Origin of the sequence: Legionella micdadei (assembly GCF_000953635.1) — a bacterium.
GTDB classification, from domain to species: Bacteria; Pseudomonadota; Gammaproteobacteria; order Legionellales; family Legionellaceae; genus Tatlockia; species Tatlockia micdadei.
Genome location: NZ_LN614830.1, coordinates 713,358 through 944,043, shown reverse-complemented (window position 1 = coordinate 944,043; position 230,686 = coordinate 713,358). Strand labels below are relative to the sequence as shown.

Sequence of the window (230,686 nt, the reverse complement as noted above, 5' to 3'; positions counted from 1 at the left end):
CGGTGATGACTGGACAGTGGCCTTGGGAATGCGTTATGGAAAGCCATCAATTGAACAAGCTCTCAAGCAACTTAAAGACTGTGAGCAATTAGTCGTCTTTCCACTTTATCCACAGTATTCTTCATCAACAACGAGTTCATCCATTGACAAAGTAATGGAAATAGTCGCAAGTAATAAACTACAAGCACCACCCACTATTATTCGCGATTTCCATCAGCATCCCGGTTTTATTGATGCCCAAGCTGCTCTCATTCAACCTCATATCGAACATCATGATTATTTGCTATTCAGTTACCATGGCATACCAGAACGCCATCTAGTCCGCCTCGGATGTTCACAAATTTGTATGCCCAGTTGCCCCACTACTGAAAAAGCCAATCCAATTTGCTATAAGGCACAATGCCATACAACCACCCGTGAATTAGCAAAAAAACTCAATTTAGCTGAAAATAAATACGGGATGGCTTTTCAATCTCGATTAGGAAAAACCCCTTGGATTAAGCCTTATACTGATGAGCTATTGCCAAAATTACTCGAAAAAGGAATAAAACGCCTTGCCGTTTCCTGTCCTTCATTCGTCGCAGATTGTCTTGAAACACTTGAGGAAATTGGTATACGTGCTAAAGAACAATGGCATGCCTTGGGAGGCGAACGATTTACATTAATTCCTTGTGTGAATGACAGTGATTTTTGGATTAGCGGTTTTGTTCGCATATTAGAGCACCATACATAAAGTAACAGCACCCAATTCCCTAGCTTGAGCCAAAATGCTTTGCTTTTCGAGCAGCGCAGTATACCTATCTATGATGTACTGTCATTCATAAAGGCAAAGTTTGATTTTAAAAAGCAGGAGCTAGCAGAAAAATTTGATCTAAATTTTATCAAAATGTATAATTATTTTTATTTATTCTGTGTAATATCACTATGTTAAGTCAAGAAGAATCAAGTAAAACTCTAATCGATGAAGCATCTAAATTAATCCGTCAAGGAATTAAAATAGCTGTATTAATTATAGATGAATACTCTCCTGAGGGTAGTTTAGAAGATAACAAAATAAATGTAGCTGACAAACAAGAAAGGCTGCTTTCTTGGGCAGTGAAAGAAAAGCTATTAGTATGCTTTATATCTGATAAAAATAATAGAGAAGGTTTAACGAAGCTTGTCAAAAATTATAAAAATGTTTTGTTTATTGAAAAAGGCGACGCTAATGGTTTTGGAGATGGTTATAGCTGGCATGTTCCACGTTATGCTGACACAGGATTAGATGATGCCTTAAAAGAAAATAACATTACGCATATTATAATTATGGGATTTCATGTTCATTGTTGTGTTCAAATCACAGCCGGTGCTCACGATAACATAAGCGATTATGGAAAAGGGGCGCTGCATAGAGGATATAAAATCCTTACAGCTGGAGATATCCTTAAATCCTCTGCTGATAGTCCTTCTAGAGATAGGTGTTCATGGAAGGACAAAGAAGGTGTAAGTTATTTTAATACGTCAGAGTCCAGCCCTTTAATTTCTAATAGAGATCAATATGGTGGCCCCAAATTTGGAGCAAATAGAAATATTTTACTGAATAACACCACTACTAACCATGAAGATTTGCAAAATGATGGCTGTATGTGTGCTATTTGTTAGCAAAAGAGCCTGTCAGATTGCACTAACTGACGCTTTCTTCGTAAATCTTTTCACAGCCAACATCATCGAAAAGAATTATCTGCATATCTAAATTTTGCTCGCTCGTACACACGCGTGCACATCCTTTTCCTATTCGATCCTCTCTTTGCCGTGGCATGAATCTCTCCGCTCGATGATACATTGCTACCTGTTGTCACTCGGAAGCAAAAAATTAAATATGGCTTTATTTAATTCCTTGGGTTGTTCCAATGGGCTTGAATGTCCGCCTGGTATTATTATGAATTGTGCGTTTGGGATATCTTTTGCAAGCTGTTGGCTTTCTGCAGACAAAACAATAATATCTTCCTCCGCGGCAATAACAAGTGCAGTAGCTTTTATTTCATTTATCCAATCATGAGAATCAAATGTCGGTATATTCCTACACTGGCGTTCTTGGTCTTCCACAGATTGGGGATAAGGATTGTTCTTAATATTTTCTTTAAAAGAAACGATATTTTCAGGATTAGACAAATAGTCACTTGAAAAAAACCAAGGCATGCCCGTTTCTATTAATAAATCTAAAGAAATGTTCTCTTTACGAAGATTTAAAAGGCTTTCTATTGCTTTGACTGTTCTTGTATTAAATTTAGAGGCTGAATTTAATACAATCAGTTTATTAATTTTATCAGGATATTTTTTTGCAATAATTTGAGCAATTGCGCCGCCCATTGATTGGCCCAGAATATGCGGCTGTACAATACCTAATTGCTGCACTAAAGCCATCGTATCTTCAGCCATATCTTCTAATGTAAAAAGAGCACCATCATCTTTCGTTTGACCTACAGCGCGATTATCAAATACCAATACCTGAAATTTTCTGGCTAAATCATCAAGCATGGCACCCCAAAACGTGTGATCACATGTATAACCTGCAATTAACACCAAAGGGTTTCCCTGGCCGTGGATCTCATAATAAATATTAACTCCTTTAACATTTATAGTAGCCATATCAACTCCTCAAAAATATAACCAACTTAAGATTTAGCACATGCATCTCCTTATGTAGTATGTGATTTAAGCAGCCTCGTTCATAGAAACGGCCTACGATACATAATTTATTGATAAATTAGCCGGCTCACAATTCGCTAATTAGTATCTTAGACCGAAATTAGATGGTTCTAAACAACAATTTAATAAAAACATACGGTATAAAATGACGAACGATTTTTGAACAGCCATTATGGCTATTAAACGCCAATCCATCAGATTGACGTGCTTGACGGCAAATAGCTGGCTCTTCCATGCGGCGGGAGCTTAATTGATTAACTTGTGTATAGTATCGACATTACGTAAATATTTTATGAACTCAGTAATGGCGTTTAATCGGTTACATTCATTGCCTAATATACAAGCCAAATTTTCTTCATAGGGTTGATAATGACTTTCCGGACTTTCATGGTGACGATCCACAACGATTGCAAATATAAAGTATTTAATCAACGTTCTGAACGGTTAATTAATTTGGCCAGATTATCACAGTAATCAGATCTAATAACTTTTATTTTTAGCAATCTCTTGAGTTTAAAATCTACCGCCTCTGAATTAGGTCCCTTCCCTTTTTTATGGCTGGTTTTGGTAGCCATTATGTCCTTAAATTTATGGCGGATGATATGCAATATTTGATCATATTGCTAATACTGTATAACTCAAAGAAATCTTTAATTTTTAGAGGAAAAAATGGCTCAGCAAAATTGAAATCAAGTAATTACATCTACAATGGTATAGGGGCGGCTACTTTACTACTAGAGGTAATGACGCTCCTCAATAAGACTTTCATAAGGTATATGTAGCTCCTTATGTAATTTTACAATTTGCGGCAAAGTTAAACTACGTTTTCTATTTAAAACATCACTTACCCTACTTTTGGGGCCTAAAAAAGGTTCTAAATCTTTGCGAGTCAAATTCAATTGATCCATTAAAAAGAGAATAGCTTCAACTGGATCGGATGAAGGTATTTGATAATGCTTATTTTCATAACCTTCCACTAATACTAGTAGAATCTCAAGCTCATCACCTTCAGGTGTATCCTGTTTAGCCCCCCAAAGTTGCTCTACTCTTTCTAAAGCAATTTGGTAATCACTTTCATTATGAATTGGTTTAATCATTTTCAACCTCCGAGGCATTTACCCGGTCATACTCTTTATGGGTACCAACAAACTTAATAAACATTGCAAGCCGGGGATAATCCATAGCACAAATAATACGATAATCATTTCCTTTGATGTTAAAAATAACCCTATTGCTCGCAATAATAGACGCATTCCTTAGTGTATCTTTAACTTCTTGAGGAGTTCTCCAAATTTGTTTTTCACAAAAATGGTACCATTCACTCAAATAAGATTTCAGATGCTCATTACCTGGAGTTTCCCAATATTTTTTTAATCGGCTTTTTGCTATTATTCTCATAGTTTGATTATATGTTACCATTTTGGTAACGTCAACAATATTATTTGAGAAATAAAATAACAATTAATTCATATTAAGATCAAATCTGACATTAGGATATGAAATCTAAGTTCTAGGGTTATTTTTATTTAAATTTCAGTTTCTAAATTTTTGTCCTGTTCATAATATTGTTCAAAGGACTTCTGAAAATTTATTCTGATTGTACTTGTTTTGTTTCTTATAACAAAGGCATCAACTTTTAGACATTTCTCCATAAAAATTTCGGTAAATATTGTTGCACAAGCAACAAATACTTCTAAGGCTAGTGTAGCCATTCTTAAGTACTCCGAACTATATCCCATATGGTTTTCCTTGCTAAAGCCTACCAAGTCGTTATGAGACGAGGATTCCAATGCGTTATTTTTGACAAGTAATCAAATGCTGTTAGATTAAGCTCCACTGTTTCGTGGTTGGCTAGGGGCAATTTAATTACTTCTCGATCAATTTCTAATTCAATTGCTATTTGTCTAGTAGTTTTTTTGGTAAATGCATTTTGCCACTCATAAAATTTTTTACCTCTTGAATCTGTGCCCACCCCTTCAAAACTTAAAAATTGGTTTATAGCCTCAGCCTGTTCATTCCCTTTTAAACTTAAAATCCATTTAATTTGTATAATTATGTCTAAAGTTGAACGACAAAGAATAGCAAAACTATAAAATTTCTGTTTATTAACAAGAAATTGACAACTTGGCATAATGTCTAACATTAAATTTTGATATATTTCTAATAATATAATTGAAAATTGATCTGTAATTTGTGTTCTTGGTGATTGCTCATAATATAGGTTAAGAATTTCATTAGTTGCTTCAATAAATGCATTGGATAGAACTGTTAAAAAAAAATCACCCTCTCTATTCTTCATTGTTTTCCTTTGGGTTTTTCGCGCACGAAAAATTAACCAAAGGTATAGTTAAGCAGCCCCAGAGTCAATTTTTGCTGTCATTAGGAGAAAACTCGCAAAACTGATTTCAGTGCAGTATTTTCTATGTTTTATCAATGGATAGGCATCAAAATAGCTAACTCATTAATTTATAAAATTAGGTATATTTCTATGACTCCCTTAACCTCTAATTCGTTGCTCATATCTCGTCAACCTGGGTAAGCAAAAAAAGTAATTTCTAAAAATGTGAGCTTTGGCTTTGGTGCTAGCCAAATAGTGAAGATAATTCTAACAGCTAGAAATACCTTTACTTGCCAAGTTCTTAAGAGGTAATTTTAAATGCAAGAAAAATTTGATAAATCGGTGTCTATTTTCGATCTATTCTTTTCAATGGATTATAATTCAGTAGAAAAAGACGATTATTTTGACTTTATTATTCAACCAGAAAATTGGTCAAGATTAATTGATAATATTTATCCAATTCGCCAATTGGTCCAAAAATTTCCGGAACGAAAAGATGGATTGTATCGACTTATTATTCAACCAGAAAATTGGTTGCCATTAGTTACCCATGCATCAACCCTTGTTACTTTAGTCAACTTATTCCCAGAGCGAAAAGATGAATTATATGAAGTGGCTACTCGACCTGACAATTGGTCTCAATTAGTTGCCCGCTCAAAATTAACTCAACGCGGTTTTAATCCGAAGTATGAAGTGAGCAAGATTCTTGCAATATTTCCTGAAAAAAGAAATGAACTGTATCAATTCATTATTGAATCGGATAATTGGTCACAGTTAAAAATTAGCAGTCTTATTGAGTTGTTTCCTGAGCGAACAACAGAGTTATATCAACTTATTGTTCAATCTAGAAATAGAGAGCAATTAATTACCAGCTTACTCGATATTGAGAGTATGGCTGATAATTTCTCAGACAAAGAAAATTTTTTTGATTTTATAATTCAATCTGGAGTTCTTATACCATTAATAAATAATTCCAATGATTTATCAAGATTAAGTTCAATTTTTCCAAAATGCGAGATGTTTAAAAAGAGCACTGTCGAGGAAGTAGTTGCTAAGCTAGAACGATTAAAAAGACCGGAAGAAAAGGCATATACACAAGGAGCCCTGGTAGGTTTGTTTGAAAATAGACTTCCAGCAGAAGTGTCTCATTACATAGGAGGATTTTTGAATAGAAAGGCAGGCGGGGAAGTGTCACTTGTTAATAAAGCTGCTGCAAGCCTAGCTCAAGAGGAGCAGGAGAGAGCTAGATCTTTAACTCCTTAGTAAATTTATATTCTGGTTGAATCCGATAGAGCGGATTCAACAGACAAGGAAAAACCACAGTTCTCCTATTCTGGATAGCAATTAAAGAAGTCATACTTATACTGTCTTGCTCAAGCTTTAATTTAAAACTAGCTATATCCTCACTTTTTTATTAGTAGGTTGAGTAATAAAATGTTTCAATCTGTAGGGATTTGGATTAATTATGTTTATCGGCACACTAACTTTATGAGCTTTATAGCTTTTCCTTCATTCCTGTAGATTACTTAATTATTTTGATCTAATTAAACCCACCTTTTGCACCAAGACGGACCATTATTTAAAGTTAATCTTTTTTACCCGTCCTCCTAACTCAATCAAACAGCAGGGGCGCATACAGTAACCTCTACCTTAGCCATGCTAGGCGTTTTAGGCACGCGGAAACGCTCTGCCTGTTCCATGGCCTTTTCAATGTACTGAGTGACTAACTTGTCTAGAGATGTTTTATAATCTTCTAACTCTTTAGCAGTTGTAGGGAAACGGATACGTTTGATTGCAGCTTGTGCGTATTGGTAATAACGATTATCCGAACTTGCTAGTTGATTGAGGTGCAAAAAGATATCGCTCGGTAACTTGGTACACCTTTGTTCTTTTTGTTCCTCTACACCCTGTTCATTTTTCACTTCCAAAATGGCTGTCGGGACACAACGGGATGTATAATTAAAGAAACTATAAAGACGATTGGTTTGGGGCGTAGCCAAAAGCTTGGCTAATTGTTGCTCCTGAAAGTGAATAACGTCATCAAATAAACGTTTGGAGATAACTTTGCTTCTTAATTCTTCAGGTAGTAAGTGAGTTATTCGCGCTATCTCAGTCTCATCATCACTTGCTATGATAATTAAGGCTAAGCTGTTGCAATCAAGAAATGCACTATGATGGATGTTTCTGACGCCAGCGGGAAGGGTTATCCTTTGTAAACTACTACACTCCCCAAATGCCTCTTGACCAATAGTTGTGACCCCAACCGGAAGGTTTAGCGTTTTTAAGTTGACACACCCAGCAAATGCTCCAAGTTTAATAGCTGTGATCCCAGCGGGAAGGTTTAGCGTTTCTAAGTTGGTACAATTAAAAAATGTCCCAGTACGAATAGCTGTGATCCCAACAGAAAGGGTTAACGTTTTTAAGTTGACACAGCCAGCAAATGCATAGGCACCAATATCTGTGACCCCGACAGGAAGCGTTATCGTTTGTAAGTTGGTACAATTCTTAAATGCCCAATCACCAATGACCGTAATGCCAGCACAAATTTGACATGAACCATCGACAATATCGCTCTCACTAACTCTAATAAGGGTTTGGCCGTCACTACTTACTTGCATGATGTTTCCACTTAGGACTAAGATTTCAAATACCTACTGCATAGGGTTGCGTTAAATCTTGTTAACAAAATTGCTCTAAAAGGTGTTTTAATTTTAGTTAGGGAAAAAAAAAGAAATTAAAGCAGCCATATAGATTATATAAGATTCATATTATACATTTATGAAACGTATTGATCAATGAAACCAATAACACTGAGCTTTAACACTACTCCTGCCGTAAGCTGGAAGAGCAGGCGGTGAACCATCAATCAGGCCATCTTCTCAAGTAATTTAAAGATCACCTGTTACTCTTACTTAACTTTAAACCCTAATCTTATATATATATATAATAAAAGAAAATGACACGAACAACCCATAGTATAAATGATCTAATAGATAGGAAGGCGAGTGGCCGCAAAGAATACTATTATTTATTACAAAATCCTCACTAGAATTGAAGCATAGAAGAGGTAGCAGATTGGAGTTGCCCCTATTAAACCGGACCACCATTTACCTCAAAGCAGCTTTTAAAAACTGTCTAGGAGACATCATATTAAGCCCTTTATGAGGAGCATTTTCATTGTAATCGTGAAACCATTGAGGAAGTTGTCACATCAAATCATAAGCATTGAGGGCATCATAAAAAGCGACATAATCTCGTTTAAAGGTTTTAACGAAAGCCTCAGCCATACCATTTGATTTAGGGCTATAAGGCGCGGTAGTACAGACTTCAAAACCTAAAGTTTTAGCAAATTTCACCGTATCTTTGGCGACATAGCAAGATCCGTTATCACTCAGCCATTGAATTTTATGAGGAAGGTGATTAATCACCCCAAAGCGATACTCTACAGCTTCAAGCATTAAATCACGTATGGCTGCTCCATCGATGCCTACGGTAGAGGCGAGATAACTTAAAACTTCTCCTGTCGCAAGTATCAAGCGTAAAGGCCAAACCACCCGTTCTATCCATTAGCACATTGAATAGTAAAACAGTCAGAGCACCAACGCAGGTTGCTTTTGAGAGTAATAATTTTGCCGTCATGCGTTCTACTTAGTCTTTTGCCATAAGCGGGTAAAAGCAAATTATTTTGCTTCATGATTCGATAGACTCGTTTATGGTTTATTTTTGGCTGCTGTTTGCGAGTTAGTTCTTGGTTAAGTAAGGCGGTTACTCGTCGGTAGCCATAACTACTTCGTTTATCAGTAATTGCTAAAATAGTTAGTAAAAGTTGTTCATCTTCTATTTTCTATATGTTGGGCTTCTTCTTTTCATTTTATTAAGCCTTTCTATTAAATTGGAACGCGAAACATTCAACGTGCGAGCAATAGCCCTCACTCGAAATCTTCCAGTCCTAGCAAGGGTTGTCGCGAGATGAGTTTTTTTTCACGACCAAGCTTAACTGCTTCCTTTAATATCTCATTCTCTAAGGTTTTTTGACCTAATACCCGCTCTAATTGCTTAATATGTCTTTTCAGTGAATCCACTTCACTTTGAGCAACTACCTTTTCTTCTTTTTTTATACTGGTCAAGGCTCCATTCTCCGCTATCTTCCGCCATAAAAATAATTGACTCGGTTGTATATCATGTTTACGCGCAACATACGATACGGTTACTCCATTTTGGTAAGTCTCTAACAATTTGATGCTTCTCAAAGGCTGTCCAACGACGTTTCTTTGATGTAGAACATATAATCTCGTTTGGTTCGATAACTGTAGATATAGTCATGTTACTAGTCCTTACTTGTTATTTTTGTCTATAACTAGTGGACCGGTTTAATTGGGGGGCATTACAAAGTCCAGCATAATCCATCCTCAAAAGGAATATTAATACAACAGCTGGAGAGAACACTTATAAATAATTTTTATATAATAGGTCCGTTCTCTCAGCAAATACTTTTTTAGGAACTGATTTTTGCTATAGACATCCTCAATATTTATTTCCCTAGATTTTATAAGAAATATATTCAAAATTAATTCCTTATAAAATAAACAGAGTCTATGAGCAGCGAAGCACAGAAAAACAAAGCCTTTTGGCCAAGATAGTAGAATTGGCGACACGCCCGATTGCAAAACCATTTTTTTGTGCTATATGAAGAAGATATATAAAAAATTCACATTGGGGTGGATATGCCAAATAAACAGTTTGCTGATCGCCTTAACAAGGAACTAGACAATATAGGCGTACCAGCACGCAACGATGAGCGTATCGAAGTTTTTTCTAAGTTACTAAAGATTCCTCGATTTAAAGCAGAAGCTTTTATCAATGGAATCACTCTTCCCGATCAAACCTTACTCACTCGTATTGCCAACGAATTTGAAGTTAATCCGGATTGGTTAGTAGGCAAGAGCGAGCAGCGACAGAAGAAAAACTGAACTGAATAATCCTCTCTCCCGCGAAAGGCAATATTATTCGATTACAATTCTTAGCGCAGGAGAGAGCAGTTTCGCGGGATTCTGAGCAATCTGCATTGCCTAATTTCGTTTGAATTTCCTAGAAAATTTCAATTTCAAAATCTTTAGGGTATGTTGACAATTCACTTGTACTGAATTATCCCAACATGTTAGATTTGCCAAAAACAGTCAGACTTGAGCGAAAAATGTGCCAAATATGGGCTATTCATGATAGGAACTGGTTTATTCTAGTCCCATTCATCAGGGCTATCAGTGGTGGGCAACTCTAATTCGTCCAAATCTTCGAACAAAGCCACATGGAACAAAGCATCCCCTTCATTCACCAAAGGGATGTTTGTCTTGCCAATGATAACTCCTTCATAAGGGCAACAGATGGTATCCCGGTCGTCACCCAGCGGATCAACAATATGACATAGCAGTTCGTTCCTGCTTACTTTATATCCTAGAGGTTTGCTATCGACCACCATACCACTCGTGGAAGCGCGAATCCAGAACGTGGATTTTGCCACTGCACTCGAAATTCTTTTTTTAGCAATATGCTTTCCAGCTGATGGCGACAACATGCCCAAAAAATTCATTACCCTAAGTATCCCCTGCACACCTAGCTTTATAGCAAACTCATCAAAACGCAGTGCCTCGCCTGCTTCATAAACAATCACTGGAATGTTTAAATTTTCCGTGGCATGGCGTAAGGATCCATCGCGTATGCTCGAAGGCACACAAATCGGCGTTGCAAATGCTTCAGCCATCTTCTCTGATAACTCACTTTTACGACTAAATCGCACTTGTGGATAATTGCTGCGATGAATTGCGCCAGTATGTAAATCGATGCCGTGTGTAGAATGCTCTACGATTTCAGTCATGATTAAATTAGCGAGTTTTGAAGCCATCGAACCACGCTCAGAACCGGGGAATTGGCGATTTAAGTCGCGGCGATCGGGAAGATATCGCGAATGAAGCATCAACCCATAAACATTGACAATAGGAATTGTGATTAATGTTCCTCGCAGGCGTTTAATATAAGAAGAGTGATGCAATCGGCGCATGATCTCAACGCCATTGATCTCATCACCATGGATTGCTGCTGTGATGAAAAGAACTGGGCCTTCTTTTTTACCATGAAAAACATAGACTGGCACTTCAAGAGAGGATGAAGTATATAACATTGCCAGTGCTAATTTAACGCAGCGGGATTCACCCGCTTTAATTGTTTCATTAGCAATCTTAATAGATTTCCTTCTATTCATCCCTGGAACCGTCGGTTAACATTTTTAGATTTAGCATTTTTTTCGATATATTGGATAATTTTAGCAGCAATATTAACGTGTGTGGCTTTTTCAATCCCTTCTAGTCCAGGTGAAGAGTTAATTTCCAAAACCAAAGGACCGTGATTTGAGCGTATTAAATCAACACCAGCGACTTTTAAACCCATTGTTTTTGCAGCACTCACAGCAATTGCCCGTTCTTGTGGGGACAATTTTACCTTGATTGCTTTACCCCCCTGATGCACATTGGCTCTAAAATCGCCTTCTTTTGCCTGACGTTTTATTGCAGCAACCACTTTATCGCCTATCACAAAACAACGGATATCAGTACCCCGAGACTCTTCAATAAATTCCTGTACAAGAATATTTGCTGACATTTCTTTAAATGCATTAATAATGCTCACAGCAGATTGTTGGCTATCTGCCAAAATAACCCCTTTCCCTTGTGTCCCTTCTAAGAGTTTAATCACTAAAGGTGCGCCGCCAACCATGCGGATTAAATCTTCGGTATCATCGGGGGATTGGGCAAAACTTGTTCTAGGCATGGGTATACCTTTGCGAGCTAACAACTGCAAAGATCGGAATTTATCCCGTGAACGTGAAATTGCAATTGATTCATTCAATGTATAAATGCCCATTGTCTCTAAATGCCTTAATAACGCAGTACCATAATAAGTGATTGAAGCACCAATACGGGGAATAACCGCATCAAAATGAGGCAAAGGTTCACCGCCGCGATAATGGACCTTAGGATTGGAAGCAGCAATGTTCATATAGCAGTAAAGAGGATTAATTATTTTGACCTCATGCCCTGCTTGCTCGCCAGCCGCTTTTAGGCGCTGATGTGAATATAATTGCGGATTTGTGGCCAATATAGCAATTTTCATGAATCTAAGTTCCCTTGGTTTATTTTTATTCTTTATAAATAAAGACTAGCACGTAATTTAGAAGATTAATTTTTGGATTCTAAAATTGAATCCCCCCCTTCTCTTGTGGTTAAGGAAAGGGGTAAATTACTGTTAGCATGAATTAAATACGACTGGAGTTATGAAACTAATAATTGATAATCTTTAGCCAGCAGATCAGCTTGGTGAGGAGTGGTAAAGAATGCTGTAAGCTCACCTTGAGGGTTAAATAGCATAAGCGCCGCACTATGTTGCATGTCGTAATTCTCCGAATTTTGAGAATTAGGAAGCTCAACTTTGGCATAAGCAATACCCATTTCTCGGGTCATCTTCCTCACAACGTCCTCATCCCCCCTAGCTCCATAAAAATGAGGATTAAAAGCTCTTACATAATGATCCAATTTATCCAAACTATCCCTTTGAGGATCAACAGAAACCATGACTATTTGGGGAAGTGGTTTAACCTTTTTTTCTTCAAGAAGACGGTACATTTTATTCAATTCTGCCATCGTTGTTGGACACACATAACCACAATTGGTAAACCCAAAGAAAACGATGGTCCATTGGCCCTGTAAACTTGCATTAGTAAATGATTTATTGTCGATGCCAGTTAAACTGAATTGCTCGATTTCCCGAGGTTTTTCAAGCAGAGTACCATGAAATGCGTTCACATCGATTTTCTTTTTAAAAGGCACATGTTGTGAGATAAATAAGCCAGCAATCAGCGCCGCGAAGGCAAGTAAAACCCCCACAGTCAAGGTAATGCGATTTTTTTGAACAGACATTTTATCCCCTTAGATATAATGATCAACCAACAAAAAGACAAACAACATCATTAAATAAACAATAGAGAAACGGAAAGTACGCATGGCTATTGCAGGCCGATCAGAACGATATAAAACAATGGCCCAGTGTAAAAACCTTACACCTAATAAACCCGCTCCAGCAAGGTAAAGCCACCCGCTCATACCGACTAAGAAAGGCAAGCTGGTAACCACCAACAGCAGAATAGTGTATAAAAGTACGTTTAATTTAGTAAACGCGACTCCATGAGTAACCGGCAACATGGGTATTTCAGCGTGCTTATACTCTTCTATTCGGTATATTGCTAGCGCCCAAAAGTGAGGAGGAGTCCAGGTAAAAATAATTAACACTAAGAGCAATGCCTGTGGATCCAGCTGATTAGTGACAGCAGTCCAGCCTAATAGAGGTGGTGCTGCACCAGCGAGTCCACCGATAACAATATTTTGCGGTGTAGCGCGCTTTAAATAGCCAGTGTAAATACCAGCATACCCTATCAAGGTTACAAAAGTGAGTATAGCGGTTAGAACGTTGACAAAAGTGATTAAAATAGTTAATCCCAAAGCGGCAAGGGTAGTTGCAAAGTAGAGCGCTTGTCGTACTGATACTCTGCCCCCGGCAATTGGCCTTCGCTTAGTGCGAGCCATAATGGCATCGATACGTTTATCAACCAGGTGATTAATTGCAGCGGCAGAACCTGCACAAAGCCCGATACCAACCAATGAAGTGATAAGAGTAGGAATTGGCACCCATCCTGGCACAGCCAAATACATGCCGACAACAACAGTCAACAGCATTAAGGCGACAACTCTGGGCTTACAAAGCTCCATGTAGTCTCGCCAATTAATTTTATTTAAACCTGACTCTGTATTAGCATCCATCATCATGCCTCCTTTGCGTGAGATAGAGCATCATTAAGAGTGTTGCCATCAAGACAGCTGCAATACCATTATGGGCAACAGCTACCCATAAAGGCAGCAAATAAATGACATTCATGATGCCGAGAATAAATTGCACAATAACGAGTAAAATAGCCATTACAGCGAAACGGCGTAAATAATTGTTGTTGCCCCTAGCTAGTAATAATAAAGACAAAGTTAAAACATAGATTGCTGTGATGACTGCTCCTAAGCGATGAATGTATTGAATTGTCATGCGGATATCGTTATCGAGCACCCCGCCTTGGTAATTAGCTCCAACCGGAGAAAATAAGTTAAATCCCTGGGAAAAATGCAATTGGGGCAACCATTGCCCATTGCATTGCGGAAAGCCAATACAAGCGATGCCGGCGTAATTCGAGCTCACCCACCCACCTAGAGCGATTTGTAAAAAAACAATCAATACGCCTAGCAAAATCCAAAAACGCCATTGGGGGAGGTTGCTTGGTTTTATAGAACCCAGTTGTAACCGCAAACGGCTTAGGCATGAAAAAATTAAGATCCCACCCAATAAATGCCCCATTACCACGACAGGGAGTAATTTCATAGTAACAGTCCACATTCCTAACGCTGCTTGGAACAAGAGTAAAAGAATTAGGACTGATGATAGTTGCCAAGGCATTCGAAAACCTTGAAGGCGGCGCCAGAAAATTGAACCTGTGATAAAAACGATGAGAAGGCCGAGCGTACCTGCTGCGTAGCGGTGAGCCATTTCTGTCCATGCTTTGCGAGATTCGATAGGAATTTGCGGATACTGGCTCTGTGCTGATTGCAACTCATTTTCAGTACTAGGAAGAACCATATGGCCGTAACAACCCGGCCAATCTGGACAACCTAAGCCGGCATCAGTTAATCGGGTGTAAGCCCCAAGCATAACCACAAATAGCGCCAAAAGCACTGCTAACATTGTCGCATATCGTATTGCTGTAAATTGCATTCGTTACCCACTTTTCTCTGTACTTAACAACCGTTTAATATCGTGATAAATGTCTCCAGGCTTAGCATTCTCAACGTATGCCAGCACTAAATAGCCCTTAGGATTTGCAATGAATATCTTGGGATTACTAGCTAGAATTGGCAAATTAGTTAAGCTGTCCTTTGATAAACGTGAGACATGAACCTCTTGTTCTTGCAGCGTTTTCAGTGCCATGGACTCCATTTGCTGGCTGTCTTCATTGAGCAGCAGCCACTGATCCACCTCATATAAATGTCGTCCTAAAGCAAGCCTGACTCGAGCCAATTTGTCTACTTTTTGCAAACATTTAGCGTCACAGTTTCGAGGGTACCAAAGAACAAATCGCCACTTACCCCTTCCATCGACAACATTGCTAAGTAAGAGGGGAGGATTCAACAACTTACCCTTATTTGTTGTATTCGCACCAAGCCATTGAGGATTAAGATAATACAAATAAGCTGTAATCCCTGGGGCTGCAAAAAGCAGAGCCAGTAGTAACAGAACTAAATAATTGCGCCTAGTCATGTTTTTTCTTCAAATTCAATGCAATAAAAAGGATTAAAATTACAGAGGCCATAGCAAACCATTGTAAAGCATAGGCATAATGCCGCTCTGGAGGCATAGCTACTACGGACCACTCGCGCACATATTCCTGAGCCGCCTCTTTGTTGAGGCGAATGATAAACGGATAAACAGATTTATGCAAAATCTGACCTACCATTTTTGTATCGATACGCTCAATTATCGTTATTTTCGCTTGCCGCTTCTCATAAGCTTGGCCTAGAACCCAGTTTTTTTCGGATGGAAAATAGGCATAGCCTGTTAAATTCATTAAGTCAGTGGGCACGATAATTTCTGGTAATACTTGCCGGTTCATTTCACCTGCAATAAACCCGCGATCAATAAGCACGACCTTATTCCCGTCTAACATCAAAGGGCTCAAGACATGGTAACCGAATTGATGTTGGTAATGCTGATTATCTAATAGAAAAACCTGAGGTAAGTACTTTCCCCTAACCCTGATTTGCTGATATTGCGCAGGTGGATTCATGCCTACATTCCAAATGGTAGGCGCTTGCTTGGCATAAGTTGCTTGCGTTGCCAACATGTGTTTTTTTTCTTCGGCGCGCGCTAATTGCCAAAATCCCAAGCGAGCGAAAAATAAAACCATCAAAAAAGTAAGAATGGCTATACGCCAATTTAGCGTGAAACAGCGATTAAAACAGGTTACACTGACCATCTTTTTAAGTACCCAGCCTGATAGTTTTGGGAGTATAGCAAATGTTCGCTAAAGCAATCATCTTTGTTGTCATGTTGATTATTTTATTTGCCTTAGGTAGCGGCCTTGTCTTTCTCGTTCGTGACGAGGGTAAAACCAAACGCACCGTGAAAGCGCTAACCTGGCGGATTGCTCTATCCCTGACGCTCTTTCTATTTCTTTTTTTGGCACTTTTGATGGGTTGGATCAAACCGCATGGGGTTTAGAGAATTATTTTGAAATCTCATCGAGAGCAGTGTTAACTCTGGATTCCTATTCATAACGATCTTGGGTATAGTAAGGAATAATTTCTCGATAAATGCTGATCCAAGGATGGTAAAAATGTATAAACTTTATTCTCTTGGTACTCCAAATGGAATTAAACCCACTATAATGCTTGAAGAATTAAAAGTCCCGTACGAAATAACATTGATCAACATCCGCGAAGGAGAGCAATTTACCCCTGAATTTTCACGGATATCTCCCAATAACAAGATTCCGGTTATCTATGACCCTGAAATGGATTTTTATCTTTTTGAAAGCGTAGCCATTCTCCAATATTTGGCTGAAAAGCATCATCGCTTTTTGCCCGAAGAGCTAAAATCCCGGTTTAATGTGCTTAAATGGTGCTACTTCCAAGTTGGGCATATTGGGCCTATGTTTGGCCAATACGGTCATTTTCACCGCTATGCCTCTGAAGAAATCCCTTATGCACAAAAGCGTTATGCTGACGAAGTAATGCGTTTGATGGGTGTCATGGACAAACAACTTGAACAGCATCCCTATATCAGTGGTACCGATTACACCATTGCCGACATGGCTATTTGGCCCTGGCTTTATTGCTATGAAAATTTCTACGAAACACCGATTAGCGCAAAACAATTCCCTAATTTAATGCAATGGTATAAAACAATCGGCAAAAGACCCCAAGTGAAAGCCGCCATCGAGGCATATGGGATACCTTAATTTTTTCTTCAATGCTGTCAGCCTGTCTTGAGCTGCCTCATTATCAATAGGTAGGCCCAGAGTCTTTTTTTGGTTCATCAGGCTCCTCAAGGCTGTCTTGATTATCGGCAGCCATTTTTTCCTTTCTCTCGCCTGAAGATGTCGAGGCCATATCGTGGCTAGCCTCGGGTAATTTAATCTCAGTCTTGCTGTATGGGATTCCTTGATCGAGCTGACTGACAAGATGAGCATATCCTCCTTCTGGAAATGGTTTTTGCGTCCGAAGATCAATAAGATCACCATTTCTAAAAGTCGCAATTGGAATACCTTTGTCAGTGATAACACCGTTGGTCTTTGTTTTGGCTAACTCCCTAACAAAATCTTCTTCAGCTTTCGGATCCGTGAAGTTAATACATCCACAGCCATTCTGATCGATACTAACTTTATTTTCTTCTTCTTTAAATTCTGGATTGTCCTTTTTGTATTTTTTAAGCCAATTATTATAAAAATCTAAGAAATCATTTTCCTCTTTTTGAGCACCTTTCTTTTTGCCATCTAATATAACTTTTCTAGGAGGCTCTTCCACGAGTTGCGTTTGTTTTTTCTTCAATAACTCAGCAGCTAAAGCGTTCTCAGCAGCACGTGACTTTTCTTCCTGATCTTTAACTTGCTCTTCTTTTTTTTCACCAGTCATTTTAATCGCCTCATAATAAGTCACATTGTATATAATTATACCAGAAAACAAAAAGTTAATCGCACCCTCGGAAAAACTCGCCTATTGGATCAATTAGAATTTCCTTGCATAAATCCACCAACTTACCTAGGATGATTTTACTTCAAGGATTTAGGTGAATTTTTTATGCAACCTAATTTGGCTTTACTTAAGGATTTCAATCAAACAATTTTTCAAGAAAAACGGTCAGCATTGCTCGATAGGTTGACCGCGCATTGGCAAAGAAATAATCCCCTGAAAGGGATAAAGATTTTACACAATACGCCCCTCACTTATGAAACTTTAGTTAAATTAGAATCCTTGATTGCCGCTGGAGCTGAACTCACAGTTACCCATACCGCCTTTACACCCGTCCCTCCCGAAGAAAAAATCCTCTCCACCCTTAGACAGGCTGGAATAAACGTTATTTTATCTCATCGCGATGTACAAGATGATTTTGATATTGCCTTGGATTGCTGTGCCGAAACCTTAGAAATGGAAAAAGTACGAGTTTTACGAGGTATTGTTGAATTGACGCAAACCGGCGGCGAAAAGTATAAAAGAATGTCCCTTGATTTACCCATTATCAATGTTGACGACTCAAATTTAAAAAAATTGGAAGGGATGTACGGTACCGGTGAGAGTTTTGTTAGAGCAATTAAAGAAATAACCGGTGAAGAGATAGTTAACAAATCTTTTGTCATCTTTGGTTTCGGTAAAGTGGGTAAAGGAATTGTGCGTTATCTTTTGCGAGAAACGCCTCATATCTCAGTTATCGAATCATCCCAAATTCAACTGAATCAAGCAAAAAAACTTGGTTTGATCACCATACCTTTTAGTGACGCCGCACAAATCCGCAATCATTTGAGAGAGGCATTTTGTATCGTCACAGCGACTGGTAAAGCGAACGTCCTATCACAAGTTGTCACTCAAAGTGATTGCCAATCGGCCTACATTGCCAATATGGGCACTTATGATGAGATTGGCGATCAAATTCAAACTAAGAAAATACTCTGCAATAAAATAGCTATTAATTTTTCTCTCAAGCACCCAACCTTGTTGAATTATATCGATCCCGTTTTTTATGCACACAATGTGGCTGCCCAACTTTTATTAGAAAACCAGTATGAAAACAAATACTACCCTTTTCCCTCTTATCTGGATGATTTGATTATTGATCTCTGGAAAACACAAAACTGTGTTGATATTAACGACATCTATGACTAGACGCCTTATACCTATACTATCAAGACATTTCGACTCAACAAATTGCTGCCAAGCCTAATGGAGCAACTAAAAATTATAAAAAATTCAATGCCATCTCCTTGACAGCATCGATTTTTCCTAACTACACTGTGATAGCTATTAGTCCAGGACTTATAGCTCTTTCGTAATTTTTGGTAAAATCTAAAAAGGAACTTTTCTATGAATAAGGTAAAAGCGACTGGTACAATACTAGCACTAGGTGCTGCAGCAATGTTTTCAATGGCACCTGTATACGCATCTTCTTCTGATGCATCTTCTACTATGGTTAATTGCAAAGGCGTTAACGCTTGTAAGGGACAAGGCAGCTGCAAATCTGCTACCAACTCTTGCAAAGGTCAAAACTCTTGCAAAGGCCAAGGTGTAACCCAAATGACTAAAGAGCAATGTGAAAAAGCTGGTGGAACTGTTGAAGCTTCTAATGCTGGCAGCAGCAGCGAGTCTAGCAGCGGCTCTCAATCTCAATAATAGACATGGTACCAGGTATGCTTTAGGCATACCTGGATTCTGATAAATGACCTACACGACAAAAAAACAGCTAAAATTACCTTATCTGGGTTTTGGTTTAGGATTGAGGCCAGATCACTATGAGGATATTTTGCTGTACAAACCGAACATAGATTGGTTTGAGATCCTTACCGAAAATTATTTAATTCCTGGCGGTAAGCCACTGTACTTTTTAGATCAAATTCGTGAAAACTACCCTGTGGTTATGCATGGGGTTTCCCTGTCGATTGGCAGCACCGAACCGCTCGATCGGAACTACCTCAAAGATCTAAAAGCGTTAGCACAACGTGTAGATCCTGTATGGATTTCCGATCATTTATGCTGGACCGGTGTCCAAGGTTTAAATATGCATGATCTGCTGCCTATCCCCTACACTGAGGAAGCAATCAAACACATCGTTTCACGAATTACAGAAGTGCAAGATTATTTGGGCCAGCGTATCCTCATCGAAAATGTTTCGAGTTATCTGACATTTACCCAGTCAGAAATGACTGAATGGGAATTTATTTCGGAAATTGCCCAACAAGCTGACTGCTATATTCTGCTCGATGTGAATAATATCTATGTAAGTTCTATCAATCATGAGTTCAATGCACTTGATTACTTAAATGGAGTGCCTGCCGAACGAATCATGCAAATTCATCTAGCAGGACATTCGAATTATGGCCATTACATTATCGATACCCATGATGCTCCCATTATTCAACCTGTATGGGATCTTTATGCGGAAACCATTACAAAATTAGGCCGTGTTTCAACAATGATTGAACGAGATGACAAAATTCCTCCTTTAACCGAATTATTAATCGAATTAGATCAAGCGAGGAGAATCATGGAGCGAGTACATAACAAAGAGTTATCAGCATGACCGATTTGCCTAGCTTACAAAATCAGTTCCAAGCTTACTTGCTAAAAGGTCAAGCGGAAATTGGACAATCCATCGTGTCGACAGAAAAAGTTCCAACAGCTCAAAGACTAGCAATTTATCTTGATTCTTATCACTATCGCTTACTGGAAGCCCTAGGCTCAAATTTCCCTATTCTTGAAAATTATTTAGGTAGGGAAGAATTTTATAAATTAGGGGAAAACTACATTGCTAACCACCCTTCACCCTACCGCTCGATCCGCTGGTATGGCGATCGATTTGCGGATTATTTAAAAGAACACAGAGAACCCTATTTAGCCGAATTAGCTGAATTTGAGTGGAAAATGACCCTTAGCTTTGACGCTGCAGACGATGCTGTATTACAAATAGAACAAATGGCCGTCATCCCCCAGAATACCTGGCCTGATATCCGGTTTAAACCCCATGCTTCGCTTCAGCGCATGGATTTTGCCTGGAATACGGTAAAAATATGGGAAGCGGTAGCCAATAACCAATCCCCAGAAGCGCCCACTAAAAACTCCAGCATCATGCACTGGGTTTTGTGGAGAAACGAATACATCAATCGCTTCTATTCTCTTGGCAAAGATGAAGCGTGGGCACTTGATGCGTTAATAAAAGGCTCAACATTTAGCGAATTATGTGAAGGCCTTTGCGAATGGCTTGATGAATCAGAAGTGGGGATGAGAGCAGCATCCCTACTCAAAGGATGGATTCAATCAGGATTATTGGCAGAGATAGTATAGCAGTCCTTAGTAGACCAGGAAGCTATTTAGACTGAAATACAAAGGAAGGGACTCATGCGAATTAAAAATAATGACACACATTTTGGTGTAATAGCCATTCTACTTCATTGGATTATTGCTTTTTTAATTATTGGATTACTCATCTTAGGCTTGTATATGGTTGAACTACCAATCAGCCTGGAGAAGCTTAAACTTTACGGTTGGCATAAAGAGTATGGATTGCTGGTACTCGCACTAGCTATTATCAGGCTCGCATGGCGTCTTATCAACATTACCCCCAATTTATCGCTTCCCCTATGGGAGAAAATTGCCGCTAGAACGGTACATTGGGCATTCTATGGGTTTATGTTCGCTATGCCCATCACAGGATGGCTTATTACTTCATCTGCTGGATTACCTGCTTCTTTTTTCGGTTTGCTCACTATGCCTGATTTAGTAGCCCCTAACGAGGAAAAAAGACAATTATTCGAAGAACTCCACCGCTGGATTGGTTACGGACTCATAGCCACGATAGCCTTACACATTCTCGCTGCGTTAAAGCACCATTTTATTAATAAAGATGATATTTTACGGCGAATGCTTTCGTAGTGCGGAATCATGCCATTTAAGTTAAGACCCGATAATCCGAGCCACAATCTTGAGAGAGCGGATAAACAGCTGGCTCATTTGCGAGCGTGGCGAAAGATGCTTCCTTTCTAAGCTGCTATTCTTAAGAAATAGATGAATTAAGAGAAACTCGATGCAATCTGATCTTATCAGTATCCTTTTAGGCTTTATTGAAGGATTTGCACTCATTATTTCGCCCTGCATCCTTCCCATTTTGCCTATTGTACTTGCAAGTTCACTTGTCAGCTCTAAACAACGCCCCTTAGGAATAATTAGCGGTTTTACCCTCACCTTTGCTTTGTTTGCTTTTTTTTCGCGTCAATTAGTTCAATACACTGGGATTGATGTGGATGCGGTTCGTCATCTCTCGTACCTTATTTTATTACTTTTAGGCCTCACCATGATATCTTCTTATTTGAGTGAAAAATTTGGCCGCTTAACCCAACGCCTCTCTCAAGTGGGATCAGCATTTCCCTCGGTCAATAATCCTCAAGGAGGATTCTACAGCGGACTTTTTTTAGGTGGTTTGATATCCATTATTTGGACTCCTTGTGCCGGCCCTATTTTAGCTGCGGTTATTGTGCAGACAGTGATTCAAAAAACAACCATCATCAGTTTTTTCACGCTTCTTGCTTTTGCTTTAGGCGCAGCGGTTCCAATGTTTATTATGGCTTTTTACGGGAGAAAATTGATTGATACCTTCGGTTTTTTTAAGCAAAAAGCCCTGCTTTTCCGCAAAATCTTAGGTGTTATTATTATTGCAAGCGTAGGGTACATGATTTACCAAGAAAAAGGTTATTCTGCCTCTTTCACGATACCAGAAACAACGGTTCAACTCTCAACTTCGTTGGTGGACGGATTGTTAATTCCTTATAAAGCCCCTGCAATTGAAGATATTGAGGCCTGGATTAATTCACCTCCACTGAAAATCAATGAATTAAAAGGAAAAGTAGTGCTTATTGATTTCTGGACTTACTCTTGTATTAACTGTGTCAGGACATTGCCTTATTTGGAAGATTGGTATCACAAATACCGTAACAAAGGGCTCGTGATTATCGGTGTACACTCACCTGAATTTGCTTTTGAAAAAAATTTAGACAACGTAAGAAACGCTGTGAAACGCGATGGTATTCTTTATCCCGTTGCCCTTGATAACCAATTCACAACTTGGCGTAATTATAATAATCATTATTGGCCTGCTCATTATTTGATTGATAAACAGGGGGAAGTTGTCTATCAGCATTTTGGTGAAGGTCTTTATGATGTTACTGAAAATAATATTCGCTTTTTATTAGGAATTGATGCATTACCTCAAGAAAAACAAACGGCAACCCAATCCTATTCATATCTTGAAACCCCTGAAACTTATCTCGGTTATGCACGTGCTGATAGAAGCTTAAGCCCTTATTTAATCCATGACAAAATAGCACACTACTCTTTTCCTGAAAAACTCCCTCTTAACGCCTGGGCTTTACAAGGGGAATGGCAAGTAAGTGAGGACAAAATTATTGCAGGCACTTCAAACGCTTCGCTAAAAATTCATTTTAAAGCGAGAAAAGTGTTCATGGTGATGAGTAACCCTACTGGAAAACCCATTAGGGTTCAGGTTCTTTTAAACGGTAAACCGCTGGTTAACAATCAAGGGAAAGAGGTGAAGAACAGTAGCATTTTAGTAAATAGGGATTCAATTTATGAAGTTGTCAACAATAAGCAGTTTACTAGCGGCTTATTACAGATTATAACCACAGAACCGGGAGTGGAAATTTACACCTTTACTTTTGGAAATTAAGGTAGGCCTAAGAACAAGGATGAAAAAATGAACTTCGACAACGTATATCAACAAAAGCGATGCTCTGCGGAAGAAGCCGTCAATTTAATTCCCGAACATGCCGTTATTTCCATGGGTATGCGGGCAGGGACGCCTCCAGCTTTATGCCGTGCTCTAGCAGAGCGGGCCAGAGCAGGAGATTTACAAGAGGTGAAAGTCTATTATCTTCGCTGTGGCTCAGTTGCCTTACATACTATTTTCCAGGAAGACTTACTTCATATCATCAAACCTTATTCATCCATGATGTCAAAGGGGGAAGTTTTACTCGCAGAGCGGGGCTATACCCTTGGCAAAAAATACATTAACTTTGTCCCTGTTAGCTTCAGTCGCTACCCAAGCACCATAAAAGGGATAACCCAACTGGATGCTTTTATCGTTACTGTTTCGCCAATGGATCAGTATGGTTTTTTTAATTTAGGTATCAATGGTGATTACGCGATTGAGTTGGCACGCTATGCAGACAAACTCATTGTTGAAGTCAATGAAAATATGCCAAGGACAGCTGGCTCTACCTTAATTCACATTAACGAAGTGGATGCGTTGGTTGAACATACCTCTGCTTTACCGGAAGAATCTTCAAAACCTGCCAGTGAATTGGACAAGCAAATTGGCCACTATATTACTTCCCTCATACCCGATGGAGCGACCATTCAAATGGGGATTGGTGGAGTGCCTAATGCCGTTTGTGAACAGCTGATTGGCCATAAAAATCTTGGAATTCACACTGAAGTAATGACAACCGGCATGATTGATCTAATCAAAAAAGGGGTTGTAACGAATACGAATAAAAAACTACATCCCTATGTTAACGTATTTACTTTTGCCGTTGGTGATAAGCAACTTTATGATTTTATTCATCTTAATCCGTCTATGGTTTGCCTCCCTGTTTCTTATGTGAACGAGCCAAATGTTATTGGCCAAAATAACCTAATGACTTCTGTCAACGCCTTTATAGAAATTGATTTTAGCGGCCAGGTGAACGCTGAGTTCATCGGCCATCAATTTTCCGGTGTAGGCGGACAATTGGATTTTATTCGTGGCGTTCATTACTCGGAAGGCGGAAAAACAATTATTGCCAGCAGCTCAACTGCAAAAAATGGTACCCTATCACGAATTGTACCAAGACTCTCTTCAATTGCCACCGATACACGCCTTGACATCGATTATGTGGTTACAGAATATGGAATAGCTCAATTAAAGGGACGATCGACTACTGAAAGAACGCATCAACTAATTAAAATTGCTCATCCCGCGTTCCAAGATCAGTTGCAGCAACAAGCAAAAGAACAAGGGTTTATTTAAGGAGGACTAAATGGACTTATCAATTTCACCTGCCCTCTTATTTACTCCAGGTAATAAACCTGAGCGTTTCAGCAAAGCTTTAGTTTCTGAAGCCAACGGCCTTATCCTGGAACTTGAAGATGCTGTGCCTCTTGAAGATAAAAAACAGGCTAGGGACAACGTCGTGCAGTTTTTATTGCATAACGAGCATGCTAATCTACCTATTATTGTACGAATAAATCACATCACCAGTGATGCGGGTTTGGCTGATTTGCTTGCTTTAAAACAAACCAATCTTTCTTTTGACGCCATTATGTATCCCAAAGCAGAAAGTGCAGAAGAATTAAACATTATTTATGAGACGCTGCATCTGGAAGCGAGAAAAATTAAATTATTTGCCCTAATCGAGACAAGCAAAGGGATCCACCAACTTACCTCTATTGTGACTAATTCCCCTGTCGCTGGACTTTTCTTTGGCGCTGCTGATTACGCGGTTGATGTTGGCTGTCATTTGAGTTGGGAAGCCTTATTATTTGCCCGCTTGCAACTCATTCAGGCTGCAGCACTAACGCATATACCCGCTATCGACTCCCCTTTTTTCGATTTTGCCAATGAGAAGGAATTGATCGCAGAGACAATAAAAGCTAAAGAACTTGGTTTCAAGGGGAAATTGGCTATTCATCCTAAACAAATAGCACCCATCAAAAAACAGTTCGCTCCCACTGAAGAACAAATTGACAGAGCAAAAAAAATCATTGCCCTCTTTGAACAGGCAGGAGGAAAAGCTTGTCAGCACGATGGGGAAATGATCGATGTTCCTATCTATAACCACGCTCAGAAATTACTTCATTTAGCAAAAAACATCAAAAGGAATAGAAATGGCTAACCAAAGTTACCTCTCTCTCGGCAATAATCGATTCCGTGAAGATTTTGGTTTTTACTTCGAAGATTTTACGGTAGGACAAATTATCGAACACCGTCCTGGAAGGACAATTACCCAAAACGATAATATCTGGTTTACCCTGCTAACGATGAATACCGCACAACTTCATTTCGATGTTCATTATGCAGAGCAAACTGAATGGAAAAAACCCATAGTAAACAGCACATTTACTTTAGCCATCATCACTGGAATGACGGTGAATACCATTTCCAAAAAAGTGGTGGCTAATCTTGCCTGGGATAAGGTTAAATTGCTAAAACCGGTTTTTGAAGGGGATACCATTTACGCAGAAACTGAAATCAAGGCTAAACGCGAATCTATTTCAAGGCCGACTCAGGGAATAATTACTGTCGAGACAAGAGGAATTAACCAGCATAAAGAAATTTTTATGTCATTTGAACGAACCGTTCTTGTTTATAAAAAAGGTGGGGCACCAGATTACAGTATCTAATTCGCTCCAGAAACTGTCCTTTTTGAAATAAACCGCTCGATCGTTTGCCTCAACATTGAGCGGTTAATGACATAACAATTGTTCACAAAATAATTGCCCTAAGAACAATAAAATCACAATCAAATTCGCAATTTCCCGGGGACTTATTCCCTTTTGCGAAAATGAATAATGAGCTTCCTGAGCTTGTACAAATCGAGTTTCAATACAATCGATTGCCAATATCTCACTAGCAATTTTTCTTGCATAGTCCATGGCTACCTTGCCTTTGTGAAAAAGAACATTACTATCATCTATTCTTATCAAAAGTTCCAAATAAGCAAACAAGCAAATCGCATCAATGGATTTAGTTTCTTTGTATAAAGCGATAAGTGCAGGCAATAATTGAAAAATCATCTCATATTCATTAATTGTCACTTGCTTGGCATCAATATCCTCAAATGCTTTGCGCGCAAATGCACTGGTATTGAGATCGTCTAGAACACTTTGACGATCATTTAGCAGTTGATGATGAAGATTAGCAGGGGTGAACGAGAGATTTTCTTGAGTCAATCTGGCTGCAGAAATACAAATAAACCCTAGCGAAAAAATTACATCACCATGGGTAGTGATTCCCTTCGTTTTTTCCAACACGCGTTGCTCGGCATTGAATGCAGTATGCGCCAAAATTTCAAGTGATTTTCGCTCTAACCCCTGATTTGCAATCTGATAAAAATAATGGCGCAAGGTAAAAAGGCTGCGAAAAAGAATTTCACCATTCAAGTCTTGGTGGGCACCTGAATCAATAAAACTAACCAATCCCGGTTTAGGATAAGCTTTTGCTTCAAAATACAAAGCCCTTACTGCAACTTTGGCAAGGAATTTAGCAATGCTATGGTTTGCTACATAAGGTGGGATAACTTTCATGACCTACTGCTCTCGTAATAACTTAACTCTCGCGTAATCGATCAGCCTCCCATCAGGAAACGATCCTATTTGGCACATCCAACATGGGACCTGATCTATTACACTCTCGCCTTTTGAATAAAAATTATGCTTTTTGTCAAACTCGATTTCGGGCCGAGTTTGACCTCTTTGAATTATTGTAGTGCTACTACAATTTTGCCAATTTGTTCATTAGACTCCATGAAACGATGCGCTTCTACAATTTGCTCCAATTGAAAGGTGCGCGCAATTTTTGGCTTGAACGTACCGTCTTTTATATGATCAAAAATGTATTTCTGTGCTTTTTCGCGCAATTCAGGTACAGTGCTCAATTCGAACAAAGTATAACCACGAATTGACAACCCTTTTGCAAGAGCTGAGAAAAGAGGATAAGGCATAGGTTCGTTTGACAAATTACCGTAAACAAAAATGATCCCTTTCTCTGCAGCAGCATCAGCAAGCTTTTCTATACTCTTTCCTGCAATCGGATCAAAAATAATCCTCGCACCTTTACCTTGCGTGATTTCTTTTACACGAGTCGGTAGATCTTCCTCGTCAGTAACAATGACATGATCTGCACCCAGCTTAAGTAATTCAGCTTTTTTCTTATGAGTTCTTGTTGTTGCAATACTTATCGCGCCTTCGGCACGTGCAATCTCAATCGCAGCGATGCCAACACTACTACTTGCTGCTGTGATCAGGACAAAATCCCCTTTGGCAAGCTTTCCATAATGCACAAGCGCACCATAAGCGGTCATGTATTGCATCCAAATAGAAGTGGCTTCAGCAAAAGAAAGCGTCTCAGGAAAAGAAGCGAGTGCATAAGCCGGAAGAATCGCCACTTCGCCATACACACCATATTTGCCCAAGTCAAAACAAGGGATTGAACTAAATTTTTTACCAATCATACCTTGATCGACACCTTGCCCCACCGCTTCAACGACGCCGGAGGCTTCATAGCCATTTTTTGAGGGGAACCTTGGTTCAACAAGATAACGCCCAAGACGAAACATTACCTCAGCTCGGTTTAAACCAATTGCATGCACTCGTAATCGCACTTCCCCCTTTTCAGGTTCAGGTAACGGTTCCTTCTCTAGTTTTAATACTTCAGGACCACCAGTTTCATGAAAACGAACAATCTTGGCAGTTTGATTAGACATAGCAATTTCCTTATTTCAATAAAAAATTAATTTCCCAAAGAGTATGTTGTGCCTCAAGCGGAGGCTTATATTCTTAACACAGAAGTAGTTTTGAATAAATCTTTTTTGTGGATTAGGCAATTTTATTGAAATTTGGACAATTGGCTTTTAGCGAACGAGGTGGCAATTTGCCATTTTCACCCTAAATGGAAAAGGGCTCTGAGCATTTCCATACGCCCCACGAACAATTCGCAAGGCGTTGACAGGTCATAATTGAAAGATGAAACACATTATAAAGTAAGTAAGACTACTTTCTCACAATAAGCTCATTTTGCACCGACTTCACGCCAGAAATTTTTCCAGCGATATCCCCTGCCGTATCGCTTTGGCGGATAGTTTTAACATAGCCACTTAACACGACAGTCCCTTTATGAGTCTCAACGTGAATGCGTTGTGCCGAAAGGTCAGGATTATTAGAGAATGCAGACTGCACTGAAGTCGTGATAGTTTCATCCGATGGACCTACTCTAAAAAAATTTTCGTGCGTCAATGACTGACATCCCACTAAAATAGCCAGACAAAATCCGATTAACCCATTTAAATAATATTTTTTCATCTTTTCCCCTCTAATTTGGATTCGCTGCGCCACCATAACACGACTTAACTTGAATTTCTAATTAAAAGTGCAACTTTGAGCACAAAATTAAATATTTCTGTATTTAATTAATCCACCATTTCTTTTTTTAAGTAAATTCGATCATGCCCTAAGAGGTACTTCTCGATGCGGCCGATTTCATGGAAACCATGTCGTTTATAAAAATCAAGCGCCTGAAAATCAAAAGTGTCGACAAATATCTTGCTTAACTGTTTAATTCTAGCCTGCTCAATAATTTGCTCTATTAAACGGCTACCAATCAATTTTTTACGGAACTCACTCTCAATCCATAAGACGTCGATATAAAGTGCATCACTATGTTGCCAAATTAATGCCCCTCCGATAATTTTATTTTGGTCGTCGCGAGCAAAAACACTGAACTGACTCCCTCTTTCATGAAGACAATTTACGTTAAACTCAATTATTCCCTTTCGCAAAATTGCATTGTCCGCATCGCTCGGACTCTTCTCAACAGTCAATTTGACGTTTAGCATAAACAAACCCTCGTGTTATCCTTTGCTCCCCAACATAGCACGCAAACGGTCAATCTCTTTGAGTAACTCAAGAGCCAAAGCTGCACCCGCTAAATTTACCCCTAAATCGCGATTTAATCGCAGGACCATACGAATTCGCCGCACTGACTCATTATCAAACCGCCACTCGTCATTCTCATCCTTTTGTGCCGGTACAATTCCTTCATTGATAATTTCAATCACTGTTTCCTTAGAAACGCCGAATGAGGAAGTGACTTCAGCTAATGATAAGAAAAACCATTCTTCACATTCCGTTGCAGTGGACCTTTTTTCCTGCTCAGTCATTTGCTCACTCCTAATTTTTCCCGTGGATTAAAGTGAATGGTGTTTGCGAGTTGCTCATACAATTTATCTGCTTGAGGATTCTCAACCTGAGGAATCACAATTTCCAGAACAACATATTGATCTCCAGGTGGATTACCTGGCAATCCTCTGCCTTTCAACCGCATTTGTTTACCCGTTTGTGAAAGTTTTGGAATTTTTAAATTCACCGCACCAGCAAGCGTAGGAACTTGAATTGTTGAACCAAGAGCCGCTTCCCACGGTGTTACTGGAACTCGCAGCTGGATGTCTTTATTATGCAGAGTGAATAGGTGATGAGGGCTTATATTAATTTCAATATATAAATCCCCTGCCTGATGATGAAGCCCCTTGCCTCCTTGGCCTTTTAATCGAATTTGTTGTTTATCACCAATCCCTTTAGGGATTTTGACACGAACTGAGCGTTCGTGATATTGCACATGGCCTCGGCTATCGAATACTGGAATTTGAAGCTTCAGTGTTTTTTCTGCACCCAAAAAACTGTCTTCTAAACTGATCGTGAGTTTTGCGTGAATATCCTGACCTTGATTGTAAGAAGTGCTGGATTGGAAACCGGAGCGCTGACGCAAAATACTATCAAGAAAATCTTGGAAATCAGTGGCGTTCTCTTCATCGAAAAACTGGTAATTCTGATAAGCTTTCTCTCCCTGAGGGCGGTAACCTGCTTGTTCCTGTTCCTTCCAATATTGGCCATAACGATCATATTTCGCCCGTTTTTCAGGATCACGGAGCACTTCATAAGCCTCACCTAATTCTTTAAATTTGGCTTCGGCATTCTCTTCCTTGCTTACATCGGGATGATACTTGCGGGCTAATTTACGATAGGCTCGCTTGATTTCGTCCTGGCTTGCCCCTCGCTCAAGCCCCATTATTTTGTAGTAGTCTTTGTATTCCATGAACTGATCGCTTTGAATTATTCTTCCTCCCATTTTGGGTGACCAGTGGGAGGCTTGTCAATTTGTTAACTCGCTTAAGCATCGTTCCATTAGTTTGGTTCACTCGCAACCCCTCCTATATAAGGAATTTGAGTAGTAATATAACCACTCTCGCGACAAAGGATGGTATGAAAGAAGTGGACAAATCTACATTAAGACAACGTGCAAAACAGTTACGACAACAAAGCACTGATGCTGAAAAGCATCTTTGGTATTATCTTCGAGCAAAACGACTTGGTTACAAATTCAAGCGGCAGGTACCAATAGGAACATACATCGTTGATTTTGTCTGCTTAGAAAAGCGCCTGATTATTGAATTGGACGGCGGCCAGCATCTAGAGAGCAAAAAATATGACATAGCACGTACAACCTGGCTAAATGCACACGGGTTTAAGGTATTACGTTTTTGGAACCACGATGTGTTGCAACAAACTACATCGGTTCTCGAAGTTATCATGCAGGGTCTAACCGAACCAAATATTGAAAACAAGTGTGGGATTAGCTGAGTAATCTCCAAATTTAAAGTTTATTCTCCATGAACAAGTGAACTCCCCTCTCCCCTACTCTCCCCCGCACAAAGTGTGGGGGAGAGGGTTAGGGAGAGGGGGGAACTTCTCTCCTCCCACGTACAAAGTACGGAGAAAAAAATCAGAAAAAACCTTTCCCCTCTCCCCCGCACAAAGTGTGGGGGAGAGGGCTAGGGAGAGGGGGGAATTCTCTGCTCCCACGTACAAAGTACGGAGAAAAAAATCAGAAAAAACCTTTCCCCTCTCCCCTGCACAAAGTGCGGGGGAGAGGGTTAGGGAGAGGGGGGAATTCTCTGCTCCTACGTACAAAGTACGGAGAAAAAAATCAGAAAAAACCTTTCCCCTCTCCCCCGCACAAAGTTTGGGGGAGAGGGTTAGGGAGAGGGGGATTAAATAACTTCCTTTGATTTTATCAATGTGATCTAGGAATACCCTTGTCTAATGCACTCTCGATCTTTTCAACCGTTCGTTTTGACTCCGGTGCAAAAAAGGTTTGATTCGCTCTCTCTAAAACCTTCTTCGCTTCTTCTCTAGCCTCTTGATGACCGAACTTATTAGTCATTGCCTCTTTAGCCGCCGCAATATAATCTCTAAGTGCAGGCTGAGTTTTGAAACGCGTAGCAAAATGAGACTTTTCAGCGAACGTGTAATTACCAAACTTACCAAAAAAGCGTTTGACTAATTCGCCATGTTTAGGATCAAAAGCGGTACGATCAAGCACTTTAATCGCATGACGATCGAATTTCATATCAGGCATCTCTTGCCCAAGTACGATTAATGCAGTCCAAATATACTTTAGTTGCAGTGGATCACTGCCGTCTAAAGGAATAGGATTTGCTTTGGTAGGAGGCGTATCGTAACGGGATAACAATTCGCTCGCAATACCAATAGCAAATTGAACACGACCTGTTACCACTTCCGGATCATTATCATCCCCCTCTGGAAATTTGGCTACTGTAAATTTAACGATCGGGGTATGCGTTGTGGGGTTAGGCTTCTTATAAGCATGGCTATCCATACTTGCTTGTTGCTGTTCCTCGGTAAATGTTCCTACCACTTTCGGTTTATCAGGATTAATCGTGTGCAAGCGGCCTTTGCCTTGTTTTAATGCATAAACAGTACGATAGTAATTGTTACTTAAGTTATCCTGAACCATTACAGAAGTCGCTTTCTTATCTTTTGCCTTCGGCACAAAATCTTCTTTAAAGAAAGTCTCTTTCTGCTCTAAATCGAAATCTTCGTAATCGCTTGAGAACGTTGTAAATTTAAGATTAAATTGCCCCGACCTCGCCTGTTTTATTGTTTTTAAAATACCTTGCTGCAAAAGCGGATTTTTTGCTTTGCGATCCCCATAAAATTTCTTTTGCAGAGGCTCATGAAGATCTAATTCAGGCTGAATTTTATCCAATATTTGGTTTAGTTGATCCCGTCTTTTTTGAATCGCTTGTTTTTGAGTTAAATCTAAGGGTTCTAAATCATGATCAGAGGGAAGGCTAGCCAGTTTATCCTTTATGTCAGCGCGTAAGACCCTCAGATATTCGACCAGAGTGGTGCAGTTTTTCGCTAAATTCTCATAATAGCCGCCCAATTCGTCCGCATGCTTCTTAGCCGCCGCCTGAAATCCCGGATTAAACAAGTGAATAGGCGACAATCCCGCCAATGCTCTTAAATCCGATTGAGTATTTTTATCAATCGCAATAATATCCTTCAGGTTACTTATCGCTTTCTTTAATTCTCTTACATCTTCACGTAAAGCATCTCGATATTGCGCAGGATCTAACAGTCGTGCTTTTTTAGCTTCTCTCTGTAAGCGTAATTCTTCAAGTCTGTCTTCCGCCGGAGCAATAAGCATTCGGTAAGCGTCCTCTTCTTCTAAAGACCTTACCAACTTAGGTTTAAGCCCTGCATCTTCCAACTCCTCATTGCTTTCTGCATCACGGATTTTCTCAAGTAAATCGTCATCTTTGCTTTTTGAGATGATGTCCAGCAGAGCAGCAAGTGCCCTTCTTTGAGCAGCAAGTCTTGGATCAAGATCATCAGCTAGTCTTTGTGCTTGTCTACGAAGGTCTTCTTCACGTTCAACTAGATCTTCTTCACGTTCAACTAGATCTTCTTCTCGTTCAGCTAGATCTTTTTCATGACGTCTTAATTCATCTTCTCGATGAATTAACTCTTCCTCCCATCGTCGCATTTCTTCTTCACGAAGGTCAATTTCGCGAATTCGTTGTTCCACCTCTTCTTCGCGCTGAGAAACTTTTTCAGTATGATCCCGAAGCTCCTCTTCCCAATCATTCGCCCTTTCTTCTCGTCGAGTAACTTCATCTTCACGATGCTTTACCTCGATTTCCCGCTCGCTTACTCCCTGTTCACGACGTAGCATCTCTTCTTCATGACGCCTTTTTTCTTCCTCTGCTTTTCTTAAGGTTTCTCTTAATTCTTGAAGTTCTTTTTTATATTGTTCAGTTAATTCTTTTTGTTTTTGCTCACTCTCTTTGGTCGCATCTATAATTCGCTGCTGTTCTTCAAGTTCCCTCTGGAATTGCACCTGCGCTTCTTCATGCGTCTTGCGCGCTAACTCAAGTTCTGCCCTTGCGTGTTCAGTCTGCTCGCCAAGCTTCTCTTCATAGCTCGATTTAAGCTTAGCGATCGCTTGCTCACCTTGTTCTTTCGTTTCTTTAAGTTCGCTACGCAACTGCTCGAGTGTCTTCTCAAGTGCTGACTTATCAACCTTCCCTGATTCCAAAGACTTAAGCGCTTCATCCAAACGACCTTGCAATTGCACCTGCGCTTCTTCATGCGCCTTGCGCGCTAACTCAAGTTCTGCCCTTGCGTGTTCAGTCTGCTCGCCAAGCTTCTCTTCATAGCTCGATTTAAGCTTAGCGATCGCTTGCTCACCTTGTTCTTTCGTTTCTTTAAGTTCGCTACGCAACTGCTCGAGTGTCTTCTCAAGTGCTGACTTATCAACCTTGCCTGATTCCAAAGACTTAAGCGCTTCATCCAAACGACCTTGCAATTGCACCTGCGCTTCTTCATGCGCCTTGTGCGCTAACTCAAGTTCTGCCTTTGCGTGTTCAGTCTGCTCGCCAAGCTTCTCTTCATAGCTCGATTTAAGCTTAGCGATCGCTTGCTCACCTTGTTCTTTCGTTTCTTTAAGTTCGCTACGCAACTGCTCGAGTGTCTTCTCAAGTGCTGACTTATCAACCTTGCCTGATTCCAAAGACTTAAGCGCTTCATCCAAGCGACCTTGCAATTGCACCTGCGCTTCTTCATGCGCCTTGCGCGCTAACTCAAGTTCTGCCTTTGCGTGTTCAGTCTGCTCGCCAAGCTTCTCTTCATAGCTCGATTTAAGCTTAGCGATCGCTTGCTCACCTTGTTCTTTCGTTTCTTTAAGTTCGCTACGCAACTGCTCGAGTGTCTTCTCAAGCGCTGACTTATCAACCTTCCCTGATTCCAAAGACTTAAGCGCTTCATCCAAGCGACCTTGCAATTGCACCTGCGCTTCTTCATGCGCCTTGCGCGCTAACTCAAGTTCTGCCTTTGCGTGTTCAGTCTGCTCGCCAAGCTTCTCTTCATAGCTCGATTTAAGCTTAGCGATCGCTTGCTCACCTTGTTCTTTCGTTTCTTTAAGTTCGCTACGCAACTGCTCGAGTGTCTTCTCAAGCGCTGACTTATCAACCTTGCCTGATTCCAAAGACTTAAGCGCTTCATCCAAGCGACCTTGCAATTGCACCTGCGCTTCTTCATGCGCCTTGCGCGCTAACTCAAGTTCTGCCTTTGCGTGTTCAGTCTGCTCGCCAAGCTTCTCTTCATAGCTCGATTTAAGCTTAGCGATCGCTTGCTCACCTTGTTCTTTCGTTTCTTTAAGTTCGCTACGCAACTGCTCGAGTGTCTTCTCAAGTGCTGACTTATCAACCTTGCCTGATTCCAAAGACTTAAGCGCTTCATCCAAACGACCTTGCAATTGCACCTGCGCTTCTTCATGCGCCTTGCGCGCTAACTCAAGTTCTGCCTTTGCGTGTTCAGTCTGCTCGCCAAGCTTCTCTTCATAGCTCGATTTAAGCTTAGCGATCGCTTGCTCACCTTGTTCTTTCGTTTCTTTAAGTTCGCTACGCAACTGCTCGAGTGTCTTCTCAAGTGCTGACTTATCAACCTTGCCTGATTCCAAAGACTTAAGCGCTTCATCCAAGCGACCTTGCAATTGCACCTGCGCTTCTTCATGCGCCTTGCGCGCTAACTCAAGTTCTGCCTTTGCGTGTTCAGTCTGCTCGCCAAGCTTCTCTTCATAGCTCGATTTAAGCTTAGCGATCGCTTGCTCACCTTGTTCTTTCGTTTCTTTAAGTTCGCTACGCAACTGCTCGAGTGTCTTCTCAAGCGCTGACTTATCAACCTTCCCTGATTCCAAAGACTTAAGCGCTTCATCCAAACGACCTTGCAATTGCACCTGCGCTTCTTCATGCGCCTTGCGCGCTAACTCAAGTTCTGCCTTTGCGTGTTCAGTCTGCTCGCCAAGCTTCTCTTCATAGCTCGATTTAAGCTTAGCGATCGCTTGCTCACCTTGTTCTTTCGTTTCTTTAAGTTCGCTACGCAACTGCTCGAGTGTCTTCTCAAGTGCTGACTTATCAACCTTGCCTGATTCCAAAGACTTAAGCGCTTCATCCAAGCGACCTTGCAATTGCACCTGCGCTTCTTCATGCGCCTTGCGCGCTAACTCAAGTTCTGCCTTTGCGTGTTCAGTCTGCTCGCCAAGCTTCTCTTCATAGCTCGATTTAAGCTTAGCGATCGCTTGCTCACCTTGTTCTTTCGTTTCTTTAAGTTCGCTACGCAACTGCTCGAGTGTCTTCTCAAGCGCTGACTTATCAACCTTCCCTGATTCCAAAGACTTAAGCGCTTCATCCAAGCGACCTTGCAATTGCACCTGCGCTTCTTCATGCGCCTTGCGCGCTAACTCAAGTTCTGCCTTTGCGTGTTCAGTCTGCTCGCCAAGCTTCTCTTCATAGCTCGATTTAAGCTTAGCGATCGCTTGCTCACCTTGTTCTTTCGTTTCTTTAAGTTCGCTACGCAACTGCTCGAGTGTCTTCTCAAGCGCTGACTTATCAACCTTGCCTGATTCCAAAGACTTAAGCGCTTCATCCAAGCGACCTTGCAATTGCACCTGCGCTTCTTCATGCGCCTTGCGCGCTAACTCAAGTTCTGCCTTTGCGTGTTCAGTCTGCTCGCCAAGCTTCTCTTCATAGCTCGATTTAAGCTTAGCGATCGCTTGCTCACCTTGTTCTTTCGTTTCTTTAAGTTCGCTACGCAACTGCTCAAGTGTCTTCTCAAGTGCTGACTTATCAACCTTCCCTGATTCCAAAGACTTAAGCGCTTCATCCAAACGACCTTGCAATTGCACCTGCGCTTCTTCATGCATCTTGCGCGCTAACTCAAGTTCTGCCCTTGCGTGTTCAGTCTGCTCGCCAAGCTTCTCTTCATAGCTCGATTTAAGCTTAGCGATCGCTTGCTCACCTTGTTCTTTCGTTTCTTTAAGTTCGCTACGCAACTGCTCAAGTGTCTTCTCAAGTGCTGACTTATCAACCTTCCCTGATTCCAAAGACTTAAGCGCTTCATCCAAACGACCTTGCAATTGCACCTGCGCTTCTTCATGCGCCTTGCGCGCTAACTCAAGTTCTGCCCTTGCGTGTTCAGTCTGCTCGCCAAGCTTCTCTTCATAGCTCGATTTAAGCTTAGCGATCGCTTGCTCACCTTGTTCTTTCGTTTCTTTAAGTTCGCTACGCAACTGCTCAAGTGTCTTCTCAAGCGCTGACTTATCAACCTTCCCTGATTCCAAAGACTTAAGCGCTTCATCCAAGCGACCTTGCAATTGCACCTGCGCTTCTTCATGCGCCTTGCGCGCTAACTCAAGTTCTGCCTTTGCGTGTTCAGTCTGCTCGCCAAGCTTCTCTTCATAGCTCGATTTAAGCTTAGCGATCGCTTGCTCACCTTGTTCTTTCGTTTCTTTAAGTTCGCTACGCAACTGCTCGAGTGTCTTCTCAAGCGCTGACTTATCAACCTTGCCTGATTCCAAAGACTTAAGCGCTTCATCCAAGCGACCTTGCAATTGCACCTGCGCTTCTTCATGCGCCTTGCGCGCTAACTCAAGTTCTGCCTTTGCGTGTTCAGTCTGCTCGCCAAGCTTCTCTTCATAGCTCGATTTAAGCTTAGCGATCGCTTGCTCACCTTGTTCTTTCGTTTCTTTAAGTTCGCTACGCAACTGCTCGAGTGTCTTCTCAAGCGCTGACTTATCAACCTTGCCTGATTCCAAAGACTTAAGCGCTTCATCCAAGCGACCTTGCAATTGCACCTGCGCTTCTTCATGCGCCTTGTGCGCTAACTCAAGTTCTGCCTTTGCGTGTTCAGTCTGCTCGCCAAGCTTCTCTTCATAGCTCGATTTAAGCTTAGCGATCGCTTGCTCACCTTGTTCTTTCGTTTCTTTAAGTTCGCTACGCAACTGCTCGAGTGTCTTCTCAAGTGCTGACTTATCAACCTTGCCTGATTCCAAAGACTTAAGCGCTTCATCCAAACGACCTTGCAATTGCACCTGCGCTTCTTCATGCGCCTTGTGCGCTAACTCAAGTTCTGCCTTTGCGTGTTCAGTCTGCTCGCCAAGCTTCTCTTCATAGCTCGATTTAAGCTTAGCGATCGCTTGCTCACCTTGTTCTTTCGTTTCTTTAAGTTCGCTACGCAACTGCTCGAGTGTCTTCTCAAGTGCTGACTTATCAACCTTGCCTGATTCCAAAGACTTAAGCGCTTCATCCAAGCGACCTTGCAATTGCACCTGCGCTTCTTCATGCGCCTTGCGCGCTAACTCAAGTTCTGCCTTTGCGTGTTCAGTCTGCTCGCCAAGCTTCTCTTCATAGCTCGATTTAAGCTTAGCGATCGCTTGCTCACCTTGTTCTTTCGTTTCTTTAAGTTCGCTACGCAACTGCTCGAGTGTCTTCTCAAGCGCTGACTTATCAACCTTCCCTGATTCCAAAGACTTAAGCGCTTCATCCAAGCGACCTTGCAATTGTACCTGCGCTTCTTCATGCGCCTTGCGCGCTAACTCAAGTTCTGCCTTTGCGTGTTCAGTCTGCTCGCCAAGCTTCTCTTCATAGCTCGATTTAAGCTTAGCGATCGCTTGCTCACCTTGTTCTTTCGTTTCTTTAAGTTCGCTACGCAACTGCTCGAGTGTCTTCTCAAGTGCTGACTTATCAACCTTGCCTGATTCCAAAGACTTAAGCGCTTCATCCAAGCGACCTTGCAATTGCACCTGCGCTTCTTCATGCGCCTTGCGCGCTAACTCAAGTTCTGCCTTTGCGTGTTCAGTCTGCTCGCCAAGCTTCTCTTCATAGCTCGATTTAAGCTTAGCGATCGCTTGCTCACCTTGTTCTTTCGTTTCTTTAAGTTCGCTACGCAACTGCTCAAGTGTCTTCTCAAGTGCTGACTTATCAACCTTGCCTGATTCCAAAGACTTAAGCGCTTCATCCAAGCGACCTTGCAATTGCACCTGCGCTTCTTCATGCGCCTTGCGCGCTAACTCAAGTTCTACTCGCGCTTTTTCTGCTTCTTCATTTAATAATGATAATTGCTCTTCATACCACTTGATTTGTCCATCATATTTCTTATGAGTAACAATCAATGCACTAAGCAAACCACCCAAATCATTCGTCTGACGAGCAAACTCTAGCATCACCTGAGAAAGATCAATTCGAGTTGTTTTGACTTGTTCTTCTTCGGGAGAAAAAACTTGAGCGTATAGTTGAGTATAAAATTCTTTTGCATTGGACTCTGGTTGGGCAGCGTCTTTTAGTTTTTTGAAAAGAAATTGTTTAGCTTCAGCTGCCAATGCGTCATTTTGTAATAACTTACTTAGCAGCTTGTGATTGAAACGATTTTCAGCTTGTTTAATTAACCAATCTTGGTTGATCAAAAGGGCGACGGTGCGAGCACGTTGTTGTTCTTCGCTGCCCTCTTTTTTATAGTTGTCACAAATGGCGTCCAGTAATAGCGTTGTGACTGCAAATTGCCGCCCAGGATTCGTTTCAGAATCCAAATAGTTTTTTAAAGGATTTACTGGATTAGGGTTACTCAATAAACGGACTAAAATAGCTGCACTATCATCAGGGGATATTTCTTTAATTGATGCAATGAATTGATTAAGGTAATCAAACTGACGTTTTTCGATAATGTGGTTTAATAAATTTTTTCCATTTTCGTCTTGTTGAGTAAAGAATTGAAACCATTCAGAATTTGATAACTGGATCTCTTTACCTAATTGAATTAATTGTGAAACTGCAGAAAAATTGCCATTTGCAGCGGCGATTGCTGCTGGATTCGGGCTAGAAGGCTGATTTGGGATGAGAAAGTTTTTGGCAAGTTCCGAATCTTCTTTTAAATCATTCCAAGCAATCACATCGGAACCGGATGTCGATTCATTTTGTAAGAATAAATGATAAGGAGAAAGATCATCCGGAGGAAATGTCATGCTTAAAATTTCTTTAGCAAGGATGGGATTACCTGGATTTAATTCGTTATATGTCCGAATAATTTGATTAAAGAATTCTTTATTTCCCCATACTGCACAAAGATGAAGTGCATGATGGATAACTTTATCATTTCCTTGGCCGGGCGGCAGGATTTTTAATATTGTTTCTAATTGCTCTTCATTATTGTTACGTATGGCAATATGAAAACAATTAGTGGCCCATTTAATATGGGGTACACCTTCAATACGTCCAGGCCCATATTCGCCCAGTAATAATCCAAAGGTTTGTTCTGGAGTTGCGCCCGCCTTTCCCACTGCTTTAATAAGTGCATTAAAAACTGGGGTCATTCCCTGCTCAGCCGCATAGTGGAGTAAGGCATCTTTCTTTACCAACTTAATAAAGCCAGGGTTTGTCGACGTTACTTTTCCCAACAAAGCTAAAAGAACTTCCTCTTGCCCTTGCTCAATGCATTCTTTCAATAGGGTACGTCCAGGCACTCCTCTCGCGAGAAAAGTTTCATTAAAATCATGCTCGTCAAATGCTTTAACTAAAATTTCTTTAGCGCGTATTTTTTGCTCCGTTGTACTTGGATAAGTACACAGTACTTTTAGTCTACTCTCTCCTTCGGAATGTTGTAACAAATCGTAAACTGAATAGGTTTTCCCTTCCTCATTTGCTTTGAGGATAGTTTGTAAGGACTCTAATTTTTGTTTGGATTGTTGATAGGTTAGATCCTGTAATTTTGCATAATTTTGTAAGCAACGCTGTGCTAAATTGAGTTGCTCTTTGAGTTGTACTTTTGTCAGTCCCTCTCCACTGGCTACTGCTTCATGTACCGTGGTGAGTATTCGCTCAATATCTTGAATGATTTGTCCTTCAGGACTTTCAACGGGTTTTTCCTGTTTCTCTAACTCATTTTTTAATTGCAAGAGTCGGCGATACAAATGCATCGGTTCCCCTTCCCTCTGATTAGAAGGGATATACATCACGGCATCCCGTTTTTGATAAAATTCACCACTTCGTAAATTTTCATCTGTAGCTACATCATCACCGCAGGCAAAAAACTCATTAAAGCTATTATGATTAATGACTGCTAAACCTAATGGCTCTTGGCCATCTGTTTCTAAAATGCCAGGTACAACATAATCAGAAACTGCCCGTCCTTTGACCAAGGCAAAATAAGCTTGGCGATTACAAATGCCAAAAGTCATCGCGGTTAGAGCCCAGTCATCTAAATAGGGATCATTTGCTGTCAGTTGAGTATTAAGTGCTGGAACAGGCTTACTGCCACCAACCGGTCGACGTTCTCTATCAGGACCCAAAACTTTAGGGCTTATGTAAGGTAGGGTGCCATTCCTTTCCCCATGTAGGATTTCGAGTACTGGATTGACCCCATAAGTGATTAATCCTTTCTCATCCCTTATAACAAAACGTCCAGAAGCGTCCGAGCACTTTTCACCGTCAGACACACATTTAAGGTCAGCGCCGAAAATTTCAGCAAACACCGCTTCCACTTCTGTTTTTTCACCAGTGTAATTCCGAACAAAACCGCCTGTCGCCCAGTCAATGTATTTGACTTGGTAGCTTCCATCTTCGTTTTTTTTATAAAGAAAATTTTCTGGCTTGATGTCATTATGCGAAAACTTTAAATCTGCTAATCTTGCCGATTCGCCGACCACAGCTTGCGATAAGGCAATCATCTTCCTCAAATGTTTAACATTTTTCGCATCACGCCTGGTAGGATTGTGATAAGCAATATTATTTTTTGCGTATTTTTTAAATTTTGCATTCGCTTTATCAGCAAAAGTCTCCCCTTTCGCACGCGCGGCTAGGATACGATATTGAACAGGCTTGCCTGTTTCCCGATAGAGACCACCTTTTGGCCTAAGCTTGTCTTCAACGGTCCAAAGCCTTGCGGTTTCGGTTGCCTGCAATGGATTTGCGCTAGTTGCCTTCAGTAAATTTTGTAAAACATCACTCTCAATGCGGTAATGTGAATCATTACGGGAAGAAAGGGGCCTTGTTCGTGGATCAAGCCGGCTGGTTTTAGTAAAAGTCGATTTTTCGGTAGGAACATACCCTTTTTTTAATGCTTTATTGAGGCCTGTCAATAAATCCTCCACCTCTTTGACAGAACTGTATTGTCCAACTCCTAACAGCCTAGAATGAGTAAATAAACGTCTTTTTTCCTTTCCTTCTCCAACATAGGCAAGATCAAAACCTTCAAAAGGTGCAATGACCCCACGGCTACCGCCGTAAGAAAAGATAAATTCCTCTTTGCCGGGTGGTTTAATCAGTGAATATGGCAGTTTCACATTTTGTAAATCAATGGTTACCTCTTTTTCTTCCCCAGAATGATGCATAATTTTTAACGCGAATGGGGAAGTATGGCCATGAGGTATTTTGAACTGCACATCAGCCATGCCCCAAGGAGCAATAGCTTTGGCAATCTGCTTGATAGCTAAAAAATAAGCATCTTGCTCTTCATCTTTTATGGCAGGCTGACCTTGTTTTGTTCGTTCACTTAAACAAACCATTTCATCAACCATGAGCTGAATATCCTTTTCTAGCCGTACTAAATCAACCTCTGTCAGTTTCAATGTATCAGCCATTTCCTGATATTCTTCGTAGAATATTTTGGTAATTTCTTTCACTTTATGGGATGGTTGCTCCCCTATGGTTGGTTGGTCCTTCAAAGCAAATGCAGCTTCTAAGAGTTCCAATTTTTTATTACGCTTTTCTGTGGAAGCATCAAGGAGTTTTGCCTTTTCAACAATCGGTTTAACACTAGGATCAACCGCCCTTTCATCAAGTTTGGTCAACTGCCCAAAAACATTTGAAACTACAATCTCTAATTGAGAAATTCTAAATGCAGCGGCAAAATTTCCATTGGAAATTTCCGTAAATGCCCGTCGAATTTTCTCTGGAAAAACAATCTCATCTTTGAGGTAAGGATAGCTAAACATTAATTCTAATAATTTTGCTAGCAGCAACCGCTCACTGCTGTTTAGCTTTTTATCATTTATCACTAAATCGCTGATTGAAGTAACTTGGCTTTCTTTTATTTTGCCCTTAACCTTTTGCAAAGCAGCTAGATATTTTTCTCTTTGATATCCATAAATTCTTAGCTTACCAATCTGCTTTTCGATCTCTTCAAGCGTATTTCCCGTGAGAGTATGACAAGAAATTTTTTCACTAATTGCGTCAGAACCAATGAGCAATGTATAAGCGCCTGCACCAAAGCCTTTTTTCTCTAAGATGTGATAAAAAAGTTTTTGAGCCATTTCGTCTTTATCTCCAATAGCAAAGAGACTGACACGTATTTGCCCTGTTTCAGTGATCTCAACAATGGGTGTATCAAACTTTTTATCTATGCAATTTTTTATTAAATTGATGGCCTTATCCTTGTCCTTTTCGTTGATGGGATGAATCCTGTCTCCTGTGGGAAAGATTGCTTTTTCACGACTACCACGTCCATGTAAAACAGCAGCTAAAGTCACTTCCAATTTTTGCTTTACTAAAGTTCTTTCTGGTGGTTCGCCTTTAAGTACTTTCTCTTTACTGTATACAACATTAGTATACGTGGGAGGTGCATCACTTAAGAGTTTAAATTGTTTATCTTGGCGAAGGTAACGCTTTTCAGCTAGTGCCGTGAAAAAATCATTGACCAAATTACTTGCAGTAAAGAGCTCTATCTCCCAGATTTGCCCTCTTGCCCAAAACAAATCTCTTTCTAGATTTTTTTGAATTTTTAGCGCGTATTCTCGCCGATCTTCTTGCCCAAACCTCAGTTTATTAAAAAGAAATTTCTTCTCAATTAAGGCATTAATTTTTTCATCTTTATCCCAATCAGCCGATTGATTTATATTGAATTTTTCTTCAACCTCAGCGAGCAAATTAGCAATAGATTTCCCTTCCGTACTTCTGTAGTCACTCAAATTATCAAGAATGGATGAATCGCCGATATCGGGCAATTGCTCGCTTAAGGCTGCAAGAAAATTTTGATATTCTTGATAATTAGGCTCAACGCTCTCAGGTGCTGCAACTGCCTCACATTTACTTCTTATCAACTCATAAATACCCATCTGGACTAATTTATGACATTGATTACGTAATTGTTCATCCGCCGTTGTGTTATACAACGCTACTGCTTCCTGAATCATATCCAAAATATTGGCCGAAGATAGCGTTTGCAGTTGAGATTCCTGTTCTGCTTGATCTAATTTAAACAATACCTCGGTATACAAACGAGTTTGCAATGCTTTAATTTCGGATGGTGCATCAGATAAGGTGTCTGCTAAATGGCGAATGTTGCGGAATTTACTAGCAAAACTCTTAATAAATTCCTCCCCTTCAAGGGCTACCCGTTTCTCCTTTTTAAGATTTTCTGCACCAACCAGCTCTTCCATAGCACCCATTTGTCTAGCAATTAACTCAGCTTTTGCTTTCTGGGTTTTCTTATAATGGGCGAGCAGTTCGTTGGCATTTGAATTATCTGGAATTGAGGGGGGTAAATTTTCCAAACCTTCTTTGATTTTTTCGAGCTCTTTTGATAGTTCATTATAAGCGTATGAAATTAAAGTATTTCGAATTAGTTCGGCGGAATTATCTGCGAAATTAATGAGACTTATGCCATCAATAAATTTTTTACAATAGGCCATCCACAAAGCTCCAATTTAGCTTTTTTCATTATCTATAATTTTATCCATTAATTCTTAAGATAAACTTAATCATTAACTCTAAAAGTATAGCCATCATATGAAATTTTGTTGCTGAAATAGAATTCACTTCTCGTTTGATTTAAAAACTATAAGGACAAAATCGAATGAATAAACAACATCAATACACCTCTAAATAGTTTGTGAAATAGTCTGGTTTTTTCCCCTCTCTTTCGCTTGATAGAGAAGCTTATCCAATAATGACAATATTACTTTTATCTCATGTTCATTACCTGGATTCACGCACACAAGGCCAATACTGAGAGTTACATTTTTATGCGTATTAACCTCCTTAAACTCCAAGTTGATTGTATGGCATAAATGTCTTGCACTATCGACATCCATATTCGCTAAAATCGCTGCAAACTCATCGCCACCTAAGCGAACTAAGATGTCGTTTGTACGACGTATTGTTTTTTTTAAACTGAAGCAACGAGTAGTAAATATTCATCGCCATAAGGATGCCCAAAAGTATCATTGATATATTTAAAATTATCGATATCAATAAGTATGAGGCTTAAAGGGTATTTGTTCCGCTTTGCTCTTTGTATTTCCCGTTGCAAACAATTATCAAAATAGCGCCTATTGTATAAGCCCGTTAGCGAATCAGTAATTGATAGAATTCGAATTTCTTCATTTGATGCCTCTAATTTTTTGTTAGAGAAAGATAATTCTTTGATTAAAGAATCTTTTTGGCAATTTAATTGGAAAACTCTATCAATCAATTTATGATTGATTCGAGCTGCAGTGGCTACCAGGATGACAAATAATGAAAACATGGTTGCTAAAATTGCTCGCTCAAGATCAAATATCGCGTAATTATAAAAAATAACAGGTAAAAAGATGGGTAGTAAGTAGGCATAATAGGCAGGTAAAAATGCAGCAAGAGAAGCCGACCCACCAGCACACATTCCACCCAAAATCAGAATGAATATGGTTTCATTAACTAAGTTAATGTACTGAAGAAAAAATACATACCCTCCTCCCCAAACACAGCCCATCATACAAGTTAGTACTAAGAAAATAAGCACTGAGGAGCGGTTATCTCCAAGGTAGAACTCATTTTTTATTGCATGTTTACTGTAGCGCCAACGGATCAAGCTTAAAACCACAACACATGTTAGCCATATTAATATAGGAGTGACAGGGACACTTTGAAGAAAAAAATCTAAAGACAGTAGTCCCCCTATAAGCACATTAAAAAAAATCGAGCGCAGGGAATTCTCGAGTAGAAGCTGATATTTACCAGGATCTAGTATTTCTTGTGTTAACCACTTCATCAGGTCATTAGTCCATGATATCCCTATCTTTATCTTAGTTATAATTCATTTTATGATCAAATTTTGATCCTAGTGATTATTGCAAATTCATTTTGAATTATCAAGAAGTTAGCTATGCATCCTCCTTTTAAAAATTCTGATAATTTAAAGCTGTCAAAACTTCTCCTATGGCCTTGTAACAACCTAACAAAATCATTATCCTTGCTACTTTGTGTGATAATTTTTAGATAGGTTGAAGAGCAAGGGGCTAGCAACCTAGCATTTTTCTAAATTTCTTGACTATTTCTCACTGAATCGATATCCCAGCGAGATGAATTAAAACAAGCTAAACTTTAAATGAAGAAGTAAATGGTTGAAAATGACAGCGGGTGTTTGCTGGCTTTCAGCTTGGATGCTAGCTATGTTGGATCAAATCGAAAAGTTCTTTAGTTCAAATGCTTATGCAGTTATCGGTGCATCAACGAATAGAGATAAATTTGGCAATAAAGTGCTGCGTTGTTATTTGCAACATTATAAAACAGTTTACCCTGTTAATCCTAAAGAAGGATTTATTGAAGGCTTAACTTGCCTTAATGACATTGCAGATTTACCTGAAACAGTCAACAGTATCTCTATCGTCACGCCTCCTTCAATCACTGAAAAGGTGGTGGAGCAAGCTATAGAAAAAGGCATAAAGAATGTCTGGATGCAACCTGGTGCAGAAAGTGAAAGTGCTATTGAGAACTGCATGAAAAATCATGTAAATATAATTGCCAGAGGCCCATGCATTTTAGTTGAGCTTGGGTTTGTAGAGTAAGTTAGTAAGGGCTTCTGAGGAAGATGAGCAAACGGCTGCATCATCTCCCCTCCTCAGCACGCTGGATAATGCCTGCAAATCCCCTAAAACCCTAACCTTTAACCGGAATAGGGCACGAAGGAGCAACAATTACACCGTTTGGTATATTTGCTGGATTATACACAGCAATATCATTATCGATATTTGCTTGATTGCCATAAAACAAATTCGAAGAAGCACAAGCAAGCGACAGATCAATAGGTAGTGGTGTTCCTACTATGCCGCCTACTAATATCGCCCCTCCATGGCCTGGTTCTTCCAGCAAGCTGCGCAACGCGGCATTATAGGTGAAAGCATTATTAAAAATCTTGGTGTTTCCCGAAAACACAACCGCAATTGCACCTCCCCCAGGTGACATACCATTTACTGAAGAGGTGTTATTGCTAAAGAAATTGGCGATAAAGTTGAAGAAGAATAACGGCGAAGCCGTACCTGCTGGCACTCCCACAATAGCATTATTTGAAAATACATTATTTGAAATTTGCTGCTGAGTAGGCTGAATAGAATTAAAGATGGCATTTCCAAAGTTTGAAGAAAAAATTGCCCCGCCTTGCAACTGCGCAGTATTCGCCGAAAAAGTAGATTGTGTTACTGCTGTAGTGATTGAGTCCAAATAAATTGCCCCGCCCACACCACCAGTATTGTTACTAAATTCACAACGATTGATCAGGGCTTGCGAACCTAAATTAGGAAGTATTCCAAAAACATTAACCCCGCCGCCTCCAAATGCTGCGGCAAAATTATTGGCGAATTTTGATCTTTCAACAGTTAAAAAATGAGGACTGCCATCATTAAAAGGAATGTGGAAAAAAATAGCACCACCGCCAAAACCTGTAGGCGTAGTGGCGTTTTGTGTAAAAATTGAATCGAATACCGATAAATTGCTATTGATTGTGCCAATAGCGCCGCCACTCGCATCCGGGACAGGACCTGACAATACATTATTGTTAAAAATACTCGATGAAATACCGATGTCACTCGCATCTTTACCCCGAATAGCCCCCCCATTACGGAAGGAAACATTTTGTTCAAACTGACTTGCAGTGATTGAATACGAAGCCTTAATCATATTGATCAATGCCCCGCCACTAGCACCTTGGAATGAAGCGATGTTCTTAAAAAACCTGGAATTGTTGATAGTAATTAAAGTATTGGGATCTATTGCTGCCACAGCGCCTCCTCCTGATGCCAATACAAGCAACTGTCCCGCTAAGATCTCAGTGATTGTCGCATTAGAACCGTCACTACCATTCTGGTCAAAGAGCATTCTACTGAGTGCTATGGTTGAGCCATAGCGCGCTAAAAGACCTCCACCAGCAGCATGATCATAAAATAAACTCTGAAGCACATTGTGGGTTCCTAAAACGCCATTATCTGGACCATTTGCATATCCGCCTCTGACAATGAGACTATCTAGTTTAACATTCTTAACTCCTGTACCCGGTAAAATATCGTTTCCGGCCATAAGTACGTGCCAAACCCGATCGTTACTCGGTGAATAAGGGGCAAGCAAGTGGATTCCATGTCACCACACAAAATAGTTGGGTGAAGCAATCCATTTCTTTCTTCCCGCCTCGTTTCGTTTCCGACAAATCCTCCATAGATAGCCGTGTCACTGGGTAAGTTAAACGTTTTTAATTTAGGGGTATTAACTCCATAAGCACCACCAACGACTCCTTGCGGAGCATAAACCCGAGAAGGTTTATATACTCCTTGTGCAACCCAGATTTCGACAGGGCTGGCACTGATTTCAGCAGCCTCTAGTGCGGACTGTAAATTATTAAACGCATCGGCCCAACTCGTTCCATTGCCGTTAGTTGGTAGACTGCCGTTGACATAGAGTTTTATCGCCTCTTCTCGTGTGATGAACAGGCTATCTGCTGAGCCCGGCTGATAACATTGCAATGTACTACCTTGACTACAAACAACAGGGCCTGCAAACACATTATCCACTAATTCCGAGCCATCCACTTGCAAGACTAGGGTACAGGATTGTTGATACCCTAAAGTAAAAGGATCGATGCAACTCCCTGTCCCTAATGGGATTTGGCTGATCCCGTTCATCGGCTGCATGACTAAAGTATGCGTTTTTTGTGATTGATTGGTTACGATGTATTTGACTATCGCAGTTCCTGCCGAGCTTAAGGATAACCTGGGGGGGAAATTGGGATCTGGGGTAAATTTCCATAAAGGAATACCAGCTTCTACTCCAGTGCAAAAAACTAAACCAATTAAACTAAGGCTGAATCGAGACAATAAAGGTAATAATTTCATCATGTATCCCTACACAATATTCAGGCTGTAAGCCTTAATATTCATTTCTATAGAAGGGTAAAATTGTCAGAGCATCTAAGCATAGAATGATCAATTATATCAAGATCATTAATTGAAATTTTTGAATGAAATGAGCTTACGCTAAAACACAAAATCAATATAACCGATTGATTTTAATGGTGGGCCGTATAGGTCTCGAACCTATGACACAGAGGTTAAGAGCCTCCTGCTCTACCAACTGAGCTAACGGCCCGATAATTTAAAGCATACTGGCTTGGGATAAAATTGCAAGAAGTAATGGCGGAAAATTTCTTGGTTCGGATCAAACAATTTTCATTGTTTAAATTCTCGCAATCCTTTGACGTTCACATCCACGTGACGAACATAACGTTGTATCAGTTGGTTTGCTTGTTCAACTGTTAAGGGTTTGCGCAGAATACCGTCCATTTCTGCATCCTCACAATTAAAACCAACCACAGTTGGATCATGGCCAGTTAAAGCAATAATGGGAACACGATAATTACTGCCTTGTTCCCTTTTCCGTAAGGTAGCGGTCAACTGATAGCCGTCCCCTTCTTCTAATGTGAGATCCATCAATACTAAATCGTATTTACCTGGCTTAAAAATTTCATCGGCTTGTTGCGGAGTCGCTACTACATCGGTCATGCATTTGCAGGACATTAACACCGTTTTTTCTGCTTTTTGGGCGATAACATTATCTTCAATAAGGAGTATTTTTAATGCACTGATTTGTTGGCTTATTTCAGAATGCGATGAAGCGCCGCTAAGCCTATGGCTATAACGAAGTTGTGATTTTGCACTTCTTAATTGGGTGTTTAATTGTTTTAATTTAGTCAAATCACGCAAGACAACAAGCAATCCTAGCGCATTACCTGATTTATCGGCTAACGGGATTCGTGAAATTTCAAAATAAAGAACTGAGCCGTGATTGTTTATAATAGCCTGCTCTTCTTTACTATTTCTACCCGATAGCATTGCATCAATATCATGTTGTTGGAAATTTTGAATTTGCTGGGAAGTCCATAATCCTTCCTTACCCATCATTTCATAAATCGCACCTATTGAATTATCCTCAATACGATTAAATCCAAAAAAGCGCAATAAATTATGACTGCAATCGATAAGGAAACCATCTTTATCGAGAAGATAAATTAGATCGCCCATTTTTGAGAAGGCACTGGCATAAATCTGCAAAACAACGGAATCTTTCATAATACCTTTGAAAACAAATTTTATTTTAATATAACATATTTAGCACATATTGATTATTTTTTGAATAAAGGCGTCCTCTGGCTGCCTAAAAAACCAACATGTAACCTTAGCAATGATGTGGTATTATTTGCCGCGAATGCATTCTGCGTTACCCCCTTGGCGGTTCTATAGGCAAACGACAGGAGGTAGATGAAGAATGTAAGTTAAAAATGATATTGGTTTACCTACTAACAACTAATGAGAACCATTTTGTTTAAAAAGCCTTTCTTGATATTTCTTTTAATCACCCTAGCAATGAACATCTGTTTTGCACAAAAACGAGAAATTGCAATTACTATTGATGACTTACCTTTCGTTGGCGAAAGCAAAAACTTTCATTTAGATATGATCATCAATTCCATCAAAGCCAATGAAATCCCGGCTACGGGCTTTGTTATTGCGGGAGAGATTAGCGCGAACAATTGGCAGATGCTCCACAAATTTCGTGAAGCAGGATTAGGACTAGGTAATCATACCTTTTCCCATGCCAATTTGAATAGGATGAATAGTGACAATTATATTCAGGAAATTGAGACAGCAGACAAAATTTTAGCTCCCGTCCTCACCGAACCTAAATATTTTCGTTATCCTTACTTAGCGATGAGCGAGGGCGCAAAAAAAGCGAAAGTCCTTGATTACCTTGCTGCAAAAAATTATCAAATCGCACCAATTACTATAGACAGCAGGGACTTTGTTTTCAACCAGCTTTTATTAGCTGTTCAACAACAGGAGCGACGCAATTTTCTTAATGTGTTAAAACCTTGTTATTTAAATTTTATTTGGCAACAAACTCTAAAAGCTGAGGAACATAGCCGCCTTGCCCATAAGCCTGATCAAGCACAAATATTATTGATCCATGCAAACCTACTCAACGCTTACGTCCTACCCGACATTATTAATCTCTACAAACAAAACGGTTACACCTTTATCAGCTTAACGGAAGCTCTTAAATCGTTCGAAGAAGGTACGAAGTTTGCTAAAAAGGAAAAGTCCAATCCTGACTCACTTATAAAGAAATTTTTGGTATGGGATTAATGCGCCATATACCACTGGGCTAGCGATTCATTGAGCTTATTTTTTAAAACGTCAGCACTCTTTTGTCAGATTCCCACTAGACTCCCCTTACTTTAAATCCCGAGTTTTGACTGAAAAATTAAGGCGCAGAAAAACCTTGAAGAAATGCGTCACTCTTTTGAATAAATTCCAACTAATTCGCTTGTTTCAAGAACATGGTCTTGCATCGCTTTTAATACATCAGACTTATCTGCTGCCGAACCGAGATGCAGAACGGTATCCAAAGCATAAAGTCTGAAAAAATAATGATGCGTGCCGCTTGGTGGGCATGGACCTCGATAGGTAGCTTGCCCCCAGCTGTTTTGTCCAGTCACTGCACCTGTTGGATTTTCTGCCGCTTCAGGTAATAACCACGTATTAGCGGGTATATTAAAAACTAGCCAATGGACCCAATCCCCACTTGGAGCATCTGGATCATCAACGATTAGAACGAAGGATTGTGTATTTGCAGGAGGATATTGCCAAAAAAGAGGAGGTGAGATGTCAGCCCCATCACAAGTATATTGGCGGGGTATAGGAGTATTCACATTAAATGCTGGACTCTCAAGGGATAAGCTTGAAGCAAAGCTTCCTACACTTAGGCAGCTTAGCAAAATAAAAACCAATGAAGAGTACCTATTTTTCATTTTCATTTCCTTGATCCATTCTCTTCCAGCGATTTTCCGGGCAGCTGGTTATCTAAATTTTAGAACAAATACGCGATGGGTTAGAATCTTTAGTCATTCATTTTCAGTAATTGCTTACCAACATTGAGAAAAATAATAATTCTCTTGGGTTTCTTGATTGATCTGTGCAACTGTATCTCCCTTAGATAAACGAGCCGCAATTTTTTCGAGTGAATGTAAGCGACCATGTAAAATTTGCTCTAAAATATAACCCGAACGCTCTTTCCCTTTATAATAACGATGATTTAACAGTGTTGAATTTCGGTTCCTGAGTTGTTCTTTTATATGCTTGTCTGAGTCTTCTGTAATATGGGTAAATGCCTCCCTCACTGCCATTTGAATACAAGAAGGCTGGCTATTTATTGAGGCTCTTGCCTCTTCTATCATTTCCAAAAACCCTTGAACAAAATCGAGATCATTCAAATCGAATAAATCAGGAATGACCATGCGTGGCAAAGTTAGAAAAACCCCTGTGTCAAAAGGAAAAGTGAAATTAAACCCTCTCGGTGAATCATCTCGTTTTGCCTTCGGGTTAAAGACTCGATTTTCTAAAGCAGTTTCCTCACAAGTTAACCCCCCAAAACCAAAATGAAATTTATTTCCTCCATCAACCACAGAAATTTTTTTGGCAGTTTCTGAATCCCCAATGCAACCAGAATTTGCTAACATTATATTATTTACTAGATCCCAATCATGCATTAGCAAACCTAAACAATACAATTTACCAAGTAACTTAAGCTCATGTCGTGTAAATTTTAAGTCTGCTCTACTGAGTTTCTTCCGGTAATCCCATTCAGCAGCTGATTCAACCTTTGCGCCAAGGATTAACTCTACTTTTTTGGAGATAAATTCATTAAAATCGGGTAAATAAGTGGATATTATCAAAGGTTCATCCGTTTCGCTTTCAATATGCAAAAAGCAGACTGGTAGTTGCGCGCTAATCGGAAAGAGCCTCGCTGCAACTTTCATGTAAACTATTTCTCCGAAAGCTGCTTCAATAGTCAGCTCTTTTAAATGATTAAAATAGGATCTAAGTAAGTTCAATTTCTCTTCTGATAAATTTTCCTTTTCCCTTCTAAAATCGAGGTAAGTCCAACTTTCGTAAGGCTTTAATTCAGTGGGCAATGATTCTTTAAAAATTGAACCTAATGCCCGCCATCTTGGTTTTTTTGCAATATAGATATTCCCGTTTGCATCACCCATAAAAAGCGTTGCCGACATCCCTTTACCCATTTTTACACTCGGATTTCTTACTTGTGTAAGATAAACCTTGTCTCCATTTATTTTTATTATTGTCATTTTGCTATTCTATTTAGCTAAGTATATTTATTGTTGGTATCAATCCGAATTTGTTATCGACTACTGTTTTAAAAAATGAGTTTTTATCGCTTATCTTTTCAATCTCAGGCTTTATTACTGGAGTATTTTTTCTTTCAATGAGTTTGGAGAATGTCGAAAATGATTCTTGGAAGGCATCAATGTAATTTTGTAATGCGTTAAAAAGAAACCGAACTGCAGAAGCCTTAGTCATATCATGTCCTTTTAAATTTTGCGTCTCTCTGATAACCCTCACTGTAACAACAATATCAAATCCCAAAGTTAAAACGGAGGCGAGATGTTTTAAGTGTACCTTACTGGATTCATTGAAATCTTTGTCTGAATTTTGGCAAGAATAAAAAGGGGTTGCATCGGGTTTTAAAGTAAATAAATGGCGTAATATTGAACTTGGCTTTTCTTGCTCAGAACTTAGTTCTTGTATCCCATGCCCTGTTTGATTGTCTCCTTCAATTGATGGATTAATTTCTTCAAATTGCTCGAGTAAATAGTCGATTAATCCATTAAATTGTCGAGTCAAAATTGGTAGATCTATTGAATTAAAATCAAAACAAGTTTTTTGATCTGATGAAGCTAGGGTATCTCGCCATATTTTTAATTGACCAGGGAAATTAAGGGCACCATTAGCTTGCAATTTAACAGGAGTTGGAGCATGTTCGATGAATAAAGATTGAGCATTGTCATTGATTGGGTAGACATCTTGTAATTCAGTCATTTTTTTCAGCCTCATGTTCAATAAATGAATAAATTCATTTAAGAATGGCTGATACATTTGCTCAGGAAAATTAATCAGATCAAATGAATCCATGCACAAATACTGACTAAGCTCTTTTTGGGTTTTCTTATCAACTAGATCGACTGGAATTTTTCTTAATGCCGTACTGACAATGTCGCGTAATAAATCATCGTTTAACTGACCTATGAGCACTTTAGCATGCTCAGCAATTGCTAAAAACAAACCCGAAATAAGCTTGTAATTCAGGAAGTAACCTTTCGTGAAACTTTTTATATTTAACCATCCTTGATACTCATGAGGGTGAAGCAAATTAACATTGTCCGCATGGCCAAAATAGCGGAAGGCAGCCCCCCAATCAATCCGAGCAAACTGTGTAAAAACAATTTCCTCAACCGAGATAACGTTCAAACAAACCATGTTACCGCTATGGACACTATAATCCCCTAAGAGCAGCGAGAACATAAGCGCAACAGCAAGCCCAAAATACTGTCCTGTCTGGGTGAGTAAAAGGTAGTAACGTGGACCAAGAAACATCTCGAACAGAGGACTACGATCCGAACCGTCCCAATAGGAGGTTCCAATAATTTTATGAAGTTCGGTGAAGTACACCCTAGGTTGAATTAATCCATAAGAACCATCTTCGAATTGAATAAAGTCAGCACAAATCAACGAATCATGATAAATCGTATCGATTAACCCCCTTTTTTTAAGTTCTTCTAATAACGCCCCGGCAAACCCTTCAGTAAATAGCTCATTACGATCCTTAGGTCTTTTAATGAAAAACTCTTCACCATCCGAATTTTGATAAAAACCATCAACCTCATCGTGATTCTTGCCTCCACTTTTATCCTTAACTTTGGTTAATTCTTTTCCCTTATAAGTAGGCATGGTTTGATCTTACGCAAAAAGGTCAGAATATATCTTTTTTAACTTGTTATGATGAAAGAATCAATAAGAAAAAAATTTACTCTCTGCAGGATAAAAAAAATGCGGATAAAAATAACAACTTTCTCTCAGTTTATGCCCCCCCTCTTCCCGCCTCCAACTTCGTGCGGGGGAGGGGGGAAGATGAGACCTTATGCAACAACACCGAATAAACCTGGCACCCTTAGATGCAAGGGTGGTTTTGGTTTTTTGTCCTCCACCGATGAAACTTTCTTATTTTGACAATTTCACTTGAAATTTAAATTTGATATCACCATCTTATAGGTATCCAGATAATCTTATTAAGGAGAATGCGATGAATTCATTATTAAAACGTGAATATTTCCCCCTTCAAAAGGACTTTGGGAAATTATTGGAGAATTTTTTTAGAGGCCAATTAGATGACTCTTCTTTTGTCGATACCGGCACATGGGCACCCGCAGTTGATATTAAAGAAGAAAAGGAGCGCTTCTTGGTGGTTGCCGATATTCCTGGTGTTAAAAAAGAAGACATGCACATTTCATTGGAGAACAATATTTTAACACTTCATGGTTCACGCAGCTTCGAAAAAACGGAGAAAAAAGAAGACTATACCCGCATCGAGCGCTCGCAGGGTCAGTTTTATCGACGTTTTAGCCTACCAGAAACTGCCGATGACGCAAAAATAAGCGCAAAATATAAACATGGCGTATTAGAAATCTCTATTCCTAAGAAAAAGGGTGCGGTGCAAAAGAAGATAGATGTAAAAATTGAAGAATAATTTATTAAGAATGACGGATTAAATCCGTCATTCCCTATTTCCTACATAAGGTATGCAATCCCCTTTTTTCCAATTTTCTGGTTTTTCCTCAAAGAAGAATAATATTTCTAAATTATTGTAATCCCCCGACTTACTCTCTTATAGTATGTTGAAAATACTATGTTATAAAAAGCCTTTCGTTTTTGGCAATCAAGGAATCTGCTTATGCGGTTAGTGATATTTATTTGCTTAAGCTCATGCTTACTCATCTCGTGTAATATCTCTTTATCACCGCAAGCACAACTCAAAAATTTACAAGCCACTCCGAATATGGATCCAGCCGTTAAAAAAATTTTAGCTGAGACAAATATTTTTTCACAGGGCAATTGGCCAGACAAAAGGTGGTGGCTAGTTTTCCACTCCCCAGAATTAAATAATTTGATTGAAGAAGCCTTAATCAATAACCCTTCGCTGCAAGAAATCAAGAGTCGTATTACTACTGCAAAAGAGGAAGCAATTGTTACACGGTCTCTTCTCTTTCCTCTGGTGTTTTTTGACGCGAGTATGCTGAGGCAATATTTGAGTAAAAATGGATTATACCGCGCGTTTAACCATAAACTTGCCCGAAATGCAACACTCATCGATTTAACATTATCCTTTACTTATGAATTCGATTTTTGGGGCAAAAATCGTAATCTCTTTCATGCAGCCATTGGCGAAGCCCTCGCCACTGAAGCTGAAGCGGCTGAAGTGGCGTTAATTACCACCACAGCACTGACCCAAGTTTACGCAGCCTACAAAACGAATTTGGTAAGAAAACAACTTTATGAACAACTCGTTAGAGTACGCAGCCATCTCGCAAATTTACAAAATTTAGTTTCGACAAAAGGTCTCGCCTCAAATTTGCCCAGGTTTTCAGCTAATGAAAATTTATTTGAAGCGAAGCAATTGCTTTCCAGCATTAACAATGAACTAATTACCAATAAACACTTAATTAACATCTTGGCTGGCCGTAATCCTGATACGCCCTTACAATTTAGCTCCTCGCTCCCTTCTTTGCCGCGTTCTCTGGTTATTCCTAAAACATTATCCATAGACCTCATCGCCCGTAGACCCGATTTAATGGCACAAATTTGGCGGGCTAAAGCTTTAGCATATCGCACAGGCGCAGCAAAGGCTGAATTCTACCCTGATTTTAATATTAGCGGCTTTATTGGTTTGGAAAGCACTAAGTGGAGAAAATTTTTAGATATCACTAGCGGCAAGGCAGGTATTACACCAGCGGTCCATTTACCGATTTTTACCGCTGGAGCGATAGCAGCGAATGTTCGCGCAACGAAAGCAGAATTTGATGCGGCGATCTACGCCTACAATGATTTATTACTGAGAAGCACACAAGAAGTGCTTGACGTGTTGGCGTTTGCCCAAGACGTGTATGAACAGAAAAAAGAGCAAGTAGAGATTGTTAATTATGCTCAGCAGCGTTATAACTTAACTTATTTGCGACAACAAAAAGGTTTAGACAGTGACTTCGAGCTGTACATTATTGAGGAAGAAGTGATCCAAAGAAAACTGATAAATGTTACCTTACTCTATAACCAATATTTAGCTGCGGTAAAATTGATTAAGGCGCTAGGTGGTGGCTACTGTCAAACTGTGGTTCCACTGGCGAAAAAGACATGAAAAAAAGATCAGCATCCTTTTTATTCGCAATCATAGTCCTCTGTTTATTGGTCATCTTTTTTTTATACTGGTTTTTTATTTGGCGGTTTCAAGCTTATACTAATGATGCCTATGTACAAGGCAATCAAGTTTATATCAAATCGTTACGTAAAGGCTTTGTTACCGCTGTCTACACAGATGACAGTTACCTCGTAAAAAAAGGACAGCTCTTAGTTTCTCTCAATGAAACAGATTCTTTGATTGCACTGGAGAAAGCAAAAAAGAAACTTGCTCAAACCGTACGAGATGTGTGCCAAGCATTTCACGATGTTTTTATCCTTGCGGCAGAAATTGAAGTGAAGCAAGCAGAACTTCTAAAAGCCCAACAAAATTTCAAACACCGCTACGACGTCATTGATGCTAAAGGGGTGTCTTTGGAGGATTATCAGCATGCTGTGGATGATTTAAGGGCGAGCGAAGCTTCATTAAAAAGTACCAAAAGCAACTATCAGAAAATGCTAGCTTTTGTGCAAGGCACTTCCATTGCTGAGCACCCGTGGGTACAAGCCGCAGCGCAAGAAGTACGCGATACCTGGGTACAACTTTATCGTTGTAAAATTTACGCGCCTGTGGAAGGGCTTGTTGCTCAGCGTACAATTCAAGTCGGCATGTGGATTTCACCTAACGAACCGCTCATGTCAATCATCCCGCTTGATCAAATCTGGGTCAATGCCAATTTCAAAGAAACACAGCTTAAAAAAATGCGGATTGGTCAAAAGGTGCGATTTACCTCAGACTTGTACGGTCGTGATGTGGTTTTCCACGGGCAAATCGTGGGTTTACCAGGTGGTGCTGGTAATGTTTTTTCATTACTTCCGCCCGAAAACCTTTCAGGCAACTGGATAAAAATCGTACAGCGCTTACCTGTTCGAGTTGCATTAAATCGTGAAGAATTAAAAAAACACCCACTGCGCATTGGCCTATCACTCGAAGTGACTGCTGATCTCAGAAACCAAAATGGACCACTCGTACCGACGACATTCTTAAATTCCCCACGTTATTCCACTGATATTTTCCAATTCGAAGAGCAAGGTGATAAGGAGCTGATCGCAAATATTATTAACAGCAATATGGATCCTAATTTAAAAAAATACGCCAGAACGCCCCTTACTCTTAGCGACATTGCCCTACAAAGCAAGAATTCAGAAGAGAATAGGGATCTAAATAAACCTTATGAAAATAGCGCTAATAAAAAAGGACATGAAAAAAATTCCCATTATTAAAAACCATAAAGGGAAACATCTGCAGAGAAAATGTGTAATAGGGAAAGCATAAAATGATTCTTTATGTGCTCATCTTAGCGCTGGCTGCTGTGGTTTTTAACCTTACCTTACCCATCATGTCAGGCCTTTATATAGTGAGCGACTTAGGGGGCAGCTCTTACCTGACTTCTTATGCAGTAAGTTTCTTCTGCATTGGAAATATATTGGGGGTTCCTCTGGGTAAACCCTCCTCCACCGGATTAAGAGCTATCCATCTTTTCCTTGTGTGTTTAACTTTGATGTGCATCTTCTCTTGGCGCTGTGCTGTAGCCACAAATTATTTTGAGTTCGTTTTATTTCGTTTTTTAGAAGGCATTGCCTCAGGACCACTCTTTATTCTTATCACCTACACGCTTATTCCACGATTAGCCCCGGGAAAGGATAAAGATTACATTTTGTCCCTTTTATTAGTCTGTTTTACCTTGGCACCCGTGCTCGCCGCTTCTTATGGTGGTTGGATAGCTTATTATCATAATTGGCGTATCCTCTTTTATTCCAACATTCCTCTTTGCCTTCTTTTTATTATTTTTGTTGGCTATGCCCATAGAAAACACTATCATCCTCCAGAAGAAGTGCATTTTGATGCGATAGGGTATTTCTTTTATTCAATTAGCATTGTTTTCATCGGCACCGTTTTAACGGTTGGCCAAGAATTGGATTGGTTTCGCTCTTCACTTATTACTTTTTTGCTGATAGCAGGAAGCATAAGTCTTATTTTTTTTATCCTACACAGTTTGTCATCGAAATACCCAATTCTTGATTTAAGACTGCTTAAACATTTCTATTTTTCGTTTGCCATGTTAAACGTGTCTTTTCTTTTTGCAATTTATTTTGGAATGGTCATTTTATTAGGATTATGGCTGAAGCTCTATGTGAATTACACGCCCAATTGGATTGCTCTAATCATCGGGACAATGGCACTAGGAGCCTGGATTCCAATCGTTATCAGCCGCGTGCGTTATGATCCTCGTTTACCCCTGACCATAGCCTTAGTTTTCTTTGCTATTTCTAGTTTTTATACGACTTACTTCAATGTCGAAATTAATTTTGATCGTATAGCTTTTTCCCGGGCTTTAGCAGGCGTTGGACTTGCTTTATTTTTAGCCCCTCTTTTTCGTTTATCCGCACAAACACATCCTTCAGACAAATTGCCTGATACGCTCTGTTTTTTCCATGTCGCAAGGCTCCTGGGAAGTAGCTTAGGTGTATCGTTATTTCTTATCTTATGGCATCGCAGGCAAGTGTTTTATCATGAACGCTTAGGGAGCAGTTTGACTGCCTTCTCCCAGCTAACTAATCAATTCTTCGAGCGCGCAAAATTTTTTAACATCCACGGAAAACAAGCCTTAGCTCAGCTTGATGTTTTCCTAGATCGACAAGCCACTGCTTTGGCTTTGGATGATTGCTTCTTTTTAATGGGCTGGATATTGGTTGCCCTGCTTATCTTCTTATCGCTAACCTTTTTTTTCCGCAACCCTGTTTTATATGATGTGATAGAGCCTCCTGAAGAGAAACAAGAAACTCATTTACCTCTGCATAGGGCTTAGGCGAATTCTACTTGCGAAAAAGATAATTCAATTGCATGATGGTAGAAATGATAAACACTAATCTCCCTGGAGTAGAAGATTAGCTGTGGAACAATCAAACTTACAAAAATCGAAATCTGAACCCCCTATAATTGTCCTCATTTTTGTTACTATCGCTATAGGTATTGTCTCAGGATTGGCAGGGATGTTTTTAGCTTTATTGCTGCATCACATCCAGCATGTTGCTTACGGTTATAGCCATACTTTAGAACACCCTGAAAATTTTCTGCAGGGTGTCACTGCATCGACTGCTGAAAGGCGGATTTCTGTACTTACTCTCTGTGGTTTTATTGCTGGATTTGGATGGTGGGCAATTTATCGCTATGGTAGGCCGCTTGTCAGCATTGCTAATGCGATTAAATCCGACAAGCCGCAAATGCCAATCGGTACAACAATGCTAAATGCTTTACTCCAAATCATTGCGGTTGCGTTAGGCTCCCCTTTAGGACGTGAAGTAGCGCCACGAGAAGTGGGTGCAGCTTTTGCCTGTTGGCTCAGTGCAAAAACAGGTTTGAGTATCAGAGATTCGCAAATCATGGTGGCTTGCGGAGCAGGAGCAGGATTAGCTGCGGTGTATAATGTCCCGCTTGGCGGAGTCATCTTTATCTTAGAAACATTACTCGGTACTCTCAGTTGGTCAGCGGTCATACCAGCTCTTTGCACCTGTTCAATCGCGACTGCTGTTTCCTGGATTGGTTTAGGCAATGGACCACAATATCATCTGCCTCATTATCCGCTCAGTTCCTCTTTAATCTTATGGTCAATCATTGTAGGACCTATTTTTGGCGTCGCTGCTTTTCGTTTTCATCAAATCACTACTGCAGCACGCAAATTCGCTCCGCGCAATTGGCACGTTTTGATTTTGTGTATTCTTAATTTTATTGGGATAGGTCTCTTAGCTGTTTATTTTCCGGAACTCTTAGGAAATGGAAAAGGTCCCATTCAACTTGGGTTTACTGATAATCTAGGCGTAGATTTAGCAATAAGACTACTCATACTTAGGGTATTCATTGTTTGGAGCAGCTTACAAGTTGGCACACAAGGGGGGTTGCTTACCCCCTCACTTGCCAATGGTGTATTGTTAGCAATAGCACTTGGCGGGCTGTGGTCTATCGTATGGCCAGGCACTGATGCAGGAGCTTTTGCTGTGGTCGGAGCTGCTGCGTTTCTTGCAGCAGCCCAGCGAATGCCCATAACTGCAATTGTCCTTACTGCGGAATTTACAGGCATTAATTTTAATTTTCTTGTGCCTATCTTATTTGCTGTAACTGGCTCCGTAAGCACCTTTCGTTTCTATGAAAACAGGCAAGCCCATACTCCCTCTAAACAAAGCATTTCCACTCCTTAATCTGGCCATTTCTTACCCTCGCTGAGGCGTGCAGTCATCATACTTGCGACACAATCACCGGTAACATTAAGCATCGTTGCTAGCGGATCAATGATGATACTAATTGCAGCGATAGCGATTAAAACCGAAGGCGGAAAACCATATACTGTCAAAATCAACAATTCACCAAGCATACCGCCACTGGGAATAGCACCCATTACCGTACCTACAAGTAATGAAACCCCAAGTGCTGCAAATAACACAAATACTCCGTTAAAATCCAAATGAAAAATGCCGAATAAGAACGCTATCTTAAAGACACCGCCAATGACAGAACCATCTTTATGAATCATGGCGCCAAGCGGAACTACCGTTTCATAAATTTCAGCAGGAACACGCATTTTTTTTGCTGCCAACAAGTTGGCAGGAATACTCGCCGCACTACTGCATGTCGCAATGGATGTGAGGAAGGGTAACAATAAATTTGTCCAAAATAACTTTATTCCTTTAGCTTTATCTGCAAGATATGCGTATAACGTGAACGCTAAAATGAAATATACAATCGCAGAAAGATAGTAAATTACAGCAATGCGAGCATAAGCTTCTATCAATTGAGGACCAAGTTCGCTCACTAAAACAGCAAAATAAGCAAAAAAACCAATTGGTGCATAATACATAATTAAAGAAAAAACGCGCAAAAAAACGGCTTCGCCTGCCTGCAAAAACACAACGAATTTTTTGCCCTTTTTATTCGCGGTGGCAGTAGCAACACCAACTAATAGTGAGAACACGATCAATGCCAACATGTTTTTGTGCGATAGCAAACTCGTGAAGTCAGGAACAGAGAAAATTGCTACAATCTGACTGGACAAAGTGGGTGGAGAAATACTTTCGGTGTTTGCAAGCTGCAAATAAACACCCTGTGCTGGGGGGAAAATTTTTACAATAAAAAGCGCATAAACCGCTGCCACAACGCCAGTGAATAAAAAAACTAAAGCCATGTACAGAATAATCTTACCCAACTTTCCTAATGAATCAGTCCGGGCAATCGCTGAAGACACTGAGAAAAAAATAAGTGGAACAATGGCTGTGAATAACAAATTGAGAAAAATGTCACCAAGGAATTTTAAATAATGCGCTTTTGAGCCTAATAGGTAGCCTGCTAAACCACCTAAGATAATAGAGGAAATCAAAGTAATAGGAAAAGCGTAAGATTTGATCGTTTGATATTGAGTCACTGCTGAATTTCCTATGCAATATATACAGCTATTTAAGTTTCATAACAGAATTTATAAAAAAAGTCACTTTAACCTTACAGGATTCCCATGCAAGAAAAAGTCGCTGCCGTTTATGTCGTAAAACCTGAATTTCTACCCGTTTTAGGCAAAGAGCTAGGTCAAGTTTCCCAAGTCATTGATGATCTTGTTTTTTGCCCATTTAACAAAATCAATCCTTGTTTCGCCTTGGACATTTGGCTGGATCCCCAAATTGTAACTTTTCAGTCCATTTCCCAAGCAGCAAAGATTTTACGGCAAGCAGGAAAATTCTGGTATTTGCACCCTATTGACCAAATACGACGCTCACGCCTGATCGAAGAACAATTAAGGCAATGTCCTCCTCTCGAACGACATTTTCCTGTTAAAGACGAGCTCCCCTCGATAGGCAGTTTTTGCCTCCTTGACCACAATACCCTCGTTTATAGTGTAAATCGCTGGAAAAAATGGCCAGATGGGAAATGTATTTTTATCGAAGATAAAATCAATCCACCTAATCGTGCTTATTTAAAACTATGGGAAGCGTTCTCTCTTTTGGAAAAATATCCTCGTTCAGGGGAAACAGTATTGGATTTAGGTGCCTCTCCAGGGGGTTGGACCTATGTAGCCCAATCTCTAGGGGCAATAGTCACCGCGGTAGATAAGGCTCCACTGGACGCCAAAATAGCTAACCTTCCCCGAGTCAATTGCTTGCAACAAAGCGCATTTGCAATAGACCCTGCCCAATTGGATCAAAGCTATGATTGGGTTTTATCCGATGTCATTTGCTATCCAACTCGAGCTTACGACCTTATTATGAAATGGATTACTTCAGGTAAAGCAAAACACATGATTTTTACGATAAAATTTCAGGGAAAAATTGATTTATCAATCCTTAAACCATTTCAAACTATACCTAATTCCCGCATTATAAACCTGTATTATAACAAGCACGAAGCCACGTTTTTTTATCCATGGCCTCACTAGGGAGTAAGATATGAAAAAATCAGTATGTGTCGTTGTAGGGGTTGGTCCGGGCAATGGAGCTGCTTTTGCTTCCCGTTTTGTTAAAGAAGGTTACCAAGTTGCTTTATTAGCACGAAAGAAAGATTTTACTGCTAACCTTGCCCAGGAACTCGGAAATTCACAAGCCTACGAATGTGATGTGAGTGATATTCAATCGGTTCAACGGGTTTTTAAGCAAATAAGTAGCGAATTAGGTGAAATTAAGGTGGTTATTTATAATGCCGGCTCTGGTGTTTGGGGGAACATTGAAGAAATTACACCAGAGGCTTTTGAAATGAATTGGCGAATTAATGCCTTCGGCTTGTTTGCGGTAAGTCAAGCAGTCATTCCCGATATGAAACGAAGTGGTCAGGGCAGCATTATTGTCATTGGTGCGACAGCCTCAAGACGAGGAGGAATTGCAACAGCCGCTTTCGCTCCTGCAAAGGCGGCACAACGCAATCTTGCTGAGTCCATGGCGAAATATTTATGGCCGCAAGGTATTCATGTAGCCCTCATTATCATCGATGGTGTTGTTGATTTACCTAGAACCCGTGAATATATGCCAGACAAACCGGATTCTTTTTTTGTTAAACCAGATGATATAGCAAACACCGCTTTTTGGCTTACACAACAGCCATCCTCCGCGTGGTCTTTTGAGGTGGAAGCACGTCCATTTTCAGAAAAGTGGTAAAAAAGCCTTAAATCACCGATTACCTAGATAGCTCTAGTGCAGAGCAAACATTGCTATTAGGCTTCCGATAATCCGAGCCCTGCTGCTCGGATTTCCTTAACTTAGGTTTGCACTTACCCGGTCGAATAGATTTATTTATGATCAAAAAGTATTTAAATAAAACAAATTATTTAAAAAAATAAATGCTTTATAGACAATCTCCTTTAATTTTTTTATGCCTTCTCAGCAAAAATAACACGTTGTTTATTAACTTTTTTTCTTTCCTTCATTTTTTAAAGTAGACCATAAAATACAGCATCAATGGAAAAACAAGTTGAATTAAATTTAAACCTATGTACAATTTTTCCCGGTTATGAAGCGAATAATAATTTACATAATAACTGGCCTAGCTTGCCTTGTATTGAGTTTTTTTGGACTCTTGCATCTTCAAAAGGTCCACAAGCCAGTCAATACAAGAAATAAAACAGTACAAGCTGAAACCGCAAAAAAGGTTTCGGCCGGCGCTCCTCTAACAAATAAGAATAAAGCTGTAACTACGAAAAGCGCTCTGGCTGCTAGTGCCGCATTAAAAGAAAATGCATCTAAAACAGCAACTGACATGGTTTTGGCTGCCGCTGCTTCTGCACAAGTAATGAAAGTACGGGCTATAACGCCTAAAAAAGTTCTAGTTAAAGCAGGAACAGTTCCCAAAAAAGAATCTAAAAATAATGCTCCTAAAAAAGTTACCATCAAAAATATTACTTTAAAGAAGATACCTTTTGAGCAATTGCCTGGCTGGAACAAATCCGGTGTTAAAAACTCCCTCATCGCATTCCGACGATCATGCAAAGTTTTCTTAAAAAAGAAACCATCACATCCAGTCGGCTCTCAGCTTATCAAACTAAAAGCGAAAGACTGGCTTCCTGCCTGTAACGAAGCTTTGTCTATAGATACGACTTCAGAAGAGAATGCAAAAGCATTTTTTGAAAAATGGTTTTATCCCTTAGAACTTGTCAAACGCAAACCTGTTCGCGGTATATTTACTGGCTACTACATGCCCTTGGTCAAGGGTAATTTAACGAGGACAAAAACCTACAATACACCCATTTACGGCTTACCAAAGCATTTAAATTGGAATACTGTAAGTAAAAATCGATACACCCGCCAAGCAATTGACAAAGGGGGACTTCAAAAGAAAGCACCCGTTATCGCTTGGATCCACAGTCCTGTTGATCGAGTGTTCTTAGAAACAGAAGGCTCAGGAGTAATTAAACTCACCAGCGGTAAGCGATTATATTTAGGATACGCAGGAGAAAATGGTGCTCATTATACGTCGATCAGTAATGTACTCATTAAGAAAGGCATTATGACTAAGGACACCGCCTCCAAAAAAGCAATAGAGCGATACTTGAATAATCATCCTGCCAAAGTCGACGCACTTTTACACAAAAATAAATCGTTCGTTTTCTTTGAAAACTTAAAAAAACCTGTTGCAATTGGCGCGCATGATATCGCCCTTACCCCAGGCTACTCATTAGCCATTGATAAAAGGTGGATTCCCTTAGGTTCCCCTTTATGGTTGAGTACTAAAAAGCCCCATATCCAAGATAATAAACTCAAACGATTCCACCGTTTGATGATTGCCCAGGACACCGGTGGTGCCATCCGAGGATTAGTTCGCGGTGATGTCTATTGGGGATCTGGCAAAAAGGCAAGCTTTCTCGGCGAAAACATGAAAAATGAAGGCCGTTATTGGTTATTTTTACCTAAGCACATTTTTGATAGGCTTACAGGCAGCATCAACAAGGTATTTTGATACAGCTTTCTTTGGTAGCACCTAGTTCTTTCACTGTGTTACCCTAGCCATTATGTCAACACTTCACAGGTTACTCTATGAAAATTGCTGTTTGCAGTGACGAACTTTATCCGGTAAATGAGTTTGTTGTACGAGAATTGGAACGTATGGGACATAAAGTTATTCGGTTCGGAGCAATTAAATCGCGCCAAAATGAATCATGGACACAAGCCACCCAAGCTGCAGCCGAATCTATTCGTCAAGGAGATTGCGATGAGGGTATTTTTTTCTGTTGGACAGGGACTGGCGCCTCCATTGCAGCAAACAAAGTGCCAGGGATAAGAGCGGCACTTTGTACAGATGCACAAACAGCAGCAGGAGCAAGGTTATGGAATCGAGCCAACGTTTTAGCTTTGTCCAATCGACTCTTGACTCAAGATTTAGCCAAAGAAATTTTAGCGGCTTGGTTTAACACAACCATGAACGAACAAAGCGAGACAGCAGCAGAAGAAATTAGAGCAATTGAACATTGCTACCAATCAAGGTAAACACAATTAAATTAACCTTACACTTTCAAGGTATCCTTAAATCTTTGGAAACGATTAGATCAAAGCACAAGTTGTGGAAAAATGATGCGGAGCAAACGAGACTTGCGAAGTCGTATTTTAGCGCAAGATGCGCTAAAATACTGCCGTTCGGTGAATGTGGCGTGAATGCTTAGGGTGTTTTTGGCGCATTGGACTGTGGATTCATGGTTTCAATAATCTTAATATCGTCAACAAAGCATTTCGTTTCACCACGCCAAGGGAATACAAACTCTTCACAATGATAGGTGAGGATTACATGATCATTGTTTTGCATTGCTAATTCTGCTTTTTTAACTAGAGCTGATTTAAATTGCCCCAAAGTAAAATGGAATTCACGGCCAGTCGCTCCGCTAGCGTTCTCAAGCCCGCCTCGAATAAGCTCCCCTTCATAAGTTCCCCAAAACTTCCCTTCCTTCGCCACTTTAACAATAATGCCTGATTTTTGACCAGATTTGACTGTCCAACACCCAGCTAATAGGCATGTACTCAAAAATAATAACCAAAGAACTAATTTTTTATTCATTATCTACTCCCTTTTGGCATGCTTTTATGCCTGGCTGGTTTTCTTACCTTTCAGTTTAAATGATTATCTAAATTTTCTCCAAAACCTCATTAAGATGTTTTACTGCTTCCACTTGCATATTTAAAGCTTGTTTTGGGGCATTAGCAAAGGGAACGATCGCCCTTTTAAAGCCATGTTTAGCAGCTTCCCGCAAGCGCTCTTGACCGCTTTGCACCGGACGGATTTCTCCGGCCAAACCGATTTCGCCAAAAATAATCGTTTCCCGATCAAAAACACGATTGCGAAGACTTGATACCACCGCCGCTATGAGCGCCAGATCGCTTCCTGTTTCACTCACTTTCACACCGCCCACCACATTAACAAAAACATCCTGATCAAAAGTTGCTATTCCGCCATGACGGTGCAAAACTGCAAGTAAAATGGCAAGACGATTATGTTCAAGGCCGGCAGAAACACGTTTTGGTTGTTGTCCATACGCCTCGTCCACTAAGGCCTGCACTTCAACCAACATGGGGCGCGATCCTTCCCAAGTAACCATGACAGCCGACCCTGGCGTTGTTTCAGGTTGACGCGATAAAAAAATTGCTGAGGGATTAGCGACTTCTTTTAAACCACGATCGGTCATAGCAAAAACACCCAGCTCATTGACTGCACCAAAACGATTTTTTATGGCACGGATAACACGAAAACGGCTGTCGCTTTGTCCTTCGAAATATAAAACACTATCAACCATATGTTCCAGAACTCTCGGTCCTGCTAAAGCCCCTTCCTTGGTGACATGCCCAACGAGAAACACCGCCGTTTGTGTCATTTTAGCGAATCGGACTAGCTGCGCTGCGGATTCGCGCACTTGGCCGACACCGCCAGGGGCTGAACTTAAAGTCTCGGTAAAAATGGTTTGTATGGAATCAATGACCATGATCCGAGGCGCTTCTTTTTGGGCATGGGAGAGAATTGCTTCTACCTGGGTTTCAGCCAGTAAGCGCAAGCCTGCTGTAGGTAATTGCAAACGGTTAGCGCGCATAGCAACCTGCTGCAAAGATTCTTCACCAGTAACATAAAGCACCTTTTGCGCTTGAGATAAATTCGCTAAGGTTTGCAACAACAAAGTCGATTTACCAATACCAGGGTCTCCGCCAATCAGCACTACCGAACCATCAACCAGCCCCCCCCCTAAAACGCGGTTCAATTCGGATAACCCGCAATCCATGCGAACTTCTTTATCTAGGATCACATCAGCAACTGCAGTAATTTCTGAGCGTTGATTTGCATAGTGGCCTACGCGCGCGGTACGCCCTGCAGCCACTCTATTTTCTTCGATGATTGAATTCCACCCACCGCATTGATTGCATTGACCGGCCCATTGCGAAAAAACGGCTGCGCATTGATTGCAAACGAATTGTGTTTTGGTTTTCATTTAGACTTAGCTTTTGGTTTTTGCAAAACGTGAGCTTAGGTAGAAGAATTAGCCTTGTCAATAAAGGTTTCCCTATACCGCATGGATAAAAATCTCCATGTTCATTTTTATCCAAAAAAAGGGCGTAATCGTTTTGCCGTAGCACGTTGCTCCAATTGCTCAGACGTTAATTGATGGTCAAACTGTTTGAGAGGGTAAGTAGGATGAGGATTGTAGATACTTGGCATTAAATGAAGCACCTGAGCTGCTTCTTCTAGTAAAGAATTAAGCTGATAGTCTATCAAAGGTGTTTTATTTACATGATGATAGAGTTCTTCCCCCTGACCAATATTATGAAGAATGGCTTGGTAAAAGTGTGAGATTGGACCTCTCAGTGCAGCGATGTGATCATAAACAGGACCTATAGCCTGTAGTTTCAAAAGAGGTTCAATTTCTAGTTCTAGCTTATGCAGTGCGTTTACAAATTGCTGTTGCCGAGCAAGTAGTTTTGACAATTCCCCTGTCAGCATGTGTTGTTTGCTAGGTTTTCTGCCCTTTAATGCAAATATGGCCTGATCGTTTTTGTAGCGCGCAATAATTTTTGAGAGGGAACCAATTAACAGTGCTAAAACATTTAAGATTTGTTTTAGATCCTCATTCCCTACAGCATAGGCTAACCGATCGATATTCGTTTTAGCAGAATGCTGAGGTTGAATTCCAAGAAAATAGAGCAAATTGTGATCTATTTTTAATAAAAGGGACAACGCATCCTCACAACTTAAGCGGTATTGCAGTGTCAATTGAATCGAAAGAATCTTGTCTCCATCAGAAGAATCTTCGTCTTCAATCGCAACCTGAAGAAGCTTACTTAAAATGGATTTTGTTTCATGAAGATAAGTCTTCGCTTCATCAACTAAATGATCAATCTTGTTAACCGATAGGTCATTCATCCTTTTGAGTACCCCAAAACTGTCAATACTTAACTAACCTCAATTTACATTATACTATTCACCGCACTCGGCAGCTATTAATTGAAGAATAATCGTAACTCCCCACGCTATCCCGAGCGTAGCTTCGCTCGGACAATGTGAGTAAAGCGCTTCACTAAGCATTAGTCTATGTAGGGTTTAAGGAAATTGAAGCTCGCCCTTGTTAAAAATCGTTTCCATGCATAAAATCGATTATCGCAATGATCTTTTCTATCCACTCAATGCAAAATAAAAAAACATTTCAATGGGCTGTGGTGGGTGCAGGGCCTGCAGGTATAGCCGCAGTCGGGAAATTATTAGATCATCGTATCGCCCCAACCGATATTTTATGGGTTGATCCTCACTTTAAGGTCGGTGATTTAGGGCTATTATGGCGTAATGTTTCAAGCAACACTGTCGTAAAACGTTTCCTTGACTTTTTGCATGATGCAAATTCATTTTCCTACAAGCAAGCTCCCATTGATTTCCAACTAAACCACTTACCTCCGGATCACACTTGTGTCTTAAGCCAGATAGTTGACCCTTTACAGTGGATCACAGAGTACTTGGTTAAAAAAGTGGTCAGTGCAAAGACAATGATTCATAGTATGGCATTAAAAGAACGCACCTGGGCCTTATCCTCAGAGGAACAAACTTACAAAGCTAAAAACGTTATTCTTGCAACAGGTGCAGTTCCTTCTAATTTGAGCTACCCTGGTGTCGAAGTCGTGCCTTTTGATGTTGCGATTGATCAAGAGCGGTTAACGCAATTTGTGGATAAAAACCATACCTATGGCGTTTTCGGTTCATCCCATTCTGCCATAATTATTATTCGCTATCTTGTTGAATTAGGTGTTAAAAAAATTATTAATTTCTATCGATCGCCCTGCCGCTATGCGATTGATATGGGGGATTGGATTTTATTTGATAACACAGGGCTTAAAGGACAAACAGCAGCTTGGGCTAGAGAAAATATTGATGGTGTTTTACCCGCTAATCTTTTCCGCTACAACACCAGTGAACCAAATATTGCCCGTTTTTTGCCTGAATGCAATAAGGTTGTTTATGCTGTAGGCTTTGAGAGGCGTAACAACATCACCATCGATGATTACGAACAAACAAACTACAATCATCATTTGGGAATCATAGGGCCTGGTTTGTTTGGTTTGGGGATTGGCTATCCTGAACTAAAAGCAGATCCTTACGGCAGTATTGAGTGGCAAGTCGGCTTGTGGAAATTTATGGTGTATTTGAATAGGGTGATGCCCATTTGGTTTAAATACCCAACTTAATCCTCAAACAAGACAAGCACTGTTCTAATGAAGTATACTCTGGCAATTCTCAAATTTAGATAATGCTATGACTAAACCAATCCAATTTGAAAAATCCATGACAGAACTAGAAGAAATCGTCATGCAATTAGAAAAGGGAGAATTGTCTCTAGAAGATTCCCTTAAACAATTTGAGAAAGGAATAACATTAGCGCGCAAATGCCAAGAAGTGTTGCAACAAGCCGAGCAAAAAATTGAGATGCTTACCTCAACCACATCTGTAGACTGCGAAACTCCACATGATTAATGAAGCCATAAGCAATTATCTAGTTCGTCATGAAGCAGTGTTGCAACATTTAGTAGCAAGTGCAGAAATACCAGCCGAACGTATAAGAAGCGCGATGCTTTACTCACTTTTTCCTGGAGGTAAAAGGCTTCGCCCCTTATTAATTTATTTATCTGGGGAAATTCTCCATACGAACCAAGATTGCCTCGATATTATCGCGGCTGCAGTTGAATTAACTCATTGTTATTCACTGATTCATGATGATTTGCCAGCCATGGATAATGATGATTTACGCCGGGGCAAACCTAGTTGTCATAAAGCCTTTGATGAAGCAACAGCTATCTTAGTTGGCGATGGAATGCAGGCCTTAGCGGTCGAAATCCTGCTTTCCCATCTACCAAAATCGTTAGATCCATCCCAAGTAATTGCAGTCACTCGGGAATTGGTGGTCGCGAGTGGACCTGCTGGTATGGTCAGTGGTCAAAGTCTCGATCTTTCTGAATTAGCTCATGCCACGATTACTGAGTCTCAATTACGCACTATTCATTCGCTAAAAACTGAAAAATTAATTTCGGCTTGCATTAACATGGTCATTGCTGCGAGTCATTCTACCACGGCAAGCGCTGAAGCCTTACGCGACTTTGGCAAACACTTAGGTTTCGTTTTTCAAATTCAAGATGATTATTTAGATCACTATGCTAAAACTGATTTGCTTGGTAAAGGAAGAGCTTCTGATCTGGCTAACCAAAAAATTACCTTCGCAAGCCTTTACAGTAAAGATGAATTGTGTAACTTAATTAATGTCCATTTTCAATTTGCAAAGGATGCGTTGATCGCTTTAGGCGAGCAAGCAAATGATTTATTAGCACTTACTGATTACCTTCATCAGCGTAATAATCATTTATAAATCGGGATACTCGTAGCCCATCACTCAAGTAAAAATGACAATGAGGTCAATACAGCATGTTGGAGTTAGCGAATTTATTCACTGGAAAATCAATTAATTACAACTATTTTCTTCATCCAGACAGAACAATGAATTTCATTTATGCTTTATGCTTGTTCTTTATTGGATATTTTATTGCTAAACGAGTCAGCAATATTACTGAGCGTACACTTGCTCGACGATTTTCACGCCACCAAACCATGCTGGCTAGACGTTCTGTCTTTTATATTATCTTTATCGTTTTTTGTGTTACAGGCTTACAACATTTAGGCTTTAAATTGAGTGTATTGCTGGGTGCGGCTGGTGTTTTTACTGTGGCCATTAGTTTTGCCTCACAGACAGCAGTTTCGAATTTAATCAGCGGATTTTTTCTATTATTTGAACACCCCTTCAAAGTCGGTGATACTGTAGAAGTGAAAGGTTTTAATGGGGTCGTGGATTCTATCGATCTACTTTCAACCAAGCTGAAAACGCCTGACAATAAACTGGTGCGCATTCCTAACGAAGCAATGATAAAATCAGAAATTATTAATTTAAGTTATTTTTCAACACGGCGCCTTGATCTGCTTGTTTCAATTGCCTACAGTTGTGATTTTGCCCGAGTGAAATCTATCCTGTTAACCATTGCTGAGGATTGTGACCGCGTCTTAAAAGATCCCGTCCCCGTCGTCACTATTAATAATTTTGCTAATGCGGCTGTCGAACTCAAATTCATGGTTTGGGTTAATACTGCAGATGTTTCGTACGCACGCAATACATTGCAAGAAACTATCAAACAACAATTTGATCGCGAAGGCATCGAAACGCCTTTACCTCAAGTTACTGTGCAACGGATATAGTAATGGATCCGATTACTCACGGCGCTTTGGGTGCAGCGTGCGCACAAGCTCTCTTACATAACAAAGACAAACGAAATGCATGGGTTGTCGGCGGCATCGCTGCAATGACGCCTGATCTGGATATATTAATTAGCTCCCAATCCAACCCAATGTTATCCCTGCTCTATCATCGCAATTTTACTCATTCGCTCCTTTTCATCCCTGTTGGAGGATTATTGGTTGCCTTAGCCTTTATGCTATTTAAACGTTTTCGTAATCATTGGCGATTCACTTTGCTCGCTGCGCTTATCGGCTACGGAACTCATGGCCTACTCGACGCATGTACCAGTTATGGGACGATGCTATTTTGGCCTTTTTCTGATCTTAGAATCAGTTGGGATATTGTCGCTATCATTGATCCTGTTGTCACCATACCTTTAGTTCTGGGGGTTGCTTGGACAGTCATTCACGATGACCGGCGAGGCGTATTTTATACCCTTATTTTTGTCGGTTTGTTTTTTCTCTTTAATACCGTTCAGCATTATCGTGCACTAACCAAAATGCAAACTTATTTAAAGCAGCAAGGGTTTCAATTAAAAAGAATGCGAGCATTCCCCTATCTTGCAAGCTCAACGCTTTGGCGAACTGCTGCCGAAGTTGACAGTCATCTTTATGTTGCCGATGTCGAGACTTCACTTACTCAAAAAACCAGATTGAAACCAGTAGGAACTTTCCCTTTATTTCTCCCCTCACACTTACCGCAATCGGTTAGAGAGTCGCCAAGTCAAATGCGAGATTTTACTATTTTCAACTGGTTTTGCGATGGTTATGTTATCTTAGCCCAGCAGCAACCGCTAAGACTGGCTGATGGACGTTATCTTTTTAACGACAATCCAACCCTATCCTTATGGGGTATTCAATTCTTACCAGGTGCGCGGCACGTGGACTCATTAAGTTTTATCAAATTGGAAGCAATGAAATGACAATAGCTCTGCTCGCAACAGGTGATGAAATTATTCACGGTGATACACTCAACACCAACAGTCATAATCTAGCTCATGCACTAAGTTCCGAAGGTTTACCATTAGGACTACAGCTTGCCTGTAGTGATAAAGAGAACGAACTGTATGATTGTCTTTCCTTCCTTGCCTTAACACACGATATTATCATCGTTACCGGAGGACTCGGGCCAACTTCAGATGATCGTACCCGCTTTGCTTTAGGACGTTTTCTCAAAGCGGATTTAGTTGAATTCCCACAAGCAATTCAGCATATTCAAACTCGATTAGGGCTCGATGAAAAAGAATTAAACCCTGGTAATCGTCAACAAGCACTCTTCCCGGCTAATGCCACTATTCTGCCCAACCCCAATGGTACCGCGCTGGGTTGTTATTGCAATCAAGAAAATAAAGTATTCATTTTATTACCAGGGCCTCCACGAGAATGCCTACCCATGTTTGATCATTACGTTTTACCTTTGTTGCAACAAATGGCTCATAGCGATAAACAAATCGTGAAATGGCGCTTATTTGGTGTTGCTGAAAGCCAAATAGCCCAACAAATAGACGAGGCATTAGCAGGTATTGATTGCAAAACAGGCTATCGCTTAGAAACACCTTATGTTGAATGCAAAGTACGCTGTAAAAATCATCTTATGGGCACTGTAAAGCAAATTGTTGAATCAATAGCAGCGCCCTATCTTATCGCAACTCCAGAACAAAAAGCCTCTGAACGCCTCCTAGAAACTATTCCCAAACTCAAGATTCCAATTTCTATTGTGGATGAGGCAACGGGGGGAATTTTGCAAACGTTGATCCAGCAACCCAGCACTTATCCTTGGTTAAAATTTTATGAGGATCAAAGAACCATACTTCACTTTCATTTGCGAGGGCTTAAGGAGTACTGGTCAGGCGAAGGAAAAAAAGGAAAAACGCAGGTGTCGATAGACTATCGCAGCGCGAAAATGAATGGCGAGGAAACGCATGAACTTCCGTATCGCAGTCCCCTCGTCATTCATTATGCAGCAGAGTGGTTAAGTTTCCGCCTCCTTCATCTCATCAATCAACTGCATCAATGAGTAACACAGTTGTTGAGTACCCTCACCGGTTAAAGCGGAAACTGTAAATACCTTATCCTTCCACTGCAATCCATCAATGATGGTCTTTATTGCATTTTGCTTTGCTTCTTCGTTAGGAAGCATGTCAATTTTGTTTAGAACTAACCAACGAGGTTTACTTACAAGCTCAGGATCATAGAGTTCAAGTTCATTGATAATTGCTTTAGCCGAATCGACTGGGTCAGTATCGTCAAGCGGGCATACGTCAATCACGTGCAATAATATGCATGTTCTGGATAAGTGCTTTAAAAAACGATGGCCGAGGCCAGCGCCACTGGCTGCTCCTTCAATCAAACCAGGAATATCTGCCATAACAAAACTTTTATGGGTAGAAACACTGACTACTCCCAAACCTGGGTGCAGCGTGGTAAAAGGATAGTCAGCTACTTTGGGCTTGGCACTGGAAACAGCGCGAATCAGTGTCGATTTTCCAGCATTAGGTAAACCGAGCAATCCCACATCAGCTAATACCCTTAATTCAAGACGTAAATGCCTTGCTTCACCTGGTGTACCTTGGGTTGTTTGTCGTGGAGCGCGATTCACGCTGCTTTTGAAGCGAGTATTGCCCAAACCATGGAAACCACCCTGTGCTACCAGTAGGCGCTCACCCGCATGATTTACATCACCCAGTAGGTCTCCTGAATCGATATCATAAACCATCGTACCAACAGGAACTTGGACAATTAAATCGTCGCCTTTTTTACCTGTGCAATTTCCTCCCATTCCCGGTTGACCATTTTCTGCTTTATAGTGGCGTTGGTAACGGAAATCAACTAGGGTGTTTAAATCTGAGCTCCCTTCAAGAAAAACACTGCCGCCATCACCACCATCTCCTCCATCAGGCCCGCCGCGTGGCACAAATTTCTCGCGTCTAAAGCTCAAGCAACCATGGCCACCATTGCCCGCTTCCACTTTAATGATTGCTTCATCGACGAATTTCATGATTAATACCAAAAAAAAACCCCGGGTAACGGGGCTGCTTTTATACTTGGGTATCTAGTAGGTTAGGTGGTTTGACCCAACCTACAATAGCTACCGATTAGTTCTCTTCTGCAATAACCGTAACGTATTTGCGATTTTTAGCACCTTTAATAGTGAATTTAACTATTCCACTCACTAAAGCGTATAAGGTGTGATCACGGCCACATCCTACGCCTTCGCCGGCATGAAAACGAGTGCCACGTTGACGAACAAGGATTTCGCCTGCATTAACTATTTGACCACCATAGCGCTTAACACCAAGGTACTTAGGATTCGAGTCGCGGCCATTACGTGTACTACCGCCTGCTTTTTTATGAGCCATTTCTTTCCCCCTTACTTACTGATCGCAGTAATTTTTACTTGAGTATAGTATTGTCGATGACCCATTTGTTTCATATGGTGCTTACGACGACGAAATTTAATGATTTTAATCTTTTTATGGCGGCCATGAGCAAGTACCTCTGCTTTAACTGCAGCTTTTTCAACCAATGGGCTGCCCAAAGTAACTTTATCACCATCAGCAAGCATGAGGACTTCAGAGAAATTTATTTCATTGCCTACATCATCCGGCATTAGTTCCAATTTAATCACATCGCCTTCTTTAACGCGGTATTGCTTACCGCCTGCTTTAATTACAGCATACATAGCTATTCTCCAACTCGCCTGAATGGCTTCTACGAATTCAATAAAGTGGCATATTCTATGAAATTACACCAATGACTTCAAGTTGATTTTAAAATATTGTATACTGCGCCACCCTTCCTGATAAGGTATCTTTGTCCTGGTCGCGGGCGAAGTAAGGGTTTTTATTAATCACGGAGACTAACAATGTCAACAATCGTTTTAGAAGCTGAAACAAGAAAAGACTTAGGGAAAGGTGCGAGCCGCCGCCTACGTCGTCTTGAGAATAAAGTACCTGCTGTTTTATATGGTGGTGAAAAAAAACCCCAATCAATCCATTTATCACATAATAAAGTGTTAAAAGCGTTAGAAAGTGAAAGCATTTATTCCAGCGTTTTTGATTTACACGTTGATGGCAAAGTTGAGCATGTCATTCTTAAGGATCTGCAACGCCATCCATACAAACCGATTATTATGCATATGGACCTACAGCGTGTAGGTGCTAAAGATGTGTTAGTGAAGCACGTTCCCCTTCATTTTATTAATGAACAAACTGCTAAGGGCGTTAAAGCTGGCGGAATTATCACTCACACAATGAACCAAGTCGAAGTACGCTGTCGAGCAAAAGATTTGCCTGAATTTATTGAGGTTGATATGGCAAATGTGGGATTAGATGACATTATCCATCTTTCTCACCTGAAACTTCCTAAAGGCGTACAATTAACCATTGATGTGAAAGATGGCAGCCATGACCTACCCGTTGTCAGTATTCATGCGCCCAAAGTCAGTGCAGTTGAAGAAGAAACCTCTGCTGTTTCTGCTGCAGAAGCTGAAATTCCTGCCGCTGAGGAAAAGGAAGAGAAAAGCGCTGAATAAGCGCTTTACTTCAGGGATTTATTTTGTTTTGCGATCCACGCAAAAGCTGTCATTCCCTTAGGTGGGAATCAGATTATCGGCCTAAAGTAGCTTCCCGCTGAGGCGGGAATGACAACTGGCAACTGTAAGGAAACAGCAAAATATAACGGATTGGTACGAAAGCAATAATCCCAAAGCAGAGTCAGCAGTTGAGAATGTCGAATTGCAAAATTAGCTATTAACTCTAAAGAACCTCTTTATGGCAATTAAACTTATCATTGGGCTACGTAATCCTGGCTCCGCCTACGAACACACAAGGCATAATGCAGGAGGATGGTTTGTCGAAACACTGACCCAACGCCACAATGCCTCGTTTAAAATCGAAAAAAAATTACATGCTGAGTTAGCTAACTTTACGGTAAATAATTTGCCATGCAAAACCCTACTCCCATTAACTTTTATGAATCACAGTGGGTTACCAACTCGAGAAGCAAGTCAATTTTATCGTATCACCCCAGATGAAATCCTGGTTGTCCATGATGAACTTGATTTGCCCCCTGGACGAATAAAACTTAAAACTGGCGGTGGTCATGGTGGGCATAATGGACTTAGGGATATTATTGCTCAACTCGGCAGCTCAGATTTTCATCGCTTACGCATCGGGATTGGCCATCCAGGCCATAAAGATTTAGTTTTAAATTTTGTGTTAGGGAAACCTACGCAACAAGACAGGCAATTAATGTACGACGCAATAGAGCGAGGCATTGCTATTACTCCCACATTATTGACAGGGAATATAGCTGGGGCTATGAATCTATTAAATGGTTAGATACTCCGGGTGATTTACCCAACGTTTAATTTTGTGAGGTGTAAAATGGGATTTAAATGTGGGATAGTTGGCTTGCCAAATGTAGGTAAATCCACTTTATTTAATGCGTTAACAAAAGCTGGCATTGAAGCCGCAAATTACCCTTTTTGCACTATCGAGCCGAACGTGGGTATCGTCACGGTACCCGACCCTCGTCTTGATGCCTTAAGCGAAATTGTTAAACCACAACAAGTTCTTCCAGCTACCATGCAATTTGTCGATATTGCGGGACTGGTTAAGGGGGCTGCCAAAGGAGAGGGCTTAGGCAATCAATTTTTAGCAAATATCCGCGAAACCGATGCCATTGCGCATGTGGTACGCTGTTTTGAAAATACAGATGTCGTACATGTTGAGGGCAAAGTAGATCCGTTAAGTGATATTGAGGTCATTAATACTGAGCTCGCTTTAGCGGATATGGAGACGGTGGAAAAAGCACTGAATAAAGCCGGTAAAACAAGCAAGAGCGGTAATAAAGAAGCCCTCTTTGAGAAACAGACTCTCGAAAAAATAAAAGCGCATTTGGACGCAGGGCTTCCGGTGCGAACCCTTCCACTTACCGGTGAAGAAGAGCTCATTTCCCGACGCCTATTTCTGCTGACCGCGAAACCAGTTTTGTACATCGCCAATGTTGATGATAACGGTTATGAGAATAATCCGCTCTTAGATAAAGTGACAGCGCTTGCTGAGCAAGAAAAAGCATCTATCGTTGCCCTTTGTGCAGCAACAGAAGCTGAACTCATCGAATTAGATGAAGCTGATCGTAAAGAATTCATGGAAGATTTAGGTCTTGACGAACCAGGGCTCCATCGTGTTATCCGTGCCGGCTATGATCTTTTAGGCCTACAAACCTATTTTACCGCAGGGGTAAAAGAAGTTCGCGCATGGACAATACGTAAAGGAGCTACGGCACCGCAAGCTGCTTCTGTTATACACACCGATTTTGAAAAAGGCTTTATCCGTGCTGAAGTCATTGCTTATGATGACTTTATTACCTACCGCGGTGAGCAAGGTGCGAAAGAAGCAGGTAAATTACGGCTTGAAGGAAAAGAATACATTGTTTGTGATGGCGATGTAATGCATTTTCGCTTTAATGTCTGATTGCTAATTGCCTCATATTATTGACGTATTAATATCCAGTATGTAGGATACACTTCCTTGTGTAATTGAATGCCCGAGGTGCACGTTGCCAAATGTTACAGCAACCTTCTTTGGTGAACCAGGAAGTGGAAAATCTGCCTTAATAGAGCGCTTTACTCAAAGAGCGATCGCTGAAGACAGTACTGGGGTTGTTTATAATATCGCCCATGCAGAAAATACAAAAATTCAACTCTGGGATTTATCGGGTAAACATCCTGCCCGAATACATTATGCAAAAACTTACCTAAAGGGCTGCAATGTTTGCGTATTCACCGTTGATTTAACTAACCCTTTCAACAGGGAACAATTTTCCGCCTACCTTGAGGTTATCAAAGAATCTGCGCCTAACGCATCACTCATTCTTGTGGGATGTAAAAGCGATTTGCCTCGAAAAATAGATAACGCATCTTTCCAGGGCATCATGGAAGAATACGGGATCCCTTATGGGTTTATTACCTCATCGGCTACCGGTGAAGGTGTTAACCAATTATTTTCAGCAATCGCAAAATCCGGGAATTACCAAAAAATAAACGAGTATGTAACTAATCCTGTCCGCAAGCCTAGTCTCCATGAGCCAGAACTAGCCGATATGAAAGTTCTCATCCATCCAACATCACCTTTATACAATGCGATTGAAAACCTTGAAAAACTCGCTGCTGCATTACCCCTGGTGCAAGAAAGGAGGATTAAGGAAGCTATAGTAGAATTAATAGGTGGTTTGCGTGATCCGGAAAAAGACAAAGAGGTTGTTATTGGGACGTTTGTGTCAATCTGCGGCGTCGCTCTGCAAGAAGCACGTGATTCAGGGGTATCAAAAATGACAATTTCTCAAATAAGCAAAGCCGTCCTGGCAGTAGCAGCTGCTTCCACAATCGCCATGTTCATTGCTTCATCCGTTCTTAGTCTAGGGGTTGTTACGCTATTAATAGGCGGCATTGTTGGTACAGGTGTAGGGATTCATTTAGTCAAAAGCGGTTTTTTTAAAACCCCTCTTGCTTGTGCGATTGAACAAATTCAAATTGCAGCAAATAATCAAAATACCTTTATTGAAGAGCCCCTAATGGAATTGTCTTAACTTTCTGAGAACTTAAAGAAAATTTGCTTCTCTTTTAACGGATTATAATGGTTATTGAACCTACTGCCTTGGAATGGCAAGTATTTTTCTTGAAAGAAATTGGAACATTAGACTCCAACTTTCGAAAATCACACTCATGATCTCTGAAAGAAGCTAACACAGCAGCTCTCTTGCTATCAAAAAACTTTATTAATAAAAAACAGTAAAAATTGACACATTATTGTTTAAATTGAGTAAATAAAACTATACTAATTGAAAACAGTGTGTATTCACTATTTCCATTGAGGTTACCTCCAAAGATTGGTGTTGTTGTGTCGAATTTAACTGGAGCAAATAGCGAATGTACTTATCCAAACAATTGCTAGGATGGTTTTACAAGTTAACTCCTCAAGTGAATTTGAGTCGCCAGAACAGGTTAATTAGTAGTGTAAGTATTGAGCTCATAATTCTTGGATTGGTGTTGTTATACATCACTTTCTCATGGGAACTTTGGTTAATGCTTTACCTAGTCGCAGCCGCCTCAATCATAGTGGCTGCCAATCTCTTAATCCTTAAAAAAACGAAGAACAGCATGCTTTGTGGAAACATATTGACTTTTTCAGTTTTAATCACAGCCACCTTAGCAAACTACTGGATGGGAGGCATCTCCACTTCTTATTTTGGTTGGTATTATGTTATCCCTGTTCTTGCAGCTTCCACCGTTGGCTTGCTGGGTTTAGTCGTCTATGCTGTCTTCTCGTTATGCATGGTCGTTTTATTCTCAATAATTGCTATTGTGCCAATTTACTCCTTGTCAGACTCTGAATATCTACTTATCAATTTTATTAACCGTTTCTTTTCCCTATTTGTTATCACAACAACTTTATACACCGTCTTAAGGGAAAATATTCTTTATGAAACTATGCTGCGTGAACATAATTATCTATTGCAAGCAGATAAAGATAAATTTCATTATCTTGCCCGTTACGATACGTTGACTAATTTACCTAACCGCTCCTATTTTCAAAATTATTTTCAAAGTATTATTGAATCAGCTAAAGCAAAGAACTATTGCGTCACTGTTTTCTTTATGGATTTGGATGGCTTAAAAGAAGTAAATGACCGTTATGGACATGACGCCGGTGATTCGCTGCTTTCCCAAAGCGGAAAACGAATGCAATCCTGCTTTAGAGAAAATGACTTTCTCTCACGATTAGGAGGAGATGAATTCACTGCTGTGATCAATCATCTTGAGAGGGACAAAATACCTAAAGCAATTGCAAAACGGATTATTCAGGAATTTAATAGGCCTTTCTTAATTAATGGTAAACTCATTAATTGCAAAATTAGCATAGGATTAGCCACCTACCCTTTTGATAGCCAAAACCCGGATGAACTGGTCGTCAAAGCTGATCAGGCGATGTATTACGCTAAGAATGCTGGCGGCAATACTTATAAACTCGCCAAAAGAACGAAGAAAACTTTTTCTTAGTAAAAACTGTTTACGTAATCACTCGATTATAACTTGACATTAGCCGAGCCCCCCCTTAGCATGCATAGATTCTTCCAAAGAACTTCCTCTTTTCCCTTCCCTCATAATGAGGAGAAGTGCCCCGAAAATCGGATGAGGGGTTGCTGATTCGGAGTTCTTTATTCCGATGTTTGCCCCTGCCGGGGCTAAAGTACCAATATGAGGATTAGCGATGACGGTAGACCGTTTAAAAGCGCTGGTGAGTGATGATTTTGATGCAGTTAATACCCTCATTATTAACAAAATTCAATCACAAATTGGTTTGATTGACGACTTAGCGCATCACATCGTGCAAAGCGGGGGTAAACGCCTACGCCCTTTGTTAGTACTCTTGGCAAGCCGTGCTTGCAATTATCAAGGCAGTGATCATATTACCCTTGCAGCTATGATTGAATTTTTTCATACCGCAACACTGTTACATGATGATGTGATTGATGAATCAACTCTAAGGCGTGGCCGGGAAACCGCTAATGAGATTTGGGGTTCCAAAGCAAGTATCCTTGTAGGTGATTATCTTTTTACCCAATCGGTACAACTCATGGTGAGCGTCAATCACCCACGAATTCTTCGTTTAATAGCAGATACTTCTCATGAAATTACATGCGGGGAGGTAAAGCAATTGGTCAATCGCCATAATTGCTCGCTTTCAATTGATGATTATTTTGACGTTATTCGTGCGAAAACCGCGCTCTTATTTGCCGCATCAGCCTCAATTGGCGCCTTGTTAAGTCATACCGGGGAAGAGGTAGAAAAAAGTTTATATGCTTATGGTCTTCATTTAGGCAATGCTTTCCAGCTCATCGATGATGCCCTGGATTATTGCTCGGATGCAAAAACAATCGGCAAAAATATAGGAGACGACCTAGCCGATGGTAAAGCAACTCTACCGTTACTTCATGCTCTACAGCACGGTACAATAACGCAACAGCAATTGATCAAGGATAGCCTCAGCGAAGGTAGTTTAGACAATTTGCCAGAAGTTCTTAAAGCGATTGAAGAGACACAAGCAATCGAATTCACAAGAAATTATGCAGCACAAGAGGTAGATCGCGCTCTATCTTCTCTGGAAATTTTACCCAATACCGTTTATAAAGATGCTCTTGTGGAACTCGCACAGTTTTCGCTAAAACGGGATCATTAAAACTAATCTTTCTGTCGGAGTGTAGCTCAGCCTGGTAGAGCACTGCCTTCGGGAGGCAGGGGTCGCAGGTTCAATTCCTGTCACTCCGACCAATAATCGGCTTTCGCTATTCCAACTAGAAAAACTTAAAATAAAATTTATCAAATTTAGCAAGAAAGTCCTTTTTTGGTTACTCACCTACATGTCATCCTGAAAACGAAATACCTGGCGATAAAACAAGCGATTCTTGGCAAGATCCCTCAAGCGACTATGTCGCTTTCAGAATGATGGTGCAGTGAACTTCCTTTTTTGTTTGTTTTGATTCTTTTTGGTACAATCTGAGATTAATTTAATTTCCTGGGTTTTTAGATGCAGTATTTTGCGGCTAGAGATATTAAGAAGGCATATCCTTTAAATCTGGAATTACGCCATTTTACTCAACCAAGTTTTTTCAAATTTTGTATGTATTGGTTTAGTATTCCTATACCGTTAATTTCCAGCCTACAATTCAGGTTATCTGAACAAAAAACAATAGAATCGGTACTCCTCTTATTAACGGAAGCTAAAAATGAAATTGACTCACTACCTCAATCGCTCAATTTTCTCCCTGACTGGTTGTTGTTTCGGCCTTTAAATAATTGATTAGTCATTTTTTTAGAGTCCAGAAAAACGAACTTAAACGCTCCTTGTGGGCAAAAATTGAAGAGGCAACCTTAAAAAGTCCTGGTGTATTGCAAAGGGATGATGAAGTAGACCAGAAAATTACTCAGTGTATTGAGCATCACAAGAGAGAAATAGACACACAACTGGCTGTGCAACATGATACAACATATAAGCAAATCACAGAGGAAATGACTCAATCTTTAGTGAAGTTACATCGTTTACGGGAACATCGTGAGGGGGTGATTGATAGAGAAGGTCCAAAGGGGGAACCAATTATCTTCCAACTTGGGGAACGGACGCACATAACTTATGGCTCTCCCGACCCTCGCGCACAAAAGGACTTTGAACGATTCCGTTTATCTCGTATTGATGCAGATATTGAAAAAGAAGGGAGCAATTTAAAACAAACCAACATCAAGCGTGAAAGGTTCTTTTTGCCAGCAAAATATAACAATTCTACAGAGTACAAAGAACTCCTTGATAAGCGCACGCAAGCAGCACTTGCGCCTACTAAGCTATATGGGACATTGTAATTGCTTAAGTCTCCCATGGTGATGGTTGCGTGGTGTACAAAATCCAAACATGGGAACCTGAACCTACCTATTTGACTGGTAACAGATCAATCTCTATGGTCGAGTTTTTTGCCGAAACTCCAGAAGCACTTGCGAATTCGGTTAAGAATGCATCTACCTTGCTAAAGTGCTCCTCCCAAGTGGGTTTTTTAAATTCTTTTATGCGTCTGATTTGATCCGCCCTCCGAACGCTGTCGGGTTGTGTGTATTCTAAAATTAGCTCAGCCCAACGCATTCCATCCAGGGAATCAACATATTCAGGGACATCACCTGCTATCTCTCGAAATACAGGTAAATCACTGGCAATAACGGGAACACCTAAGGTTAACGCCTCGATCAAAGGTAGACCGTATCCTTCTATGAAAGATGGCGTAAGTAAAGCCTGGCTATGATGGATATAATTGATTAAATCAGTATCAGGACAATGAGCAATCTCGGTCACAACGCCTTTTAAGAATTGGCAACGTTCTAACATATCGACTACGTTCTCACACTCCCACCCTCGACCGCCAATTAAGAACAGATGTGGAGTTTTATCGCCCAAACGCTGTGATAAACTACGCCATATTTGAAGTAATAACAAATGATTTTTTCGGGGTTCGATAGTACTCAGAATAACAAAATAAGGTTTCTCTATAGGGCGCTTGCCTGGCGCCTTCGCTGTAATCCCTGATGCTAATAACGCCACTTTAGCTCGAGGCATAGGTTTATCAGTCAGCTGGGAATACTGAATCAAATCCTGAAGCGTTGCTTCGGAATTAGTAATAACGCCACTGGCAATCCTCAAGATATAATTCATCTTCTCCCTGTGTCTGGTATCCTCCCCAGGATCACAAAATTCAGGGTAAGTTATTGCAATAAGATCATGGACAAAAAAAATGGGCTTAACTTTCCATTTACGCATCATTCGCAAATAATCCGACTGGCCAAGACCGATGTGTCCTGTATTCACCAAAAAGGTATTTGCCTCACTTTTGGGGGGCGAAAAAGATAAGATCCCCCTAACGATAATCAGCATTGCGGCGAACTTTGAGGTAGGAGATTCTAACCATGCAAATAAAGCCTTCGATGCTGCATGAGATAATACCCAACTACGGCCGCACCAACGTACAAGAGCTTGCCCTGTATGACGATAATGGTGAACATAGGCCATAGCAACTCGATCAATGCCTGTAAGCATCTTTCCCTTTATTGAGCGGCGAAACACACGAGTGATATCGATAATAATGTTCATAAATTCCTTTTGTAACACACTAACTTAAATTGAAATTCACAAAATTAGCGTTCCTGCTATTGCAATTAGTTTGATTTATGAGAATAATTTTTTAACAGCAAGATAGCTAAGTGGTATATAAGTCTTAAGATTAATCAAAACAAGATCGCTAAGATTATTTCCGAACTAGAATATATGATATTTGCTGTGGAAGGCTAGTCATTTCATGATATTTAATGAAACAAGGAGAAGTTTCATGCATTCCTCAATTTATTATTTTTCCCCAGAATTATTAGAATCAATTGGTCATGAAATAAATTCTTACTTACGCGCAAAGCCTTTCTCAACAGAATCTTCCAGTGTAATGGATTTTCATCGAGAAAATTTTATTGCGCAACTCAATACCTGCGGTTGCGCTCCCGAAACGATTTATGAGATGGTTAATCATTATACAAATAATCAACTACTCACGGAGGCTATTCTCTCCTGTGGTGGCGGCCAAGCCCTTTTCAGTACCCCTCAAGCAATATTAAGCAATTTACACATTGCTGATGAAATACTTGACCGATATTATAAGACAGGTACTTACCGAAGGCTGATTTATACTAAGAGTTTATCCCAGGACCATTTTATTAATCTGTACATGTGCATTTATGGTATGCGTAACGGGGGAAATACTAACTTAGTTCTAAATAGGAAAACAGGAATGCTGGAACGAATTGATAATGAAGATTATCAAGCGGTTTTTCCTTTTTACGCACACAATGAGGGCAAGCATCTTCTCGAATCTCAGGCACGTGAACAATTCGATTTTGACATAGCCCCATTAGCAGCAGTTTATCTAAGGTTAAAAATCAGGAACGAAGGTCAAATTGAGTTTATTCCTGTACTCACTAAACTTGCCATTAACTCATCATTACTTCATCCTGTTGATGCTGAAAAAATGCATCAATTCAAAACCTATGGAGCTACAGCAGATTTAGCTATTTATCAAGAGTTTTGGCATCATATCAATAATGATTTAATGCAGTTTACTAATGAATCACATCCTAATAGTCAGGTCATTAACTTAGCAAAAAAGCTCGATCAGGCTTTTTATTATTTAAGGACAGAGGATTATAACTTTTTCCTAATTTCGCTAGAAGAATTTTATTTAAGAGTCAGAGAATACATTGGATTGGATTCCTTTAACAAAAAAGTTAAGCCAGTCTCTCAAGATGATATTATTGTTATTGTCATGGAGTGCTTATCAATCATCAAACCAGATTTACGAGATTTGACCTTTATTTGTTATCTTATTGCTTCGTTTCCCAGTGATGAGTCATCCATCGCAAAAATAAGATACTCTCTTGCACAAATTTACTATGCTCTAAACTCATACTTGAGTGAAACTCAAGGAGAAACAATCGTTCGTGAAACCACGGACGAAAGCCGTTTTAAATTAGAAAAGTTAGACAGAATTTTTAAATCAATTAACTTTAGGTACCTCATCTCAGAGTATAGAAAAGCAGAGTTTCTTCATATTATTAGGGTTAAAGCAACAAAAATATCCTATGATTATGTTATTCCAACTTTGATGTTTGAAGGAGAACAAGACCCTATTGAGGATTTATTCTATTTGCAACTTCAATTGTGTCAAAAGCTTTGTTATTCCTCAGAATTGACTCTGAATGAGTACAGGCTAATGCTCCTTGAAAGGCTGCATTCATTAAGTATGGCGATCAGTTTTATCGATAGAAATGAGGTGAACGAAGAAAGGAAAAATTATATTATTAATAAATTATCCGAGATATTAGGGATTATCCAAAGTTACTTGTATCTAATCCACAATACTGCCTTTACACCACATACTATTACTGCTTCTTTGGAGTTATTATTTGACTCAACTATCTTCGGAAAAAGAAATCCTCACCTTGAAAACCGTGAGTTTTTTGGCTGTTTATTCAGCGAAGCTGATATTGATGACTACTCTTTTCCCGATAAAGCCAATAAAGTATTGCTTGCCTACCTCATATCAGTTTCTAAAAATTTGGCTAGCCCCCCAGAAAACTTAGGCAATCATCCCGATTTACTAAAAATTCTCGCCTCATTAAAATCCATTGAAGAAGAAATTAAAGCCCATCCTGAACGCTTAATTGATAATAGCCTAGGTGTATACTCTCTCATTTGTGCAGTGAGGAAATTTAGCGAAAACAATCAATCCTATTTTAATTTTCATTTTAAATTTAGCTCTAACCAATGGCTTCGTAATTTGAATATTCTATTCAATGAAGCTGAGCAAAATGCCTATGTTCTTTATAAATTATGTCAGTTTTTTTTAGGACATTTATATCTGGTGGATTTACTCAAAACATTAGCTGAATATTTAGATATTTTAAAGGAAAATTCAAATTCAGTTTATGAGCGATTCTTTAGTAGCTCTCCATGGAAACAAAATTTTGCCACCTTTTTAGAAAGGTTGACCTCCCAATCTAATGATGATTCCCTCCTTTGTGAACAGTATAAAATAATTGAACTGTCGCAACCAACCCCGGTTACTCCAACTGTATAATTTAAAACCTATTGATGACAGAACTGCAGCCTTTTTATGAGAAAATATGTTCCTTTCGAGCAAAGCCTGTAGATGTTAAATTAAAAAAAATAGACGGAGAACAGTATATTTATTTAATCTTATTTTTGTGCAAAAAAAATAACTTAGTGTAATATTACAATTCCTTTTCTTGATTGGGAATAAGATGTTTGAATCGCTTGTTGTATTACATTGTGAATTGGATAGTAAAAAGAAGGTTTCTCATATCTTTCAAAGTATCGAAGAAAAACTATTCTGCTTCAGGCCTGCAACCTGTTCACGGCAAATTTTTATTTTTGATAAGTTGGCAGAAGAAGAAAAAGAAATTTTCACTAAGTATTGTGAAACATTAGCTGCAGCAGGCCAGCCCTATGATCTTTACACTGGATTTGATGCTTTTGAATTCCTTTTAAAATGGGCTGTTGGCTTGCTAAACCCTAGATACAATTTTAATGACCGATTCGTCCTGGGGAAATGTCGCGAACTTTGGACTACTTTTTGCGACACAAACGCCACACATCTTAAAGGTCGACCAATGGCAAAATTAATTCCTCAACTGCTAGAGGATGCTGGTTATGTTCGCAGCACTATCGAAAACAGAATGGAAGAAGAAAAAATCTCCGCATCATCAAGAATTAAAATAATGACAGATTTGTGTCACACTCGGCGGGAACGAAGAGAACATCAGAAAAAGCTCGGCGCTTTAAGCTTCTTTGATGTTTTTTGGAATACTGAAAGTTCTTCAGAAGAAGAGAACGATGTTAAAATTGGCAGGCTAGGCAAAAAAATTAAACGTTTACAAGAAGTTGCCGAAACCGAAGACGAAATCGTCACACCAAAGATCAGCAACAAATCCCGACTGATTGTTACTCAATCAGCAATTGCATCGTGTTGGATAAAAAGACAGCTTGAACACGCGAACCAGCCTGCGGAAGAGACTACGCAGTTTCGGTTCGAACCACATTAAAACAGTGTGGTTATCCTCTGCATTATCGAGTAGATGAGTCAATCGACTCATCTACTCAAAATGTGTTGAAATTGGTGAATTTTGTTCAGTTCCGAGTCCAAGCGGCAGCCGTATTCGGGACTCGCTATGCCACTTCCAGGCTATGGCCCGCTCTGGCCTCCCCGGATACCCATGATTAGGAAAAGCGGGAATCCGTAAGCTTGGCTTTATGCCGTAATTACTTGCAATCCCCCTAAATAAGGCTGTAACGCCTTAGGAATATGGATATTCCCATCCTTATCTTGGTAATTTTCCAAAATGGCCACTAAAGTACGACCTACAGCGAGACCAGAGCCATTGAGTGTATGAACCAATTCTGTCGCTTGCGTTTCAGGGTTTCTGTAACGTGCTTTCATTCGCCGCGCTTGATATGCTTCTGTATTAGAGCACGAAGAAATTTCCCTGTATCTGTTTTGGCTGGGTAACCAAACTTCAATATCATATGTTTTTGCAGCCCCTGCGCCCATATCCCCTGTGCACAATGTCACAACCCGGTATGCCAAGTCCAGGCGTTGTAAAATAACTTCGGCGTGGCGTACTAACTGCTCAAGCGCTTCATAGGACGTTTCAGGGGTAGTAATCCATACAAGCTCAACCTTTTCAAATTGATGTTGTCTTATCATTCCCTTAGTGTCTTTACCGTATGAACCAGCTTCACTACGGAAACATGGGGAGTGGCAAGCGTAACGAAATGGTAAAGTTTCTGCTGCTAGGATGGTATCGCGTACAGTATTGGTTACGGAAATTTCCGATGTTGAAATCAAGTAGTAATCTTGTTCACCTCTGAGCTTAAACAAATCATCTTCAAACTTGGGCAATTGCCCTGTACCTATCAAACTGTCTGCGTTCACGATATAAGGAACATAAATTTCTTGATAACCATGCTCCTGAGTATGAATATCCAACATAAACTGAATTAGCGCGCGATGAAGCCTTGCCAACTGATTTTTCATCACTACAAAGCGGGAGCCGGTAATTTTTGCAGCCAACCCAAAGTCCATTTGCCCGAGCGCTTCTCCTAATTCATCATGCGATTTAACTGGAAAATCAAAATGTGGTATGCTCCCCCAACGCCTAATCTCGAGATTATCATTCTCATCTTTGCCTGTGGGTACCGATTGATGCGGCAAATTCGGCAAAGTTAACGTTATTGCCTCCATTTGCTGTAAAACATGCTCAAGTTCTGCTTTGTTTTTATCCAATTCCTGGCCAAGTCGATTGACCTCTTGGCGCATAAGCTCGATATCTTCACCACGTGCTTTAGCTTGGCCGATGGCCTTAGAGCGTTGATTCCGTTCATTTTGCAGTGTCTGTGTTGCAACTTGGAGTGCTTTCCTCTTTTCCTCTAGAGCACTAAAAGAGCCGACATCAAAAAGAAAACCACGCCGCTGGAGTTGCTCAGCAACATACTTTGGATTATCACGCAATAATTGAGCATCTAACATGATTACCTCACAATACCTCGTGTTGATTGGTTTAATGCATCAATCATAGGAATTACTTCGGGACAATCATTTTGCATAAGTTCTAATTCTGCAACTGCCTGTTGTACAGTTAATCCCTTACGGAAAATGATTTTATAAGCGCGTCGTAAACATTCAATGGCGGAAGGTGAGAATCCCCGGCGTCGTAAACCCACAGTATTAAGTCCACAAGCTGCAGTTGTATGGCCTGCAATCATGACGTAGGGAAGAACATCCTTAGTAATGTATGTCGCTCGTGCAATAAATGCATAAGCACCAATATGACAGAATTGATGTACAGCAGCATAAGCCCCAACAATCGCGTAATCATGAACTATAACATGCCCCGAGAGCGCTGCATAATTTATCATCGTGACATTATTACCAACAACACAGTCGTGGCCGATGTGAGAATAGGCCATTAAATAATTTTGATTACCTATACGGGTGATGCCTCCACCCTTGACTGTACCGCGGCTAATCATGCAGTACTCGCGAATAACATTGTTATCCCCAATTTCCAAACGAGTAGCCTCACCTTTATAGGTGATATCTTGTGGCTCGTCACCAATTGAGGCAAACTGGAAAATCTTGTTGTTCTTTCCGATAACAGTTGGACCTTGAATTACCACATGAGGGCCAATCCAGGTGCCTTCACCAATTTCAACCCCAGCACCAATCACACTGCCGGGACCTATTGATACCCCAGCTGCCAATTTGGCCGTGGGATGGATCATTGCACGTTCATCTATCACTTTTTATTTCCTTTGCTGCACTCATTAAGTCTGCGGAGCAGGCAAGCTTGTCACCAACAAATGCTTCACCATGCATTCGCCAAAAATCTCTTTTTTGACCAATCAGTCTAACCTCTAAGCGAAGTTGATCCCCAGGAGTCACCACATGCTTAAATTTAGCATTATCGATACCTGCAAAAAAGTACATGAATTCGTGTCCTTCCTTCGGACTGCGCGACAAATTAGATAATAACGCGCTTGCTTGCGCTAAAGCTTCAAGCATCAGCACACCTGGCATAATTGGATTTCCAGGAAAATGTCCATTAAAAAAAGGTTCATTGATTGTCACATTCTTTGTGGCTATTAAATAATCGAATGCAGTATATTCCAAAACCCGATCAACCAGGATAAAGGGGTATCGGTGTGGCAATAGATCAAGAATTCTTATTATGTCAACGGGTTCACTCATCGTTTCTCTCACTCAATTCATCATTTAATCGATTCGTACTCATGAATATCAAAAGATACAAAACACTAATTCTGGGAGATTTGCTCCTTGTTTTTATTGCTATACTCTCTCTCCAATTTTGCGAGCCGATTAATGTAATCATCGAGACGGCGGAAACGCGCAGCGTTACGACGCCACTGATGATGCTCGCTTACTATGGTTCCCGAAGAATAAACACCAGACTTAGACAGCGACTTGGCTACAGTTGACATCCCCGTAATCACGACATCATCGACCAGATTAATATGTGCAGCGATACAACTCGCTCCCCCAATAATACAGTGTGAACCAATCTGAGTATAAGCACCAATTGCTGCGCAGCCGGCGATTGCTGTATTTTTACCAACAGCTACATCATGGGCAATGTGGACCAAATTATCGATGTGCACGCCCTCGCCTATATAAGTGTCGCCTAATGAACCCCTAGCAATAACCGTGTTTGCACCAAGCTGTACATAATCTGCAATCACCACTCCCCCAACAGCAATGCCACTATGCCATCGTCCTTGTACTTTAGCACTGTTAAAAGGCCTTGCCCCAACAACCACTCCACTTCCAATCACCACATTGGCACCTAATTTTGACCCTCTATGGATGTAGACACCATTATGAATGGTAGTATGCGAACCTATACTCACCCCTTCTTCGATAACGCAGTTTGAGGCAACATTTACCCCGTTCCCTAACTTCGCTGAAGATCCGATTACAGTATTAGCGCCTATTGCAACCTGTTCCCCTAAAACCGCTGAAGAAGCAACCGATGCCGTAGGATGGATGCCAGCTTGGTGCTCGATAGCCGCCTGTGGCAGCATTTCGGCAGCAATCGTTATACTGAGCAAGGGATTAGTCACGACTATGGAATTGACCGGACAGTATTTGGCATGTCCGGCTGCTAACAACACAGCACCTGCCTGAGTTTTATCTAACAACTGCAACATCATTATATTGTCAAAGTAAGCTAGATCAGTGCTGGTAGCACAACTCAGGGACGCAACACCTCTTATAGGTTGCTCAGCATTGCCATGCAAGCAACCATTAAGCCGGCGTGCCAATTCGGCAAGGGTATACACAGAGTGCCTAATTAGCTGATTTGCTTAATCACATTGTCAGTAATATCTAGCTTATCAGAACTAAAAGGGGCTGCATCCTTTTGCAGAACAACATCATATTTATCAGTCTCAGCGACTTTAGCAATGGCCTTACGGATTTTGCTATAAAGATCTTCCATCGCTTCGTTATGAGCTGTGCTCAACTCTTGTTGGTATTGTTGGCCTTCTCTTTCGAAAGTTTGCTGAGTAGAAAGAATTTTTTTCTCAAGATCTTTCTTTTGTGATTCGCTCATTACTGAACTATCGCGTTTAAATTTTTCCATATCTTGTTTTAAACCTTCTTCCATAGCGACTAATTTGTCACGACGGGGTTTAAAATCTTTTTCTAGCTTTTGCTGGATCGCCTTCATTTGATTAGAGGTTTGCATGATTTTCTGCAAGTCCACCACACCAATTTTTACATCCGCAAATGCATTGAACCCAACGACGCTTAACATCAACGAGATTAAAATCCCAGTCACACGCTTCATTTTTATTGCTCTCCTAATTAAAAGACTCTGATGCTATCACAGATCAACAAAGGTTGCGATAATTGCGAACCAGTCTATTGTAAATTTTCTTTAACAAATCGCTAAAAGCCTGAAGATAAAGTAAATTGGAATACCTGCTCATCATCAAAGCGTTGTTTGTTTAACGCTTTAGCTAAACTGAACGCTAAAGGCCCGAAAGGAGAACGCCATTCAACAGACACGCCCGCGGAATAGCGCAAAGGACCTGAGTCTGTACCAGTCAAAAAAGTAGGTAACCGGCTCGCATACACATTACCCACATCAGTGAATATCGTGGTTCTGACTGTGTCGCGGCTCAATGGATAAGGCAAAATAAGTCCTGCACTACCGTTGACCAGAAAGTTTCCTCCTAACGCATTACGATTGTTATCTCTAGGCCCCAAAGAATAACTGTCGTAACCGCGCACCTGACCTGGGTATGCGATACCTCCAGCATAATAGTTTTCAAAGAAAGGTAAGCCGTCTCTATTAAAGGTATTTCCATAACCTATGTTGCCTAAAGCTGTCAGAATAAATCCGCGGATGAGAGGCTGGTAAAAACGGGTCATATAAGTCGCTTTATAATAAGCCAGTGATCTTGATGATGCAGGAAGCGCTACCAACCCATTGAGTTGTTGGTTCCATCCTTTGGTTGGATAAGGCATTTGATCGTAGGTGTTGCGATTCCAACCACTGCTTAAACGGATTTCATGAAAATTGCGGCCATGCAAAAGCACGAAATTTTGGATTTGCTGGACAATTCCAACTGACTTTATACGTAAGTCCTGATAACCATAACCCAATTGTAAGCTGCTGTATTCGCTGAGAAGAATATTATAGTTTACGTCTCCTCCAAAACGATCGGCTGAATAAACACTAATATCTTTTAAGTGTTTGGGGTCGATGGTATTGTAATAGAGGTTAATACCTCGCCCAACACCAGTTTTGGTATAAAACGGGTTATAGTAATTAAATGAATAGTCTTTACCCCAGTAGCTTGCATTAAAACCAAACCCTACTGAGCGCCCTGTACCCATGAAGTTATGTTGATTAAAAGCCGCATTAAATTGGGGCCCATTGGTTCCATATCCTAATGAAGCGGTAGCTTCTGCGGATGGCGCCTCTTCGATTTCAACATCCAAATCTACCTGGTTATTTGCCCCAGGAACTGGAGTGGTTTTCACATTAACATTTTTTAAATAGCCTAAAAGACGCATTTGTCTTTCAGATTCCTTAATATTATGTAACGAGAGTAGTGCCCCCTCATTCTGACGAATGACATTCCGTAAAACATAGTCAGCAGTCTTAGTGTTGCCATGGAAATTAATGCGTCGTACGTAAACATGACGTCCAGGTTCAACGACAAAAGTAATAAATACGGTTTTATTCGCTTCATCAATGCGTGGCTCAGCGTTGATCGCAGGAAAACCATAACCAATATCCCCCAGTGCTAAACCGATAGCAGAGATACTTTCTGTCACTTTCTTTCTTGAGAAGACGTCCCCTTTCTTAACTTGGACAAGTGCGTCAATTTTCTCTTTAGGTAGAATGGTCTTGCCGATGACCGAATAGCCAGCAAATCGGTATTGCGGTCCCTCTTCGATATGAATATTAATAAATACGTCTTTTTTGTCAGGTGATAACAGTACTTGTGAGGAGACAATTCGGAATTTTAAATAACCGCGATCAAGATAGAACGACCGTAAAGACTCTAACGAAGTATCCATTGCGGCTTTAGAGTATTGGTCCTTCTTAGTAAGGTAAGTAAAAATGCTTGATGTAGACAAAGACATCTGGGGTAACAGCTCATTACTCGAAAAATCATGGTTACCGATGAATTTAATTTCTTTAATGCGCGAAACACGCCCCTCGGAAATAGTCGCATTAATTGCTACGCGATTCTCAGTTAGCGTTTTTACACTAGTTTCAATACGAGCATTATACTTTCCACGTGCATTATAAGCTTGTTTTAACTCCTTTTCTAAACGCTCAAGCGAAGATCGTTGGTAGACTCGCCCTTTAACTAGACCAAGTTCTTTTAGCAATTCTTTCATCTTGTCACTGGGAATTTCTTTATTCCCAACGACAGTCACTGAACCAATGGTTGCTCTTTCAACAACATTAACAATTAGAGTGTTTCCTTGCCTTTCAAGCTCTACTGACTGAAAAAATCCGGTATCATATAAGGCTCGAATAATTTGCGCGGTGGAAGCAGGACCGATTTCTTCACCCACTTGGACGGGTAAGTAATTTAATACAGTCCCTGCACTTATCCGATGTAATCCGGTAATTTTAATATCACGTACAATGAATTCACCTGCTGCACTCACTTGTGCCGACCAAGTCAACGCCGCTGAGCAACATATACCTAATAAAATTTTTCTACTGACTTTTTTCATTATTATTTACGTCCAGTACTACTACTCATGTTGAAGTGCTCAGTTCCTCTCAGGGAACGATCTTTTTAGGTGCACCTTGCGAGAAACTATCAAAATACTCACAAAAATAATTTTATCGCCAACCTGCACTCAAATCCGACTGTTCAAGTAAACATAAACATAGGAGACCTGAGCTATTACCTCTTGTTCTTAGGATCAAAAGAGTACTCTTCGGAGCCTAAGAGAATAAATTGCAACCCTTTTATAGGAACTGACCGACCCTGTCAAGAAAATGAAGAAGACCTTACCTGGCTGTACACTTTTTCTGGTGCTATTTTATTAAATATTATCAATTGGTTAAGCGCGAAATATCGTTACTTAATGCCAATAACATTAATCCCATTAGTACCATTAGTCCTAAATAAATACCCACTGATTTTACGTTATCAGGGAGTGGTCTACCTCGAATAACTTCGATCACACAATACAACAAATGTCCACCATCAAGCATAGGGATTGGAAGCAAATTCAATACACCTAAGCTAATGCTTACTAATGCTAAAAACGACAGGTAATAAGTTAATCCACTACGACCCGATTCACCTGCTCCCTGAGCAATACCAACTGGGCCACTAATACTTTGTAAAGCTAATTTTCCTGTGATAAAACGGCCAATCAATGAAAAAGTAGCCCCTGTTAACTCAGTGGTTTGGTAGAAAGCTGTACTAACTGCTTGTAAAGGGCTTAGGCGTTGCGTACGTAACCACTGCTTAGGCCAATCCATTTTTTCCGAGCGAAGCCCGAGAAAACCCTCTTGCTGCCCCTCATTCAGTTTAGTGCCAATAGGTAAATTAACAATTTGCTCTTGCCCTTGCCTTTTTATGACTAAGGATAATTGTTCACCAGGATGACGTTTTACATACTCGACCAATTCCAGCCAATCATCTATAGGCTTGCCATTGATTTTCGCTATGACATCACCTCGTTGTAAACCTGCAGCCTTTGCAGGTGAATCATCCACCACTTCGCCAATTACAGGCGGAATCCTGGGGATAAAAGGGTTTATACCCAAACTATTTAAAGGATCAGGTTTTTTTGTATCCAACTCCCAATGCGCAAGAGGTAAGAATACTGTTTTCATTTGCCCATTCTCTAAGGATTTTACTGTAAGCGGGACGGTTGTATCACTACCTAGCAAAGGCATTAATGCAAATTGAAAATCACGCCAACTGGTGATTTTTTTACCATCCAAAGCCAAAATCTCTTGCTTAGGTGTTAAACCAGCTGTTGCAGCAATGCTGCCTGGCTTCACTCCGTCAATCATTGGTGCTAACGATTGGATGCCAATGACAAGTACTAGCCATAAGGCTACAAAGGCAAAAATAAAATTAAATAACGGCCCTGCAACAATAATAGCAATTCGTGACCAAACCGATTTAGTATTAAAAGCTAAATGACGTTCATGGGCAGGAACCTCCCCCTCTGCTTCATCCAGCATTTTTACATAACCACCTAATGGAAAAAGAGACCAAGCATATTCTGTCCCTTGTTTATCACGCCAACGCGCTAATACTTTGCCAAAACCAAAAGAAAAACGTAAAACCTTCACTCCACAGAGACGAGCTACTAAGAAATGTCCATACTCATGCACTGTGATTAACAGCAATAAAGCCAGAAAAAAATAAAGCAAGGTTGTAACCATAGTTATAATCCCGGGTTTAGAAAAAACAACCCACTATAAAATAGAGATGAGGCAGCGATTAAACTGTCTAAACGATCGAGAATCCCGCCATGCCCAGGCAATATATGCCCAGTATCTTTAATATTAGTTCGTCTTTTAAGCATTGATATGAATAAATCGCCTATCATAGAGGTTAAAGTGGTAATAATTGCAATTAAGAACCAATACACCAAGCTTTTTGGCTGGAAATAAAAATAGCCCCCCAATGCAATCAACATCGACAATGTAAAACCACCCAATGACCCTTCAATCGTTTTTCCTGGACTAACTAAAGGGATTAATTTGTGTTTTCCCCATTGTTTGCCCATTAAATAAGCGCCGATATCTGCTGCCCAAATTAAAAACAGCAAGTAAACAATTAAATTTTTTCCCTGAGGTGCCTCATAAATTCTCAATAGGGTCTGCGCAAACAAAGGGAGTAAAAATAATCCTGCCAGGAAAACAACCCAAGAATATCCCCAAACGCGCTGAGATTTAGGGAAGCTAACTATTGCAACAAAAATGGCTAACCAAAGTACTATTCCAACGACAAGCCAATAATAAAATGCAAAATGACTAACCCACGCAGCTCCTAATAAAAGGGCAATAAAAGTCATCTTTAACCAAAGCTGCTTAACTGGAATTAACACCAACCACTCTAAACCGCAGGCCGTCAATAGTAGCCCAACTAAGCCAGTAAAAATCCAGCTTTTTGCATAGAAAATGATAAACAAAACAAGCGGCGCAAGGATTAACGTGGTTAATAACCGTTGTCTAAACATGATTTGACTCTTTCAGTTGCTGGGAAGTTTTACCATAACGCCGCTCTCTTCGACTAAAACTAGCGAGTGCTTTTTGAAACTCATCAGCGTTAAAATCAGGCCAGTGTACATCAGCAAAATACAGCTCAGTATATGCCAGCTGCCAAAGAAAAAAGTTAGAAATTCGCTGTTCTCCACTAGTACGAATGAATAAATCGGGATCCTGTAAACCGTGTGTACTTAACGCCTCAGCTAAAACACTTTCGTCAATGGCATCCACGGTTAATTCGCCGGCAAAAACTTTTTTTGCAATGGATTTTGTTGCCTGGACTATATCCCATTTACCCCCGTAATTGACAACAACATTTAATGTCAATCGTGTATTATTTTTAGTTAACTCTTCTGCAGCATGCATCTGCTCACATAGGGTTGGGGATAAAGCTTGCCTATCTCCAGTAAACCGCAGTTGAATGCCATGCTGATGTAGCTCCTGCACTTCGTGGCTTAGAGCTTCGATAAAAAGCTGCATGAGAAATTCAACCTCATTTTCCGGCCTTGACCAATTTTCGCTGCTGAAAGCAAACAAACTGAGGATGGGTATTTGACTTTCTAAGCAACAACGAATTACTGTCTTGACTGCCTCAACTCCGGCGCGATGACCTTCGATTCGCAGCAAACCACGATTTTCTGCCCAACGACCATTCCCATCCATCACAATGGCAATATGTTGAGGTAAGCTATCATTCAAACTATTCATCCAACTATACAAAAGCCAATAGTCTAACTGCTTTAGAGCAAAATATTAAGTGTTGTATTATTTGATTGTGTATATAATTAGGTTTTTCTTTAAAGAGATTGATATGCGTAAAAATGTACCGCTTGTCTTAATGATCCTAGACGGCTGGGGGTACCGTAAAGAAAAAGAACATAATGCAATTTTCGCAGCCAACACTCCTCAATGGGATGAATGGTGGGCAACTCGACCCCACATTTTGCTTGATGCCTCAGGACACCAAGTTGGATTGCCCGACGAGCAAATGGGAAATTCCGAAGTGGGTCACATGCACATCGGAGCGGGTCGTGTCATCTATCAGGATTTCACCCGCATTAACGAAGCCATTGCCAATGGGGAATTTAACCAAAATGCAGTACTCATTAAACTTATTGAAGAGGCAAAAACAGATGGGAAAACAGTGCATGTGATGGGACTGCTTTCTCAAGGAGGGGTACATAGCCATGAAAACCATTTATTTGCTTTTCTTGCGCTGTGTGCGAAACACGCTTTTAACCGGGTTTGTCTGCATCTGTTTCTTGATGGTCGCGACACTCCGCCGCAAAGTGCTTTAGAAAGTTTAACAAAACTTAGACAACAGCTTGAGATTTATCCTGTAGCTTCTATCAAGTCAATTACCGGGCGTTATTTTGCAATGGATCGCGACAAACGCTGGGAGCGAATAGCACCTGTTTATCATTTATTAACAGAATGTAAAAGCAGTTATCACTTTAATTCAGCAGAAGAGGCCGTTAAAGCATCTTATGCAGAAAAAAAATCAGACGAATTCATCCCCCCTACTTTAATTGGTGAATGTGAGCCTATAGAGGATGGCGATTCCATTTTATTCTTTAACTTTCGCGCTGACCGTGCACGTCAATTGACACAAGCGCTTATTGACGAAAACTTTGATGGCTTTATTCGTCCAAAGCAGCCTACTCTGAGCCATTTTGTAAGCATGACCCAATATGCGAAAAATTTATCCACAGAATGTGTCTTCCCCCCTTTAAATTTACACAACACACTTGGGGAGGTCATCGCAGCAAATGGATTAAGCCAACTGCGGATTGCCGAGACAGAAAAATATGCTCATGTGACTTTTTTCTTTAATGGCGGTTCGGAGCATGTTTTTCCTAACGAAGACCGGATTCTCATCCCATCTCCTTTAGTTGCTACCTACGACTTACTTCCAGAGATGAGCGCTCCGGAACTCACACACGCATTAATAGACGCCATCCGCAGCGAGGCTTATGATGTCATCATTTGTAACTATGCCAATGCAGACATGGTCGGCCATAGCGGCGATTTCGCAGCCACTAAAAGAGCCATTGAGTGTTTGGATCAGTGCATGCACGAAGTTTGGCAGGCATTGGCAAGTACTGGAGGTTCTTTATTAATCACAGCAGATCACGGTAACGCTGAAGCCATGTATGATGAAACCACCCATCAAGCACATACTGCCCATACTTGTCAGCCCGTGCCTTTACTTTATGTGGGGGGGGATTGGCAATTTAATAAAGATAAAGGAAGTTTAATTGATATTGCCCCTACCGTTTTAGCCTTACTCGATATTAAACAACCCCCTGAAATGACAGGTAGCGCATTATTGGCGGAAACCCATGAGCTCTCGAATTAAACGTCTCCTTAGTATTTGCTTGATAATTTCAGTCAGCGTTTGGGCTGAACCCGCTTCGCTTACTCAAACTAAGAGTAAGCTCAAGCAACTTGATGAGCAGATCAGTAAACTCAAACAAACCTTAGCTTCGGCAAATGACAAACGCGGAGTATTGGATAAGGAGCTTGCGAATACAGAAAGGCAAATCGGTGAAGGGATACACTCATTACGCAACATCCAACAAGATATCAACACTAAACAACAAAAGATTGTCAATTTGCAACAAAGTGTGAATGATTTAAATAAGCAACTGATTGCTCAACAACAGCTGCTCGCTGAACATGTTCGCGCCCGTTATAAGATGGGCGAATATCAGCCTTTAAAGTGGTTAATGAACCAAGATGATCCCTACGCCATTAGCCGGTTGCTTACGTTTCACCAGTATTTGGTACGCTCACGGCAAAATATCATCGACCAAATCGATATGACCAAACAAAATCTTACTCTTAACCAAGAAACACTAAAAACAGAGCTCGAAGCCCAACGGCAATTACAACAACAATTGAATAAACACCAACAAGAACTTGAACAAAATAAGCATTATCACGAAGCAGTCATTCAATCCCTCAATAATGAAATTCAAACCAAGCAATTGACTCTTTCTGAATACGAACGCAATAAGAAAAATTTATCTCAGCTTCTGAAAACTTTAGCGCAGCAAAGCATTATACAAGTCAAGCAACCTTTTACCCAAATGCGCAAAAAACTTCCAAGGCCCGTTCGAATCCAACCTCAAGCCTTACAAAAAATGAATCAAGGAGTGACATTTTTTGCCGGAGAAGGCACACCAGTAACCGCCGTTTACCCTGGCAAAGTAGTCTTTAGTGATTGGCTAAATGGTTACGGTTTATTGTTAATTCTCGATCATGGTCAAGGCTTCATGACCTTGTATGCTCATAATCAATCCTTGTTTAAACAAAAAGGTGAAACTGTCCTTCAAGGGGAACAAATTGCTGCAGTCGGCCACAGCGGCGGACTGAAGCAAAACGGACTATACTTCGAAGTAAGACATCGTGGTAAAGCGATCTCACCCCTAGATTGGTTGTCTTAAGGTTGCTCCTGGCATTTATATTGCAATACATAAAATGATACCGGAAGGTGGTTCGCTCAGGCGATCCTAACTTACCAAGGAGAACAGTATGCACAAGAGACGGTTTTATTTTGGCGCCATGGCGACACTGGTTACCACAGCCTTAATTTTTCCGGCGCAAGCATTTTCAGAAAATGACCAGGGCAGCGGATCAAAACAAATTCCAATGGAAGACGTGCAACGTTTTTCAAATGCGATTGGGGAAATTAAAAAATATTACGTTAAACCTGTCGATGACAAGGAATTATTTGATAATGCTATTCGTGGTATGTTGAGTGGATTAGACCCGCATTCCACTTATCTTGACGAAGATGCATTTAAGGAATTACAAACCTCGACCAGTGGTGAGTTTGGTGGACTTGGTATTGAAGTCACCATGGAAGATGGAGTCGTCAAGGTCGTTACCCCCCTAGTCGATACGCCAGCCTTTAAAGCAGGCATTAAAGCAGGCGATTACATCATCAAACTTGGTTCTAAATCTGTACAAGGCATTAGTTTAAAAGAAGCTGTTGATTTGATGCGCGGAAAAGAAGGAACCACACTTGATCTAACTATTTTACGTAAAGGCGAAAGTAAGCCACTCACTTTCTCCCTCGTCCGTGAAAAAATTATGATCAAGAGCGTTAAAAGTAGACTCCTTGATGACGGCTATGGTTATGTCCGCCTTACCCAATTCCAAGCAATGACGGGTCAAGATATGGAGAAAGCAATTGAGCAACTGAAACAGCAATCGGGTGGTAAATTGAAAGGACTGATTCTCGATTTACGCAATAACCCCGGGGGCCTTTTGGATTCAGCCATTCAAGTGTCCGATGCGTTTCTTGCCAGTGACAAAAATGGCAAACCAGAAATGATTGTTTATACTCAAGGACGTCTACCTGGATCAAAATTTACAGCCTTATCAACAAATACCAAAGACATTTTGAATAATGCCCCTATGGTCGTGTTGATAAATAATGGATCTGCCTCTGCTTCTGAAATCGTGGCAGGTGCTTTAAAGGATAATAAACGAGCAGTCATCTTAGGTACCCAAAGCTTCGGTAAAGGTTCAGTGCAAACTGTACTTCCTCTTGATGATAAGCGCGGAATTAAACTTACAACCGCCCTGTACTATACTCCATCCGGCACTTCAATACAGGCGAAGGGGATTACACCGGACATCGTCGTGGAAGAAATCGAAGTACCTAAAACCGAGGCTAAAAAAGATAGCTTTGCCGGCTTTAGCGAGGCTGATTTAAGTGGTCACTTAATGAATAATTCTGAACAAGCAGCAAACATTAACTCAAATAAAGATGATGAAGCTTTATTGCATGAGGATTATCAATTATATGCTGCACTGACTATTCTAAAAGGTTTAGCTGTAGCTGCTAATCGTTAACTCGAAAGTGCATACTATTCACCATATGATCTTAGGTTCATGTGGTGAATTTTTTTTCTTCGCTTCAGGGTCATACCTCCTCTCTTATACGTCCGGCTTGCTGGGTGCAGAACATAGGGATAAAAGGGATAAGCTATTCACTTAATTTGTTGATTTGTTTTATTTATGAGATAATTGCTGCCAAACAAATCTCATTGTGTTTTTATGAATCTATTAAGACTAGGCTTTTTACTTTCGCTCGTTATCTATCATGCCTTGGCAAACGCAACAGTTAATGATTATTTCAATAGCATTAGGACAAAACCAAACGCCTTGTACGCGTTTCTAAAGAACATGCCTAAAGGTGGTGAATTACATTATCATTTGGCAGGTGGTGCTTATCCTGAAACGATGCTTGCGCTTGCCGCGCAAGGTAATTACTGCTTGGATAAAGAAACATTGTCTATCACCAAAACCGTTGAACGTTGCTTCGGCATTAATGGAAAAGAATTAAGCGAATACCCTAACCTCTACGCGCAGACAATCCGAGCGTGGTCATTAAAAGATTTTAAACCGAGTCGCGATGAAACCAGCCATGATCATTTCTTTGCTAGTTTCTATAAATTCATGCCCGTTGTCGCTGACTATAGGCCGCAACTGCTTGCCGAAATAATGCAGCGTGCGGCGAGTCAACACGAACTCTACCTGGAAATCATGATACTGCCGGATAACGCGAAATCAACAAACTTCGCGCCCGCAAAAATTGCTCCAAATCAATTTGCTCAGGTGCAACAGCAATTACTCCAAGATCCAAATTTTGTGAAAAACATTCAATCCACTGCCAACGAATCCACTCAAATTTTAAAACAAGCTCGGCAACAACTAGGCTGCGATAAGAATCCAAGCCAAGGCGTTTGCCAACTGACAGTTAAATTTCAATATTACATTTTACGGGAACAACCGCTAGAAAAAGTATTTGCCCAAGCCTTAAATGGCTTTGCAGCGGCAAGCCAATCGCGGGATATTGTTGGTGTGAATTTAGTGCAGGCCGAGGATGGTATTATTTCCCTGCGTGATTATCACCAACATATGAAAGTGTTTGATTTTTTGCATAAGGCGTACCCGACCGTTCATATCGCTTTACATGCTGGAGAATTATCACCCAGCGATGTTGCCCCTGAAAATTTACGTTTTCATATTCATGATGCCATCATCACCGGACAAGCAGAAAGAATAGGACATGGTGTTGATATTGCCTATGAAAATGAAGCAGAAAAGTTATTCAATACTATGGCTAAAAAGAAAACCGCCGTTGAAATTAATTTAGTTAGCAATAAAAAATTGCTTAATGTCTCAGGCATTCATCACCCGTTAAATGATTACCTTAGCCATAAAGTCCCTGTTGTCTTGTCCACGGATGATGAAGGCATCCTGCGTACTGATCTCACTCAACAATACGTCGAAGCGGTTCTGCAGCATGGCCTGGATTATCCCACTTTAAAAATGATAAGCCGTAACGCAATAACCTACAGTTTTTTACCAGGTCAAAGTTTATGGGAAGAGGCCACTCAAGCAATTCCCGTTAATGCCTGTAAAAAACTCAATAGTCAGAGTTGCCTCAATTTTATAAAAAATAACGAAAAAGCCCGCTTGCAACACGCGCTTGAGAAAAAATTTATCGACTTTGAAAATAATTATGCGTAGCTCGAAGTCACGCCTATCAAAGGCTTCTCCTCATGCATTTCCTCTGTCGCCAGGTTTCTTGGCTTTAAGGAACTCTCGAGTTTTTCTAAGATAGTGTGGCAACGCCTGAAGAAAAACTCTTTATAAATAATCTCCAAGTGCCCCGTATTTTCTATAACGAATACAGAATCAGGATGTTGTTCCACATACTTGGGCAAATAGCATTTAGTAGGTTCCACGATGTAATCGTTTCGGGCCAAAATAAAATAATAAGCTGCCGACGACTGCATTACTTCCTTTTCAACTTCTTCTAAATAGTCAGCCCCAATTGCCATCTGAGCCACCGAATCAGAGGCTGAAGTCAGCGGGCGAATGGCTAAATAAGAACCTTGGTAAGGGGTACACACATTTGTAACAAGATGTACTCTTATGTTGTGTTCCTTTTCTTTTGTTACGATGGCATCGACTCTTTGTGCATCTAAACCTCCTCTTGAATGGCCGATGAAGCCGACATCAGTATCACCATTGGCTTTCATTTTTCCAATAATCTGCCGAGCCTGTTCTTCGATGGAAAGTCCTTGAAAGCGTTTTTCGAGCGTCACATTCCGAATGCCATAAACATAACTTGGGAGTTTCAGCAATAAATTGCCGATAAGCTCATTAAATACGTCTGGATAATCTGCTGTGCCATGTATAAGGTAAAGAACCATGCCTTTCTTACCTAAGACAGACCTTCCATCTTCTGGTGGCCTAAAGTTAGGATTAGAATAAAATTTATCTTTTGACTCAGAGATTACCCATTGCAAAGAATGTTTAACACTACCCAAATCAAGGGGTAATAAGTTTAATATGGTTTGCCAAGAACTAGACATCATCACCTCCGCTGTGAATCTTTTTCTAACAAAATGCTAATTTCATATTACCTCTTAATTTGCTCTTAGCAAAGAGGGATAGGACACAGGCAGGGGATCCAAACCACAGTTGAGGGGCAGATAGGTAATCATAGTATCCGCTCCCTACGGTTGTGGCTCGGATTATTGAATCTAGAGGGCGAAAGGATCGCGTAGAACAATTGTCGAATCACGCTCAGGGCCCGTCGATAACATATCAATAGGTACCCCGAGCAAAGCCTCAATTCGCTTAACGTAAGCCAGAGCATTAGCAGGTAACTGTTTGAGTTCAGTTATATCCGCCGTGGATTCGGTCCATCCTGGCATTTCCTCATAAACTGGCTCCAAATCAACAAAATCCTCTGCGGCCTGTGGTGGTCGAGTTAATAATTGGCCGCATGCATCGCGGTATGCAACAGCAATTTTTATGGTTTCTATGCCATCCAATACATCGAGCTTAGTCATGCATAATCCGGTGATGCTATTCAGTTCGATAGAGCGTCGCAATAACACTGCATCAAACCATCCGCAACGACGAGGGCGCCCCGTAACGGCTCCAAACTCATTGCCACGGGTAGCTAAACCTTGGCCAATGTCATCACGTAATTCTGTGGGAAAAGGTCCCCCTCCTACGCGGGTTGTATAAGCCTTAGTTATCCCTAAGATGTAATCAAGGTATTTAGGGCCAAAGCCAGCACCGTTAATAACACTACCCACACAGGTGTTTGATGAAGTTACAAAAGGATAAGTGCCATGATCAATATCGAGATGAACCCCTTGTGCTCCTTCAAATAATATGGCATCTCCTTTTTCTCTATGCTCATGCAATCGTGTGGTTACATCACAAACCATAGCGCGCAAGGCATCCGCCCAGATTTCTGCTTCTTCCAGCAAGGGTCGAAGTTCAATTTCAGGCTGATTGTAGTAGTTTTTCAGTACAAAGTTATGATATTGCAGCAGTTCAGTTAATTTTGCTTCGAAGCGTTGAGGATGAAAAAGATCACCCGCTTTAAGGGCCCTTCGAGCAACCTTATCCTCGTAGGCAGGACCAATTCCTCGGCCTGTTGTACCGATTGCAACACTTCCTTTATGATTTTCACGTGCTTTATCCAACGCCACATGACAAGGTAAAATCAAAGGGCAAGCTTGACTAATGTGTAAACGGCTACGAACATCTATCCCTTTATTTTCCAGTTCTTTAATTTCTTCAAGTAATGCTTGCGGAGAGAGAACAACACCATTACCAATGTAGCACTGCACATGAGGCCGCAATATTCCCGAAGGAATGAGGCGTAATACTGTTTTTTCACCTTTGATTTTCAGAGTATGACCTGCATTATGTCCGCCTTGATAGCGAACAACAACTTGTGCACCATGCATTAAGAGATCGACAATTTTACCTTTGCCTTCATCACCCCACTGTGTACCAATTACAACAACATTTTTACCCATAATAATCGACTCTTTACTCTGCAAATTGATGAACAACGGCGAGTAAAACTACTCCCGCTAGCATGCTGAAAAAACCACTTATACGCATTACTCTCTCATCCTGTTCAATAATTTTGCGTAATAACCTCTTTACTCGTTTGGGAGAACTAAAAGGCATTAATCCCTCGAACACAAATACTAACGCAACTGCTGAGAGAAAATTAACGATCATATACCCAAGAAACTCCAATAAAAAAGGGTTAAGCGTGCTTAACCCGATTTCAGCAAAATCGGTAATTATAATGAGGGTCTACTAAGATTTCTACTCTTTTTAAGAGAAAACCAAGACCAATGTACCAAAGCTCTTTATCGAGGCAAAATCAAAAATAAATTCTGCACGTATTTACGATGTCTCCGCAACTTGTCCTGCAGAGCCACCGAACCCAATCTAAAGTTAATTATCCAATGCCCCCCGGTCAAGCCGAGGGATTAAAATAAGGGGATTGCTTCACTTTGTATTTTTGTTGTTAAAGATAAGCCTAGATACAAAAAACCATCACCCTGACTTATTTTCTTTATTAACTTTTCGTTCTAGACGAAGTCTGATTTTTGACGTTCGCACTACTATTCAAAGCACCCTTAAAATAGTTAAAGAATGCAGAACTCTGATCAAGTACTAATAAATCTTGTTTATTGTTAAAGCTATTCTCATAGGCCTTTAAACTACGATAAAAACTAAAGAAGTCTTTATTTTTATTAAAGGCTTCTGAATAAATAGCCGCAGCTTCTGCCTGGCCTCGAGCCCGAATCATTTGCCCTTCGCTTTGTGCCTTAGCCAAAATGACGGTAACCTGGGCATCCGCAGCAGCTTTAATGGCTTCTGCTGCAGCATTACCATCTGCACGGTGACGATTAGCAATTTTCTGCATATCAGCCCGCATTCGTTGATAGATTGCATTGCTTGTATTTTCAGGCAATTCGATTCCTTTAATACGCACGTCAACAATGTTAATCCCTAACCCCGCTGCACGCTTTTCTGCCTTAGGGCGCAAAGAATCCATTACGTCATCTCGTCCAGCTGAGACCACTTCAGAAATTGTACGCTTACCAAATTCAGCTCGTAAGGAAGTATTTAATTGCTGTTCTAATAAAGTTTCCGCTTTAAGTTCGTTTCCACCTGTGGATTTGTAATAACGTGCTAAATCTTCAATACGCCATTTTACGTAATAGTCAACGATGACATCTTTTTTCTCTTTGGTGACGATGCGTGAAGATTTGATGTCCATGGTTAGAATACGGGTATCAAAAACACGAACATTTTCAATAAAAGGGGTTTTGAGATGCAAACCGGGCCCTAGAATTAAAGGGTTACCGCTTTCATCGTTCACCAAACGGCCTAGCCGCAGCAGAATCCCGTGCTGCCCTTGAGTGATAGTAAACATACTGGCTAACATTACCATAAGAATGATAAACACCAGGATACCTAAAATTGTTCTTGTCGCCTTCATGTACTAATTTCCCCCTGGGCCGCTGCTATAGGTTCGTCTAGTAATATCCCGACTACTGACTGCCAAACTCTCGCTTTCAGAACTTACTGTGGGTTTAGGACTAGTGGTTGCTGCCCCTGCCAAAGCAGCTTTAGGCAATAAATTGTCCGTATTTGCCAATTTATCCAGTGGTAAGTACAAAAGATTATTCGCTTTGCTGTCTACAATGACCTTAGAGCTATTGCTTAAGACTTGTTGCATCATCTCCAAATACATGCGCTCTGCAGTCACTGCCGGAGATTGGGTATATTGCGGCAACAGTCCCAAAAACTCCGAGACCTCCCCTTTAGCGCGAAGAACCACTTGTTGGGCAAAAGCTTGTGCCTCTTCACTAATCCGTTTTGCATTTCCTTCTGCGATGGGAACAACACGTGCCTGATAAGCAAAAGCTTGTTCTTTGAATCGCTTCTCATCCTCCTGTGCCTTTATTGCATCATCAAAAGCATCCTGGACGTTTTCTGGAGCTCGAGCAGGTTGAGGTGACACATTCACAATGACAATTCCAGTTTTATAGTTCTCAAGGATTCGCGTTAAGGATTCCTGAACATTTGAGCCCCAAGCTTCACGTCCTTCAGTAATAATCTGATCGAGGGTAGTTGTGCCCACAACTTGTCGTAAAGCACTTGAGGTGGCTTGTTGCAAACTTTCCTGCGGATCAGCAACATTAAATAAATAAGCTTGCAAATCCCCAATGCGATATTGTACAGCGAGAGAAACTGATACAAGATTTTCGTCTTTAGTTAACATTTGAGCAGAATAAGAATAATCTGAAACGCGTTCTACATTCTTAACTATTTTTGACGAGATAATTCGTGGAATCCAGTGGGGTCCAGGACCAACCGTTTCAACATATTTGCCAAAGCGAAGAATTGCGGCTTGTTCACCTTCGTCAACGATAAAAATCCCTGACAACGCCCATAAAATAAAGATAACGAGCATTGCCATAACGACCAATAAACCGGTGCTTTTATTTGTTGGAGGAGTTTCATCTGGTTGTTCTGAGCCCCCAAAAAAAGTTTTCTTAAGCTTTTCCTGGAAACGCTTTAACGCTTCATCTAAATCAGGTGGCTGATTTTTTCCACTCCATGGATCTTTGCCTTTATCTGGCTCATTCCAACCCATTTATCTCTCCCGCCTTAACACCGAAAACTAGAATTCTAGGGGGTATGCTTAGTTTAAGCAAGTCAATGTCGGTTACTATGCGTCGAATAAATCTTAATAATGCATCCTAGTGCCAAGTAAATCATCATGAACTGAGGGAGTTCTTCCATCCATTGCATTAATTATCGTGCGTGTTGTCGTGGTTGCATTTACCTGTTTCTCAGAATACTCGCGGACTTCTTCAATATCGGTGCATGCCCCTAAAGTTAATTTTCTGTACATCGTACTCCAAGGCGCTTTAAAAAATCCGCAAGTGTGAGAGTAACGCCAAACGAATTCAGAAAATTTCCGCTCATCTTGGGTAAAGTGAGTCCTTTCTTCAAGGCTAAGTGCTTCAGCGCATTCGTTACTTTGATACAGCAAACAGGAATTTTCACGTGACTGGGTTGTTCTTGTTATTTCAATTGAATCCAACGGCGTAAATTCTGTTGCAACTATTGGCTCAATTGAATCAGGCCCATCATACACTAGCTTCTCAATGAGAAATGCTTCATCGCAGGGTAAGCCAAATAGATGCCATATCCATTGCAAACAAGAATAGCGCCATAAGGCATGGAACCAGGTATTGGCATACATGATATCATGTAAAGGGTTATTTTTATCATGGCAAGCCCTGACAAATTTCGCTACGGAATTTCCAGTTTTATTTTTGTATTTTTTTACTTCATCAATTAAAGCGAAGCGATTTTTTATTAATAGGTCTCTGAATTTTTCCTCGCGAGGGGCTTTAGCTCCATGACAAAGCAGCATAGCAATACCACATAAAGCTTCTTGAGGATTTTTTTTCTCTTCCAAACGCTTACACAGTAAATCAATTGGCCTGTCAAACTGATTGTTTGTTGCCTCTAAATCCAAATGATTCTTACCAGCTGTAGCAGCAAGCAAAACCTCCAATGATTTAATTTTTCCTAATCTTGCAGATAATAAAATGGGGGTTTCATCTAATTCACCGCAAGGGCTATCAAGGATGGCACCATTCTCAAGCAGGTAATAAATTGCATGCGGAAAATCATTGACCACTGCTTGATGCAATGGCTGGATTTCGGCAAATTGGGTTTCGATATCAAAACGGCTAGGCTTGTTTACGTCAATTGGGAAATTATTTTTAAGAAGTCTACGTATAACATCTGGATGTTTAGTATCAATAGCTCTGGAAAGTAAAGTGCGACCTTCAATATCCGTATTATCAAAATTAATTTTTTGAATAATCTCGCTTGCCACCTCTTCCGAACTCGGCATAAAGAGCGAAAATAATTCAAATTTCTGAAGGCGTAATAGCAAATGAATTGAGCAATCAGAATTAAAGGGAGCTCCGAAATCAAGAAGCATCTTAATATGCTTTTGCATATGAGGATTCCCTAAACCCTTTTGATGTTTATAAATAAGATAATTTAAAACAGTGAGTTGCTTATTCTTTCTAACAAGGAATCTACGCCTCAGGAATTGCTCGTCATTTTCGATTTCCTTTAAAATAAAAGCATTAAATGCTTCTTCTCCAGCAGCAATTGCTTTTTCTAATTCTCGGAACGATTTCATAGCTATGGATTCCTAAACCTACACCAGTAATTAGGGTGGAACGCGAGCAAAACCATCATTGCTTCGCTAAGTTTCGTTGTCTTTTTGTTTAACATAAATTAAATCCCATACCCCATGACCTAATCGCTGTCCTCTCTGCTCAAACTTAGTCAGTGGTCGGGTTGGAGGACGGGGAGAAAACTCGTTATCAGCTTGTGTGTTGATTAACATTACCTGCTGAGATAAAACATTCTTCATGTGCAAGGCGTAATCTTGCCAATCGGTAGCACAGTGGATGAACCCACCTAGCTCAAGTCGACTGGCTAATAATTCAACAAATCCGGGTTGAATTAAGCGTCTTTTGTGATGCCTTTTTTTAGGCCAAGGGTCAGGAAAAAAAATTTGAATGCCAGCTAACGATTCATCTAATAGATGATGCTTAAATACATCTACCGCATCTTTGGAGACTACTCGTACATTAGTTATTGCATTTTCATGCAGATCTGCAACCAAACTGCCTACGCCTGCTCTATGCACCTCGATCCCAATAAAATTATATTCAGGCTGCTGTTGGGCCATTGCCACTAGAGACGCGCCCATACCAAAACCAATCTCCACAATGGTCTTCGCCTCTCGGCCAAAAATGGATTGTAGATCCCATGAACCATTTTCTACAGGTAACTCGTAATCTTGTAAGAAGTGATCTAACGCAAGCTGCTGTCGATTACTTACTCGGCCACCACGTAAAACATAGCTTTTAATTGTTCGTTGCATGCATTTACTCTAATTTAATTTGGGCAGATTATACTCATTTATAACAGTTTTGCGACCATTTAAATGCTATTTGTATAAAATATATTCATTTTTTTGGAAATGACGTCCACCTTTCAAGGGTTGACGTGCTTACTTGACCAAGTTTACATGTGGTTGGCCTGAATGTGTGAGAGAAAATCTTGCATAATTCGACGATTTTTGCTATAAAACCGCACTTGTATTTTACACCCGGCTGATTTGTCTGGCTTGTGTTGGAAATTTCGCAATAACACAAGACGCGATGTCCCGATTTATACAAAGCTGACTTAAATCTACGAATACTTTGGAGTAACAACATGTCAAGAGTATGTCAGGTTACTGGCAAGCGACCAACTACGGGCAACAATGTTTCGCATGCTAATAACAAAACAAAACGACGCTTTCTGCCCAATATCAAACAGCACCGTTTTTGGGTTGAAGAAGAAAAACGATTTGTATGCCTAAAAGTAAGTGCTAAGGGCATGCGTATTATTGATAAATTAGGAATTAAAGCTGTTCTCGACATGCTCCGAGCTAAAGGCGAAAAGGTTTAATTCAAGGGGAAAATCATGGCAGGTGTTACTATTAAAGTTAAGTTAGAATCAACCGCAGGTACGGGGCATTACTACACTACAGTAAAAAATCCTCGTAATAATCCTGAAAAATTAGAATTAAAAAAATATGATCCGGTTGTTCGCAAGCACGTTATCTATAAAGAGAAAAAAATTAAATAGCATCAGAGAAGCCCATCCCAAAGCACCAGCGAGGGATGGCTCTGCAATCATCTAAATTTTTCCCACACTTATAAGTTACTACACTTAGAAGCCAACATTATCTCATCCTGTTTACAAATTGCTTCAAATTCCTACTGGATAATCGCCTCGGATCGGTTAAACTTAAGAAAAGTGAGGAAAAATAAGAAAGAGGATTTGCATGAAACCGTCGTTGCAACTTAGCATTAGCCAACAACTAACTCTAACTCCACAACTACAACAAGCCATCCGTCTGCTCCAATTATCAACCATAGATTTGCAACAGGAGATTCAACAAGTTGTTGAATCGAATCCCATGCTTGAAATAGTCCCTAATGAAGAAAAAGAAGAGATTCGCACCGAGAATAAACAAAGCCCTGATGAATTTACTGATTTCCAATGGTCCCAGCTCTATAACACCAGTAAAAAAGCCAGTTTTGAGGATATGGATATTAACTACGAAAATTTGTACTCCACAACCACCAATTTACAAGATCATTTACGTTGGCAACTCGATCTAACTCCCATGAGCGATGTGGATCGTGTCATCGCTACTTCAATCATTGATGCCATTGATGACGACGGCTTTCTTACTTTATCTTTAGCCGAATTACACGCCAGCTTAGACAGTGAGACGCATCCTTTAGACTTAGAAGAAATTGAGGTGGTTCGCCATCGTTTACAACATTTTGATCCTGTCGGTTGTGCCTCTTATAATCTAGCTGAGACTTTATTAGTACAATTAGGGCAATTGCCCGATAATGAGGATATTGATTTAGCCAAACGGATAATCCGTGATAATATCGAGTTGCTCGGCCAGCATAACTATCGCCAACTGATGAAAAATCATCAAGTTGATGAAGCACACTTGGATAAAGCATTGCAAATTATTCAGCGCTTAAATCCTAAACCAGGAAATTTAATACAGCAGGATGTTACTGAATACATCATCCCCGACATCACGGTGAAAAAAATCGATGGTGTTTGGCAGGCTTCTTTAAATCCCAACACCTTACCTCGTTTAAGCATTAATAACCATTATGCTTCACTTATTCAACGGGCTGATAACAGTGCAGATAATCAGTTTCTAAAAAACAACTTACAAGAGGCCCGCTGGTTTTTAAAAAGTATTCAGAGCCGCCAGGAAACCTTACTCAAGGTGGCTCGATGCATTGTTGAATATCAACAAGATTTTTTAGAGCATGGTGAGGAAGCCATGAAGCCCCTTATTTTAAATGACGTTGCCCAAGCCTTAGATATGCATGAATCAACAATTTCCCGCGTGACAACACAGAAATTTATGCATACCCCTCGCGGCGTCTTTGAGTTAAAATATTTTTTCTCAAGCCATGTAGGAACCATAAGCGGCGGAGAATGTTCATCAACGGCTATTCGCGCTGTCATTAAAAAATTGATTGCCGCAGAAAATAGGAAAAAGCCTCTGAGTGACAGTAAAATTGCTCAGCTTATTGGTGAACAAGGTATTCAAGTTGCACGTCGAACTGTTGCTAAATACCGCGAAGCAATGGGCATTGCCCCTTCCAACGAGCGCAAAACAATTCGTAGTTAGATTTACTAAATCGAAGGAGAACGTTATGCAGATCAACTTCACCGGCCATAATATCGAAATCACCCCTGCTTTGCGATCTTATGCTGAAGATAAACTCAATAAGCTAGAAAAACATTTTGACAAAATTACGTCCATCCATGTAATTTTTGATGTACAGAAATTGAATCAAATTGTTGAAGCTTCCATCATGGTCGCAAAAGGTGAATTGCATGCCCGTTCAGAATCAGAAGATATGTATGCATCCATCGATGCCCTAATCGACAAATTAGATAGGCAACTTATCAAACATAAAGAAAAACTCCAAAATCACCGAGAATAAGGTTTCAGAAATATAGCCCGGTTGTCGCTTCGCGCCAACCGGGAATAAGAACCCTCTATTCCCTTTAGCAATCTTGGTTGCGTCTAGCATCAACCAAGCTCGAGGCTACGCGCAAACCAGCTCAGGTTTTTATCTCATTCCTCCCCTACTCACTTGCCAGCCGTCCTCAGTAGCGTTAAAATACATTTAGTCTTTATTTTGGTCAACAATTTTCCATGCATCTTAATCAGCTCATCAATTTAAACACTGTTTACATTGATGCCGTATCGCAAAGCAAAATGGCTGTGTTACTCAAATTAAGCCAACTGCTTTGTCAAAACCATCCTAATCTTAACCCAGAGGAATTATTTGAAGCGTATTGGAAAAGAGAATCGCTGGGAAGTACTGCGATTGGACAAGGGATTACCATTCCTCATGTTCGGACCACTTATCTTGAGGAACCCATAGGTTGTGTAATTCGATTATTAAACCCAGTCGATTTCGGTGCTACGGATAAACAACCTATTGATTTGGTGATTGGTCTTCTGGTACCGCAAGAACAAACCGAGCAACACTTAAAAATACTGGCAGCCATTGTTGACCAATTCAGGGCTCCTACTTTCCGTGAGGCATGCCGACGGGCTAGTAATCAAGAAGAACTGTATCATTTCTTGATTTCCCACGAGGAATTAAGCGAGCCCGCATAAACTATACGGGCTTTCAATACAGTTAGTGGTAGACTATTTCGAGTGTACGCTCTTCTTCCTCATCAGAATCAGGAATCTCTTGGAAAAAGCTGTCATAGGAACGTGAGCGAGGAATTGATGGTTCATTTTTCCTCCAAGCCCCAGTTACGGCAGAACTTTTGCGGTGATGTCTTTCGAGCTGTACCTCATCCCCAATATCATTTACAGATCCGCTATGCAGCTTAAGTTCAGCCTTCGGTTTTGCTTTAACAAAACTCACCATGCGATTACGGCTGGGGTCACCTTCACGAATCATTTCAACATCAGGACCTTCAACTGCGTAACCTAATCCGTGTCTTTCCAAAAGCGCTTTCCAATGAGCCATCGGACGGAAATCCCTTCTTTCATTCAGTTCTTCTTGTAAGGATACTCCGGTTACCGCATTGAAAACCGTATGGGCCATGTGCGCCATACTTGCTGATTCCTCATCCACCACGTCATGATCCACCAGCAAGAAATGCCCGCCATCGCGCAATACGCGTCTTACATCGGTTAAGAATGATTCTAGCTCCTCTTCTGGAAAGTGATGCAAGCCGACGTAACACGTAATTACATCAGCACTGTTACTAGGCAAGTTCTTAAGGCTCGGTTTATTGTAATCCAATTTTTCAAAGCGATCATAAGGTCTAGGAAAGCCTGTCTGAATATAGTCCGTTAACCCCGGATCATTTTCATGCATGGCGACAATAGATCCTGTCACATGAAAATTTTGCTTAAAGCCACCTACAAAACGGCCTGGGTAACCAATTTCCACTAACCCATTAATTTCAGTCATGTCTTCAGGCAATATGGCTTTCGCTTGGGCAGCTAAATCCTCTTTGATAGTGGCTAATGAATTGAGTATTCGGCGAAAATCACTCACTGCGGAAGGCATTATTTCTGGCAACCGCTTGCATAGTTCTTCATAAATTTCAGCATGCGTGTCGTTATAATCCATAATGTCTTCAAGCAAAGCATAGAATTTATCGGCATCCACGCGATGCAACACATTTTTTAGGAAGCCAGCAAATTTTTTCTTAGACTCTTCCGAAGCCATAATCACTTTGAAGTGATTGGTTTGCTGCGGTTGAGGAGCTAAGTACTTCTGATAAAACCCACTGGTAAAAATGCCCTGCGGATCGACCTCGCTTTTAATGCCAGGTACTGCTTCAGCCGCCCGAGGATAGGCTCTATTAAAATCTTCAGGGGATGAAACATGTTGATAAGGCAAATAATAGCTACCCCCACGTTCAACAGCCATGTGCTGTGCTGCCCGAAGCCATTTTTTAGCTTTAATGATTTCACTTGGCTCAAGCGATTGGTTAAAGCACAACACCACAGCAAAACGATCACCGCTACTTGCGTAAGACAGTGGTGACTTATGTGTGGCTTCATTGTATTTAACAAAGCGCACGGAAGCGTTAAGCAAAGCAACATCGTTTTCTTGAAGCAATCGTCCTAATTCTTTCAAAAAATCAGCAAGTTGGTCTTCGGGCAAGAAATACTCCTGCAGCCATTCCGCTTCAGACACTGAAGGATTAAACATAGCATTAATAGGCGGCTGCATAATTTCATTGGTGGTCATCGCAGGTGAATTGTTCGCCAACAACCGATCACGCTCACCTTCCCAATATTTTTTACGCACCCAAGGTACTCGCCGCGCAACATTTATCATGACTTGATTAAAGCGCGTACCTCGATCACCTTCTTGTGTTAAATGAGGTGTAGTGCATGGAGGATCTTCATCCTCTTTAACATAATCAACTGCAACCCCTGAACCCAATAAATTTTTGGGATCCAGCGATAAGCGGTACAAATGCATGCGGATCTTTTCGTTACCTTGGACGTTTTCTCTAAGATGTTTCGCATAATCATCCGGAGCAACCTCTACTGCGCGTTCGTAAAGCTTCTCGTTATCGATCAATTGCAGTTTGACTTTCGTCACGATACCGTAAATACCAAATCCGCTAGTGATTTGATGAAATAACTCATCTCCAGGCCTTAGTGTATGCCTTTCTCCTCGCCCATCGATAAACTCCATCTCTAAAATGGAATCCGCGAGTGTCCCAGTAATATTCCACCCATGAATGTCAGTTCCAATTGATCCGCCAACTGAAAACACATTAGAGGCTTGCATGAACTTTAGGGCTAATTTGTGTTTATCCGCTTCATTTTGCAAATCTGCCCAACGTACTGCGGCACTGACCGTGGCTGTTTTGCTTACAGGATCAATAACGATAGGGCCATGAGGTAAGTCCAGTTGACTTAAATCAACAACTACTGCTTTATCGCCTTCAGGTAAAAATTGCTTACCTTGGCTACGACCAGCGCCAACGACCATGACTTTTTGTCCTTTTTCAGGCGCTTGAGCAACGAGCTGCTGAAGTTCTTCAACCGTTTTGGGTTGGGCGAGCTCAGCCTCTTCATTATGGTAATATCCCCCTCCGGAAGTAACTCCTTTTTCTGTGGTTTTCTCAGGAGTGAAATAAAAGGCAACAAGCCGCGGACTGATCAAGCCAACAATGAATGACAATAAAGCATAGAGATTTTTACTAAAAATTGTGGTGTATTTTTTTTGCTGTGAGAGCCGTTTATCTTGTAACTCATCCGCAACAAAAAAAGTGCCAAAGGAAAAACGTGCTCCCAAAACACCCGATACGACAAGGTCAACGAGCGCAAGTGGCAAGAATAACGTTAAAAAAATTGCCCTCACTTTGACAAAACGCCAAGCCTTGCTTAGCCACCCTTTAGAATCCGCCGAGTAAGCCCGGTCAATCATTGCCGCTGGCCAGGAAGTGAAACGCCCCCATTCGGGTAACGAATCAATTATTTCTTTAAATTTTGACATTTATCTACTCCGTTAAAAATTATGAATGAATTTGACCTCAGCGCCCTTTTGATCAAATTCTTCCAAGGTATGATGCAAATCTTTGACAGGCACATCAAATAAACAGACTCTGCGTTGGCTGTGAATTCGATCGCCGTATGTGTATAGGGGAGAAGTATTAGGTATGGTATCAAGAGTGGAAATTTTTTCTTCCAGTTGTTGTTCTACTGATTGCCTGTCTTCATTTTCTTCAACCTCAACCACACATTTCACTTGTACCTGCTCTTGGCCGGCAATTTTTCGTAAGTAAATTCCCTGTTCAGCTAAACCTTGAACAGTCTCTTGAAAGGCAGCATAACGGGGTGCCTTTAGTCGAGCATAAACATAGGTAGAAGACTGTTCGCGTTCTTTACCTTTTTCATCTTCTTCAATACGCTTAGGTTTTTTCTCTCTCGTGTAGAGTTGATCGACGATTGAAGTGTGTAGTCTCTCTCCAACTTCTTCTAATTTACGCTGAAATTGCTGTATCGCCACTTCCCGATTCTCTTCACCTTCTGCGCGATATTTAACGATAATATCTGTTGTGGGTTCAACAAGGTTATCTTCCTGGTGAAACCAATAATGAAGCGGTTTTGAAATCCAATGTCTTGCCCAAAGCTCAATAGAAAGACATTTCCAGCTAAACCAGTCAACCCAGGTTTTCTCGCCACACTCTTGATAAGCTTGCGCTAACTCTGCACGTTTTTCTTGATATTTGTGGTCATAAAATGGAATTGTTTGTAAATTTCTTGCGTACTCAGCAAAATAATTAGCAATTTTACCTTGCATTTCTGTGTTATTCTCTTTCTTTAAGAAAGGATAGAGAATCAAAGACAGTATCCCTTTTGGTATTAGTTCAAGTGTTGTGAATACCCCGATAAACACATCCATTAACATGTATTCGGAAGTGAGGATCTGCCAATGGCTATTATACTTTCGAGCAGCTGAGTATGAGCGAGAAATCACTCTCCATAAGTCAGCTATTTGACGAAAATAGGGAAATTGAAATATTGAATTCCCTTCTCTTGCAAAAGCGGCGAACTCCTCCGCCATTTCTACATTTCGCCATTCAGGTCCGGTCATGTACGATTGATATTGATGACGAAGATAGCTTGGCTTTGTCTTCATCCTTGTGTTAAGTTGCTCTGTAAATTTTCCCATTTCTACTCCTATAGGGTTAACCGCGATAAATTATCTTGCAGAAAACTTAAAAAACTATTAAGGATATAAAATAAACTGGAAATTATTTTTTTTCGAATAAATTCAAGGTCAATTTGTTAAAAAAATAATCATTTAATCAAATTTATTTACTTTTACCTATTGTATAAAATTGCAGCACATGATAGATTGCGAGCTATGATAGAGACTAAGATTAAAATCATTAATAAATTAGGATTGCACGCTCGAGCTTCTGCGAAATTTGTTTCTACTACATCACGTTTTCAAAGTCATATAGAGGTCATTAAGGATTCTCAGACTGTAAACGGCAAAAGCATTATGGGAGTTATGATGCTTGCTGCCAATAAAGGCTGCGAATTGACCCTACGCATAGAAGGACCTGATGAGGTTGAAATGGAAAAAGCAGTTGTCGACTTGATCAATAACTGCTTTGGTGAACCCGAGTAGGCCTAAGGTTTTTCCTCCGGATTCTGCTTCCGTTGCTTTCGCATGCGGTGCAAACCATATAAAGTTTGCAAAGGTCCCGAGGAAGCGTAGATAATTGCTCCCAGGAATAAGACTAATGAAGGATTCACTGCAATCGCTACGAATAAGATAATCATAAGTAAAAGATAGAGAAAAGGAACCTTTCCTTTAAAGTCAATTTCTTTGAAGCTGTAATAACGTATGTTACTCACCATCAGCACTGCTGCAATGAAAGTGAGAATTGCTGTCACCACAGAGAATGCGAAATGTTCAAGCTGGTTTTGATAACAAAACCAAGTGAATGAGGACACAATGGCTGCAGCTGTTGGACAGGCAAGGCCTTGAAAGTAGCGTTTATCTGCAGTGGCGATTTGGGTATTAAAACGTGCCAATCGCAGAGCAACCGCAGCGGTATACATGAATGCCACAAGCCAGCCAATTTTCCCTAATTTATGAAGGTTCCAACTGTAGATCAATAAGGCTGGAGCCACACCAAAAGTAACCATATCAGATAAGCTATCGTATTCGCCTCCAAAAGCAGTTTGTGTATTGGTTAAGCGCGCAATACGGCCATCCAAACCATCAGCAATCATCCCAATAAAAATGGATACTGCAGCTGCTTCGTATTGTGCTTTTAGCGAAGCAACAATCGAATAAAAAGCAGCAAACAAACTGGCTGTGGTAAACAGGTTCGGTAACAAATATATTCCTGAATGACTCTCTTTATGATTCACAACTTAAGTACCCACCATAAATTAAATTACACATGCTAACACAATCGTATAGCGACCTGCTATGCTTCGTTGTTTTACCGATATGGTGCTATAATAGGCATACTGTTTTTAAATTGCATCCACCATGGCCGACTCTAAAGATAAAAAGATTATTATCGAAGGTATCACTCCTCAAGGGAAACCATTTCGTCCTAGCGACTGGGCGGAACGGATGAGCGGCTCTATGGCGAGCTTTAAAAATCGACGCATTCATTATTCGCCCCTTCTTCAGCCAAGTGTGAATACGGAAGGGTATAAATGTGTTTTGCTTGATCCTAAATTGAAAGAATCAAGCCCACAAGTTTATAAAGCAATTATGGATTTTGCTAAAGCAAATAATCTGAGAATATGCGGTGAAGAAGAATAAGGCGTTTTGAACTAAAAATTCGATGCTATGGTCATCGTTAGCGACTCTAATCCATTCATTACTGTATTTAAGAAAGCAGCTGTACTTTGGAAATTCATTGCTAATATACCCGCGAAAAGAAAAGCCAGTCCTTTTGATCCATGCTTCACATTAGGATGACTGGCTCCCACCAGCAACACACAACCGCGAATAAACCAAATTAATCCAGCGGTTTGAATAATTAACCCCATGGAACTATATATGTTATAGGGGTTGTAATCTGTGTAAGCAAGAATATTACCGGCGCCAAAAGTTGTATTGGCTAGAGAACTAACACCTGATGGCAGGAAAACGAGTATTGTGCCTCCTATAATGTAGGCAAATGGCACCATCAATTTTTCTTGTGAGCCTCTACCTGCAGTTTCGCCAATTTTTTTAAGCTTTGCTAACGCCACAAAAAAACATAAAATGCCCATAACATAGGCGAAACCTGAAAGTAGCTGTTGAACAGGGAACAGTGATCGGCTCAAATTGCCGAGCATTTGGACAAGATCGGTGCTATTCATAGTCTAATTATATACTCAATTATTCTTATACTCTTGCAATGCATAATTTTTCCCCTATATTAGTAGGTTTTCTTAGATATATTGTAATTTAATTATGCAAGTCAGTACCTTTCCCATTATCTTGGAAGAAGCTTTTATGATTTCTTCTTATGTAAGACACTTTACTTTTAAGGTGTTAAAGTCTCCCCCTTTCAACTTTATCCCAGGCCAGTTTATCACGATCCATTTTGAACGTGATGGCAAAATGCTCAAACGCAGTTACAGTATTGCCAATGTACCAGCACAAAACAATCGCATTGAATTTGCAGCAGGTTATGTTAAGGGAGGGCCAGGTACTGAATTATTATTTAATCTAAAACCAGGTGACCAAATCAATGTTGCTGGTCCATTCGGCCGTCTGGTTCTGAAAGAAGATATGCCAAAACGCTATATTTTAGTAGCTACAAGCACGGGTATCACCCCTTACCGCGCTATGCTGGAAGAATTGAAGCGTAGACTGCAAACGAACGCTGATTTACGAATAGTAATATTACAGGGGGTACAAAAACAGAGCGACATCCTTTATGGTGAGGACTTTAAACAATTCGCTACTGAATTCCCTCGAGTCAGTTTTCGTGCCCATTTGAGCCGCCCTGATAAGGAATTAGGGGAACATGAATACTCAGGGTATGTGCAAAGCGCCTTCCCTGATCTTGCTCTTAATCCACAAGAGGACACCATTTATTTATGTGGGAATCCAGGTATGATTGATGAGGCATTTAATTATTTAAAAGAGCACGGCTTTGGTATGCATCAAATTATTCGTGAGAAATATATTTCTTCGCCAGCCAAATAGGGCCACTGCTATGAATGACAACCGTGATAGCTCAAGTCTCCCATCTCGAATCTAATGAACGGCCAGATTTGAGCCGTTTCGCGATATGGGCTGATCTATTAGGTACAACCGTTATGTAAATCATGAGGAGATTAAAACTATGCATTATGATGAATTGTCAGCAACGATGGAGCTTTTGTTGCAAGATGGCAAAGGCATTTTGGCTGCTGACGAAAGCGGCGGCACCATTGGCAAAAGGTTTGAGTCAATTGGCCTAGAGAATACCGAAGAGAATCGCCGCGATTACCGTATTTTACTCGCTACTACACCTGACTTAGAGCAATACATTAATGGCGTTATCTTATTTGAAGAAACGTTTGCCCATAAAGATGAGCAAGGTACACCCATTGCTGATCTCTTTGCGCAAAAAGGAATTGTTCCAGGAATTAAAGTGGACAAGGGCCTTGTTAACTTGGCAAACACCGAAAACGAAAAAGTAACTCAAGGGTTAGACGGTTTAACTGAGCGCTTACAACATTTTAAAAAATTGGGAGCAAAATTTGCAAAATGGCGGAATGTCTATTCCATTTCAAATTACACGCCCAGCCTAACTGCCATCAAAGCAGGTGCCGAAATGCTCGCGCTTTATGCTGCAACTTGCCAATCACAAGGCATTGTTCCTATTGTCGAGCCAGAAGTATTAATGGATGGTGATCACTCCATTGAGCATTGCGCTGAAGCAACTGAGATTGTTCTGCATGAACTCTTCCATGCCTTATTTATTCATCAGGTGGAGCTTGAACATATTGTTCTTAAGCCGAGCATGATCACTTCTGGTAAGAGTGCAACACCTTTCAGTTCACCAGAAGAAGTCGCAAATTACACCATTAGTATATTCCGCAATCACGTACCTGCAGCAGTCCCTACAATTAACTTCCTTTCTGGTGGACAAACTCCAGAACAAGCTACAATCAACTTAAATGCAATTAACAGCTTGGGTTACCAACCTTGGCTTTTAAGTTTTTCTTATGGTCGCGCTCTGCAAGAGGATTGCTTAAAAGCCTGGGGAGGCCAAAAAGCTAATACTAAAGCTGCACAAGACGCTTTATTAAAACGAGCTCGCTTAAACAGCATCGCTTGCTTTGGTGAATATAAAAGTGACATGGAGTAATTGCTTCTGTCATTATTGACATCCCCGGCGTATCAACTGTCTTATGCCCAAACTCAAGACAGTTGATACCCGCTCTTGCACCCTCTTAAACAAACTCAAACCGGGCTAACAAAGGAATATGATCCGATAACATACGCCAGGGCTTTCCTTGGAGGCACTGTACATCAACAACCTCCATGCCTCGGTAATAAATTCGATCCACGCAGAGTGCTGGCTTTATTGCAGGAAAAGAACGAGCATGGCGGCCTTTCAACATAAAAAAAGCTTCTTTGATGCCTAACTTATCAGACAAAAGCGCAGATAAATGATGACGCCAATCATTAAAATCACCGGCCATGAGCAATGGTTCATGCTCAGGCACTGCCTCAGCAATTCGTTGCATCAAAGCCTTACACTGGGAAATTCGCTCCGCTTTGAATAAACCTAAATGCACACAAAGCAAGTGTACTGTGATTTGCGGGTTTTCGCCTACTTTTATCTGGCCATGCAAGATACTTCTCGATGCGCGATTCATGGAAGACAGGTTAATGTTTTCAAAGCGGTCAAAACCATATTTGCTCAAAATAGCATTCCCATGATGGCCTGATTGATAAATTGCATTTTTTGCATAAAGAAAATGAGGCCAAATTTCCTCCGCAATGTATTCAAATTGAGGAAGATCAGGCCAGGCGTTAATTCGTTTTTCTCGGCGTCGGTGCTCACCTTGCACCTCTTGTAGAAAAACAAAATCTGGATTTAATGTAGATAAAGCCTCACGCATCTCTGGCAATAAAAAACGAACCTTGCCCAACCCAAATCCTTTATGAATGTTGTAGGTTATAAGAGATAGACTCCTGGAATGCTGCATATCGTATCAATTTATTATTAAGTATCTACTTTTAGCATACCATTTTTTACACACCTGTGTCGTCTAGAGCAAATTTTTGCCACTATTTCGTTCTTAAAACAAGGGCAAATGGTTCGCTGTTGCTGCCGTCTATGATTGAGCTAAGTAGTTTCACACGGATTAAAGCATGGATGGGCTTTGTTGATGAAGAACAATTTCTTTCCCCAGCCAACCGCTCACAATTTGCTACCTGATGCACAGTGTCAATTGGGCTATCATCTTTAGCAATGATTTCTTGAGTGTCGCGATCAATAATTTCCAAGGAAAGATGGCTTAATTTCCATGCGGCACCCTCTGCTGAAAAGCCCACCCGACGTTCATGCACCAGAGTTACTTTTTCCCCTATTTGCAAATCAGCTTGATATTCCAGAACCGGTTTTTCTAAAGTGAGTTGATCTTCAATGATACTTTTTCTTTGCTCAAAAGCAGTTTGCATATTGATATAACCCCAACCATATGTCCTATTCCATTCTGAACCCATAATAGAAAAATGTGCTTGTTTCTCATTATCAGATTTCCCACTATCGGTCCAAGTATCAGCGCTATTAATTAATAATGCTTTGATCGCCATAGGATTTTTAATCCCCGCATCTTGAAGCAACAAAGCTGCCCCTCCCACATGAGGTGCAGCGGAACTTGTTCCTCCCATTAAACGATAACCGTCGTGATAATCCATATCCTTCATGTAATTAAAACGATAGATTTGCACATCAGGAGCACATGTTCTTGTATCATGACCCGGTGCTGTTAAATCCGGTTTGCGCCTTCCGTAAGGGGTAGGCCCGCGGCTACTCGTAGAACGAATGATATGCTGGTTTCGATTGGCCGTTTTGACGACAGTGTTATTTTCAATCACGTTAAGGCTCATATTGGCCACAGTGAGTGCATTATAATTGTCTCCGGGAACCGTTAAAGTTGATGCATAGAGTATATTTTTTGATGGCTCAATATACCCCGCATTGCCTGCTGACTTCACCCATAAAATTTTTTTCTCGTTCACCACATAGTCAATTAACTTGGCCAGTCCGCTCCATTCAGGGCAACCCTGACACGATAAACTGCCATTCCCCATGCTGTAGTTGATAAGTGTTGGTTTAATTTGGGAGCGTTCTAACATCCAATCCAGGGTTGACATAGTCATCATAATGCTTTGTACATCTGGGTTTTCTGGACCAGACAGCCCTGAAATAATAGTGGGTAAACCATAAGCAACCCCCTTATACCTCTCATTATTACTACCATAGATACAGGCTATACCTGTTCCATGAGGCGCCCTCACGCCATTGATAAAATCCTCATAGTGCGAGCCATCTTCGGTCCGAACTATCAATTGCTTATTGGCCAAATCAGGATGGGTGGGATCAACCCCGTCATCAATTAAGCCAAGTACACCTTTTTTACCAGTATAACCATGTGCCCACCAGTTATTAACGTCGAGATACCACGAAGAAGGCGCTAATTTTATAGCTTGAACACTTACATCCAATTCTTTCGTGCTTGGGTTGTTAGAGGAAATTTGAGCCACTGCTTTATGATTAGCAATTCGGTTTAAATCATACAAATTTGCCGGAAGAGTCACTGCTACCGCCGGCATGAAACCCAAATCCTGAAAGCTAGTATTAGGGAAATTGATAAGATCGTTTAAGAACTCCTCTTTTTTCTCGATGGAATAAAGGAAAACGAGGATAGGCAAGGTGGATGGCTCTGCTGCACCTTTTAATTGTCTGGCTCTAACACTATTAAGCACATCCTGATCAATAATAGCCTTTGCAAAAGCGGTGACCGTAAAGCAAAGTAGGCAAATTAAAAATAATTTTTTCATTGCTATCGCGATAGGAAGAAGATCCTTATTCTAGCAATTTGATTTAATCACAACAATAAAACAGATTGCATGTGTACAGCGGCAAATACCTCTAACATAGGTTATTATTAACAAAAATCATTTTTAATGAATCAAGAAATGAATGCATCCACTATTACTATCCCTGGACTTGTTATTGCTTATAAAACTTGGGGAGAACCAGATCTACCCCCTCTTATTGCACTTCATGGATGGCTTGATAACGCCAATTCTTTTGACCTGCTCGCTCCTTACCTAGCAAAGCAATTTTACGTCATCGCCATTGACCTGCCCGGGCATGGGCAATCATCCCATCTCCCTGAAGGCTGCTACTACCATTTTACTGATGGCATCTTCTATGTTTTGCAAATTGTTAAGGCTTTCGGTTTCGAACAATATCATCTCTTAGGTCATTCAATGGGGGCTTGTTTAGCGAGTCTTATTGCTGGAGTAGCTCCCAACCAAATTTTATCCATGGTTTTGATAGAAGGGCTAGGCCCCTTCTCTGAGTCAGAAGAGAGTTGTTGCAATCAACTGGAAAGATACGCAAAGCTTGCGTGCGAAGACGCAGCTCATGAAATAAAATCCTATCCTTCCTTAGAATTAGCCGTCCATGCACGAGCCAAACGGGGTTTTTTAGCACCAAAATACATCAATATTCTCAGCCAGCGCGGACTTCAGAGAAGAAAAGAGACCTTTTACTGGCGACATGACAGGCGCTTGCTGCTAGCAACACCTTTACGCCTGACCGAACAACAAATTTTGTCTTGTTTAAATAATATTCGTGCAAAAAGTTGTCTAATCTGGGCCAGTAATGGTTTTGAATTAAATCAAGCACAAAGGGAACACCGCGAACAAGCAGTAAAAAACTTACAAATTTATCATCTTGAAGGAGGACATCATGTTCATATGGAACACCCAGACACTGTAGCCCAGTGTCTGGAGGAATTTTATAAAACTCTTTAAGTATTATTGCCAATGACACAAGAATCATAATTAACCGCAACTGCAGCCAAGGATTTTTTAACGTCCTCGACTGAAAAACCAAGATCATGGGCTGCATTGAGTACTCCACAACCCGCCTCGTCAAAGGTTGTGTTGGGAATCCAATAATCCATATTCGCTTTCACCATAACTTCAAAAGCCTTCCGGGGATCCCAGCCAGGAGCCGTTGACATCAAATAAAACAAACGATTGTAGACACCACTGGAGTAATGTACGTCCAATCCGTCGTAATAACGATCTGCTGAGTCGATTGATTGGCCATCTCGGCTAGGCTGATCCATATAGCGCAATGCATCAAACCCACTGCCTTTTTTCATAATTTCGGCACCAATCAACCATGTATTTTTGCCGGTGGAATAAAATTCAGCAGCTTGGGCCGCCATATCGGAAAATGACTCATTCAGGCCACCAGAGTGCCCTGTGTATTCGAGATTGGAATGTTGCTCCGTGAACCCATGACTAATTTCATGGGCACCAATGCCCAACGATACTAAAGGATACATGGTTGTTGAATCACCATCACCAAACGTCATTTGTTTACCGTCCCAGTACGCATTGTCATACCCATCACCATAATGAACGCGCATAACTAATTGCATGGGCTTTCCTTTCTTCGATAATACCTCAACATCATACCAATCATGATACATATGCTTAATGACATAACCGGAATACAAAGCATCATTTGTCGGTGAAAATGCCCCATTCACCTTGTCATAGCCGTCATTCCCGTAACCTGTCCAAAAAGTAAGTGGATTATTATCTTGGTATTTTCTACATCTAAATTTCATCGGTAGATTAAGAGAATGGTATTCATGTTCCATATTAACCACCTTCACCGAGGTGTTTTCCATATAGCACGTTTTTAACAAGCTATCATAGGTTAAATCTAGTAAAGGATATGTTTTTCCGAAGATGTATTGACCTGTTTTAGCATTACCTCCATAACCTGTCCCTTTCACAGCCATACGGGCTGTTTTAATGTCATTCCATTGAATGAAAGGCTTATAAGTTTTAGCATCAAGAATCGCAGTGGGTCTTTCGGGTATTTGGTGATCATGGCGTATGTATACACTAACTCGATAAGCCCAATGAGCTTGCCGATTGTTATCGATATAGACCAACGGAACAACCTCTGCTTCACTCAAGTCTTTACCTTGATATTGCGCTTTAAACAGCTGCAAAGCGACAACTCCATTCTTAACAAAATCAGCTGAAGGCTGCCCCAATTCCGTTGGTAATCCGCGATACAAAACGCCGTTCATCCACACATTATCCTGACCATTAAGCAAATGCATTACCGTTGCTTTGCTATGCATAATTGCATAGCCTCCATGGACATTGAAACCTAAATATTGTTGTTGCATGCGGATATGAGTAATGTGGTTCTTATCCGTTCGCTGCTGGATAAACTGCAAAGTATCGGGAGCTCCCCCCGCGATCCCAATGCCGGGTAAAGCGACTTGGAATTGCTGTTGTATAGCCTTGAATGATTCCTGCTGCAAAGACACTGGTTCAGCGGCTTGTGATGAAGCCACTGCAGCTAAGGCTGAACAAGCTACTAGAGTGGATAAACGAACATTTAATTGCATTTAGACTTTCTCCTTAAAAATATGCATGTGGCAAACTCGTCCCGGGAGTGCCCATGTTGTTAATTTTCCCTGCTTCGTCTGATCAGTGGCAATACAATAATCTAATCCATGAATGCCGATTTTTGTGCATAAAGCAACCCTATATAGGGCACAATGCGCCATAAATCAAACAAATAGGACTATTCTTATTGAATTGACAAACCAGCCCATAACATCCACTGTTTAATGTATAGCCTGGTAACAACTACGTTTGAACTTACCCCGTTGAGTCTGAAAGTTACGAATTTTGGGTAAGCAATTTATCCTGAGGTTGGCTTACTAAAATCCGAAATATCATCTTATCAGGTATTTTATGACTTACATAATTTTTCTTTTATTACCACGGCTTTACCATTAAAAATGCGACAGCGGCGGTGCTTTTATTACTGGGATCTATTGACAATTGGTTTCGCAAAGAGAAGATTTAGCTAAATTTGCAGCAGTGAAATCAATTACAATTTTTGTCGGCCATGTACCTAGCTGACTAAAAATAGCATTTTGAAGTATCTTGGGTATAATTCAACACCCAATCTATTGACTTAACCAACGAAGATATTTGAGGCCTATGAGCACGATCACAACAGACATTGAGTTAGTCGCTTCTCATTTAAAACAAGGGAATGTAGTAGCGATACCTACCGAAACCGTGTATGGCCTGGCAGGAAATGCTGAAGACGAACACGCTATAAAAAAAATATATACGATAAAAAATAGACCCTTAAATCATCCTTTGATCATGCATGTTGCCGAAGGTTGGGATTTATCTCGGTGGGTAGCTTATATTCCTGATTATGCGCGCAGTTTAATGAAACAGTTCTGGCCTGGCCCTCTTACCCTTGTGATGCAGGCCAAACCGGGCTGTGTGAGCCAATTAGTCACAGGAGGTCAAGATACTGTTGCTATACGTTGCCCTAAACATCCTATCACGCAAGCACTTTTGCAACGGCTTAATTTTCCTTTAGTTGCCCCATCTGCAAATCCATTTGGTAAGATTAGCCCGACGACAGCTGAACATGTACAAGATAGTTTTAGACAAGAGGATTTTTTAATTCTCGATGGCGGGCGTTGTCAGGTAGGAATTGAATCGACCATTGTTGCTGCCACCAATCCGGAAGGCTATGAAATTTTGCGTCATGGTTCAATCAATGAGGTGCAAATTAACGCGATTTTACCTGAGAAACAATTAAAAAAAACAAGCACAATTCGAGCACCTGGCCGGTTAGCTAGCCATTATCAACCCGAAAAACCATTGTATTGTTTTCCCGATAGCGAAGCTATCAAGCGCTTTTGCCAGGAATCCAAATCTGCTGTGTACGTCCTCTCTTTTGCCCCAAAAACAGAGGTAGATAGTCTATTCTATTACCAATTGCCCAATTCACCCGAACAAGTGGCTTTCGAACTTTACTACCAATTAAGACAAGCAGATCAATCAGAGGCTGATTTTATTGCAATTGAGTTGCCGCCAGAACAAGGGGAATGGCTAGCCATTAGAGAACGTATTTTGAAAGCCGGGTATCGTTAATTTGCCCGGATCAAATTTTCTCTATAGTGAGCAAAACTTGTGCTGGCGTGACTTTATCCCCTTTCTGGCAAAATACATCCACAACGATGCCATTAAAAGGCGCTTGAATTTCCGTCTCCATCTTCATCGCCTCAAGAACCAGCAAAGTCTGACCCTCAGCGACTTTATGCCCTACAGCAACATTGACACTGACTAACACCCCTGGCATGGCAACGGAAATGTCTCCCGGCCCTGAAGGTTTTTTAGTTTCAGTAGGAACAGGTTGTATTAGGTTATCTTCATGGTGAATAATGACCTCTTCGGGAACGCCATCGACCCATAAAAAACAGGCCTGCTTCCCTTGTTCCTTTGGCCCGTATCCTGCCACTTTGATGTGGTAACTTTCGCCATGCAAAGCAATATCAAACTCGGAAGATAAATCGGTCGATTGCTGAATCGTTGCATGCAAAGGTTCAGGGATCAATGCTTTGTTTTTACGTTGCTCCAAAAATTGTTTAGCAATTTCTGGAAACATTGCGTAGGAAAGGACATCTTCATCACAGATCGCAAGGGCACCGATTTCCTCACGCAAACGATATAGTTCATTTGGTATTAAATCAGCAGGTCTTATATCAATAACCTCAGTTTGACCAATGGCTTTCTTACGTAAACTTGCACTTATTTTGCCTGGCGCAGCCCCATATTTTCCTTCACAATATAATTTGACTTCGTTAGTGATGGTTTTGTAGCGCCCACCTGTCAACACATTCAACACTGCCTGGGTCGCAACGACTTGCGAAGTTGGTGTTACCAAAGGAGGATAACCCAGATCCTTTCGCACTCGTGGTATCTCTTTATGAACCGCAGCAAGTTTATCCAAAGCTTGCTGCTCTTTCAGTTGCGAATAAAGGTTTGAAATCATCCCTCCAGGAATCTGGTAAAGTTGTACTCGAGGATCAATTTCGCGCGCTTCGCTCTCAAATTTGGCGTATTTTTTTCGCACGTTTCGAAAGTAATCAGCAATTTCTAATAATGCATTCAAATCAAGTCCCGTATCAAATTCACTTCCCGCCAAAGCCGCGACTAAAGGTTCGGTTGCAGGATGCGACGCTCCCCCAGAGAATGAAGAAATTGCCGTATCAACATGATTGCATCCTGCCAAAATAGCTTGATAGTGACAAATGGCCGCAAGTCCTGAGGTTGAGTGGCTATGGAGATGTATAGGCAATCGGGTTGCTTCCGCCAGAGCCCTATATAACTCAACAGCGGCCATTGGCGTGAGTAATCCTGCCATATCTTTAATTGCAATACTGTCACAACCCATATCAGCTAGAGCTTTTCCGGTATTCACAAAATTTTCTAAGGTGTGAACCGGGCTTGTTGTGTAACAGATTGCCCCTTGCGCATGTTTTTTATGTCGCTTGATTGCTTTTATCGCAGTATCTAAATTACGCACATCATTTAGCGCATCAAAAACACGAAATACATCAATACCCTTGTTTGCAGCCGATGTGATGAATGCTTTAACCACATCGTCAGCATAATGCCGGTAACCTAATAGGTTTTGGCCGCGCAAGAGCATCGATAATCGGGTGTGAGGTAAAGCGTGGCGTAATAATCTTAATCTTTCCCAGGGATCCTCCCTCAAAAAACGCAAACAGGTGTCGAAAGTAGCGCCACCCCAAACTTCCATAGCCCAAAAGCCTATCTCGTCCATTTTTTTGCAAATAGGCAACATGTCTTCTGTACGCATACGTGTCGCAATCAGACACTGGTGAGCATCCCGTAAGGTAACATCTGTTATATAAGTAGTCGCCATAATCGCAATTCCATTTAATTATATAGATAGCATACTCAAAGAATGAAATAACATCATCAAAGAATAAGCATCAACTGCACTATATTATCTGCAACAGCAAACTTCCAGCCATCATGCCGAGATCGTGCCGATATCATCGGACATCTGGACATTATTGGAAAGTTCAGGCAGAATCCGATGAATTTTGATAACCCAGCTTATGATGAAAAAAATACTCGTCCTTAATGGACCTAATTTAAATCGTCTTGGTCTACGCGAGCCTTCTGTTTATGGCTCAACAACCCTTGACGAAGTAAGCACGATGCTTAGGAATCAAGCTAAAGCTGCTGGTTTTGAGCTTTATAGCAAACAAAGCAATTCCGAGGCTGAATTAATTGACATGATTCACCAAGCTGCTGACGAAAAGACAGATTATTTCATTATTAATCCAGCCGCTTTTACACACACCAGCATTGCTTTACGCGATGCTTTAGCTGCAGTATCAATACCTTTCATTGAGGTTCATATCAGCAATATCTATGCCCGCGAGGCGTTTCGTCACCATTCGTATTTTTCTGACCTCGCCCGCGGTGTGATTAGTGGGCTTGGTGTTAGGGGTTACACCTTAGCATTACAAGCTATTATTGAAGAATTTAATTAATTAGAGAGTTATTATCGATGGATATTCGCAAAATTAAAAAATTGATCGAATTATTAGAAGAAACAGGGATTTCAGAAATTGAAATCAAAGAAGGTGAAGAGTCAGTTCGTTTAAGCCGTCACAGTTATGCTGTGGAAGCACCCGCACAAATGCGTTATTCAGCACCGCCTCCGCCGATGCCTGCACCCCAACCAGCAGCAAACTCAGCAGCGATTTCTACTGAAGCCAAAGCAGGAGCTACTAGATCAGGCCACAAAGTCCGTTCCCCAATGGTAGGTACCTTGTATACTTCACCCTCACCGGATGCGCCCCCTTTTGTTACTCTCGGTCAGTCAGTGAAAGTTGGCGATACGCTTTGCATTGTCGAGGCAATGAAAATGTTTAACGAAATTGAAGCTGATCGCGCCGGTAAAATCGTTGAAATTCTTGCCGCTAATGGCGATCCAATTGAATACGACCAACCCCTGTTTATTATCGAAGAATAGAAGAATAAAAGGTATATTAATGCTCAGTAAAATTGTTATTGCCAATCGTGGTGAAATTGCGCTCCGCATATTACGTGCTTGTAAAGAACTAGGCATTCAAACTGTAGCCGTGCATTCTGATGTCGATAAAGATTTATTGCATGTGCGCCTTGCTGACGAAACTGTTTGTATAGGACCTGCGAGCTCGCAGAAGAGTTATTTAAACATTCCAGCGATTATTTCTGCTGCTGAGATCACTGATGCGGTTGCTATTCATCCTGGCTATGGTTTTCTAGCAGAAAACGCTGACTTTGCCGATATTGTTGAGCAAAGTGGGTTTCGTTTTATCGGTCCTAAGGGCGATACCATTCGCTTAATGGGAGATAAAGTATCTGCCATCGCTGCAATGAAAAATGCAGGTGTCCCCTGCGTTCCAGGTTCGGATGGTCCTTTAACTGATGACGATAACCGCAATATTGAATTAGCACGCCAAATTGGCTTTCCCGTTATCATTAAAGCGGCTGGCGGTGGAGGGGGCAGGGGTATGCGGGTTGTTCATAATGAAGCCAATTTGCTTAATGCAATTGCCCTTACCCGTAGCGAAGCAAAAGCAGCTTTTAATAACCCTACCGTGTACATGGAAAAATTCTTGGAAAACCCGCGCCATATCGAATTTCAGGTTTTGGGTGATGGACAAGGAAATGCCATCCATCTCGGCGAACGTGATTGTTCGATGCAACGACGCCACCAAAAAGTGCTTGAAGAAGCTCCCGCTCCAGGAATTACCCCTGAATTACGACAAAAAATAGGCGAATCTGTGGTTAATGCCTGTCGTGAACTAAAATACCGCGGTGCTGGCACCTTTGAATTCTTATATCAAGATGGCTGCTTTTATTTCATCGAGATGAATACACGAATCCAAGTTGAACACCCAGTGACTGAAATGATCACCGGCATTGATTTGATTAAAGAGCAGATCAAAATTGCCAGCGATATCCCTTTCACTTTAAAACAAGAAGATATTCAATTAAAAGGCCATGCGATAGAGTGCCGCATTAATGCCGAAGACGCGAGAACTTTCATGCCTTCACCCGGAACAATACGTCTTCTGCATCAACCTGGCGGGCCTGGTATCCGTTTTGATTCTCACATATACAGCAGTTATACCGTACCGCCGAATTATGATTCGATGATAGGTAAGTTAATTAGCTATGGCGAAACCCGAGAAGTCGCTCTTGCAAGAATGCGTAATGCCCTAGATGAAATTATTATCGATGGCATCAAAACCAATATCGAGCTGCATCATCGCATTCTCAGAGATAGAGCCTTTATGCAAGGCGGCACAAACATCCATTATTTAGAAAAAATGCTCAAGGAATAAGTTGTGTGGTATCAGTTACAAATTGAACAATGCCACCGTGATGAAGTGGATTCAATTAGCGAGGCTCTCGAAGAAACGGGAGCTTTATCAATCACATTAACCGACAAAAATGATGATCCTGTCCTCGAGCCAGAGCCTGGAACAACCCCACTTTGGCCCGATGTTATCGTCCACGCGCTTTATACTGAGATCCGAGAAGCAGCACTAGCAAAACAACAACTAGCGACCCAATTCAAGCATTTATCCTTTTCTATCAGTGAGTTGGCTGACCAAGATTGGGAGCGTGCCTGGATGGATGATTTCAAACCCCAGCGCTTTGGCCAACGATTGTGGATCTGCCCTTCGTGGATGGAACCACCCGAACCTGAAGCCGTTAATCTAATCCTTGATCCGGGATTAGCCTTCGGCACCGGAACTCATCCTACAACTTCTCTTTGCTTGCGTTGGCTTGATCAAGCTGATCTAACCAACAAAACAGTCATTGACTATGGGTGCGGCTCAGGTATCCTTGCTTTGGCAGCACTAAAGCTGGGTGCAGCAAAAGTTCAAGCGGTTGACATTGATGATCAAGCGTTGCAAGCAACACAAAACAATGCCCTGACCAATGAAATTAATTCACAACAGTTGGATATTGGTTTTCCGGAAATATTGCGAGAACCTACTGATATACTTATTGCCAATATCTTATTAGCTCCTTTGCTGACTCTGCGCACTAAATTTAGAGAATTACTTAAAGATGAGGGCCTATTAATTGTTTCGGGCATTCTCAAGGAGCAAGCAGCGTCTCTTATTGAGGCTTATCAAACTGATTTTGCCCACCAATCTTCTGCGGATTTAGAAGATTGGTCACTGCTCACTTTCACTCGTCGCTAATCATTATAAAGAGCTAAAATGATGAATAAACAAGAATTCTGCCCCTTTACACCCAAAAGGGCTTTACTGAGTGTTTCTGATAAACGAGGATTAGTCGAATTAGCAAAAACCCTTCATGAGCAAGGGGTAGAGCTCGTTGCTACAGGCAACACAGCTGCCTTACTGACGAAAAATCAGCTCCCAGTTACCGATGTGAGTGAATGCACCCAATTTCCTGAAATGCTGGATGGTCGGGTTAAAACGCTCCATCCTGCTATTCATGCAGGCTTACTAGCACGCGATCTCCCCGAAGATGACAAAGTTTTACAAGCTCATCAGATTAAACGAATTGATTTACTTATTGTCAATCTATATCCTTTCGAACAAGTCATTAGTCATCATGACTGCGATTTCCAAAAAGCAATTGAAAACATCGACATTGGCGGCCCCGCAATGGTTCGTGCCGCAGCTAAAAATCATACTCGTGTTTTTGTCGTCGTGACTCCTGATGATTACGGTTTATTGAGCAAATATGTTCGCGCTCAAAAGGTTCCTGCTAATTGGGGCTTTGAGTTAGCTAAAAAGGCATTTGCCCATACTGCCGCCTACGATGCAGCTATTGCCAATTACTTGGGAACGCTGAACGAGAAGCGGGAGCCCTCGGGTTTCCCATCCACGCTCACCTGTCAGTTCCACAAACGCTATGAATTACGTTACGGCGAAAACCCTCATCAACAAGCGATATTTTATACCGATAAAAATCCGCCTGCAGGCTCTTTAGCCACAGCAAAAACGCTTCAAGGCAAGCAGTTGTCCTATAACAATCTACTCGATGCAGATGCAGCTTTTGACTGTGTTAAATCTTTTCCGCTCGAAACCCCTACTTGCGTCATCGTCAAACACGGTAATCCTTGTGGAATCGCATTAGGCAATACGCAACTAAATGCTTACTTACGAGCATATCAAACCGACCCGACTTCCAGCTTCGGTGGAATCTTGGCGTTTAATCAGCTTTTAACGGCAGAAACAGCGCAAGCTATCCTTGAGAAACAGTTTGCGGAAGTTATTATTGCCCCGGCGATTAGTGAGGAAGCTCAATCTATCTTATCTACAAAACCCAATATTCGAGTACTCAGTACAGGCGAATGGCAAACGAATTCCGAATTTAAATTGGATATGCGCCATGTCGATGGGGGACTGCTTGTCCAAGAGCATGATGATTTTTTAGTCAGTGACGAAGAGTTTAAAACGGCTACCCAACAAAAACCTTCCGAACAACAAGTGCAAGATTTATTATTCGCCTGGATTGCTGTCAAACACGTGAAATCGAATGCCATTGTCTTTGCAAAAGACGGTGCAACAATTGGGATCGGTGCCGGGCAAACCAGCCGTGTCATGAGTACCCGTATTGGTTTATGGCAAGCCCAACAGGCCAACTTGAGTACTCAAGGCGCGGTCATGGCTTCTGATGCGTTTATTCCTTTTGCAGATAGCATTGAGTTAGCTGCTAAAGCAGGGATTAGCGCCATTATCCAGCCTGGTGGTTCCGTACGCGACAAAGAAGTCATTGAAGCTGCTAACAAGGCCGGAATTATCATGGTGTTTACCGGGTATAGGCATTTTAAGCACTAGCATGCTTTTTATGTGTGCGTGAAGATGCCTGATAGACAATGCTTCTTCACGCAGATTCACGCATAGTTAAACCATCTACGTAAAATTTTTTAAACCTAATGTTTTAAGGCCTTATAAATATCAACAAACGTAGAAACTCTATCAATATTTATCGGGACATGTAACCGTCGTGCGATATCCGAAGCAGAAAAAATCCCACGGATATGGTGCTCTGCCCCATCAATAACAAGGAAATGTTGCTTTCCTTCATTCTTCAGTGTTTCAACAATATCCCTAATTTTTGCGCGTTTTACATCGTTAAATTCAATTGCTTTTAAGCATGTTTTTGGCGTCATCACCTCAGAAACAAAGATATCAGTGCGGTGGACATGATTAGTTCGAGACATGACCTTTTCACCAATTAAATCCTCATAAGCAAGAGCGCCGACAAATTCACCTTTATCTAGCACCAACTTTAATTTGACATGCGTTTTTTTCATTAAATCTTCGGCCGTGACCACATCCAATGATTGATCGATTACTAAAGGAGGTGTTTTTTTGAAATCAGTAAAAATATCGAGAGCAGGTGAATCAAGTGTTATTTCGTAATTTTCATCAGGGGTAATAACATGTTTAACATCGGTGATATCACAGGTTTTTATAATCATGATCGCTTTCCTTTACAGCAAAATTCCCAATAATCCAATAAGTTAAATATCTTCAATTTTTAATTACTACCTGCTAAATGTAGAACAGAATAACTTGCAATACAAATATCTCATGTAGAGTTGTCTTCCCACCATTGCTAGAATAGATATATCAAAACTGCAGAACATAGGATGGTAGGCTATGGAACATCAACACCCCCCAAAAGAAAAAAAAAGTTGCTGCCATTCAATGAACCACTCAAAAAAAATTCCAAAATCTCAACTGGTAAACGGTGTAGTCATATATACCTGCCCAATGCACCTCGAAATTCGCCAAGAAAAGCCTGGAAGTTGTCCAATTTGTGGCATGGCATTAGAGCCTGAGGCAATTAGTGAAGAAACGAGTAACCCAGAATATGTTGACATGCGACAAAGATTTTGGATTGCCTTATTACTCAGTGTTCCAGTATTCATACTGGCAATGGGTGAATACGCTTTCGCAAACTGGCTTCCTATCCCATTATCAATTTGGATTCAATTGGTTTTAGCGACTCCAGTTGTCCTCTGGTGTGGTTGGCCTTTTTTCCAACGGGGTTGGCAATCGTTAAAAACCCGTCGATTAAATATGTTCACTTTGATTGCAATGGGTACCGCTGTAGCATGGGGATATAGTGTCGTAGCCACTTTATTTCCTGGCTTTTTCCCTAAGAGTTTGCTCAATGAACATAGGATGATAAGCGTTTATTTTGAAGCAGCCGCGGTCATTACAACTTTAGTTTTACTTGGGCAAGTACTTGAATTAAAAGCACGAGAAAAAACAGGGGGGGCCATACGGGCATTATTGAAATTAGCCCCCGAAACAGCGTATCGCCTCGATAAAAATAATCAAGAAACAGTGGTATCGCTCGATCAAGTTTTCGTAGGAGATTTGTTACGTGTACGACCCGGTGAGAAAATTCCTGTGGATGGCGAGCTTGTCGAGGGTCAATCGAACGTCGATGAGTCAATGGTCACTGGCGAATCGTTACCCGTTAGCAAAAGGGTTGGTGATAAACTCATTGGCGCCACCATTAATCTAAGCGGCAGCTTTGTTATGAGAGCTATCCATGTGGGTAGCGATACAATGCTTTCACGGATTGTCCAGATGGTTAGTGATGCACAACGCAGCCGGGCACCAATTCAACGTTTGGCCGATGCCGTTTCTGGCTTGTTTGTACCTGTTGTCATATTCGTAGCCCTATTAGCCTTTGCTTTATGGTTTATCTTCGGCCCATCCCCCTCGCTCAGCTATGGACTCATCGCTGCTGTTTCGGTATTAATCATTGCTTGTCCCTGCGCTTTAGGACTCGCAACGCCGATGTCGATTATGGTTGGAGTGGGTAAAGGCGCGGGAAATGGCGTACTCATCAAAGACGCTGAAGCACTCGAACATATGGAAAAAATAAATACCTTAGTCGTTGATAAAACAGGGACTCTGACTGAAGGCCATCCCAAATTAACCCAAATTATAACCTTAAAAACATTTGCAGAGGACGAAGTACTCACCTTCGCCGCCTCGGTGGAGCATCATAGCGAACACCCTTTAGCGCATGCGATTGTGGCATGTGCCAAAGAGAAAAATTTATCACTCGCCCCGGTTAGTCAGTTTGAAGCAATAACCGGTAAAGGGGTACGCGGTAGCGTTGAAAATCGTGCTATCGTGATTGGCACTTCGGCGTTAATGCAAGAATTAGGGATAGATTATCAAGTCCTTTCCATGAATGCTGACGAACTTAGGGCAAAAGGCGCTTCAGTGATGTTCATAGCAATTGATAATCAAATTTCCGCCATTTTAGCCGTAGAAGATCCGATCAAATCCAGCACAGGCGATGCCATAAAAGCCTTACAAGATAAAGGAATCGATATTGTCATGCTCACTGGCGATAACCAGAAAACCGCTAATGCAGTCGCCGAAAAGATTGGCATCAAAACAGTGATTGCCGAAGTTTTACCCGCTGACAAAAGTCGTATTGTGACTGAATTACAGGAAAAAGGCCGAGTTGTTGCTATGGCTGGAGATGGAGTCAATGATGCTCCTGCTCTCGCTAAAGCTGACATCGGCATTGCCATGGGGACGGGCACTGACGTTGCCATAGAAAGTGCTGGCGTTACCTTGCTTCACGGCGATTTACATGGCATCGTTAAAGCTCGTCATCTTTCTGAAGCGACCATGCGAAACATACGCCAAAACCTCTTTTTTGCTTTTGTTTATAATGCATTAGGTATACCTATAGCCGCAGGGGTACTTTATCCTTTCATAGGATTACTCTTAAATCCAATGATAGCAGCGGCAGCGATGTCGCTTAGTTCTGTGTCTGTCATTCTCAATGCACTCCGCTTACGCTGGATAACCCTATGAGAAACAAGCGTTTTACTTTAATCGCTTGGCTTTTTATTATCAGCATGCTCGCCAGAACACCCATCAGCAGTGCGTCACAAAGTTTAACCGTTAATCAATTAGCTCAAATAGCAATCCAAAATAACAATGACTTAAAGGCAGCCCGGTACAATGTTGCGATAGCGCAAGCACGCTTAGTGCAAGCAGGATTATGGCCAAACCCAAGTCTAAACCTGAATAACATTGACGATCAATTCTTTACCAGGGAAGGTGAATATACACGAAGTGCAGGTTTTAGCCAAAATTTTCCAATTTCTGGTCGAATTGGTCGCCAAAAAAATGTTGCCCGCGTTGATATTGCTATTGCTATGGCTGAAATCAAAGATGCTAAACGCAAACTCAAAGGCGCAGTTGCTGAAAGTTACTATGCTATTCTAATTACCGATTATCGTTTAAAACAGCTTAAAAATCTTTTAGCAATTAACAAAAAATTAGTGCAAGTCACTGAAAACCGTTTTCATGCCGCTGAAGTATCTGAGCTCGACACCAATTCAGCCAACTTAGAATACCAACGTATTTTCCAAGAAAAACAGATATTAGAAAGTCTACGCATCAGTCAAATTGCCCAGCTTAACCAATTAATAGGCCGTGAGGCAGGCGCCCCCTTACTTCTCGATAAATCGCTACCTAAATCAGGGCTAATAACAACCAGCGTGACTGATGCTCAAGCCTTAGCACTAAAGGAGCGCCCAGATATGCAATTACTTCAGCTCAGCTTAAATCGTGCTCAAGCTTCTCAACGGCTAGCCCGGTCTGAACGATGGGCTGATTGGACAGTAGGTGTCGCTTTTCAACAAAGCAAAATATTTGTCGAAGGGGGTGATCCACAAAAACCGGATCGCGCCCTGAGTGTTGGCTTAGCTGTCCCATTCCCTTTGTTTAATGCAAATCAGGGTAAGATCATGGAAGCAAGTGCAGTGGGCACACAAGCGCTTGGGAAAATGAAAGCTTTGAAATTAGCGATTCAAACTGAAGTGGCCAGCAATTATGCGCAATTAAAAGCGTTAGAAAAAGCACTCGAACAATCTCGTCAAAAAACCGTAAAACTCACCTACCGCAATGTTAAATTAGCAAGAGACGCCTATAAAAATGGCCAAGTGTCACTTCTGGAAGTATTACAAATACAGCGTCAACAAAATGATCTCCAAGTAGCCTATCTCAATATGCTCGAAAAATACTTACAATCATTAGTTAAATTTTGTACAGCACTTGGTAATGGCGGCAATATTTCATTGTGTTCCTATTTGACTGATAAAAGGAATTTAAATGATTTCCCAAAATAACCTTAAGCTAACTGCATTACAATCCCTTGTTTTTCTCGCCGTCTTAATCAAGGCATCTCTCGTATTTGCCCACGGAGAACGTTTCGAGATTTCAGGGCCTCCCCCCAGCTCATTTTCACTTAACGCAGAACAATCCAGACTTATGGATCTTAAAACCGTTAGAGCCATCACTAAACCCCTTGAGGAGACACTGGGACTCAATGGGGAAATTCAGTTATTACCCAACGCCCAAGCTGATGTGAGTGTGAGGATCTCAGGAAATGTGACTGAGCTTTATGCAAATTTAGGCGATAAAGTGAAAACTGGCCAACCTCTTTTAAAAGTACAATCCCTTCTGATAGGCGCTCCGCCACCCAGTGTCGTCATGAATGCCCCAATGAGCGGCGTTATCGATGCACGCAATGTGAATCTTGGTCAAGCAGTAGCACCAAATACAGTGCTTTTTCACATTTCCGATCGCTCAAAACTACTTGTGATTGCAAAAGCTTATGAAGAAGACTTAGGAAAAGTGCAGGTGGGGCAAGAGGCTAGATTACATGTCTTAAGTTATCCAAAACAAATCTTTAAAGGAAAAGTCTCCCTTATCGAACCCAACCTCGATCCGCTCACTCGCACAGTGAATGTCCAAATTCTTCTTGATAATCCCAAAGACTTATTAAAACCAGGCATGTTTACCCGTGCTTATCTCGTATTGCAGGAAAACAAATCAGCCTTAGTTATTCCTAATGCAGCGATCATGGAAGCGAACAATGAAAAATTTGTTTTTAAAAAACAAGGGAATGTTTACCAACATGTTATAGTTAAACCAGGAATCAGTGATGATAACTATACGGAAATTCTAAGCGGTTTAGCGGCTGGTGATGAAGTCGTAACTCAAGGTAATCGTCAGCTTTATACATACTGGCTAACAGGCAGTAAGCCTCAACCTGTAGAAGAAAGAAATGACTAACTGGCAAAGGGATCGGCTGAAATGTTTCAATACCTAATTAGCTGGTCTTTAAAAAATCGTCTTCTTATCTTAGCCATCACCATTGGCATTTGCCTCTATGGAGGTTATACCTTAACGAAAATGCCGGTGGATGTTTTTCCTGAATTCGCCCCGCCACAAGTCACTATACAAACTCAAGCACCTGGGCTAGCACCGCAAGAAGTAGAAGCCTTAATCACATATCCTTTAGAAAGCGCTATCAATGGGACCCCTGGAGTAACCCATGTCCGTTCTAAAACGACAGTTGGGTTGTCTACGATTACTGTTGTTTTTGCTGATAAAACAGATATCTATCGCGATAGGCAGTTGATTAACGAGCGGATTCAACAAGTGATGGGCCAATTACCTCCCGGTTCAAATCCAGTCATGTTACCGGTCATCTCTGTTGTAGGCTGGCTCATGAAATATGCTCTGGTTAGCAATACTGTATCACCAGAAGAATTGCGTACTATCTCCGATTGGGTGATCCGCCCAAGGATATTGGCGCTGGGCGGCGTTGCCTCTGTGGTTTCACTGGGAGGTGAAGTAAAACAATATCAAGTGCTCTTAGATCCTGCCCGCATGCTAGCTTATCGAGTGAGTGTGGAAGAAGTGAGCCAAGCCTTAGCAAATTCAAATCGCAATGTTCCCGGCGCCTTTTTACAACGATCAGGGACAGAACTCACTATTGGCGCAATTGGTCGAGTAAAAACGCTCGAGGACATAAAAAAAACGCTTATTACCACACGAGAAGGGATCCCAATTACCGTTGATAACGTTGCTACGGTGGCTTTCGGTGGCGAAATCAAAAGAGGCGATGCTGCTTATAATTTCGATCATGCTGTGATAGGCACTATTTCCAAAACGTATGGTGCTGATACCCTAGCAACCACTTCCAAAGTCCAAGAAGCGTTAGATGAAATCAAAGCTTCGCTCCCACCTGGCATAAAATTGTATACCAATGTCTTTCGCCAAGCTAATTTCATTGAATCAGCCATTAAGAATCTGAGCTGGGCGTTACTCGAGGGTGCGCTCATTGTGATCATCGTATTATTCATCTTTTTAATGAATATTCGTGCGTCATTGATCACCTTCTTGGCAATGCCCGTTTCCTTTATTCTTGGTATTTTAGTACTGCACCTGTTTGGTTTTGGAATTAATGCAATGACGCTTGGAGGAATTGCCATAGCCATTGGTGAAGTTGTCGATGACGGGATTATTACCGTAGAAAATGTCTTACGCCGCTTACAATTAAATCGCTTATCTATTTCTCCTCAACCTGCAATCGAAGTTGTTTTCGATTCAATTCTCGAAATTAGAAATTCTGTGATTTATGCCACTTTGATTATTAGCCTGGTGTTTCTCCCTATTTTTTTTCTATCCGGTATTGCAGAGCGAATTTTTGGTCCTTTAGCTGTAGCGTATATTGCATCAGTGATTGGCTCACTGGTTGTTTCCATTACTATGGTTCCTGCATTGTGTTACCTGCTTTTAGTTTATCGTCGGGAAAAACAAAATGAACAAAATATCGTTTTGCATCCGATGACAAACGCAGAACGAATTGCGCAAATGACAGAAAATCCAGAAGCCAGTTTTGTAGAGAAAGAAACGCCCTTTGCCAAGCTTCTTAAAGCTCATTTTCAGCGTATTCTAAATTGGGCTTTGAACCATCTTTGGTCCATAATGAGCTTCGCCGGTTTAGGAATTTTACTTGCTCTTGCTTTGCTACCCTTCTTTGGTACTGCCTTCCTTCCAGAATTTCATGAGGGCAATTACATTATCGCCATGACCACCCTACCTGGCACCTCACTCAGTGAATCGATGCGAATTGGCGAACAAGTTCGTAAAGAATTACTCAAATACCCGCAAGTAACCTCTATTTCTCAGCGTGCGGGACGAAGTGCAATTGACGAAGATGCATTACCTCCTAATGTGAGCGAATTCGATGTGAATCTTAATTTTGATAAAGATAAAAGCATGCGATCGGTCGAATTAATTAAGAGAATTCGCCAAGACTTGGCAAATATTCCTGGTGCTGTTTTTAATATAGGCCAATTTATTGCTCACCGCATGGATGAAGTGCTTTCAGGGGTTCGCTCACAGATTGCAATAAAAATTTTTGGCGACAATCTCCAAACGCTTAATCAATTAGGCGCGTCAGTAGAATCATTGCTCAAAAAAATTCCTGGTATTGTCGATGTCAATAGAGAGCAGCAAATCAACGTCCCACAATTAATCATTAAGATTGATCGCGAGAAAGCAGCACGTTATGGCATTAATGTGGGACAAATTTCCGAAGATGTGCAAACTTTGCTCAACGGAGTCCGTGTTTCTAGTGTATTGGAGGGACAGCGAAGTTTTGATCTTTACCTACGCATGGCCGAATCAGGAAGGGACACTGTTAGGGCAGTACAAGACATGTTAATCGATGCCCACGGTGCAGGAATAGAGAATGGCGGTAAAATCCCTTTGCGGGCAGTAGCACAAATTGGGGAAGAAGAACAACCTTTCTCGATTAGTCGCGAAAATACACAACGGATGATTTCAGTTGGCTTTAACGTAGCAGGACGTGATCTAGGCAGTGTAATTCAGGAGGTTCAGCAGCAAATTAAAGAAAAGATACAACTTCCCAACGGCTATTTTATTCAATATGGCGGACAATTTAAAAGCCAGCAACAAGCAACCCGAACAATCTTATTTTTGGGTATTTTAGCCGTTATAGCCATGCTACTTCTCTTGTATAAAGCATTTGGAAAATTGGGCGAAGCCCTTTTGGTCCTTTGTAACTTACCATTAGCACTAATCGGCGGTGTTTTATCACTTTATTTCGCCAGCGGTGAAATGAGCATAGCAGCGATGATTGGTTTTATTACCCTCTTTGGAATTGCTGCTCGCAATGGTATTATTTTGGTCAGTCATTTCAACCAATTGAAGTCAGAAGGCAAACCATTACAGGACATTGTAGTCCAAGGTACCCTTGATCGGCTTGTCCCAGTTTTAATGACTGCTGCTACCGCTGCTTTAGGCTTAATCCCTTTGCTGTGGGGTTCACCAGTAGGTAAAGAGCTGGAGAGGCCTTTAGCCCAAGTGTTATTAGGTGGACTCTTTACTTCCACCCTGTTGAATATGATTGTTGTACCAACAATATATAATGCGATGGAAAAGCGGCGAGAAAAACGTATGAGTAGTAACTCTGGAGACTTACATAGTGACCAATTTACACACGATAGTTAAATTTTTTTTCGGTTTAAGCATTTTTTTTCTAGGCTTATTTTATCAACCCTTCTGCTTGGCACATACGAATGAAATGCACCGTCATTCGAGAATAGTAGGAAAAAACGATCAACCGTCAATTAAAATGTCAGTGGAACGAATAGTAAGCGGGCGCGGGAAGGATTTAGTTTTTGTAAAATTAACTGAGATTGGAACCAATAAGCCCATACATTTGCAAGATCTCAATGAAGTACACACTCAGAAAATCCACATGCTCATCATTGACGACAGCCTTAGTGATTACAGTCACGTCCATCCTGTCGCTACAGAAGAACCTGGTGTCTATCAATTTTCTTGGAAACCAAAGAAAAAGGACGCAAATTACCGTATTTGGGCTGATCTTGTGCCTGTGAATACTATGAAACAAGAGTACATCATCGCTGACTTATACAAATCCAAATCTAATTTTGCTCAAATTATTCCTCGCATTACCACTGAGAGTGTCGTTGGTGGATACAAATTTAAATTATCTTTTGATAAACCTAAGCTAGAGCTGGGTAAAGCAACAATGGGAAAAATTGACATCACTGATGCACAGGGTAATCCCGTGCACAATTTAGAACCCATCATGGGTGCTTATGCCCATATCGTTGGGTTTAGCGATGATTTTAATACGGTAATGCATGTTCATCCGATGGGAACAGAGCCTTCGCAAGCGACAGATAGAGGGGGTCCTGAACTTAACTTCCATATTGAGCCGCAAAAAGCAGGAGCGATAAAACTTTTTGCCCAGGTCAAAATAGATGGGAAAGAACTATTCGTTCCATTCAGTTATTACGCTTCTGTTGGATAATAATCAGCGGGTAAGGGCATTTTTGTTGTTTTTATTCCCTTACCCTGATAGAGCAGAGAATTATTGCTGAGAGCAATTTTGCACTACGCAATTTTTTGCATAAGTTGAACCTTTAGAGCAAGCAGCCATAGCACTAGCAAGTGCACTTGCCCGATCATTACCTGTGCCAGTAAAAGTCAATTGTTTAGCATCAGACACTGAGCACATCCATGCCGCATTTGCAGCCCCAACACTGATTACACATAACACTGCAACAGATAACAGAGTTTTAATCGCTTTCATGACCAATCTCCTTATAAGTTCATAAAGTATTAGGTTTATTTTCCAAGCAAATCAAGTTCCATTCTTAAAAGTTGGTGTTTAAATATCAACAGTAAAAGGGTAGAAGAGAAGTTCTCGCTTTGTCAAATCGAAACTATAACTTTTAGGGGAAATGCTCAGTCCCATTGCATTAAGTTATGAAAATCCGAGCCGCGATCGTGAGGGCGGATAGGAAGTAGTGCTCTTATATCTGCTTGCTCACGCGCGCGGCTCGGATTAAAGTCTTAACATAATGTCAAGAGCTGTAGAAAGCTGGCTGCGACAAATTTAATCAAGCAAACCCAGCTCTTTAACCGCATCGCGTTCTTGACGAAGCTCATTTAAGGTTTCATTGAATTTTGCTTGGCTATACTCATTGAATTTCAAATTTTCCACTACGTGCACGTCGTTGTGTTCGTGACGGCAAGGGAAAGAGAAAATTAAGCCTTCATCTACTCCATACTCTCCTTGAGAGCTGCGGCAAACTGAGAAAGACTCCATTGGAGGTGTATCGTTAGTTAAGCAACCAACACCATGGATGATGGCATTCGCAGCAGAAGCAGCTGATGAAGCGCCACGTGCTTTAATGATAGCAGCCCCTCGTTGTTGTATTGTTGAAACGAATGTGTTTTTCAACCAATCTTCATCATCAATAACTGTCGCTGCTGAAAACCCATTGATTTTTGCATTGTAAAAATCAGGGTATTGTGTAGAAGAATGATTACCCCAAATCGTCATTTGGCTTACACGCGTAACATCAACACCAGCTTTTTTTGCAAGCTGAGCACGTGCACGCAGCTCATCCAAAGTAGTCATTGCATAAAAACGATCATCAGGTACATCCCTTGCATGATGTTTAGCAATTAGGCAGTTTGTGTTGCAAGGATTTCCTACTACAAAAACGCGAACATCTTGAGCCGCATAGTCATTAATGGCTTTTCCTTGTTTAGTAAAGATTCCGCCATTGATTTGCAGTAAATCAGAACGCTCCATACCTTGTTTACGAGGTACTGAACCAACTAATAAAGCCCAGTTTACGCCATCCATTGCATGTTTTAGCTCAGAGGTGCAAACAACATTTTTCAATAATGGAAAAGCACAATCCTCTAACTCCATAGCTACACCCTCAAGAGCTGGTAAAGCTTGCTCCAACTCAAGCAGGTGCAATTCAACCTCTGTATGCGGACCAAACATTTGTCCTGAGGCAATTCTGAATAACAAAGCATATCCAATTTGTCCCGCAGCACCTGTGACAGCGATTCTAAGTCGTTTATTCATCGTTCACTTCCCCTTTTCTAACCATTGTTTTACCAGTAAAAGCGCAGCAATACTGCGCGCTTCAGAAAAATCAGGACGTACCAAAAGCTCTTGATAAGCACTTAAAGGCCATTCAATGACTTCGGGAGGCTCAGGTTCATCTCCTGGAAGAGGCGAAGGAAATAAATCCCTCGCAATGACTAAATCAATCTTCGCACCAAAATAAGCAGGTGCCAAAGTCATCGTTTTCACCCAGTCAAATTTTTTAGCTGCAAAGCCAACTTCTTCGCGCAATTCACGATTAGCTGCCTCAAATAAAGATTCTCCCCTTTCAATTAACCCTTTAGGAAAGCCTAATTCGTAAGTATCCGTTCCAGCCGCATATTCACGCGCCAGAAGTAGCGATTCGCCCGCTGTTAGTGCAACAATTAACACCGCCCCGTGACCATGGCTACGAATTCGCTCAAAACAACGCTGGGCACCATTGGCAAAACGAAGTTTCATTTCTTCGACTGTAAATAATCTTGACTTGGCGATTACTGTTTTATTGGTGCAAATTGGTTTTTCGCGCATCCTGGTAATTACCTTTCCAAATAAGCGGGCTAAGCTTCTCGGTAGTCCAAAACAAACTATGATACTATTGCACTTCTGAACAAGCCAGTATGATTTAAATAATGTTACCAACCTCTTTGTATATTCATATTCCTTGGTGCATTCGTAAATGCCCCTACTGTGACTTTAATTCTCATAAAAGTCCTGATATTTTACCTGAAAAAGAGTATATTGCCGCTTTAATCGCTGATTTTAAAGCAGATTTAGCCCGTTTTCCTGCACGCGAAATTCATACTATTTTTATTGGTGGGGGAACACCTAGCTTATTATCTGCAGAAGCCTATGCCCTTTTATTCACTCAACTGCAAAAATTAGTCAACTTTGCTAAAGACATTGAAATTACCCTAGAGGCTAACCCAGGAACTGTTGAACAGCAGCGCTTTAGTGACTATCGTCAACTAGGGATCAATCGTCTCTCTTTAGGGATTCAGAGCTTTAACCCTCTGCATTTAAAGGCGTTAGGACGTATTCATGATGATAAACAAGCACATAAAGCGATTGAAGCTGCCCGTAATGCTGGTTTTACCAATCTCAATATTGACCTCATGCATGGCTTGCCCGGGCAATCAGCCGGCCAAGGGCTTGATGATTTGAATATGGCTCTGGCTCATGAACCAGAGCATCTATCCTGGTATCAATTAACAATAGAACCGAATACCATTTTCTACAAGAAAACCCCGCTTCTACCTAGTGAAGACGAAGTTTGTCAGCTAGAAGAGCAAGGACTTAACCTTTTGGCAGCACACGGTTATCAACGCTATGAAATCTCTGCCTTTTGTAAAACTGAAAAATTTGCCCGCCATAACTTAAATTATTGGCTCTTTGGCGATTATTATGGTGTTGGTGCTGGCGCACACGGCAAAATTACTGAAGCAGGACAAGTTTTCCGACTAAAAAAACATCGTCAGCCGAATGAGTATCTACACCCAGAAAAATCCTATCTTGCGGCCGAGGAGCAAGTGGGTGCGGATTCATTGCTCTTTGAATTCATGCTGAATACAAGCCGCTTAGAACAAGCAATTCCTATGTCCCTATTCACTGAAAGGACCGAGCTGCCACTCAGTGTTTTAAAGCCATTCCTAATAAAAGCTGCAGAAATTGGCCTGATCACCATGGATGATCATTTTTGGCAAGTCACTTCTTTTGGTAGGCGCTATACTAATAATTTACAAGCGATGTTTTTGCCCGATTAATTCGCTTCACATCCAACTCGGTTTGCTTAATAATAGATTTAAATTCAGAACTCACAACAGGGTTAAAAGATCAAATTAAGATCTTTCCTGTAGTAGGAGACATACAATGGCAGCCCTGGTGTTTATTTTTTTTGTAGTACTTGGTTATGTATTTGGCTCAGTTTGCTCCGCAGTAATAGTAAGCCAAGTTTTTTCTCTTCCCGATCCACGTATTTCTGGCTCACGAAATCCAGGTGCTACCAATGTTCTGCGTTTAGCAGGTAAAAAATACGCAGCGATGGTGTTAGTTGCTGACATACTCAAAGGACTCCTCCCAGTTCTGCTGGCCAAAGCGTTTGATGTGAGCCCAATTACAGTCAGCTTCACCTGCTTAGCGACCGTTCTTGGGCATATGTATCCCGCTTTTTTTGGTTTTCATGGAGGCAAGGGGGTCGCCACAGCAATTGGCGCCCTACTAGGTCTACACTTTATTCTAGGCGTTATGGTGATTGCAACTTGGTTATTGGTTGCCAACTTTACCCGGTACTCATCACTTGCATCAATCGTTTCCATGGTACTTGCCCCCTTATACGCACTTCTTACAATAGGACGACTCGATATTTTCCCACCTCTCTTTTTTATCGCTTTATTCATTCTTTATAAACACCGCAATAATATCACCCGTCTAATTGATGGCGAGGAGCCTAAAATTCAGTTTAATCGCAGCTCGTTAAACGAAGAGATCGATGCCACACTCACAGAAGCAATTCGGGAGAGTCAAATTGAACAAGAGGAAGACCCCTCTCTATTAATACCAGATGAAGCGGAAGAAAAAATATCCCCAATAATCAAAGAGAAGCAAACATCAACTGAACCAAAAGATAACTTATCGCCTGTAATCGAAACCGGAGAAAAACCTTCGCCTAGAACTCCAACGAAGAAGAAAAAGCAGTGAAATCCGTAGGATTTTCAGCCTCCCATCCAACAAGGAAGTTGAGGCCACTCACTACTTACTCTTGAGGGGAGCAAGATACTATAAACTGTGTTCGGTCAAAGGCCAGCGCGCTTTAACTTCAACCGCGGTACTTAGATCCTTTTTACCTTGCAACAAATGAAGGCAACCTGCGAAAGCGACCATCGCGCCATTATCTGTACAGTATTCTGGGCGAGGAAAATATACCTCTCCGCCCAGCTCTTCCATTAAAGCCCTCAATGACACACGTAAACTGCGATTAGCCCCAACCCCACCTGCCACTACTAATCTTCGACAAGCGGTTTGATTCAACGCACGTTTGCACTTAATTAATAGCGTGTCTACTACTGCTTGCTGAAAGGCTTTTGCAATTGCTGCTCTGGCTTCATCATCCTTGGCACTGCTATTCCATGTAGTTAGTGCGTGGGTTTTAAGGCCACTGAAGCTGAAATCTAAGCCAGGTCTATCCGTCATTGGTCGAGGAAAAGCAGGAAAGACTTCGGTTCCTAGAAGGCAGTTATCCGCTAATTTCGCGAGAACCGCTCCGCCTGGATAAGCTAATCCCATTAATTTTGCTGTCTTATCAAAAGCCTCTCCTACTGCATCATCTAAAGTATCACCAAGCAATTGATAATCCCCTAGGCCATGCACCTCAATAAGTTGTGTATGTCCTCCTGAAACCAATAGTGCCAAAAAAGGGAAATCAAGCTGCGGTGAATCGAGTTTTGCAGCCAATAAATGTGCTTCTAAATGGTGAATTGCCAATGCAGGCTTATTCAGTCCTAATGCTAAACTCTTCGCAAAACAAGCTCCCGTTAAAAGGGCACCAACTAAACCTGGACCAGCCGTATAAGCGATAGCATCAAGAGCAGATTTCAGAACACCCGCTTGCCTAAGAACAGTATCCACTAAAGGTACTAAATATTTAACATGATCCCGTGAAGCTAGCTCAGGTACCACACCACCATAGCGTTGGTGTATCAGTACTTGTGAGTGAAGTGCATGGGCCAATAATCCTTTTTCTGAATCGTAAATTGCTACTCCAGTTTCATCACAAGAAGATTCAATCCCCAAAACTCGCATCAATACCCCAAATAAATCATCTTTACCAATTATATAAAGATAAACTACCCACAATCCAGGGCGTGTTGATAATTAACTTATCGAAATAAACTTGACGACTGTTACAACTAGCACTAGAATTGCCAACCTATTGTATTCAATTAAATCAGAGGAAATAATTAATGCCTACCGTTCGTGTGAAAGAGGGAGAAAATCCCGAATACGCACTACGCCGTTTCAAGCGTTCCTGTGAAAAAGCAGGGATTCTAACTGAATTACGTCGTCGCGAGTTTTACGAAAAACCTACTGCTGAGCGTAAACGCAAACAAGCTGCTGCCGTAAAACGTCATCTTAAAAAGATTTCCCGTGACACAACGGCTTCGCGTCGCAATGTCAAACACCGACGTAAGTAATCATGACTATTAAAGACTGTATTAGTAACGATCTCAAAGATGCTATGCGTGCCAGGGACAAAAAAAAGCTGGACACACTCCGTCTTGTTACTGCTGCTGTCAAACAGGTCGAAGTCGATGAACGAATTGTTGTCGACGATGAGCGCATGTTAATCATTTTGGACAAGCTTGCCAAGCAACGCAAAGAGTCCATCGCTCAATTCCAAACGGCTGGGCGTGATGACCTCGTTGCCCAAGAGCAATATGAACTTGAGATCATCAGCCATTATTTGCCTGAGCCCTTGTCAGATCAAGAAATTGAGGCACTTATTGCCAAAGCCCTGGCCGATACAGGCGCCACCAAGATGAGTGATATGGGCAAAGTCATGACGCAATTGAAGCCTCAAGTGCAGGGTCGAGCTGACATGAGCAAAGTCAGCCAATTAATTAAGGCTAAGTTGAGTTAATACCTCTCATGTCTGGCTTAATTCCGCGGCCATTCATCGATGAACTACTTAGCCGAATTGATCTTGTCGAGCTAATTGACAGTTATGTCCCCCTCAAAAAACAAGGCACAAGCTACGTTGCTTGCTGCCCTTTCCATAGCGAAAAAACCCCTTCATTTAACGTGGTGGCTAAAAAGCAGTTTTATCACTGCTTTGGTTGTGGTGTAAGTGGCAATGCCATTAGCTTTATGATGAGCTACCTCAATCAAGGTTTTACTGATGCAGTAGAAACTTTAGCCTCACGTATAGGAATGAAAGTTCCGCGCGAAGGAAACAGTGAAAAACACCAAGAGGCCTTAAGCTTATATCAGCTGCTCACACAAGTGAGCCAATTCTATCAGCAAAGCCTTAGAACTAAGGGCGAAATAGCGATTAACTATTTACGTGGGCGCGGTTTAAGTGGCGAAATAGCAAAATTATACCAACTAGGTTATGCTCCAGCAGGCTGGCAAACCCTCGAGTCTCAATTTAAAAAGAATAAAAACGAACTTATTGCCACAGGGATGCTCATTAAAAAAGAGGATGGCAAAACGTATGACCGTTATCGCCATCGCATTATGTTTCCTATTCATGACCGCCACGGCCGCATTATTGGTTTTGGTGGACGAGTCATTGATCCGCAGCAAAAGCCTAAATATTTAAATTCACCAGAAACAACCATTTTCCAAAAAAGTCGAGAACTTTATGGCTTACATCAAGTCCTTCAGCAACAACAGATTATCGATAATATCCTTATCGTTGAAGGCTACATGGATGTTATTGCCTTAGCACAACATGGTATTAGAAACGCGGTTGCCACATTAGGAACAGCAACAAGCAGCTACCATATCCAGCTCCTCGCCAAACACACTAAGCAACTTATTTTCTGTTTTGATGGCGATGAGGCAGGTCGACAAGCTGCCTGGAGAGCTTTGGAGAGTTGTTTGCCTGAGTTGAATACAGGTCTTGATGTGAATTTTATCTTTCTTCCAGAAGAACATGACCCTGACAGCCTTGTGAGAGAAGAAGGTGGGGAAAAATTTCGAGAACGTTTAAAAAAAGCAACCCCTTTAAATCGCTTTTTCTTAGATACTATCGCTAGAGGAATTGATATTTTTACCGTAACTGGGAAAAGCCAATTAATCAATGCCGCTAGGCCTTATATGTTAAAAATGATGGAAGGACCCTACAAGCAATTGTTACTCAATGAACTCTCTCGCATGACCCACATTGAGAATTACCGCATTGCACAAATACTCAGCGACAAGCCTCAACAAAAGATACAGGAATCAAGCAAAAAAATTGCGAATTCCCCTATTCGGCTGGCAATCGCTTTGCTGATACAAAATCCTGAAATCTATAATGCCTGCAAAGCCCAGGTCAATGCTGGCGTACTTGATGGTAAGGAGCAAGAGGTGTTGAGAAAACTTTTACACCAAATTGAAAACTCACCAAACGCTAACACAGCAACACTTATCGAGGCTTGGCGCGACACCCCCTATTTTGAAGCGCTTGGAAAATTAGCGAGCTGGGACCATCATGAACCAGAAGAAGAATTAATCAAAAAATTTACGGATATAATTATATTTTTGCAAAAACAAAATTTAGAAAATAAAATTAAATTATATCTTGCAAAATCGCGAAATCAGGGCTTAACTGATTCTGAAAGATTAATGTTACAAGAGATGATGAAACAGAGGCATCAAATTGAATGATAAAATTTAACCCATAATATGCTGGCAAGTTTACGATAGCGGGTTTATAATCAAACCCTTTTTTGTTGCTTTTATTCACTCACCTGATAAGTGCCTATGAACATGAATGACCAAGAACAGCAGCGCTCGCAAATCACCAAAGTCATTAGCTTGGGTAAAGAGCAAAATTACCTAACTTATGCCCAGATTAACGACCTGCTCCCCAATATCGTTGATACTGAACATTTTGATGTCATCATCAGCATGTTAGAGGGGATGAATATTAAAGTATTCGAAACGCCTCCAAGTGATGACGAATTAGCGCTTTTGGGTACCACTGAAGAAGCGCCTGAAGATGTCGAAGAAGCTGCAGCTGTCCTCGCGTCCGTGGACAAAGAAACTGGCCGTACAACTGACCCAGTACGTATGTATATGCGTGAAATGGGCACAGTCGAGCTCCTGACCCGCGATGGTGAAATACGTATTGCCAAACGTATCGAGGAAGGCATTTACCAGGTCCTAAAATCACTTGCTCACTACCCAGAAACGGTAGAGCTCGTGCTGCAAGATTACGACCGTGTTGCGACAGAGGAAATGCGTCTAAGCGAAATTATCAGTGGCTTTGCTGATATTGAAGAAGAAGCACCTGCAGCGAATATTGGCTCTATGCTCGACGAATCACAGCAAGAAGAGATCATTGAAGAGGAAGAGATAATCGCTGTTGACGAAGATGAAGATGGCGAGGGCGGAGGAATTGTTGAAACCGACGACGGCCCAAATCCAGAACAAGCTAAAATCTATTTTGATGAATTGCGAGAGAACTATCACCACGCGATGAAATCGCTGAAGGAGCATGGGCGAACCAACAGCAAAACTGTTGAGTTATTAGACACTATGTCTGAATCCTTCTTAAAACTTAAATTGACTTCACGACAAGTCGATCGACTTACCCGTCACTTCCGTCAATTACGAAACCACATACGCGAATTTGAGCGAAGTGTTATGCGGCTTTGCATCGAGAAAGCGCGCGTTCCACGCAAGCTCTTCATCGATACTTTCCCAGGTCAAGAAACCGATATTAAATGGCTAGATGATTTGATCCGTAATCATGGTAAAAAACTTGAAATGCAACGTATCGAAGAGTATCGTGATGAAATTCTGCGCCTACAAAGCAAGCTTGCAGCCTTCGAAGAAGAATACGGCTTGACCATCAGCGAAATTAAAGACATTAACCGTAAGATGTCCATTGGTGAAGCAAAAGCGAGACGCGCCAAAAAAGAGATGGTGGAAGCAAATTTACGTTTGGTAATTTCTATTGCCAAAAAATACACCAACCGCGGCTTGCAATTCCTCGATTTAATCCAAGAAGGTAACATTGGTTTAATGAAAGCGGTAGATAAATTCGAATACCGCCGTGGATACAAATTCTCAACCTATGCTACTTGGTGGATTCGGCAAGCAATCACCCGTTCTATTGCCGACCAAGCCCGTACGATTCGTATTCCGGTACACATGATTGAGACCATTAATAAACTCAATCGTATTTCACGCCAAATTCTACAGGAAACAGGCCGCGAAGCCACACCTGAAGAATTAGCTGAAAAAATGGAGTTAAGCGAGGATAAGATTCGTAAAGTATTAAAAATTGCGAAAGAACCTATCTCCATGGAAACACCCGTAGGCGATGACGACGACTCACATTTAGGTGATTTTATCGAAGATAACAACATTGAATCACCCATTGATTGCGCAACCGCTGAAGGCTTACGTGAAGCAACACTAGAGATTCTAGAAACACTGACCCCAAGAGAAGCAAAGGTACTGCGCATGCGCTTTGGTATCGAAATGAATACCGATCATACGCTAGAAGAAGTGGGTAAACAGTTCGACGTAACTCGCGAACGGATCCGCCAAATCGAAGCCAAAGCCTTACGCAAACTACGCCACCCTTCTCGTTCAGAGAAACTGCGTAGCTTCCTTGAAGGTGACGAAACCTAATAAGTAATTATGATAAGGACAAATTAACTTGTCCTTATCATAAAAAAACGGTGGAAATAAACGCTTTTAGCCATTACAATGGCAACTCCCCGGGCCCATAGCTCAGTTGGTTAGAGCAGCGGACTCATAATCCGTTGGTCCTAGGTTCAAGTCCTAGTGGGCCCACCAATTAAAGTCATATAAATCAACAAGTTACACTTGATACCTTAAACTCCTAGAAACCCACTTCGGGACTTCTTCGGGAGCTGTGTGCAAAATCTAAAGCGAAATTGCACTTACACCACCATTTACTACCTTCCTGGTTTTAAAATTTGTGTTCCGCAATAAAGTCAAAACCACCCCACTCTTTTGCTTCTCACAAACTCTATTGGCTGCCTCAAATAGGTTTTGTAACTCAGCCGATGAATAGTGCGTGGTGATCCGTCCAGAACGATGTCCTAACAAATCCTGTCTGTCTTCAAAACTTACCCCAGCAGCTCGTAACCGACGGCCAAAGGTATGTTTGGGTCTTTCCCAATTACGGGGGCACTAATCGTTAGCAACAGAGCACCCTAACACGCGTTCTATAATTTTCAAAGTTTTTAAACCCATAAGCTCTACGCTGAATGAGTTTCATTTTTCGATGAAAGCCTTCGGTTATCCCGTTGTTCTTAGTGAATCGGAGCATTCTTGCGACTTCATCTTTCCATCTAAATAAGGTATTTCCTAAGGTTTTCAAAGGTTGAAAAGGACTGTGTCTAAGTTCGTTTATCATTTCTAAGAAACGGGGTAATAAGCGTTTGCACTCTTTAGCGGTGCAATGCTTTTTAGTGAGTAATTGATGTAGTTCTTGCTTAAAATCATAAATGGCAGCAATGGCCGGCTGTTGTTCAAGATAGTGATTACGAAGAGAGAGCCTCTTAGTTGTTAAGTTTTCCGGGTTGGTTTTAAGCGCTGCTAATAAACCTCGCTGATACTTGATGGTTGGGTCAATTTGATGAAAGGTTTGTAAGGTGAGCTGATTAATAAGTCTTATAACATGGAATCTGTCAGCCACGATTTGCGCGTTAGGAAAGTGCTGTTTCACCAGTGCTCGGTAACTCGTGCTTAAATCAATACAAACGACTTTCACCCGCTCTTTACCCTCCAAGTTTTTAAAATAGTCTTTTAAATCAGCTGAAGAACGACCTTTAACAATATCAAATACTTTATGTTTTCTAAGGTCGCAAAGTGTAGTTGCATATCGTTGTTTACGGCTAAAGGAATGTTCATCTATTCCAAGAACAGCTGGACAAGGTGCATTCTTTAGTTCTCGTTCTTGTTCTCGATAGTGCTGCTGATACCAGCGCTCAATGGTTGCTTTGCCTTTGCTATATTGCTTAGCAAGGTCTTTTTGCGATATGCCACGGGTATGGTCATGGAAAACAGCTGCCTGCAAACGCCAAGTTGAACGTTGATACTTATTAATCCCAGGAAACTGTTGATTCCCATAACGCTTACAGCTATTGCAATACAGCTTATAAGCCTTAAAGTGTAACTCGCTTCGTCGGTGGCCAATTAATTCATGCGCCACCCGTCGCATATACGACGCTTTTTTACGAACCTCTTTGCTAGCGCAATGGCCACAACGCGCTTTGCGATTATAAGATAACTCCAAAATTAAGGGTTGATAACCACTTACTTTTTTGATGGTAAATCCAGGTAAATTTAGGATAAGATCATTCTTCGGCACTTTAATCTCCTTTTGACCGTCAAATCAAAGGGTTAGTCTATACTAACTCGATTAAAGTGCCCCCGTTTTTGAGAAAGAGCCGTATGTTTTAAATCATGCACTCGCACATGTGGTAATTCTGCTTTAACTCTGGCATTTCGCCAACCCGTTGATAAAATCCGAGCTAACGGCCTGCCTTTAAAGCTGAACACATGTGTTGGATGCTTTCCACGCTCTCCATTCACAGCTGATCTGGCTGTATCATTACAAACGACCAGTCGTTCCTCACCATTTTTGACCAACTCAGCTGGTATGATAAACACCATAATATGCGGCATTTCAGGAATTTTAATTTCCCATTCCCAACGCAGCTCACATATCTCTTGATCCCGACAACCCGTATTAACGGCAAATAAAGCCATCTTTTCCAAGTGTGGCGGTAACTCATCAAAGAGTCGATGTTGCTCATCCCAATTCAGTGGATAAGGCTTACGCAAATCATGCTCCGGTAAGAGCTTAATTTTAGGCGCATTAGCCAACCAGGTTAAGCCAAACTCATCCATCCATTCGCTTGCTGCCAGATTCAGAATTCGCCGTACCACCTTCAAACCATGATTAATGGTTCTCGTTGATACACCATCCTTTCTTCTGCCTTCAATGAAGGGTTGCAACGAACCTATATGGATAGATTCCAACGACAAATCACCAATGTACTTTACCACTTCGCGCAAACGCCCCGCATCGTCATCAATGCTGCGTTTATGCTGATTCTCCATTAGAAATTTGGTCGCGGCTTCCATAAAACTTCGCTTTGGCCTGACACCATATACCGTTGCTTGGCGAATTTCATCAATTCGTCTTGCTAGATATTTCTCGGCTTCTTCGAGGTCGCCTGTACCAGTGCTTTCGCAAAGTCTGTATCCAAAGATTTTTTTGTCAATTTGCCAGTGACTACCTTTTTTGTAGATCCCTGGTATTCGTTTTCGTCCCATAATTCCAAACTCCTACGCTTGGATGCCGCGGGTCGATCACTACACTGTATATAATCGTCTACCCACGCGTCTAAATCAAGTCGATCAAAAGCCACGCCCTGTGTACCAATAACAATTTCTCGTATACTAGGCCGTACTTCTTCATTAAAACGATGTCGATCCATACCAACATATGCTGGTGCGTCTCTGAGACGTATTAATCTTGGTAATATGTTAAATCTGCTCATCATTTCATCCTGAATCAAAATGTTCGTCTGATGTTGTGATTAATCCATTCCTCAATCACGTCCTTATGCCATACCAAAGTTGTACCGTGTAACTTCACGGGTTTAGGAAAACGTCCATCCGTCCACCAGCGACGTAATGTCAAACGATCTTTGCCAATGATGGCTACAACATCATTAATAAACAAAACTTGTTGTGTAAATAATTCATTCACAGGTTGCATTATTGATTCTCCAAATCCTTCTGTTACTTAAGAAGCACACGTGCTTTCCATTCACCCTTGAGTTCCATATCAGTTACCGTGGTAAACAATTTCAATAAATTGATTTCAACCTTACTTTCTTTTGGTAACCGACCATATTGGTGGATCAATTGCAAATGAGCTACTGACGAGTTGGATAAGTTGGCAATTCGTTGTAGAGAATAGTTGGTGGAATCCAGTAAATACTGAATGATCCCTTTATAGATGGCGATCTTTTGATCATGAAACATGCGACATACTCCTGTAAAACATGTGTACTAAAGTCCAATTCGCGCCAAATTAACATTTAGTATCATTTGACGAAACTTATATTAAAACGATATTAATTTTATTATCAATATGTGTTTGTAAGAAATTTAATTTAATATACGATATGATATTGAATGATACCGTTTTATATGATAATTTTTTTACGACATTCGATTACAAGGATAATTTTATGAGTAAGGGACTCTATCAATCGTTTGCTAACCGCTTGATTAGCACACTCAAAGATAAAGGATATACTGCCTCACGTTCTCCAAATGGGATATGTATTAAAACCCTAGCTGAGTTTACTGGTGCGTCCGAGCAGATCTGTCGCCGTTATATACGAGGGGATGCTTTACCCGACTATGAAAAAGTCAAACAGCTGGCTTTACATCTTACGGTAAGCCCTGGCTGGCTGCTTTTTGGCGAAGACGATCATGTGGTATCTAAAGAAAATGAAGTTGATGAAAAATTGCTTCATTACATCTTAAAACACAGTCACCACTTATATCCCGTATCTCATGGGAGTAATGACGATTACGCCGATTTTGTGTTAGGATTGATCAAAGAAGTCAAAGCAATTGACACTTCGGAGAATAATTTACTAAAAATCATTGACTTGGCTCTTGGTTCAATTTCTTCCTATGAAGAAAAGAGAAAAAAGCATAGTCATGCAGTTTAAAAAGTTTGTAGATAAGGATGTAACAGCTGTGGAAGTAACGCTTCACCCCAAAGCCAAGGAATTTCTCTTTGAACACTTTGTCACAATGCGCAAGGTGTTCTCCGATGTACTAGGGCAAGTAGAAACTGACTACATTTCGATTGCTCTTATTAACCAAACAGGACAAATATTTTTCCTGTCCTCTAAACCATCCATCGAACAGAATTTAATTGAGAAACACCTCTGGCTGTTCGACGGCTGCTATCAATCCAGTTTTTATAGCCAGGATAAACCTAAACTATGGAGCGAACTTCCTCATACGGGGTATACAGAGTTAATAAAACAATATAAGCAAATAGAACCAGGACTCATTACCGGCATTGCTATACCGGCTGAATACGATTCTTATAAAGTTATTTTCTCTTTCGGATTAAAACGGATAAATCCATACATTCAGAATAAAACATCAATCCATTGCGAGAAATTACTGGCCATGGGGAAATACGCGTTAAGACAAATTCAAGACTATTTAACCTTTCCTGACAAACTGCCATACACGATAACCAAACCAAAACTGAAATTAATCATTAACAATCAGGTGACCTATGAACACACTCCTGGATAAGGACGATCCCATTTTAAGACAAACCGCTGAGCCAATCGCTGAATCAGAATTTGGTAGCAGCTGGTTAAAAGAGTTGATTAAGGCCATGTTCGGCATTATGGCTGACAAGGGCGCTGTGGGTGTCGCAGCTCCCCAAATTGGGATCAGCAAACGAGTTATTGTATTTAGTACTGAATATACCAAACGAAGAAAACCTGAATACCCCATTCCTGATACAGCTTTAATTAATCCGTCCTTAAAGATCCTTTCCAAGGAAATTCAAATTGGCCATGAAGGCTGCCTTAATTGCGGCGAAATAATGGGTGAGGTTCCAAGAGCCATGGAGATTGAATATTCCGGCTTTGATATAGATGGAAATAGAATTACCAAAAAAGCTTCTGGCTTAGAAGCGCGTATCCTTCAGCATGAAATTGATCACCTGGATGGATTTTTATTTTTAGACCGAGTGGAAGATCAAGACTCACTAACCACCTTATCGGCAATGCAAAGTAAAGGATAATCGCATGAAGCATCAAACCCGAATCATACTGGCAGGTACATTAGGTAATTTAATTGAATCGTTTGACATGGCCATTTGTGGCCTACTCTCAGTCTATATTGCAAAATACCTAATTGGTGATGCTTCAAAGGGTTTATTTTTAGTCTTTTTGACTTTCTTTGCTGGATACCTAGCCAGACCTATTGGGGCTATGATAATGGGTTTACTATCTGATATTTATGGTAGAAAAATTATCCTGGCAGGCTCAATACTATCTATGGGTGTATCAACCACATTTATTGGCTTCATCCCTCCTCACAGTACTATTGGTATTTTTTCAGTTATTACTTTATTAGTACTGAGAATTATCCAAAGCTTTTCTTGCGGAGCAGAATATCTGAATTCATCAGCTTACCTGGTTGAAAATGCTGAAGCATCAAAAAAAGGCTATTCGGGCAGCTGGGCTTCTTTTGGAGCCATGTCAGGGATGCTGATAGCTTCACTGGTAGCATTGATAGTTACTTACTTTACCAATCACTATCCTGAACACGATTGGCTAATCTGGCGTGTGCCCTTTGTTCTTGCACTACTAGGTTCTTCCATTGGCTTATATATTCGTTTATGTATCCCTGAAAGCATGGAATATATCATGTACTATGCAGACAGACCAAAGCCTAAATTTAAGGGCCTACTTTCAGAATCAATAAACTATATCAAAGACAATAAAATCCAATCCATCTATGTATTTGTTTTAAGTTGCTTAGGAGTAACAACGACTTTCCAAATTTATATTTATGGTCCTATGCAGGCCCATTTATATGGCCATTTTCAGGATTATGAAATTATCCTATCAAATATACTTTCATTAATTGTCTTACTAGCTGTATTTCCTTTGGTTGGAAAACTATCCGATAAAATTAATCGAGAAAAAATTGTAATTTTCGCCAGTATAGGATTTTTGATTCTATCTCAACCATTTTTTTATGTTTTGTCACATCATGACATTTATGAACTCTTACTAGGACAATCATTGATTGCGATTCCAGCTGGAACTTATTATGCAACCGTTCCTGTGATGTTGGCTGAGATGTTCCCAATTAAATTACGATGTACTGTATTGTCAATTTTGTATTCTACAGCGGCTAGTTTGTCTGCTGGGTTGGCACCACTGATTTCATTGATTCTGGTAAAAAAGACAGGAATAGCATCTTCTCCATCATGGTTAGTATTTATTTTAGTTTTTTCTGCAATATCCTGTATAAGTTTGAAATTTGGTATAAATAAAAGAAATAGACTTCTAGCTCAAAGTTAATAATAACAATCTATATGAAATAGTTTATTGAGTTAATCGCGATAACCTTTATTAATGACAGTATTAATTATTTTTAATCATCTTAGTTAAGTCGTTGATAAATTCAGACATAGGACGAACATATTTTGACAATATAGAATGTTGGCTATGCCTAAGTAGAGTTGGATCATCATCTGGAAGATAAAAAACATGTCCATACCCTCCCAGCAAAGATAACTTATCATCCGATAAATCTTTCGAGTATGTAATTACATGAAGGAAACAGGCAATTTTATATCGTCCCATATTTGACGAATCAGCACTACTAACCTGTTTCCAACGTTCTCTTAAAGTTCTTTTACAAGATATCCCTATATAAAACTTCCTTTCAGTCCGTAACCATGTGTCCACCTCAATATCAGCTTGAAAATGAGATGGTGCTGGGCATGAAACAAATCCAAAATGATTGAGTATTAAACTTGTAACATCTTCAAGGCTGCGCCCACCTCGGCCTTTTCTTTTTTGGCCAAGGCGTCTTTCCATTTCTTGCACATATGCTGTTAATGTTAAATCAATCCCATTGTCATCAATACTATTTACAGATTGTAGGTCTCTTTTAATCAACTGAAAAACATTAACAACTTGAGTACGTTCCGCTTCTAAACATCCCCTAACTCCTAAATCGTCCCAAGAATTAATGAGTATTTTCAGGCCGTTGGCCCCTTGCGTTTCAAGAATTGATCTACCAAATTCTTGAGTATATTCTTTGTCATCTGATGGCACTGCTTCTAAGGCAATGTTAGATAAAGCAACTATTTTTATGCATGTGTATGCAAAAACATACGCGTCTATTTTTGAAAAAATATGCTTTTCTATATCACTCACAAAATTTTCAATACTCGCAATAACTTTAGTTCCTTCTTTTCTACCTAAAAGAAAACTCTTTTTTATATACGACAAAATAATTGGCACAAGTACCGTATCTGGCTCAGTATAATTTGAATTTATTATTGTGATAATTTCTGTTCCAATCTGCGATATTCTTTTTGTATCTCGACCTATACCCGCATACTTATCAGAATTAAGCAACATCCGAGCAAACCAATATGTATTGCTCCATGGATTCTGTATTAATTTCGTATTTAATAATGCAATATCATGCACCTGATCAGACTGTTTCATAATTCTCTTTACAATATTTATTTATATGGACACTATCTTTGTTTTGTTTCAAATGTTGTAAAATTCTATTCTCTGCCATTTTACAATAAGATTCCGACAACTCTATACCTATGTAATTCCAACCTTGATTTATTGCTGAAATTGCAGTGGTTCCAGAGCCAACGAAAGGATCTAACACAATATTCCCCAAACAGGAAGAGATAATACGGTCAATCAATGCAACAGGAAATGGAGCAGGATGATTATTTTTAAGTTCTTGTCCTATATCCCAAACATCGCCATAAGCATTTGCTTTAGAGGCTAATTTAAATTTTTTCTTTGCAATTAGATAAATTACTTCATAAGTAGGTAAAAAATATCCTGGATTGAAGTTAATACCCCCTTTTCTTCGCCATATAATAATTTGTCTCACAGGAAAACCTGTTAAAATATCTTGCCTATCCTGAAGCAATCCATTCTGAACACGCCATTTATGGTTGTAAAATATAGCTCCAGTGTCTTTTACAACTCTAAGCATTTCAATTAAACATTCCCTTTGCCATTTAACATACTCATCGTGGGGCATACAATCATTATGTTGTTCATAACCATTCAATAAAGCAGCTTTGGACCATTTTCCACCTCGTCCATCTTTCATTCCATTTCCAGAAGAATTTTTTAAATTATATGGTGGTGATGTGACTATTATATCGATACTTTCATCAGGGATTTTCTGCATGATCTGAATAGCATCACCATTAATTATTTTGTTTAAAAAATAATCTGATGCTAAAATGTCACTGTTTATGTTCTTTTTTGACATAGAAATTTAGGTCCTTTAACCTTGCCTTATGTTTAGGCTTTTCTTAAATTTATTGTTAGACCCTTTTAGAGGAGAAGCATGTTACATAATTTTGCATAGAACATTTTATTATAAAACGAAACTAAATATCTATATAACCTAAGATATAAATAATTTTACCAGCTCCACAAACTCTCCTCTTGGATCATCTGTCAAGCAAAGGAGCCAAGAAGCAGCAACTTGTAATTCTTTTGATAAAACTCTCGCTTCCTCCGGCCCAGGGCTCCTAGTTCCCTGCTCCCAATTTCCAATCCTAGCAGCCCCTAATCCTGTCCTCTCAGCCAAGACCTTAATTGTCAACCCATTTGCCTTTCTAGCCTGTGTAATCCTACTGCCAATAATTTTTTTCATGTTCATTTAGGTTCATTTGCTATCAAACGGAAATACCCCATTGACTCTAAAAAGCGCCTATTTACAATGGGTTATCAACAACACATTTCGTGTTATTGATTGATACTAATTGAAATCATTTGATAGTGCAAGTGCTGTTTTTAGCGGTGCTTATTAAGGATGAAATAGCGAAATGGGATTTTTGTTTGTTAATACCGATGAATTATCAGCACTGATGGGATTGCCTTATATTCAGCAATCCGCCTATTTGCTGGGGATTCGTCCGTATATGGATCGCAATACCTTTCTGGTAGGGGTTAAGCGCAAAATCAGCTACCAACAGCTTGCTGAAGCCCTTTACGTTGAACCCCACCAAGGTTTTGAATATTCAGGTAGTCCTAGCCGTCCGCAATTACGCCGTATCATCTATGCGCTTGAACGCGCTGGGTTAGTGGAGATCAAATCTATTGGTAAACAACTCATTTTAAAATGCTTATTAGCCAATTCGGATTTGTCTGCTCAAAATAAACCCATCACAAACCCGACACATCAACCCGACACAAACCAGAACGATAAAAATAATATTAAATCATCAAGTTACGATGAGAAATATCAAAAACCCAACACAGCACAAAACAAAAAACCCGACACACCTCATAACTCCAAAGATCTTTTTATTTTTTTACAGCAGCAATTTGAAAAATTTTGGTCTCTTTATCCTTTAAAACAAGACCGAACTAAAGCCTGGCGTGAATTTGCTTGCTTAAAACCTGATGCACAGTTGGTTGAACAAATACTAACTGCCCTGCAAGCCCAAATTAACAATCGTGAAGAAATGGAGTTCATCGGAGAGTGGCTACCAAACTGGAAATACCCAGCTACCTGGCTTTCACGTAAATGTTGGAACGATGAATTACTAACCTTAAAAACCCAAGAGGAGCAGCAGAATGAAGCCAATCAAGCGCGTTCTCGAAAAAAATCAGCAACAGATATCATTACTGAATCCTGCAAAGATGCAACCTTCGATTTCGACTTTGATGAACCATCAGCCCCAGGAAGCAACGTCCTCTCATTCGACAACGCCAGAGTACGATAAGAGAATGGATACATTGTTTTTGCGACTTGCTGCAATTTATGGCTATCTGTGGGTTTCAACTTACAGCAACACTAATTTTCTTGAACTATCAAAACGTGAATGGTCAGAAGGTTTAAAAGAGTTTGATAATCAAGTACTGAAACTTGCTTTAGAACAAATAAAAAAGAAGTTAGCTGTTCCGCCTTGTCTGCCAATTTTTTATGAGTATTGCACTAACATCCAAAAAGGCATCCAAGCCCGTCAAGACGCGATCAAACAAAAAACTGAACCGCATGTCCCTACCGATCCCCAGGTCGTTCAACTGCATATCAACCAAATGAAAGACTACCTCTTTAAAGACCAAAAGGAGAAAACATCATGCTGACTTTAATCCGCCGTATCGGCGAAGCAATTTACATTGATAAAGGCCGAATCAAAGTACATCTGATTTCTGAAAAAGAGGGGTTAATCAGGCTAGGTATAGAAGCGCCTAAGCATGTTGATATTGAACGTAAAGAAGTCTTTGTCCGCAAAGCCGTGGCACAACATGAACAAGCGCAGGCACTTAGAAATCAATCAGGAGGCGATGATGCTTAAAAAAACTATGCTATTCAACCTGGTGTTATGTGGTCTGCAAGTTCATGCAGCTAATATCACCCAAGTAAGCCGCTATGCCACGGTTAGCAATCAACCACTAGCCGCTCAAATTAACCCCATGAAAACCGTACAACAGATTCATTTTCCTGCCTCCATTCAAACCATAGGGGAAGCAGTGAATTACTGGTTACGTTATTCCGGTTATCACCTTACTCCTAAAGAAAAGCAAAGCGAAAGCCTGCAACAAGTCTTTCAACAACCATTACCACAAGTCAGTAGAAATCTTGGGCCACTAACCATTGAGCGAGGCCTGACGGTACTGGTGGGGCAACAACTGTTCACGCTCAAACAAGACGATTTATTAAGGGAAATCAATTTTAGCCTGATTGCAAGGAGCGCAAGATGAAAAAGTATCTGGATGTTAAATGGCTTAGCCTGCTTGTTTTAAATGTTTTATTAATTGCTTTTGTATGTGTAAAAAATCAATCGCCTGCAAATCATAATGAGCTAAATATCCTTGGCGAACAACTCACATCTATTCAAACACAATTAAAACAACCTGTAGAACAACCTGATTTATCGCCAATTACCCAAAACCTCAACCAGTTAAATAACTTCGTTCAGCAACTGAAAAATAAAGACGAGCATCAATTAGGTGAGATATTTACTACAGAACAAGGTGCAATCAAAAAACAACTCGAAGGCATTACGGAGTTATTACGCCACTTAGATGAGAAAAAGCAACCCGTGAAAATGCTCTCTGCAAGTCAACTGCCCTTTAAAGTATTAAGCATAGACAGCATCCAAGAAATACCCGTTGTATCTCTTGCTTACCACTACAAAACCCAAGCATTGGAAAAAGGTGATGCGTTAGCTGGTTGGACAGTTTTTGAAATAGACTTTGCCAAACAAATCATAGAATTTGAAAACGCAGATAAAGCCCATGTACTGGTTCGCTTAAATCAACATGAGGTGAGCCATGCTTAAGCTATCTACTCTAGCCATGGGATTAGTGCTTGGGCAACAAGCCTTCGCTGGTTTGTATATCCCTGGTATTGCCACCTCTCCCATGCAACAAGCCGACAATGCCTTGGCAAAAGCAGGCCTTACTGAGTTTCATGATGAAGTCATCGAAGAAAAAGATTTCCAACTAAATGACGCTCAAAAGCAAGAAGCGAAAGCCTGGGGATTAAATGAAAAAGAAGAAAAACGCTATCTGCAATTAATGCAGAGCAGGAGTGGCGTTTATTATAAAGACTTGCGCATGACACCAATTGATATCCTTGGACTTAACGCCAGAGATGATGTGGAGCGTGAACATTTTGCCAGCCTGGCTGCTCACCAGGAAGCGCAAAAAGTGGCGCAAAATATCGCTTGGAACAATGCTTTTTACAAAGCCTATAACGAACTGTTTAAAGATGTACCCGTGGTTGGCGATTTTGATCCCTCCCCTTACTCACCCTATGCTCATCAACCTATTCAACTAAAAGCGGGTGAAACACTCTATTTATTTATAAGATCTGATGATGCAGTTACTACCATTGTACTGCAACTGATTGACGCGATTAACCGCACTCCCAATACCAAACTTAACCTGCTGTTTCTGGATATGGACAATAACGCCATACAACTGTGGGCGAATCGACATCAGCTCCCTATTCAATTAGTAACCAGTCAACAAATCACCCTAACCCCTGGCAACCAACAATTTGAAAGCTTAACGCTTGCCAAAAAACAAACTCCATTACTGTTAATAGCCAACGGTAAAAACTCGCAAGTCGTCGATTTAGGGAGATTTTAATGATTAGGATTCTGCTCTTGCTATTGGTCGCGTTGAATGTTCATAGCATGAATGTCATTCCGTTAACCCTGTCACAAAGTGATGCGTCATTAAAATTAAATCTGTCCAGCCCCATAGGCGTACCAGCCAAAAGCAAAGCCACCGCAGGCAAAGTCAGTCGCAAAACATTGGATACCAATTTATTAAACATGCCCTTGTTTGTCATAGGTGCAGATAAAGCATCCATTCAATGGTTAGAGCAGCATCAAGAAGAATTAAAATCCATGCAGGCCACAGGATTCATTACCAACGTCAATGACTTTGAAACCATTGTCGCTTTGCAAGAAAAATTCAAACTACCATTATTACCAGTTAATGTTGATCCATTGCTTGCATACCTTCACGAACAACATTACCCCTTAATCATTGCTGAGGGGGCTGTATGGCAGTAAAGCAATATTCAAGACAAATGACCATACAGTTAACCATAGTACTATTTTTAGGTTGGTTGGCGATTATTATCTGGGCTTTAAGTCAATGGCTGCTGCATGGCTACTCCTTTGCTTTTGAAAAAGTGAATATCCTTGTAAACACTCAAAGAGAGGCCATCACCCCTGTTTATCAAGGCTCACTGCTGGCAGCACTTCCTTTAAATGCCAAACCAGATTGGGCATTTACCATTCCTTATTTAAACAAATTAGCCATCAACGATCTTGCCAAGGACTTAATCGAAAAATCACAACAATTCTTGCAGATCCTTTTATTAAGCAGCCAGTGCCTTTTAATCAAACTCATTATCCTATTCGCTGCCCTGCCCTTATTTGCTTTAACCATGATTGCAGGTCTGGTTGACGGTCTAAACCAAAGAGCGATACGCACTGCTTGTTTAGGTCGTGAATCCTCCTATGTGTTCCACAGGCTTAATCACTATTTGAAAAAGGGACTGGTGATTTTACTCATGCTGTGGCTTGCCCTGCCCGTTAGCATCACCCCTGCTTATGTCTTTGTGCCTGTCAGTTTGTTGATGGGGTTAATGGTAGCCATGACGGCCAGCCGCTTTAAGAAATACTTATAGGGAGAAACCATGAAACGAATATTATGCCTGACCTTAATGATAATAAGCCTGCAATGTTCAGCGAATAACCCTGATTTAAATGAAACGCTGGTACGCATTATTAATCAGCTTAACGCCATCATGCCTTTGCTTGATGAAGCGCAAACACAGATAACACCAAATGCTCGTATCCAATTGCAAATAGAAGGATTTGAAGATCTCCAAGGACAACATCACGCAGGATTGAGAGAGGACTTGCTAAACATCCGCAACGGGCTGATTGACTATATCAACCAGCCCATCATTGCCCCTCGAAAACTTAAACCATTAGAAATGGACTTTGTGAGGAAACCCTAATGAGTAAAGACGAAATAGCGAGAATGTTTGCTTCAACATTCAAACAAGCCAGCAACAACATCTCAGCCCAAGTCTTTTCCAGCAGTATCCGTTTTATTGCCATAAGCCTGGTGATTTTAGCGGTGATGTGGTGCGTCAACCACATGATGGGAGCCGAGGAAAAACAGCAACAAGGATACTTGCTGAACTTCGGCTCTCGAATGGTCAGGCTTGTCATTGGCCTGATGATTTTCATTTTAGTGTTATTCGTTAAGGAGACAACATGAAAACAACGCTTCGCACGCTCTACCTAGGAGCTGTCAATCTTTTTTACGCCCCTGTGTTATTGGCAGATAACTGGTTCCCTAAAATTTCTGATGCGGACAACATCGGTGACGGTTCCAAAAGCATGATGTCGGTAACAGGCAATTACGTCAAACAGGGTCTTGGCTTATTGCTGTTCATCACCGCAGTCGTGACCTTTATCAAGTTCATTACCACGGTACAACACGGTATTGAAGAATCCAAAAAGAACGAAGGTTCCATGGTGGCCTTCGGTACTTTTGCCGTAATGGGGATTACCTATTTAGCCATTAGCATCGCTTCTGGTTATGTGGGTTACACCATGATTACCAAGTTCAAGATATAGGAGGTGAAATTATGAGTCAGCCTTCTTCGCGCCATCTATCACATGACTTCCCAGCCTGGAAAGGCTTAAGTCTGCGTGAATTGTTTTGGATTGTCATCACTACAACACCAGTAACCACCCTGCTTTTTATCCTTTTAGGAACAATGGCAGGATATCCACTGGCCGCTGGCTGCATCGGTTTTGTGATTGGATTCATCCTCTCCATTACCGTATGGCCAAAAGGAGTCGCCCGTATCAAAGCAGGCAAACCTTATGGTTATGTGATGAAGAAAACCATTCAATGGATGGTGCGATTAAGGCTCAAACACTCGCCCTGGATTCATTATCAAGGACAGTGGCAAAAGAATAAATCTGTTGGAGAGCCTTATGTTTGAATATTGGAAAAAGATCGACAGCCTACAGCACCATAATCGCTTGTTACTGGCTTTTATCGGCCTGTTATCAGCCATCGTTTTGGCCTTAATCATTAACCTCATGACCATGCCCAAACGCTATGAGTTTTGGCTAAGTCCTAATATGGCGGCCAATGGCGGTTTAATGAAAGCAAGCGATATCCCTAATGAATATGTGCAAGGATTTGTGTCCTCATTAATACCAACACTATACACCTGGTCTAATAAAGGCAAAGAAGAATTTAACCAAAATATCAAAGCCTTTCATTATTATTTTACCCCTCGTCATGAACAATTACTCAGAGAAACGCTGGGAGCTTATAAAAACGCGCAGCTCTTTGACCGCAGTCAAGTAGCCAGTCTCTATCGTTTCATGGAGCCTCAAGATATTAGAAAAATTGGTCCTGATACCTGGGAGGTGAAATTAATCCTGCGCATTACTCAAAGACTGAAAGACAACAGCGGTATGGTGATTGCCGACAAGGTAGTGGCCTATCACCTGCGTGTGGTCAAACTCAATTTGTCTCGTTTACACAACCCTTTCCAACTCGCTCTCGATGGCTACACCCGTCCTGAAGAACGTTTACAAGATTTATTGGTCGACACGGAGGAATCCCATGAAACTCATTAAACACATATTATTAATAATTGGCTTTATGCTCACGCAAGTAAGCTACGCCCTGCAAAGCGAACATCTGGTTTGGGAAAAAGTCCCTTTAACGATTGAATTACCTATCAACAAAGAAAGACTCGTTCAATTTCCCCTGGCCATTAAAATCATTGATCAACAGCTGAGTAACAACCTCGATATTCTGAAAGTAAAAGGCAGTCTGTATTTAAAGGCTAAAGATATCTTCAACGATGCACGTTTGATTGTGCAGCTCCTACCCGAAGGTGAAGTCATCATACTGAACCTTAAAGCCAATGAAAAAGCTGTTAATACCACACCTATTGAAATCCTCATTGATGATCCCAAAGTCACCCATCAATCAAGTGCAAGCCAATATGAATACAACGCTATACAGCTCACTCGTTTTGCCATTCAAGCCTTGTACTCACCAGAGCGTGTCAGAGATATTCCAGAGGGTATTTATCGCTCGCCCATGCAAACCAATAAAACCATCCCCTTATTTTATGGCGCAAGCATTGAAGCTCACCCTCTGGCCTCATGGCGTGGCGGTAGCCTCTATGTAACCGCGGTCGATTTAAAAAACCTGCTGAATCAACCCGTGAAATTGCAATTTTCAAAACTCATGGGGCATTGGCAAACCGCAAGTTTCTATCCCAAAAGTGAATTGCCTCCGCGGAATCAACATGAAAGCACAACTGTCTTTGTGGTTTCTGACCAACCCTTTGCCACAGCACTTACTCAACATGCGAGGTACAGCCGATGAACAAAAACAAAGGCATTAAAATCTTAGCTGGATCGGTGGTTTTTGCAGTCGTCATGATTCTTATCAATAACCGTCATAGTACGCCTATCCATGATGACACACCAAATCCCAACAATTTTCATGAAGCCATTACCAGCCAATTCAACGACAACATCCGTGATGTGTCTGCAAGACTTCTGGAAACAGAAAAGAAGTTGGAACAAATGCACAAGGAGAATAAATCGCTGCAAAAACAATTAAAGCAACCCATACAAGAAGCAAGCCATACGCTACAAGATGAATTGCAAACGCTGAAAGAAAAGCTCTCAGCACTTACCGATCATCAAACTCAATCTTATCCCATGGAAGGCACTCAAGCTCCTGTATCTGGCCAAATCAAAGATCTGGATGGATTGCTGGATAAAGCCCCTATTGAAGGAAAAATATTTGCAGACCAAGACTCATCTATTAAAGAAGAAGCGCCAACCAAAACACCCTTCTATACCATTCCGGCAGGTAGTGATTTTAGCAAGGTTACGCTTTTGTCTGCCCTAATGGGTGAAGTACCTGTTGAGGGCAAACTGATGCAGCCCTTATTTCCTTTTACCGCAATGGTCAGCCGCGGCGATTTAATGACAGCCAATGGGATGCAATTGCCGGAAGAAATTGTCGGTATGAAAATCAGCGGTTACTCCATTGGCGTAGGCTCCTTTCTCGATAACATCAGCTGTGTTCGCGCATATGTCACCTCAGCTTTATTTGTCTTTGAAGACGGACATTTCGTCAGTATTGGTCAGGAACAAATGAAAAGCTCAGCGGAGCTTGTGAATAATGACAGCATTGGTTATCTGACTACCCAATTCGGCAATCCTTGTATCAAAGGACAATACATCACTAATGCTCCCAGAGTTTTAGCTGCTTTCATGGCTGCTGGCGGTATTCAAGGAGCCGGCAATGCTTTATCCAAATGGCAAATGAGTTATCAAGCCGAAGGCGGTTCTGCTATTGCCACGCCTACTGGTGATTTAGCCCATTTCGCAGCAGGTGGAGCCATCAACGAGGGCAGCCAAAAAATTACTGATTGGCTTGAGAAAAGAATACAAGGCAGCTTCGATATGGTTTTTGTTCCAGCCAGCATCCGCAGCCACTCAGGCTTTATACCAAATCAATTCAGTCTTCATTTCAGTCAAACCATAGCCATTGATAAAGAACACCAAGGGAGGGTATTAGATTATGGTTACCATCAACAAAAGAACTTTGACAATGCTTTGCGCTAGTCTGGCTTTGAGCGCTTGTTCAACCGCCAATATATCGCAAAGTGCCATTCCTGAGCAGGGTTTAACCGTCAGCCAGCTCTATCAGCAAAGCATGCAGCAGCCTGTACAAAAGGCTGTTGTACAACAGGTACGGTTTGAGGATTCAAGCGAAGAATTTAAGCAGCTGCCGAATCCCGAAGTGCCTATCCATATTTTTGCTCATGTGGCTCAGCTTGGCGATGAACAAATCATCAAACCAGCCTATACCACACGCTTTTTTCTTTACAAGCAAAATCAATACGCCCTGGCATCAGAACTGTATTAAGGAGGCATGATGAAACGATTATCTAACTGGTTGCTTGGGGAAATGAATCCCCAGGCTATAAAGGAACAAACCATTAAAAAGCAATACGCCAATCCTTTACCCTCGTTTGCTGACAGACTGGCTATTGTTGATTTCAACGAGCAAGAACAAGTGTTTTTATTTGCCGATGGAAAAAGTTTAGGTTCAGGGTTTGAGCTAGGTGATATTCAAGCCGAAGCAGCTTCGCCTGAATACTTGCACGCTGTCTTTAATAAAATCCGCGATACCTTTGCAACGGTAGTTCCCCTTCATGCGATAGATCCTTGGGTCATGCAAATGTTTGTTCAAGATGAATATTGCCTTGATCCCGTTATCGATCATATTAAATCCAAAATCCCACAACAACTCGTTGAAAATCCACTAACGCAAGATTACTTACAACGCTTGCAAGATCTCTACAACAAAATGACCAGGCCAGAAGGTTTATTTCTCGATCCGAAAACAGGTGCGCCTTATCGTGGCCGCAGGAGAAGAATTCGAGTATTGTTTTATAGACAATTACATCAAACCACTCTACCCCGCGAGCAAATTCTTCTCGAACATCAGGAAGTCGTCAATCAGATTGAAACCAAACTGCGTTCGCCAGGCCTCGAAATCAAACGTCTTACAGGCCAGGATTATTATCAGTGGTGGATACGCTGGTTTAATCCTAAATCAGCCGATGAGATCTTGGAACAATATCCCTACCCTAATCCCATACCCGCAGGTTTTAATCTGGCACAAAATATATTCTTTTCCCCGCCTGAGAGCGATGAGCAAGGATTTATTTTTGAAGGCCGAAAACAAAGAATCCTGTATGTTGATGGCTTAAAAGAAGCGCCCATTATTGGTTTAGTCTCCCGAGAAAGACAACAAGCTAATCCTAAACACCGCTATGCGCTTTTGGATACCTTGCCAGAAGGAAGCATCTACACCATTCAAGTCGTCTTTAGCCATGATGAAAATCTTGATTCTCATTTAACACGATTAGAAAAGGGAATTGTGGGAACCAGCCTAAAACCCCAAGAGGTCAGAGATGATATAAAAACAGCCCGTAATGAATTAAGTACTGGCAATCGCCTGTTCTGGGTTAATCAGGCCGTTTTTTATCAAGCCGAAAATGAACAACAAGCACAAGCCATAGAAAAAAACCTACATAGCATTTTCAACGATGCCAAGATGCCCTTAATTCATTCCAACTATGATATCCACCCTTTAAATTCCTGGCTCAATGCCCTACCGTTTAATTTCGATCCCCACTATGCCCGTAAGTACTTATGCTTTGACCGCCTGATGTATGCCACGGAGCTTGCGGCTCTGCTTCCAGTCTATGGCCGAAACCAAGGCGCAAGGCATCTACCCTGCTTTCCTTTTTTCAACCGCTTAGGTGAACCTGTTTTCTTTGATTTACTTCACCATGATTTTATTAGCCAAAATTCGCATTGCGCGATTTTCGCCAACTCTGGCGGTGGTAAGTCAGTTTTAACAGGTTGGATGATTCAATCACTACTCGCCATGAAAAACGCCCGTGTAGTACTTTTTGAAATGGGGAACTCGTTTGACCGGATGCTCATTCATGCCAAAGCCCATGGCAAAAAAACCAAGCAGTTATTATTGAGCAATAAGAAAGAGGAAGCTGTTCCATTAAATCCCTTTTGCGAAGCATATAAAGCCATTCCAGAAATTACAGATAATTTAAGCGCAGAACAAGCTGCTTTAATGGCTCAAAAAATCATGGATCTTAAAGATCCTGCAAATTCAGAAGATTTGGCTTGTGGCGATGGTTCTCGCGCATATCTTGCAGAGCTTGCCTTGGCTTTACGTACCATGATTACAGAAGCCAATGCCCTGGAAGAAGAACAATTTACCCTGGCTGATGAAACGCTGCTTATTGAAGTATTAATTGATGCCATCCTAACTTCATTTAACAACGGCATACCACAAATGCTGACTGAGCATATTGTAAGTAGCTTTCAACGGAGGCTGGATAAAGAAACGGTGACCCGCAAAAAAGACCGAATTCTGGACATGCACGACCGATTAAACAGTTATGTCATTAACAGCGCAAAATCACGCTTCTTTAATGTACCAACAGAACCTTTAGGTGATTTTGATATCTTTCATATTGATATTTCTGCCATAAAAGATGACACCGGAAAGCTGGCTTTGGTCATGGTGTCTTTGTTGCCAAGGATACTGGCTATGGCTGAGGCCACTCAAAACGACAATAGACCAACCTTTCTTTTTATTGATGAGTCCCACCTGCAATTTCAAATTCCTTCTGTGGTGACAGTGTGTTTACTGGTTGCCAAAGTAGCCAGAAAGCTCGGGCTTTGGTTGGTTGCGATTACCCAAAACGTCACCGACATGAATTCTGAAAAGGCCGCAAAGATTTTATCGCTAATTGAAACCTGGATTTTATTGGGATTGGATGAAAAAGAAATCACTGATGTGAAACGCTTTAAATCCTTAACACCGCAGCAGGAAACATTAATCAGAGATATTGATTCGCAAAAAGGTTTGTATGCAGAAGCAGTTTTATTAGGGTCACGCTACCAAGGATTATTTCGCGTCATTCCACCTCGCTACCTGCTTGCCCTCTTAATGACTGAGAAATCTGAAAAAGCACAACGCCACCTTCTGGAGAAAGAACATGATGTCCTGGTCGCCGCTGAAATCATGGCTAAAAAGCTCGAACAACCAAAAACAACTACTAATAACAGGGCTTATTTTTATGACTAATACTGCCTTTGCTTTAGAAAGCACAAGCCCGCCTCATCCTGTGAATACCTTCACAATCGCCACACGGGTTTTGCAAAAGCTGTTTCATAACAGCCATTACAAAGTCATTGGCTCTTGCACTTGGACGGTGGGACGTTTACCGCCAAGACTTGAAGTCACCCCTGCGATTGAACAGTTTTTGCCAGATTTGGTGATTACCATCAGCAATAAACCAGAAGAAAATCCCTGGCTTGAAGCACGAACCCTTTATGAAAATAAAGCAGCAAGAACGATGTACCAACAAGCCTATAAAGCTGCAACTGGTTCAGCGTTGGGATTTGGTAATGACAGCGGTCAAACCACAGACCTTCATATCAATGACGAACGCACGCGCATTGTTGATGTGATTGGCAGCCCTGCTGCATTTTACCGCATCCCCTATCTATCACACAGGCCGGAAACTGGTTTTGGTGTTCCTTATTATCTGGCCGAAGCTGATGCAGTCATGGATAGAACGGAAGCCGCTGAATTGCTGTATATGGGAACGCATCCTCATCTGTTAATCAACCATGAAATCGGCACATTAACACAGCATTGGGGTTCTGAAATTCCAAGATTAATGCGCGTAACGCAGCCCTATAACTACAGAGCGTCAGTTGTTGCAGCCATGCACGCGGTTGATATTGTCACTAATAAAAATCCGTTGCATGTCACCAAGTCAACCAGTAATTCCTGCGGTAAAAACTGTGTGGTGGCTAATGCCGTTTACGACCCACAAAACACGAAAGTCATCTGGCAGGAAATTTATCCGTTAAATCGCAATATCCACCCAGGCGATGCACAGGATTTCGGCATTGAAGACGAAAAAGCTGGAAATGGCAATTACGTGTTTGTCCTTTGGCGCAAATATCGCGGCTGTATTCAGCACAAAGGCAAACTCGTCAACTTTCTTACTTTCCCCAAGGTTGGGCAACCTCAAAAACGATAGGACATCATCATGAAGAAATCTCTATTACTAGCTTTACTCATTCCATCACTGACTCATGCTGGCAGCTTTATGCCAAGTCAATCGGATTACTATTATGAATTAGGAGGAACATCTAATTTATTTATTCCACCTGTTAATAAAGACCAAACACTGGTTATTGGTGCAGATATTGATGGCCGTATGGGATTCTCTTGTAGCGGTTTTAATCCTGTCGTATCCATTACCAATACCTTTCAGGATTTGAAAAAATCAGCGTTAAATATCCCTGGCGGTGTCATTGATAACCTCAAAGGCTCTGTCGCAGGATTCCCACTTTATAAGCTACAGCAGTCCATGCCTGCTTTATATAATGTTCTACAAAATGCCGCATCCAGCGCACAAAATGAATTCACTCTCAAGGTTAAGGATTGCCAAGAAGTCAAACAAGCTCTGGAACAAAACCAATCGCCAATGGAAGGCATATTATCAGTATCCGATAGTCAAGGATGGCTCGACGCTGCCAAACGAGCTAAAAAGGAAAACGTCGATGTGACTGAAACATCGAAAAGTATTGCTCAAAAACGAGATGAATATGGCCTGCCCTGGATAGGCCACGATAAAGGCAATGCTGGCGGTAAGTTTCAACGTCCCATTAAGGTCATCAATGATGTGGTCATTGCGGGCTACAACATCCTTTTAGAGAGAAAACCCTTAGATTCTTTGGAAAAACCAAGCACTAAAATTCCTATGGTACAAAGCTGGCCAACACCTACCGATGCAGCTAATTGGGCAGTTAAGGTTCTTGGTGATATTCAGGTTAGCAGCAGTGAGAACAAACAAAACCATGATGCTAAAGCAGGAATTGGCTTATCAGCTTTATTGCAAAGCTGTGCGAACGCCAATACCTGTAGTCAGAACATTGCCAAGGCCTTATGGAATTTGATCAATGGTACATGGAAACTGACCGAGGAAAATCTGCATAAAATCAGTGCTTCCAATTTACTGATTACCGATGAAGTCATTACCACCATTCAGCATCTACCCCGTGAAGAACAAATGCTTACAGTCTCAAAACTGGCAGAAGAAATCGCTGTTCAAAATATGTTGGATAAAGCATTGATGATGCGCCGCATCTTACAAGCAGGATTACAAGTGCAAGAAGTACAGAATTTAAAACCTGCTATGAATATGGTCTTGTTTGCCCTGAAAAAACTGGACGATGACATTCATTCTTTGTCTTTTGAAAACGATGTCCGTAAAAAAATGATGACTGAAACCTTAGGAACCATCATGGATATTCGACACCAAGCCCAAAGCCAAAATATGCCAGGTCAGGATCACGAACAGCCTGCTGTTAAAAATGGCGCAATTTACGTTAAAGAAAATAAAGGAGCTTAATTATGATTGTCTTTAATCCTTTATCCCTCTATACCACCTATCTAGGCTGGCAACAGTATGAGGTTCTATTCAACGCCCTGTGGCAAACAGGGCTGTTGTACCTTGGCTTTTTAGCCATTGGCTATCGCTTTCTTAAAAATGTGCTCAATCCCGCAGGTGCGTTCTATGCGGTTGAACATGCTTTAAATAATTTTCTTTATGAGCTGACAATCACTTTCCTGATATGCAGCCTATTCGTCTATCCCTGTGTGCCTCTGGAAACCAAAGCCCTGCAATTTAAACCCTTATGTGGCCTAAAAAACCCAACGACTGCGGTCATTGGCGACAGCGGGACAACTTATGATGAAGCCTTTGCAGATCTGCTGACGAATCAGGTCAAGATCCCTATAGGCTTTGCCATTATCCAGAACTTTATGTCGAGCTTTACTTACAGTCTCATGAAAGTAACGGGCTGCACCGACAGTCTACAATCCATTCAAGGCGATTTGGTATCAACTTATCTGCCACAGAATATTCGCAAACAAGCACTGGATTTTCATAGACAATGTTTTATTGAAGCGAGAACGCAATTCAACAGTGAGAAGCATGAAGCCAGTGAATTAGATCCCATGCTAAAACGTTATGGCGGTGAGGATGATTTAAACTGGATGGGTTCTAAAATCCTGCAAAAAATGTATTACAGCAAACTTCATGCACGCCAACCTGTGTCAGGTTTTACTTTCCATCAAGCCCCTAATCGTAATCTTGAAAAAGCGGCTAATCGTGGTGATATCCCACCAGAACAATTGCCAGAGGACGGCTATCCAAGCTGTCAGCAATGGTGGAGCAAAATCAAAACTGACCTGGTTGAAGTCTCTAATCAAGCCAGTGTTTTTAACAAGCATCTAAATTACTACGCCATGCTGGATAGGGTTCGCCAATATAAAATGAAACACCCGAAAGCCTGGAAAGCAGACATCAGTGCAGAAGATTTTATTGCCAAGATGCTCTTGCAAGAAAGCAAAGACATGCAGGCAAGTTCTGTACAAAACCTCATGGACAATAACAATGGCAAAGTCGCATCTGCGATTACCCATAGTTTGGTCAATGTCGGGCAATGGACAAAATCCTGGACATCTACCCCATTAAAAAGAGAAGCCATCATGCAAACCTTACCTGTAATGCAGGCATTTTTCATGTTCTTTTTAATCATTCTCACCCCAATGGTTTTGTCTTTGAGCTGCTACAGCACCCGAGCATTAGGCAGCCTGTGCGCCTTATTTGTCATGGCTATTTTTCTTCAATACCTCTGGCATTTAGTCGGATTTCTTGAGCGTTCAGTACTTGATCCATTAGGTGAAAACGATGCGATTTCTGCCATGAAGAATATGGCTGTGATGTTTTATTTTGTCGCGCCTGTTTTATTGCTGAGATTATCAAGTCATTTTGGCGGTGACGCTGGGGCTGGTCTTATGGATTTGGTTAATGGTTCGGATAGGCAGAGCGAAAGCATGGCTCAATCCGGTATGCACGTAGCCAAGACAGGAGTAAAAATTATTTCAAAAGGAATTCGATGAATATGTTAAAGCACATCCTTACGTTCAAAAGCTTCATTGTATTCACGAATAGTGATCAAGCCATTATCAAGTTTATCTTGAGCCTCATAAACAGACATGTAGCGTTTGGCAGGTTTCTCCTCTGCTACACCGACAAGAGCATCAAGAATAACCGCCAACAACCGAAATACCTTTCTCATTTGGAGCTATCCCTATGATTAAACATTATATCCGTTCATCTATTATAGTATTAATTCAAACCGTTTTACCAATCATTGCCTTATTAGCGATTGCGCCCTGGTTCATTAATAGCAATCTACTGACTCGCTGGCAAAGCACCTTCACTACCATTCAACCATTATTTCTTGGTCTGCATGGAGTGCTCTATTTAACCCTTATCCTGTTATGGCCAAGATTAATTTCGCGCTTACAGAATCAACACCAACTTACCACAGAGCAGTTGAGCACCGCCTTAAAAGCTCGTTGGTATCTGCTGGCTATTTTTGTATTTATTGATGCCTTGATGATCGGGAGTCGACTATGAGCAATTACCCCATTAATAACCTATTAAGAGAACCAACAGAAGCCTGGTCAGCCATTACCTGTTTGTCTCTATCCTTACTGGCATATACCCAACCGCATTTGTTTTTACTAACACAGACTATGGGATTATATGCTGCGCTCGCATTATTAATCCCTGGAATTTATAGAGCCTGGCAAGCAATTAAAGTAAAACGCTATCACCGAAGATTATTAGCCATGCCCACCTATGCCCTATCCACCACTCAAATACCTTTATCCAAAAACTGGTTGTTCCTGGGCAAAGGCTTTCGCTGGCGACCAAGCCATACCCAAAAACTGCATCAAATTAAACAAGTCAAAAATGAAAAGTTCATGCAACGAAGCCATTGCTACCAGCTTGCCAGAAGATTCTGCCAAAACCATGAACATACAAAGCTAGCCAAATGGTTAAATACCAATTCAAAACTAAATCCGTTTAGACCTGATCCACCTGTTGGCGGCAGTCCTTTCTTGCATGGCGTTGGTGAAGAGGATAAATCTGTATATATCCCTCAAGATGTACGAGTAGGCCACACTTTCGTTGTTGGTACAACCCGAGTGGGAAAAACCCGTTTAGCCAGCATTTTGATTAACCAAGACATCCGCAACGGTGATGCTGTCATTGTTGTAGACCCGAAAGGCGATCAAGATCTGGTTAGAGATATGATCGCAGCCTGCAAAGCATCAGGACGAATAGAAGATTTCAAAATAGTACATTTAGGCTTTCCAGAACAATCTGCACAATACAACCCTTTAAAGAATTTCGACCAAATCAGCGAAGTTGCCACACGCATCACTGATGCAATATCCGCAGAGGGAGAAGGAAAACAGTTCGCAGCCTTCGCATGGAAATACGTTAATATCGTTGCTATATGCTTAGAAGAAATGAATCAATCCATTACCTATCAAACAATAGCCTTCTATATCAGCCGATTAGAGCAACTGTTAATGTCCTATGCTGATAACATTCTGCCTAACCACTATCCTAATTATCATCAAGAAATAGATGACATCATCGAAGAGCATGATAGTAAAATAGGCAAAAATAATAAGACTAAATCCCCAATGGAGCGTCACCAGGCAGTCGTGCAATATGTCAAAGACCACATCAACAAAACCATCAAAAGCAACAATGCTGAAGCCCTGCATGACCAAATCTTAATAGACCTCTACGACGCCGCCATTATGGATAAACATTATTACGACAAAATCACTGCCAGTGTTGGACCAGTACTTTCTGAAATTAATAAGAGTAATGCCTCAAAAATCCTGTCGTCAAAAGCTCAGCCAGGTGAAATTGAGCTGATGGATATAATTAAAAATAAGAAAGTGCTTTATATCGGCTTAGATAGCCTAACCAATCCCAACATTGCCCAAGCTGTAGGAAAAGCCTTTTTATCTGATCTGGTTTCCACTGCTGGTAAAATCTATAAAGAACCTAACGCACGATACACTTTAAAGCTACATTGCGATGAATTATCAGAGATTATCCAGGATTCTTTTGTAAAGATTCTTAATAAGGCTGGCGGGGCTGGATTTCAAGTCACTGCTTATGCTCAAACGATCCAGGATATGGAGGTTGCACTTGGTTCCAGAGCTAAAGCGGAGGTATCAGAGGGAAATTTCAATACTCTGATTATGCTGCGTGTTAAAAATGAAGAAACAGCTAATTTACTGGTTAAGGTGCTGCCACAAGTAGGTGTTGTTGGACATACGCAGGTTTCTATGGTTAACGATACGCCACATGGGGACGATGGGGTTTATTTTAATACAACCAATGAGGATCGGGTTCAGACTTCTTGTGTGCCTATGATTGGAGTGGATGATATTATCGCCTTACCCAAAGGACAGGCATTTATTTTAATTAATGGAGGTGAACTATTCAAAATTAGAATCCCATTACCTAAGAACAACCATCATTTGGCTTCAAGCTCACCCATTCCTTCTCTAGTAAATGCCATATGAGTTTTCTCCATTTATTAATCTATTTTTTATATGTAACTTGTTGCATTTTTTGATCATTTTTGTCAATATGAGATCTCATGATTTAGCAATGGAGTGTTAAATGAAAACAACAAAATATACATCTAATTTAATCAGCCAATTACCCAATAACAAACCTGTCGTATATGAAATCCAAACAGCAGGAGGCAATAAAAACTATATAGGGACAGCTAAAAGAGGTAGAGTCACAGACAGAATTGCTGAACATATTGGCACTATTCCAGGAGCTAAAGTTACAATAAAGCAATTTTCATCTATACAAGATGCTAGAACAGCTGAATCCAAAAAAATAGCCAAATTCCAACCTAAATACAATAAACAAGGGAAATAAAACCGCTATCAATTCAAAAAATAATCTTTCAAGAATTTGATTTCGAACAACGCCGACTAATATTCACCTTGTTTTGTACAGTACGGCTCTCTTCGAAATCAGATTCTTACGCATTACAATATACCACTACACGCTAAGAACCGCCCCTCTTGACACATATTTTTAAAGAGATAAAATCTCACTAGGTTAGACAGAAACCTTGCGTCTGCATACTAAAACTTCCACGAGCACTGTCATTGAACAAGTTTCATCCAAATCATATTAAACCAAATATTGCTCAGCAATGTTTTGGAAGCAGACGACAAAGTGTTGATGAGTAAAAATAAGGTTTATTTATATGATTACTCCTGTTTCTCCAACATATCTTAAACAAGAAGCCAAAAAATTAAAGAAAAGTCACGGCTTATTAATGAGCAATGCTCTTGATGAAATTTCAAAGAAGTATGGCTTTTCTAATTACAGACATTATCTAAATATTTATGAATCTAATCTCAAGCAATCTAGGTCAACAAAAGAAATTCTTTTAAAAAATATATCCTTGGAAAAGGATATGACTAAAAGAGTAGAACTGGCAATTCAATTTATTCAAAGTGTGAAAATTCCATTGCGAGATTTATTAGACATTCTTGAACAATTTCAACATTCCGCAAAAGCTATTCAGATGATTTGTAAAAAATTAAATGTGATGAAAAGTGAAATTCAAAAATTCCTATTGAACTATTTTTTTACTGACGAGGGACAATATGAAATAAATTTCAGAGCATCTAATTTTGTAGCTAAAGAGATTTCTGTAACTAATCTTACTTATGAAATACAAAACGGGATGCTCTATGTTGATGGGAACTATAATCTCACAACTGAATTTGAGTTTGAATTGGATAAAAATGACCCTATTAGCGAAGATGATCGATTCAAGAACCGAAGGTTTGATGGTTCATTTGGCGTTGAAATTCATAGAGACAAAAAGATAAATTTTGTACATTTTGATATGAGTATGGATAATGGATTAATTCCAATGCACGGATTTACAGAAATGGAAGTAGAGGATTATTATAAAAATTTCCCCGATGAACGTGGTCGATTTGATGACATGTTGGTATTTGATAATTCTGATTATAAGCATATTAAAAACTGTCTTTCAAATAAAGAACCACTCACTGGCAAGTCACTCGAAATTGCTCTAGAACTCGTCGATGTCCATGGTGATGACGAACATTCGATATTTGTAAGAAATATCGGCACTAAAATGAAAGCTGGTTTAGAACTTGATGAATATGAGCATCACATAATAGTAGATGTGCTGATGCTACACGCACAACTTGGTTCTTAATTGTTATATATATTTGGAGTTTTTTCTGCGTCACTGCATACTATGTGCAGTGACGCAGAACACAACCATTGATTTTACTTTGTAAAATCAACACATTACTGCATTTTGTCCTGACGCCAGTCTGGCGTCAGGACAAAATTGTTCTCTTTTAACCCTTGCACAGCAAGCACCACTTTGATATTTTTTAATGAAGCACAACTGAAGAGCTGGCGCGATTCCAGCGAAACGTAATCCAACGTCTTGTGCAAAGCCACTTTATTCCCTAACTCTGTGGCTGGACGTTCAGTCGGGAAAATCATCTAGGAATCTCTGTCATCCGACAGGGCAACTCCCTCGGGAGTTTAAGTCAATTTATTTCAATTTGACCATGGACTTGTGACAAAGCCCATCGTTTTGTCGTTTTTATTAATCAACAACACAAGGAGGAAATAACCAGAAAAACTGTTGTAAATCGGCGAGATCGTTTGCCTTATAACGATTGTTTTGCCCCCCACTTCGAGCTTTATGGCTTTTGCCAGGTTTCATCTTTGAGTGAGCCGCTCGACCAACACTAAACCAGAGACAGGGCAAATGAATTTTCGGATTGGATGATGAGAAAAAATTCCTTAAGACAAGCTGCAAACCGGTACTTCCAACTTGATAACCGAGGCAGCTACCAAGAAAAGAAAAAACGCGCATACGTCATACAAAAGATGATTGATGATCTATTCCGTATTGGAGATGTTCCTACTTCATGGCAAAACATGAAATCAGAGCATATTCAAAAACTGGTTGGATATTGGAAAAGAAACCATGTTAAAGATGCAACAATTATGCGTTATATGACAATTATTAGAAATTATTTACTAAGCATTAATTGTCCAATACAGAATATAGACAACAAGTCTCTGCAATTGCATCGAAAAATATTAAAACCCCAACGATTAAAATGGCAACCCAATCTCTGGGAATCGTTCTCTGAAATGACATCACGCATTATTATGGCCTTACAAACAGAGTTTGGTTTGACCTTTAGTGAAGCAATACAGATTAAACCTGGGATCCATATCAAAGAGCATAAACTTTCGCTCACGAGAGAAATCACTTTTAACTCGGTGGACAGAACGATCCCTTTCAGAAATGAAATTCAAAAAAACGTCGTATCTGACTTAGAAAAACTAACTAATAGACAAAGTTTGGTACAATTTTTTGGTTATAAACAAGTCAAACTTAGCTGGAATCATACCCTCATGGCTTTTGACATACCCATAAAAAAGTCCTGGCGTTATCTATATGCAAAACAAATGTATCAACACTTACTACCCATATTGGGTAACTACCAAACCTGTTTGATATTACAGGATGAACTTGGAATAAAATCTCGCAACACACTATGGACATACCTACATGAGTAAATCAAAACTTAAAAGCGCACTATTTTCTATCAACGAATGTATCAAAGAACTAAGTGTATATTCCCATGCCAGTAAAGCTGATACACGCCATATATTGAATCGTTGCATCAAGGATCTGCATGAGCAAGGTTTTATGGTAGCTCATGTCAAGGGACTAAAATCAAAACACATTCAAGTGTTAGTAGAACATTGGAAAAAACAGGGTAAAAATCCGGCCACCATAAAAAATTACATGTCTAAACTCAGGAAATTATCCATCTGGCTTAATAAACCAGAGATAATCAAACCCAGCAATGACTATTATCAAATTGATAATCGAAATTATGTACCCACATACAATAAAGCTATCACTAATATAGACTTCTCAAAATGCGAAAATCCAATGATACGATTATCTCTTGAGGCTCAATACCTCTTTGGTTTACGTCGTGAAGAGTCGATGAAATTGGTTATAAGCGAGGCTTGGTTTGGCGAACGTTTGATATTAAAATCCAGCTGGACTAAAGGCGGAATTGGAAGAGCCATAGATATTACAAGCAAGGAACAAAAAGAATGGCTAGAAAAAACAATAAAACAAATCTCTCCTGGCCATTCATTGATCCCCAAAAATAAAACTTATAAACAGTATCTGAGGCAATATCAAACTGAGATAGAAAAGTTAGGGTTGAAAAATTGTCATGGTCTGCGTCATGCTTATGCTCAAAGAAGATACCACGATTTAACCAGGCAGTTATCGCCTGATAAACAACCATTCGAATGTCCCATTGAAGGGGGAAAAACATCTAAATATTTATCTCAATCAGAAAAAGCCATAGACAGAGAAGCTCGTGAAATTATAAGTAGAGACCTCGGCCACTCCAGAGTATCTATAACCAAAACCTACTTAGGATAATGCCAAACCGCTAATAAATAATTACCATAACAGAGTTTTTTTTGCACATAAAACAATATATGGCTTAAGATTTATATAGCTTGAATACCAACATGAATCAAATAATTATAAACAGTATCGTAAAATTCGGGTAGTCTTGTTTCATCACTAAGCTCACCTTTCGGTATAAAAATAACCATTCCTTGTCGGGCCCTGGTAAGCAAAACTCTGTATGTATTTAATAAGTACCTTTTGCGTGTTTCATCATTGATGTTTGACCATTTTGTCCCACTAAATTTTTTGTAACTCCAACCACTAGGTGTTTTTCTTAAATTTGCATCCCAGGCAACACAGGTCCAATCGAGCTCTAGGCCTTGAATATCAAATTCCGTAGCGACGTCCTCTAAAAAGTTTGATGAACGTACATCATCATGAGGATTTAAAAACCATTGAATTGGATCTATCTCTGACTTAATATGAATTCCATAAGGTTTTAATCTATATGCTCCCGAAGAGGCAATGATGCCCGTGCTTTCGGAGCCTCTTGCCTTATTTTTAAGCCAATATTTTGCTGTATTGAGATCTCGTGTTAAAACAATTGGATAGAGTGGATTTAAGTTATCCAAAATTCGTTTGGCATCTTCTAATTGGCAATCTAAAATTGCCTTCACGAACATTGAGAGTTTCTCTGACCGAAAAGACCTCATTGAAACTGCAAGATGAAGTTCATCCCTTATATTGATTTGACCTTCTCGAAAATCTGAGTAAATATTTTGTCCATTAGTATACTCACTATCTGTAAGTTTGTTGGAAACATACACATCCCAATGAGGATAATCTTTTTTTATGGCATGAAACCACTCAGAAAGTCCTGCTTCACCAGTGTTGATTTCTTGGCCACCGCCAATTAAGCATATAATAATGGACCAATCCTGGTGGCGATCCATAACACTAATTAAGAACTCAGGTTCTGACATATCAAAATCTGAGATACCTTTTTTTCTTTTCATGAAAAAAGTTGTTTGCTCTAAGGTCCAGGCCCGTTGAGCCTCATCAAATACAGCAACTCGCTCAACAGGAGGAAGGAAATGCTGAAGAGCATCATCTCTAAAATGATGAATATTCTGTATAAATGCCTTAGTTTTAGATTGTGCTTCCTTTTTGGATATTTTACTTTTAGTTCTTTTTCCGTCTGCCACTTCATCGCGTGCCAGTGCCTCTTGAAGCACAGCAACCAATGGACCATTACCAGATAAAAACACTGCATGTTCACCGGCATCTATATCGTGTCGTTCGTTTGCAATGTTAAGGCCCGCAAGAGTCTTTCCAGCACCAGGAACCCCAGTAATAAAACAAATCGATTTACGATTGTTTAGCTTGGAACTATCAATTATATCTGAAATTGCTTTAGAAGTGAGACTAAGATTAATTGCACCAGAATCTGAACGGGATATTTCTGCAACACTATGCCCTTTATAGAGTGCCTGTGCAGCTTCAATAATGGTTGGTGTTGGTTTATATATTGAATCCATCCATATTTCTGAAACGAGATTAGCCGCTGATATCGACCTGGTAACTTCATTTATGACTGCAAGAAGATTTTCCTTATTTGCCCTAAGCGGTGAATATACTTTGTCATCATATCTATCAATATTGTTATAGAAATTCGGTGCATCAGTAGCTACTAAAATTGGCACTATATAACGAGAATGGCTTTGTTCGTGAAAATTTTTCAAATCTAAAGCATAATCCAGCGCTTGGGTTAACGCGCTATTTGTATATTGTTTATCCCCTACTTTAAACTCTAAAACAAAGATAATTCCTTTGTGAAGAAGGATAACATCCACTCTTTTTCCCATTCTTGGAATAGAGAATTCAAATGCAATATAAGAACTCGCTAAGGCTGATCCAATGGTTTTACAGATCTCGATCTGTTTTAGCCAAGCGTTACGCTGTAACTCATCAAGAGAAAAGGAATGGAAGGTAGATAACTCGCCAAGAATGTAACTTGGGGAATCGTTGATAAATTGTTCGATGTCAGAAGCATAGTAAGCACGAGACATTGTATTAAGTTCGCAATCCCAATTATTTTTTGTTAGGGTAATGGATCATTCACTAATTATAGGTCATTTAATAATTTTAAAACAAATCACACTACCAGTTTGAGTTGTCCCATAAGTAATAATACAAAAAATATGTTCAATTACGTTCATTTAATGTCAATAAGAAAAAAATATTGCTTTCCAATACTAACTTGATAAGCTGAAAGCAACACAACTGATGAGTCAGTGCAATTCTGACGAAACCGCCAGGTCTTGTGATATGCCATCTTGTTCCCCTAATTCCATGGCAAAGCGTTTAGCAGGGAAACCCCATCAAGAGATGTTTTACGGCTTTACGCCCGAGGAGTGCTTTAAGCACATCATCATTAATAACCAGGTAAATCAACCGATGTTTCGGTGATCTTTTTGCATAACCCAAGTGGGATAACAGTCCCTTTGGGGCTAATCCTCCCTACCCAAGGAGATACCATGCAACAACAGGAATCGGTACAACTTGAGATTGAACATTTGCTCTTTGAGCTGAATTGTTGTGTGAATGATTTAAGTCGCTACCGACTTCAAATTAAATCCCATGACATTCAGCAGGCAGAGTTAAGTTTGCATAAATTGGAATCTCTGATTTCGTTTCTCAAACAGTTTGATACTCAACGAATCGCTTGTTAATTGAAGTAATTTAAGTTTTATCCGCATAACAGAAAACCACCTGCTTATGCGGATGTTTTTCTGTTATGCCGCCCACATTAAACAATAACAGGAGAATACAATGACTGCATCTTTAAATCGCGTTCAATTAATTGGCAATCTCGGTGCTGATCCTAAAAGCATCACCGGAAAAGACGGACAATCTTTTGTCACCGCTACTTTGGCTACTAATGAATCATTCAAACAGAATGATGAATGGCAAACCAGAGTGGAATGGCATCAGTTGGTACTATTTGGAAAGCTAACCAAAGTCACTGAGTATTTAAAGAAAGGAGTACAAGTATACCTAGAAGGTAAACTACGTTCCAATCAATGGACAGACAACGAAGGCAAAGCACGTCAAGCCTTAAGCATTGTTGTTAACCATATTCAGCTACTCAGCTCATCCAAATCAGCTGACGAATCCAGCAATAAAACCGCAGAACAGCACATGGCTCAGATGCGTGAAATGTTGCAACCGGATTCGGAAGAAATTCCGTTTTAATCGTACCCTACCACGGGAGCAAGCTCCCGTGTGGGATTGCTCCATTCACATAAGGAGATAATCCCCATGGACACCCCTTCAATCTACGTCGCCTGTTTAGCATCATACAATAACGCCATCCTGCATGGTATTTGGATAGATGCTACACAAAGCGAAGATGACATCATGAAAGAAATCTGGGAAATGCTGGATAACAGCCCTGAACCCAATGCTGAAGAATACGCCATACACGATTATGAAGGATTCGGCAGCATCAAAATTCATGAGTATGAGTCAATAAGTAACATTGTGGAATATGCTTCATTTATTCAAGAACACGGAGAGCTAGGCTTAGCCCTTCTCTGTGATTATTCAGTAGACGATGCCCAAACTATGTTGGAAGACCATTACCAGGGTTGCTATGATTCAGAGGTTGATTTTGCCAGGCAGTTATTTGATGACTGTTATGCTCATCAAATGCCGGATAGTTTGATCTGCTACTTTGATTTTGAGGCTTTCGCTCGGGATCTTTTTATCAATGATTACTGTTCGGTTGAGTATGATGGACAGATTCATATTTTTTCAAATTATTAAGCCCTCTTCAGAGGGCTTATTCTTAGTTTAGATTAAAGTTTTTTATTACCCTTAATGCTTATATGTAATGATTAACATTAGATCCCAAGTTTTTGGAAAAATACCTGGCTTCTCATTTTTGCGTCTTTCAACACTTTGTCCCAGCTTATGACTTCAATATAGAGGTTAATGTTTCCCATCCACTGAAACCAGCCAAGCCCATCAGGCATTGATGTAAAATTTTTCTCGCGATCCAGCCATGTCGCCACTTTAGTTGTTATGTCACATACAACATACCCGTAGAATGGCGTATTATCAGCAACAAGTATTTTTCGACCTTCAGGTGTCTTATATTTGCCATCACGAATGTCATTCACATAGCGCACGATCTGCTGAACGGGATCCTCAGGGGATGATGGATTAACAAAATCATCACGCTGTGGCTTCTTAAATTCGAAGATAGTAATTGGGTTGCTCGCTTCATTATCGCCTCGAAAGAGGATTCGTTTGTTATACACTAACAAATCAGGACGTTCGGTATTCGCACCATTGAGGGCAATATCGGAAGAAACATATGTGGTAAAATTTAACCTCTCATCTATGATCCAAAGGTTATGATCGTAAAATGATGTTATATCGGTATCTCCTTTACGTGGAAAGATGATATCGTGAACAACCCCTTCAGATGAGTATTTTCCAGACTCGTTTGTCTCAAGACTCTTGCCAAAAATTTCTAAGATTTTTCGGCGCATTGCAACATAGTGAATCAAATCATTCTTGCTGGTGTCGGAGATTTTATTGACAATCTCGATTACACTATCCTTAACACGATCGAAATTTTTCTCTGCTAGAAGATTTACTACGTCACGCTTTATGGCAATCTCCTGAGCAAATTTCTCTTTTTGTAGCCAAATTTCGATTTCTTCATTAGTTGGATTATAAGGCATCGCACTCAGATCTACTTTTGCCATAATTTCTTTGTGCCATGGGGCTTCTTCATCAACGTAGGATTGCACACGCTCTTTCTTTTTTTCTTGCCGAAATGTGATATCTTCCCCCATTACATCACGAGCTATCATGGCAGCGTTTTGCTCAATCTGGCTTTGCCCAATTCCAAAAATAAGGTCACTCTCCATTTGAAACTCGAAACCACCTCGTTCAAGCGAAACATTACGATCAAGATAAGCACCAAATACATAAACTTTAATGATATAGTTGCGTTCGGTCATGTTATCCTGGACTTTCTCAAGAAACTCATCTACAAATTCCGGAATGTACTTATGGATCGGAGACCCCGAGACTTCTCGCTTATGCGCGACAAGACTGATTCGGCTTTTATGTTTCCCTGGAGAATAGAGTTTGAATACGCGAACCAGAAACTCTTCTTCTGCATAGGGAGACTTAAGTGAGAAGGCTTGGTTCTCAACACTAATCTCCCGAATGTCGGCAGACAACTCGTTACTCACGAAGTTATTCAAATAAATGGCGTCACTCCCGTTTTCTTCTGAGAGAACAATTTGTGGACATATGTAATCTTGTGTAATGAAATAAGGCAGTAACTTCTCAACGAGACTGCGTGCAACAGTCGAAAGCTTCTTGTCAAATTCACGCCCCGCCTTCAGTGACCTTAAAGTCACCACTGTCCCTGTATCATTCTTGTCACTAGGTGTTATATTTTCGCGGACAATAATATCGTGTTCTTTGCCCATCGAAAAACTACGAGTTTTGAAATTAGTACCATCGCGGTAGATACTCTTAACGTGTAAATCATCGAAATACTTAAGCCCAGTGAAACGACCAAATCCTTTACCACCTTCAGCTATCTTACAATCAGTGTAAAGTGTATCAAAGGAGTCACGATGCGCGTTAGTGAAGCCAATACCATTATCCTCAATCTCGAAGCTAGTTATCTCAGATAAACCTCTACCCAGCTCACCTTGAATACTCCTCTGAACACGAACGTGGACTTTCCCATCTTGGCGACCAGTCTCTTCGATAGCCTGAATTGCATTAACGATCATTTCAACAACTGGTGTATAAACTGTTGTGTTTGATCGGATATTCTCGATAGCGCGTTTGATATTAACGTTACTCATACTGATACAGTCCCCATATGTTTCTTACGACGCTTTCGTATTGCCGTTCACTCAATTTTCTAACTTTCAATATTCACAGTTCATTCAGCTGCTTTATGTGCCTGTGCGTATACATCAATGATTTCGAACATTAATCTTTCTTTGGGAAGATTCCCAGTGCCGATGTTTTGGTTTCTACTGCACAATTATATCTCTTCAAAGAAACCATTAGAAGCAAGTGATGTTGTGGATGAGTTATTCTTTAGTTTTCGGGATGTATTTACTCAAACATCAGTATAAATTTCAATCAATAAGTTTTTACTTGCAGTATTTCAATACATTAAACTCTCCTGATCACTCTTTTGAATTTTATATTTTGATTAATAAAAACCGTTCAAATGCAAATAAATGTATTATAATGCCCCTTCGGGAGATCGTCGTATTTGAGTACGACATCGTACGACACGGTACGCCATTTGTAGGAAAAACCCGCGGCAAAATTTATAATAAAATCAAGTGGTTAAAATTGTTAAACATGACTCATAATCCGTTGGTCCTAGGTTCAAGTCCTAGTGGGCCCACCAACAAAATCAAGTAGTTACGAACTGTGAAGTTCAAAAATAAAACAAACGCCCTTTCCCAAGGGACACTTTTGGGACAGTCAGAAATAACCAGTAGCAACTCACTACAACAAATCACAACACTCAGCCTAATGATTGGGTCTTTCCCAATTACGGGGGCACTAATCGTTAGCAACAGAGCACCCTAACACGCGTTCTATAATTTGGGTCTTTCCCAATTACGGGGGCACTAATCGTTAGCAACAGAGCACCCTGCGTTCTATAATTTTCAAAGTTTTTAAACCCATAAGCTCTACGCTGAATGAGTTTCATTTTTCGATGAAAGCCTTCGGTTATCCCATTGTTCTTAGTGAATCGGAGCATTCTTGCGACTTCATCTTTCCATCTAAATAAGGTATTTCCTAAGGTTTTCAAAGGTTGAAAAGGACTGTGTCTAAGTTCGTTTATCATTTCTAAGAAACGGGGTAATAAGCGTTTGCACTCTTTAGCGGTGCAATGCTTTTTAGTGAGTAATTGATGTAGTTCTTGCTTAAAATCATAAATGGCAGCAATGGCCGGCTGTTGTTCAAGATAGTGATTACGAAGAGAGAGCCTCTTAGTTGTTAAGTTTTCCGGGTTGGTTTTAAGCGCTGCTAATAAACCTCGCTGATACTTGATGGTTGGGTCAATTTGATGAAAGGTTTGTAAGGTGAGCTGATTAATAAGTCTTATAACATGGAATCTGTCAGCCACGATTTGCGCGTTAGGAAAGTGCTGTTTCACCAGTGCTCGGTAACTCGTGCTTAAATCAATACAAACGACTTTCACCCGCTCTTTACCCTCCAAGTTTTTAAAATAGTCTTTTAAATCAGCTGAAGAACGACCTTTAACAATATCAAATACTTTATGTTTTCTAAGGTCGCAAAGTGTAGTTGCATATCGTTGTTTACGGCTAAAGGAATGTTCATCTATTCCAAGAACAGCTGGACAAGGTGCATTCTTTAGTTCTCGTTCTTGTTCTCGATAGTGCTGCTGATACCAGCGCTCAATGGTTGCTTTGCCTTTGCTATATTGCTTAGCAAGGTCTTTTTGCGATATGCCACGGGTATGGTCATGGAAAACAGCTGCCTGCAAACGCCAAGTTGAACGTTGATACTTATTAATCCCAGGAAACTGTTGATTCCCATAACGCTTACAGCTATTGCAATACAGCTTATAAGCCTTAAAGTGTAACTCGCTTCGTCGGTGGCCAATTAATTCATGCGCCACCCGTCGCATATACGACGCTTTTTTACGAACCTCTTTGCTAGCGCAATGGCCACAACGCGCTTTGCGATTATAAGATAACTCCAAAATTAAGGGTTGATAACCACTTACTTTTTTGATGGTAAATCCAGGTAAATTTAGGATAAGATCATTCTTTGGCACTTTAATCTCCTTTTGACCGTCAAATCAAAGGGTTAGTCTATACTAACTCGATTAAAGTGCCCCCGTTTTTGAGAAAGAGCCCAAGCTTCTAACTTACTTAATAATAGCGATCAAAAAACACATTTCTTTCTACCAAAACAAACACCTTTTGAGGATGATATGGTAGCGGTGCTCCCTCTTTCATTCTCGTTTCGCACTGATCATTATGATTTGCTCTTAGAAAACAGAGTGCTTGGAATCAAGCCAGAATTTCAAGCAAAGGTCGGTCATATCATTGCCCAACTCTACAGCAGTTGTAATACGTTGCATCAGAAATACCATACTCTCGACAAACTTCTTTAACCAGTCGACCCGCTTCCACCTCTTTTAGAATCTTGACAATCTGGGGTTCTGTATAACGCGATTTTTTCATTTTTTGTTCTCCTCTTGTGTAGTTTAACTTGGAGAACTCTAATCAAAAATACACCTATTTTAAGGGAGGGTTACACTATCCTAGCCGATTTTTATAAAAAAATAGATCAGTTAATCCAACCTCTTAATTCTTATGAAAATTTATTGATCAAACCGATTTTTTATAAATAAGTAGGTCTCATCTAATACTTTTATTAACTGTTGGTACAACAGTTCTAACGACTTCGCATAGCCCGCCTTACGATATCGTTCTAAGTATTGACAAGCATATTGCATCCGTATGGTACCGACATAAGAAGCTCCACCCTTTGCTTTGTGAGCCAATTTTTCAACTTTGTCCCAGTCACTCAGAGCATACGCTGTTTGAATCTCCTCTTTGCTTTTTGGGATTTCAACAATCATCATTTTTAACATTTCATCTAAAGTTGTTTCGTTTCCGAGTGTTTCAATTCCTTTATCCACATCCAATAGAGGAAATTGTCCCATCTCAAATAATTCTGCTTCCGTATTAGGTAAATCTATTCCTAACCCTACGTCAATCGAAGCTTTCTTCAAACTATGGTCTGAGGTGGATTCAGGCTTATGCTCCTTATTCATAGCCTTAGAGTTATTGCTCGACAGTAAAAATTCATCAAAAATTGATCCTAACATTTCTAACCGCAAAGGCTTCTGTACCACTTTATCAATACCTGATTTTATTCCCTTAGCCTCTACTTCCTGTTTAGCATGACCTGTTAATGCCACGACAAGTATAGGTTTTTTATGATGACTCTTTTCCCAGTCTCTTAAACACTGAGCAAACTCAATACCAGATAGGTTAGGGAGACCAATATCGGTGAGAATTAAGTCAAACAGGTTAGTAGTAGCTATGGCAAGAGCCTCTTTCCCGTCCATAGTTGAAGTAAATCGACAATCCGTTTCCTTTATTATTCCTTCAATTACTCGTAACGCGACAAGATCATCTTCAACTAAAAGTAAGTGTGGTGTATGGGTGTTTTTCTTAATCTCCCTTACCTTGTCTTTAATTTGGCTAATAACAGATTGAGTGGATTGTCTTGTTTGGTTATCTATTTGAATAGGTTCTGGGCTACCGATTTTAAAAGGTAAATCAAAATAAAATGTGGACCCATGATTAATTTGACTCTGTAATTTAATTTTACCGCCCAATAATTTCACATATTTCTTAACAATATGTAATCCAATGCCATGTCCCTTATAAATTCCTTTATACGATGGGCTTCCTCGATAGAATCGTTTAAATATTTTCTCTCGTGCTCCAACGGGAATACCAATTCCTGTGTCTATTACCATAAAATTGAGCATGACCTTATTTTTAGATTGCTCAATAACTTTAATTTTTATCTCCACGTACCCTTTTAGCGTAAATTTAATCGCATTACCCAATAGATTAAGTAGAATTCGATTTAGTTTTACCCGATCCCCAATAAGATAATTGGGAATATCGTCATCCATATCAATTTTAAGCTCAAGATCCTTTAATTTAATGGTGGGCATTTCAAGTGCTGCAATCGCTTCGATTGATTGCCGTAAATCAAAACTCTCTTCTTGTAAATCATCCTCAGAGATACTTTCAGCTGAAATAATATCAAGAACACCGTTGAGCAAATCCAATAACTGCTCACCGCTTTCATTAATTAGATGAGCATCCATTTTTGCCGGTTCATCATCAAGATTTAGCTCTAAATTTCTTGCCATCCCGATTATGCCAGTTAACGGGGTGCGAACATCATGGCTCATATTTGCAATAAATTCTGACTTTGCTCGGCTTGCAATCTCTGCTTGTTCTTTAGCCCGTTTAAGCGCAGTAATGTCTGTAGAAATACCAGCCACTCCGATGATTTCACCATTTTTGTTTCTTAGAGGTACTCGGCTAGTTAAAAAATTAAAAACCGTATCATTTGTACCCGGTAGCGGAGGATCTTCAATGCCATAAATCGCTTTACCCGTACGAAGCACGGTTAAGTCATCATTTTTTAATTTTTGCGCTAAACCCTCTGGCCAATTACAAAGAAAAGATAATTCTTCATAAGTTTTACCGCGGAATTGCTCTATAGTCATATTGAGCATAGTCAGTACGTTTTTATTACAACCCAACATGAGACAATTTTTATCCATCCAATACACATTACAGGGCATGTTCTCAAGTAATGTCTCTAGCTGGTAAATCGCATTCTTGCTTTCACTTTCTGAAAAATTAATGGTTTTAAAGACATGAAATAATCCATCCGGCGTTTCAACTGAATAAATTTGCCATTTATACTTTGTGTTGTTAATGATGGTTTCAATCTCTTGATTGAAGGTCTTTATATGCGCATTAATTCGAGCATAGTCAGAAATAAAGCAAGGAATACGTGATTTGTAACAAATTTCAGAAAACGGCTTTCCCTGTGCCTCTAACAAGGTGCAATGAAATAATTTTTCTGCTCCATCATTAAAAATAGCAATATCGAATTGATCGTCCAGAATGACCAGAATTTCTGGAAGCTGATTTGCAATCGAAAGAAGCAATGGGTTTTGTTTTATGAAATTTAGATGATTTATGGACATTCTGGTATCATATCCTATCTTTTAGACATCATTTACCCAACTTACTTATTATGCAATCGACCTGTTATTTAATTGGTGAAGATAGCCTCTTAATTCAATGTGGGAATCTACTCCTATCCAATGACTATATCATTAGCTTAGTTATCTCCTCGACAAAATCCATTCATCAGTGGGCTAAAAAACATAGCATTCCAGTAATAAAATCAATCCATGAGATTAATTTCGAGGCATCCTCTCAAGTCGATTATATTTTTAGTATAGTTAATAGTCATATTTTATCTTCCTCCTTCATCAATCTTGCACGGAAATTAGTGATTAATTATCACGATTCCCTCTTACCTGATTATGCCGGACTAAACGCCACAAGTTGGGTATTAGTCAATGGGGAAAAACAACACGGCATCACCTGGCATGTAGTAAATGAAAAAATCGATGAGGGGGATATTCTTATCCAGCGTTCCTTCCCTATTGTGCAAAATGACACTGCTTTGAGTTTAAATTTACGCTGTTATGAGCAAGCAATCAGCAGTTTTAGTGAACTACTTAACTGCCTTAAATCTGGAGTTTATTCAGCCAGACCTCAATCTTTAGTAAATAGGCGCTATTTTGCTGCAACCCATCTTTTACCTGATTTAGGGTTTATCAATTGGCAAATCATGTCAGCACAATTCATTGTAAAGATGCATCGCGCCCTACTCCTTGGCCATTACAAAAATAACATAGGACTTTTAAAGATTTACTTAGGGACTGATTTTTTAATCGTATTAGATGCTCACGTACTAGACAAACCCTTGGAGAGAAAAAATCCAGGCACAATCATAAATATCAGCTTAAGTGAGATTCAAGTTGTAACCCATGATGGTATTATTAATTTACGATTTAAATTGCCTACTTCAGATAAAGTCTCAACAGAGACTATCTTAAAGTATAATTTATTGCCTGGAATACAACTTCCCTTACTCCCTGATAATTTCGTGGAGTTGCATTCTAAAAGCTACAAAGACGCGCTTCACAATGAGGAATTTTGGATTAAAAAACTACAGGACTCCGTGGAGCATAAAATTTTCCCTTCCTTATCTACCCATCAAAATCATTTTAATCAAAGGATAGGCCCTCTAAAAATCAGTAGTCTTTTGATTGACACCTCGAACAAGCAAAAAGCGATCATTTTATTAACAGGTTTGTTGGTTTATTTCTTTCGTTTAAATAACTATGAAAAAACCTCCATCTACTTAATCCCTCAAACACAAACTTTCTCTCAAAAAAGCTTAAACCTTCTTTTCCCTTGTTGTATGCCCTTTAATTGGCCTTCACTTAAAAATGCCTACTCGCTTGAAGAAATGACTAAAACAGTAGTAAAAAAATATCACAGCCTTTTAGCTCACGCAGGATATTTAGGCGATATACTTTTGAGGCACCCAGAACTTGAAAATCACGTTTCCCCTTCCATAGCAATTAGTTTTTCATCGATTGAATTTCACCGCTTACCTAACAGTGTCACGATTTATATCCATATTGATGAAAAAAATGACTGCATTAACTGCTACCATCGTTTGGATGAGGTGAAAAATGAATCCCAACTTAAATTAATTAGCTATTTCAATTTACATTTTTCTAAAATTATTGAAGTCTTGGCTAATTCCCCTAAAACCCCAATTAATGAATTTAGCTTTCTTAGTGCAACAGAGGAAAATTCTCTTTTTCAAATAGGTAGTGGAAAGCCATACCCCCTACCTTCTCATTCGATCACAACACTTTTTGAAAAACAGGTAGAGGAAAAGCCTAATCATCCAGCCATTTTAATGAATAGTGAAGAGGTAATTTCTTATCTAAAGCTTTGGCAAATGGGAGAAATCATAGCCGATGCGATTCGCAGTAAAGTACCTCCGCAGACATTTATTGGTATCTACACTTCACGAAATCCTATTATGCTAGCCATAATTCTAGGAATTCTTAAAGCCGACTGCGTGTATGTTCCGCTTGATATCAAATATCCACTAGGCAAAATTAATCTGATTGCAACAAACGCTAACCTTCGTTTGATATTGACGACCAGTGACTTGGCTCCAACGTTAGGTAATTTCTTTGGAAACCAAAATTCTGTCTCAATCATTGATGCCGAAATGCTTCTAGAGACCGAATATTCTCCCCAAAAAACGTTTAAAGCCCCCTTAGTTCGCGATGCAGATAAGCGGCTGGCTTATATTATGTTTACCTCTGGAACGACAGGTGAGCCAAAGGGAGTCATTATTAGTCAACGCAATGTCATTAATTATTGTTACTGGTTTCAAGAAACCACTCATTTAAGTCCAAGATCTATCGTTGATTTTTCATCATCTATCGCATTTGACTTATCAGTGCCATGCACACTGGCTCCATTAATTGCAGGAGGGGCGATAGCAATTTGTTCCGAAGAAGAGAAATTTAATCCAAAGCAATATTTAGAGCACTTACAACGGTATGGAGTCACCCATACTGAACTTACACCTGGCTACGTTGAAATATTGCTTAATTATCCTGAAGAAATTCGCAAACTTAACAAGCTTAAATATTTAATGCTTGGAGCAGATACTGTTCATACAAATGAAGTCAAGCAGTGGCTATCCCTAGCTCCACAAACTCAAATTGTCAATGAATATGGTCCTACGGAAGCGACTGTTTCAGTCACTTCTTATTTTGTGAAGCCAGATCTTCCCATTAATACCTCTACTATTCCTATTGGCAAGCCTGCTTTTAATTGTTCTTGTTATGTTCTTGATAAATTCAATAACTTATGCCCTTTAGGAATGAGAGGAGAATTGCATGTGTCCGGAGAACAAGTAGCACTTGGCTACTTGGATAAGCCTCAAACAACCGATGAAAAATTTATCAATTTACATTTAAGCAATCATGATCCGATACGTGTGTACAAAACCGGCGATGAAGTTTGCTGGAACTCAGATGGTCAGCTTATTTTCTTTGGCCGAAATGATTTTCAAATAAAACTTCACGGCTATCGTGTTGAATTGCCTGCTATCGAATCCTTACTTATGCAGCATGAATCTATTCATCAAGCAGTTGTGGTGCTTAAGAAAAGTATCAAAGAAAAATTCTTGCGTGCATATCTTGTTGTTTCTAGCAATGCCACTATTGTTTTAGATGAGCTGAAAGATTACTTAGCTAACTATTTGCCTACTTATATGATACCTAAGGAGTTTTATTTAGTTGAAAGCATCCCACTAAAAGAAAGTGAAAAAATTGATTTTGAACGCATTGAGAATGAAATAAACAAGCAATTACTTTCTCCTCCTACTGCTCAATTCGATAGGTTAACTCCGACACAAGAATACTGCCTAACTATTTGGCAGAGCGTTTTTAATAAGCAACCTATTCGACTAGAAGATGATTTTTTCGATTTAGGTGGGGACTCCTTAATTGCTTTGCAAATTATCACTTCTTTAAAAAATCATTATTCAATTCCCATTTCTCTAACTTGCTTATTTGAATGTCCAACAATCACCTCCCTTTCTCAAAAGATTGAGCAGTTGCTTAAACAACACTCGCCACAGAAACTCATGCTCAATTATGAAAGTACCCTGATAAAGCTATCAACAGGTACTTACCCTATTCCTATCTTCTTAATTCATCCTGTTGGGGGTTCAGTTTTTTGGTATCAACAGGTGGCAAAACAACTCGAGGGAAAATTCACCATTTATGGCATCCAAGATCCTAATTTGGAAGAAGATAAATACCCCTTTGAAAATCTTGAAGAAATGGCTGCATTTTATTTACAAGCCATATCTTCAGTGTATCAAGGTGATGAGTTTTGTTTAGGAGGGGCCTCTTTTGGTGCTACTGTTGCATTTGAAATGGCCTATCAATTGCAACAAGCAGACTTAAAAATTAAATTCTTAGGATTACTGGACGGTTGGGCGCATTATCCTTCAAGTTTAATGCAAGAAGAGACCTTGAATTTAATCTCTCACAATAAAGAGTGCTTAACCGAAGCACAACGTGCTCACTTTCAAAAACAGGAAGAATACAGAAAAAAATTGCTAAGCAACTATTCCATCCCTGCTCTTTCAGCCAATGTCACATTATTCAAAGCTCAGAAATTATGGAAAGGTTTTAACGAGATCAATGATACCTACAACGGCTGGCAAAGGTATGTTCAAGGGAAAATCACAGTACATCTTGTACCAGGCACCCATGAATCGATGTTTTTTCATCCTAATATCGAGAAATGGGCTCCTTTATTTTTGGAAATTTAATCTTATTTTTTTCTTTACCTTCACTTGGTTATTAATAAATGAACCCACATTTTTCAAATTGACATGGATTTAAAGCCTTAAAGTCTAGTCTTCACGTCTGTAAGTGACAATCGTTCACAACCATCCAACATAAACCGGCTAATTTTACCTCTTGACTTAATAGGATGACTCATAAAATACACAGAAAAGAGATAGTGGTCTTTATTGGTAGCGAGAATGATTTCAGCATACTTCTCTTTAAACTTATCTTTAGGATAATTAATACTATATAGCTCCCAAAATAAATGCTGCACCTTAAAATGCCGTTATTGTTGTTTCTCTCTAATCATGTTGTTAAAAAATTCTTTAAGCCGCTGGTACCGTAGTAATAATTCTCTTTATCCCTGTAACGTTTAAAAAATGTCTCGGACAATCGAACAAGAGGACTTTTTCAGCAAAAATATAAAATGGCCAAAAAACAGTTTTCAAAATGACATAGCGAATGACATCACTTTGAAGATATTGATAACTGAATTTGCGCTTCATCAGTTTAAAGCTATAAAAGGCAATGCTTGCTCGCCAAATCGCAATCACTAATCCAACAAGATAAATGGTGATGAGTAATCCATTTTGGTTTGTAATCAATTTTAAAAACAGATTAATATGCCATGAGTTGCCTAGATACGGGTTTGACATCAAAGGTTGCTCTTAGATTCAAATATATTCATTAAGTGATCGATATGATTTATTTAATAACTGAATCTGGCAAATTAATTCCTCTTAATTAACAGGGTTATCAATAGAAATTGTGGATAAATCTTCTTCTTAAAATTTAAATCTTATTTTTAACTAAGAGTAAATTTAGAGAGCCATTTTGAAAAATCAAAAATTAACCACTAAGAACTAATTTCAAGATAAATAATCTACTTTTAGTCATTACTAATCAATGACCGTTTGCTTACCAGAATTAAATTTTCTCTCTTTTTTGGTTTCTAATTCCCTGTTCCTGATGTATCATAAATCCATTTTTTATAGGTACCTCAACCCTCATGCACACCGCTTTATACTGTTTAAAGTCTGCCGTTGCTCTATTTCTTGCTCGATAAGAAATTGTGAGGAAGTACCTCTACTATTTCACGAAAATATTTCTCTCCTAAACCTCTTGTGCCAACTCTAAACGCATGTAATGAAGCTTATCACTTATAATTTTTGCCTTCAGAAATTTTTTATAAAACTCAAGCGCTTCAGTATTTTCCACAAGCACAACACCTTCAATTCGCCCACAGTTTTCTTGCTTGGCAATTTCTTTAAGTTTGTCCATTAATAGGGTTGCACCTCTCATGCGACGATATGGCTTTTTGATAAAAAGATCATTCAAATAAAGGTTTGCTAAAGAGTTTGCGGTGAAATTGCGGTAATCTATCGAATAGTTAGCAAAACCTGCTGGCTGATTATCAATCAAAAGTATTAAAAAATGGGCCAATGGCTTTTCACCAAAAATTGCCTTCCTAAACTCTTCTTTTGAATATTTAAAACGATGGAGGACTCCCTGTTCTTCTAGATCTTCTCGCATAGAATCATAGATAAAGTCAAAATCATCGATTGTGGCAAAGCGTATCTTTTTTTGCATAAAGAACTCAGCTTTAAGAAAGAGTCGATTATATCAGACTCTTAAGAATGACCAAGTTTGAATTTAGTATATTTGTGATACCATTACAGCGTTATTGGATTAAAGAAGATTAGTAGTCTAAATGCTTTTTTCTACTTAAGAGATTTTAATTATCTAGATGCATTCTTCTTACTCTCACTTGTTTTTTGGTTGAGTTTATTCCTTTTCTAGTCATTCCAATGGGTGTCTTCAGATAAAATATGCTCAGCTAGAATCCGTGGTGCACTTCTTCACTTTAGGAGTAATTTTTTTTCTATATTGCAAGAAGTAACTTAAACGATCGCGTAACATTTAAATGGTTTTTAATTGCAAATATTTTCCTGCTTTTAAATGACCTTACTTTTTATTTTGGAGTGTATCTCTTCCAAAAACTATATTTTATCAAACTCTTTTTTAATATTTATTTTGGGGTACGCTCCATCCCTAATTTGGATTTCTGTATTATAAGATTTATGATTGATCTGCGGCTCCTATTATTCGACATTATAAGAAAAGTATAAAATCCTAAGACTGAAAATCGACTGTCTATTGATGATTTGGAAGGAAGGAATCTAAGTTCTATATTAAAAGGATTTTTTTTACCCTAATAAAATCATTCCTTTTGGGTCTAATATTTCTAGTAGATAAAGCAAACAGTCCGATTGATCAATTATTGAATGATAATTTTTACCAAAATCCCGCGAAATCAATCAAATTAAAATTTAATTTTCTTGCAGGCAATATATTTATTAAACCGAAATTAAATTTTACAGGAATAACTTCCCTTGGCTTTGGGAAAACAACCAGCAAGCCCCATGACTCTCTACCTTACATACTGACAGCCTATCGAATTACGGAAAGATTTGTTTTAGGAATAAATCAATATGGGTTAAGTCTATTTTTTATTATTCAGAGTGGCCTCTTTTAAGTGCTAAATTATAACAAGTTAAAAGAGATGAAACAGTTATTTAAACACTATCGAGCTTGGGTGTTGAGTTATCATCATTGCTCAACAAGTAATCGATTCTTAGCTTATGAGCCCTGGTAAAGAATGAATATTCACTCTGTTGTGTTTGTCTATTATCTTGATCTTCTCGTTTATCATCTTGTTCTTCTACAACAATCTCACGTCTAGTAACTTCATCCTCATCCGTAGTAACTTCATCCTCATCCGTAGTAACTTCATCCTCATCCGTAGTAACTTCATCCTCATCCGTAGTAACTTCATCCTCATCCGTAGTAACTTCATCCTCATCCGTAATAGATTCATATCGACAGTTCATTGTCGTTGATGATATTTGCATTTCTTGTTTCGCTACAAGCGATTTAAGTTCTTCTATTTCTTTTCTTAGACTTTCAATAAGTTCATCTTTTGATGCTATTTGTGCCTCTAAGTTTTTTATTTTAGCAACCAAGCCTTTTAAATTGTTGGAAGGGTTCTTTTTAGTGATATGACGAGTAACACCTGGGTTTTGATTTGTCTTTTTCTTTGTTTCAGCTAAGGCTGGCGCTGAAACTGAACGAACTTGCACAGATTGCGTTAGAAGAGATTGTACAGGTTGGGCTGAACCAGTTTGAGATTGTGTGGCCTTAAATCGAGCTATCAAAGCCGGATGAGAACATTTATGCTGTTTTTGGTATTGATATAAACTTGAATAACCGTCTTTTTCTGCTACCTGGCTGGCTATATGTAAATCATGGACTGTGAGTCCATTCTTGTCCTTAGACTGCCAGTCGCTTTTCGCTGATAAAAGGTTAACGCATTCAGTATGACCAAAGAAAAATGCCCACATCAAGGGAATTGATTTGTCCTGATTAGCTAAATTTGGATCAGCATTTTTTTCTAGTAAGGTTTGCAATAGCGATGGTTTGTTATGATGTACACAGATGGATAGGGGAGTGCCATATATTATCGCTCCATCTTTACCTCTAAACTGAGTTGGCTGATTTACATCAATTCGTTCAAATTCAAGCAATAATTTGACTACATCTTCTTTCCCCAAAGAGAGCGCCAATCCTAATGCTGTGAGCTGTTTATAGCATGCATTACCGGAAATAATTCTTTGCTCTTTTACTTTTTTAATTTTTTCTAAATCATTTTGTGCAATTGCATTAAAAAATTCAATAATAATATTGGTCATTGGTCAATTCCGACTTAAAAAAGCTTAATAATAGATAATTAATTCTATTTTTGTACAACGAAAATTTGACTATGTCTGATTCCTGAAAGGAATGGGTTTATACTAATGTTGGAGTTATATTTTCTTGCACTGGTTACTTCGCCAGATTAGACTGCTATCGCGATCTTTATTTCCTGATCAAAATTTTGCAAAGTTATTGAGCCCTCATAAATGGTTAGCCTTGATTGTTTTTTGAGCTAAGCAACAAAGCCGTCAACTCTGTAACATTGGAACAACTTGGTGTTGATTATCCGAGCTCGCTTGTTCTTCAAGTTGTAATTCTTGACCGATAACGTCCTTTGTTCTTACTTCATATGAAGGCGACCTGGGTTAGTCAGATCCATCAGACCACATCAGGCATTCCAAATTGAAAAAGTTAAATTCCAAATACTCAATGTACTCATGCTTTATTTAGTGGTTAAATATTAATCTAAAAATCAAAATATAGATTTTAAAGTATTCAGATGAGGAAAGAAAAATACTGTAACCACGCTCTAAAAATCAAACCTTGTAAAAAATGAAATAATTGTCAGGTTGTAAAGAGCTAATACGCAATACAGTTCTATTATTTTAAAGGAGTGACAGGGTCTTTCGCGATATTTTGATGAGATTTGAGTAATGATCAGCAGCTTACGTTGGGATTTACAAAAAGGAGATAAATGCTCTTGAGTGTGCGAATGCTGGATGTGCAATCCCAGAACGTAAATGACATCGCAATCAGCATGGAATCACATAAAAAATTGTATACTGTTAGATTGATATTTTTGTAATAAAACGATTAATTTTTATTCTCGAGTTTTTAAGTTATGACCCAACTATCAGAAAAGCATCAATTTGTTCTAAGTTTTATAAAAGATAACGTGGAGTTTTTTGCTGCTCCTTTATGGAACCAATTTCTTTTTAAGGAGTGGGCTAAAGATGTTCCGCTCATAGCTCATTTCTCACAACAAATGCACGAACAAGATGTCATTGAAGATATAAATGAATACCAAGAAGCTCTAATTGGCAAAGGGAATTGTGATCGACATAACAGTTTGCTGTATGGTAGTGATGCTCGTATTATTCAATTATTAAAAAAGAGTGACAAATTGGTGGATTTTCTATATTCATTTTCCGAAAAAGAGAGTTTATGCTCCATTTGGGATGAATATTACGGCTCTCATCCTCAAATTGTCCCTCAAAAAAAGACTATTACTCAATCTAACTCTAATCTTGCCATTTCATCTAGTCCATCTACTTCAAACGCAACCCAAAAACTAGTTGCGCAAGACTTTGGGCTGGTACAGATTTGTAGACTATTTGAGACCAATTCAGGTGGTTTAGAATTTTTTTCTTCTATTGCCCTAGTTTTTGATGATGAAGGACACGCACTTTCCTTTAGAAAAGCACTTTGGGATAAATTTGAGCAAGAAAAAGTCTATTCCATTAATGTTGCCTACTCTAATTTCAATAAACAAGTCTATCCAACTCAGTTCATTTTTAGGGTTATTGCGTGCGCGAATAGCGATATCGCTTTTCAGATAAGAGAAAATGAGCTTAATTCTGGCGATATTCTACTTGAAGAATTAGAAAAATTAATCGATCTAAAAGGTGTTTCTCAACATGATACCGATTACTATGGACGAATTAAAAACAAAGCTATATGTAATGGCGGAAATTTAACTAAATTTTCAGTACTTTTCCAAGAACCAGTTCTCATAAAAGCTAATGTCACTGTTGCAGATCCTGTGAACGAGTCAAGAGAAATTACTCCGTAAAAACAAAAATTATAAGTTTGTTAAACAAACTTATAATTTTTACAATATTAAAAACTACTTTCTATAGACATTTCTCTTTCCTTCAGTCATTTAAATATTAATTATGTTAGTTTAATCTTAGGCCAAAATTTTTGTTGTTTTTCTTGAGAGTTACTAGATGGAACAAATTGAAGCTATTATTATTGGAGCGGGGGCTGCTGGCTTGATGTGTGCAATTGAAGCAGGCAAACGCGGTCGCAAAGTTCTGATTCTAGATCATGCCAACAAAGTGGGTAAAAAAATTCTTATGTCCGGAGGAGGACGTTGTAATTTTACCAACTATTATATCGAACCCCATCACTATTTCTCTCACAATCCTCATTTTTTTAAATCCGCATTGAGTCGTTATACTCAATGGGATTTCATTGAGTTGGTAAAAAAACATGCTATTCCTTTTCACGAAAAAACGTTAGGGCAATTATTTTGTGATAATAAATCAAAAGATATTGTAGATATGTTGCTTGTTGAGTGTGAGAAAGCAGGAGTACTAATTCATTTAAATACAATTATAGAGAAGATCCAACTCATGGATACATCTCATTTTAAAATTCACGCCAGCAGAGGTACGTTTCTATGTAATTCATTGGTCATCGCCACTGGCGGCTTATCCATTCCTACTATGGGCGCAAGTCCCTTTGCTTATAAAGTTGCCGAGCAATTTGGAATAAAAGTCTGGCCAACCAGGGCAGGACTTGTTCCTTTGACCTTGGATGTGATTGATAAAGAAAAATGTTCCACTCTTTCTGGTATTAGCATTGACAGCAAAGTTAAAAATGAACGCAATGAATTTAGAGAAAATATTTTATTTACTCATAGAGGTTTAAGTGGTCCTGCTATTTTACAATTATCCTCGTATTGGCACCCTGGAGAACCCATCAGTGTTAACTTTTTACCCGGGCAAAATCTTTTTGAGGATTTAAAAAAAGCGCGTCTTGAAATGCCTCAAAAACAATTAAATTCTATTCTATCGATGTATTTACCCAAACGATTAGTAGAGGTGTTCATTCCGCCAAGTCTTGCTGAAACAAAGCTTTCAGAATTATCCAATCGAGAGATGACTACAATCGCACACCAACTACATAGTTGGATTGTAAAACCTAATGGTACTGAAGGTTATAGAACTGCAGAGGTCACTATAGGAGGAGTAGATTGCAATGCAATTTCTTCGAAAACCATGGAAGCAAATGACGTTCCGGGATTGTATTTTATTGGCGAAGCGTTGGATGTTACAGGCTGGTTAGGCGGATATAATTTTCAATGGGCCTGGTCTTCTGGTTGGGCAGCTGGCCAGGTCGTGTAAAATACAAAGTTACACTCTAAGCATTGCTAGACCAGATTTGTTTTTTTGGTCTTCGGGGTTTAAAGACGCCCTAGTTGTAATGCGATTCCATAGGGTATTACCAAGCTTGTCTTTAGCTTGATACAAAAGCATTTCGCTATTCTGCTCGTTATCTTTTTCAAGCTGCACCTGCCCTGTCATAACATTGACACAAACATCAATATTATTACCAAGAAAACCTGGGTGCCATTTTCTCGGTAAAGCTATTTTTATTATATTTGTAGCTTTGTAGGCCAATCCTATGGATACCAAGGCCATTAATCGTGATTCAGGGCCGAGAGCACTGCAAGCCCAAACAGCTGCAGCTGTGGCCATAGCAAAACCCGCAGTAAGCCGATAATCTGTATGCGTGTAAGGAATTTTCCTTCTATTCAATTCAGCATAAATTGGAGTAGATATCGTGGTAGAGTTAAACAAGGGGTTACCATAATCTCCGCCATACATACGCGCTGTAACTTGACCGGGTCCCATCCCCTCTAATTCTTCTATCATGGTTAAGGTTACCCGAGCCGCGACCAAGGGAGTATCTATATGGGCGACAGCTATTCCTGCAGGTGATTCTAAAACAACTATCACACAAGTTTGTGCCCCTGGTGAAATAATAAAATCTTCAGGTTTCGCAGTACGTTTACTTCTAATGGTATAAGTACCAATAGGTACGATGGTTGATGTCATGTAGTTAAATAATCACCTTGATTTTTAAAGCGCTAATTGGATTTTGTCCTCAACTGAGAGTCAATTTTATCATAGCAATTCGCAGCACACCATTCATGTTGACTCCTTAGCCCGAATCATTGATCCTAAAAATTGGTTGAGCTTTTTGGCTCTTTAAGAATCAGTTGTGATTAAGCTCGTTTTGCCTCGTCCTCTGCTGAAAAAAACGGCAGAATAGCTGAGGCTAAATAATGGCGGTAGATGCGTTTTTTTGGTCGAAGTATGAATTCACCCGCTTTTTTCATCACATCAGAGGTAATTCGATAAAGACCAAGTGAATTATAGATTTCTTCTGCTTTTTTTATGAGGAGGCTCCGCGACCTCATCGGATAAAGGGAGTGCTCCATAAAATAATCCGGGTTGCGCAGCGTACAGTACCGCAAATTTTTTAGAAGCTTTCTCTGCTAAATTTACCCACTGCTCCTTTTCGCTATCTTGGGTTACATCAATCATTTTCTTCGACATTTTATAGATAGAAAAAGACTGTTTCCAATTTGCTGTTTTAAAACCACGCTCCATAATATTCATTATCATGCAAAATACAGCTTCCCAAGCATCAGGGGTAATATATTTTTGGCATTCCGTATACGATTTATGAAATGAACTGATATCCTTAGCCCAACGAGAAATGGAGAAGCTTATAAGGGCTTCAGGCGTTTTAATCGCTTTTGAGAGATCTAGTGGAATGAACTCAAAGTAAACTAGAACATTAATAGGTGGATCATTTAATACATCTGTTTGTAGTAGACCCGATTTAATTAATTCATGTAGTTGGTGAACAACATCTAAAACTTGATTTCTATACCAATTTTCAAAAACAAACTTATGAATAGTAGGTCGGTTTGTAATTGGAAGATTTTCAGCGAAATTTGGATTTAAAAACTCCCCATAAAAATGCATAGGCATGTTATCCATATCTTCAGCCGATATCCAATCATGGGTAACTAAGTACTTTGCTTCTGCTGTTCTCGTTAGGATTTGCCTTAATTGATTTGACGAATTTGAAAACAGCATCATGTATTTTATACACGGAACAAGTGAATGAAAAATATTGCATTGACGTAGAATTTTATCATTAACATATGCCCAGGCTGTTTTTACATCTGGGTCTGCTTGAAAACATCCTAAAGAATAAGTTAACTGGGTTAGGGTTTCATGCGGGCAGCTCCTTAAATAGGCTTCCGACAATGTTAGCGATAAATTGAAATAATCAATTAATTTTTTCATACCGGGGATGAGGGCATCATCAGGGGGTAACTTATTTAAACAAGTCTTTACGAATCTAAGGAGATGTCGTTTATAAAATCGCTCTGAAATTATATCCCTAGACTTGTATTCTAAAAAGGGTAAATGTCTGCCACTAAAGACCAATGTTGTACTATTATCACCAGAGCAAGCGGCACTATCGCGTGATATGCCATATAAGCTATCATAATTTGCATCAGAGGCTATACGAAGTGTAAAGACTCTGATTCTAGCTTTCTCCTCTATATCTTGTGAGGCGTCTCTGATGAACGCAATTTCGTTATCACACTTTATTAAGCCTGTATCTTTTAAAAAAGATCTAATTTCATTCTCATCTACTACATTGTTAGGTAGTAGAAAATCACATAAACCTGCTTCACCATGAGCTGCAACATTACTTGCAATAAACATTCTGGCTGTTTGTGTATTTTGAATATATCCAGGCATAAAATGATGGGTTCTGAGATATATCTCAATCGATTCTTGGCTTGCTGGCTCTGTTGATCTTAAAAGATGCGAAATAAATCGACCTTCCTCTTTCTCTAATCTTAAGAGAATCGATTCAGGGGAATGTTGGGTAATTTCATCATTAATTTCAATCCCCGCCGCTATACTATTGTCGGTTGTTGGTAAACCCATTAATAGATTTGTGAATAGAGGGTAATGCCTATATTCAGGATTTTTATCCATCCCGTATTGTAGACATTGTATAAAAGGTAAATCAAATTCATCGGTTTTTTCAGTTAAGAATTGTTCTAAAGGCTCAACCACTGCGGCCGAGACTTCTATTATACCAATTGACCTTTGGAGGTAATCTACTAAATCAGCATTTTCTTCTCTTTCTAGCCACTCAACAAATTCACTTGGTTCTTCTTCTGCAAAATCTTCTTCATTACAAAATATCCAATATTTGTCGCAAAATTTATGTCCGTTTTCTGTAAGATCGTTAATAACATAGTCTATGCATCCATCTTCTTTTGAATCAGAGGTAAAATCGGTTTGTAATAAAATGGTTACTGTATAACCGTAAGGTTCTAATAGTTGTTTGAGCCAAGCACTAAAATGCTTGGCGTGCATATAATCCCCCACTCCGTCACTCATATTCAGGACTACGATAGTTAAGTTATTTTTATCGCGTGCAGAGGGTATGAAATTAAAGCTGTTGAATAAGCTCCAATTTGCTGATGGATATAATTCTCTTAGTTGCTCAAGTCTAGTGTCATAGGATTTCACCCGTATACTATAACATAATTTTCCGTTTAGTGCAGAAAAAATGGGACTTAACGGTTAAACTTTATAGAGTGTTAAAAAACTGTTTTTTGATGTACATAATTAATAGAGGGACACGTTTCTTTGGTCACAATTAATTATTAAATAAATCAGTTATTTTATTTGCATAAAAATCGGTTGATTATTTTCTTTATTCGATGATTTCAATGAAATAGCTTTAAGCAGTATCAGGCTACCGGAAGAATAGAAAAACGATGCTTTTTGGAATTAATTTGGTTAATAAAACAAAAAAATTTATATCAATATAGTTATAATAATATAGCATCGGATTATATATCCAATATTACACAATCGGAACAAATTAATCATTAACATATTAAAATTGCTCTAATTTAAGCAAACTGTTTATTTTACCTTTCGCTTCCCCCAACAGAATAACAACAGAAAAACCGTAATTTTAAGATCCCCGGGGGAGCGATTGAGAAAACTAGTTATAAAAATAAATCCACTATACTCATTAAGTAAGTTGTAGCTGACTATTGTAATCTCTTGTTACTTTTACGTATTGTTCTCTTGCTTTAGCCCATATTGTCAAAAAATGAGCATTTTTATCTAAGCTTGGCTTAGAAACTCTTGAAAGAAATTCACAATTAACAGAGACAATAAATTCAAGATTTGGGGAACTAAGAAGTTTTTTTACATTATGTGTCATTGACTTATTTCTATTAATTAACTCTTGAAAGATCCTCCAATACATTACCTATATCGCCGCTACGATTTTTTGTATAAGCTTTTGTGAGAGCATCCTCCGGTAATACATTGTTATAAAAATCAATTTCTAATCTTTTGTTATTTTTTCCCAAATATTTGAGGAGATAAATCAATCCATCCCACAATGAAATGTCTTCAAATCTTTTTCTCGCCATGGTACAAGTCATCAGATGGAGCTCAATATCAGCCTACTCCATAACACAACCTAGAAATTTTATCTGATTATTTAGATTCAGTCGTTCAAGATTTTCTGGAAGGTTATTGGCAATACAAATAACGTCTTTATCACTAAGACAATTTTCTGCAAAAGAAAGAACCTTTAAGGTTTTATTATTGTTTAAACCATTCATTATAATTTCGATATCATCGGTACTGAAACCCTCACCGGTTTCTTCAAATGCGAAGCTTGTTAAAGATGTATTATTTCTCTTAACATCGAATTTAACGCTTTCAGGCAATCATGTGTTGCGGGTTCTTCTGATATATCTGGTACAGCTACGTTACTTAATTTTAATTGTGTCAAATGATTGTTACCAGTACCTCAAGTTGCGCGAGTGCCTCAAAAATGCAAGCTAGGTGATTAATTCGTAAGGAATCAAAGCCAACGGATTGAGAAATAGTTAATTCTGTAAGATGACAATTCCTTTTCAATGCATCAGCTAAATCTTATGCTTTTCTTTAGCTTAATCTTTTCTTTTATTTATGCTTTAATCAAAGTTGCACTCAAAATTACAAACCATCAATACACGATTATCTATTCCTTTTTAATAATAGGTTCATATAGTTTGTTACAATTTCTGCCCATGCGAATTAACGTTTTTTCATTAGGAGAAATTGATACCTTTTATCTACTAATGATTATTCTAATATTTACTCATTTAGGATCATGCTTGCTATTGATGCGACTTAAAAGCCTTGGAATCTGATAGCGAGAAATACCCATTTTCTTATATTTCAGGATTGATGATACTGATAGTTACAATGGTAACCACTTTTAATGAGGGCTAACTCATGAAACATATTTGCGTATATCTTGGTTCCAAGTACGGTAATAAAGAATGAAATGCCTATTCAACACTCACTAACTACCGATTATTTTATTCACTGGAGTAAGTTTCACGTCGTTAATTTTGCGATTTAATTTGATTACAACTTAATAAATATGATATAATTTCGTCGTTTTTGTGAAATAATTTGTCATTTGCAAAGGCTGCGATGTGTCTTCTCCCCAATGGATTACTGAGGAGGACTGATACGAATTCAAGTTTCCATTACGAAACGGGTGCATCGTCCTGATAGAAGCATTAGGCTTTTTCAAGGCGATTACCTATCAATCGAACTATCCCTTATTTTCTAAAGCCTAATCTATTGATCATAAATAGAGGGCATTCTCATGTTAACAGAAGAAATCATTAACACATATTATACCATCGGAAGTAACGGACTCGATTTGTCGAAAATGGAAGACGATATAGATGATAATGATGTATTGAATGTTCTTATTCCATTTTTAACAAGCAACCCTTCCATCAATTTTGTTAATTTAGCAGGACACAATGTTCGCCGTGATGGACTTAGAGCATTGGTTAATTTTCCTAATCTAAAGGGTCTTGATCTCTCGTTAAATGATTTGGGCAATAAGGGGGCTCGAATTGTAGCAACCACAACAACTTTAGAATATGTTGACTTATCCGATAATGGGATCAGTCGAGCAGCAAAAGACTTGGCAGCAAATAAGACGATTAAGATCCTAAAACTTTATTACAATGACTTGAGCGATGAAGATGCAAAAGCATTCGCTGACAATGATGTCCTTGAAGAGCTGAATCTAGCGAGTATTGGTGTTGGTAATGCTACATTACTGGCACTAGCAAAGAGAAATAAGTCTCTAAAAAGATTGGATATTTCGAGTAATGAAGAAAACATTACTAATACTGGTATCCTTTTTTTTAGGAAGAACAACACGCTCGAGGAATTATATTTACAAGATACTGAAATAGAAGATTTAGCTCTTGAAGTTTTGTCAACCATGACTAAGTTAAAGAAATTAGATATATCCAACACTGGGATAACTAATAAGGGGATCATTTTTTTTAAGAACAACAGCGTTATTGAGGAATTAGACATACATCGCACCGAAATAGAGGATGAATCCCTAGAGGCCCTAGCAACCATGCCTAAATTAAGGCGATTAAATTTATCCTATACGGGAGTTACCAGTACTGGTCTGCTTTATTTTACAAATAATGCAACTATTGAAGAATTCAATCTACAGAAAACTGAAATTGAAGATGAAGCCCTCGAATCATTAATAACAATGTCTCAATTAAGTAAGTTAAACGTAGCTAGCACTGGAATAACAAGTAATGGTATAAGTCATCTAAGAGATAATAAAACTCTTGAGCAACTGGATTTACAAGGCACTAAAATCGACGACACAGCCTTTGAAACGTTGGCAACTCTCAGTAAATTAAAAATGATCAATGTATCTAAAACTAAGGTGACCGGCGAGGCTGTAACAAAATTTCGAGCAGAACATCCAGGCATTGAAATCGTGGCGAACGATTTATTAGAGAATGGAATAGAAGAAGAAAAAACAGAAGCAACGGTAAGTGAGCCTCCGTCAAAGAAAATTAAGCTCTCTGAAACAGCGTATTCGTTTATAGTGGAATGGCAGTTACCTAATAACACTGGTGAAGAAGATGATGTGGAAAAGGAATCAAGTCCATATTCTTCGCCAAAAGGATAAGAACCGGATGTGATTGAAAATTATCCAAATTAGTTGATTTAAAAAGGTACTGCTCTATGACAAAAACTGACTTTTTTTCTCCACTACCCCAAGAAGTTTTGGTACGCATCTATTCCAATCTAGGCCTTAAAGAACTTTTAAGCGCCTGGCACACTGGTGGAAAAATTCAGCAAAGAGCGATAGAGGATGTTTTATTTAAAAAAAATGAGATCGAATTTTACTCAAGTCAAATCCAGATATTAACAATACTCTCCAACGTGCGCTCGATTTTTAATGGTGATGATAACTATTTGCATGCCTTAGGAAAAAAATTCGCTGCAAAGATGAAAAATCCCCAATTAACCTTGGCGGATCGATTGCAAGGGTTAAAACTGATTGGAGCCATTTGGCACGTTCATCCGGATATTACGCTGATAGTATCCAAACTTTATGATCAAGATCCCGGAGTTTGCCAAGCATCACTAAATAGCTTAGCAGCCATAGTCCCTGCTTTAGAGGAAAAAGCGCTAGCTGCTCTTGTTGAACCCGTCATCAATAAACTCAGTGATCCAAATTGGAAAGTGCACCAAGCCGCATTGAATTGTCTAACAGCTATAGCCCCAGTTTTGAAAAAAGAAACTCTAAGAACTCTTGCTGAACCAGTTACAAACAAACTCAATGACCAAAATGGGGATGTTCGCTATTCAGCTTTAACTTGTTTAGCAGTTATAGTACCTACTTTAGAGAAAGAAACGCTAATAGCTCTTATAGAGCCTATTAAAAATAATCTAAATGACCCAAATCCGGATGTTTGCCAAGCAGCATTAAATTGCTTAGACGCCATGGCACCTGCTTTAGAGAAAGAAAGATTAGCAACGCTTGTTGAACCTGTTAAAAACAAACTCAATGATCAAGATTTGTTTGTTCGTTCTAAAGCATTAAATTGCTTAGCAGCCATGATACCTTCCTTAGAGAAAGAAACGCGAGCAACGTTTGTTGAACTTGTTACCAACAAACTCAATGACAAAAATTTGCATGTTCGACAAACAGCATGTCACTTTCTTGTCTTTTTATTAGCCAATCCTGAGAACGATCTAAAAATAGAAATAGATAGTGCTTCACTGAATACAAGTGAATCATTACTTATTCATGTTGTTTCTGACTGGATTAACCAAATTCACAAAGTTTCAATTCAGGCAGAAGTGGCAATGCAACAAGAAGAGAATCCCCTAATAAATAGGCTTTGAGATTTCACCCCTCTTCCCCTAACCCTCTCACGTATGCGGGAGAGGATTTTGAATCTAAACCTATAACGAGATTTGATTTAATTGATATAAAAGGTACCGTTCCATGACAAACACTGACTTTTTTTCTCCATTACCCCAAGAAATTTTAGTACGTATCTATTCCAATCTAGGTCTTAAAGAACTTTTAAGCGCCTGGCACACTGGTATAAAAGAAAGTAATAACATCAAATTGCTCACTAAAGATATTATTACAAAATCAATCATTTGCTCAGAAATATCAGTGCCAACCACACAGCCTCGATGAGCAAGCTTGGCCATTTCATTTGTAATCAATCCATCCCCACAGCCAATATCTACACATATGACAGCTGCTGCAGAAATTAAAGCTAGCTTTCATTTCAAAATTGAAAATTATTTGGACATTATGAATTTATTTTGAAAAAATGCTTATTTGTTTATTGAGGTGTCTTATGCCGTTTCAAGGTAGTTTTATTAGAAATGCAAATAAGGTTTTGAAAAAAATGGGTTACTTGAAACAATCATTAAAACCTTTAAAGATCAAAATATTAAATTGGATTTTGAAGCTTGCAGATTCTGTCTAGAAACAGTTTGGGCGGAAAAATCGGACTTTTTATTGAGGGATATTTTGGATTTTTTAAAACCTCATCTACTGGAAAATCTTCTATTAGAACTGAAAAGCATTAATTCACCTTCAGAGATATCAGAGTTATTATTTTTTCGAATATTAAATGAGTATAATTGCAAGTATAAACAAGATGGAAACTTGGATGTGGATTTTATGAACATCGTTGTAAAAAAAGCCAATGAATCGGGCTGTCTGGAAAAACTTGAAGCTTCCGGATTTTTTAAACTGGATAGATCAGAGTACCGTTGCTGGTTTTTACATCTTTCTTTGTTCCACAAAGAAGACATGGAATTAAGAAGGCTAGTGGAAAAAATTGCAATCAAGCAATACAATCCAGCCTCAATAGCAGGTACCTTATTTTCAAGATTTAATGGTCAACAGATCCAACAAGATATTGTTTCCCCGGTTGCCGTTCCAAGCTAATCATGGAATGGAGGTTTGTGAGCACTATGGATAGTGCGCCAAACTCGCTTTCTTTCCTGGTGAATGCATGTGGGGCGGAACATATAAAGAACTTAATGACTCTGAAAAAATTTGGGATAGGATTGCAAGGGAAAGAACTAGTCAGGAGCTCAGCCATTCGAGACCAAGCATTACAAAATCTTCCTTGGATGACTGCCATCGCATTCATGTAAAATAAAATTTCTTAAGTTCTATTATAACCTGTTGAATATGATTATCTTAAAAGAACCATCATGCCAAGATGAGAAAATATTCCTTGGAACAATGCAAAAAAGTCAAGATTTTCATTTCCCTTTCATTGCTGCACCTAAAACATCAGATGAGTTTCAAACCTATTTAGAAAAAAGCAAAAAAGACAGCGAAAGGTACTTTATTGCCTGGGATAACAATAACAACATTATTGGTGTTTTTAATGTCAGTGGCATTATGCGCGGTGCGTTTAAAAGCGCCTATCTTGGCTACTATGCCTCAATCGATTACGCAGGCAAAGGTTTAATGAGTCAGTCATTAAAACTAGTTCTAAAGGAAATCTTTACTACCTTAGAACTTCACCGAATTGAAGCGAATATCCAACCCACTAATACTCGCTCAATACATCTTGCTACAAGAAACGGCTTTCTAAAGGAAGGATTTTCTCCTCGTTACTTAAAAGTTTATGGCATCTGGCAAGATCATTTACGTTTCGCTTTAACTGCTGAAGATTGGTTATCGAATCAGTAATGAATCAAAAAACCAATATATTTATTTGAAAGTATGGTAATCGGTATAAATTCCATGCAAAACTTTCTTCACATCCGTACCTTTTAATTGGCCAACATAAGGTCTTCCAAAATGCCCATGCTAAGGCTCGCATCCACGTATCATTATCCAATTGCACTGCATCTTTAAATATACTTCTTTCTTCATTGGTAAAAAAATTCCACCCTAAATCGTAAAGCTGATCAGGTAGTAAAACTGTATTTTAGGCGCTTTAATTAAAAATTTGGGATAGTTTATCGGGCCAAGAATTAGTATCTGATCCAAAGGTTCCAACTTAAAATAAACTTTTGAAATAAATCCATCAGAATTAGGGGGGCATATTCCAATCCCTTGATATATTGCTTATTCCTAATAGATAAGGGTAATTATTGACTATCTGTCAATACAATTTGTAAAGGGATTTTATATATCGACTGGAAATGCTTAATAATTTTGGGCCAATTGTTTTTATTTGAGGTTTTTAGCTTAGTTGCAATAAGATGAATCATCCATCTTGTATTATCTTGGATCGTACTATACATCGTGACCCCTTCTTGGATTTGTAACACATATTCCGTGTCTCCTATTTTTTGCAAAGCAAATATATCTGGCAACCAATAATTTAAAAAAAATTGCACTTGCCTTGACTTAAGTCTTCTTTTTGCTCCTTCGAAATTTTTAACCCACCCATTTTTAGTATTTTAGCTTTAGGTCTATCAAGAGGCTGAATGGAATCAATCACCTCATTCCATAAAGGTGGAGGATTATTTTTTAGCAGCTGTTGAATAACAGCAAAATTACCATTTACAAATGAGCGATTTATTGTTAATCGATTCAAATCAATAAAGTGGAAGAAAACAAAGTAAAAACCACCCAAAATTAATAGGGATATTGCTATTGCCAACGTGACTGTTTTGACATAAAGATTAGACGTGCTTATTTCCAGGAATCAGATACGAATACATATCCTTTTTTATGAATTGTTTTTATCCGATAAGGCTTTTTACCATCATCATTCAACGCTTTTCTTAAACGTGATATTTTTAAATCGATACTCCTCTCAACTCCATCATATTCACGCCCATAAAGAGCATACATAATGCTATTTCTACTAAGCAACTTATCATGATTCTTAACTAGCAATGCAAGAACTTCAAAGTCACTAGTACTTATTGAAATTTCTTCATCAAAAAGACGAACACTCTTATTACTAAGATTGATAGAAAAATTTCCAAATTGAAATTGATTTTGATTATTAACTAAATTAGGTCTACGTAACAATGCTTCAATTCTTGCTTTTAAAACCTCTTCTGCTACAGGTTTAGTTAGGTAGTCATCTGCTCCTAAGTTTAAAGAGGATACTTCACTTTCAATATCATTAACTGCCGTTAGCATGAGTATTTTCCCCGAATAATCATCTCTAATGGTGTGACATATCTGATCGCCATTCATGCCAGGAAGCATTATATCTAATATTACTATCTCAGGTTGCTCACGAAGAATGCGATAGACAGCCCTATCACCACGTTTTTCAATAGATACTTCATAACCTGCGTCTAGTAAGCTTTCTTTGAGGTAATTTGCTAACTTTAAGTTATCTTCTACAAGCAATATTGATTTATTTTTCATTCTTACTTTCTAAGCCCCTTTAATAGAAAAATTTTTCTTAAAAATTCGGTCAGTGATGCTGTTTAAGTTAAGTTTTACATAGATATCGAAACTTAAGCAAACATACGGAATGTATGTACATTTTATATACAAACACCTTTTTTTATCTCGATACAATTACAAATAGGTGAATGTTATGGAGTGTAAAAATGCTAACTGACACGAGAAGTAAGAAAGAAAACAGAAATGATGAACGATCAAAATCTATTGATAACAATCCATGCGGTATGTGCCGTGCTTTTGGCTTACCCATCTGCAAAGGCCATGGCAGCAGTGGAGGAGGTGATGAAGCCAAAGATGAAAGCCAAAAAAATGATAAGGCCCCTATTCCAAAATATGTACCTACAAATATAGAAGTTAAAGTATTATCTTCTTATTTAGAAAATAGTGAAGTTTGGAATTCTGAAAATGATTTCCTTTATTATTTTAATAATGATTTGGCTGTAATTTCAATTGTATTGGATTCAGCTAGAGGATTAATCCATTTTAAAGGCAATGAATTTCTTAGTGCTAACAGTAAAAAGGATCTAAATGAGCTTTATGACAAGATTGAAGATGAGCTCAAAAAGTTTACTGATGAGATAAATGCAAAAGAAATTAGCATCTCAAGGGAAGGGAATAATTTAAAAATTAATATTCCCGATCACATTTTATATGATCAATTTGTCACTAGGGTTCTGAATAAAAACCTTATTCCTAACAACAACTATTATGCAGATCTTAACTATAAAGCCAATCCACATTTTGAACAAAAAATTGGTGAGAAAAATTCTGCTTATTCTTCTTATAAATTACCAAACCCATTTGATATATCAAAAGGTCCACGGCCTACAAGTGACTTTAAATAATTAAAATGGACCTAAAGTCATTGATAATTTTGCAACACATTCCTTGCTTCTAATATTATAGAAGCAAGGCGATATATTTGTGTTTTAGATTAATTCATATTTGAAAGAGGCAAAGAAGATTATGTCCAAATATTCTGCAATATAAATATTGATATTTAAGCCGATGCCACTATTTCTCCCGACCAAAGAGGCGTCCACGAAAACCTTTGTAAAAAACAACGTTTTAAACAATTCATGTCAATTGGCGTGTATTTAGATGGCTCAGATTTAAAATATTATTTTTTTGAAAATGGTGATATTGCACCAAAAATTTCTACTAGTTTGGTTGAACTAAAACAAGAATTACCAAGTGCACTAGAAAATTTATTTGAAAATACGCCTAAATTATTTATTATGGGTCATGGCGGTAAGTATGGGTTGGAAAATATCCATGGTGCTAGTGAAGAAATATATGAGAATTTTGACAAAATATTAGCTGATTTTGAAAATGCTTTGTCGAAGCTAGACGATGAAATTTTTGTTACTTTAGAAGCCTGTAACACTGACAATCGTGCGTTAGCTGCAGAAGAAGGTCAAGAAATAACATTCTTAGAAAAATTATCAGCAAACATCCGAATATGACTTTTTGTGGAACTGGAAACCCTGGAACCCGAAAGATGTTGAGACCGGGTAAACGTGCCTATAACAGCAATGGGTGGAGGTATTTGGAAACATGGAAATAGTGTGATTTTTTATCACAACACTTACCAAGTTGTAGTACTAAAATCTATGTTTTCTTCAACAGAAACGGCTAAAAAATTAAAAATTAACACGATAGGTTACGCGCGCAAAATTTTTGAAAAAAAACTGTTAGATAATGATGAAAAAGAAGAATTGATAAAAAAAATTTGTGCCTGCCGTGATATTCTTAAAATTGATGACATAAAAATAGTTCCTGGTTTTCCTCAAGGAGAATTTGAAGATCAAGAAATTATAAATTTTGTTAGCCAGGAAAAGCAAATATTGGAAGAAGAAAAAAAATAATTATATAGCGCGTGCACGAGAGATATTAGCACGTGCAAAATCAACAGATAAATTCACAGATAGAGATTTGTTAATAATCACCCCGGGTTTAAAGGATCTTTCTGTATTTATGGGTCATGAAAACTTACTTGATGAAGTCTATGCCAACAAAACTTTGTTACAATTGTTAATGGTGAGTTGTGGAAAAGTCCTCATCGCTGGCCCGAGTAATGATAGTATCATTGATTTGCTATTAAAAAATGGCGTAGATATTAATAGTGTTGATGAAGTGGGCATGACCGCTTTACATTATGCTGTGCAAAATTTTTACAACTATCGAGAAGAACCCTTAACCTTATTAATAAATTATTAAATTGCGAAGCAAATCTCAAAGCTGAAGATAAAGAGGGGCGAACACCTTTGATGTTAGCGGCTATGCACAGCCGAAAAGGAACTGTGATTGCTGGAAGAAATCTTCTGAAATTATTAGAACAAAGACTAGCAAACCCAATTCCATTACCCCCTTACGATGAAATCAGTAATATCAACAAATTTAGGCTTCTTTAAACAGGTTGAAAATGGATGTCTTACAGAACATAGCCAGGATGATCCTCGGTTGCAAAATGAGTACCTGTTTCTCTAGGAATGGACTCCACTTGCGTTTCTTGTTGCCTTATACACGAGTGATAAAAAAATGTTCCCGCGGCGGCCACTCCACATCCTACACCAGCGACAAGTAAGGCAGCAGAAAGAATTTGTGAGCCAACCACAAGCACGGTGACAAGGGCGGCTATAGCCAATGCTAAACCACCCACAGCAGAAGTGAGGGCAAGGACATCCAACAAAAATGAATAATTGTTGCGGCTTATTTTTTTATTAAATCCAATTGCTTGCTGAATACATTCATCAGCGATGGCTTGTATTTTCCTTTCGTAGGCTTGTTTGCCTTCTTGTCGTGTGGGTAAAGGAACGCGCTTCATTAAAACTTTCGCTTTGCGATAATAAGGATTATCGCCCCCTTGAGACTCGTTGATACCAACGAGCATTTCGTTGGGTAATGATGGCGATAGGTGGGTTGGCCTCTCTTCGTAATTATTAAAGAAGCGGTATAGCGGATTAGCTTCTGGTCTTCGTAAAACTCTACTAAGTTGTTGATTCCATATCTCAGCAACTTGATCTTTTGTGTAAACTACCACTTTGTTGCGAAGTCTTTTTGGCAATGATGCGACAATACTTGCCCTTTTATCCTCATCCAAATTGTTAATGAATATACTTTCTGTTCTCTTACAACAACCAAATGCATTAGGATAAATTGAAGTAACGCTTGCAGGAATGCTGATTTGTCGTAGAGTTATGCATCCCCAAAATGCTCTCCGACCTACTGTTCTGACGCCCTCAGGAAGCTTAATTTGTTGCAGACTTTCGCAGCCCCAAAATGCACCAGCACCAATTAAAGTAACGCTCTCTGGAATACAGATTTTCCGCAAACTGTTACAAGACAAAAATGCCTCAGCCCGAATAGAAGTAACACTTGCAGGAATATTAATTTGACGCAGACTTATGCAGCGTAAAAACACTCTAGCGCCTATTTCGGTGATGCCTTCAGGAAGATTGATTCTTTCCAGGCTTGTGCATGCCCAAAATGCCCCAGCTCCAATAGAAGTAACACTAGCAGGAATAGTAATTTGTCTAAGGCTTCTACAGCGCAAAAATGCTCTATCACCAATCGATGTGATACCTTCTTGAAAATTAATTTGTTGTAGGTTAGTACAATCTCCGAATGCTGCGTAACCAATCGAGGCGACATTACTAGGAATGTGGATAAATTTAAGACCCATACAACCCCAAAATGCCCTTTGACCAATCTTCGTAACGCTAGGAGGAATATGGAAAGTGCCATCGCCAGTGAGGTCATCATCATTCACTTTCAATAGAGTAAGGCCATCTTCACTTAACAACACTGTTTTAATTCTCGATATTAGCAGCTCAGTCTAATTCATTTGACCTAATGTTCGTATCATTTCAGTAGGAACCAGACTTATTTTATTGATAGGTCAAATAATAATCAATTCGTTTTTAAATCGTCAAACGAATTAAATTCTAAGCGCAATCCTATTTTGGAATGAGTGCTCTCTAGACAGTTCAATCACTAAGCGAGCGTAGCTAATTGAGGGGTTTCTATCGCTAGATCCCGCGAACAAGCCGCGGGCTTAGGAATAAGGAGGGTGGGATTCTCTATGTGCGTTAACAAAGGTATCGCGAAAACAAATTACGTCCGTAGAGCCATTACCCTAGGAGCAACTGAGGCTGGTTCAGCAACAGCATAAAAGAGAGTACCTCGATAGAAATCCATCAAGTCTTTCTTAGTAAGTGTGTCGCCGCAGACAGTTTTCAAATTTTTGAAAGCTAAGATCTGAAGTTGTTTCAGAATAAATTGTCCGATTTTACTTGGACCTGCTACAGGGTGTCTTTTCTCTATCTCGTCGGCAAAAGCCAAAATATCTTTTTCCTCAATCACATCGCGCCCCATCATAATCTGGTCAACGAGTTTTTCTACCAGTCTATCATGTGCTTCAGGATTTTTTTTGGATTTAGATCTGTCTTCATTAAATGCTGCTGTGTGAAACATAGGATGTTGTAGTTTATGAACTCCATCAATAGGAGGCCGTAGTGTTTGCGTACCCATAATACCCCCACCCATAACAAGACAAGTCATTCCAAAAGAAGAGAAGCGACTAAATCCTAAATCCATAAAGCCTTGCACAACATTCATAAAGCTCAATTCGGAAGTATTATCTGGGTCAAAAAAACTGACATGACGCATCAGACCTGTGCGAACGGCTAATTGATCTTTGACAAATTCTTGAATAGCTTCACGGTATTCTTCAGGATGACGTTGCGCTTGCTTTTCCAAATATCGAGCTAATAATTCTTCTGATTTCATATTTTTTAAAGCTGCGCGAAAGACTTGTGGTGAGAAGGGAGATTTTTTTTTCGTGGATGAGGTTGTTTCCTCTGATTCAGCGATTTGAATTTCATTACCGGGAGGTGAATTGTTGTGAAAGAATTTCATGTTTTTATTCCTTTTAATGTTTTGTTTTAAATGTAATGACGACTCTTCTCGTGTTTTTACAAAAGGAAAGTGTAACATAAGTTTCTTTTTTGATCAAAAATGTATCTATTTTAGCCCCCCTCGAAAGCCCTTTCATTTTCAACATATTTTGGGTATTAAAAGTATATTTAAAAATCATTCCGAATACTTCTTGCTTATTTTGCTATGCATGCCCCCTATTAGCCTGCAAAACATATTTATCTGCCCCATCTGTATGATATTATTTACTATCGTTTCAAGTATCGTAGGGCTATACGTTACTATTGCCATACACTGCGCCCTTGAAATCGCCACATTAATCCGATTCTTATTAAACAGAAAATCAATCCCACGAGGCGATTCATTCGCATTACTGGCACACATGCTTAAAAAGACAATCGGCGCTTCTTGACCTTGAAATTTATCCACACTACCCACTTTTGCTTGCGTACCTAGAGCAAGTTGTAATTTATTCACCTGATAGTTATAGGGTGCTACAAACAACATATCATCCCAATTAATACATCGCTCTGAGCCGTCTTTTGCGATAAACGTCCGATTCATCAATTCTTTTGCAAGATCAACAATGCATTCTACTTCCTCATCACTGGCCTGGGTGTTGCCTTCATGCCCCACCGGCACAGGAATAATACCTGCTTCTTGATTCATTATTCCTTGATAATCGTTTGGTACCAAAATACGTTGGCGATCATTATCAAGCGCTGATTCCAGTTTTCCTTCATAAATTGCTTCACTGATAAAGTTATTCACTGCTGAATGCATGCGGTAGGTTGTACCGAGAAAAACTCCCATCGTTTCAGGAATAGTGGGTGTGGTATGCAACAAATAATCGAGAATGGATAAACCGCTTCCTTCTGGATGATTACCTTGTGAAGGTTGCCCTAATTGCATTTGATCACCCATTAAAATGATGTTATTTGCAGAACGGCTCATGCCAATGAGATTGGCAACACTCACTTGTCCTGCCTCATCAATAAAAAGGTAATCAAATGCTTGCTCGAGATCCGCTCTTGCAAACCCCCACGCCGTGGTGCCAATTACACAGGCAGACTGCAAACTCCCTGCAATCGATTCGTTTTTGTAAACAGTTACCCCAAGCTCGGATAGCTGATTCTCCGTATTTTTAGTGCACGCAAAATAAGCTTGAATATTTTCATCTTTGCAGTATTTGGCCGTACTCATCAATAAATGATTAATCGCCTTATGACTGTTCGATGCAATACCAATCCGCTTACCAAGTTTTAAAAGCTCAGCGATGACGTGCTTTGCAGTATAAGTTTTCCCTGAACCAGGAGGCCCTTGTATAGTAAGGTAACTATTATTCAGATTTTTTACGACAGAGATAATTTGATTCAATCGTTCGTCGGAATCATGGCTTGGCGCGATGGGTGAGCCAGGTGTTAACCCTGTGATTCTTGGCGGTCTGCGCATTAAAAAATCATAAATTGCGGTATTTTCCAATTGACCTTGATCATAGGCTTTAGCAACACTCGCAATGGCAGCTGGTATTGGCTCTTGGTTGATATTTTCATCTGGAATCAGGGTAACCACACTTTCTAATGCCGCACCCGTTTTTAACACAATTAGACCTTCAACAAGATTTGAATCTTTTTTAATAACCTCAGCGCTAATATTTTTGCCATCAGCACGTTCTTGTCCTAAGACTATATACTTGTCAGAAGCCGCTTTAAATTCCTGATTCGGATCGAAGCGGTATTCATAGCAAAGATTTTGATCTCTTGGCTTAAGCTTATAGGCTGGTTTATTTGTTCGCTCACAGAGTGCCAAGCAATCAATATCATCCAAAAGCTCTTCATGGCTTGAACCTAAACGGTCAAATAACCGCCAGAACATAGGCTTTTTTTCACGACGATGAAATTCTAAAACCCAGGCAAAAAGATTTGCAATCCTGGCTTGTCCTTCTAAGCCCTGTGTTTTTAATTGATTGGATTTATTAAGCAGTTTGTCGCGTAAACGGACGACTTCGAGAACCTTTTCGTCCTTTGGCTCAGGAACAATTTCAGTTTTTCCTAGATAAGCAATACCGGTTTCCTGTTGGCGGGCACGCAACCAATTCACCAGTTCTTGGGTGGAATTGCAATCATCAATATTGTAATCGCGAATGGACTTTAAAATGTTTGATGTTTCCCAGGTTTCACCGTCGGGTGACTGACACCAACGCTCATACACAACAATCGAATCACCACCGGACCCCACCTCAGTGTCACGTTGGCCTCTATATAGATGTTCGACATTTTTGATTGAGTAACGCGGCTCGCCTAATAACAGACTACCTTTAACAATTTTGTATAGATCAACAAAGACTTCATTTCGTAAAAGCGTATCAACCATATCCTCACAAATACCGTAGCGCCCCATCAGTTTACGGCATGCTGCTATTTCATAATTGGCATAATGATAAATGTGCATATGAGGATCAAGCTGCCAACGTTCAAAAACCCATTCGATGAATGACCTAAACGCGACCTTCTCTTGTTCTGCATCATGCGCCCAAAAATCTTTATATTGACGCCGTCCCTTATCGTCAAAATATGTAGCACCCCATAAATACTCCAAGCCTCCTTCTTCAAGTGGGAATCCTTCAATATCAAAATAGATATCCAGAGTGGACCCTGACGGTAATAAAGATAATCCCATTTTCTTACCAGGTTCATGAGGGATAATTTGGTAAAGTGGTGTTTGATTTCCAACACTATCTTTTTGAATTTTGGCTTGTGCTTTTAATCGGGTCAATACTTCTGGGTTCATCCCCTTAACATGCTTTATGGGCGTCTCAACAATATCTTGCATGGTATGAATCCCAGCTTTATTCAATTTTTTAATTTGATTTCTGGTTATTGTTGCTATCTGGCATAGGTGGTCAGCCTCAACCAATATTGTTTGGGCATAATTAAACCAGCGCCCCCAGCCGCTGGAATCAGCAGGATTAGGACGATTTTCAGATGAAAAATATCGATGCGTTTGCAAGAATCGTTGTTTTAGATTGAGATAATAATAAAAATAATCATTTGTAGAAAAGCGCACCGGCAAACCAGTTCCGACCACAACCGCGATTTTGTCTGGCCGGCACCCTTGTAAAGTTTCCAACATGTCAGCATAGCAACAAAGTTGCACTAAGAAGAGGGGTTTAACTGTTTTTGAAAGCTTAGTATCCCAAACTTCATAATGGAAATCACCCCAATGACTTTGACCTTCTACTTTCACTAAAAAATCTGCATATCCTTTAAATGGAGCTACGGAAAGGGCAGCTTGATAAATCACATCTGCTCCCGACTGCATGGCAGTGATGGTATCTTTTAAGGCATTTTCTGTCTTTTCAATTTGAACAACAGTTAATTCCTGTTCAATAAACTTGTTTAAAATCTGACGTTCAAGCTCCCCCCCTTTATGTTGCAATACCGACAACAATTCATCTACTTCATCTGCAAACTCAAGTATCTTTGGTTCTCTTAAAGCGAAATGCTCCATCCACGAAGCAAATGGGCTTTCAAGATATAAGGTTAAATCAGAGGGTGAATAGATGATTTGATCGGCTTCAATATACAAAAATATCTCCATTTATGCTTGATTAATAAAATAATGTTTTATTTTCAATTCTTATATAAATCCATATAAATTGTAGCGAATACCAGCGGAAATTCTAAACATAATTAGGCAGGAGGTTGTTCAAACTTAATCGCAGTATCCTATAGATTTTTTTTGTTGTAATATGTGCTAAATACATCCAATATGGTTTACCAAAATGCTTGCAGAAAAAACGAGTCTTGTTCACCTAAGGGATGATGATAATTTATTCGCAAGGCTTCCTATTGAATTACAAGAAATGATATGGGACAAACTCCCTGTTTCAATTTTAATGCAAATTCAAAGAGTTAATACTTTTTTTCAACAAAAAAATTACAAAGAATATTTATTAAAACGATTAGATGACTTTTTTACAATTAAACAGCAAACCTATTTCCACTTCACGACGGATCATATACTACTGTTTACTAATGGGTTGGTTGCTGCTTGTGGTTCTAACTTTCAGGGTAAATTAGGATTAGGGGATGTGGAACAAACGGAATATCCCATGTTTATTAAGACATTATCCAAGCAAACGATTATAAAAGTATGCCTAGGAGGCAGACATAGTGTTTATTTAGATGATAAAGGCCAAGTATGGGTATGTGGTGACAATGAAGATGGACAACTCGGTGTAGGAGAGAGTGTAACCCAGGTTGCTGAACCTATATGCCTATCTAATCTGCCTTTTATTACCGATATATATTGTGGATTAGATTATACCTTGTTCAAAGATCGTGATAATCAACTATTTTTTTGCGGTTCAAATTATAACAATTTTGCTAGTTTAGAGCTTCCCAAAATATTTTTGCCAACAATGATTTCTCCTGAGACTTTTGCAGCTATTACCTGGGAGCT

General features: G+C 39.9%; 210 protein-coding genes, 3 tRNA genes and 3 pseudogenes (2 of these 216 only partly in view). 120 read left to right on the top strand and 96 right to left on the bottom strand.

The features are described 5' to 3' along the window. Positions 1 to 733, top strand: the 3' portion of a protein-coding gene (hemH, locus tag LMI_RS04305; protein ID WP_045098690.1) for a ferrochelatase. It extends 263 nt beyond the left edge of the window; the window shows 733 of its 996 coding nt (coding positions 264–996); its start codon lies beyond the left edge, outside the window; it ends in the stop codon at positions 731 to 733. Between the two features lie 191 nt (positions 734 to 924). Further along, positions 925 to 1,641, top strand: a complete 717-nt coding sequence (locus LMI_RS04300; RefSeq protein WP_045098689.1) for a cysteine hydrolase family protein — start codon at positions 925 to 927, stop codon at positions 1,639 to 1,641. 22 nt (positions 1,642 to 1,663) lie between these two features. Here the strand turns inward: LMI_RS04300 and LMI_RS15705 are convergent, their stop codons facing one another. The 6 genes from LMI_RS15705 to LMI_RS04280 form a co-directional block, all read right to left on the bottom strand. Further along, positions 1,664 to 1,798, bottom strand: a complete 135-nt coding sequence (locus LMI_RS15705; RefSeq protein ID WP_256324298.1) for a recombinase family protein — start codon at positions 1,796 to 1,798, stop codon at positions 1,664 to 1,666. A 26-nt stretch (positions 1,799 to 1,824) separates the two neighbouring features. Then, positions 1,825 to 2,628, bottom strand: coding sequence for an alpha/beta fold hydrolase (locus LMI_RS04295; protein WP_045098688.1), 804 nt, complete (start codon positions 2,626 to 2,628; stop codon positions 1,825 to 1,827). A 794-nt stretch (positions 2,629 to 3,422) separates the two neighbouring features. Further along, complete coding sequence (locus LMI_RS04290; protein WP_045098687.1) at positions 3,423 to 3,785, bottom strand: helix-turn-helix domain-containing protein; 363 nt, start codon at positions 3,783 to 3,785, stop codon at positions 3,423 to 3,425. Next, on the bottom strand, positions 3,778 to 4,107 hold the full coding sequence (locus LMI_RS04285; RefSeq protein WP_231852230.1) for a type II toxin-antitoxin system HigB family toxin: 330 nt from the start codon (positions 4,105 to 4,107) through the stop codon (positions 3,778 to 3,780). Before LMI_RS04285 ends, LMI_RS04290 begins: the two co-directional genes overlap by 8 nt. Before the next feature lie 107 nt (positions 4,108 to 4,214). Beyond that, on the bottom strand, positions 4,215 to 4,400 hold the full coding sequence (locus tag LMI_RS15600) for a hypothetical protein (protein WP_231852229.1): 186 nt from the start codon (positions 4,398 to 4,400) through the stop codon (positions 4,215 to 4,217). Between the two features lie 47 nt (positions 4,401 to 4,447). Then, positions 4,448 to 4,987: a hypothetical protein gene (locus tag LMI_RS04280; protein ID WP_231852228.1), complete on the bottom strand. Its 540-nt coding sequence runs from the start codon at positions 4,985 to 4,987 to the stop codon at positions 4,448 to 4,450. A 357-nt stretch (positions 4,988 to 5,344) separates the two neighbouring features. On the opposite strand from LMI_RS04280, the gene LMI_RS04275 reads away from it, so the two are divergent. After that, positions 5,345 to 6,289: a hypothetical protein gene (locus tag LMI_RS04275; protein WP_045098686.1), complete on the top strand. Its 945-nt coding sequence runs from the start codon at positions 5,345 to 5,347 to the stop codon at positions 6,287 to 6,289. Between the two features lie 353 nt (positions 6,290 to 6,642). Here LMI_RS04275 and LMI_RS14825 read toward each other — a convergent pair whose 3' ends face one another. Together LMI_RS14825 and LMI_RS15075 are read right to left on the bottom strand one after the other, a co-directional pair. Further along, entirely contained in the window at positions 6,643 to 7,644 is a 1,002-nt protein-coding gene (locus LMI_RS14825) for a leucine-rich repeat domain-containing protein (protein ID WP_052679450.1), read from the bottom strand. 489 nt (positions 7,645 to 8,133) lie between these two features. Then, positions 8,134 to 9,349, bottom strand: a pseudogene (locus LMI_RS15075) (IS3 family transposase). Positions 9,350 to 9,750: 401 nt separating this feature from the next. On the opposite strand from LMI_RS15075, the gene LMI_RS04255 reads away from it, so the two are divergent. Beyond that, positions 9,751 to 9,996, top strand: coding sequence for a hypothetical protein (locus LMI_RS04255; RefSeq protein WP_045098685.1), 246 nt, complete (start codon positions 9,751 to 9,753; stop codon positions 9,994 to 9,996). A 266-nt stretch (positions 9,997 to 10,262) separates the two neighbouring features. Here the strand turns inward: LMI_RS04255 and LMI_RS04250 are convergent, their stop codons facing one another. From LMI_RS04250 to LMI_RS04220, 7 genes are all read right to left on the bottom strand, one after another. Next, positions 10,263 to 11,282, bottom strand: a complete 1,020-nt coding sequence (locus LMI_RS04250; RefSeq protein WP_045098684.1) for a succinylglutamate desuccinylase/aspartoacylase family protein — start codon at positions 11,280 to 11,282, stop codon at positions 10,263 to 10,265. Further along, positions 11,279 to 12,187 (bottom strand): 30S ribosomal protein S6--L-glutamate ligase, encoded by a 909-nt coding sequence (gene rimK / locus LMI_RS04245; protein WP_045098683.1) that lies wholly within the window; start codon positions 12,185 to 12,187, stop codon positions 11,279 to 11,281. Before rimK ends, LMI_RS04250 begins: the two co-directional genes overlap by 4 nt. 158 nt (positions 12,188 to 12,345) lie before the next feature. Then, positions 12,346 to 12,990, bottom strand: a complete 645-nt coding sequence (locus LMI_RS04240) for an SCO family protein (protein ID WP_045098682.1) — start codon at positions 12,988 to 12,990, stop codon at positions 12,346 to 12,348. Positions 12,991 to 12,999: 9 nt separating this feature from the next. Continuing rightward, a complete protein-coding gene (cyoE, locus tag LMI_RS04235; protein ID WP_416419552.1) occupies positions 13,000 to 13,893 on the bottom strand; it encodes a heme o synthase in 894 nt (297 codons plus the stop codon). After that, on the bottom strand, positions 13,877 to 14,881 hold the full coding sequence (locus LMI_RS04230; protein ID WP_045098681.1) for a COX15/CtaA family protein: 1,005 nt from the start codon (positions 14,879 to 14,881) through the stop codon (positions 13,877 to 13,879). The genes cyoE and LMI_RS04230 overlap by 17 nt, the downstream gene beginning before the upstream one ends. A 3-nt stretch (positions 14,882 to 14,884) precedes the next feature. Next, positions 14,885 to 15,424: a hypothetical protein gene (locus LMI_RS04225; RefSeq protein ID WP_045098680.1), complete on the bottom strand. Its 540-nt coding sequence runs from the start codon at positions 15,422 to 15,424 to the stop codon at positions 14,885 to 14,887. Next, the gene (locus LMI_RS04220; protein ID WP_045098679.1) at positions 15,417 to 16,139 is read right to left on the bottom strand and encodes an SURF1 family protein; all 723 of its coding nucleotides are present in this window, start codon (positions 16,137 to 16,139) and stop codon (positions 15,417 to 15,419) included. Before LMI_RS04220 ends, LMI_RS04225 begins: the two co-directional genes overlap by 8 nt. A gap of 41 nt (positions 16,140 to 16,180) precedes the next feature. Between LMI_RS04220 and LMI_RS04215 the strand changes: the two genes are divergently transcribed. Then, positions 16,181 to 16,384: a twin transmembrane helix small protein gene (locus LMI_RS04215; protein ID WP_045098678.1), complete on the top strand. Its 204-nt coding sequence runs from the start codon at positions 16,181 to 16,183 to the stop codon at positions 16,382 to 16,384. Positions 16,385 to 16,499: 115 nt separating this feature from the next. Beyond that, complete coding sequence (locus tag LMI_RS04210; RefSeq protein WP_045098677.1) at positions 16,500 to 17,123, top strand: glutathione S-transferase N-terminal domain-containing protein; 624 nt, start codon at positions 16,500 to 16,502, stop codon at positions 17,121 to 17,123. A gap of 43 nt (positions 17,124 to 17,166) precedes the next feature. Here LMI_RS04210 and LMI_RS04205 read toward each other — a convergent pair whose 3' ends face one another. Further along, complete coding sequence (locus tag LMI_RS04205) at positions 17,167 to 17,796, bottom strand: hypothetical protein (RefSeq protein ID WP_052679449.1); 630 nt, start codon at positions 17,794 to 17,796, stop codon at positions 17,167 to 17,169. Positions 17,797 to 17,961: 165 nt separating this feature from the next. On the opposite strand from LMI_RS04205, the gene LMI_RS04200 reads away from it, so the two are divergent. The 9 genes from LMI_RS04200 to LMI_RS04160 all read left to right on the top strand — a co-directional run bounded on the left by LMI_RS04200 (position 17,962) and on the right by LMI_RS04160 (position 26,322). Then, positions 17,962 to 19,041: an NAD(P)-dependent oxidoreductase gene (locus LMI_RS04200; RefSeq protein ID WP_045098676.1), complete on the top strand. Its 1,080-nt coding sequence runs from the start codon at positions 17,962 to 17,964 to the stop codon at positions 19,039 to 19,041. 198 nt (positions 19,042 to 19,239) lie between these two features. Next, positions 19,240 to 19,545, top strand: coding sequence for a BufA2 family periplasmic bufferin-type metallophore (bufA2, locus tag LMI_RS04195; RefSeq protein WP_045098675.1), 306 nt, complete (start codon positions 19,240 to 19,242; stop codon positions 19,543 to 19,545). Positions 19,546 to 19,591: 46 nt separating this feature from the next. Then, positions 19,592 to 20,452, top strand: coding sequence for an MNIO family bufferin maturase (gene bufB / locus LMI_RS04190; protein WP_045098674.1), 861 nt, complete (start codon positions 19,592 to 19,594; stop codon positions 20,450 to 20,452). Continuing rightward, positions 20,449 to 21,213 carry an HvfC/BufC N-terminal domain-containing protein gene (locus LMI_RS04185; RefSeq protein ID WP_045098673.1) on the top strand — a complete coding sequence of 255 codons (765 nt, stop codon included), beginning with the start codon at positions 20,449 to 20,451 and terminating at the stop codon, positions 21,211 to 21,213. Before bufB ends, LMI_RS04185 begins: the two co-directional genes overlap by 4 nt. A 54-nt stretch (positions 21,214 to 21,267) precedes the next feature. Beyond that, entirely contained in the window at positions 21,268 to 21,801 is a 534-nt protein-coding gene (locus tag LMI_RS04180; protein ID WP_045098672.1) for a cytochrome b, read from the top strand. 151 nt (positions 21,802 to 21,952) lie between these two features. Further along, on the top strand, positions 21,953 to 23,608 hold the full coding sequence (locus LMI_RS04175; RefSeq protein WP_045098671.1) for a cytochrome c biogenesis protein DipZ: 1,656 nt from the start codon (positions 21,953 to 21,955) through the stop codon (positions 23,606 to 23,608). Between the two features lie 27 nt (positions 23,609 to 23,635). Further along, on the top strand, positions 23,636 to 24,949 hold the full coding sequence (locus tag LMI_RS04170) for an acetyl-CoA hydrolase/transferase family protein (RefSeq protein ID WP_045098670.1): 1,314 nt from the start codon (positions 23,636 to 23,638) through the stop codon (positions 24,947 to 24,949). Between the two features lie 10 nt (positions 24,950 to 24,959). Then, a complete protein-coding gene (locus tag LMI_RS04165; RefSeq protein WP_045098669.1) occupies positions 24,960 to 25,814 on the top strand; it encodes an HpcH/HpaI aldolase/citrate lyase family protein in 855 nt (284 codons plus the stop codon). Next, positions 25,807 to 26,322 carry a MaoC/PaaZ C-terminal domain-containing protein gene (locus tag LMI_RS04160; RefSeq protein WP_045098668.1) on the top strand — a complete coding sequence of 172 codons (516 nt, stop codon included), beginning with the start codon at positions 25,807 to 25,809 and terminating at the stop codon, positions 26,320 to 26,322. Before LMI_RS04165 ends, LMI_RS04160 begins: the two co-directional genes overlap by 8 nt. Before the next feature lie 63 nt (positions 26,323 to 26,385). On the opposite strand, the gene LMI_RS04155 is transcribed toward LMI_RS04160, so the two are convergent. From LMI_RS04155 to LMI_RS04130, 6 genes are all read right to left on the bottom strand, one after another. After that, positions 26,386 to 27,225 (bottom strand): triphosphoribosyl-dephospho-CoA synthase, encoded by an 840-nt coding sequence (locus LMI_RS04155; RefSeq protein ID WP_045098667.1) that lies wholly within the window; start codon positions 27,223 to 27,225, stop codon positions 26,386 to 26,388. A 173-nt stretch (positions 27,226 to 27,398) separates the two neighbouring features. Next, complete coding sequence (locus LMI_RS04150) at positions 27,399 to 28,403, bottom strand: zinc-dependent alcohol dehydrogenase family protein (protein WP_045098666.1); 1,005 nt, start codon at positions 28,401 to 28,403, stop codon at positions 27,399 to 27,401. A gap of 286 nt (positions 28,404 to 28,689) precedes the next feature. After that, the gene (locus LMI_RS04145) at positions 28,690 to 28,998 is read right to left on the bottom strand and encodes a BON domain-containing protein (RefSeq protein ID WP_045098665.1); all 309 of its coding nucleotides are present in this window, start codon (positions 28,996 to 28,998) and stop codon (positions 28,690 to 28,692) included. 107 nt (positions 28,999 to 29,105) lie between these two features. Then, a complete protein-coding gene (locus LMI_RS04140) occupies positions 29,106 to 29,531 on the bottom strand; it encodes a GNAT family N-acetyltransferase (protein WP_045098664.1) in 426 nt (141 codons plus the stop codon). A 15-nt stretch (positions 29,532 to 29,546) separates the two neighbouring features. Beyond that, complete coding sequence (locus LMI_RS04135; RefSeq protein WP_045098663.1) at positions 29,547 to 29,855, bottom strand: chaperone modulator CbpM; 309 nt, start codon at positions 29,853 to 29,855, stop codon at positions 29,547 to 29,549. Next, entirely contained in the window at positions 29,852 to 30,787 is a 936-nt protein-coding gene (locus LMI_RS04130; protein ID WP_045098662.1) for a DnaJ C-terminal domain-containing protein, read from the bottom strand. The genes LMI_RS04135 and LMI_RS04130 overlap by 4 nt, the downstream gene beginning before the upstream one ends. Positions 30,788 to 30,954: 167 nt before the next feature. Here LMI_RS04130 and LMI_RS04125 point away from each other — a divergent pair, with 167 nt between their 5' ends. Beyond that, on the top strand, positions 30,955 to 31,332 hold the full coding sequence (locus LMI_RS04125; protein WP_045098661.1) for an endonuclease domain-containing protein: 378 nt from the start codon (positions 30,955 to 30,957) through the stop codon (positions 31,330 to 31,332). Between the two features lie 433 nt (positions 31,333 to 31,765). Here LMI_RS04125 and LMI_RS04115 read toward each other — a convergent pair whose 3' ends face one another. The 3 genes from LMI_RS04115 to LMI_RS04110 form a co-directional block, all read right to left on the bottom strand. Continuing rightward, the gene (locus tag LMI_RS04115) at positions 31,766 to 44,515 is read right to left on the bottom strand and encodes a hypothetical protein (protein WP_045098659.1); all 12,750 of its coding nucleotides are present in this window, start codon (positions 44,513 to 44,515) and stop codon (positions 31,766 to 31,768) included. Positions 44,516 to 44,704: 189 nt separating this feature from the next. Beyond that, positions 44,705 to 44,983 (bottom strand): diguanylate cyclase, encoded by a 279-nt coding sequence (locus tag LMI_RS15805; RefSeq protein WP_432416318.1) that lies wholly within the window; start codon positions 44,981 to 44,983, stop codon positions 44,705 to 44,707. 8 nt (positions 44,984 to 44,991) lie between these two features. Further along, positions 44,992 to 45,852 carry a GGDEF domain-containing protein gene (locus LMI_RS04110; protein WP_052679447.1) on the bottom strand — a complete coding sequence of 287 codons (861 nt, stop codon included), beginning with the start codon at positions 45,850 to 45,852 and terminating at the stop codon, positions 44,992 to 44,994. Positions 45,853 to 46,252: 400 nt separating this feature from the next. Between LMI_RS04110 and LMI_RS04105 the strand changes: the two genes are divergently transcribed. Continuing rightward, positions 46,253 to 46,648, top strand: a complete 396-nt coding sequence (locus LMI_RS04105) for a CoA-binding protein (protein WP_045100557.1) — start codon at positions 46,253 to 46,255, stop codon at positions 46,646 to 46,648. A gap of 91 nt (positions 46,649 to 46,739) precedes the next feature. Here the strand turns inward: LMI_RS04105 and LMI_RS15595 are convergent, their stop codons facing one another. From LMI_RS15595 to LMI_RS04090, 4 genes are all read right to left on the bottom strand, one after another. Next, complete coding sequence (locus LMI_RS15595) at positions 46,740 to 48,152, bottom strand: hypothetical protein (protein WP_052679446.1); 1,413 nt, start codon at positions 48,150 to 48,152, stop codon at positions 46,740 to 46,742. Further along, positions 48,101 to 48,964 carry a hypothetical protein gene (locus LMI_RS15590; RefSeq protein ID WP_231852226.1) on the bottom strand — a complete coding sequence of 288 codons (864 nt, stop codon included), beginning with the start codon at positions 48,962 to 48,964 and terminating at the stop codon, positions 48,101 to 48,103. The genes LMI_RS15595 and LMI_RS15590 overlap by 52 nt, the downstream gene beginning before the upstream one ends. A 174-nt stretch (positions 48,965 to 49,138) precedes the next feature. Next, positions 49,139 to 49,214: transfer RNA gene (locus tag LMI_RS04095), tRNA-Lys, on the bottom strand. A gap of 80 nt (positions 49,215 to 49,294) precedes the next feature. After that, positions 49,295 to 50,194 (bottom strand): response regulator, encoded by a 900-nt coding sequence (locus LMI_RS04090; protein ID WP_045098658.1) that lies wholly within the window; start codon positions 50,192 to 50,194, stop codon positions 49,295 to 49,297. A gap of 237 nt (positions 50,195 to 50,431) precedes the next feature. Between LMI_RS04090 and LMI_RS04085 the strand changes: the two genes are divergently transcribed. Continuing rightward, positions 50,432 to 51,268 carry a polysaccharide deacetylase family protein gene (locus LMI_RS04085; protein WP_045098657.1) on the top strand — a complete coding sequence of 279 codons (837 nt, stop codon included), beginning with the start codon at positions 50,432 to 50,434 and terminating at the stop codon, positions 51,266 to 51,268. 149 nt (positions 51,269 to 51,417) lie between these two features. Here the strand turns inward: LMI_RS04085 and LMI_RS04080 are convergent, their stop codons facing one another. The 3 genes from LMI_RS04080 to LMI_RS04070 form a co-directional block, all read right to left on the bottom strand. Then, positions 51,418 to 51,933 carry a YbhB/YbcL family Raf kinase inhibitor-like protein gene (locus LMI_RS04080; protein ID WP_045098656.1) on the bottom strand — a complete coding sequence of 172 codons (516 nt, stop codon included), beginning with the start codon at positions 51,931 to 51,933 and terminating at the stop codon, positions 51,418 to 51,420. A gap of 114 nt (positions 51,934 to 52,047) precedes the next feature. Beyond that, on the bottom strand, positions 52,048 to 53,271 hold the full coding sequence (locus LMI_RS04075; RefSeq protein ID WP_143001025.1) for a hypothetical protein: 1,224 nt from the start codon (positions 53,269 to 53,271) through the stop codon (positions 52,048 to 52,050). A gap of 13 nt (positions 53,272 to 53,284) precedes the next feature. Next, complete coding sequence (locus LMI_RS04070) at positions 53,285 to 54,931, bottom strand: hypothetical protein (protein ID WP_052679444.1); 1,647 nt, start codon at positions 54,929 to 54,931, stop codon at positions 53,285 to 53,287. A 352-nt stretch (positions 54,932 to 55,283) separates the two neighbouring features. Here LMI_RS04070 and LMI_RS04065 point away from each other — a divergent pair, with 352 nt between their 5' ends. The 5 genes from LMI_RS04065 (at position 55,284) to LMI_RS04045 (ending at position 61,624) form a co-directional block, all read left to right on the top strand. Beyond that, positions 55,284 to 55,727: an Hsp20/alpha crystallin family protein gene (locus tag LMI_RS04065; RefSeq protein ID WP_045098654.1), complete on the top strand. Its 444-nt coding sequence runs from the start codon at positions 55,284 to 55,286 to the stop codon at positions 55,725 to 55,727. A 204-nt stretch (positions 55,728 to 55,931) separates the two neighbouring features. Next, positions 55,932 to 57,389: an efflux transporter outer membrane subunit gene (locus LMI_RS04060; RefSeq protein WP_045098653.1), complete on the top strand. Its 1,458-nt coding sequence runs from the start codon at positions 55,932 to 55,934 to the stop codon at positions 57,387 to 57,389. Next, the gene (locus tag LMI_RS04055; RefSeq protein ID WP_082050700.1) at positions 57,386 to 58,651 is read left to right on the top strand and encodes an HlyD/EmrA/EmrK family protein; all 1,266 of its coding nucleotides are present in this window, start codon (positions 57,386 to 57,388) and stop codon (positions 58,649 to 58,651) included. Before LMI_RS04060 ends, LMI_RS04055 begins: the two co-directional genes overlap by 4 nt. A gap of 53 nt (positions 58,652 to 58,704) precedes the next feature. Further along, entirely contained in the window at positions 58,705 to 60,237 is a 1,533-nt protein-coding gene (locus LMI_RS04050; protein ID WP_045098652.1) for an MFS transporter, read from the top strand. 85 nt (positions 60,238 to 60,322) lie between these two features. Then, positions 60,323 to 61,624, top strand: a complete 1,302-nt coding sequence (locus LMI_RS04045) for a chloride channel protein (RefSeq protein WP_231852222.1) — start codon at positions 60,323 to 60,325, stop codon at positions 61,622 to 61,624. On the opposite strand, the gene LMI_RS04040 is transcribed toward LMI_RS04045, so the two are convergent. Then, entirely contained in the window at positions 61,621 to 62,841 is a 1,221-nt protein-coding gene (locus tag LMI_RS04040; RefSeq protein ID WP_045098651.1) for a dicarboxylate/amino acid:cation symporter, read from the bottom strand. The genes LMI_RS04045 and LMI_RS04040 overlap by 4 nt on opposite strands. An 87-nt stretch (positions 62,842 to 62,928) precedes the next feature. Here LMI_RS04040 and LMI_RS04035 point away from each other — a divergent pair, with 87 nt between their 5' ends. From LMI_RS04035 to LMI_RS04020, 4 genes are all read left to right on the top strand, one after another. Continuing rightward, positions 62,929 to 63,843: an SAM-dependent methyltransferase gene (locus LMI_RS04035; RefSeq protein WP_045098650.1), complete on the top strand. Its 915-nt coding sequence runs from the start codon at positions 62,929 to 62,931 to the stop codon at positions 63,841 to 63,843. A gap of 10 nt (positions 63,844 to 63,853) precedes the next feature. Further along, on the top strand, positions 63,854 to 64,555 hold the full coding sequence (locus LMI_RS04030; protein WP_045098649.1) for an SDR family NAD(P)-dependent oxidoreductase: 702 nt from the start codon (positions 63,854 to 63,856) through the stop codon (positions 64,553 to 64,555). Between the two features lie 418 nt (positions 64,556 to 64,973). Beyond that, the gene (gene mltA / locus LMI_RS04025; RefSeq protein WP_231852221.1) at positions 64,974 to 66,350 is read left to right on the top strand and encodes a murein transglycosylase A; all 1,377 of its coding nucleotides are present in this window, start codon (positions 64,974 to 64,976) and stop codon (positions 66,348 to 66,350) included. A gap of 77 nt (positions 66,351 to 66,427) precedes the next feature. Then, the gene (locus LMI_RS04020; RefSeq protein ID WP_045098648.1) at positions 66,428 to 66,877 is read left to right on the top strand and encodes an RpiB/LacA/LacB family sugar-phosphate isomerase; all 450 of its coding nucleotides are present in this window, start codon (positions 66,428 to 66,430) and stop codon (positions 66,875 to 66,877) included. 169 nt (positions 66,878 to 67,046) lie between these two features. On the opposite strand, the gene LMI_RS04015 is transcribed toward LMI_RS04020, so the two are convergent. From LMI_RS04015 to LMI_RS04005, 3 genes are all read right to left on the bottom strand, one after another. Further along, positions 67,047 to 67,439 (bottom strand): hypothetical protein, encoded by a 393-nt coding sequence (locus LMI_RS04015; RefSeq protein WP_045098647.1) that lies wholly within the window; start codon positions 67,437 to 67,439, stop codon positions 67,047 to 67,049. Positions 67,440 to 67,506: 67 nt separating this feature from the next. Continuing rightward, positions 67,507 to 68,856: a DNA repair protein RadA gene (radA, locus tag LMI_RS04010; RefSeq protein ID WP_045098646.1), complete on the bottom strand. Its 1,350-nt coding sequence runs from the start codon at positions 68,854 to 68,856 to the stop codon at positions 67,507 to 67,509. 107 nt (positions 68,857 to 68,963) lie between these two features. Beyond that, on the bottom strand, positions 68,964 to 69,785 hold the full coding sequence (locus LMI_RS04005; RefSeq protein WP_045098645.1) for a hypothetical protein: 822 nt from the start codon (positions 69,783 to 69,785) through the stop codon (positions 68,964 to 68,966). Between the two features lie 239 nt (positions 69,786 to 70,024). Here LMI_RS04005 and LMI_RS04000 point away from each other — a divergent pair, with 239 nt between their 5' ends. The 6 genes from LMI_RS04000 to LMI_RS03975 all read left to right on the top strand — a co-directional run bounded on the left by LMI_RS04000 (position 70,025) and on the right by LMI_RS03975 (position 75,201). Next, on the top strand, positions 70,025 to 71,095 hold the full coding sequence (locus LMI_RS04000) for an FAD-dependent oxidoreductase (protein ID WP_231852220.1): 1,071 nt from the start codon (positions 70,025 to 70,027) through the stop codon (positions 71,093 to 71,095). A gap of 67 nt (positions 71,096 to 71,162) precedes the next feature. Next, positions 71,163 to 71,381, top strand: a complete 219-nt coding sequence (locus LMI_RS03995; protein WP_045098643.1) for an exodeoxyribonuclease VII small subunit — start codon at positions 71,163 to 71,165, stop codon at positions 71,379 to 71,381. Further along, positions 71,374 to 72,267: a polyprenyl synthetase family protein gene (locus tag LMI_RS03990; protein ID WP_045098642.1), complete on the top strand. Its 894-nt coding sequence runs from the start codon at positions 71,374 to 71,376 to the stop codon at positions 72,265 to 72,267. The genes LMI_RS03995 and LMI_RS03990 overlap by 8 nt, the downstream gene beginning before the upstream one ends. 56 nt (positions 72,268 to 72,323) lie before the next feature. Further along, positions 72,324 to 73,145 carry a mechanosensitive ion channel family protein gene (locus tag LMI_RS03985; RefSeq protein ID WP_052679442.1) on the top strand — a complete coding sequence of 274 codons (822 nt, stop codon included), beginning with the start codon at positions 72,324 to 72,326 and terminating at the stop codon, positions 73,143 to 73,145. A 2-nt stretch (positions 73,146 to 73,147) separates the two neighbouring features. Then, positions 73,148 to 74,107 (top strand): metal-dependent hydrolase, encoded by a 960-nt coding sequence (locus LMI_RS03980; RefSeq protein ID WP_045098641.1) that lies wholly within the window; start codon positions 73,148 to 73,150, stop codon positions 74,105 to 74,107. Continuing rightward, positions 74,104 to 75,201 (top strand): competence/damage-inducible protein A, encoded by a 1,098-nt coding sequence (locus LMI_RS03975; RefSeq protein ID WP_045098640.1) that lies wholly within the window; start codon positions 74,104 to 74,106, stop codon positions 75,199 to 75,201. The genes LMI_RS03980 and LMI_RS03975 overlap by 4 nt, the downstream gene beginning before the upstream one ends. Here the strand turns inward: LMI_RS03975 and cgtA are convergent. From cgtA to rplU, 3 genes are all read right to left on the bottom strand, one after another. Further along, entirely contained in the window at positions 75,157 to 76,182 is a 1,026-nt protein-coding gene (gene cgtA, locus LMI_RS03970) for an Obg family GTPase CgtA (protein WP_045098639.1), read from the bottom strand. The genes LMI_RS03975 and cgtA overlap by 45 nt on opposite strands. 97 nt (positions 76,183 to 76,279) lie before the next feature. Then, positions 76,280 to 76,543, bottom strand: coding sequence for a 50S ribosomal protein L27 (gene rpmA, locus LMI_RS03965; RefSeq protein WP_045098638.1), 264 nt, complete (start codon positions 76,541 to 76,543; stop codon positions 76,280 to 76,282). An 11-nt stretch (positions 76,544 to 76,554) separates the two neighbouring features. Further along, positions 76,555 to 76,866, bottom strand: a complete 312-nt coding sequence (rplU, locus tag LMI_RS03960; RefSeq protein ID WP_045098637.1) for a 50S ribosomal protein L21 — start codon at positions 76,864 to 76,866, stop codon at positions 76,555 to 76,557. Between the two features lie 183 nt (positions 76,867 to 77,049). On the opposite strand from rplU, the gene LMI_RS03955 reads away from it, so the two are divergent. The 8 genes from LMI_RS03955 to LMI_RS03915 all read left to right on the top strand — a co-directional run bounded on the left by LMI_RS03955 (position 77,050) and on the right by LMI_RS03915 (position 84,603). Next, positions 77,050 to 77,718 carry a 50S ribosomal protein L25/general stress protein Ctc gene (locus LMI_RS03955; protein WP_045098636.1) on the top strand — a complete coding sequence of 223 codons (669 nt, stop codon included), beginning with the start codon at positions 77,050 to 77,052 and terminating at the stop codon, positions 77,716 to 77,718. 238 nt (positions 77,719 to 77,956) lie between these two features. Next, entirely contained in the window at positions 77,957 to 78,526 is a 570-nt protein-coding gene (gene pth / locus LMI_RS03950) for an aminoacyl-tRNA hydrolase (RefSeq protein ID WP_045098635.1), read from the top strand. Positions 78,527 to 78,571: 45 nt separating this feature from the next. Beyond that, positions 78,572 to 79,663 carry a redox-regulated ATPase YchF gene (gene ychF, locus LMI_RS03945; protein WP_045098634.1) on the top strand — a complete coding sequence of 364 codons (1,092 nt, stop codon included), beginning with the start codon at positions 78,572 to 78,574 and terminating at the stop codon, positions 79,661 to 79,663. 85 nt (positions 79,664 to 79,748) lie between these two features. Further along, positions 79,749 to 80,777: a Rab family GTPase gene (locus tag LMI_RS03940; protein ID WP_045098633.1), complete on the top strand. Its 1,029-nt coding sequence runs from the start codon at positions 79,749 to 79,751 to the stop codon at positions 80,775 to 80,777. Between the two features lie 340 nt (positions 80,778 to 81,117). After that, a complete protein-coding gene (locus LMI_RS15585) occupies positions 81,118 to 82,248 on the top strand; it encodes a GGDEF domain-containing protein (protein WP_045098632.1) in 1,131 nt (376 codons plus the stop codon). A 211-nt stretch (positions 82,249 to 82,459) separates the two neighbouring features. Further along, positions 82,460 to 83,428 carry a polyprenyl synthetase family protein gene (locus tag LMI_RS03930; protein ID WP_045098631.1) on the top strand — a complete coding sequence of 323 codons (969 nt, stop codon included), beginning with the start codon at positions 82,460 to 82,462 and terminating at the stop codon, positions 83,426 to 83,428. A 15-nt stretch (positions 83,429 to 83,443) separates the two neighbouring features. Further along, a tRNA-Pro gene (locus LMI_RS03925) sits at positions 83,444 to 83,520 on the top strand. A 525-nt stretch (positions 83,521 to 84,045) separates the two neighbouring features. Further along, positions 84,046 to 84,603 (top strand): hypothetical protein, encoded by a 558-nt coding sequence (locus tag LMI_RS03915; protein ID WP_144405776.1) that lies wholly within the window; start codon positions 84,046 to 84,048, stop codon positions 84,601 to 84,603. 67 nt (positions 84,604 to 84,670) lie between these two features. Here the strand turns inward: LMI_RS03915 and LMI_RS03910 are convergent, their stop codons facing one another. Continuing rightward, complete coding sequence (locus LMI_RS03910) at positions 84,671 to 85,876, bottom strand: glycosyltransferase family 4 protein (protein ID WP_064102978.1); 1,206 nt, start codon at positions 85,874 to 85,876, stop codon at positions 84,671 to 84,673. Positions 85,877 to 86,111: 235 nt separating this feature from the next. Between LMI_RS03910 and LMI_RS03905 the strand changes: the two genes are divergently transcribed. After that, on the top strand, positions 86,112 to 88,406 hold the full coding sequence (locus LMI_RS03905; RefSeq protein WP_045098628.1) for a hypothetical protein: 2,295 nt from the start codon (positions 86,112 to 86,114) through the stop codon (positions 88,404 to 88,406). Positions 88,407 to 88,623: 217 nt separating this feature from the next. Further along, entirely contained in the window at positions 88,624 to 89,391 is a 768-nt protein-coding gene (locus LMI_RS03900) for a hypothetical protein (protein WP_143001026.1), read from the top strand. Positions 89,392 to 89,597: 206 nt separating this feature from the next. On the opposite strand, the gene serS is transcribed toward LMI_RS03900, so the two are convergent. From serS to uppS, 9 genes are all read right to left on the bottom strand, one after another. Beyond that, positions 89,598 to 90,875 (bottom strand): serine--tRNA ligase, encoded by a 1,278-nt coding sequence (gene serS / locus LMI_RS03895; protein ID WP_045098626.1) that lies wholly within the window; start codon positions 90,873 to 90,875, stop codon positions 89,598 to 89,600. A gap of 2 nt (positions 90,876 to 90,877) precedes the next feature. Continuing rightward, complete coding sequence (gene lpxA / locus LMI_RS03890) at positions 90,878 to 91,648, bottom strand: acyl-ACP--UDP-N-acetylglucosamine O-acyltransferase (protein WP_045098625.1); 771 nt, start codon at positions 91,646 to 91,648, stop codon at positions 90,878 to 90,880. Then, entirely contained in the window at positions 91,638 to 92,096 is a 459-nt protein-coding gene (gene fabZ, locus LMI_RS03885; protein WP_045098624.1) for a 3-hydroxyacyl-ACP dehydratase FabZ, read from the bottom strand. Before fabZ ends, lpxA begins: the two co-directional genes overlap by 11 nt. A gap of 65 nt (positions 92,097 to 92,161) precedes the next feature. After that, positions 92,162 to 93,205, bottom strand: coding sequence for a UDP-3-O-(3-hydroxymyristoyl)glucosamine N-acyltransferase (lpxD, locus tag LMI_RS03880; RefSeq protein WP_045098623.1), 1,044 nt, complete (start codon positions 93,203 to 93,205; stop codon positions 92,162 to 92,164). Between the two features lie 11 nt (positions 93,206 to 93,216). After that, a complete protein-coding gene (locus LMI_RS03875) occupies positions 93,217 to 93,714 on the bottom strand; it encodes an OmpH/Skp family outer membrane protein (protein WP_045098622.1) in 498 nt (165 codons plus the stop codon). Between the two features lie 101 nt (positions 93,715 to 93,815). After that, the gene (gene bamA, locus LMI_RS03870) at positions 93,816 to 96,131 is read right to left on the bottom strand and encodes an outer membrane protein assembly factor BamA (RefSeq protein ID WP_045098621.1); all 2,316 of its coding nucleotides are present in this window, start codon (positions 96,129 to 96,131) and stop codon (positions 93,816 to 93,818) included. A gap of 328 nt (positions 96,132 to 96,459) precedes the next feature. Beyond that, positions 96,460 to 97,812: an RIP metalloprotease RseP gene (gene rseP / locus LMI_RS03865; RefSeq protein ID WP_045098620.1), complete on the bottom strand. Its 1,353-nt coding sequence runs from the start codon at positions 97,810 to 97,812 to the stop codon at positions 96,460 to 96,462. Between the two features lie 2 nt (positions 97,813 to 97,814). Further along, a complete protein-coding gene (locus LMI_RS03860) occupies positions 97,815 to 98,612 on the bottom strand; it encodes a phosphatidate cytidylyltransferase (RefSeq protein ID WP_045098619.1) in 798 nt (265 codons plus the stop codon). Then, positions 98,605 to 99,339 (bottom strand): undecaprenyl pyrophosphate synthase, encoded by a 735-nt coding sequence (gene uppS / locus LMI_RS03855; RefSeq protein ID WP_102010575.1) that lies wholly within the window; start codon positions 99,337 to 99,339, stop codon positions 98,605 to 98,607. The genes LMI_RS03860 and uppS overlap by 8 nt, the downstream gene beginning before the upstream one ends. 112 nt (positions 99,340 to 99,451) lie before the next feature. Here uppS and gpmI point away from each other — a divergent pair, with 112 nt between their 5' ends. From gpmI to LMI_RS03835, 4 genes are all read left to right on the top strand, one after another. Next, a complete protein-coding gene (gene gpmI, locus LMI_RS03850; RefSeq protein WP_045098617.1) occupies positions 99,452 to 100,999 on the top strand; it encodes a 2,3-bisphosphoglycerate-independent phosphoglycerate mutase in 1,548 nt (515 codons plus the stop codon). Continuing rightward, positions 100,983 to 102,089, top strand: a complete 1,107-nt coding sequence (locus LMI_RS03845; RefSeq protein ID WP_045098616.1) for a murein hydrolase activator EnvC family protein — start codon at positions 100,983 to 100,985, stop codon at positions 102,087 to 102,089. The genes gpmI and LMI_RS03845 overlap by 17 nt, the downstream gene beginning before the upstream one ends. 118 nt (positions 102,090 to 102,207) lie before the next feature. Beyond that, positions 102,208 to 103,506, top strand: coding sequence for a S41 family peptidase (locus LMI_RS03840; protein WP_416419589.1), 1,299 nt, complete (start codon positions 102,208 to 102,210; stop codon positions 103,504 to 103,506). 204 nt (positions 103,507 to 103,710) lie between these two features. Then, positions 103,711 to 105,189: an adenosine deaminase family protein gene (locus LMI_RS03835; RefSeq protein WP_045098614.1), complete on the top strand. Its 1,479-nt coding sequence runs from the start codon at positions 103,711 to 103,713 to the stop codon at positions 105,187 to 105,189. Here LMI_RS03835 and LMI_RS03830 read toward each other — a convergent pair. From LMI_RS03830 to trmB, 7 genes are all read right to left on the bottom strand, one after another. Next, positions 105,180 to 106,043 (bottom strand): hypothetical protein, encoded by an 864-nt coding sequence (locus LMI_RS03830; protein ID WP_143001027.1) that lies wholly within the window; start codon positions 106,041 to 106,043, stop codon positions 105,180 to 105,182. The two genes, LMI_RS03835 and LMI_RS03830, sit on opposite strands and share 10 nt — an antisense overlap. A 168-nt stretch (positions 106,044 to 106,211) precedes the next feature. After that, a complete protein-coding gene (locus tag LMI_RS03825; RefSeq protein WP_045098612.1) occupies positions 106,212 to 107,510 on the bottom strand; it encodes an adenylosuccinate synthase in 1,299 nt (432 codons plus the stop codon). Positions 107,511 to 107,523: 13 nt separating this feature from the next. Further along, positions 107,524 to 107,721, bottom strand: coding sequence for a DUF2065 domain-containing protein (locus LMI_RS03820; protein WP_045098611.1), 198 nt, complete (start codon positions 107,719 to 107,721; stop codon positions 107,524 to 107,526). A 346-nt stretch (positions 107,722 to 108,067) separates the two neighbouring features. After that, positions 108,068 to 108,997 (bottom strand): protease modulator HflC, encoded by a 930-nt coding sequence (hflC, locus tag LMI_RS03815; RefSeq protein WP_045098610.1) that lies wholly within the window; start codon positions 108,995 to 108,997, stop codon positions 108,068 to 108,070. A gap of 3 nt (positions 108,998 to 109,000) precedes the next feature. After that, positions 109,001 to 110,158 (bottom strand): FtsH protease activity modulator HflK, encoded by a 1,158-nt coding sequence (gene hflK, locus LMI_RS03810; RefSeq protein ID WP_045098609.1) that lies wholly within the window; start codon positions 110,156 to 110,158, stop codon positions 109,001 to 109,003. A 93-nt stretch (positions 110,159 to 110,251) separates the two neighbouring features. After that, positions 110,252 to 111,733, bottom strand: a complete 1,482-nt coding sequence (gene ankC / locus LMI_RS03805; RefSeq protein ID WP_045098608.1) for a Dot/Icm T4SS effector AnkC/LegA12 — start codon at positions 111,731 to 111,733, stop codon at positions 110,252 to 110,254. Between the two features lie 66 nt (positions 111,734 to 111,799). Continuing rightward, positions 111,800 to 112,486, bottom strand: coding sequence for a tRNA (guanosine(46)-N7)-methyltransferase TrmB (gene trmB, locus LMI_RS03800; protein WP_045098607.1), 687 nt, complete (start codon positions 112,484 to 112,486; stop codon positions 111,800 to 111,802). Between the two features lie 335 nt (positions 112,487 to 112,821). Here trmB and rpmB point away from each other — a divergent pair, with 335 nt between their 5' ends. The 5 genes from rpmB (at position 112,822) to LMI_RS03775 (ending at position 115,831) form a co-directional block, all read left to right on the top strand. Beyond that, positions 112,822 to 113,058 carry a 50S ribosomal protein L28 gene (rpmB, locus tag LMI_RS03795; RefSeq protein ID WP_045098606.1) on the top strand — a complete coding sequence of 79 codons (237 nt, stop codon included), beginning with the start codon at positions 112,822 to 112,824 and terminating at the stop codon, positions 113,056 to 113,058. A gap of 15 nt (positions 113,059 to 113,073) precedes the next feature. Then, on the top strand, positions 113,074 to 113,238 hold the full coding sequence (rpmG, locus tag LMI_RS03790; RefSeq protein ID WP_045098605.1) for a 50S ribosomal protein L33: 165 nt from the start codon (positions 113,074 to 113,076) through the stop codon (positions 113,236 to 113,238). A 199-nt stretch (positions 113,239 to 113,437) separates the two neighbouring features. Then, the gene (locus LMI_RS03785; protein WP_045098604.1) at positions 113,438 to 114,826 is read left to right on the top strand and encodes an RNA polymerase factor sigma-54; all 1,389 of its coding nucleotides are present in this window, start codon (positions 113,438 to 113,440) and stop codon (positions 114,824 to 114,826) included. A 25-nt stretch (positions 114,827 to 114,851) separates the two neighbouring features. Next, on the top strand, positions 114,852 to 115,145 hold the full coding sequence (hpf, locus tag LMI_RS03780) for a ribosome hibernation-promoting factor, HPF/YfiA family (protein ID WP_045098603.1): 294 nt from the start codon (positions 114,852 to 114,854) through the stop codon (positions 115,143 to 115,145). Between the two features lie 215 nt (positions 115,146 to 115,360). Beyond that, complete coding sequence (locus tag LMI_RS03775; protein ID WP_045098602.1) at positions 115,361 to 115,831, top strand: PTS sugar transporter subunit IIA; 471 nt, start codon at positions 115,361 to 115,363, stop codon at positions 115,829 to 115,831. 22 nt (positions 115,832 to 115,853) lie between these two features. Here the strand turns inward: LMI_RS03775 and LMI_RS03770 are convergent, their stop codons facing one another. Beyond that, entirely contained in the window at positions 115,854 to 118,697 is a 2,844-nt protein-coding gene (locus LMI_RS03770) for an FAD-binding protein (RefSeq protein WP_045098601.1), read from the bottom strand. A gap of 12 nt (positions 118,698 to 118,709) precedes the next feature. Then, positions 118,710 to 119,876 carry a hypothetical protein gene (locus LMI_RS03765; RefSeq protein ID WP_045098600.1) on the bottom strand — a complete coding sequence of 389 codons (1,167 nt, stop codon included), beginning with the start codon at positions 119,874 to 119,876 and terminating at the stop codon, positions 118,710 to 118,712. A gap of 195 nt (positions 119,877 to 120,071) precedes the next feature. Here LMI_RS03765 and LMI_RS03760 point away from each other — a divergent pair, with 195 nt between their 5' ends. After that, positions 120,072 to 120,341: an HPr family phosphocarrier protein gene (locus tag LMI_RS03760; RefSeq protein ID WP_045098599.1), complete on the top strand. Its 270-nt coding sequence runs from the start codon at positions 120,072 to 120,074 to the stop codon at positions 120,339 to 120,341. Positions 120,342 to 120,343: 2 nt separating this feature from the next. On the opposite strand, the gene pssA is transcribed toward LMI_RS03760, so the two are convergent. Then, a complete protein-coding gene (gene pssA / locus LMI_RS03755) occupies positions 120,344 to 121,060 on the bottom strand; it encodes a CDP-diacylglycerol--serine O-phosphatidyltransferase (RefSeq protein ID WP_102010540.1) in 717 nt (238 codons plus the stop codon). Between the two features lie 157 nt (positions 121,061 to 121,217). On the opposite strand from pssA, the gene LMI_RS03750 reads away from it, so the two are divergent. Continuing rightward, entirely contained in the window at positions 121,218 to 121,499 is a 282-nt protein-coding gene (locus LMI_RS03750; RefSeq protein ID WP_045098597.1) for a DUF3579 domain-containing protein, read from the top strand. A gap of 11 nt (positions 121,500 to 121,510) precedes the next feature. On the opposite strand, the gene LMI_RS03745 is transcribed toward LMI_RS03750, so the two are convergent. After that, on the bottom strand, positions 121,511 to 122,044 hold the full coding sequence (locus LMI_RS03745) for a hypothetical protein (RefSeq protein ID WP_045098596.1): 534 nt from the start codon (positions 122,042 to 122,044) through the stop codon (positions 121,511 to 121,513). 94 nt (positions 122,045 to 122,138) lie between these two features. Between LMI_RS03745 and LMI_RS03740 the strand changes: the two genes are divergently transcribed. Continuing rightward, positions 122,139 to 122,879 (top strand): ferredoxin--NADP reductase, encoded by a 741-nt coding sequence (locus LMI_RS03740; protein ID WP_045098595.1) that lies wholly within the window; start codon positions 122,139 to 122,141, stop codon positions 122,877 to 122,879. Positions 122,880 to 123,018: 139 nt separating this feature from the next. Then, a complete protein-coding gene (locus LMI_RS03735; RefSeq protein WP_045098594.1) occupies positions 123,019 to 124,029 on the top strand; it encodes a class I fructose-bisphosphate aldolase in 1,011 nt (336 codons plus the stop codon). An 85-nt stretch (positions 124,030 to 124,114) separates the two neighbouring features. On the opposite strand, the gene LMI_RS03730 is transcribed toward LMI_RS03735, so the two are convergent. Both LMI_RS03730 and LMI_RS03725 read right to left on the bottom strand, forming a co-directional pair. Next, on the bottom strand, positions 124,115 to 124,876 hold the full coding sequence (locus LMI_RS03730; protein WP_045098593.1) for an endonuclease/exonuclease/phosphatase family protein: 762 nt from the start codon (positions 124,874 to 124,876) through the stop codon (positions 124,115 to 124,117). Between the two features lie 82 nt (positions 124,877 to 124,958). Next, entirely contained in the window at positions 124,959 to 126,737 is a 1,779-nt protein-coding gene (locus LMI_RS03725; RefSeq protein ID WP_045098592.1) for a S8 family peptidase, read from the bottom strand. Between the two features lie 138 nt (positions 126,738 to 126,875). Between LMI_RS03725 and LMI_RS03720 the strand changes: the two genes are divergently transcribed. Then, positions 126,876 to 127,721 carry an alpha/beta fold hydrolase gene (locus LMI_RS03720; RefSeq protein ID WP_045100550.1) on the top strand — a complete coding sequence of 282 codons (846 nt, stop codon included), beginning with the start codon at positions 126,876 to 126,878 and terminating at the stop codon, positions 127,719 to 127,721. Here LMI_RS03720 and proA read toward each other — a convergent pair. Continuing rightward, the gene (gene proA, locus LMI_RS03715) at positions 127,718 to 129,352 is read right to left on the bottom strand and encodes a zinc metalloprotease ProA (RefSeq protein ID WP_045098591.1); all 1,635 of its coding nucleotides are present in this window, start codon (positions 129,350 to 129,352) and stop codon (positions 127,718 to 127,720) included. The genes LMI_RS03720 and proA overlap by 4 nt on opposite strands. 604 nt (positions 129,353 to 129,956) lie before the next feature. On the opposite strand from proA, the gene LMI_RS03710 reads away from it, so the two are divergent. Continuing rightward, entirely contained in the window at positions 129,957 to 130,913 is a 957-nt protein-coding gene (locus tag LMI_RS03710; protein WP_045098590.1) for an L-threonylcarbamoyladenylate synthase, read from the top strand. 10 nt (positions 130,914 to 130,923) lie between these two features. On the opposite strand, the gene oadA is transcribed toward LMI_RS03710, so the two are convergent. Next, complete coding sequence (gene oadA / locus LMI_RS03705) at positions 130,924 to 132,711, bottom strand: sodium-extruding oxaloacetate decarboxylase subunit alpha (RefSeq protein ID WP_045098589.1); 1,788 nt, start codon at positions 132,709 to 132,711, stop codon at positions 130,924 to 130,926. Positions 132,712 to 132,913: 202 nt separating this feature from the next. Between oadA and aroQ the strand changes: the two genes are divergently transcribed. From aroQ to purH, 5 genes are read left to right on the top strand one after another with little or no spacing between them, the layout of a single operon-like run. Then, entirely contained in the window at positions 132,914 to 133,351 is a 438-nt protein-coding gene (gene aroQ, locus LMI_RS03700; protein WP_045098588.1) for a type II 3-dehydroquinate dehydratase, read from the top strand. 17 nt (positions 133,352 to 133,368) lie between these two features. Then, a complete protein-coding gene (gene accB / locus LMI_RS03695; RefSeq protein ID WP_045098587.1) occupies positions 133,369 to 133,836 on the top strand; it encodes an acetyl-CoA carboxylase biotin carboxyl carrier protein in 468 nt (155 codons plus the stop codon). Between the two features lie 19 nt (positions 133,837 to 133,855). Continuing rightward, a complete protein-coding gene (gene accC / locus LMI_RS03690; protein ID WP_045098586.1) occupies positions 133,856 to 135,196 on the top strand; it encodes an acetyl-CoA carboxylase biotin carboxylase subunit in 1,341 nt (446 codons plus the stop codon). Between the two features lie 3 nt (positions 135,197 to 135,199). Then, positions 135,200 to 136,069: a 50S ribosomal protein L11 methyltransferase gene (gene prmA, locus LMI_RS03685; RefSeq protein WP_045098585.1), complete on the top strand. Its 870-nt coding sequence runs from the start codon at positions 135,200 to 135,202 to the stop codon at positions 136,067 to 136,069. 18 nt (positions 136,070 to 136,087) lie between these two features. Beyond that, on the top strand, positions 136,088 to 137,680 hold the full coding sequence (purH, locus tag LMI_RS03680; RefSeq protein WP_045098584.1) for a bifunctional phosphoribosylaminoimidazolecarboxamide formyltransferase/IMP cyclohydrolase: 1,593 nt from the start codon (positions 136,088 to 136,090) through the stop codon (positions 137,678 to 137,680). Between the two features lie 95 nt (positions 137,681 to 137,775). On the opposite strand, the gene LMI_RS03675 is transcribed toward purH, so the two are convergent. Further along, on the bottom strand, positions 137,776 to 138,327 hold the full coding sequence (locus LMI_RS03675) for a CBS domain-containing protein (RefSeq protein WP_045098583.1): 552 nt from the start codon (positions 138,325 to 138,327) through the stop codon (positions 137,776 to 137,778). Positions 138,328 to 138,508: 181 nt separating this feature from the next. Here LMI_RS03675 and LMI_RS03670 point away from each other — a divergent pair, with 181 nt between their 5' ends. The 5 genes from LMI_RS03670 to LMI_RS03650 are packed head-to-tail and all read left to right on the top strand — an operon-like array spanning position 138,509 to position 147,059. Beyond that, positions 138,509 to 140,704 carry a copper-transporting P-type ATPase gene (locus tag LMI_RS03670; protein WP_045098582.1) on the top strand — a complete coding sequence of 732 codons (2,196 nt, stop codon included), beginning with the start codon at positions 138,509 to 138,511 and terminating at the stop codon, positions 140,702 to 140,704. After that, on the top strand, positions 140,701 to 142,026 hold the full coding sequence (locus LMI_RS03665) for a TolC family protein (protein ID WP_045098581.1): 1,326 nt from the start codon (positions 140,701 to 140,703) through the stop codon (positions 142,024 to 142,026). The genes LMI_RS03670 and LMI_RS03665 overlap by 4 nt, the downstream gene beginning before the upstream one ends. Further along, positions 142,010 to 142,975: an efflux RND transporter periplasmic adaptor subunit gene (locus tag LMI_RS03660; protein ID WP_045098580.1), complete on the top strand. Its 966-nt coding sequence runs from the start codon at positions 142,010 to 142,012 to the stop codon at positions 142,973 to 142,975. Before LMI_RS03665 ends, LMI_RS03660 begins: the two co-directional genes overlap by 17 nt. 21 nt (positions 142,976 to 142,996) lie before the next feature. After that, on the top strand, positions 142,997 to 146,227 hold the full coding sequence (locus LMI_RS03655) for an efflux RND transporter permease subunit (RefSeq protein WP_045098579.1): 3,231 nt from the start codon (positions 142,997 to 142,999) through the stop codon (positions 146,225 to 146,227). Then, positions 146,202 to 147,059, top strand: coding sequence for a DUF8832 domain-containing protein (locus tag LMI_RS03650; RefSeq protein WP_045098578.1), 858 nt, complete (start codon positions 146,202 to 146,204; stop codon positions 147,057 to 147,059). The genes LMI_RS03655 and LMI_RS03650 overlap by 26 nt, the downstream gene beginning before the upstream one ends. Before the next feature lie 60 nt (positions 147,060 to 147,119). Here the strand turns inward: LMI_RS03650 and LMI_RS03645 are convergent, their stop codons facing one another. From LMI_RS03645 to nudE, 3 genes are all read right to left on the bottom strand, one after another. After that, complete coding sequence (locus LMI_RS03645) at positions 147,120 to 147,341, bottom strand: hypothetical protein (protein ID WP_045098577.1); 222 nt, start codon at positions 147,339 to 147,341, stop codon at positions 147,120 to 147,122. A gap of 306 nt (positions 147,342 to 147,647) precedes the next feature. Then, positions 147,648 to 148,637 carry a malate dehydrogenase gene (locus tag LMI_RS03640; RefSeq protein WP_045098576.1) on the bottom strand — a complete coding sequence of 330 codons (990 nt, stop codon included), beginning with the start codon at positions 148,635 to 148,637 and terminating at the stop codon, positions 147,648 to 147,650. A gap of 3 nt (positions 148,638 to 148,640) precedes the next feature. After that, positions 148,641 to 149,189: an ADP compounds hydrolase NudE gene (nudE, locus tag LMI_RS03635; protein WP_045098575.1), complete on the bottom strand. Its 549-nt coding sequence runs from the start codon at positions 149,187 to 149,189 to the stop codon at positions 148,641 to 148,643. A gap of 101 nt (positions 149,190 to 149,290) precedes the next feature. Here nudE and hemW point away from each other — a divergent pair, with 101 nt between their 5' ends. Beyond that, positions 149,291 to 150,421, top strand: a complete 1,131-nt coding sequence (hemW, locus tag LMI_RS03630) for a radical SAM family heme chaperone HemW (RefSeq protein WP_045098574.1) — start codon at positions 149,291 to 149,293, stop codon at positions 150,419 to 150,421. A gap of 106 nt (positions 150,422 to 150,527) precedes the next feature. After that, the gene (plsY, locus tag LMI_RS03625; protein ID WP_045098573.1) at positions 150,528 to 151,355 is read left to right on the top strand and encodes a glycerol-3-phosphate 1-O-acyltransferase PlsY; all 828 of its coding nucleotides are present in this window, start codon (positions 150,528 to 150,530) and stop codon (positions 151,353 to 151,355) included. A gap of 78 nt (positions 151,356 to 151,433) precedes the next feature. On the opposite strand, the gene tsaD is transcribed toward plsY, so the two are convergent. Then, positions 151,434 to 152,456 (bottom strand): tRNA (adenosine(37)-N6)-threonylcarbamoyltransferase complex transferase subunit TsaD, encoded by a 1,023-nt coding sequence (tsaD, locus tag LMI_RS03620; protein WP_045098572.1) that lies wholly within the window; start codon positions 152,454 to 152,456, stop codon positions 151,434 to 151,436. Between the two features lie 161 nt (positions 152,457 to 152,617). On the opposite strand from tsaD, the gene rpsU reads away from it, so the two are divergent. The 5 genes from rpsU to LMI_RS03595 all read left to right on the top strand — a co-directional run bounded on the left by rpsU (position 152,618) and on the right by LMI_RS03595 (position 157,172). Further along, positions 152,618 to 152,848 (top strand): 30S ribosomal protein S21, encoded by a 231-nt coding sequence (gene rpsU, locus LMI_RS03615; RefSeq protein ID WP_045098571.1) that lies wholly within the window; start codon positions 152,618 to 152,620, stop codon positions 152,846 to 152,848. Positions 152,849 to 152,850: 2 nt separating this feature from the next. Next, on the top strand, positions 152,851 to 153,294 hold the full coding sequence (locus LMI_RS03610) for a GatB/YqeY domain-containing protein (RefSeq protein ID WP_045098570.1): 444 nt from the start codon (positions 152,851 to 152,853) through the stop codon (positions 153,292 to 153,294). Between the two features lie 8 nt (positions 153,295 to 153,302). Next, positions 153,303 to 155,027, top strand: a complete 1,725-nt coding sequence (dnaG, locus tag LMI_RS03605; protein WP_045098569.1) for a DNA primase — start codon at positions 153,303 to 153,305, stop codon at positions 155,025 to 155,027. 96 nt (positions 155,028 to 155,123) lie between these two features. Beyond that, on the top strand, positions 155,124 to 157,004 hold the full coding sequence (rpoD, locus tag LMI_RS03600; protein ID WP_045098568.1) for an RNA polymerase sigma factor RpoD: 1,881 nt from the start codon (positions 155,124 to 155,126) through the stop codon (positions 157,002 to 157,004). 91 nt (positions 157,005 to 157,095) lie between these two features. Continuing rightward, positions 157,096 to 157,172 (top strand) — tRNA-Ile (locus LMI_RS03595). Between the two features lie 90 nt (positions 157,173 to 157,262). On the opposite strand, the pseudogene LMI_RS15580 reads toward LMI_RS03595, so the two are convergent. From LMI_RS15580 to LMI_RS03570, 5 genes and pseudogenes are all read right to left on the bottom strand, one after another. Then, positions 157,263 to 157,508: pseudogene (locus LMI_RS15580) on the bottom strand (site-specific integrase); the annotation flags it as partial. Between the two features lie 31 nt (positions 157,509 to 157,539). After that, entirely contained in the window at positions 157,540 to 158,715 is a 1,176-nt protein-coding gene (locus LMI_RS03590) for an ISL3 family transposase (RefSeq protein WP_045098007.1), read from the bottom strand. A 32-nt stretch (positions 158,716 to 158,747) separates the two neighbouring features. After that, positions 158,748 to 159,686 (bottom strand): site-specific integrase, encoded by a 939-nt coding sequence (locus tag LMI_RS03585; RefSeq protein ID WP_143001049.1) that lies wholly within the window; start codon positions 159,684 to 159,686, stop codon positions 158,748 to 158,750. 241 nt (positions 159,687 to 159,927) lie between these two features. Further along, positions 159,928 to 160,134: a helix-turn-helix transcriptional regulator gene (locus LMI_RS03575; RefSeq protein ID WP_028384343.1), complete on the bottom strand. Its 207-nt coding sequence runs from the start codon at positions 160,132 to 160,134 to the stop codon at positions 159,928 to 159,930. Between the two features lie 23 nt (positions 160,135 to 160,157). Continuing rightward, positions 160,158 to 160,403, bottom strand: coding sequence for a hypothetical protein (locus LMI_RS03570; RefSeq protein ID WP_045098566.1), 246 nt, complete (start codon positions 160,401 to 160,403; stop codon positions 160,158 to 160,160). Positions 160,404 to 160,612: 209 nt separating this feature from the next. Between LMI_RS03570 and LMI_RS03565 the strand changes: the two genes are divergently transcribed. Genes LMI_RS03565 through LMI_RS03550 form a run of 4 tightly spaced genes read left to right on the top strand, consistent with a single transcriptional unit; the run spans position 160,613 to position 163,498 of the window. Further along, positions 160,613 to 161,104: a helix-turn-helix domain-containing protein gene (locus LMI_RS03565; RefSeq protein ID WP_045098565.1), complete on the top strand. Its 492-nt coding sequence runs from the start codon at positions 160,613 to 160,615 to the stop codon at positions 161,102 to 161,104. Continuing rightward, positions 161,094 to 161,708, top strand: a complete 615-nt coding sequence (locus tag LMI_RS03560; protein ID WP_045098564.1) for a hypothetical protein — start codon at positions 161,094 to 161,096, stop codon at positions 161,706 to 161,708. The genes LMI_RS03565 and LMI_RS03560 overlap by 11 nt, the downstream gene beginning before the upstream one ends. Next, complete coding sequence (gene def, locus LMI_RS03555; RefSeq protein ID WP_028384347.1) at positions 161,689 to 162,207, top strand: peptide deformylase; 519 nt, start codon at positions 161,689 to 161,691, stop codon at positions 162,205 to 162,207. The genes LMI_RS03560 and def overlap by 20 nt, the downstream gene beginning before the upstream one ends. Before the next feature lie 4 nt (positions 162,208 to 162,211). Continuing rightward, the gene (locus LMI_RS03550; protein ID WP_045098563.1) at positions 162,212 to 163,498 is read left to right on the top strand and encodes an MFS transporter; all 1,287 of its coding nucleotides are present in this window, start codon (positions 162,212 to 162,214) and stop codon (positions 163,496 to 163,498) included. Between the two features lie 63 nt (positions 163,499 to 163,561). Here the strand turns inward: LMI_RS03550 and LMI_RS03545 are convergent, their stop codons facing one another. From LMI_RS03545 to LMI_RS03535, 3 genes are all read right to left on the bottom strand, one after another. Beyond that, positions 163,562 to 164,659 (bottom strand): PDDEXK family nuclease, encoded by a 1,098-nt coding sequence (locus tag LMI_RS03545; RefSeq protein ID WP_045098562.1) that lies wholly within the window; start codon positions 164,657 to 164,659, stop codon positions 163,562 to 163,564. Continuing rightward, positions 164,646 to 165,461 (bottom strand): DNA-methyltransferase, encoded by an 816-nt coding sequence (locus tag LMI_RS03540; protein WP_045098561.1) that lies wholly within the window; start codon positions 165,459 to 165,461, stop codon positions 164,646 to 164,648. The genes LMI_RS03545 and LMI_RS03540 overlap by 14 nt, the downstream gene beginning before the upstream one ends. A 138-nt stretch (positions 165,462 to 165,599) precedes the next feature. Next, positions 165,600 to 165,857, bottom strand: coding sequence for a helix-turn-helix domain-containing protein (locus LMI_RS03535; protein ID WP_045098560.1), 258 nt, complete (start codon positions 165,855 to 165,857; stop codon positions 165,600 to 165,602). A 166-nt stretch (positions 165,858 to 166,023) separates the two neighbouring features. Between LMI_RS03535 and LMI_RS03530 the strand changes: the two genes are divergently transcribed. The 20 genes from LMI_RS03530 to LMI_RS03435 are packed head-to-tail and all read left to right on the top strand — an operon-like array spanning position 166,024 to position 181,327. Continuing rightward, complete coding sequence (locus LMI_RS03530; RefSeq protein ID WP_045098559.1) at positions 166,024 to 166,926, top strand: LvrA C-terminal domain-related protein; 903 nt, start codon at positions 166,024 to 166,026, stop codon at positions 166,924 to 166,926. A gap of 4 nt (positions 166,927 to 166,930) precedes the next feature. Further along, on the top strand, positions 166,931 to 167,290 hold the full coding sequence (locus LMI_RS03525) for a hypothetical protein (protein WP_052679441.1): 360 nt from the start codon (positions 166,931 to 166,933) through the stop codon (positions 167,288 to 167,290). Beyond that, on the top strand, positions 167,284 to 167,502 hold the full coding sequence (locus LMI_RS03520) for a carbon storage regulator (RefSeq protein ID WP_011213433.1): 219 nt from the start codon (positions 167,284 to 167,286) through the stop codon (positions 167,500 to 167,502). Before LMI_RS03525 ends, LMI_RS03520 begins: the two co-directional genes overlap by 7 nt. Then, a complete protein-coding gene (pilL2, locus tag LMI_RS03515; RefSeq protein WP_045098558.1) occupies positions 167,495 to 167,908 on the top strand; it encodes a PFGI-1 class ICE element type IV pilus protein PilL2 in 414 nt (137 codons plus the stop codon). The genes LMI_RS03520 and pilL2 overlap by 8 nt, the downstream gene beginning before the upstream one ends. Further along, positions 167,905 to 168,489, top strand: a complete 585-nt coding sequence (locus tag LMI_RS03510; protein ID WP_045098557.1) for a hypothetical protein — start codon at positions 167,905 to 167,907, stop codon at positions 168,487 to 168,489. The genes pilL2 and LMI_RS03510 overlap by 4 nt, the downstream gene beginning before the upstream one ends. Continuing rightward, positions 168,482 to 169,303 carry a TIGR03759 family integrating conjugative element protein gene (locus LMI_RS03505; protein ID WP_045098556.1) on the top strand — a complete coding sequence of 274 codons (822 nt, stop codon included), beginning with the start codon at positions 168,482 to 168,484 and terminating at the stop codon, positions 169,301 to 169,303. Before LMI_RS03510 ends, LMI_RS03505 begins: the two co-directional genes overlap by 8 nt. Then, positions 169,303 to 169,734 carry an integrating conjugative element protein gene (locus LMI_RS03500; RefSeq protein WP_045098555.1) on the top strand — a complete coding sequence of 144 codons (432 nt, stop codon included), beginning with the start codon at positions 169,303 to 169,305 and terminating at the stop codon, positions 169,732 to 169,734. The genes LMI_RS03505 and LMI_RS03500 overlap by 1 nt, the downstream gene beginning before the upstream one ends. Continuing rightward, the gene (locus LMI_RS03495) at positions 169,725 to 170,357 is read left to right on the top strand and encodes a TIGR03747 family integrating conjugative element membrane protein (protein ID WP_045098554.1); all 633 of its coding nucleotides are present in this window, start codon (positions 169,725 to 169,727) and stop codon (positions 170,355 to 170,357) included. Before LMI_RS03500 ends, LMI_RS03495 begins: the two co-directional genes overlap by 10 nt. 9 nt (positions 170,358 to 170,366) lie before the next feature. Further along, positions 170,367 to 170,693 carry an RAQPRD family integrative conjugative element protein gene (locus tag LMI_RS03490; protein WP_045098553.1) on the top strand — a complete coding sequence of 109 codons (327 nt, stop codon included), beginning with the start codon at positions 170,367 to 170,369 and terminating at the stop codon, positions 170,691 to 170,693. Continuing rightward, positions 170,693 to 170,959 carry a hypothetical protein gene (locus tag LMI_RS03485; RefSeq protein ID WP_010946731.1) on the top strand — a complete coding sequence of 89 codons (267 nt, stop codon included), beginning with the start codon at positions 170,693 to 170,695 and terminating at the stop codon, positions 170,957 to 170,959. Before LMI_RS03490 ends, LMI_RS03485 begins: the two co-directional genes overlap by 1 nt. After that, the gene (locus LMI_RS03480; RefSeq protein ID WP_011213425.1) at positions 170,956 to 171,321 is read left to right on the top strand and encodes a hypothetical protein; all 366 of its coding nucleotides are present in this window, start codon (positions 170,956 to 170,958) and stop codon (positions 171,319 to 171,321) included. Before LMI_RS03485 ends, LMI_RS03480 begins: the two co-directional genes overlap by 4 nt. An 11-nt stretch (positions 171,322 to 171,332) precedes the next feature. Continuing rightward, positions 171,333 to 171,695 carry a TIGR03750 family conjugal transfer protein gene (locus LMI_RS03475; RefSeq protein ID WP_045098552.1) on the top strand — a complete coding sequence of 121 codons (363 nt, stop codon included), beginning with the start codon at positions 171,333 to 171,335 and terminating at the stop codon, positions 171,693 to 171,695. Beyond that, the gene (locus LMI_RS03470; protein ID WP_045098551.1) at positions 171,688 to 172,344 is read left to right on the top strand and encodes a TIGR03746 family integrating conjugative element protein; all 657 of its coding nucleotides are present in this window, start codon (positions 171,688 to 171,690) and stop codon (positions 172,342 to 172,344) included. The genes LMI_RS03475 and LMI_RS03470 overlap by 8 nt, the downstream gene beginning before the upstream one ends. Then, complete coding sequence (locus tag LMI_RS03465; RefSeq protein WP_045098550.1) at positions 172,331 to 173,107, top strand: TIGR03749 family integrating conjugative element protein; 777 nt, start codon at positions 172,331 to 172,333, stop codon at positions 173,105 to 173,107. Before LMI_RS03470 ends, LMI_RS03465 begins: the two co-directional genes overlap by 14 nt. Beyond that, positions 173,104 to 174,363: a TIGR03752 family integrating conjugative element protein gene (locus LMI_RS03460; RefSeq protein ID WP_045098549.1), complete on the top strand. Its 1,260-nt coding sequence runs from the start codon at positions 173,104 to 173,106 to the stop codon at positions 174,361 to 174,363. Before LMI_RS03465 ends, LMI_RS03460 begins: the two co-directional genes overlap by 4 nt. Continuing rightward, complete coding sequence (locus LMI_RS03455; protein ID WP_045098548.1) at positions 174,320 to 174,667, top strand: TIGR03751 family conjugal transfer lipoprotein; 348 nt, start codon at positions 174,320 to 174,322, stop codon at positions 174,665 to 174,667. The genes LMI_RS03460 and LMI_RS03455 overlap by 44 nt, the downstream gene beginning before the upstream one ends. 9 nt (positions 174,668 to 174,676) lie before the next feature. Next, complete coding sequence (locus LMI_RS03450) at positions 174,677 to 177,427, top strand: conjugative transfer ATPase (protein WP_045098547.1); 2,751 nt, start codon at positions 174,677 to 174,679, stop codon at positions 177,425 to 177,427. Then, complete coding sequence (locus LMI_RS03445) at positions 177,420 to 178,394, top strand: TIGR03756 family integrating conjugative element protein (protein WP_045098546.1); 975 nt, start codon at positions 177,420 to 177,422, stop codon at positions 178,392 to 178,394. The genes LMI_RS03450 and LMI_RS03445 overlap by 8 nt, the downstream gene beginning before the upstream one ends. Before the next feature lie 9 nt (positions 178,395 to 178,403). Continuing rightward, the gene (locus LMI_RS03440; RefSeq protein ID WP_045098545.1) at positions 178,404 to 179,771 is read left to right on the top strand and encodes an integrating conjugative element protein; all 1,368 of its coding nucleotides are present in this window, start codon (positions 178,404 to 178,406) and stop codon (positions 179,769 to 179,771) included. 2 nt (positions 179,772 to 179,773) lie between these two features. After that, positions 179,774 to 181,327, top strand: coding sequence for a conjugal transfer protein TraG N-terminal domain-containing protein (locus tag LMI_RS03435; protein WP_045098544.1), 1,554 nt, complete (start codon positions 179,774 to 179,776; stop codon positions 181,325 to 181,327). Between the two features lie 5 nt (positions 181,328 to 181,332). Here LMI_RS03435 and LMI_RS15460 read toward each other — a convergent pair whose 3' ends face one another. Then, a complete protein-coding gene (locus LMI_RS15460) occupies positions 181,333 to 181,506 on the bottom strand; it encodes a hypothetical protein (protein ID WP_102010534.1) in 174 nt (57 codons plus the stop codon). A gap of 14 nt (positions 181,507 to 181,520) precedes the next feature. On the opposite strand from LMI_RS15460, the gene LMI_RS03430 reads away from it, so the two are divergent. From LMI_RS03430 to LMI_RS03415, 4 genes are all read left to right on the top strand, one after another. Continuing rightward, complete coding sequence (locus LMI_RS03430) at positions 181,521 to 181,850, top strand: hypothetical protein (RefSeq protein ID WP_045098543.1); 330 nt, start codon at positions 181,521 to 181,523, stop codon at positions 181,848 to 181,850. Then, complete coding sequence (gene traD, locus LMI_RS03425) at positions 181,847 to 183,832, top strand: type IV conjugative transfer system coupling protein TraD (protein WP_045098542.1); 1,986 nt, start codon at positions 181,847 to 181,849, stop codon at positions 183,830 to 183,832. The genes LMI_RS03430 and traD overlap by 4 nt, the downstream gene beginning before the upstream one ends. A 100-nt stretch (positions 183,833 to 183,932) precedes the next feature. Beyond that, a complete protein-coding gene (locus LMI_RS03420; protein ID WP_045098541.1) occupies positions 183,933 to 184,202 on the top strand; it encodes a GIY-YIG nuclease family protein in 270 nt (89 codons plus the stop codon). Positions 184,203 to 184,539: 337 nt separating this feature from the next. Then, the gene (locus LMI_RS03415) at positions 184,540 to 185,532 is read left to right on the top strand and encodes a hypothetical protein (RefSeq protein ID WP_045098540.1); all 993 of its coding nucleotides are present in this window, start codon (positions 184,540 to 184,542) and stop codon (positions 185,530 to 185,532) included. A gap of 95 nt (positions 185,533 to 185,627) precedes the next feature. Here the strand turns inward: LMI_RS03415 and LMI_RS03410 are convergent, their stop codons facing one another. Next, complete coding sequence (locus LMI_RS03410; protein WP_045098539.1) at positions 185,628 to 185,831, bottom strand: hypothetical protein; 204 nt, start codon at positions 185,829 to 185,831, stop codon at positions 185,628 to 185,630. 291 nt (positions 185,832 to 186,122) lie between these two features. Here LMI_RS03410 and LMI_RS03405 point away from each other — a divergent pair, with 291 nt between their 5' ends. Together LMI_RS03405 and LMI_RS03400 are read left to right on the top strand one after the other, a co-directional pair. Beyond that, positions 186,123 to 186,926 (top strand): phage integrase N-terminal domain-containing protein, encoded by an 804-nt coding sequence (locus LMI_RS03405; protein WP_045098538.1) that lies wholly within the window; start codon positions 186,123 to 186,125, stop codon positions 186,924 to 186,926. Then, positions 186,919 to 187,818 (top strand): phage integrase N-terminal domain-containing protein, encoded by a 900-nt coding sequence (locus LMI_RS03400; protein ID WP_045098537.1) that lies wholly within the window; start codon positions 186,919 to 186,921, stop codon positions 187,816 to 187,818. The genes LMI_RS03405 and LMI_RS03400 overlap by 8 nt, the downstream gene beginning before the upstream one ends. 71 nt (positions 187,819 to 187,889) lie before the next feature. Here LMI_RS03400 and LMI_RS03395 read toward each other — a convergent pair whose 3' ends face one another. Next, on the bottom strand, positions 187,890 to 189,860 hold the full coding sequence (locus LMI_RS03395) for a DUF2075 domain-containing protein (protein ID WP_045098536.1): 1,971 nt from the start codon (positions 189,858 to 189,860) through the stop codon (positions 187,890 to 187,892). Between the two features lie 468 nt (positions 189,861 to 190,328). On the opposite strand from LMI_RS03395, the gene LMI_RS03390 reads away from it, so the two are divergent. The 3 genes from LMI_RS03390 (at position 190,329) to LMI_RS03380 (ending at position 191,619) form a co-directional block, all read left to right on the top strand. Beyond that, positions 190,329 to 190,523, top strand: a complete 195-nt coding sequence (locus LMI_RS03390; protein WP_045098535.1) for a hypothetical protein — start codon at positions 190,329 to 190,331, stop codon at positions 190,521 to 190,523. Between the two features lie 100 nt (positions 190,524 to 190,623). Continuing rightward, positions 190,624 to 191,046: a single-stranded DNA-binding protein gene (locus LMI_RS03385; protein WP_045098534.1), complete on the top strand. Its 423-nt coding sequence runs from the start codon at positions 190,624 to 190,626 to the stop codon at positions 191,044 to 191,046. Positions 191,047 to 191,112: 66 nt separating this feature from the next. Then, the gene (locus LMI_RS03380; RefSeq protein ID WP_045098533.1) at positions 191,113 to 191,619 is read left to right on the top strand and encodes an antirestriction protein ArdA; all 507 of its coding nucleotides are present in this window, start codon (positions 191,113 to 191,115) and stop codon (positions 191,617 to 191,619) included. Positions 191,620 to 191,696: 77 nt separating this feature from the next. Here the strand turns inward: LMI_RS03380 and LMI_RS03375 are convergent, their stop codons facing one another. The 4 genes and pseudogenes from LMI_RS03375 to LMI_RS03355 form a co-directional block, all read right to left on the bottom strand. After that, the gene (locus LMI_RS03375) at positions 191,697 to 193,694 is read right to left on the bottom strand and encodes an ATP-binding protein (RefSeq protein WP_045098532.1); all 1,998 of its coding nucleotides are present in this window, start codon (positions 193,692 to 193,694) and stop codon (positions 191,697 to 191,699) included. A gap of 728 nt (positions 193,695 to 194,422) precedes the next feature. Further along, positions 194,423 to 195,661 carry an ISL3 family transposase gene (locus tag LMI_RS03365; RefSeq protein ID WP_432416317.1) on the bottom strand — a complete coding sequence of 413 codons (1,239 nt, stop codon included), beginning with the start codon at positions 195,659 to 195,661 and terminating at the stop codon, positions 194,423 to 194,425. 292 nt (positions 195,662 to 195,953) lie between these two features. Continuing rightward, positions 195,954 to 196,073 (bottom strand): annotated as a pseudogene (locus tag LMI_RS03360) (transposase); the annotation flags it as partial. A gap of 140 nt (positions 196,074 to 196,213) precedes the next feature. Next, a complete protein-coding gene (locus tag LMI_RS03355; protein WP_052679440.1) occupies positions 196,214 to 198,640 on the bottom strand; it encodes an ATP-binding protein in 2,427 nt (808 codons plus the stop codon). Between the two features lie 50 nt (positions 198,641 to 198,690). Here LMI_RS03355 and LMI_RS14800 point away from each other — a divergent pair, with 50 nt between their 5' ends. Then, positions 198,691 to 202,890 (top strand): amino acid adenylation domain-containing protein, encoded by a 4,200-nt coding sequence (locus LMI_RS14800; protein WP_052679439.1) that lies wholly within the window; start codon positions 198,691 to 198,693, stop codon positions 202,888 to 202,890. A 345-nt stretch (positions 202,891 to 203,235) separates the two neighbouring features. On the opposite strand, the gene LMI_RS03345 is transcribed toward LMI_RS14800, so the two are convergent. From LMI_RS03345 to LMI_RS03330, 3 genes are all read right to left on the bottom strand, one after another. Continuing rightward, positions 203,236 to 203,565 carry a hypothetical protein gene (locus LMI_RS03345; protein WP_045098530.1) on the bottom strand — a complete coding sequence of 110 codons (330 nt, stop codon included), beginning with the start codon at positions 203,563 to 203,565 and terminating at the stop codon, positions 203,236 to 203,238. A gap of 457 nt (positions 203,566 to 204,022) precedes the next feature. Further along, a complete protein-coding gene (locus LMI_RS03340; RefSeq protein ID WP_052679438.1) occupies positions 204,023 to 204,499 on the bottom strand; it encodes a GNAT family N-acetyltransferase in 477 nt (158 codons plus the stop codon). A gap of 986 nt (positions 204,500 to 205,485) precedes the next feature. After that, positions 205,486 to 206,658 (bottom strand): ankyrin repeat domain-containing protein, encoded by a 1,173-nt coding sequence (locus LMI_RS03330; RefSeq protein ID WP_045098528.1) that lies wholly within the window; start codon positions 206,656 to 206,658, stop codon positions 205,486 to 205,488. Positions 206,659 to 207,503: 845 nt separating this feature from the next. On the opposite strand from LMI_RS03330, the gene LMI_RS03325 reads away from it, so the two are divergent. Then, entirely contained in the window at positions 207,504 to 208,454 is a 951-nt protein-coding gene (locus tag LMI_RS03325) for a hypothetical protein (protein ID WP_045098527.1), read from the top strand. 157 nt (positions 208,455 to 208,611) lie between these two features. Further along, the gene (locus LMI_RS03320) at positions 208,612 to 209,793 is read left to right on the top strand and encodes a BaiN/RdsA family NAD(P)/FAD-dependent oxidoreductase (RefSeq protein WP_045098526.1); all 1,182 of its coding nucleotides are present in this window, start codon (positions 208,612 to 208,614) and stop codon (positions 209,791 to 209,793) included. A 9-nt stretch (positions 209,794 to 209,802) separates the two neighbouring features. On the opposite strand, the gene LMI_RS03315 is transcribed toward LMI_RS03320, so the two are convergent. The 3 genes from LMI_RS03315 to LMI_RS03300 form a co-directional block, all read right to left on the bottom strand. Beyond that, on the bottom strand, positions 209,803 to 210,507 hold the full coding sequence (locus LMI_RS03315) for a hypothetical protein (protein ID WP_045098525.1): 705 nt from the start codon (positions 210,505 to 210,507) through the stop codon (positions 209,803 to 209,805). A gap of 318 nt (positions 210,508 to 210,825) precedes the next feature. Further along, positions 210,826 to 213,024 (bottom strand): hypothetical protein, encoded by a 2,199-nt coding sequence (locus LMI_RS03310; RefSeq protein WP_143001022.1) that lies wholly within the window; start codon positions 213,022 to 213,024, stop codon positions 210,826 to 210,828. Between the two features lie 722 nt (positions 213,025 to 213,746). After that, complete coding sequence (locus LMI_RS03300; protein WP_143001021.1) at positions 213,747 to 213,947, bottom strand: hypothetical protein; 201 nt, start codon at positions 213,945 to 213,947, stop codon at positions 213,747 to 213,749. Positions 213,948 to 215,185: 1,238 nt separating this feature from the next. Between LMI_RS03300 and LMI_RS03285 the strand changes: the two genes are divergently transcribed. Next, a complete protein-coding gene (locus LMI_RS03285; RefSeq protein WP_045098519.1) occupies positions 215,186 to 216,541 on the top strand; it encodes a leucine-rich repeat domain-containing protein in 1,356 nt (451 codons plus the stop codon). Positions 216,542 to 216,597: 56 nt separating this feature from the next. Further along, positions 216,598 to 217,767: a HEAT repeat domain-containing protein gene (locus LMI_RS03280; protein WP_045098518.1), complete on the top strand. Its 1,170-nt coding sequence runs from the start codon at positions 216,598 to 216,600 to the stop codon at positions 217,765 to 217,767. 156 nt (positions 217,768 to 217,923) lie between these two features. Here the strand turns inward: LMI_RS03280 and LMI_RS15800 are convergent, their stop codons facing one another. Then, complete coding sequence (locus LMI_RS15800; RefSeq protein ID WP_082639073.1) at positions 217,924 to 218,085, bottom strand: hypothetical protein; 162 nt, start codon at positions 218,083 to 218,085, stop codon at positions 217,924 to 217,926. Positions 218,086 to 218,338: 253 nt separating this feature from the next. Between LMI_RS15800 and LMI_RS03270 the strand changes: the two genes are divergently transcribed. Continuing rightward, on the top strand, positions 218,339 to 218,836 hold the full coding sequence (locus LMI_RS03270) for a hypothetical protein (RefSeq protein WP_143001020.1): 498 nt from the start codon (positions 218,339 to 218,341) through the stop codon (positions 218,834 to 218,836). Positions 218,837 to 219,085: 249 nt separating this feature from the next. Continuing rightward, positions 219,086 to 219,595, top strand: coding sequence for a GNAT family N-acetyltransferase (locus tag LMI_RS03260; protein ID WP_045098514.1), 510 nt, complete (start codon positions 219,086 to 219,088; stop codon positions 219,593 to 219,595). A 640-nt stretch (positions 219,596 to 220,235) separates the two neighbouring features. Here the strand turns inward: LMI_RS03260 and LMI_RS03250 are convergent. Both LMI_RS03250 and LMI_RS03245 read right to left on the bottom strand, forming a co-directional pair. Beyond that, complete coding sequence (locus LMI_RS03250; protein WP_058393262.1) at positions 220,236 to 220,517, bottom strand: hypothetical protein; 282 nt, start codon at positions 220,515 to 220,517, stop codon at positions 220,236 to 220,238. Positions 220,518 to 220,549: 32 nt separating this feature from the next. After that, positions 220,550 to 221,242: a response regulator gene (locus tag LMI_RS03245; RefSeq protein WP_045098511.1), complete on the bottom strand. Its 693-nt coding sequence runs from the start codon at positions 221,240 to 221,242 to the stop codon at positions 220,550 to 220,552. A gap of 188 nt (positions 221,243 to 221,430) precedes the next feature. On the opposite strand from LMI_RS03245, the gene LMI_RS03240 reads away from it, so the two are divergent. From LMI_RS03240 to LMI_RS15255, 4 genes are all read left to right on the top strand, one after another. Continuing rightward, complete coding sequence (locus LMI_RS03240; protein ID WP_045098510.1) at positions 221,431 to 222,129, top strand: hypothetical protein; 699 nt, start codon at positions 221,431 to 221,433, stop codon at positions 222,127 to 222,129. Positions 222,130 to 222,363: 234 nt separating this feature from the next. After that, complete coding sequence (locus tag LMI_RS14795) at positions 222,364 to 222,750, top strand: hypothetical protein (RefSeq protein WP_052679437.1); 387 nt, start codon at positions 222,364 to 222,366, stop codon at positions 222,748 to 222,750. Between the two features lie 54 nt (positions 222,751 to 222,804). Then, complete coding sequence (locus LMI_RS14790) at positions 222,805 to 223,152, top strand: hypothetical protein (protein WP_143001019.1); 348 nt, start codon at positions 222,805 to 222,807, stop codon at positions 223,150 to 223,152. Between the two features lie 109 nt (positions 223,153 to 223,261). After that, positions 223,262 to 223,504, top strand: a complete 243-nt coding sequence (locus LMI_RS15255) for an ankyrin repeat domain-containing protein (protein WP_143001018.1) — start codon at positions 223,262 to 223,264, stop codon at positions 223,502 to 223,504. 214 nt (positions 223,505 to 223,718) lie between these two features. Here LMI_RS15255 and LMI_RS14780 read toward each other — a convergent pair whose 3' ends face one another. The 3 genes from LMI_RS14780 to LMI_RS03220 form a co-directional block, all read right to left on the bottom strand. After that, positions 223,719 to 225,092 (bottom strand): leucine-rich repeat domain-containing protein, encoded by a 1,374-nt coding sequence (locus LMI_RS14780; protein ID WP_052679434.1) that lies wholly within the window; start codon positions 225,090 to 225,092, stop codon positions 223,719 to 223,721. A gap of 308 nt (positions 225,093 to 225,400) precedes the next feature. Then, positions 225,401 to 226,204, bottom strand: coding sequence for a caleosin family protein (locus LMI_RS03225; protein ID WP_045098509.1), 804 nt, complete (start codon positions 226,202 to 226,204; stop codon positions 225,401 to 225,403). Positions 226,205 to 226,378: 174 nt separating this feature from the next. Beyond that, a complete protein-coding gene (locus LMI_RS03220; RefSeq protein WP_045098508.1) occupies positions 226,379 to 229,810 on the bottom strand; it encodes a TM0106 family RecB-like putative nuclease in 3,432 nt (1,143 codons plus the stop codon). 196 nt (positions 229,811 to 230,006) lie between these two features. Here LMI_RS03220 and LMI_RS03215 point away from each other — a divergent pair, with 196 nt between their 5' ends. Continuing rightward, positions 230,007 to 230,686 carry the 5' portion of an RCC1 domain-containing protein gene (locus LMI_RS03215; RefSeq protein WP_045098507.1) on the top strand. It continues 139 nt past the right edge of the window, so 680 of the gene's 819 nt are visible here — the first part of the coding sequence; it begins with the start codon at positions 230,007 to 230,009; its stop codon lies off the right edge, out of view.

Coding starts and splice junctions, on each gene's coding strand:
- LMI_RS03985 (WP_052679442.1), top strand. CDS start 72,324: ATGTTGGAGTTAGCGAATTTATTCACTGGAAAATCAATTAATTACAAC.
- LMI_RS03495 (WP_045098554.1), top strand. CDS start 169,725: ATGGCAGTAAAGCAATATTCAAGACAAATGACCATACAGTTAACCATA.
- LMI_RS04090 (WP_045098658.1), bottom strand. CDS start 50,194: ATGAAAGATTCCGTTGTTTTGCAGATTTATGCCAGTGCCTTCTCAAAA.
- LMI_RS15590 (WP_231852226.1), bottom strand. CDS start 48,964: ATGATGAAATTATTACCTTTATTGTCTCGATTCAGCCTTAGTTTAATT.
- def (WP_028384347.1), top strand. CDS start 161,689: ATGAACACACTCCTGGATAAGGACGATCCCATTTTAAGACAAACCGCT.
- LMI_RS03730 (WP_045098593.1), bottom strand. CDS start 124,876: ATGCAGCATTCCAGGAGTCTATCTCTTATAACCTACAACATTCATAAA.
- LMI_RS04105 (WP_045100557.1), top strand. CDS start 46,253: ATGTTGGATCAAATCGAAAAGTTCTTTAGTTCAAATGCTTATGCAGTT.
- LMI_RS15460 (WP_102010534.1), bottom strand. CDS start 181,506: ATGAGAAAGGTATTTCGGTTGTTGGCGGTTATTCTTGATGCTCTTGTC.
- rpmB (WP_045098606.1), top strand. CDS start 112,822: ATGTCAAGAGTATGTCAGGTTACTGGCAAGCGACCAACTACGGGCAAC.
- LMI_RS03450 (WP_045098547.1), top strand. CDS start 174,677: ATGAAACGATTATCTAACTGGTTGCTTGGGGAAATGAATCCCCAGGCT.
- LMI_RS04210 (WP_045098677.1), top strand. CDS start 16,500: ATGTATAAACTTTATTCTCTTGGTACTCCAAATGGAATTAAACCCACT.
- LMI_RS03340 (WP_052679438.1), bottom strand. CDS start 204,499: ATGCAAAAAAAGATACGCTTTGCCACAATCGATGATTTTGACTTTATC.
- LMI_RS04070 (WP_052679444.1), bottom strand. CDS start 54,931: ATGCCTACTTATAAGGGAAAAGAATTAACCAAAGTTAAGGATAAAAGT.
- LMI_RS04085 (WP_045098657.1), top strand. CDS start 50,432: ATGAGAACCATTTTGTTTAAAAAGCCTTTCTTGATATTTCTTTTAATC.
- LMI_RS04110 (WP_052679447.1), bottom strand. CDS start 45,852: ATGAAGTGGTTAACACAAGAAATACTAGATCCTGGTAAATATCAGCTT.
- LMI_RS04200 (WP_045098676.1), top strand. CDS start 17,962: ATGCAACCTAATTTGGCTTTACTTAAGGATTTCAATCAAACAATTTTT.
- LMI_RS15595 (WP_052679446.1), bottom strand. CDS start 48,152: ATGGCCGGAAACGATATTTTACCGGGTACAGGAGTTAAGAATGTTAAA.
- LMI_RS03930 (WP_045098631.1), top strand. CDS start 82,460: ATGACGGTAGACCGTTTAAAAGCGCTGGTGAGTGATGATTTTGATGCA.
- tsaD (WP_045098572.1), bottom strand. CDS start 152,456: ATGCGAGTTTTGGGGATTGAATCTTCTTGTGATGAAACTGGAGTAGCA.
- LMI_RS04180 (WP_045098672.1), top strand. CDS start 21,268: ATGCGAATTAAAAATAATGACACACATTTTGGTGTAATAGCCATTCTA.
- LMI_RS04015 (WP_045098647.1), bottom strand. CDS start 67,439: ATGAATAAAAAATTAGTTCTTTGGTTATTATTTTTGAGTACATGCCTA.
- LMI_RS04170 (WP_045098670.1), top strand. CDS start 23,636: ATGAACTTCGACAACGTATATCAACAAAAGCGATGCTCTGCGGAAGAA.
- LMI_RS04000 (WP_231852220.1), top strand. CDS start 70,025: ATGATCTTTTCTATCCACTCAATGCAAAATAAAAAAACATTTCAATGG.
- LMI_RS03775 (WP_045098602.1), top strand. CDS start 115,361: ATGCATCTTAATCAGCTCATCAATTTAAACACTGTTTACATTGATGCC.
- LMI_RS15800 (WP_082639073.1), bottom strand. CDS start 218,085: ATGGCCAAGCTTGCTCATCGAGGCTGTGTGGTTGGCACTGATATTTCT.
- LMI_RS03910 (WP_064102978.1), bottom strand. CDS start 85,876: ATGAACATTATTATCGATATCACTCGTGTGTTTCGCCGCTCAATAAAG.
- LMI_RS03570 (WP_045098566.1), bottom strand. CDS start 160,403: ATGTTTCATGATCAAAAGATCGCCATCTATAAAGGGATCATTCAGTAT.
- LMI_RS03770 (WP_045098601.1), bottom strand. CDS start 118,697: ATGTCAAAATTTAAAGAAATAATTGATTCGTTACCCGAATGGGGGCGT.
- ankC (WP_045098608.1), bottom strand. CDS start 111,733: ATGAAATCGTTCCGAGAATTAGAAAAAGCAATTGCTGCTGGAGAAGAA.
- accC (WP_045098586.1), top strand. CDS start 133,856: ATGCTCAGTAAAATTGTTATTGCCAATCGTGGTGAAATTGCGCTCCGC.
- dnaG (WP_045098569.1), top strand. CDS start 153,303: ATGTCTGGCTTAATTCCGCGGCCATTCATCGATGAACTACTTAGCCGA.
- LMI_RS03845 (WP_045098616.1), top strand. CDS start 100,983: ATGAGCTCTCGAATTAAACGTCTCCTTAGTATTTGCTTGATAATTTCA.
- LMI_RS03330 (WP_045098528.1), bottom strand. CDS start 206,658: ATGACCAATATTATTATTGAATTTTTTAATGCAATTGCACAAAATGAT.
- rpoD (WP_045098568.1), top strand. CDS start 155,124: ATGAACATGAATGACCAAGAACAGCAGCGCTCGCAAATCACCAAAGTC.
- purH (WP_045098584.1), top strand. CDS start 136,088: ATGATGAATAAACAAGAATTCTGCCCCTTTACACCCAAAAGGGCTTTA.
- LMI_RS03740 (WP_045098595.1), top strand. CDS start 122,139: ATGCAAGTCAGTACCTTTCCCATTATCTTGGAAGAAGCTTTTATGATT.
- LMI_RS04295 (WP_045098688.1), bottom strand. CDS start 2,628: ATGGCTACTATAAATGTTAAAGGAGTTAATATTTATTATGAGATCCAC.
- LMI_RS03830 (WP_143001027.1), bottom strand. CDS start 106,043: ATGATGTCTAGTTCTTGGCAAACCATATTAAACTTATTACCCCTTGAT.
- LMI_RS03390 (WP_045098535.1), top strand. CDS start 190,329: ATGCAACAACAGGAATCGGTACAACTTGAGATTGAACATTTGCTCTTT.
- plsY (WP_045098573.1), top strand. CDS start 150,528: ATGGCAGCCCTGGTGTTTATTTTTTTTGTAGTACTTGGTTATGTATTT.
- LMI_RS04300 (WP_045098689.1), top strand. CDS start 925: ATGTTAAGTCAAGAAGAATCAAGTAAAACTCTAATCGATGAAGCATCT.
- LMI_RS03405 (WP_045098538.1), top strand. CDS start 186,123: ATGAGAAAAAATTCCTTAAGACAAGCTGCAAACCGGTACTTCCAACTT.
- LMI_RS03610 (WP_045098570.1), top strand. CDS start 152,851: ATGACTATTAAAGACTGTATTAGTAACGATCTCAAAGATGCTATGCGT.
- LMI_RS03840 (WP_416419589.1), top strand. CDS start 102,208: ATGGCGACACTGGTTACCACAGCCTTAATTTTTCCGGCGCAAGCATTT.
- nudE (WP_045098575.1), bottom strand. CDS start 149,189: ATGCGCGAAAAACCAATTTGCACCAATAAAACAGTAATCGCCAAGTCA.
- LMI_RS04280 (WP_231852228.1), bottom strand. CDS start 4,987: ATGAAGAATAGAGAGGGTGATTTTTTTTTAACAGTTCTATCCAATGCA.
- LMI_RS04140 (WP_045098664.1), bottom strand. CDS start 29,531: ATGCTAAACGTCAAATTGACTGTTGAGAAGAGTCCGAGCGATGCGGAC.
- LMI_RS03395 (WP_045098536.1), bottom strand. CDS start 189,860: ATGTCTCGTGCTTACTATGCTTCTGACATCGAACAATTTATCAACGAT.
- fabZ (WP_045098624.1), bottom strand. CDS start 92,096: ATGAGTGAACCCGTTGACATAATAAGAATTCTTGATCTATTGCCACAC.
- LMI_RS03445 (WP_045098546.1), top strand. CDS start 177,420: ATGACTAATACTGCCTTTGCTTTAGAAAGCACAAGCCCGCCTCATCCT.
- LMI_RS04255 (WP_045098685.1), top strand. CDS start 9,751: ATGCCAAATAAACAGTTTGCTGATCGCCTTAACAAGGAACTAGACAAT.
- LMI_RS03510 (WP_045098557.1), top strand. CDS start 167,905: ATGAAAAAGTATCTGGATGTTAAATGGCTTAGCCTGCTTGTTTTAAAT.
- LMI_RS04185 (WP_045098673.1), top strand. CDS start 20,449: ATGACCGATTTGCCTAGCTTACAAAATCAGTTCCAAGCTTACTTGCTA.
- LMI_RS04005 (WP_045098645.1), bottom strand. CDS start 69,785: ATGAATGACCTATCGGTTAACAAGATTGATCATTTAGTTGATGAAGCG.
- LMI_RS03720 (WP_045100550.1), top strand. CDS start 126,876: ATGAATGCATCCACTATTACTATCCCTGGACTTGTTATTGCTTATAAA.
- LMI_RS03565 (WP_045098565.1), top strand. CDS start 160,613: ATGAGTAAGGGACTCTATCAATCGTTTGCTAACCGCTTGATTAGCACA.
- LMI_RS03505 (WP_045098556.1), top strand. CDS start 168,482: ATGCTTAAGCTATCTACTCTAGCCATGGGATTAGTGCTTGGGCAACAA.
- LMI_RS04225 (WP_045098680.1), bottom strand. CDS start 15,424: ATGACTAGGCGCAATTATTTAGTTCTGTTACTACTGGCTCTGCTTTTT.
- serS (WP_045098626.1), bottom strand. CDS start 90,875: ATGTTAGATGCTCAATTATTGCGTGATAATCCAAAGTATGTTGCTGAG.
- LMI_RS03645 (WP_045098577.1), bottom strand. CDS start 147,341: ATGAAAGCGATTAAAACTCTGTTATCTGTTGCAGTGTTATGTGTAATC.
- LMI_RS03585 (WP_143001049.1), bottom strand. CDS start 159,686: ATGGGACGAAAACGAATACCAGGGATCTACAAAAAAGGTAGTCACTGG.
- LMI_RS03550 (WP_045098563.1), top strand. CDS start 162,212: ATGAAGCATCAAACCCGAATCATACTGGCAGGTACATTAGGTAATTTA.
- LMI_RS04150 (WP_045098666.1), bottom strand. CDS start 28,403: ATGTCTAATCAAACTGCCAAGATTGTTCGTTTTCATGAAACTGGTGGT.
- LMI_RS03640 (WP_045098576.1), bottom strand. CDS start 148,637: ATGAATAAACGACTTAGAATCGCTGTCACAGGTGCTGCGGGACAAATT.
- LMI_RS04115 (WP_045098659.1), bottom strand. CDS start 44,515: ATGGCCTATTGTAAAAAATTTATTGATGGCATAAGTCTCATTAATTTC.
- LMI_RS04155 (WP_045098667.1), bottom strand. CDS start 27,225: ATGAAAGTTATCCCACCTTATGTAGCAAACCATAGCATTGCTAAATTC.
- LMI_RS03675 (WP_045098583.1), bottom strand. CDS start 138,327: ATGATTATAAAAACCTGTGATATCACCGATGTTAAACATGTTATTACC.
- trmB (WP_045098607.1), bottom strand. CDS start 112,486: ATGCAACGAACAATTAAAAGCTATGTTTTACGTGGTGGCCGAGTAAGT.
- LMI_RS03460 (WP_045098549.1), top strand. CDS start 173,104: ATGAACAAAAACAAAGGCATTAAAATCTTAGCTGGATCGGTGGTTTTT.
- LMI_RS03300 (WP_143001021.1), bottom strand. CDS start 213,947: ATGGCGAGAAAAAGATTTGAAGACATTTCATTGTGGGATGGATTGATT.
- rplU (WP_045098637.1), bottom strand. CDS start 76,866: ATGTATGCTGTAATTAAAGCAGGCGGTAAGCAATACCGCGTTAAAGAA.
- LMI_RS03670 (WP_045098582.1), top strand. CDS start 138,509: ATGGAACATCAACACCCCCCAAAAGAAAAAAAAAGTTGCTGCCATTCA.
- LMI_RS14800 (WP_052679439.1), top strand. CDS start 198,691: ATGCAATCGACCTGTTATTTAATTGGTGAAGATAGCCTCTTAATTCAA.
- rpmG (WP_045098605.1), top strand. CDS start 113,074: ATGGCAGGTGTTACTATTAAAGTTAAGTTAGAATCAACCGCAGGTACG.
- LMI_RS03980 (WP_045098641.1), top strand. CDS start 73,148: ATGGATCCGATTACTCACGGCGCTTTGGGTGCAGCGTGCGCACAAGCT.
- LMI_RS04290 (WP_045098687.1), bottom strand. CDS start 3,785: ATGATTAAACCAATTCATAATGAAAGTGATTACCAAATTGCTTTAGAA.
- LMI_RS03380 (WP_045098533.1), top strand. CDS start 191,113: ATGGACACCCCTTCAATCTACGTCGCCTGTTTAGCATCATACAATAAC.
- LMI_RS04075 (WP_143001025.1), bottom strand. CDS start 53,271: ATGACAATAATAAAAATAAATGGAGACAAGGTTTATCTTACACAAGTA.
- LMI_RS03560 (WP_045098564.1), top strand. CDS start 161,094: ATGCAGTTTAAAAAGTTTGTAGATAAGGATGTAACAGCTGTGGAAGTA.
- bufA2 (WP_045098675.1), top strand. CDS start 19,240: ATGAATAAGGTAAAAGCGACTGGTACAATACTAGCACTAGGTGCTGCA.
- LMI_RS03535 (WP_045098560.1), bottom strand. CDS start 165,857: ATGAACATGAAAAAAATTATTGGCAGTAGGATTACACAGGCTAGAAAG.
- LMI_RS14825 (WP_052679450.1), bottom strand. CDS start 7,644: ATGCAAGTAAGTAGTGACGGCCAAACCCTTATTAGAGTTAGTGAGAGC.
- LMI_RS03420 (WP_045098541.1), top strand. CDS start 183,933: ATGAAAACAACAAAATATACATCTAATTTAATCAGCCAATTACCCAAT.
- rimK (WP_045098683.1), bottom strand. CDS start 12,187: ATGAAAATTGCTATATTGGCCACAAATCCGCAATTATATTCACATCAG.
- LMI_RS03485 (WP_010946731.1), top strand. CDS start 170,693: ATGAGTAAAGACGAAATAGCGAGAATGTTTGCTTCAACATTCAAACAA.
- LMI_RS03975 (WP_045098640.1), top strand. CDS start 74,104: ATGACAATAGCTCTGCTCGCAACAGGTGATGAAATTATTCACGGTGAT.
- LMI_RS03440 (WP_045098545.1), top strand. CDS start 178,404: ATGAAGAAATCTCTATTACTAGCTTTACTCATTCCATCACTGACTCAT.
- LMI_RS03385 (WP_045098534.1), top strand. CDS start 190,624: ATGACTGCATCTTTAAATCGCGTTCAATTAATTGGCAATCTCGGTGCT.
- hemW (WP_045098574.1), top strand. CDS start 149,291: ATGTTACCAACCTCTTTGTATATTCATATTCCTTGGTGCATTCGTAAA.
- oadA (WP_045098589.1), bottom strand. CDS start 132,711: ATGGCGACTACTTATATAACAGATGTTACCTTACGGGATGCTCACCAG.
- LMI_RS03490 (WP_045098553.1), top strand. CDS start 170,367: ATGAAACGAATATTATGCCTGACCTTAATGATAATAAGCCTGCAATGT.
- LMI_RS03355 (WP_052679440.1), bottom strand. CDS start 198,640: ATGTCCATAAATCATCTAAATTTCATAAAACAAAACCCATTGCTTCTT.
- LMI_RS03430 (WP_045098543.1), top strand. CDS start 181,521: ATGATTAAACATTATATCCGTTCATCTATTATAGTATTAATTCAAACC.
- LMI_RS04175 (WP_045098671.1), top strand. CDS start 21,953: ATGCAATCTGATCTTATCAGTATCCTTTTAGGCTTTATTGAAGGATTT.
- LMI_RS03245 (WP_045098511.1), bottom strand. CDS start 221,242: ATGAAAAATAAATCAATATTGCTTGTAGAAGATAACTTAAAGTTAGCA.
- LMI_RS03955 (WP_045098636.1), top strand. CDS start 77,050: ATGTCAACAATCGTTTTAGAAGCTGAAACAAGAAAAGACTTAGGGAAA.
- traD (WP_045098542.1), top strand. CDS start 181,847: ATGAGCAATTACCCCATTAATAACCTATTAAGAGAACCAACAGAAGCC.
- rseP (WP_045098620.1), bottom strand. CDS start 97,812: ATGGTTACAACCTTGCTTTATTTTTTTCTGGCTTTATTGCTGTTAATC.
- hpf (WP_045098603.1), top strand. CDS start 114,852: ATGCAGATCAACTTCACCGGCCATAATATCGAAATCACCCCTGCTTTG.
- LMI_RS03500 (WP_045098555.1), top strand. CDS start 169,303: ATGATTAGGATTCTGCTCTTGCTATTGGTCGCGTTGAATGTTCATAGC.
- LMI_RS03860 (WP_045098619.1), bottom strand. CDS start 98,612: ATGTTTAGACAACGGTTATTAACCACGTTAATCCTTGCGCCGCTTGTT.
- LMI_RS04220 (WP_045098679.1), bottom strand. CDS start 16,139: ATGGTCAGTGTAACCTGTTTTAATCGCTGTTTCACGCTAAATTGGCGT.
- bamA (WP_045098621.1), bottom strand. CDS start 96,131: ATGAAAAAAGTCAGTAGAAAAATTTTATTAGGTATATGTTGCTCAGCG.
- LMI_RS04060 (WP_045098653.1), top strand. CDS start 55,932: ATGCGGTTAGTGATATTTATTTGCTTAAGCTCATGCTTACTCATCTCG.
- LMI_RS04275 (WP_045098686.1), top strand. CDS start 5,345: ATGCAAGAAAAATTTGATAAATCGGTGTCTATTTTCGATCTATTCTTT.
- LMI_RS03400 (WP_045098537.1), top strand. CDS start 186,919: ATGAGTAAATCAAAACTTAAAAGCGCACTATTTTCTATCAACGAATGT.
- LMI_RS03745 (WP_045098596.1), bottom strand. CDS start 122,044: ATGAATAGCACCGATCTTGTCCAAATGCTCGGCAATTTGAGCCGATCA.
- LMI_RS04145 (WP_045098665.1), bottom strand. CDS start 28,998: ATGAAAAAATATTATTTAAATGGGTTAATCGGATTTTGTCTGGCTATT.
- cyoE (WP_416419552.1), bottom strand. CDS start 13,893: ATGATGATGGATGCTAATACAGAGTCAGGTTTAAATAAAATTAATTGG.
- LMI_RS04065 (WP_045098654.1), top strand. CDS start 55,284: ATGAATTCATTATTAAAACGTGAATATTTCCCCCTTCAAAAGGACTTT.
- LMI_RS03545 (WP_045098562.1), bottom strand. CDS start 164,659: ATGAAACAGTCTGATCAGGTGCATGATATTGCATTATTAAATACGAAA.
- LMI_RS03345 (WP_045098530.1), bottom strand. CDS start 203,565: ATGTCAAACCCGTATCTAGGCAACTCATGGCATATTAATCTGTTTTTA.
- LMI_RS03905 (WP_045098628.1), top strand. CDS start 86,112: ATGCATTCCTCAATTTATTATTTTTCCCCAGAATTATTAGAATCAATT.
- LMI_RS03820 (WP_045098611.1), bottom strand. CDS start 107,721: ATGATCGTTAATTTTCTCTCAGCAGTTGCGTTAGTATTTGTGTTCGAG.
- LMI_RS04240 (WP_045098682.1), bottom strand. CDS start 12,990: ATGTCTGTTCAAAAAAATCGCATTACCTTGACTGTGGGGGTTTTACTT.
- LMI_RS04160 (WP_045098668.1), top strand. CDS start 25,807: ATGGCTAACCAAAGTTACCTCTCTCTCGGCAATAATCGATTCCGTGAA.
- LMI_RS03260 (WP_045098514.1), top strand. CDS start 219,086: ATGATTATCTTAAAAGAACCATCATGCCAAGATGAGAAAATATTCCTT.
- LMI_RS03995 (WP_045098643.1), top strand. CDS start 71,163: ATGACTAAACCAATCCAATTTGAAAAATCCATGACAGAACTAGAAGAA.
- rpmA (WP_045098638.1), bottom strand. CDS start 76,543: ATGGCTCATAAAAAAGCAGGCGGTAGTACACGTAATGGCCGCGACTCG.
- LMI_RS03525 (WP_052679441.1), top strand. CDS start 166,931: ATGGATACATTGTTTTTGCGACTTGCTGCAATTTATGGCTATCTGTGG.
- ychF (WP_045098634.1), top strand. CDS start 78,572: ATGGGATTTAAATGTGGGATAGTTGGCTTGCCAAATGTAGGTAAATCC.
- LMI_RS04030 (WP_045098649.1), top strand. CDS start 63,854: ATGAAAAAATCAGTATGTGTCGTTGTAGGGGTTGGTCCGGGCAATGGA.
- LMI_RS03410 (WP_045098539.1), bottom strand. CDS start 185,831: ATGATTTTCCCGACTGAACGTCCAGCCACAGAGTTAGGGAATAAAGTG.
- LMI_RS15585 (WP_045098632.1), top strand. CDS start 81,118: ATGTACTTATCCAAACAATTGCTAGGATGGTTTTACAAGTTAACTCCT.
- LMI_RS03280 (WP_045098518.1), top strand. CDS start 216,598: ATGACAAAAACTGACTTTTTTTCTCCACTACCCCAAGAAGTTTTGGTA.
- LMI_RS03480 (WP_011213425.1), top strand. CDS start 170,956: ATGAAAACAACGCTTCGCACGCTCTACCTAGGAGCTGTCAATCTTTTT.
- bufB (WP_045098674.1), top strand. CDS start 19,592: ATGACCTACACGACAAAAAAACAGCTAAAATTACCTTATCTGGGTTTT.
- LMI_RS03470 (WP_045098551.1), top strand. CDS start 171,688: ATGTTTGAATATTGGAAAAAGATCGACAGCCTACAGCACCATAATCGC.
- accB (WP_045098587.1), top strand. CDS start 133,369: ATGGATATTCGCAAAATTAAAAAATTGATCGAATTATTAGAAGAAACA.
- LMI_RS04125 (WP_045098661.1), top strand. CDS start 30,955: ATGAAAGAAGTGGACAAATCTACATTAAGACAACGTGCAAAACAGTTA.
- LMI_RS03990 (WP_045098642.1), top strand. CDS start 71,374: ATGATTAATGAAGCCATAAGCAATTATCTAGTTCGTCATGAAGCAGTG.
- LMI_RS03665 (WP_045098581.1), top strand. CDS start 140,701: ATGAGAAACAAGCGTTTTACTTTAATCGCTTGGCTTTTTATTATCAGC.
- LMI_RS15255 (WP_143001018.1), top strand. CDS start 223,262: ATGGGTCATGAAAACTTACTTGATGAAGTCTATGCCAACAAAACTTTG.
- pilL2 (WP_045098558.1), top strand. CDS start 167,495: ATGCTTAAAAAAACTATGCTATTCAACCTGGTGTTATGTGGTCTGCAA.
- LMI_RS03325 (WP_045098527.1), top strand. CDS start 207,504: ATGACCCAACTATCAGAAAAGCATCAATTTGTTCTAAGTTTTATAAAA.
- LMI_RS03785 (WP_045098604.1), top strand. CDS start 113,438: ATGAAACCGTCGTTGCAACTTAGCATTAGCCAACAACTAACTCTAACT.
- LMI_RS04130 (WP_045098662.1), bottom strand. CDS start 30,787: ATGGAATACAAAGACTACTACAAAATAATGGGGCTTGAGCGAGGGGCA.
- LMI_RS04205 (WP_052679449.1), bottom strand. CDS start 17,796: ATGACTGGTGAAAAAAAAGAAGAGCAAGTTAAAGATCAGGAAGAAAAG.
- LMI_RS03530 (WP_045098559.1), top strand. CDS start 166,024: ATGGGATTTTTGTTTGTTAATACCGATGAATTATCAGCACTGATGGGA.
- LMI_RS03725 (WP_045098592.1), bottom strand. CDS start 126,737: ATGAAAAAATTATTTTTAATTTGCCTACTTTGCTTTACGGTCACCGCT.
- LMI_RS03655 (WP_045098579.1), top strand. CDS start 142,997: ATGTTTCAATACCTAATTAGCTGGTCTTTAAAAAATCGTCTTCTTATC.
- LMI_RS03765 (WP_045098600.1), bottom strand. CDS start 119,876: ATGGGAAAATTTACAGAGCAACTTAACACAAGGATGAAGACAAAGCCA.
- LMI_RS15705 (WP_256324298.1), bottom strand. CDS start 1,798: ATGCCACGGCAAAGAGAGGATCGAATAGGAAAAGGATGTGCACGCGTG.
- LMI_RS03475 (WP_045098552.1), top strand. CDS start 171,333: ATGAGTCAGCCTTCTTCGCGCCATCTATCACATGACTTCCCAGCCTGG.
- LMI_RS03285 (WP_045098519.1), top strand. CDS start 215,186: ATGTTAACAGAAGAAATCATTAACACATATTATACCATCGGAAGTAAC.
- cgtA (WP_045098639.1), bottom strand. CDS start 76,182: ATGAAATTCGTCGATGAAGCAATCATTAAAGTGGAAGCGGGCAATGGT.
- LMI_RS03225 (WP_045098509.1), bottom strand. CDS start 226,204: ATGAAATTCTTTCACAACAATTCACCTCCCGGTAATGAAATTCAAATC.
- LMI_RS04055 (WP_082050700.1), top strand. CDS start 57,386: ATGAAAAAAAGATCAGCATCCTTTTTATTCGCAATCATAGTCCTCTGT.
- LMI_RS03660 (WP_045098580.1), top strand. CDS start 142,010: ATGATTTCCCAAAATAACCTTAAGCTAACTGCATTACAATCCCTTGTT.
- LMI_RS03415 (WP_045098540.1), top strand. CDS start 184,540: ATGATTACTCCTGTTTCTCCAACATATCTTAAACAAGAAGCCAAAAAA.
- LMI_RS15600 (WP_231852229.1), bottom strand. CDS start 4,400: ATGGCTACACTAGCCTTAGAAGTATTTGTTGCTTGTGCAACAATATTT.
- LMI_RS03315 (WP_045098525.1), bottom strand. CDS start 210,507: ATGACATCAACCATCGTACCTATTGGTACTTATACCATTAGAAGTAAA.
- LMI_RS14795 (WP_052679437.1), top strand. CDS start 222,364: ATGTCAATTGGCGTGTATTTAGATGGCTCAGATTTAAAATATTATTTT.
- LMI_RS04285 (WP_231852230.1), bottom strand. CDS start 4,107: ATGGTAACATATAATCAAACTATGAGAATAATAGCAAAAAGCCGATTA.
- LMI_RS03760 (WP_045098599.1), top strand. CDS start 120,072: ATGATAGAGACTAAGATTAAAATCATTAATAAATTAGGATTGCACGCT.
- LMI_RS03750 (WP_045098597.1), top strand. CDS start 121,218: ATGGCCGACTCTAAAGATAAAAAGATTATTATCGAAGGTATCACTCCT.
- LMI_RS04050 (WP_045098652.1), top strand. CDS start 58,705: ATGATTCTTTATGTGCTCATCTTAGCGCTGGCTGCTGTGGTTTTTAAC.
- LMI_RS03825 (WP_045098612.1), bottom strand. CDS start 107,510: ATGGGTAAAAATGTTGTTGTAATTGGTACACAGTGGGGTGATGAAGGC.
- LMI_RS03875 (WP_045098622.1), bottom strand. CDS start 93,714: ATGAAGCGTGTGACTGGGATTTTAATCTCGTTGATGTTAAGCGTCGTT.
- LMI_RS03455 (WP_045098548.1), top strand. CDS start 174,320: ATGGTTACCATCAACAAAAGAACTTTGACAATGCTTTGCGCTAGTCTG.
- LMI_RS03710 (WP_045098590.1), top strand. CDS start 129,957: ATGAGCACGATCACAACAGACATTGAGTTAGTCGCTTCTCATTTAAAA.
- rpsU (WP_045098571.1), top strand. CDS start 152,618: ATGCCTACCGTTCGTGTGAAAGAGGGAGAAAATCCCGAATACGCACTA.
- LMI_RS04135 (WP_045098663.1), bottom strand. CDS start 29,855: ATGACTGAGCAGGAAAAAAGGTCCACTGCAACGGAATGTGAAGAATGG.
- LMI_RS04215 (WP_045098678.1), top strand. CDS start 16,181: ATGTTCGCTAAAGCAATCATCTTTGTTGTCATGTTGATTATTTTATTT.
- LMI_RS03735 (WP_045098594.1), top strand. CDS start 123,019: ATGCATTATGATGAATTGTCAGCAACGATGGAGCTTTTGTTGCAAGAT.
- LMI_RS03575 (WP_028384343.1), bottom strand. CDS start 160,134: ATGCAACCTGTGAATGAATTATTTACACAACAAGTTTTGTTTATTAAT.
- LMI_RS03465 (WP_045098550.1), top strand. CDS start 172,331: ATGAAACTCATTAAACACATATTATTAATAATTGGCTTTATGCTCACG.
- LMI_RS04230 (WP_045098681.1), bottom strand. CDS start 14,881: ATGCAATTTACAGCAATACGATATGCGACAATGTTAGCAGTGCTTTTG.
- gpmI (WP_045098617.1), top strand. CDS start 99,452: ATGCGTAAAAATGTACCGCTTGTCTTAATGATCCTAGACGGCTGGGGG.
- pth (WP_045098635.1), top strand. CDS start 77,957: ATGGCAATTAAACTTATCATTGGGCTACGTAATCCTGGCTCCGCCTAC.
- aroQ (WP_045098588.1), top strand. CDS start 132,914: ATGAAAAAAATACTCGTCCTTAATGGACCTAATTTAAATCGTCTTGGT.
- hflC (WP_045098610.1), bottom strand. CDS start 108,997: ATGAAGGCGACAAGAACAATTTTAGGTATCCTGGTGTTTATCATTCTT.
- LMI_RS03320 (WP_045098526.1), top strand. CDS start 208,612: ATGGAACAAATTGAAGCTATTATTATTGGAGCGGGGGCTGCTGGCTTG.
- LMI_RS04250 (WP_045098684.1), bottom strand. CDS start 11,282: ATGAATAGAAGGAAATCTATTAAGATTGCTAATGAAACAATTAAAGCG.
- LMI_RS03520 (WP_011213433.1), top strand. CDS start 167,284: ATGCTGACTTTAATCCGCCGTATCGGCGAAGCAATTTACATTGATAAA.
- radA (WP_045098646.1), bottom strand. CDS start 68,856: ATGAAAACCAAAACACAATTCGTTTGCAATCAATGCGCAGCCGTTTTT.
- LMI_RS03540 (WP_045098561.1), bottom strand. CDS start 165,461: ATGTCAAAAAAGAACATAAACAGTGACATTTTAGCATCAGATTATTTT.
- proA (WP_045098591.1), bottom strand. CDS start 129,352: ATGCAATTAAATGTTCGTTTATCCACTCTAGTAGCTTGTTCAGCCTTA.
- LMI_RS03375 (WP_045098532.1), bottom strand. CDS start 193,694: ATGAGTAACGTTAATATCAAACGCGCTATCGAGAATATCCGATCAAAC.
- LMI_RS03240 (WP_045098510.1), top strand. CDS start 221,431: ATGCTAACTGACACGAGAAGTAAGAAAGAAAACAGAAATGATGAACGA.
- LMI_RS04020 (WP_045098648.1), top strand. CDS start 66,428: ATGAAAATTGCTGTTTGCAGTGACGAACTTTATCCGGTAAATGAGTTT.
- LMI_RS04165 (WP_045098669.1), top strand. CDS start 24,960: ATGGACTTATCAATTTCACCTGCCCTCTTATTTACTCCAGGTAATAAA.
- LMI_RS03835 (WP_045098614.1), top strand. CDS start 103,711: ATGAATCTATTAAGACTAGGCTTTTTACTTTCGCTCGTTATCTATCAT.
- LMI_RS03435 (WP_045098544.1), top strand. CDS start 179,774: ATGATTGTCTTTAATCCTTTATCCCTCTATACCACCTATCTAGGCTGG.
- hflK (WP_045098609.1), bottom strand. CDS start 110,158: ATGGGTTGGAATGAGCCAGATAAAGGCAAAGATCCATGGAGTGGAAAA.
- LMI_RS04035 (WP_045098650.1), top strand. CDS start 62,929: ATGCAAGAAAAAGTCGCTGCCGTTTATGTCGTAAAACCTGAATTTCTA.
- LMI_RS04080 (WP_045098656.1), bottom strand. CDS start 51,933: ATGAAAAATAGGTACTCTTCATTGGTTTTTATTTTGCTAAGCTGCCTA.